Origin of the sequence: Sulfitobacter dubius (assembly GCF_027214245.1) — a bacterium.
Classification (GTDB): domain Bacteria; phylum Pseudomonadota; class Alphaproteobacteria; order Rhodobacterales; family Rhodobacteraceae; genus Sulfitobacter; species Sulfitobacter dubius_A.
Map to the genome: position 1 here is coordinate 621,589 of NZ_JAPWHM010000001.1, position 168,215 is coordinate 789,803.

The 168,215-nt window shown below is 62.2% G+C and carries 181 protein-coding genes, 3 tRNA genes and 1 other RNA gene (1 of these 185 running past the window's edge); 96 read left to right on the top strand and 89 right to left on the bottom strand.

What is annotated here, in order from left to right:
* Positions 1-142 carry the 3' portion of an RNA pyrophosphohydrolase gene (locus tag O4H31_RS02995; RefSeq protein ID WP_269342632.1) on the top strand. 341 nt of this gene lie to the left of the window's left edge, so 142 of the gene's 483 nt are visible here — the last part of the coding sequence; the start codon falls outside the window, past its left edge; it ends in the stop codon at positions 140-142.
* Positions 139-621 (top strand): hypothetical protein, encoded by a 483-nt coding sequence (locus O4H31_RS03000; RefSeq protein ID WP_269342634.1) that lies wholly within the window; start codon positions 139-141, stop codon positions 619-621. Before O4H31_RS02995 ends, O4H31_RS03000 begins: the two co-directional genes overlap by 4 nt.
* Before the next feature lie 29 nt (positions 622-650).
* On the opposite strand, the gene O4H31_RS03005 is transcribed toward O4H31_RS03000, so the two are convergent.
* The 3 genes from O4H31_RS03005 to nth are packed head-to-tail and all read right to left on the bottom strand — an operon-like array spanning position 651 to position 2,877.
* Positions 651-1,244, bottom strand: coding sequence for a GNAT family N-acetyltransferase (locus O4H31_RS03005; RefSeq protein WP_269342636.1), 594 nt, complete (start codon positions 1,242-1,244; stop codon positions 651-653).
* 2 nt (positions 1,245-1,246) lie between these two features.
* Positions 1,247-2,236, bottom strand: coding sequence for an adenosine kinase (locus O4H31_RS03010; protein ID WP_269342638.1), 990 nt, complete (start codon positions 2,234-2,236; stop codon positions 1,247-1,249).
* Entirely contained in the window at positions 2,233-2,877 is a 645-nt protein-coding gene (gene nth / locus O4H31_RS03015) for an endonuclease III (RefSeq protein ID WP_120352000.1), read from the bottom strand. The genes O4H31_RS03010 and nth overlap by 4 nt, the downstream gene beginning before the upstream one ends.
* Before the next feature lie 109 nt (positions 2,878-2,986).
* Here nth and O4H31_RS03020 point away from each other — a divergent pair, with 109 nt between their 5' ends.
* A complete protein-coding gene (locus O4H31_RS03020; protein ID WP_259946545.1) occupies positions 2,987-3,889 on the top strand; it encodes a bifunctional helix-turn-helix domain-containing protein/methylated-DNA--[protein]-cysteine S-methyltransferase in 903 nt (300 codons plus the stop codon).
* Positions 3,890-3,988: 99 nt separating this feature from the next.
* A complete protein-coding gene (locus O4H31_RS03025) occupies positions 3,989-4,645 on the top strand; it encodes an OmpA family protein (protein ID WP_269342643.1) in 657 nt (218 codons plus the stop codon).
* A 59-nt stretch (positions 4,646-4,704) separates the two neighbouring features.
* On the opposite strand, the gene O4H31_RS03030 is transcribed toward O4H31_RS03025, so the two are convergent.
* On the bottom strand, positions 4,705-5,742 hold the full coding sequence (locus tag O4H31_RS03030; protein WP_269342645.1) for an NAD(P)/FAD-dependent oxidoreductase: 1,038 nt from the start codon (positions 5,740-5,742) through the stop codon (positions 4,705-4,707).
* 58 nt (positions 5,743-5,800) lie between these two features.
* On the opposite strand from O4H31_RS03030, the gene mnmD reads away from it, so the two are divergent.
* Complete coding sequence (gene mnmD, locus O4H31_RS03035) at positions 5,801-6,475, top strand: tRNA (5-methylaminomethyl-2-thiouridine)(34)-methyltransferase MnmD (protein WP_269342647.1); 675 nt, start codon at positions 5,801-5,803, stop codon at positions 6,473-6,475.
* Positions 6,472-7,365: a DMT family transporter gene (locus tag O4H31_RS03040; RefSeq protein ID WP_269342648.1), complete on the top strand. Its 894-nt coding sequence runs from the start codon at positions 6,472-6,474 to the stop codon at positions 7,363-7,365. The genes mnmD and O4H31_RS03040 overlap by 4 nt, the downstream gene beginning before the upstream one ends.
* On the opposite strand, the gene O4H31_RS03045 is transcribed toward O4H31_RS03040, so the two are convergent.
* On the bottom strand, positions 7,330-9,294 hold the full coding sequence (locus O4H31_RS03045; protein ID WP_269342650.1) for a lytic transglycosylase domain-containing protein: 1,965 nt from the start codon (positions 9,292-9,294) through the stop codon (positions 7,330-7,332). The two genes, O4H31_RS03040 and O4H31_RS03045, sit on opposite strands and share 36 nt — an antisense overlap.
* Before the next feature lie 125 nt (positions 9,295-9,419).
* Here O4H31_RS03045 and dapA point away from each other — a divergent pair, with 125 nt between their 5' ends.
* Positions 9,420-10,295, top strand: coding sequence for a 4-hydroxy-tetrahydrodipicolinate synthase (dapA, locus tag O4H31_RS03050; RefSeq protein WP_269342652.1), 876 nt, complete (start codon positions 9,420-9,422; stop codon positions 10,293-10,295).
* A 62-nt stretch (positions 10,296-10,357) separates the two neighbouring features.
* Here the strand turns inward: dapA and O4H31_RS03055 are convergent, their stop codons facing one another.
* From O4H31_RS03055 to O4H31_RS03080, 6 genes are all read right to left on the bottom strand, one after another.
* Entirely contained in the window at positions 10,358-11,233 is an 876-nt protein-coding gene (locus O4H31_RS03055) for a dimethyl sulfoxide reductase anchor subunit family protein (RefSeq protein ID WP_269342654.1), read from the bottom strand.
* Complete coding sequence (locus tag O4H31_RS03060) at positions 11,233-11,997, bottom strand: 4Fe-4S dicluster domain-containing protein (protein ID WP_269342656.1); 765 nt, start codon at positions 11,995-11,997, stop codon at positions 11,233-11,235. The genes O4H31_RS03055 and O4H31_RS03060 overlap by 1 nt, the downstream gene beginning before the upstream one ends.
* A 49-nt stretch (positions 11,998-12,046) precedes the next feature.
* Positions 12,047-14,863 carry a molybdopterin oxidoreductase family protein gene (locus O4H31_RS03065; protein ID WP_269342658.1) on the bottom strand — a complete coding sequence of 939 codons (2,817 nt, stop codon included), beginning with the start codon at positions 14,861-14,863 and terminating at the stop codon, positions 12,047-12,049.
* Positions 14,860-15,960 carry an acetate/propionate family kinase gene (locus tag O4H31_RS03070; protein WP_269342660.1) on the bottom strand — a complete coding sequence of 367 codons (1,101 nt, stop codon included), beginning with the start codon at positions 15,958-15,960 and terminating at the stop codon, positions 14,860-14,862. The genes O4H31_RS03065 and O4H31_RS03070 overlap by 4 nt, the downstream gene beginning before the upstream one ends.
* Before the next feature lie 3 nt (positions 15,961-15,963).
* On the bottom strand, positions 15,964-17,739 hold the full coding sequence (gene xsc / locus O4H31_RS03075) for a sulfoacetaldehyde acetyltransferase (RefSeq protein WP_259983228.1): 1,776 nt from the start codon (positions 17,737-17,739) through the stop codon (positions 15,964-15,966).
* A 95-nt stretch (positions 17,740-17,834) separates the two neighbouring features.
* On the bottom strand, positions 17,835-19,298 hold the full coding sequence (locus O4H31_RS03080; protein WP_269342664.1) for a PLP-dependent aminotransferase family protein: 1,464 nt from the start codon (positions 19,296-19,298) through the stop codon (positions 17,835-17,837).
* Positions 19,299-19,415: 117 nt separating this feature from the next.
* Here O4H31_RS03080 and O4H31_RS03085 point away from each other — a divergent pair, with 117 nt between their 5' ends.
* Positions 19,416-20,306, top strand: a complete 891-nt coding sequence (locus O4H31_RS03085) for a BadF/BadG/BcrA/BcrD ATPase family protein (protein WP_269342666.1) — start codon at positions 19,416-19,418, stop codon at positions 20,304-20,306.
* Entirely contained in the window at positions 20,303-21,433 is a 1,131-nt protein-coding gene (gene nagA / locus O4H31_RS03090; RefSeq protein WP_269342667.1) for an N-acetylglucosamine-6-phosphate deacetylase, read from the top strand. The genes O4H31_RS03085 and nagA overlap by 4 nt, the downstream gene beginning before the upstream one ends.
* Here the strand turns inward: nagA and O4H31_RS03095 are convergent.
* The 4 genes from O4H31_RS03095 to O4H31_RS03110 all read right to left on the bottom strand — a co-directional run bounded on the left by O4H31_RS03095 (position 21,430) and on the right by O4H31_RS03110 (position 26,525).
* A complete protein-coding gene (locus O4H31_RS03095; protein WP_269342668.1) occupies positions 21,430-22,191 on the bottom strand; it encodes a sulfite exporter TauE/SafE family protein in 762 nt (253 codons plus the stop codon). The two genes, nagA and O4H31_RS03095, sit on opposite strands and share 4 nt — an antisense overlap.
* Before the next feature lie 142 nt (positions 22,192-22,333).
* Positions 22,334-22,597, bottom strand: a complete 264-nt coding sequence (locus tag O4H31_RS03100; protein WP_067631066.1) for a glycine zipper 2TM domain-containing protein — start codon at positions 22,595-22,597, stop codon at positions 22,334-22,336.
* Positions 22,598-22,803: 206 nt separating this feature from the next.
* Positions 22,804-24,201 (bottom strand): aspartate aminotransferase family protein, encoded by a 1,398-nt coding sequence (locus O4H31_RS03105; RefSeq protein WP_269342673.1) that lies wholly within the window; start codon positions 24,199-24,201, stop codon positions 22,804-22,806.
* A gap of 230 nt (positions 24,202-24,431) precedes the next feature.
* Positions 24,432-26,525 carry a DEAD/DEAH box helicase gene (locus O4H31_RS03110; RefSeq protein WP_269342675.1) on the bottom strand — a complete coding sequence of 698 codons (2,094 nt, stop codon included), beginning with the start codon at positions 26,523-26,525 and terminating at the stop codon, positions 24,432-24,434.
* Positions 26,526-26,812: 287 nt separating this feature from the next.
* Here O4H31_RS03110 and selD point away from each other — a divergent pair, with 287 nt between their 5' ends.
* A complete protein-coding gene (gene selD / locus O4H31_RS03115) occupies positions 26,813-28,987 on the top strand; it encodes a selenide, water dikinase SelD (protein ID WP_269343014.1) in 2,175 nt (724 codons plus the stop codon).
* Here the strand turns inward: selD and mnmH are convergent.
* The 7 genes from mnmH to O4H31_RS03150 form a co-directional block, all read right to left on the bottom strand.
* On the bottom strand, positions 28,971-30,026 hold the full coding sequence (gene mnmH, locus O4H31_RS03120; RefSeq protein ID WP_269342676.1) for a tRNA 2-selenouridine(34) synthase MnmH: 1,056 nt from the start codon (positions 30,024-30,026) through the stop codon (positions 28,971-28,973). The genes selD and mnmH overlap by 17 nt on opposite strands.
* A gap of 52 nt (positions 30,027-30,078) precedes the next feature.
* Complete coding sequence (locus O4H31_RS03125) at positions 30,079-30,429, bottom strand: RidA family protein (RefSeq protein ID WP_093927404.1); 351 nt, start codon at positions 30,427-30,429, stop codon at positions 30,079-30,081.
* A gap of 71 nt (positions 30,430-30,500) precedes the next feature.
* A complete protein-coding gene (locus tag O4H31_RS03130; protein ID WP_269342679.1) occupies positions 30,501-30,887 on the bottom strand; it encodes a rhodanese-like domain-containing protein in 387 nt (128 codons plus the stop codon).
* A gap of 13 nt (positions 30,888-30,900) precedes the next feature.
* Positions 30,901-32,079, bottom strand: coding sequence for a lytic murein transglycosylase (locus O4H31_RS03135; protein WP_269342681.1), 1,179 nt, complete (start codon positions 32,077-32,079; stop codon positions 30,901-30,903).
* 14 nt (positions 32,080-32,093) lie between these two features.
* Positions 32,094-33,002, bottom strand: a complete 909-nt coding sequence (gene cbiB / locus O4H31_RS03140; RefSeq protein ID WP_269342683.1) for an adenosylcobinamide-phosphate synthase CbiB — start codon at positions 33,000-33,002, stop codon at positions 32,094-32,096.
* A complete protein-coding gene (gene cobD, locus O4H31_RS03145) occupies positions 32,999-33,946 on the bottom strand; it encodes a threonine-phosphate decarboxylase CobD (RefSeq protein ID WP_269342685.1) in 948 nt (315 codons plus the stop codon). Before cobD ends, cbiB begins: the two co-directional genes overlap by 4 nt.
* A 90-nt stretch (positions 33,947-34,036) precedes the next feature.
* Positions 34,037-35,011 carry a glutathione S-transferase family protein gene (locus O4H31_RS03150; RefSeq protein ID WP_269342686.1) on the bottom strand — a complete coding sequence of 325 codons (975 nt, stop codon included), beginning with the start codon at positions 35,009-35,011 and terminating at the stop codon, positions 34,037-34,039.
* Positions 35,012-35,184: 173 nt separating this feature from the next.
* Here O4H31_RS03150 and O4H31_RS03155 point away from each other — a divergent pair, with 173 nt between their 5' ends.
* The gene (locus O4H31_RS03155) at positions 35,185-35,541 is read left to right on the top strand and encodes a hypothetical protein (protein WP_269342689.1); all 357 of its coding nucleotides are present in this window, start codon (positions 35,185-35,187) and stop codon (positions 35,539-35,541) included.
* A 42-nt stretch (positions 35,542-35,583) separates the two neighbouring features.
* On the opposite strand, the gene O4H31_RS03160 is transcribed toward O4H31_RS03155, so the two are convergent.
* Positions 35,584-36,753 carry a MalY/PatB family protein gene (locus O4H31_RS03160; protein ID WP_269342691.1) on the bottom strand — a complete coding sequence of 390 codons (1,170 nt, stop codon included), beginning with the start codon at positions 36,751-36,753 and terminating at the stop codon, positions 35,584-35,586.
* A 96-nt stretch (positions 36,754-36,849) separates the two neighbouring features.
* Between O4H31_RS03160 and def (O4H31_RS03165) the strand changes: the two genes are divergently transcribed.
* From def (O4H31_RS03165) to fmt, 4 genes are read left to right on the top strand one after another with little or no spacing between them, the layout of a single operon-like run.
* On the top strand, positions 36,850-37,368 hold the full coding sequence (gene def, locus O4H31_RS03165; RefSeq protein WP_067627668.1) for a peptide deformylase: 519 nt from the start codon (positions 36,850-36,852) through the stop codon (positions 37,366-37,368).
* On the top strand, positions 37,365-37,862 hold the full coding sequence (def, locus tag O4H31_RS03170; protein WP_269342697.1) for a peptide deformylase: 498 nt from the start codon (positions 37,365-37,367) through the stop codon (positions 37,860-37,862). Before def (O4H31_RS03165) ends, def (O4H31_RS03170) begins: the two co-directional genes overlap by 4 nt.
* Positions 37,859-38,356 carry a peptide deformylase gene (gene def, locus O4H31_RS03175; protein WP_269342699.1) on the top strand — a complete coding sequence of 166 codons (498 nt, stop codon included), beginning with the start codon at positions 37,859-37,861 and terminating at the stop codon, positions 38,354-38,356. The genes def (O4H31_RS03170) and def (O4H31_RS03175) overlap by 4 nt, the downstream gene beginning before the upstream one ends.
* A gap of 35 nt (positions 38,357-38,391) precedes the next feature.
* Complete coding sequence (fmt, locus tag O4H31_RS03180) at positions 38,392-39,306, top strand: methionyl-tRNA formyltransferase (protein WP_269342701.1); 915 nt, start codon at positions 38,392-38,394, stop codon at positions 39,304-39,306.
* Positions 39,307-39,310: 4 nt separating this feature from the next.
* Here the strand turns inward: fmt and O4H31_RS03185 are convergent, their stop codons facing one another.
* The 5 genes from O4H31_RS03185 to O4H31_RS03205 all read right to left on the bottom strand — a co-directional run bounded on the left by O4H31_RS03185 (position 39,311) and on the right by O4H31_RS03205 (position 43,008).
* Positions 39,311-39,934 carry a trimeric intracellular cation channel family protein gene (locus O4H31_RS03185; RefSeq protein WP_269342703.1) on the bottom strand — a complete coding sequence of 208 codons (624 nt, stop codon included), beginning with the start codon at positions 39,932-39,934 and terminating at the stop codon, positions 39,311-39,313.
* Positions 39,931-40,395, bottom strand: a complete 465-nt coding sequence (gene rnhA, locus O4H31_RS03190; RefSeq protein ID WP_093927393.1) for a ribonuclease HI — start codon at positions 40,393-40,395, stop codon at positions 39,931-39,933. Before rnhA ends, O4H31_RS03185 begins: the two co-directional genes overlap by 4 nt.
* 55 nt (positions 40,396-40,450) lie before the next feature.
* On the bottom strand, positions 40,451-41,401 hold the full coding sequence (ispH, locus tag O4H31_RS03195) for a 4-hydroxy-3-methylbut-2-enyl diphosphate reductase (protein WP_269342706.1): 951 nt from the start codon (positions 41,399-41,401) through the stop codon (positions 40,451-40,453).
* Between the two features lie 61 nt (positions 41,402-41,462).
* A complete protein-coding gene (locus O4H31_RS03200) occupies positions 41,463-42,203 on the bottom strand; it encodes a helix-turn-helix transcriptional regulator (RefSeq protein ID WP_269342708.1) in 741 nt (246 codons plus the stop codon).
* 250 nt (positions 42,204-42,453) lie between these two features.
* Positions 42,454-43,008, bottom strand: a complete 555-nt coding sequence (locus O4H31_RS03205; RefSeq protein ID WP_067627693.1) for an NYN domain-containing protein — start codon at positions 43,006-43,008, stop codon at positions 42,454-42,456.
* 123 nt (positions 43,009-43,131) lie between these two features.
* Here O4H31_RS03205 and folK point away from each other — a divergent pair, with 123 nt between their 5' ends.
* From folK to recO, 12 genes are all read left to right on the top strand, one after another.
* Positions 43,132-43,740: a 2-amino-4-hydroxy-6-hydroxymethyldihydropteridine diphosphokinase gene (gene folK / locus O4H31_RS03210; RefSeq protein WP_269342711.1), complete on the top strand. Its 609-nt coding sequence runs from the start codon at positions 43,132-43,134 to the stop codon at positions 43,738-43,740.
* Between the two features lie 73 nt (positions 43,741-43,813).
* A complete protein-coding gene (gene rpoZ, locus O4H31_RS03215) occupies positions 43,814-44,167 on the top strand; it encodes a DNA-directed RNA polymerase subunit omega (RefSeq protein ID WP_067264606.1) in 354 nt (117 codons plus the stop codon).
* A gap of 36 nt (positions 44,168-44,203) precedes the next feature.
* On the top strand, positions 44,204-46,354 hold the full coding sequence (locus O4H31_RS03220; protein WP_067627699.1) for a RelA/SpoT family protein: 2,151 nt from the start codon (positions 44,204-44,206) through the stop codon (positions 46,352-46,354).
* Positions 46,355-46,391: 37 nt separating this feature from the next.
* Complete coding sequence (locus O4H31_RS03225; RefSeq protein ID WP_067627702.1) at positions 46,392-47,048, top strand: DUF2062 domain-containing protein; 657 nt, start codon at positions 46,392-46,394, stop codon at positions 47,046-47,048.
* 99 nt (positions 47,049-47,147) lie between these two features.
* Positions 47,148-47,900, top strand: coding sequence for a pyridoxine 5'-phosphate synthase (locus O4H31_RS03230; protein WP_269342717.1), 753 nt, complete (start codon positions 47,148-47,150; stop codon positions 47,898-47,900).
* A gap of 113 nt (positions 47,901-48,013) precedes the next feature.
* The gene (locus O4H31_RS03235; RefSeq protein ID WP_269342719.1) at positions 48,014-48,457 is read left to right on the top strand and encodes a PA2169 family four-helix-bundle protein; all 444 of its coding nucleotides are present in this window, start codon (positions 48,014-48,016) and stop codon (positions 48,455-48,457) included.
* Between the two features lie 144 nt (positions 48,458-48,601).
* On the top strand, positions 48,602-49,006 hold the full coding sequence (acpS, locus tag O4H31_RS03240; protein WP_132443813.1) for a holo-ACP synthase: 405 nt from the start codon (positions 48,602-48,604) through the stop codon (positions 49,004-49,006).
* 132 nt (positions 49,007-49,138) lie between these two features.
* Positions 49,139-49,975 carry a signal peptidase I gene (gene lepB / locus O4H31_RS03245; protein ID WP_067935565.1) on the top strand — a complete coding sequence of 279 codons (837 nt, stop codon included), beginning with the start codon at positions 49,139-49,141 and terminating at the stop codon, positions 49,973-49,975.
* On the top strand, positions 49,972-50,658 hold the full coding sequence (gene rnc, locus O4H31_RS03250) for a ribonuclease III (RefSeq protein ID WP_269342723.1): 687 nt from the start codon (positions 49,972-49,974) through the stop codon (positions 50,656-50,658). The genes lepB and rnc overlap by 4 nt, the downstream gene beginning before the upstream one ends.
* Positions 50,655-51,563, top strand: a complete 909-nt coding sequence (gene era / locus O4H31_RS03255; protein WP_269342725.1) for a GTPase Era — start codon at positions 50,655-50,657, stop codon at positions 51,561-51,563. Before rnc ends, era begins: the two co-directional genes overlap by 4 nt.
* Positions 51,564-51,578: 15 nt before the next feature.
* On the top strand, positions 51,579-51,908 hold the full coding sequence (locus O4H31_RS03260) for a DUF1491 family protein (protein WP_259983167.1): 330 nt from the start codon (positions 51,579-51,581) through the stop codon (positions 51,906-51,908).
* A complete protein-coding gene (recO, locus tag O4H31_RS03265) occupies positions 51,908-52,630 on the top strand; it encodes a DNA repair protein RecO (protein ID WP_269342728.1) in 723 nt (240 codons plus the stop codon). The genes O4H31_RS03260 and recO overlap by 1 nt, the downstream gene beginning before the upstream one ends.
* Here recO and O4H31_RS03270 read toward each other — a convergent pair.
* Together O4H31_RS03270 and O4H31_RS03275 are read right to left on the bottom strand one after the other, a co-directional pair.
* The gene (locus tag O4H31_RS03270) at positions 52,614-53,006 is read right to left on the bottom strand and encodes an META domain-containing protein (RefSeq protein ID WP_269342729.1); all 393 of its coding nucleotides are present in this window, start codon (positions 53,004-53,006) and stop codon (positions 52,614-52,616) included. The genes recO and O4H31_RS03270 overlap by 17 nt on opposite strands.
* A 67-nt stretch (positions 53,007-53,073) precedes the next feature.
* Positions 53,074-54,756 (bottom strand): acyl-CoA dehydrogenase family protein, encoded by a 1,683-nt coding sequence (locus O4H31_RS03275; protein WP_269342731.1) that lies wholly within the window; start codon positions 54,754-54,756, stop codon positions 53,074-53,076.
* 142 nt (positions 54,757-54,898) lie between these two features.
* Here O4H31_RS03275 and O4H31_RS03280 point away from each other — a divergent pair, with 142 nt between their 5' ends.
* Positions 54,899-55,663 carry a sulfite exporter TauE/SafE family protein gene (locus tag O4H31_RS03280; RefSeq protein WP_269342733.1) on the top strand — a complete coding sequence of 255 codons (765 nt, stop codon included), beginning with the start codon at positions 54,899-54,901 and terminating at the stop codon, positions 55,661-55,663.
* 361 nt (positions 55,664-56,024) lie between these two features.
* Here O4H31_RS03280 and O4H31_RS03285 read toward each other — a convergent pair.
* Positions 56,025-56,100 (bottom strand) — tRNA-Ala (locus O4H31_RS03285).
* Between the two features lie 93 nt (positions 56,101-56,193).
* Positions 56,194-56,523 (bottom strand): TIGR02300 family protein, encoded by a 330-nt coding sequence (locus O4H31_RS03290; RefSeq protein ID WP_269342735.1) that lies wholly within the window; start codon positions 56,521-56,523, stop codon positions 56,194-56,196.
* A gap of 111 nt (positions 56,524-56,634) precedes the next feature.
* On the opposite strand from O4H31_RS03290, the gene O4H31_RS03295 reads away from it, so the two are divergent.
* Complete coding sequence (locus O4H31_RS03295; protein WP_269342737.1) at positions 56,635-57,321, top strand: M48 family metallopeptidase; 687 nt, start codon at positions 56,635-56,637, stop codon at positions 57,319-57,321.
* Here the strand turns inward: O4H31_RS03295 and O4H31_RS03300 are convergent.
* On the bottom strand, positions 57,318-58,439 hold the full coding sequence (locus O4H31_RS03300) for an aminodeoxychorismate synthase component I (RefSeq protein ID WP_269342739.1): 1,122 nt from the start codon (positions 58,437-58,439) through the stop codon (positions 57,318-57,320). The genes O4H31_RS03295 and O4H31_RS03300 overlap by 4 nt on opposite strands.
* 8 nt (positions 58,440-58,447) lie before the next feature.
* A complete protein-coding gene (locus tag O4H31_RS03305) occupies positions 58,448-58,741 on the bottom strand; it encodes a Dabb family protein (protein WP_067624770.1) in 294 nt (97 codons plus the stop codon).
* Positions 58,742-58,867: 126 nt separating this feature from the next.
* On the opposite strand from O4H31_RS03305, the gene O4H31_RS03310 reads away from it, so the two are divergent.
* Positions 58,868-59,518, top strand: coding sequence for a GntR family transcriptional regulator (locus O4H31_RS03310; protein WP_269342744.1), 651 nt, complete (start codon positions 58,868-58,870; stop codon positions 59,516-59,518).
* A 14-nt stretch (positions 59,519-59,532) separates the two neighbouring features.
* Here the strand turns inward: O4H31_RS03310 and O4H31_RS03315 are convergent, their stop codons facing one another.
* Entirely contained in the window at positions 59,533-59,844 is a 312-nt protein-coding gene (locus tag O4H31_RS03315; RefSeq protein ID WP_269342746.1) for a hypothetical protein, read from the bottom strand.
* A gap of 293 nt (positions 59,845-60,137) precedes the next feature.
* Between O4H31_RS03315 and O4H31_RS03320 the strand changes: the two genes are divergently transcribed.
* Complete coding sequence (locus O4H31_RS03320) at positions 60,138-60,584, top strand: GNAT family N-acetyltransferase (protein ID WP_269342748.1); 447 nt, start codon at positions 60,138-60,140, stop codon at positions 60,582-60,584.
* Here the strand turns inward: O4H31_RS03320 and O4H31_RS03325 are convergent.
* Positions 60,581-61,543 (bottom strand): acetyl-CoA carboxylase carboxyltransferase subunit alpha, encoded by a 963-nt coding sequence (locus O4H31_RS03325; protein ID WP_269342750.1) that lies wholly within the window; start codon positions 61,541-61,543, stop codon positions 60,581-60,583. The genes O4H31_RS03320 and O4H31_RS03325 overlap by 4 nt on opposite strands.
* Before the next feature lie 158 nt (positions 61,544-61,701).
* Positions 61,702-62,661, bottom strand: a complete 960-nt coding sequence (locus O4H31_RS03330; protein WP_269342752.1) for an L-malyl-CoA/beta-methylmalyl-CoA lyase — start codon at positions 62,659-62,661, stop codon at positions 61,702-61,704.
* A gap of 257 nt (positions 62,662-62,918) precedes the next feature.
* On the opposite strand from O4H31_RS03330, the gene dgcN reads away from it, so the two are divergent.
* Genes dgcN through O4H31_RS03345 form a run of 3 tightly spaced genes read left to right on the top strand, consistent with a single transcriptional unit; the run spans position 62,919 to position 65,751 of the window.
* Complete coding sequence (gene dgcN, locus O4H31_RS03335) at positions 62,919-63,920, top strand: N-acetyltransferase DgcN (protein WP_269342754.1); 1,002 nt, start codon at positions 62,919-62,921, stop codon at positions 63,918-63,920.
* A 2-nt stretch (positions 63,921-63,922) separates the two neighbouring features.
* The gene (gene dgcA / locus O4H31_RS03340) at positions 63,923-64,888 is read left to right on the top strand and encodes an N-acetyl-D-Glu racemase DgcA (RefSeq protein WP_269342756.1); all 966 of its coding nucleotides are present in this window, start codon (positions 63,923-63,925) and stop codon (positions 64,886-64,888) included.
* A 2-nt stretch (positions 64,889-64,890) separates the two neighbouring features.
* Positions 64,891-65,751, top strand: coding sequence for a D-amino-acid transaminase (locus O4H31_RS03345; RefSeq protein ID WP_269342759.1), 861 nt, complete (start codon positions 64,891-64,893; stop codon positions 65,749-65,751).
* 3 nt (positions 65,752-65,754) lie between these two features.
* Here the strand turns inward: O4H31_RS03345 and O4H31_RS03350 are convergent, their stop codons facing one another.
* Positions 65,755-66,198: a DMT family transporter gene (locus O4H31_RS03350; RefSeq protein WP_269342760.1), complete on the bottom strand. Its 444-nt coding sequence runs from the start codon at positions 66,196-66,198 to the stop codon at positions 65,755-65,757.
* A gap of 106 nt (positions 66,199-66,304) precedes the next feature.
* Here O4H31_RS03350 and O4H31_RS03355 point away from each other — a divergent pair, with 106 nt between their 5' ends.
* Entirely contained in the window at positions 66,305-66,763 is a 459-nt protein-coding gene (locus tag O4H31_RS03355; protein ID WP_269342763.1) for a MaoC family dehydratase, read from the top strand.
* Positions 66,764-66,957: 194 nt separating this feature from the next.
* Here the strand turns inward: O4H31_RS03355 and O4H31_RS03360 are convergent, their stop codons facing one another.
* The gene (locus tag O4H31_RS03360; protein WP_269342765.1) at positions 66,958-67,269 is read right to left on the bottom strand and encodes a DUF1244 domain-containing protein; all 312 of its coding nucleotides are present in this window, start codon (positions 67,267-67,269) and stop codon (positions 66,958-66,960) included.
* A 152-nt stretch (positions 67,270-67,421) separates the two neighbouring features.
* On the opposite strand from O4H31_RS03360, the gene pyk reads away from it, so the two are divergent.
* The 5 genes from pyk to O4H31_RS03385 all read left to right on the top strand — a co-directional run bounded on the left by pyk (position 67,422) and on the right by O4H31_RS03385 (position 71,290).
* Positions 67,422-68,867 (top strand): pyruvate kinase, encoded by a 1,446-nt coding sequence (pyk, locus tag O4H31_RS03365; protein WP_067624802.1) that lies wholly within the window; start codon positions 67,422-67,424, stop codon positions 68,865-68,867.
* Between the two features lie 29 nt (positions 68,868-68,896).
* The gene (locus O4H31_RS03370; RefSeq protein WP_067624919.1) at positions 68,897-69,121 is read left to right on the top strand and encodes a hypothetical protein; all 225 of its coding nucleotides are present in this window, start codon (positions 68,897-68,899) and stop codon (positions 69,119-69,121) included.
* Positions 69,122-69,257: 136 nt separating this feature from the next.
* Positions 69,258-69,458, top strand: coding sequence for a 50S ribosomal protein L35 (gene rpmI, locus O4H31_RS03375; protein WP_067624805.1), 201 nt, complete (start codon positions 69,258-69,260; stop codon positions 69,456-69,458).
* A gap of 15 nt (positions 69,459-69,473) precedes the next feature.
* Entirely contained in the window at positions 69,474-69,839 is a 366-nt protein-coding gene (gene rplT, locus O4H31_RS03380) for a 50S ribosomal protein L20 (protein WP_007118124.1), read from the top strand.
* Positions 69,840-70,093: 254 nt separating this feature from the next.
* On the top strand, positions 70,094-71,290 hold the full coding sequence (locus O4H31_RS03385) for a Hint domain-containing protein (RefSeq protein WP_269342779.1): 1,197 nt from the start codon (positions 70,094-70,096) through the stop codon (positions 71,288-71,290).
* Here the strand turns inward: O4H31_RS03385 and O4H31_RS03390 are convergent.
* Together O4H31_RS03390 and O4H31_RS03395 are read right to left on the bottom strand one after the other, a co-directional pair.
* A complete protein-coding gene (locus O4H31_RS03390) occupies positions 71,279-71,491 on the bottom strand; it encodes a hypothetical protein (protein ID WP_269342782.1) in 213 nt (70 codons plus the stop codon). The two genes, O4H31_RS03385 and O4H31_RS03390, sit on opposite strands and share 12 nt — an antisense overlap.
* Positions 71,492-71,582: 91 nt before the next feature.
* Complete coding sequence (locus O4H31_RS03395) at positions 71,583-72,257, bottom strand: type 1 glutamine amidotransferase domain-containing protein (protein WP_132443795.1); 675 nt, start codon at positions 72,255-72,257, stop codon at positions 71,583-71,585.
* Positions 72,258-72,430: 173 nt separating this feature from the next.
* Between O4H31_RS03395 and pheS the strand changes: the two genes are divergently transcribed.
* The 6 genes from pheS (at position 72,431) to mscL (ending at position 78,588) form a co-directional block, all read left to right on the top strand.
* The gene (gene pheS / locus O4H31_RS03400; RefSeq protein ID WP_243261615.1) at positions 72,431-73,504 is read left to right on the top strand and encodes a phenylalanine--tRNA ligase subunit alpha; all 1,074 of its coding nucleotides are present in this window, start codon (positions 72,431-72,433) and stop codon (positions 73,502-73,504) included.
* A gap of 74 nt (positions 73,505-73,578) precedes the next feature.
* Positions 73,579-73,860 carry a YrhK family protein gene (locus O4H31_RS03405; RefSeq protein WP_067624820.1) on the top strand — a complete coding sequence of 94 codons (282 nt, stop codon included), beginning with the start codon at positions 73,579-73,581 and terminating at the stop codon, positions 73,858-73,860.
* Positions 73,861-73,869: 9 nt separating this feature from the next.
* Complete coding sequence (gene pheT, locus O4H31_RS03410; protein ID WP_269342789.1) at positions 73,870-76,266, top strand: phenylalanine--tRNA ligase subunit beta; 2,397 nt, start codon at positions 73,870-73,872, stop codon at positions 76,264-76,266.
* A 15-nt stretch (positions 76,267-76,281) separates the two neighbouring features.
* Positions 76,282-76,725, top strand: coding sequence for a YtoQ family protein (locus tag O4H31_RS03415; RefSeq protein ID WP_120351942.1), 444 nt, complete (start codon positions 76,282-76,284; stop codon positions 76,723-76,725).
* Positions 76,726-77,037: 312 nt separating this feature from the next.
* Positions 77,038-78,033, top strand: coding sequence for a histidine kinase dimerization/phosphoacceptor domain -containing protein (locus O4H31_RS03420; RefSeq protein ID WP_269343016.1), 996 nt, complete (start codon positions 77,038-77,040; stop codon positions 78,031-78,033).
* Between the two features lie 123 nt (positions 78,034-78,156).
* Positions 78,157-78,588 (top strand): large conductance mechanosensitive channel protein MscL, encoded by a 432-nt coding sequence (mscL, locus tag O4H31_RS03425; protein ID WP_067937956.1) that lies wholly within the window; start codon positions 78,157-78,159, stop codon positions 78,586-78,588.
* Between the two features lie 64 nt (positions 78,589-78,652).
* Here mscL and ald read toward each other — a convergent pair whose 3' ends face one another.
* Entirely contained in the window at positions 78,653-79,771 is a 1,119-nt protein-coding gene (gene ald / locus O4H31_RS03430; protein WP_269342795.1) for an alanine dehydrogenase, read from the bottom strand.
* A gap of 138 nt (positions 79,772-79,909) precedes the next feature.
* Between ald and O4H31_RS03435 the strand changes: the two genes are divergently transcribed.
* Positions 79,910-80,368, top strand: coding sequence for an Lrp/AsnC family transcriptional regulator (locus O4H31_RS03435; RefSeq protein ID WP_067624832.1), 459 nt, complete (start codon positions 79,910-79,912; stop codon positions 80,366-80,368).
* 284 nt (positions 80,369-80,652) lie between these two features.
* Here the strand turns inward: O4H31_RS03435 and rpsU are convergent, their stop codons facing one another.
* Positions 80,653-80,859, bottom strand: a complete 207-nt coding sequence (gene rpsU / locus O4H31_RS03440) for a 30S ribosomal protein S21 (RefSeq protein ID WP_007118112.1) — start codon at positions 80,857-80,859, stop codon at positions 80,653-80,655.
* A 110-nt stretch (positions 80,860-80,969) separates the two neighbouring features.
* On the opposite strand from rpsU, the gene O4H31_RS03445 reads away from it, so the two are divergent.
* The 4 genes from O4H31_RS03445 (at position 80,970) to O4H31_RS03460 (ending at position 83,658) form a co-directional block, all read left to right on the top strand.
* Complete coding sequence (locus O4H31_RS03445) at positions 80,970-81,662, top strand: COQ9 family protein (RefSeq protein ID WP_269342824.1); 693 nt, start codon at positions 80,970-80,972, stop codon at positions 81,660-81,662.
* A gap of 82 nt (positions 81,663-81,744) precedes the next feature.
* Positions 81,745-82,479: an energy-coupling factor ABC transporter ATP-binding protein gene (locus O4H31_RS03450; protein ID WP_269342826.1), complete on the top strand. Its 735-nt coding sequence runs from the start codon at positions 81,745-81,747 to the stop codon at positions 82,477-82,479.
* Complete coding sequence (locus O4H31_RS03455) at positions 82,454-83,050, top strand: energy-coupling factor transporter transmembrane component T (protein WP_269342827.1); 597 nt, start codon at positions 82,454-82,456, stop codon at positions 83,048-83,050. Before O4H31_RS03450 ends, O4H31_RS03455 begins: the two co-directional genes overlap by 26 nt.
* A 62-nt stretch (positions 83,051-83,112) precedes the next feature.
* A complete protein-coding gene (locus O4H31_RS03460) occupies positions 83,113-83,658 on the top strand; it encodes a biotin transporter BioY (protein WP_120351936.1) in 546 nt (181 codons plus the stop codon).
* A gap of 35 nt (positions 83,659-83,693) precedes the next feature.
* Here O4H31_RS03460 and O4H31_RS03465 read toward each other — a convergent pair whose 3' ends face one another.
* On the bottom strand, positions 83,694-84,800 hold the full coding sequence (locus O4H31_RS03465; RefSeq protein WP_269342829.1) for a thiolase family protein: 1,107 nt from the start codon (positions 84,798-84,800) through the stop codon (positions 83,694-83,696).
* A gap of 2 nt (positions 84,801-84,802) precedes the next feature.
* Complete coding sequence (locus O4H31_RS03470) at positions 84,803-86,026, bottom strand: ANL family adenylate-forming protein (RefSeq protein ID WP_269342832.1); 1,224 nt, start codon at positions 86,024-86,026, stop codon at positions 84,803-84,805.
* Between the two features lie 98 nt (positions 86,027-86,124).
* Between O4H31_RS03470 and O4H31_RS03475 the strand changes: the two genes are divergently transcribed.
* On the top strand, positions 86,125-87,135 hold the full coding sequence (locus tag O4H31_RS03475; RefSeq protein WP_269342835.1) for an NAD(P)H-quinone oxidoreductase: 1,011 nt from the start codon (positions 86,125-86,127) through the stop codon (positions 87,133-87,135).
* Between the two features lie 162 nt (positions 87,136-87,297).
* On the opposite strand, the gene O4H31_RS03480 is transcribed toward O4H31_RS03475, so the two are convergent.
* Positions 87,298-87,942 (bottom strand): ribonuclease T2, encoded by a 645-nt coding sequence (locus tag O4H31_RS03480; RefSeq protein WP_269342837.1) that lies wholly within the window; start codon positions 87,940-87,942, stop codon positions 87,298-87,300.
* 123 nt (positions 87,943-88,065) lie between these two features.
* Between O4H31_RS03480 and O4H31_RS03485 the strand changes: the two genes are divergently transcribed.
* The 3 genes from O4H31_RS03485 to O4H31_RS03495 all read left to right on the top strand — a co-directional run bounded on the left by O4H31_RS03485 (position 88,066) and on the right by O4H31_RS03495 (position 91,451).
* Positions 88,066-88,845, top strand: coding sequence for a DUF1013 domain-containing protein (locus O4H31_RS03485; protein WP_269342840.1), 780 nt, complete (start codon positions 88,066-88,068; stop codon positions 88,843-88,845).
* A 119-nt stretch (positions 88,846-88,964) separates the two neighbouring features.
* Positions 88,965-90,086 (top strand): endonuclease/exonuclease/phosphatase family protein, encoded by a 1,122-nt coding sequence (locus O4H31_RS03490; RefSeq protein ID WP_269342842.1) that lies wholly within the window; start codon positions 88,965-88,967, stop codon positions 90,084-90,086.
* Between the two features lie 186 nt (positions 90,087-90,272).
* A complete protein-coding gene (locus O4H31_RS03495; protein ID WP_093927344.1) occupies positions 90,273-91,451 on the top strand; it encodes a type III PLP-dependent enzyme in 1,179 nt (392 codons plus the stop codon).
* Between the two features lie 90 nt (positions 91,452-91,541).
* Here the strand turns inward: O4H31_RS03495 and recR are convergent, their stop codons facing one another.
* The 4 genes from recR to O4H31_RS03515 form a co-directional block, all read right to left on the bottom strand.
* A complete protein-coding gene (gene recR / locus O4H31_RS03500) occupies positions 91,542-92,135 on the bottom strand; it encodes a recombination mediator RecR (protein ID WP_269342845.1) in 594 nt (197 codons plus the stop codon).
* 49 nt (positions 92,136-92,184) lie between these two features.
* The gene (locus tag O4H31_RS03505; protein ID WP_007118099.1) at positions 92,185-92,529 is read right to left on the bottom strand and encodes a YbaB/EbfC family nucleoid-associated protein; all 345 of its coding nucleotides are present in this window, start codon (positions 92,527-92,529) and stop codon (positions 92,185-92,187) included.
* Between the two features lie 51 nt (positions 92,530-92,580).
* Positions 92,581-94,335, bottom strand: a complete 1,755-nt coding sequence (locus O4H31_RS03510) for a DNA polymerase III subunit gamma/tau (protein ID WP_269342848.1) — start codon at positions 94,333-94,335, stop codon at positions 92,581-92,583.
* Positions 94,336-94,412: 77 nt separating this feature from the next.
* On the bottom strand, positions 94,413-94,775 hold the full coding sequence (locus O4H31_RS03515; protein ID WP_269342850.1) for a YidH family protein: 363 nt from the start codon (positions 94,773-94,775) through the stop codon (positions 94,413-94,415).
* 62 nt (positions 94,776-94,837) lie between these two features.
* Here O4H31_RS03515 and O4H31_RS03520 point away from each other — a divergent pair, with 62 nt between their 5' ends.
* Entirely contained in the window at positions 94,838-95,671 is an 834-nt protein-coding gene (locus O4H31_RS03520; RefSeq protein WP_269342852.1) for a neutral zinc metallopeptidase, read from the top strand.
* A gap of 169 nt (positions 95,672-95,840) precedes the next feature.
* Here the strand turns inward: O4H31_RS03520 and ffs are convergent.
* Positions 95,841-95,938: signal recognition particle sRNA small type (gene ffs / locus O4H31_RS03525), an RNA gene on the bottom strand.
* Between the two features lie 37 nt (positions 95,939-95,975).
* Complete coding sequence (locus O4H31_RS03530; RefSeq protein WP_269342854.1) at positions 95,976-97,820, bottom strand: 5'-nucleotidase C-terminal domain-containing protein; 1,845 nt, start codon at positions 97,818-97,820, stop codon at positions 95,976-95,978.
* Between the two features lie 166 nt (positions 97,821-97,986).
* On the opposite strand from O4H31_RS03530, the gene nudC reads away from it, so the two are divergent.
* Positions 97,987-98,955 carry an NAD(+) diphosphatase gene (gene nudC / locus O4H31_RS03535; protein WP_269342855.1) on the top strand — a complete coding sequence of 323 codons (969 nt, stop codon included), beginning with the start codon at positions 97,987-97,989 and terminating at the stop codon, positions 98,953-98,955.
* A 73-nt stretch (positions 98,956-99,028) separates the two neighbouring features.
* Positions 99,029-99,502, top strand: coding sequence for an SRPBCC family protein (locus O4H31_RS03540; protein WP_269342857.1), 474 nt, complete (start codon positions 99,029-99,031; stop codon positions 99,500-99,502).
* A 15-nt stretch (positions 99,503-99,517) separates the two neighbouring features.
* On the opposite strand, the gene O4H31_RS03545 is transcribed toward O4H31_RS03540, so the two are convergent.
* A complete protein-coding gene (locus O4H31_RS03545) occupies positions 99,518-100,375 on the bottom strand; it encodes a prephenate dehydratase (protein WP_269342859.1) in 858 nt (285 codons plus the stop codon).
* Positions 100,376-100,529: 154 nt separating this feature from the next.
* Between O4H31_RS03545 and O4H31_RS03550 the strand changes: the two genes are divergently transcribed.
* Entirely contained in the window at positions 100,530-101,030 is a 501-nt protein-coding gene (locus tag O4H31_RS03550; RefSeq protein ID WP_269342860.1) for a c-type cytochrome, read from the top strand.
* 62 nt (positions 101,031-101,092) lie between these two features.
* Here the strand turns inward: O4H31_RS03550 and O4H31_RS03555 are convergent, their stop codons facing one another.
* Positions 101,093-101,824: a hypothetical protein gene (locus tag O4H31_RS03555; RefSeq protein WP_269342862.1), complete on the bottom strand. Its 732-nt coding sequence runs from the start codon at positions 101,822-101,824 to the stop codon at positions 101,093-101,095.
* 192 nt (positions 101,825-102,016) lie between these two features.
* On the opposite strand from O4H31_RS03555, the gene O4H31_RS03560 reads away from it, so the two are divergent.
* Entirely contained in the window at positions 102,017-102,838 is an 822-nt protein-coding gene (locus O4H31_RS03560; RefSeq protein ID WP_269342864.1) for an alpha/beta fold hydrolase, read from the top strand.
* Between the two features lie 40 nt (positions 102,839-102,878).
* Here the strand turns inward: O4H31_RS03560 and O4H31_RS03565 are convergent, their stop codons facing one another.
* Positions 102,879-104,132, bottom strand: a complete 1,254-nt coding sequence (locus O4H31_RS03565) for a GAF domain-containing sensor histidine kinase (protein ID WP_269342866.1) — start codon at positions 104,130-104,132, stop codon at positions 102,879-102,881.
* A 265-nt stretch (positions 104,133-104,397) separates the two neighbouring features.
* Here O4H31_RS03565 and O4H31_RS03570 point away from each other — a divergent pair, with 265 nt between their 5' ends.
* Genes O4H31_RS03570 through O4H31_RS03585 form a run of 4 tightly spaced genes read left to right on the top strand, consistent with a single transcriptional unit; the run spans position 104,398 to position 110,110 of the window.
* On the top strand, positions 104,398-106,326 hold the full coding sequence (locus tag O4H31_RS03570; RefSeq protein ID WP_419723580.1) for an extracellular solute-binding protein: 1,929 nt from the start codon (positions 104,398-104,400) through the stop codon (positions 106,324-106,326).
* Between the two features lie 9 nt (positions 106,327-106,335).
* Positions 106,336-107,427 carry a microcin C ABC transporter permease YejB gene (locus O4H31_RS03575; RefSeq protein ID WP_259946437.1) on the top strand — a complete coding sequence of 364 codons (1,092 nt, stop codon included), beginning with the start codon at positions 106,336-106,338 and terminating at the stop codon, positions 107,425-107,427.
* Positions 107,427-108,533: an ABC transporter permease gene (locus O4H31_RS03580; RefSeq protein WP_067624908.1), complete on the top strand. Its 1,107-nt coding sequence runs from the start codon at positions 107,427-107,429 to the stop codon at positions 108,531-108,533. The genes O4H31_RS03575 and O4H31_RS03580 overlap by 1 nt, the downstream gene beginning before the upstream one ends.
* Positions 108,530-110,110, top strand: coding sequence for an ABC transporter ATP-binding protein (locus tag O4H31_RS03585; RefSeq protein WP_269342872.1), 1,581 nt, complete (start codon positions 108,530-108,532; stop codon positions 110,108-110,110). The genes O4H31_RS03580 and O4H31_RS03585 overlap by 4 nt, the downstream gene beginning before the upstream one ends.
* Positions 110,111-110,234: 124 nt before the next feature.
* Here O4H31_RS03585 and O4H31_RS03590 read toward each other — a convergent pair whose 3' ends face one another.
* Positions 110,235-111,707: a D-alanyl-D-alanine carboxypeptidase family protein gene (locus O4H31_RS03590; protein ID WP_269342874.1), complete on the bottom strand. Its 1,473-nt coding sequence runs from the start codon at positions 111,705-111,707 to the stop codon at positions 110,235-110,237.
* A 264-nt stretch (positions 111,708-111,971) separates the two neighbouring features.
* Positions 111,972-112,679, bottom strand: a complete 708-nt coding sequence (locus O4H31_RS03595; protein ID WP_269342877.1) for an HAD family hydrolase — start codon at positions 112,677-112,679, stop codon at positions 111,972-111,974.
* Positions 112,680-112,835: 156 nt separating this feature from the next.
* On the opposite strand from O4H31_RS03595, the gene clpS reads away from it, so the two are divergent.
* The 7 genes from clpS (at position 112,836) to O4H31_RS03630 (ending at position 117,683) form a co-directional block, all read left to right on the top strand.
* The gene (clpS, locus tag O4H31_RS03600) at positions 112,836-113,159 is read left to right on the top strand and encodes an ATP-dependent Clp protease adapter ClpS (RefSeq protein WP_269343020.1); all 324 of its coding nucleotides are present in this window, start codon (positions 112,836-112,838) and stop codon (positions 113,157-113,159) included.
* A gap of 3 nt (positions 113,160-113,162) precedes the next feature.
* The gene (locus tag O4H31_RS03605) at positions 113,163-114,155 is read left to right on the top strand and encodes a class I SAM-dependent methyltransferase (protein ID WP_269342878.1); all 993 of its coding nucleotides are present in this window, start codon (positions 113,163-113,165) and stop codon (positions 114,153-114,155) included.
* 19 nt (positions 114,156-114,174) lie between these two features.
* The gene (locus tag O4H31_RS03610) at positions 114,175-114,975 is read left to right on the top strand and encodes an SDR family NAD(P)-dependent oxidoreductase (RefSeq protein WP_067939675.1); all 801 of its coding nucleotides are present in this window, start codon (positions 114,175-114,177) and stop codon (positions 114,973-114,975) included.
* 89 nt (positions 114,976-115,064) lie between these two features.
* Positions 115,065-115,141, top strand: a tRNA-Met gene (locus tag O4H31_RS03615).
* A 134-nt stretch (positions 115,142-115,275) separates the two neighbouring features.
* On the top strand, positions 115,276-115,707 hold the full coding sequence (locus tag O4H31_RS03620; RefSeq protein ID WP_067268618.1) for an acyl-CoA thioesterase: 432 nt from the start codon (positions 115,276-115,278) through the stop codon (positions 115,705-115,707).
* Positions 115,708-115,782: 75 nt separating this feature from the next.
* Positions 115,783-116,751, top strand: coding sequence for a Gfo/Idh/MocA family protein (locus O4H31_RS03625; protein ID WP_269342884.1), 969 nt, complete (start codon positions 115,783-115,785; stop codon positions 116,749-116,751).
* A complete protein-coding gene (locus O4H31_RS03630) occupies positions 116,748-117,683 on the top strand; it encodes an acetamidase/formamidase family protein (RefSeq protein ID WP_269342886.1) in 936 nt (311 codons plus the stop codon). The genes O4H31_RS03625 and O4H31_RS03630 overlap by 4 nt, the downstream gene beginning before the upstream one ends.
* Positions 117,684-117,751: 68 nt before the next feature.
* On the opposite strand, the gene O4H31_RS03635 is transcribed toward O4H31_RS03630, so the two are convergent.
* The 7 genes from O4H31_RS03635 to hmgA form a co-directional block, all read right to left on the bottom strand.
* On the bottom strand, positions 117,752-119,431 hold the full coding sequence (locus O4H31_RS03635) for an ABC transporter substrate-binding protein (protein ID WP_269342887.1): 1,680 nt from the start codon (positions 119,429-119,431) through the stop codon (positions 117,752-117,754).
* 235 nt (positions 119,432-119,666) lie between these two features.
* Complete coding sequence (locus O4H31_RS03640; RefSeq protein ID WP_067623468.1) at positions 119,667-119,855, bottom strand: DUF2783 domain-containing protein; 189 nt, start codon at positions 119,853-119,855, stop codon at positions 119,667-119,669.
* Positions 119,852-121,471 carry an FAD-dependent oxidoreductase gene (locus tag O4H31_RS03645; RefSeq protein WP_269342890.1) on the bottom strand — a complete coding sequence of 540 codons (1,620 nt, stop codon included), beginning with the start codon at positions 121,469-121,471 and terminating at the stop codon, positions 119,852-119,854. The genes O4H31_RS03640 and O4H31_RS03645 overlap by 4 nt, the downstream gene beginning before the upstream one ends.
* Positions 121,472-121,481: 10 nt before the next feature.
* Positions 121,482-121,736, bottom strand: a complete 255-nt coding sequence (locus O4H31_RS03650) for a hypothetical protein (RefSeq protein WP_093927319.1) — start codon at positions 121,734-121,736, stop codon at positions 121,482-121,484.
* Positions 121,736-122,686, bottom strand: a complete 951-nt coding sequence (locus O4H31_RS03655; protein WP_269342893.1) for an MBL fold metallo-hydrolase — start codon at positions 122,684-122,686, stop codon at positions 121,736-121,738. Before O4H31_RS03655 ends, O4H31_RS03650 begins: the two co-directional genes overlap by 1 nt.
* A 46-nt stretch (positions 122,687-122,732) precedes the next feature.
* Positions 122,733-123,986: a fumarylacetoacetase gene (gene fahA / locus O4H31_RS03660; RefSeq protein ID WP_269342896.1), complete on the bottom strand. Its 1,254-nt coding sequence runs from the start codon at positions 123,984-123,986 to the stop codon at positions 122,733-122,735.
* A 27-nt stretch (positions 123,987-124,013) separates the two neighbouring features.
* Positions 124,014-125,375 carry a homogentisate 1,2-dioxygenase gene (gene hmgA / locus O4H31_RS03665; protein ID WP_419723581.1) on the bottom strand — a complete coding sequence of 454 codons (1,362 nt, stop codon included), beginning with the start codon at positions 125,373-125,375 and terminating at the stop codon, positions 124,014-124,016.
* 66 nt (positions 125,376-125,441) lie between these two features.
* Here hmgA and O4H31_RS03670 point away from each other — a divergent pair, with 66 nt between their 5' ends.
* Both O4H31_RS03670 and O4H31_RS03675 read left to right on the top strand, forming a co-directional pair.
* Complete coding sequence (locus O4H31_RS03670) at positions 125,442-125,891, top strand: MarR family winged helix-turn-helix transcriptional regulator (protein ID WP_132443766.1); 450 nt, start codon at positions 125,442-125,444, stop codon at positions 125,889-125,891.
* 26 nt (positions 125,892-125,917) lie between these two features.
* Complete coding sequence (locus O4H31_RS03675) at positions 125,918-126,802, top strand: DMT family transporter (protein ID WP_269342898.1); 885 nt, start codon at positions 125,918-125,920, stop codon at positions 126,800-126,802.
* Positions 126,803-126,804: 2 nt separating this feature from the next.
* On the opposite strand, the gene O4H31_RS03680 is transcribed toward O4H31_RS03675, so the two are convergent.
* Positions 126,805-127,614 carry a division plane positioning ATPase MipZ gene (locus tag O4H31_RS03680; protein ID WP_269342900.1) on the bottom strand — a complete coding sequence of 270 codons (810 nt, stop codon included), beginning with the start codon at positions 127,612-127,614 and terminating at the stop codon, positions 126,805-126,807.
* Positions 127,615-127,848: 234 nt separating this feature from the next.
* Between O4H31_RS03680 and O4H31_RS03685 the strand changes: the two genes are divergently transcribed.
* Positions 127,849-128,532: a hypothetical protein gene (locus O4H31_RS03685; RefSeq protein WP_269342902.1), complete on the top strand. Its 684-nt coding sequence runs from the start codon at positions 127,849-127,851 to the stop codon at positions 128,530-128,532.
* A 178-nt stretch (positions 128,533-128,710) separates the two neighbouring features.
* Here the strand turns inward: O4H31_RS03685 and rpmE are convergent, their stop codons facing one another.
* The 12 genes from rpmE to O4H31_RS03745 form a co-directional block, all read right to left on the bottom strand.
* Positions 128,711-128,932: a 50S ribosomal protein L31 gene (rpmE, locus tag O4H31_RS03690; protein WP_067262252.1), complete on the bottom strand. Its 222-nt coding sequence runs from the start codon at positions 128,930-128,932 to the stop codon at positions 128,711-128,713.
* 11 nt (positions 128,933-128,943) lie between these two features.
* Positions 128,944-129,321: a 50S ribosomal protein L19 gene (gene rplS, locus O4H31_RS03695; RefSeq protein ID WP_093927311.1), complete on the bottom strand. Its 378-nt coding sequence runs from the start codon at positions 129,319-129,321 to the stop codon at positions 128,944-128,946.
* 266 nt (positions 129,322-129,587) lie between these two features.
* Positions 129,588-129,749 carry a DUF1328 family protein gene (locus tag O4H31_RS03700; RefSeq protein ID WP_082849512.1) on the bottom strand — a complete coding sequence of 54 codons (162 nt, stop codon included), beginning with the start codon at positions 129,747-129,749 and terminating at the stop codon, positions 129,588-129,590.
* Between the two features lie 68 nt (positions 129,750-129,817).
* Positions 129,818-130,606, bottom strand: a complete 789-nt coding sequence (gene trmD / locus O4H31_RS03705; RefSeq protein WP_269342910.1) for a tRNA (guanosine(37)-N1)-methyltransferase TrmD — start codon at positions 130,604-130,606, stop codon at positions 129,818-129,820.
* Complete coding sequence (locus O4H31_RS03710; RefSeq protein ID WP_269342912.1) at positions 130,603-131,394, bottom strand: sulfotransferase; 792 nt, start codon at positions 131,392-131,394, stop codon at positions 130,603-130,605. Before O4H31_RS03710 ends, trmD begins: the two co-directional genes overlap by 4 nt.
* Positions 131,395-131,409: 15 nt before the next feature.
* Positions 131,410-131,937 (bottom strand): ribosome maturation factor RimM, encoded by a 528-nt coding sequence (rimM, locus tag O4H31_RS03715; protein WP_269342914.1) that lies wholly within the window; start codon positions 131,935-131,937, stop codon positions 131,410-131,412.
* Complete coding sequence (locus O4H31_RS03720; RefSeq protein ID WP_007118058.1) at positions 131,934-132,083, bottom strand: hypothetical protein; 150 nt, start codon at positions 132,081-132,083, stop codon at positions 131,934-131,936. Before O4H31_RS03720 ends, rimM begins: the two co-directional genes overlap by 4 nt.
* Positions 132,083-132,712 (bottom strand): 5,6-dimethylbenzimidazole synthase, encoded by a 630-nt coding sequence (gene bluB, locus O4H31_RS03725; protein WP_269342917.1) that lies wholly within the window; start codon positions 132,710-132,712, stop codon positions 132,083-132,085. Before bluB ends, O4H31_RS03720 begins: the two co-directional genes overlap by 1 nt.
* Positions 132,713-132,728: 16 nt before the next feature.
* Entirely contained in the window at positions 132,729-133,115 is a 387-nt protein-coding gene (gene rpsP, locus O4H31_RS03730) for a 30S ribosomal protein S16 (RefSeq protein WP_093927307.1), read from the bottom strand.
* Between the two features lie 48 nt (positions 133,116-133,163).
* Positions 133,164-133,472, bottom strand: coding sequence for a chorismate mutase (locus O4H31_RS03735; RefSeq protein WP_269342920.1), 309 nt, complete (start codon positions 133,470-133,472; stop codon positions 133,164-133,166).
* The gene (gene ffh / locus O4H31_RS03740; protein WP_269342922.1) at positions 133,469-134,980 is read right to left on the bottom strand and encodes a signal recognition particle protein; all 1,512 of its coding nucleotides are present in this window, start codon (positions 134,978-134,980) and stop codon (positions 133,469-133,471) included. The genes O4H31_RS03735 and ffh overlap by 4 nt, the downstream gene beginning before the upstream one ends.
* A 267-nt stretch (positions 134,981-135,247) precedes the next feature.
* Entirely contained in the window at positions 135,248-135,832 is a 585-nt protein-coding gene (locus tag O4H31_RS03745) for an FMN-dependent NADH-azoreductase (protein WP_269342924.1), read from the bottom strand.
* 126 nt (positions 135,833-135,958) lie between these two features.
* Between O4H31_RS03745 and O4H31_RS03750 the strand changes: the two genes are divergently transcribed.
* Positions 135,959-136,846, top strand: a complete 888-nt coding sequence (locus tag O4H31_RS03750; RefSeq protein ID WP_269342927.1) for a LysR family transcriptional regulator — start codon at positions 135,959-135,961, stop codon at positions 136,844-136,846.
* A complete protein-coding gene (locus tag O4H31_RS03755; RefSeq protein ID WP_269342929.1) occupies positions 136,834-137,760 on the top strand; it encodes a DMT family transporter in 927 nt (308 codons plus the stop codon). The genes O4H31_RS03750 and O4H31_RS03755 overlap by 13 nt, the downstream gene beginning before the upstream one ends.
* Before the next feature lie 194 nt (positions 137,761-137,954).
* Here the strand turns inward: O4H31_RS03755 and O4H31_RS03760 are convergent, their stop codons facing one another.
* Positions 137,955-138,311 (bottom strand): ArsR/SmtB family transcription factor, encoded by a 357-nt coding sequence (locus O4H31_RS03760; protein WP_269342931.1) that lies wholly within the window; start codon positions 138,309-138,311, stop codon positions 137,955-137,957.
* Positions 138,312-138,551: 240 nt separating this feature from the next.
* On the opposite strand from O4H31_RS03760, the gene O4H31_RS03765 reads away from it, so the two are divergent.
* The 7 genes from O4H31_RS03765 to smc all read left to right on the top strand — a co-directional run bounded on the left by O4H31_RS03765 (position 138,552) and on the right by smc (position 145,297).
* Positions 138,552-138,902: an AtpZ/AtpI family protein gene (locus O4H31_RS03765; RefSeq protein WP_243265862.1), complete on the top strand. Its 351-nt coding sequence runs from the start codon at positions 138,552-138,554 to the stop codon at positions 138,900-138,902.
* A 1-nt stretch (position 138,903) separates the two neighbouring features.
* The gene (locus O4H31_RS03770; RefSeq protein WP_067627201.1) at positions 138,904-139,665 is read left to right on the top strand and encodes a F0F1 ATP synthase subunit A; all 762 of its coding nucleotides are present in this window, start codon (positions 138,904-138,906) and stop codon (positions 139,663-139,665) included.
* 64 nt (positions 139,666-139,729) lie between these two features.
* Complete coding sequence (locus O4H31_RS03775; RefSeq protein WP_007118046.1) at positions 139,730-139,954, top strand: F0F1 ATP synthase subunit C; 225 nt, start codon at positions 139,730-139,732, stop codon at positions 139,952-139,954.
* Positions 139,955-140,044: 90 nt separating this feature from the next.
* Complete coding sequence (locus O4H31_RS03780) at positions 140,045-140,602, top strand: F0F1 ATP synthase subunit B' (RefSeq protein ID WP_269342938.1); 558 nt, start codon at positions 140,045-140,047, stop codon at positions 140,600-140,602.
* 15 nt (positions 140,603-140,617) lie between these two features.
* Complete coding sequence (locus O4H31_RS03785; RefSeq protein ID WP_269343025.1) at positions 140,618-141,178, top strand: F0F1 ATP synthase subunit B; 561 nt, start codon at positions 140,618-140,620, stop codon at positions 141,176-141,178.
* A gap of 243 nt (positions 141,179-141,421) precedes the next feature.
* The gene (locus tag O4H31_RS03790) at positions 141,422-141,604 is read left to right on the top strand and encodes a hypothetical protein (RefSeq protein WP_269342940.1); all 183 of its coding nucleotides are present in this window, start codon (positions 141,422-141,424) and stop codon (positions 141,602-141,604) included.
* Between the two features lie 237 nt (positions 141,605-141,841).
* The gene (gene smc / locus O4H31_RS03795) at positions 141,842-145,297 is read left to right on the top strand and encodes a chromosome segregation protein SMC (protein WP_269342941.1); all 3,456 of its coding nucleotides are present in this window, start codon (positions 141,842-141,844) and stop codon (positions 145,295-145,297) included.
* A gap of 135 nt (positions 145,298-145,432) precedes the next feature.
* Here smc and O4H31_RS03800 read toward each other — a convergent pair whose 3' ends face one another.
* Positions 145,433-145,789 (bottom strand): helix-turn-helix domain-containing protein, encoded by a 357-nt coding sequence (locus tag O4H31_RS03800; protein WP_269342943.1) that lies wholly within the window; start codon positions 145,787-145,789, stop codon positions 145,433-145,435.
* A gap of 164 nt (positions 145,790-145,953) precedes the next feature.
* Here O4H31_RS03800 and O4H31_RS03805 point away from each other — a divergent pair, with 164 nt between their 5' ends.
* Complete coding sequence (locus O4H31_RS03805; protein ID WP_269342945.1) at positions 145,954-146,862, top strand: LysR family transcriptional regulator; 909 nt, start codon at positions 145,954-145,956, stop codon at positions 146,860-146,862.
* A gap of 76 nt (positions 146,863-146,938) precedes the next feature.
* Here O4H31_RS03805 and O4H31_RS03810 read toward each other — a convergent pair whose 3' ends face one another.
* A complete protein-coding gene (locus O4H31_RS03810) occupies positions 146,939-148,537 on the bottom strand; it encodes a phosphoenolpyruvate carboxykinase (protein ID WP_269342946.1) in 1,599 nt (532 codons plus the stop codon).
* A 379-nt stretch (positions 148,538-148,916) separates the two neighbouring features.
* Here O4H31_RS03810 and O4H31_RS03815 point away from each other — a divergent pair, with 379 nt between their 5' ends.
* Genes O4H31_RS03815 through O4H31_RS03845 form a run of 7 tightly spaced genes read left to right on the top strand, consistent with a single transcriptional unit; the run spans position 148,917 to position 154,295 of the window.
* Positions 148,917-149,618, top strand: a complete 702-nt coding sequence (locus tag O4H31_RS03815) for a response regulator transcription factor (RefSeq protein WP_067260621.1) — start codon at positions 148,917-148,919, stop codon at positions 149,616-149,618.
* A gap of 42 nt (positions 149,619-149,660) precedes the next feature.
* Complete coding sequence (locus tag O4H31_RS03820; RefSeq protein WP_269342952.1) at positions 149,661-151,349, top strand: sensor histidine kinase; 1,689 nt, start codon at positions 149,661-149,663, stop codon at positions 151,347-151,349.
* Positions 151,350-151,370: 21 nt separating this feature from the next.
* A complete protein-coding gene (locus tag O4H31_RS03825; RefSeq protein WP_269342954.1) occupies positions 151,371-151,799 on the top strand; it encodes an HPr kinase/phosphorylase in 429 nt (142 codons plus the stop codon).
* Positions 151,796-152,701 (top strand): RNase adapter RapZ, encoded by a 906-nt coding sequence (gene rapZ, locus O4H31_RS03830; protein ID WP_120351890.1) that lies wholly within the window; start codon positions 151,796-151,798, stop codon positions 152,699-152,701. The genes O4H31_RS03825 and rapZ overlap by 4 nt, the downstream gene beginning before the upstream one ends.
* The gene (locus tag O4H31_RS03835; RefSeq protein ID WP_120351889.1) at positions 152,698-153,090 is read left to right on the top strand and encodes a PTS sugar transporter subunit IIA; all 393 of its coding nucleotides are present in this window, start codon (positions 152,698-152,700) and stop codon (positions 153,088-153,090) included. The genes rapZ and O4H31_RS03835 overlap by 4 nt, the downstream gene beginning before the upstream one ends.
* Positions 153,091-153,106: 16 nt before the next feature.
* Complete coding sequence (locus tag O4H31_RS03840) at positions 153,107-153,376, top strand: HPr family phosphocarrier protein (RefSeq protein WP_067623964.1); 270 nt, start codon at positions 153,107-153,109, stop codon at positions 153,374-153,376.
* Positions 153,377-153,410: 34 nt separating this feature from the next.
* Positions 153,411-154,295, top strand: a complete 885-nt coding sequence (locus tag O4H31_RS03845; protein WP_269342959.1) for a lysophospholipid acyltransferase family protein — start codon at positions 153,411-153,413, stop codon at positions 154,293-154,295.
* Positions 154,296-154,374: 79 nt separating this feature from the next.
* On the opposite strand, the gene O4H31_RS03850 is transcribed toward O4H31_RS03845, so the two are convergent.
* Positions 154,375-155,250, bottom strand: a complete 876-nt coding sequence (locus O4H31_RS03850; RefSeq protein ID WP_067623959.1) for a 3-hydroxybutyryl-CoA dehydrogenase — start codon at positions 155,248-155,250, stop codon at positions 154,375-154,377.
* A 157-nt stretch (positions 155,251-155,407) separates the two neighbouring features.
* Here O4H31_RS03850 and O4H31_RS03855 point away from each other — a divergent pair, with 157 nt between their 5' ends.
* Positions 155,408-156,241: a DUF6473 family protein gene (locus O4H31_RS03855; protein ID WP_269342961.1), complete on the top strand. Its 834-nt coding sequence runs from the start codon at positions 155,408-155,410 to the stop codon at positions 156,239-156,241.
* Positions 156,242-156,317: 76 nt separating this feature from the next.
* Here O4H31_RS03855 and O4H31_RS03860 read toward each other — a convergent pair whose 3' ends face one another.
* The 6 genes from O4H31_RS03860 to O4H31_RS03885 form a co-directional block, all read right to left on the bottom strand.
* Entirely contained in the window at positions 156,318-157,244 is a 927-nt protein-coding gene (locus O4H31_RS03860; RefSeq protein WP_120351885.1) for an electron transfer flavoprotein subunit alpha/FixB family protein, read from the bottom strand.
* On the bottom strand, positions 157,244-158,002 hold the full coding sequence (locus tag O4H31_RS03865) for an electron transfer flavoprotein subunit beta/FixA family protein (protein ID WP_269342964.1): 759 nt from the start codon (positions 158,000-158,002) through the stop codon (positions 157,244-157,246). Before O4H31_RS03865 ends, O4H31_RS03860 begins: the two co-directional genes overlap by 1 nt.
* Positions 158,003-158,163: 161 nt before the next feature.
* On the bottom strand, positions 158,164-158,739 hold the full coding sequence (locus O4H31_RS03870) for a cob(I)yrinic acid a,c-diamide adenosyltransferase (RefSeq protein ID WP_269342965.1): 576 nt from the start codon (positions 158,737-158,739) through the stop codon (positions 158,164-158,166).
* The gene (locus tag O4H31_RS03875) at positions 158,739-158,945 is read right to left on the bottom strand and encodes a twin transmembrane helix small protein (RefSeq protein ID WP_067623948.1); all 207 of its coding nucleotides are present in this window, start codon (positions 158,943-158,945) and stop codon (positions 158,739-158,741) included. The genes O4H31_RS03870 and O4H31_RS03875 overlap by 1 nt, the downstream gene beginning before the upstream one ends.
* Before the next feature lie 57 nt (positions 158,946-159,002).
* A complete protein-coding gene (locus O4H31_RS03880; RefSeq protein ID WP_269342968.1) occupies positions 159,003-159,836 on the bottom strand; it encodes an SDR family oxidoreductase in 834 nt (277 codons plus the stop codon).
* A 57-nt stretch (positions 159,837-159,893) separates the two neighbouring features.
* Positions 159,894-160,589 (bottom strand): SH3 domain-containing protein, encoded by a 696-nt coding sequence (locus tag O4H31_RS03885; protein WP_269342970.1) that lies wholly within the window; start codon positions 160,587-160,589, stop codon positions 159,894-159,896.
* A 224-nt stretch (positions 160,590-160,813) separates the two neighbouring features.
* Here O4H31_RS03885 and O4H31_RS03890 point away from each other — a divergent pair, with 224 nt between their 5' ends.
* A complete protein-coding gene (locus tag O4H31_RS03890; protein WP_269342972.1) occupies positions 160,814-163,255 on the top strand; it encodes a DNA topoisomerase IV subunit A in 2,442 nt (813 codons plus the stop codon).
* Between the two features lie 25 nt (positions 163,256-163,280).
* Here O4H31_RS03890 and O4H31_RS03895 read toward each other — a convergent pair whose 3' ends face one another.
* Positions 163,281-164,639, bottom strand: a complete 1,359-nt coding sequence (locus O4H31_RS03895; protein WP_269342974.1) for a cytochrome P450 — start codon at positions 164,637-164,639, stop codon at positions 163,281-163,283.
* 126 nt (positions 164,640-164,765) lie between these two features.
* Between O4H31_RS03895 and O4H31_RS03900 the strand changes: the two genes are divergently transcribed.
* The gene (locus O4H31_RS03900; protein ID WP_067623938.1) at positions 164,766-165,344 is read left to right on the top strand and encodes a hypothetical protein; all 579 of its coding nucleotides are present in this window, start codon (positions 164,766-164,768) and stop codon (positions 165,342-165,344) included.
* A 162-nt stretch (positions 165,345-165,506) separates the two neighbouring features.
* A complete protein-coding gene (gene tuf / locus O4H31_RS03905; protein ID WP_067622157.1) occupies positions 165,507-166,682 on the top strand; it encodes an elongation factor Tu in 1,176 nt (391 codons plus the stop codon).
* A 161-nt stretch (positions 166,683-166,843) separates the two neighbouring features.
* Here tuf and O4H31_RS03910 read toward each other — a convergent pair whose 3' ends face one another.
* Positions 166,844-167,341 carry a DUF892 family protein gene (locus O4H31_RS03910; protein ID WP_269342978.1) on the bottom strand — a complete coding sequence of 166 codons (498 nt, stop codon included), beginning with the start codon at positions 167,339-167,341 and terminating at the stop codon, positions 166,844-166,846.
* A 143-nt stretch (positions 167,342-167,484) separates the two neighbouring features.
* On the opposite strand from O4H31_RS03910, the gene O4H31_RS03915 reads away from it, so the two are divergent.
* Positions 167,485-167,560 (top strand) — tRNA-Trp (locus tag O4H31_RS03915).
* The last annotated feature ends 655 nt before the right edge of the window (positions 167,561-168,215 follow it).

Sequence of the window (168,215 nt, forward strand, 5' to 3'; positions counted from 1 at the left end):
CGATCAGGTCAATATCCAGACGGCCGAGCCTGAATTCTCGGAATGGCGTTGGATGCCCGCAGATCAACTGGTCGCGAATATCGTGCCGTTCAAACGTGCGGTCTATGCGGCGGTTCTTGAAGAGTTTGAGGAGAAGTTATGACACGGATCATCGCCTGCGCCCTCGCCACCTTGGCCCCGCTACCCGCGCTTGCGCTCAGTTGCCTGCCCCATTCGGTCGAGGCGACCTATCAACGGGCGGCCAAGGCCGAAGAAAGCTACGTCGTGGTGCAGGGGCGTCTGACCTTTGACGCTGCCGCCTTGCCAAAGACCGGCAAAGTCGGGAGCAACCTGCCCGAGGAGACGCCAATTCGAGCACAAATCAGCGGCAAGGCGTTGTCGGAAGGGGGCTTTGACGTGCCCTTTGACCAGCCCTTGATGCTCAACGTTCAGTGTTTCGGCCCTTGGTGCGGCTCTGCCGAAGAGGGGGACGTACTGGCCTTTCTCGAACGCAAACCGGATGGGGCCTATGCACTGGAAAGCAACCCCTGCGGCGGCGACCTCTTTGGTTCGCCGAAGCCTGCGATGGTCGACAAGGTGATCGCTTGTTTCCAAGGGGCAGAGTGCACCCCGGTTCGGTGATCCGGCGGTAGTTTTACCCTTCGCTGTTCCTACCCTTCGATAAGTGGCACTTGCGGCGCCGCATCGCGCGGCAGCAGGCCGGTCAGGCGCGGATCGTCGTCGATCTCAACCTGACGGCGAACGGGGGTGAAGCCTGAGCGCACATAAAAGCCAAGCGCCTGCGGGCTGTCGTTAGTGCAGGTGTGCAGGTGCAGCCGGTTGATTGGCTTTTCCCATGCCAGCGTAATCGCTTGGTTCATCAGATACCGCCCTGATCCGCTGCCGATCAGCGCAGAGGTCAGCCCGAAATAGGCCAGTTCGCAGCTGCCATCTTCGGGGAAGTTCAGTTCTAGCAGCGCTTCATCCTTGCCATCGCAGTTCAGTGTATAGAAGGCCCGTGCCGGGTCTTGCAGCAGCGCAGAGAGGGCCGCGTCATCCAGCTTGAGCCGCCCGTACCAGAGCCAATCCATCCCGACGCGCCGGAAAATGTCGCGAAACCAGTCGAGTGTCGGGGTGACCTTCCGAAAGGTGACACCCTCAGGCAGGGGCACGTCCCGCAAGCTGGGTTTGGCGTCCATTTCTAGATGGGTCACCACCACGGCGAGTTTGCCGGGCGGGATATCATGAAAGCCGTTCTCAATCATGCTCAGACCAGCCCTTCGGCCTTGAACAGCGCCATGATGTCGGTCTGGGGGCGGGGGCCGATGTGGCGGATCACCTCGCCTGCGCAGATGTTGCCCATGCGGCCACAGGTCTCCAGATCGCGGCCCGTGGCGAGACCATAGAGGAAGCCCGCCGCGAATTGATCGCCTGCGCCCGTGGCATCCACCGGCACGACCTTTTCGACCGGCACGTCGACCCGTTCATCGCCCCGGACCAGCGTGACCCCGTCGCCCGACCGGGTGCAGACCACCAGCGGGCAAATCTCGGCGGTTTTGGCCAGCGCGGCTTCGGTGTCGTCGGTCTCCCAAAGGGCGCGAATCTCGGCTTCGTTGCCGATGACATAGCCCAGATCGTTTTCGATCAGCGCGAGGAAGTCGTCGCGGTGACGCTCCACGCAGAAGGGGTCGGAGATGGCGATGCCCGCCATGCCGCCACCGGCCGTCGCCGCGCGCGCGGCCTCGCGAAAGGCGGTTTTGCCGGCGTCATGGTCAAAAAGGTAGCCTTCGAGGAACATCAGCTTGGCTTTCTCCGTCACCGCCTGCGGCACATCGGCCGAGGTCAGCCCGGTCGAGATGCCGAGATAGGTGTTCAGTGACCGCTCCCCATCCGGCGTGACAAAGATCATGCAGCGCGAGGTGGGGTTCTCCCCCTCGGCCACGGGGGCATTCACGAAATCGATGCCGATATCGGTCATCGCCTTGGCATAGAACTGGCCCAACTCATCATCGCGCACCCGGCCGATGAAGGCGGTCTTGAGGCCCAGCGCGCCCGCGCCCGCGACCGTATTGGCGACCGAGCCGCCCGGCGTCTGCACCCGGTCTTGCATCGCGGCATAGAGGTCTTCGGCGCGGTCGCGTTCGATCAACTGCATGATGCCTTTTTCGATGCCGTTATCGGCAAGAAAATTGTCATCGGCATGGGAGATCACGTCGACGACGGCGTTGCCGATGCCAACCACTTCGTATTGGGTCATTCTGTCTTGTCCTCGTATTGGCACAGGTCTCGGATGATACAGGTGCGGCACAGCGGTTTGCGTGCCTTACAATGATAGCGGCCATGCAGGATCAGCCAGTGATGGGCATGGCGCTGGAAATCAGCGGGAATGTTGTCTTCGATGGCGCGCTCGACTGTGTCGACGGTTTTGCCCGGTGCGATGCCGGTGCGGTTGCCAACGCGGAAGATATGCGTGTCCACCGCCTGCGCGGGCTGGCCCCACCACATGTTGAGCACAACATTCGCCGTTTTGCGCCCCACCCCCGGCAGCGATTGCAGCGCCGCGCGAGAGTTCGGCACCTCGCCGTCGTAGTCATCAACAAGGATTTGGCTAAGTTTGATGACGTTCTTGGCTTTCTGGCGGTAGAGGCCGATGGTCTTGATATGGTCGATCAGCCCCTCAACCCCCAAATCCAGCATCTTCTGCGGGGTGTCGGCGATTTTGAAAAGCTCGCGCGTGGCTTTGTTGACGCCCGCATCGGTCGATTGCGCGCTCAGCGCCACGGCCACAACCAGCGTATAGACGTTCACATGTTCCAACTCGCCCTCGGGCTCAGGCTCTGCCTGTTGGAAGCGTGCGAAGATCTCGCGGATGGTATGATAATCAAGTTGGCGGGCCATGGCTCTGGGTATGCGATGAATGACGCGGCAGGGCAAGCAGGGGCGGGCTGCGATACATTGGCGCAAGAAACGGGTCGCGCGGGGGCAGGGGCGTGGCTAATCTAGGGGCATGACACAGATCGCACAGATATCCCCCGCGCCCGAAGATCAGGGTTACCACTATCAGGTGATGCGCCGCGCCATCGCCCTGATCGACGAGGCCGAAGACCCCAAGCAACTGGACTGGATCGCCGGGGAAATGGGCATGTCCGCCGCGCACTTCCAGCGGCTGTTCTCGCGCTGGGTGGGGGTGTCGCCCAAACGCTACCAACAGTATCTGATGCTGGATCAGGCCAAGGTCATGCTGCGCGATCACTTTACGACGCTGGCGGCGGCGCATGAGCTGGGCCTCTCGGGCAGCGGGCGGTTGCATGACCTCTTCCTGCGCTGGGAGGCGATGAGCCCCGGTGAGTTCGCCCGCAAAGGCGCCGGGCTGACGATCTATTGGGGGTGGTTCGACAGCCCCTTTGGCCCGACACTGGTGATGGGCACCGACAAAGGCATCTGCGGCTTAGCCCTGTCATCGGAGGTGGGAGAGGACGCAGCGATGGAGGACCTTTGCAGCCGGTGGCCGCTGGCCGATTTCGTCGAAGCACCCGACCGGCTGCGCCCTTGGGTCGATACCGCGTTTGGGATGCAGAAAGACCCCGAAGCGAAGGCACCGCTCTATCTCATCGGTGCGCCGTTTCAGATCAAGGTCTGGGAGGCGCTGTTGAGTATCCCGTCGGGGCAGGTGACAACCTATTCCGAGATTGCGCAGACCGTCGGCAGCCCCCGTGCCGTGCGCGCCGTAGGCACGGCGGTGGGGCGCAATCCGGTGAGTTGGCTGATCCCCTGTCATCGCGCGCTGCGCAAAAGCGGCGGTTTGGGCGGCTATCACTGGGGTCTGCCGGTGAAACGGGCGATGCTGGCCTTTGAATCCGCGCGGGCAGAAGCGCAAACACCCCCATCTGGGCGGGTTTCTGCCGAATAACGGTTATATGTAATGTTCGCGGGAACATTGAGTGCCTATATTGCGTTCACGTCAAGATGCCCCGCCCGAACGGGGCCCGCAAACATGAAGGCAGTAGACATGATTTCTTCGAAGATGACTTTGGCCGCCGCTCTGGCCGGCGCGATGACACTGGGTGCGTGTACGCAGCCACTGCAGCCCGGCAATGGCGATCCCAACCAACGGACCAAGAATGGTGCTTTGATCGGTGCGGGCGTCGGGGCCCTTGCCGGTGCGATTTCCGAAGGTGACGGCAAAGGCGCCCTGAAAGGCGCTTTGATCGGCGGCACGATCGGCGCGGGCGTGGGTTACTCGCTTGATAAGCAAGAGGCCGAGCTGCGTGCCGCGATGGACAGCCGTGTGGTCATTACCAACACCGGCGACCGTCTGATCGTGACCCTGCCGCAGGATATCCTGTTCGCGACTGACAGCACCAACGTATCGCCCGCCCTGCGTGACGATCTGGCCGCGCTGGCGCAGAACGTGAACATCTATCAGAACTCCACTCTGCAGGTCGTCGGCCACACCGACAGCGATGGCGAAGCAGCGTATAACCAGCAGCTTTCCGAGCGTCGCGCACAGGCTGTGGGTAACATCCTGCTGTCCAACGGCGTGCCGCAGCAGCGTTTGCAGACATTTGGCCGCGGCGAAAGCCAGCCAGTGGCAAGCAACCTGAGCGCCGCAGGCAAGGCGCAGAACCGCCGGGTCGAGATCGTGATCCTGCCCAACGCGCGTTAAGCCGCGACCCTTTGGGAACGGTATTGAACCCCGGCCACCGGCCGGGGTTTTTCTTTGGCCTAAAGGTTATCTTCGACCCTAAAACCCTCGGGGATGGCATCGCGCCCTTCGAGCAGAAGATCGGCCATCACCTCTGCCACTTTGGGGGCCATACCAAAGCCGATTTTGAACCCGCCATTGGCGATATACTGCCCCGGCCTGCCGGGCCATGCACCCAGCATCGGCGCGCGGCTGCGGCTGCGGGGGCGCAGCCCGGCCCAGCGTTCGATCACCGGCGCGTCTTGCAAGGCGGGCACCGCCGCGCGGGCCTTGGCGATCACCGCGTCAAGCTGTGCATCAGTGCTGTCGGGGCTGTCGTACTCGCGTTCTGTCGTGCCACCGACGGCCACCGTGCCGTCGAGATGCGGGATGACATGCACCCCATCGGCAAAGAGTTGCGCCGCGCCGCCTCGGTCCAACTGTAACAGCGCCGCTTGGCCCTTGATCCCTGCGCCAACCAGACGCGGGTGGCACGCATTCAGCGTCTCCAGCCCCGCGACGCCGGTGGCCCAGAGGGTCTGGCCCGCCTCGGGGGCTTCGGTCACAATCTCAACGCCTCTCACCGCCAAGGCCGCCACCAGCGCCGCGCAGGCTTGGCGCGGGTGGACGAGGGCGCTGAGGGTGTCGCGGATCAGCCAGCCGGTGGGGCTGTGCGGGGCCCAATCGCGATCCTCGGCGCGGACCAATTCCCACCGGGCACGGCCCTGCCAAAGCTCGACTGCCGTGTCCTCCCGCTGCCGCGCCAGCGCGAGCGCCGCGTCATCCGCCACCGGCTGCAAGCGCCCGCTGCGGATATAGCCGGGCGCGCGACCGCCCACGGCCTCCACCTCGGCCCAGAAGGCTTCGGCGCTGAGCAGGCTCTCAAGCTGAAAGGCTTTCTTGGCGTTCCAATTCTCCGGCACATGCGGCGCCAGCGCGCCGACGATCCCGCCTGAGGCGCCTGCTGCCGGGCCTGCCGGATCGACCACCCGCACCGATGCGCCGCGCAGGACGCAGGCCCAAGCCACCGACAGGCCAAAGATCCCGGCCCCTCTTACGGTTACATCCACCATTGCCATTCCCCGCCAGCTTGCGCAGTGTCTGCGCGACTTCACTCCCCCTCTAGCAGGACGTACCGTGCCAGACCAGAATGCCCAGATCACGTGGCGCGAGGGCCAAGTGCCCGTCTCGACCCAGTTTGATGACCCCTACTTCAGCCTCGAAGATGGCGCGGCGGAGACGGCCTATGTCTTTCTGGCGGGCAATGATCTGCCTGAGAGGTTTCGCCCCGGTTTTCATATTGCAGAGCTGGGCTTCGGCACCGGGCTGAACCTGCTGCTGGCGTGGGACGCATGGATGCGCGCGGGCCACGAGGGGCCACTGCATTTCACCAGTTTCGAAGCCTACCCTATGCGGCTTGAGGATATGGCGCAGGCCCATGTGGCCTTTCCGGCGCTTGACGGGCGGCGCGATGCGTTGACGGCGGCGTGGGATGGCACCGGCGGCGTGTTGGAACTGCCCGGTCTGCGCGCCGAGATCATCATCGGTGATGCGCGGCAGGCCCTGCCCGCGTGGCAGGGGCAGGCCGATGCTTGGTTCCTCGATGGGTTTTCTCCGGCCAAGAACCCGGAGTTGTGGGGCGATGCCCTAATGACCGAAGTCGCGCGTCACACCGCGCCGGGCGGCACCGCCGCGACCTATACCGCCGCAGGTTTCGTGCGTCGCGCGCTTGGCGCAGGCGGATTCGAGGTCACCCGCATCCCTGGCTATGGCCGCAAACGCCACATGACCCGCGCACGGATGCCAGCATGAGCCAGTCTAGCGTGCCTCAATCCAACAATATCCCGCTTGGCATCATGCTGATGATCGCCACCACGATGGTCTTTGCCGTCCAAGACGGGCTGTCGCGCCATCTGGCTGAGAATTACAATGTGCTGATGGTGGTGATGATCCGCTATTGGTTCTTTGCCGCTTTCGTCATCGCGCTGGCTCTGCGCAAGGCGGGTGGCATCCGCAAGGCCGCCGCGACCACGCAGCCTGCGGTGCAGATCCTGCGCGGCGTGCTGCTTTCGGCGCAGATTTGTACGATGGTGCTGGGGTTCACGGTCCTTGGGCTGGTGGAAAGCCATGCTGTCTTCACCTGTTATCCACTGCTGGTGGCGGCGCTCTCGGGCCCGATCTTGGGTGAAAAGGTTGGCTGGCGACGTTGGGCCGCGATTGGTGTGGGGTTCGTCGGGGTGCTGGTAATCCTGCAACCGGGGCTTCGGGTGGTGGACCCTGCAGCCGCGATCCCACTTGCGGGGGCGGCAATGTTCGCGGTCTACGGGCTGTTGACCCGCTATGTCGCGCGGCGTGACAATACGGCGACGAGTTTCTTTTGGACCGGCGTGACCGGGGCGGCGGTGATGACCGCCGTGGGCGTCTGGTTTTGGGAGCCGATGACACCGGGCAATTGGCTGTTGATGGGCACGCTCTGCATCACCGGGGTGACGGGCCACTGGCTGCTGATCCGCTGTTATGAGGTCGCCGAGGCGAGCGCCGTGCAGCCCTTCGCCTATACCCAGCTGATCTTTACCGTGATCATTGGCCTATCGGCCTTTAACGAAGTGCTGCGCCCCAGCGTGGTGCTGGGCGCAGGCATGATCGTGGCGGCGGGGCTGTTCACCCTATGGCGCGAACGCCTTCAGCGTCGACCCGGTTAACTCTTCGCTAAAGGGGATCGGCAGCGGGTCTTTCCCCAGACGGGCACGGTAGACGGGCAGGCTTTCGGTCACCCGCATGACGTAGTTCTGCGTCTCGCGGAAGGGGATCATCTCGATCCAATCGACGATGTCGATCTCACCTTTGCGCGGGTCGCCATAGGTCGACATCCAGCGGCGCGGGCGGCTGGGGCCTGCGTTATAGGCCGCCGACATCATGGAGACATTGCCGTCGAAAAGCCCGGCCATCTGCGACAGATAGGTAGCCCCAAGGCGGGCGTTGTAATCGGGATCGGCGGTCAGACGGTCCGTCGTGTGCTGGCTAGAGATGCCCAGATCGCGCGCCACGTCTTTCGCCGTGGCCGGCATGATCTGCATTAGCCCCCGCGCGCCGACACCGCTTTGCACGTTCGGGTCAAACTCGCTTTCGCGGCGCGCGATGGCGAGGGTCATTTCGGTGGCCATCGGCAGGTCTTTCTCGACCAGACTGTGCAGCGCGTAATAGGGGGCGGGCACTTCCAAGCCGCGTTGCGCCGCGCGTTTGCCGATCATCACCGCGAGATGCGGCTGGCCTGCGTCGATCGCCGCCTGCCCCAGCAGGGCGATGTCTTCGGGCACCAGTTGCTCTGCCAGGTGGGTCCAGAACCGCTCTGCGGTGGACAGCTCACCCGAGGCTTGCAACAGTAGCCCGGCTTCGAACAAGGGCGCGCGGGCGAGCGGGGATGTCCGCCAGTCTTGGGCAGGGGCCGCGCCCGTCAGCTTTTCGTCGAAAGGAATGCCGCCCCGCTCAGCGGCCAGCAGACCGTAGAAGGATGTCTGAAACTTCGCCCCCATGGCATAGGCCCGGGCAGCCCCTTCGGCATCGCCCATCGCCTCCAGCGCGCGGCCTTGCCAATAGCCTGCGCGGCCTTGGCTGATCGGGGATTCCACGGCGTTGTCGTGGTTCTGGAAATGGCCCAATGCGGTTGTTGGGTCGTTCAGAAAGCGCAAGGCAATATAGCCTGATAGCCATTCGAGATCGGCAAAGTCCGACCCGCTGGTTAGAAAATGCTGCGATGCGATCTGATAGGCGGTTTTGGGGTCACGGTTGCGCATTTCATCGCGCGCCATGGCACGGCGACGGTTGGACCATTTGGGCGGCTGACCGAGGGCTGCGGCAGAGGTAGAGCGCTGTAGCAGCAGGGCTTTGGCATCATCGCCAAACCCTTTGCGGATACGCCATTCAAACCTGTCATGCGCCAGCCCCGGCGCGTCAGCCTTGGAGGCGGGCAGGGCGTCGATCTTGGCATTCACATCGCTTTCCAGCTTTTGCAGAGCAATGCGCGTCTCGGCCAGTGCCTTGTCAGCGCTGGAAACCAGATCGAACATCTGCCGCGCTTCGGAATGCTCGCGCTGCCAGAGCATCTCTTCCAGCCGTGCTGCGTGATGCGGGGCCAGAAGGCTCCCATGTGCGTCGACGAACAATTCCTGACTGGTGGCGTTCATCGGCATGGTGCGCCACGCCAGAACGAGGTTCGCCTCGGCCTCGCCGCGTTGGCCGCTGTCGATCAGTGCCTTGGCATGGGCCAGCACCCCGCGCGGGGTCTGCGGGGCCATGGCCGAAAAGAAATCCAGTATGTCGTCTTGGGACTGCTTGATCACCGCTTCTTCGGTCTGCCGGCGCAGATATTCCTCACCGGGCCAATCGGGCCTGCGGTTCAGAAAATCGCGTGCCTCGGCATAGCTGCCCCGCCCGGCGCGGAGCCGGTGCCATTCGATCACATCGACGGCGACCTGCCCATCGCGGGCGGCCAAGGCCGCAGCCGCGTCCCAATTGCCGCTGCGCATCGCGTCCATCGCCCAGCCCAAAGGGCGCGGGCGCTGCGCTTCGGCAGGCACGGTCAGGACAAAAATACTTATGAGGATCGCCATCAGGCGCGTCATCGCTTGCATTTCCTACGTCTCCGGGGCTAGAGCCTTGCAACATATGGCTCGGGCGACGTTTATCAAACATTACCGCCCGCGAAAGCCTTCATCCAGTCCGGTTTTCCGCCGGCCAGCACTTAAGGAGCGTGCACATGTTCAAAGGCTCTCTGCCTGCCCTCGTCACGCCGTTTCGCAACGGCGCGCTGGATCTGGATACGCTCAAGAAACTTATCGAATGGCACATCGGCGAAGGGTCGAGCGGGCTTGTCCCCGTCGGCACCACCGGCGAATCCCCGACGCTGAGCCATGCCGAGCATGAGACCGTCGTCGAAGAGGTGGTCAAAGCCGTCGCGGGTCGCATCCCGGTGATTGCCGGTGCCGGGTCGAACAACACGGTCGAAAGCATCCGTCTTGCCCGCCACGCCGAAAAGGTCGGCGCCGACGCGCTGCTGGTGGTGACGCCCTATTACAACAAGCCGACGCAACGCGGGCTGGTGGCGCATTTCACCGCCGTGCATGACTGCTGTGACTTGCCGATCATCATCTACAACATCCCCGGCCGTTCGGTCGTGGATATGCTGCCCGAAACGATGGGCGAACTGGCCCAACTGCCGCGCATCGTCGGCGTCAAGGACGCCACCGGCGATCTGGCGCGCGTCTGCGATCAGCGCATCGCCTGCGGCCCGGATTTCTGCCAGCTGTCCGGCGAGGACGCCACCGCGCATGGGTTCAATGCCCAAGGCGGCGTTGGCTGTATCTCGGTCACCGCCAATGTCGCACCGCGCCTTTCCGCGCAGATGCAGGCGGCCTGCCTTGAGGGCGATTATACCAAAGCGTTGGAATTGCAGGACCGACTGATGCCGCTGCACAAAGCGATCTTTACCGAACCGGGTCTGGTGGGCGTGAAATACGCCATGTCGCGGCTGGATCTCTGCTCCGACGAGGTGCGCCTGCCGCTGACAGAGCTGACGGACCCGACCAAAGAACTGGTCGATGCGGGTCTGCGCCATGCGGGTTTGATGAACTGAGACTGCTTTTTAAGCTGTGAATTTGAATGCAAGAGGGGGTGGAGACACCCCCTCTTTCGCGTTCAGCGTTTGCCGTAATATATCCCGACCACATGTTCCGCCTGCGCAAAGAACAGCCAGCGTGAGGTCAGCACCCCCGCCGCATGGCTGAGCACTGCGAGGGCAGCGGCGAGGTGGTGGAACACGGGCGACAAGAGCAGCAGAAGCGGCAGCAGCACCATCAGCGCAATCGCGATCACCCGCAGCTTCAGCGCGTGTTTGCGTCCGATTTGATAAACGAACTCTCGCAGCAGGTAATTGCTGCCAGTATGCGGCGGTTCAAAGGCGCGGACGCTGCCCTTGTCCCCCAGCCGCGTCGCTGTGGCGATATCACTGCCCGAGGCCGCAAGTGCGCGATCCCCGCGCCACCATGTGGCGATCTGCACCGCCCCCGCCAGCACCAGAAGCACCATCGCCGCCGTCACCTGTCCGGCCAGCACCGCGCCTCCTGCAATGCTGAGCGACAAGAAGTTCAGTGGCGTCATCACGCTGTGCCAGCGTGGCACAGTCTTCATCTGGGTATAGATCATCGCCGTGGTCAGCACCGTCAGCAACGACAGCGCCGCGCCTAGCAGCCCCAGCGGCCAAAGCCGCATGTCGTAAAACACCAGCCCCGCGCCATAGGCTGCCATGGTCAGCAGGGCCGCGACCGAGGCCCAAGCCTCCCGGCTGAGCCAACTGCTGCGCCACTGGGTAAAGGCCTTGAGCGCGCGTTCCGGATGGCCCAGGTGGAATGTCGATGCGATCAGGCCGCCCACGGCCAAAAGGTAAGCCAGCGCGAAGAAAACGAAAGCGACCCAGCCGGTCACCGCAGGCAGGCCGATCCCGAGCCACGCCAGCAGGCCAAAGCCAATGCCCGACAGGCTGCTGAACAGAATAACGGAGGGTGCCGGATGCATCAGAGCTTCTCCAAAGTGCGGTCAAGCCAGCCGAGGAAGCCTTTGGGGCCGCTGTCGATCGGGGCAAGGAAGGGGGCCAGCACGTCAATCTCGCCGCTGTCCTCTGGGCCTTGCAACTGATCGCGCGGGCGGGGCGGGAGGTATTTATTGACCGGCTTGGTGCCTTGCTCGGGCATGAGGTCTAAACCGCCACGCTCGGCCACCAACTGGCTCACCGCGCTGTCTGGGTCACCCAGATCGCCGAAATGCCGTGCGCCAGCGGGGCAAGTGCGGACGCAGGCGGGCTGGCGGTCTTCTTCGGGCAGGTTCTCGTTATAGATACGGTCGACGCAGAGGGTGCATTTCTTCATCACGCCCGCGGCCTGATCCATTTCACGCGCGCCGTAGGGACAGGCCCATGCGCAGAGGCCGCAACCGATGCAGTCGCTTTCGTTGACCAGCACGATGCCATCTTCGACGCGTTTGTAACTCGCCCCCGTGGGGCAGACGGTCACGCAGGGCGCGTCATCGCAGTGCAGGCAGGATTTCGGGAAATGCACGAGCTGCGCGGCACCGGCCTCGGGCTGCACCTCATAGCTGTGCACGCGGTTGAGAAAGGTCCCCGACGGGTTCGCGCCAAAGGCGTCTTGGTCTGACAGCGGCGCGCCGTAGTTTTCGGTGTTCCAGCCTTTGCAGGAGATCACGCAGGCATGACAACCGACACAGGTATCAAGGTCGATCACAAGGCCGAGTTTGCGGTCGGTCTGTTGCGGGAGCGTGGTCATGGCTGGCGGTCCTGAAGGGTCTTGTGCGCAGCGCGCGGACGGGAAGCACTCATTTGCCCACCTTCCACGCGATGTCGCGCGGCGCGGGCGGGACGGGAGAGCGCTGCGGTGGAATTTCCGGCTGCGCCTCGGCAGGGGCGTCGGTCTTCTCAATATGCACCTTGAGGTCGAACCACGCCGCCTGTCCGGTGATCGGGTCGGAGTTCGACCACCGCAGACCGTCGCCTTTGGGTGGGAGCAATTCGTGGATCAGGTGGTTAAGCAAGAATCCCTTGGTCGTCTCCGGCGCGTCGCGGTCCAGCGCCCATGCGCCCTTGCGCTTGCCGATGGCGTTCCACGTCCATACCGTTTTGGGGTTCAGGGCCGCCATCTCCATCACCGGCACGGTGATCCCTCCATGCGGAGAGGTCACGCGCGCCCAGTCGCCGTCTTGGAGCCCCTTGGCGCGCATGATTGCGGTGGGCAAATAGAGCGGGTTGTGCCCGTGCAATTGCCGCAGCCAAGCGTTCTGGCTGCCCCAGGAGTGGTACATCGCCATCGGGCGTTGGGTCAGCGCGTGGACGTTATAGCCCTCAGCGCCTTCTGGATCGCTTTCGTACCAGATCGGCAGCGGCGACATGGTCTGCTTGATCCGTTCACGCAGATGCTCAGGCGGTTGGCGGTCGCCATGACCTTCGGCGGCCAATTGAAAACGCCGCAGCGGCTCGACGTAGAGCGAGAACAGATAGGGCTGCGGCGCGTCGTAGATGCCCATGCCGACGGCCCAATCCTGATAGGCGGCGTTCCACGGCTTGTAGTAGTTCGCTCCTTCCGGGATGTGATTGACGAAGAAGCCGCCGTTTTCGATATAGCGGTCGATCTGCTCGGGGTTCGGCGCCCCGCGCCCGACATCCTTGCCATCCTCACCCCGGAACCCGGCCAGCGGGCCAATGCCCGGACGGCGTTCGTGGCTGGTGATGTAGTCGGCGTAGTCTTTGTATTTCTGGCTGCCGTCCTCGTTTACGAACCCCGGCAGGCCAAGCTTTGCCCCCAGATCGCAGAGCGCCGATTGAAACCCCCGCACGTCGCGGTTGGGCTCCACCACGGGCCAACGGATCGCATCGGCGGCGGCGTCGGCCTCGCTGATTGGACGGTCGAGCAGCGAGATACAATCGTGCCGTTCAAGGTACGTCGTGTCGGGCAGGATCAGGTCCGCATAGGCCACCATCTCCGAGGAATAGGCATCGGAGTAGATGATCCGAGGGATGACGTAGTCGCCATTCTCGTCGGTATCGGTCAGCATCTCCATCACCCCGCCGGGGTTCATCGACGAGTTCCACGACATATTGGCCATGTAGAGAAACAGTGTGTCGATCTTATAGGGATCGCCCGCGTGGGCGTTAGAGATCACCATATGCATCAGCCCATGGGCCGACATCGGGTTTTCCCATGTGTACGCCTTGTCGATCCGCGCGGGGCTGCCATCAGCGCATAGCGCCAGATCGTCGGGGCCATGCACGAAGCCCAGATGCGGCCCGTCGAGCGGCGCATCGGGGGTGGCTTTGCAATGCGGTTTGGGATGCGCGGTGGCAGGCTTGGGGTAGGGCGGTTTAAAGCGGAAACCGCCCGGCACTTCGACGGTGCCAAGGATGATCTGCAGCACATGCAGCGCCCGGCAGGTTTGGAACCCATTGGCATGGGCCGAGATGCCGCGCATGGCGTGGAAAGAGACCGGGCGGCCTGTCATCGTCTTGTGATGCTCGCCGCGGAAGTCGGTCCATGCGTGCTCAAGCTCGAAAGCTTCGTCAAAGGCGACGCGGGCCAGTTCGGCGGCAATAGCGCGGATACGGGGCGCAGGGATGCCACAACGCTCAGCGACGGCCTCGGGGGTGTACTCTTCACCCAGATATTGCTCGGCCATCTGGTGAAAGACCGGGCGATGCGTAATGCCCGCCGTTCGGTAGGTGGCCGCAAGGTCGGGGCGCACGCCGGGCTGGTCAAAGGGGGTCAGCTTGCCGGTCTTGCGGTCAACCACCAGCGCCTTGCCGTCCGCGTCGCGCAGTTGCAGCCCATACTCAGGCGACTTCGGATCGCTGTTCAGCAGCACCGGCGCGTCGGTGTAGCGCGCGAGGTAATCCAGATCGATGCGCCCGGCCTTCATCAGGCAGTGAATCAGCGACAGGATGAACAGCCCATCGGTGCCGGGCGTGATGCCGACCCAATCATCGGCGATGGCATTGTATCCGGTGCGGATCGGGTTCACCCCGATGACCCGGGCGCCGCGTTTCTTCAGCTTGCCCAGACCCATCTTGATCGGGTTGCTGTCATGGTCCTCGGCAACACCAAACAGCATGAACAGCTTGGTGTGGTCCCAATCGGGCTGACCAAATTCCCAGAACGCACCGCCCATCGTGTAGATGCCAGCGGTGGCCATGTTGACCGAGCAGAAACCGCCGTGGGCCGCGTAGTTCGGCGTGCCGAAGGATTGCGCCCAAAGGGAGGTGAAGCTCTGCGACTGATCGCGCCCGGTGAAGAACGCCAGTTTCTCCGGCGCTTCGCGGCGCAGCGGCTCCAGCCAATCGGTGGCGATCTCCAACGCCTCTTTCCAGCTGATGCTCTCGAACTCACCCGACCCGCGCGGGCCGACCCGTTTCATCGGATTGCGCAGGCGCGCGGGGGAATTGTGCTGCATGATCCCAGCAGACCCCTTGGCGCAGAGCACACCTCGGTTCACCGGATGGTCGCGGTTGCCTTCGATATAGGCGACTTTCCCCCTTTTCATATGCACGTTGATGCCGCAGCGGCAGGCGCACATGTAGCAGGTGGTCTTGCGAACCTCGTCCGAGACCTTGGGCGACAGATCAAGCGGCGGCTGGGAATGCTTCATGGGCGGGCGGGGTCTTTCAGCAAGGCGAGCGCTTGGCGCACGATATGTTTCTCTTCGGCGGCGAGGATGATCCAGTTGGGAATATTTCCCGCCCAGCGAAGGTTTGCAAGAACCTTTTCCCTCACCTCGGAATCGTTTTCGCCGATACCCCCGGTGAAGACGATGCCATCGAGCCCGCCCATGGCGGCGATCATCGACCCCGCTTGCCGGGTGATCCAGTAGCAGAAGTGCTCACGCGCAAAACGGGCGGCGGTTGTATCGGTCTCAGCCAGTTGTCGCATGTCGGCGGTAAGACCCGAGAGACCCAGCAATCCGCTTTCGTGATGCAGCAGTGTTTGGGCCTCCTCCAGCCCCATGTCGCGCACCAGATGCAGCACCGCGCCCGCGTCGATCTCGCCTGCGCGGGTGCCCATGGTCAGCCCGCCGAGCGGCGAGAAACCCATCGTAGTGGCGACCGATTGCCCCTCTAGGATCGCGCAGAGTGATGCGCCATTGCCCAAATGCAGCGCCAGCAGGCGGCGGGGAAGGTCTGCGCCCGTGGTCTGAGGGAAATTCTGTACGAGGCTTTCATAGCTGATGCCGTGAAACCCATAGCGACGCAGTGCGGCGGTCTCTGCCCGGTCGGGCAGAGCATAGCGGCGGGCGACTTTGGGGGTGCTGCGGTGAAAGCCTGTGTCAAAGGCGGCAACCTGCGGCAGGTCGGGCATGAGGCTGGCCAGCGCGTCGATCGCGCCGAGGTGGTGCGGATTGTGCAGTGGCGCCAGCGGTTGAGCCTCGGCGATGGCGCTTCGGACGGCAGGCGTGATTGTCGTTGTCTCGGCCAGATTCGGGCCGCCATGCACGACACGGTGGGCGGCGGCCGTCAGGTCAGCGCCCGCAATCCCTTTTTGTTGCAGCCCGTCCAGAATGGCGCGGAAGGCGGTCTGGTGGTCAGGCAGATCAAGGCGCACCGGCGGAGCGTCTCCCAGACGCAGCGCGCCGGTCTGGCCGATGCCCTGCGCCTCAATCCGCAGACGCTCGGTCAATTCACCGTCGAAGACCGCCGCCTTGATAGACGACGATCCCGCGTTGACGACAAGCACCAGCGCTTGGGTCACGCCTCAGACCTGTTGCGGGCGCATGTCATCCCGGCTGATCCCGGCGACAGAAACGGGTTTCTTCATCGCGTCGCGCCGGAAGGGCTCGCCCAGTTCTTGGTTCAGCAGCACCTCGATGAAGGTGGTCTTGCCCTCGTCCATCTGCGCCTTGACCGCGCGGTCAAGCGCGTCGGTCAACTCATCCATCGACGACACTTGTACGCCCTCGACGCCACAGGCTTTGGCCACCGCGGCATAGCTCACGTCCTGCGCGAGTTCGGTGCCGACGAAGTTGTCATCGAACCACAGCGTCGTGTTCCGCTTTTCCGCGCCCCATTGGTAGTTGCGAAAGATTACCATGGTCACGGCGGGCCAGTCGTCGCGGCTGACGCTGACCATCTCGTTCATTGAAATGCCAAACGCGCCATCCCCGGCAAAGCCCACCACCGGCACGTCAGGGCAGGCGATCTTGGCCCCGCAGATCGCCGGGAAACCATAGCCGCAGGGGCCGAAAAGGCCGGGGGCGAGGTATTTGCGGCCCGCCTCGAATGTTGGATAGGCATTGCCGATGGCGCAGTTGTTGCCGATGTCGGAGCTGATGATCGCCTCTTTCGGCAGCGCTTTCTGGATCGCGCGCCATGCCATGCGGGGGGACATCTTTTCCGGCTCGCGGTCGCGGGCGCGTTCGTTCCATGTGGTGCCGGGGTCGTCTTCCTCATGATCCATTGAGGTGAGTTCCTGCGCCCATGCGGATTTGGTCTGGGCGATCAGGTTGCGCCGTTCCTCGCGGCCCGCGTCGCCCGCGCTATCGCTGAGCCCATCAAGGATCGTGCGGGCCACTTTGCCGGCATCGCCGACGATGCCCACGCTGACCTTTTTGGTCAGGCCGATGCGGTCGGGGTTGATGTCGACCTGAATGATTTTGGCGTCTTTGGGCCAATAATCGATGCCGTAGCCCGGCAGGGTTGAAAAGGGGTTAAGCCGCGTGCCGAGCGCCAGCACCACATCGGCCTTGGCGATCAATTCCATCGCCGCTTTGGAGCCGTTGTAGCCCAAGGGCCCCACCGACAGGGGGTGCGAGCCGGGGAAGGCGTCATTGTGCTGGTAACCGCAGCAGACGGGCGCATCGAGCCGTTCGGCCAGTTTGCGTGCGTCGTCAATCGCGCCGCCGATGACCACACCCGCGCCATTCAAGATCACCGGGAATTTCGCGTTTGAAAGCAGTTCCGCCGCTTCGGCAATGGCGGTCTCTCCGCCAGACGGGCGCTCGAACTCGACGATGGCGGGCAGGTCGATGTCGATCACTTGGGTCCAGAAATCACGCGGGATGTTGATCTGCGCAGGGGCGGAGTGGCGTTTGGCTTGCAGGATCACCCGGTTCAGCGTCTCGGCGATGCGGGTCGGGTCACGGACCTCCTCTTGATAGGCGACCATGTCACGGAAGAGCGCCATCTGCTCGACCTCCTGAAAGCCGCCCTGACCGATGGTCTTGTTCGCCGCCTGCGGGGTCACCAGCAGCAACGGCGTGTGGTTCCAATAGGCGGTTTTCACCGGCGTCACGAAGTTGGTAATCCCCGGCCCGTTCTGCGCCACCATCATCGACATCCGCCCCGAGGCGCGGGTGAACCCATCGGCCATCATGCCAGAGTTACACTCATGCGCGCCGTCGTAGAAGGTGATCCCGGCGGCGGGGAACAGGTCGGAGATCGGCATCATGGCCGAGCCGATAATGCCAAAGGCCGTGTCGATCCCATGCATCTGAAGGGTTTTGACGAAGGCTTCTTCGGTGGTCATTTTCATGGGTCGATCCTTTGGGCGTGGGCAAAGTTTGGGGCAAATTACGGGCAGGCGCGGGTTGAGGTTAGGGCCAGAATTGGCCAAGCCCTAGGGCCAGATTAGCGCAGGCGGTCGATCTCTTGGGCGATCAGGCCAACCCCTTCGCCGATCCGGGTCGCGGGGATGGAGGAATAGGCCAGCCGGTAGTAATTCGTGGCCCTCTCGTCGCCCGCGAAAAAGGCGTGGCCGGGTTCAACCAGAACATCCCGCGCGCGCAGGTTTTCGGCCAGTTGCGCAGTATCGACGCTTTCGGGCGCGCGCATCCAGAAGGACGACCCGCCGTAAGCACCCCGGCCCGAGACACGCAGGCCGTGCGTCTCAAGTGCCTCTTCCATGACGCGTCGACGCTCGTGCAGGGCCAGCCCCATGCGCCGGATCTGGGCGTCGTAATGGCCCAGAGACAGGAAATAGGCAGCGGTGCGCTGGATATGCCCCGGCGGGTGGCGCAGGACCGAGGCGCGCAGCGCGCGGGCCTCACGAATGAACGGCTCGGACCCCACCAGATAGCCCAACCGCAGCCCCGGAAAGAGCGATTTGGAGAAGCTGCCGACATAGATTACCCGCCCCTCATCATCGAGCGACTTCAGCGCGGGCGAGGCGGGTTTGAGGAAGGACATCTCAAACTCATAGTCATCCTCGACGATCAGCGCTTCCAGCGCGCGGGCGCGGGCCAGCAGCGCGCGGCGGCGGTCCATCGGCATGGTCGCATTGGTCGGGCACTGGTGGCTTGGGGTCGCGAAAATCACATCCGTATCGGGGGGGATCGCCTCGGGCGGGAGGCCGTCTTGGTCCACCCGCACGGGCGTGATGTGGCAGCGGGATTGGCTGAGAATACCGCTGAGTGCCGGATAGCATGGGTCTTCCAGCACGGCGCGGCGGCGTTGGGTCAGCAGCACCTGCGCGGTAAGCCAAAGCGCGTTTTGCGCGCCGAGGGTGATGAGAATCTGCTCGGGCCGCGCCGAGACGCCGCGCCGGGGCAGGATGTGGCGGGCGATGAATTCGATCAGTTGCGGGTCGTCCTGATCGTAGTAGTCGGTTGTCATCGAGGTGAAGTCGCGCTGGCCCAAGGCTTGCAACGCGCAGAGCCGCCAGTTCGCGTGGTCGAACAGCGTCGGGTCGGCTTGGCCATAGATGAAAGGGTAGCGGTAGCTGGCCCAGTCCTGCGGTTTGGCGGCCAGCCCATTGGCGCTGAAGCGTTGGCCGATGGCGCGGGTCCAGTCGATGGCGTCATCGGCTTCGGCTTTGGGGGCAAAGGCTGGGGGCGCGGGGGCGTTGCCTGAAACGAAATACCCCGACCGCCCGCGCGAGGTGAGGTAGTCATTCGCCAAAAGTTCAGTATAGGCGATGGTGACCGTGATCCGGCTGACCCCAAGATGCGCCGCGAGCTTGCGGGTGGAGGGCAGTTTCTCACCCCGCTGGAACCGACCCGAGAGGATGCCTTGGGCGATCATCTGTTGGATCTGCTGTTGCAGGGTGCCTTGCGCATCGGGGCGCAGAAAAAAGGTTTCGACGGGCAGGGCCATGGGGCGAAGGTTAGGCTGGCCTTAGGGGGAGTTCAATCTGGCATTACCGCCTGTCGAATTTACTTCGGCGCGTTGCCCGCACTTCCGTTCACCCGGCACCTCGCCTAAAAGTGTCGCATGAGCATCTCCGCCCCTCTTTTGATCGCCGTTGACGGCGGTGGCACCGGCTGCCGCGCCGCCATTGGCACGCAGCGTGATGGCATTCTTGGCCTTGCAACTGGGGGGCGCGCCAATATCGGCAATGACCCGGACAGAGCGCTCGCAAACCTGCGCGGCGCGGTGGACGCAGCAGCGGCCGAGGCGGGGCTGCCCCTCACGGCACTTAAGGACGCCACGGCGTTCATCGGGCTGGCGGGGATGAACGTCGCGCGGGACGAAGCGCGGCTGCGCGCGGCGCTGCCCTATGCCCGGATCCACGCCGACGATGATCGCCCCGCTTGCGTGGTCGGCGCGCTTGGCGAAGGCGTGGCGGGCTGGCTGCTGGCCATCGGAACAGGTACGATTGTGGCCGCGACTGACGGCACGGCGTATCGCTATGTCGGAAGCTGGGGGTATCATCTGGCCGATCAAGGATCAGGCGCATGGCTGGGGCGCGGCGCGTTGGATTTTGCGTTGCAATGCCATGACAGGGTGCTGCCGCACAGCGACCTGACCCGCGCTTTGTTGGCGGATTTCGGCGATGATCCAGAGGCTCTCGTTTCCTTCAGCCTGACGGCGCAGCCCGGAGACTATGCGGCATTCGCGCCCAAGGTCATCGCGGCCGCCGAGGCTGGGGACCGCCACGCGCAGGCACTGATGCAAGAGGGGGCGGCCTATTACCTCCGCGCGTTGAAGGCGCTGGATTTCGCGCCCGGCGACCCGCTCTGCCTGCTGGGTGGGATCGGCCCGCATTACGCGCGCTATCTGCCAGAAGACCATCTGTCGGGGCTGATCGCGGCGCGCGGCACGGCGCTTGATGGGGCGTTTCATCTGGTCTGCAAGGCCGCAGCGGAAGAGGTTTTGCCATGAGCGAGATCGCGAGGGTTTTCACCGGGGCGGATATTCACGATGGAACGCATCTGCACCACGGCAAGGTGCTGGCGCAGATGCAAGACGGCAGCCGCCGTATCCTTGCCTTTGAACAGGTGCCGCAGGGCATGCCGACAGAGCGGCTGCAGGCGGGGGTGCTCTGCCCCGGTTTCGTCGATCTTCAGGTCAATGGCGGCGGCGGGGTGATGTTCAACGACAGCCCCGATGTGGCCACCCTGCAGTGCATGGCCAAGGCGCACCGCAGCACGGGTGTCGCGGCGCTTTTGCCCACCTTGATCACCGACACGCCCGATAAAACCGAAGCGGCGATTGAGGCTGTCGCGGCTGCCATCGCCGAGGGGGTGCCGGGCATTATCGGGCTGCATCTGGAAGGCCCGCATCTGGCACTATCGCGCAAGGGCGCGCATGACGGGGCGTTGATCCGCCCGATGGAGGCGGCGGATCTTGCCCTGATCCTGCGCGCCGCTGTGCTGCTGCCGAACCTCATGGTGACGGTCGCGCCGGAAAACACCAGCGCCGCGCAGATCGCCGCGATGGCCGAGGCCGGGGTCATCGTCTCGCTTGGCCATAGCGATGCGGATTACGAGACCTCTATGGCTGCTTTTGATGCGGGTGCGCGCTGCGTCACGCATCTGTTCAACGCGATGAGCCAGATGGGCAACCGCGCGCCGGGATTGGTTGGGGCGGCGCTGGCGCGCGACGGGGTTCACGCGGGGCTGATTGCCGATGGCATCCATGTGCATCCCGCCAGCATGCGCAACGCGCTGGCGGCCAAGGGCGAGGGGATTTTCCTCGTCAGTGATGCCATGGCGACGGCGGGCTCTGATATCGCGGGCTTCACGCTCAACGGGCGCGAGGTTTATCGCGCGGACGGGCGGTTGGCCTTGGCGGATGGTACCCTGGCGGGGGCGCACCTAGCGTTGGGCCGCGCGGTCTGCACGCTGACCCATGCGGTGGGAGAGCCGTTGGAGACCGCCTTGGCGCGGGCGATTTCGGGGCCGCTGGCACTGTTGCGCGATGACATGGGTCTGGGCCGGATCGAAAGCGCGGGCCAACCTTTGCTGCTGTTCGACCCCGAAAGCGGTGCGGTGGACCTGCTCGCCTAGCCTGCGACAAGCCGCCAGAAGAACACCGCGCTCATCCCAAAACCGATGGCGGCGATTAGGCAGCGCACGGTCTGTTTCGGCAAGGCCCGCGCTAGCGGCGCCCCGGCATAGCCCCCCGCCGTGGCGGCCAGCATCATCAGCAACGCCTGCGGCCATGCGACCAGCCCGGCCAAGGCAAAGACCGCCACGGAAATCGATGAGAGCACGAAGCTCAGCCCGTTCTTGAGCCCGTTCATCCCGTGCAGGTCGGTCATCCCCCAAAGCGCGAATAGGGCCAGCAGAACGATGCCCAAGCCCCCATTGAAATAGCCGCCATAGACGCTGACCGCGAACAGGCCGAGCGTGCCTTCGGGTGTGACGGCGCGGGCATGGGACGCGGCAAAGGCGCGGATGCGGTCGCCCAGCAGGAAGGCCAGCGTCGCCGCGAGGAGCAAGAAGGGCACGACAACCGAAAAGGCCGCGTTGGACGAGACCAGCAGCAGGCCCGAGCCGACCACACCGCCCGCCAGCGTGATGAGGCAAAGCCGCAGCAACCGCTTGCGGTCAAAGCCGCCCAATTCATCGCGAAAGCCGAAAGCCCCGGCAAGGTAGCCGGGAAACACTGCCACGGCGCTGGTCGCATTGGCCGCCACAGGCGGCATCCCGGTAAAGACCAGCGCCGGAAAAGTCAGAAAGGTGCCGCCTCCGGCGATGGTGTTCAGCACGCCCGCGCCAAAGGCCGCGATCAGCAAGATCGCGATATCGCTCAAAGTGGTCATTGTCCCTCCCCACGCCATGCGGCGCTTGGAACCCTGTTAGGATCAAATCACGGCGATGCCAAGATGGGGGGGGCAGGCACGAAAAAGGGCTCCGACCGATGGTCGAAGCCCCGATAGCGCGAAATCGCGCGATGTCAGTCGTTTATGGGCAAGCTGCGACGTAGCGCTGGCCGTTGGAGTTCTGGTACACACATTTACCGGACTGAGTCTGGCCGATGTAGTTACCAGCCGCCGCACCAGCGAGACCGCCGATGATTGCGCCTTGAACCTTGTCGTCACCGCCTGAAACAGCAGCACCTGTGGCTGCGCCGAGGGCTGCACCTGTCAGGGCGCCTTGGCTGGGCGTGGTGCCGTTACAAGCGGCAAGCGTGGCGACCAGCGGAACGGCGATAAGGAATTTCTTCATGTCTTTCTCCCAAGTTACTCATTTGCCAACGCGGGGGGATTGGAAGAGGTTCCCGCGAAAGCGATGGATGTTAAGAAAAATTTTCAACGCGGGTGTGCGCGGCAATTTTCCATCTGTTGTCATGTTCGGGCAAGACAGAGGTTTAGATAGACGAAGGCGGCACCGGGTCAACCGATGCCGCCTGTCGCAGGCCTGAAAGCGCGGTTTTACGCCGAAGCGAAAACCCGACGCAATGCGCCATCCACCGCGGTGATGATCTCATCAATATCATCGCGTGAGGCGATCAGCGCGGGCGAGAAACACAGCGTGTTGTTCTTGCCGGGCAGGGAACGGTTGGTGGCCCCGATGATCACCCCTTGGGCCATGCAGTCCCCGACGACGGCTTGAATGCGCTTTTCCTCGACGGGGTCGCGGCTGTCGCGGTCAGTGACCAGTTCGGCACCCAAAAACAGCCCCTTGCCGCGCACATCGCCGATCGCCTTATGCTTGTCGGCCAGCGCATGAAGCTGCTCCAGCATGTAGTGGCCCATGTTGGTGGTGTTCTCCAACAGGTTCTCACGCTCGATGATGTTCATATTCTCGATGCCCGCGATCGGCCCCGCGGTGCAGCCACCAAAGGTCGAGATGTCGCGGAAGTAGTTCAGCGGATCGCTCGCATCGTCCTTGAACATGTCAAAGACGGCATCGGTGGTGACCAGACAGGCGATGGCGGCATAGCCCGAGGCGACGCCTTTGGCCATGGTCACCATGTCTGGCTGGATGCCGTAGTGCTGATAGCCGAACCAAGTGCCGGTGCGCCCGACGCCGCAGACGACCTCATCGATATGCAGAAGGATGTCATACTTGCGGCAAATTTCTTGCACCCGCTCCCAATAGCCATCGGGCGGACAGATCACGCCGCCGCCTGCGGTCACCGGCTCTAGGCAAAGCGCGCCAACGGTTTCCGGCCCTTCAGCCAGGATCACCTTCTCGATCTGGTCGGCAGCCCAGACACCGTAGTTTTCCTGTGGCGCGCCGTCCTGTTCGAAACTGCGATATTCCAAACAATGCGGCACCCGCACGAAACCCGGCGCGAAGGGGCCGTATTGTGCGTTGCGCTCGTCCTGCCCGCCCGCCGAGAGGCAGCCGATGGTGGTGCCGTGGTAATCGCGGTCGCGGTAGAGGATCTTGTGCTTCTTGCCGCCATAGCGTTTGTGCGCGATCTGGCGCACCATTTTGAAGGCTTTCTCATTCGCCTCGGAGCCTGAGTTGCAATAGTAGACGCGGTCGAGACCCGGCATCTTGTCCAGCAGCTTTTCAGCGAAATGAGAGCCGGGGATCGACCCTGCGGAGCCTGCGAAATAGTTCAGTTTGATCAGCTGGTCGCGCACGGCATTGGCGATGCTTTCGCGGCCATAGCCCACGTTGACCGTCCAGACACCACCGGACACGGCATCAAGGTGCTCTTTGCCCTTTTGGTCCCAAACACGCATGCCCTTGCCTTCGACAATGATGCGTGGGTCGGTCGTTTCATAGGGTTTGTGCTGGCTCAGGTGGTGCCAGATATGCGCGCGGTCGGCTTCGACAACGCGGGAGATGTCGTTCTCGTTGAAATTGCCGTCCATGGGGCAAACCTTTCTGTGCGAGTGGGCGAACCCACGAATGAAACCCGCGCAGAGGCGGGGAATGTGCGTAACACATCACCGCGAAAGTCGCGCCGCAAGTAGTGCCAGTTGGGTTTGTTCATTAAGGCCAGATGTGGGCGCCGATTTCTTTCAAAGAATCCGGGCCGGACTTTTTTAAAAAGTCCGGGGCCTTATGCAAAAACGCCGGGGTGGTGCCCCGGCGTTCAAGTTTACTTCGATTTCGGGCCGCCCTTGCCGCCCTGCTTGCCGATCTTATTCGGCGGGGTGAAGCGTTTGGACGGGTCGGACGCCCGCTTGTAGGACTTCTCGCCTCCCGGCGTGGTGGCCGGGGTTGTCGGCTTGCCCTTGCCTTTGCGAGGTGCATCGCCTGCGGGCTTTTCCTTCTTCCAAACGGCTTTCGCCTTGGGCTTGCCGGTTGTTTCGCCGCCAGACTTGGTCTTGGGCGTCGCACCGGGTTTCATCGGGCTGCGCTCGGTCTTGTGCGACTTTGGCGGGCGTTCGCCCTTGGGCGCGCGCGGTTTGTCGAACTTGGGCTTGTCGTATTTGGGCTTGTCGAACGACGCCGCACCGGGGCCATCCGCCGCTTTGGCGCGGGGTTTCCGGGGGGCGGGGGCGGCATCGGGATCGTAGTTATCACGCGGCGGGCGCGGGCCACGGTCGCGATCACCCTTGTAACCGCCACCCGGCTTGGGGCCACGTTTGCCTGCAGGCTTCGGGCCACGGGCCAGATCGGGGGCTTTGTCGAGCTGCGTCAGCACCGCGCCTTCTTCCAGCTTCATGTCACCGCCAAGCGCGCTCAGCAGGCCGGGGACAGAGGTTTCCAGCACTTCGACAAAGCTGTGGCTGCCCTGCACACGGATCGCGCCGATGTCGTCTTTGGTCAGGTCGCCGCGACGGCACAGCATCGGCAGCAGCGTGCGCGGCTCGGCCCCGTCGCTGCGACCGGTCGAGATCGAGAACCAGACCGATTTGCCAAAGGCCGGGCGCGGCTTGTCGTCGCCGGGGGCACCGGGTTCGGCAAGCTCTTCCGGCGCGGATTGGCGCGCGCGGTAGAGGTTGACGAAAGCGGTGGCGAGTTGCTCTGACGAGAATTGCTCGACCAGATTGGCGACAAACCCTTCGGCATCTTCCGGGATCGGGTCGGACCATGCAGGATCGGCCAGCAGGCGGGCTTCGTCGGCGGCATTCACTTCGGTGGCAGAGGGCGGTGCCGCCCATTCCACTTTCAGCTTCGCGCCGCCGATCAGACGGTTTGCTTTGCTGCGCAGTTTCGCAGGCACGATCAGGGCGGAAACGCCCTTGCGCCCGGCGCGGCCAGTACGGCCCGAGCGGTGCAGCAGCGTGTCGGAGTTGCTGGGCAGATCGGCGTGGATCACCAGTTCAAGGTTCGGCAGGTCGATGCCGCGGGCGGCGACATCGGTGGCGATACAGACCCGCGCACGCCCGTCGCGCAGCGCTTGCAGCGCGTTGGTCCGCTCGGATTGCGTCAACTCACCCGACAGCGCCACGACCGAGAAGCCCCGGTTGGTAAAGCGCGTGGTCAGACGCGCCACGGCGGCGCGGGTGTTGCAGAACACGATGGCGTTCTTGGCTTCATAGAAGCGCAGCACGTTGATGATCGCGTTTTCAGTGTCACGCGGGTGCACATTCAGCGCGCGGTATTCGATATCGCTGTGCTGTTTGGCTTCGCTCACAGTGGTGATGCGCTGCGCGTCGCGCTGGTAGGATTTCGCCAGTTTGGCAATCGCCGCAGGCACGGTGGCCGAGAACAGCAGCGTGCGGCGCTCTTCGGGGGATTCGGAGAGGATGAACTCAAGGTCCTCGCGAAAACCGAGGTCGAGCATCTCATCCGCTTCGTCCAGCACCACGGCACGGATCGCGTCGAGGTTGATGTTGTTGCGTTTGATGTGGTCACACAGACGGCCCGGCGTGGCGACGACGATATGCGCGCCCCGGTCCAGCGCGCGGCGCTCGGTCCGGGTGTCCATGCCGCCGACACAGGTGGTAACCACTGCGCCCGCTTTGCCATAGAGCCACGTCAGCTCGCGGCTGACCTGCATGGCCAATTCGCGGGTCGGCGCGATAATCAGCGCCAGCGGTGCGCCTGCTTGGCCGAAATGGGTGTCGTCGCCCAAGAGTGTTGGCGCGATGGCGAGGCCAAAGCCCACCGTCTTGCCCGACCCGGTTTGGGCGGAAACCAGAAGGTCTTGATCGTTCAGCGCGGGGTCTGTGACGGCCTCCTGTACGGCGGTAAGTGTTTCATAACCCTGTTGGGCAAGGGCATCGGCAATAGTCTGGATCACGAAGGCTGTCCTGTCTTGAACGTTTGTGCGGGGGGCGGGCACGTGGGGTGCTACCAGCCACGGCAAAGGAATCCGACCGTCGGTAGAGGGTCGGGGATGGAATGTACATGGGGGTTTTTGGGCGAATTGTCACCCTTTTTACCTGTTTGGCGGGTTTGGAGGCCGGAATGGGCGGGGAAGTGCCATTTTAGTTCTGGTCCGATCCGCTCACATCTCGGTCAGGCCAATGGCGCGGCCGGGCGGCTTCGGTTAGCTATAACCAAAGCTGAAAGAGAGAGTGAGGCAATCTGGTGCAAAGCGATCTGCCCCTGACGCGAGATCTGGTGCTGGTTGGCGGCGGGCACGCCCATGCGCTGGTGCTGCGCAAATGGGGGATGGACCCGCTGCCCGGTGCGCGGCTGACGGTCATCAACCCCGGTCCCACCGCGCCCTATACCGGCATGCTGCCCGGTCATATCGCCGGACACTACGGGCGGGATGAATTGGAGATCGACCTGATGCGCCTATGCCGCCACGCCGGGGCGCGGCTGATCCTTGGGGCGGCGACGGGGATTGACCGGGCGGCACGCGAGATCACGGTTAAAGGGCATGGAGCCGTCGCCTATGACGTGGCCTCGATCGACATAGGCATCACGGCCAAGATGGACCTGCTGGGGTTTGCTGACCACGCTGTCGGGGCCAAGCCGCTTGATGTCTATGCCGCGCGCTGGCGGGATTTTCTGGCGGCGGTCAAGGCGGGCGAACAGCCGCCCGAGGTGGCGGTGATTGGCGGCGGTGTGGCGGGTTGTGAGCTTGCCATGGCGATGGCTTTTGCGCTGCGCCAAGCGGGTGTGCAGCCTGCCGTGACGGTGGTGGAACACGGGCCACAGCTTTCCGGCATGGCCCCTCGGACCGAGGCGATGGTTCGACGCCGCATGGAGGACTTGGGGGTGGGTCTCACGCTCAATGCCAAAGTGGCGCGGATCACCGATAGGGCGGTAATCTTGGACGGGGCCGCGTCGATCCCAGCCGCGCTTTGTGTGGGCGCAGCGGGGGCGGTGCCGCATGGCTGGCTCGCGCAGACTGATCTGCCGCTTCATCAGGGGTTCATCCGTGTCGGGGCAGACTTGGGTGTCGTGGATGATGCGGCACTCTTTGCCGTGGGCGACTGTGCTCATATGGAGGCCACGCCGCGCCCCAAAGCCGGGGTTTTTGCTGTGCGGGCGGCGCCGGTGCTGCATGATAACCTGCGCGCTGCGCTGAGTGGTGGTGCGCGGCGGGCGTTCAAACCGCAGCGGCACTATCTCAAGCTGATCTCACTCGGCGGGAAAGCCGCGGTGGCGGAGCGGAACGGGCTGGCCCTTGGCGGCGCGTTGCTTTGGCAGTGGAAGGACCGCATTGATCGCAAGTTCATGGATCAGCTTGACGACCTGCCTGAGATGATAGGCCCCGCGCTGACTGGTCCGGCGGCATCTGGTGTACAGGAAGCGCTGGCAGGCAAGCCGCTTTGTGGCGGTTGCGGCGCAAAGGTGGGCGGCGCTGTGCTGGGAGACCTTTTGGCCGAGGTGCAACCGCCGGTCTCTGGCGATGTCATCACCGGGGCGGGCGATGACGCGGCGGTGCTGCGCCAACCGGGCGGCGGCTTTCAGGTGATGAGCACGGATCACCTGCGCGGCTTCATCGAAGACCCGGCACTGATGACGCGGATCGCGGCGGTTCATGCATTGGGCGATGTTTGGGCGATGGGAGCCAAACCGCAGGTGGCGCTGAGTTCGATCATCATTCCGCGCATGTCACCCACCTTGCAGGCTCGGACCTTGCGAGAGATCGCTGCGGCTGCGCAAGACGTGATGGCGGCGGCAGGTGCGCAGATCGTCGGCGGCCACACCACCATGGGCGCGGAACTGACCATCGGGTTTACGGTTACCGGCACGCGGGAGGACATGCCCATCGGTGTCGGCGGCGCGCAGCCGCGGGATGTGCTTTTGCTCACCCGGCCCATCGGATCGGGCGTGATCCTCGCGGGGCATATGGCAGGCAGCGCACCGGGGCGGGTGGTGGCCGACGCGCTTGGCGCGATGGCCACGCCGCAGGGGCGGGAGGCAGAACTTTTGGCAAACGCTCATGCGATGACAGATGTGACAGGCTTTGGCCTTGCCGGGCATGTGCAGGCGATTTGCCGCGCCTCGGGGCTGGCGGCCGAGCTTTGGGGTGCGGTGGTGCCGCTCTATCCCGGCGCGCAGGCGCTGTCGGATCGGGGGGTGGCATCGTCGCTGTTGCCGATCAATCAGGCCGACGCTCCGATAGAGGCCGCAGGCCCGGTGAGCCCACTTTTTCACGACCCCCAGACTGCTGGGGGGCTGCTGGCGGCCTTGCCAGAGGCGGCGGCGGAAGCGGCGCAGGCACGGCTAGAGGCTGCGGGTCTGACAGGCTATATCATCGGACGGCTGGAGGCCGGTGCCCCCTCTATGCGCCTGCGCTGAAACGGGCGTTCAGCGCGGTGGCGGTCTCGGCCAAAGTGGTTTCGTTGAGTGTGTCGAGCACCAACCGCTCTATCGGCGCGGGGTTGCGGCTGGCGGCTTTGGCATAGCGCGGGTCGTAATGTTGACCAATCAGACCTTCGGCAAGCATGGCCCAATCGCCCGCGTGGGCTTGGGTCTGCCATTGGGCAATGGTCTCTGCGCTGTGATAGGGGCGCAGCTTATCGATACGATCTTCAAGCAAAGCAGGGTCCGTCGTCAGGTCGTCATAGGCCCGACAGAGAAAATCCGCTCGCGCGGCCAAGGGTGCGGCGATCTCGACCCGAGGTGCGGCGAGCATCGCAGCCCAGAGCGCGGGAGGCAGGGTAATGTCACCGATCTTGCTGCTTTCCGCCTCGACCCAAGTTACCCGTGCCGGATCAAGCGGGGCTAGCGCTTGAGCCAAACGCGTCTCAAACATCTTCTGATGCGGCTGGCCGCCATCCACCGCGCCAAACAGGGAACCGCGATGCTGCGCCAGCCCTTCAAGGTCCAGCACCTGCGCGCCTGTTTTGGCCAGATGGTGCAGCAGCCGCGTCTTGGCAGTGCCGGTGCCGCCTTCTATCAGCATCAAACGGTGTGGCAGGGGCGCGTCGTAAAGCGCTGCGACCACCAGACGGCGGTAGCTGCGATAGCCGCCGCGCAGGAGTTGCACACGCCAGCCGACCTGATCGAGGATTGTAGAAAATGCGCCCGACCGCTGCCCGCCGCGCCAGCAATAAACCAGCGGTTGCCAGCCACCGTCTTTACCCGCAAGTGCCGTCTGCAAATGCCGCGCTGTGTTCTGCGCCACCAGCGCGCCGCCGATCTTGCGGGCGTCAAAGGGGCTGACTTGTTTGTAAATCGTGCCGACCTCGGCCCGCTCTGCATCCGACAGCACGGGCAGGTTGATCGCCCCGGGCAGGTGGTCCTCGGCAAACTCCGCAGGGGCGCGCACGTCGATGATCGTGTCGACGTTCAGCGTGGCAAGGTCCGACAGAGCGGTGAGGGTGCAGGGGGTCATCTGGAGTTCCGGCAAAGCCCCGCGCCCCGTGATAGGGCGCGGGGGCGAAGGCTCAGGCCTTGGCCGCGATCACCAGCACTTCAACCAGATACTCCGGCGTGGCGAGCTTGGATTCGCCGCAGGCGCGGGCGGGGGCGTTGCCCTCGGGCACCCAGGCGTCCCAGACGGCGTTCATGGCCGCGAAGTCTGCCATGTCGGCGAGCCAGATGGTCGATTGCAGAATGCGGGTCTTGTCGCTGCCGACCTCGGCCAGCAGGGCGTCGACCTTATCAAGGCAATCTTGGGTCTGCTGGGCTACATCGGCACCCGCCGTGCCGACCTGACCGGCAAGGTAGATCACATCGCCATGTTCGACGATTTGGCTCATGCGGGTGTTGGTGTGGTGGCGTTTGATCTCGGTCATTCTGTCTCTCCTTTGACGTTGCAAAACTTGTGGCACCTTTGCGTGAGGGAGGCCAGATCAAAGGCCGCGTATCAGGACTTCTCGATAGGGCCGCCTGCTTTTTCCCAGCCGCCGAAACCGTCCTTCAGATGCGCCGCGTCAAAGCCCATGTCTTGCAATGTCGCGACCGAGATGGCCGAGCGCCAGCCCGAGGCGCAGTGAAAGACGAACTTCTTGTCTTGGGCAAAAACCTCTTTGAAATAGGGGCTGTCGGGGTCGACCCAGAACTCCAACATGCCGCGCGGGCAGTGAAACGCACCGGGGATGAACCCGGTACGCTCGCGTTCGCGGGGATCACGCAGGTCGACGAATTGTACATTTACGTCGTCCAGCATGGCGATGGCCTCAATGCTGTCGATCTCTTCGATCCGGGCGCGGGCTTCGGCGACCATTTGCGCGGCGGTTTTCTTGAGGGCCATCAGGGTCTTCTCCTTACAGGTTGTTTAGCAACTCAGGCGTGGGCCAGCCATCGACGGGCATGCCAAGTCGGGCCTGTTCCGCGCGTACAGCAGCGCGGGTGCCGGAGCCGAGGATGCCATCTACATCGCCCACATCATAGCCCTTGGCTTGCAGTTTGCGTTGCAGCGTTTTCATCGCGTCGCCGCTAAGCCCCGGTTGCGGATTGCCTGCGTCGAAAACCTGTGCGCCTTCCAGCCGTGTGGCAAAATACGCGGCGGTCATGACGTAGGTAAAGCTCTGGTTCCACTCAAAATAAACCCTAAAATTCGGGTAGGCGATGAAGGCTGGCCCGCCGCGCCCTTGTGGCAGCAGGACCGAGGCAGTCAGCCCTTCGGCCAGCGGCCCGTTGCGGGGATAGACGCCCATCGCTTGCCATTCGGTGATGGGTTTGCTGGTCTCCAGCCCGGTTTGCGACCAGTTGAAATCCTGCGGCAGGGTGACTTCGGCCAGCCAAGGTTCACCCGCGCGCCAGCCAAGGCTTTGCAGCATTTTAGCACCTGACAGCAGCGCATCGGGGGCAGAGGTTTTCAGCGAGACGTCGCCATCGCCGTCGCCGTCCACACCGTTTTCGATGATGTCGCGCGGCAGCATTTGCACCATGCCGATTTCACCCGCCCAAGCGCCGGTGGTGGTGGCCGGGTCAAACTCACCGCGCTCGAAAAGCTCTAAAGCCGCAAAAAGCTGCGGGCGGAACAACTCGGGGCGGCGGCAGTCATGCGCCAGCGTGGCCAGCGCGTTGGCGGTGTTAAAGTCGCCTTGGATCGCGCCGTAGTCCGTCTCGAATGCCCAGAAGGCCAGCAGCACGCCACGGCTGACGCCATACTCGGATTCAGCCCGGTCAAAGACCGCGTCGTATTTCTCGGCCATGGCGCGGCCCCGGTTAATCCGGTTTTCCGAGATCAAGTGGCGCGAGAATTCGATGAAGGGCTTTTGGAACACGCCCTGCGCCTGATCCGCGCGCAGCACGGCGGGGTCTTGGCGCAGGCCAGCAAAAAACCGATCGGCGGTGGCAGGGTCGGCACCATTTGCCACGGCTTCGGCTTTTGCATCGGCGATGAAGCTAGAGAAATCACCGCCGCAGGCCGTTTGCGCAAAGGCGGTGGCGGGAAGGGTGAGGGCCGCAAGGGTGGCGGCTAAAAAAGTGGGGCGCATAGGTATCCTCTTGGTCACTGACAGGCCAGAACTAGGGCGATTGCCCACATCACCAACCATGCCTGCCAGAGGCGGGTGATGGCCGCATCGATCTCCTGAGGTCCGATGACGCGCGCCCCCGCGCCGTGCACCCAAGGAAACTGCTGCACCTGCCCATCATAGCTGCGCGGACCGGCGAGTGCCACACCTATGGCCCGCGCCATGGCGGCTTCCGGCCAACCGGCATTGGGCGAGCGGTGCAGCGCCGCGTCGGCCTTGATGTCGCGCCAGTGGTGCAGCACCCCGCCGGGGAGCGCGATGAGCAGCGCGGTCAGCCGTGCCGGGGCGAGATTCAGCAGGTCATCCATCCGCGCCGCGGCCCAGCCGAAATCGGCATAGCGCGGGGTGCGGTAGCCAATCATACTGTCGGCGGTATTGACGATCTTATAGACCAGCAGCCCCGGCAGCCCGCCCAGCAGGAACCAAAAGGCAGGGGCGATAATGCCGTCGCTGAGGTTCTCCGCGCCGCTTTCGATGGCCGAGCGTGCCACGGCGTCTGGGGGCATCTCGGCAGTGTCGCGGCTGACAATCATCGCCACCGCGCGGCGGCCAGCGGGCAGCGATTGGCGCAGACCGTCGGCCACGGCGCGCAGGTGCTCAACGAGGGAGCGTTGCGCCAGCAGAATCGCGGCGATGATAATCTCGGCCAGCGGGCCAAGAAGGCTCAGCACCCAGCCAAGGCACGCCATCCCGATCATCAGCGCCAGCAGCAGTGCCACGCCCTTCGCGCGTCGCGCTTGGCCGTGGTTCAACCGCCGATCCCCCCAGCCGATCAATCGCCCCATCAGCACTGCCGGATGCGGCAAGCGCCGCCAGAGCCATGCCGGTTCTCCAAGGGCCGCGTCGAGCAGCATGGCCAGCACGAGGATCGCGGCCGTGCTCATGCCAGCGCCTGCTCCAGCCGTGCCCAACCGTCTGCGGGCGGCAGGCCAAGGCGCAGCCAGCGTGAGTTATAGGGGAAGACTCGGGACCAGATGTGATGCTGGGCGAGGCGTTCCTGCCAAGCTTGCGCGTCATCGACCTCATAGAGCCGGAAAAGCGGGGTGCCGCCGACGGTTTGCGCCCCCGCTTCGGTCATCATTGTGTCGAGACGGGTGGCGTCAGTCGCTAACCGGGCCCGCGTCGCCTCGGCCCAAGTTTCATCCCGCAAAGCCGCCGCGCCGATATGCAATGCCGGGCCGCTTACCGGCCAAGGGCCGAGCATCTGGCCAAGCCGTGCCACCAAGGCCGGATCGCCGATGACAAAGCCCAGCCGCAGCCCGGCCAGCCCCCAGAACTTGCCAAAGCTTTTGAGGATCAGCGTGCCGGGTGTCGTGGCCTGCGCCATGAGGGTGGCGTTGGGCGTGATGTCGCAAAAGCTCTCGTCGATGATGCTGAGCGGGGCGGTGGTTTCCGTCGCGGGCCACAACCACCCGTCGGGGTTGTTGGGGTGAACGTGAACGGCGGCTTCGGTCTCGCCCGCCTCGACCACTTGCCAACCGTTCTCGGCAAAGCTTGCGGCATGTTCATTGTAGGTCGGGCCGGGGATGCGCACGCGGCCCTTCGGGGCGAGCGCCGGGATGCGGGCGATGGCCGAGGATGCGCCCGGCACGGCCAGCAGCGCAGCATCCGGTGGCATCTGCCAAAAGGCACGGGCGGCATCCACAAGCGCGGTTTGCGCTGCCGCATCGGGAAGCGCGTTCCACGCCTCAGCAGGCAGGGCGGGGATCGGGTAGGGCTGCGGATTGATCCCGGTCGACAGGTCGATCCAATCCGACCGCGCTCCGCCGAAACGCGCCGCTGCTGCATCGACACCGCCGCCATGGTCGCGCTGATCTGGCTGTTGCATCATCGTCCCCCTGCCGTTCTTGCTGCGGTGAAAGCGCAAAAGCGCTGCGCGATCAAGCGCCTTCCGCAAGGCAGGCAGGGAGAGGAGGGATCAGCCGCGCCCGTGCGGCGCATCGAAATCCAGCACCGGGTTGATCGGGATGATCCGATGCGGGTTAATCGTGTCGTGGCTGTAGTGGTAGTGCCGCACGATATGGTCGAAATTCACCGTCCCGGCCACGCCGGGCACCTGATAGAGTTCGCGCGTATAGGCCCAGATGTTCGGGTAATCGACGATCCGCTTGCGGTTACACTTGAAGTGCAGGTGATAGACCTTGTCGAAGCGCACCAGCGTGGTGAAGAGCCGCCAGTCGGCCTCGGTCATCTTATCGCCCGCAAGGTAGCGGTTCTGCGACAGGATGTTTTCGATCCAATCCAATGTGTCAAAGAGCGGATGCACGGCAGCGTCATAGGCCTCCTGCGTGGTGGCAAAACCGGCTTTGTAGACACCGTTGTTGAGCGTGTCATAGACGCGGGCGTTTACCTCTTCGATGCGGTCGTGCAGGGGGGCGGGGTAGTAGTCATCGCTATTGCCGGTGAGCTCATCAAAGGCGCTGTTGAACATGCGGATGATCTCGGCGCTCTCGTTGCTGACGATGGTCTCGCGCTCTTTGTCCCAGAGGATCGGCACGGTGACGCGGCCCGTGAAATTGGGATCGGCACGGGTGTAGATGTCGCGGGCATAGGGCAGGCCAAAGAGCGTATCGCCGGTGGCACCGGGGAAGTCCGTGTCAAAGGTCCAGCCTTCGCCCAACATGTCGGGATGCACGACCGAGACGTCGATATGATCCTCTAGCCCCTTCGACTGGCGGAAGATCAGCGCGCGATGTGCCCATGGGCAGGCATAGCTGACGTAGAGGTGATAGCGGCCCGATTCTGCCTTGAACCCGCCGTCGCCGCTAAGACCGGCGCTGCCGTCGGCGGTCACCCAGTTGCGAAACTGCGCTTCGCTGCGTTCAAATTTGCCGCCTGAGGATTTGGTATCATACCACTTGTCTTGCCATTTTCCGTCAACCAAAAGGCCCATCTTGTTCTCCTTTGCGCATTTGAGGGTATATTTAGGGCCACACGTGCGGACTGCACATCTTCATGGGCGCGCAGCCGCTCTGCGCTGGCGCAGGCTGCCGAAACGTCATCAATTCTTAACTTGAATTTCCTACGTTTTAGCCCAGCTTAGAAGGCATCAGCGGGGGGAAGATCATGGAAGAATTTCTGACCAAGGAAATACAAGCGGGTCTTGATGCCGCGCGCATGGAAAGCCTGCGCAAAGGGTCTCGCCTGCGGCTTGAGGTGGGCGGTGATGTCTACCGCGTGCTGCGCATGTGGAAGACCGGTTTTTCCGTTGATGCCGAAGACGCGCCCAAGCTGCGCGGGCTGGTCGACCTATATGATGGCAGCCTGCATCTGTTCCAATGTCTGATCGTGGCGAGCGAGGAAGACGCAGGCGAAATGCAGTATGAGTTCAAGCGCGCGACTGCCGTGGCGGACCGTCCGGCGCTTGATTTTGAACGCGCCAGTGATGCACCGCTGGGTCTCATCGAAGACGGCCGCGCCTGAAGCAGCGGAACGGCGGGTTAGCCCCGCCGTGCCGGCTTTCAATTATTGCAGATCGCTGAAGGCTTTGGCGAGCCTTTCGCAGGCTTCCTCGACCCGCGCGCGCGGCGTGGCGAGGTTGAAACGCATGAAGCTTTCGCCGCCGGTGCCAAATGTCGCGCCGTGGTTCGCAGCGATGGCGGCACTTTTCTCGACACGCTCCTGAAATTCCGCAGGCGCCATCCCGGTGCCAGAAAAGTCCACCCAAGCCAGATAGGTCGATTCCAGCGGCATAGAACTCAGGCCCGGAATCGCGTTCACCGCCTCGTCGAAGAGCTTTCGGTTGCCATCGAGATAGGCGGTCAGCTCGTCCACCCAAGCGGCCCCTTCGGGCGTATAGGCGGCGGTTGCCATAATCAGCCCAAAGGAGTTGGCCGACACGCCCAAGGCCGCCATGCGCTGGGCGAAGCGTTGGCGCAGTTTGGGGTCGTGAATGATGACGTTTCCGGTATGGCCGCCCGCGATGTTGAAGGTCTTGGTCGTGGCGGTCATCATCACCAGACGGTCTTCGATCCCGTCGATCTGTGCCATGGGGATGTGCTTGTGCCCCGGCATCACCAGATCATGGTGAATCTCATCCGAGACCAGCACCAGATCGTGCCGCTTGGCGAAATCGGCCACGCCTTGCAGTTCTTCGCGGCTCCAGACACGCCCGCCGGGGTTATGCGGCGAGCAGAGGATCACCATTTTCTCATCCCCGGTCATCAGGGCGTCATAGGCGTCGAAATCCATCTCATAGCGGCCCGAGGCATTGGTCAGCGGGCATTCCACCACGTGGCGTTCGGCGGCATTAATCACGCGGGCGAAGGCGTGATAGACCGGAGTGAACAGCACCACCCCATCACCGGGCTGGGTAAAGGCATCGACGCACATCGCGGTGCCGTTCACCAGACCGTGCGTGGTAAAGATCGCCTCGGCGTCGACCTTCCAACCGTGGCGGTTTTCCATCCACCATTGGATCGCGGCAAGGTATTCGCTGTCATCGCCGAAATACCCGTGCACCCCGTGGTCGATCTGGGCCTGAAGCGCGTCCTGCACCACTTGCGGCGGACGAAAATCCATATCGGCCACCCACATGGCGATGCCGCTGTCTGCAGGCACGCCATAGATCGCCTCCATCTTGTCCCATTTCGAACAATGGGTGCCGCGCCGGTCGATGATGTCGTCAAAGCTCATGCTGGTCTCTCCTGATATTGCGGCCAAGCTAACGGCTGCCGCAGGCGCTGCAAGCCCCCGGTTGCGCGATGCCCGGGCATGGCCTAAATGAGCGGGATGAAACGCCCGATCCTTTTGCACCCCGATCCACGGCTCAAGAAAGCCGCAGCCCCTGTCGCTGATCTCAGCGACGAGTTGCGCGTGCTGGGCGATGATATGTTGACCACGATGTATGACGCGCCGGGCATTGGCCTTGCCGCGCCGCAGATCGGCGTGCTGAGCCGGGTGATCGTTCTGGATTGCGTCAAGGAAGAGGGCGAAGCGCCGCGCCCGCTGTTGATGTTCAACCCTGAGATTGTGGCCTCTTCGGATGACCTCAGCACCTATGAGGAAGGCTGCCTGAGCATTCCTGAGCAATATGCCGATGTGACCCGCCCGGCTGAGGTTGAGGTCCGCTGGCTCGACCGCGACGGCAAAGAGCAGCAGGAGGCGTTTGACGGGCTCTGGGCGACCTGCGTTCAGCATGAGATCGACCACCTCGACGGGAAGCTGTTCATCGACTACCTCAAGCCGCTGAAGCGCCAGATGATCACCCGCAAGATGGTGAAACTGAAGCGCGAGTTGGCACGCGGATGAGCGTGCTGGAGGTTCTTCGTTGGCCCGATCCGCGACTGGCCGAGACCTGCGCGCCGATCGAAGAGATCACGCCAGAGATCGAGCGCCTTGCCGCCGATATGTTGGAGACGATGTATGCCGCGCCGGGGCGGGGCCTTGCCGGCCCGCAGGTCGGCGCAATGCTGCGGATCTTCGTAATGGACGCGGGCTGGAAGGAAGATAAATCGGACCCGCTGGTCTGCATCAACCCAATGTTTCAAGAGATCGGCGAAGAGCGCGTGACCAATACTGAAGGCTGCCTCAGCATTCCGGGCATCAGCACCGATATCTCGCGCCCGTCGCAGGTGCAGATGGTTTGGACCGGGCTGAACGGTGGCCGCTATGTGCAGAGTTTTGAAGGCGCCGCCGCGCTGATCGCGCAGCATGAGATGGATCACCTTGACGGTGTGGTGACCTTCGATCACCTCGACGCGGACACCCGCGCCGCCAAGATTGCGGAGTTCAACGCACAATGACCCTACGCCGCTACGTTGCATGGCCCGACAAACGCCTGCGCAGCCCTGCCGAACCCATTGAGGCTGTGACGGATGAAATCCGCACCCTCTGGGATGACATGATCGAGACGATGGACGCCATGCCCGGCGTCGGCCTTGCCGCGCCGCAGATCGGGGTGATGTTGCAGGTTGCGGTGGTCGACGCCTCCGAGGCGCGCAACAAGCGCATCCGGCTGGCGAACCCGGTGATCGTCGACGCCTCTGCTGTGCTACATCCTTACGAGGAAGCCAGCCCGAATCTGCCCGGTTTCAGCGCCGTGATCCGCCGCCCCCGCGGCGTGAAGGTGCGGTTTTTGGATGAGACGGGGGCCGAGGTTGAGCGTGATTTCGTCGGGCTTGAGGCCGTCAGCGTGCAACACCAGATCGACCATCTGGCGGGCAAGATGTATTTCGACAACCTCAGCAAAACCAAGCGCGACATGCTGTTGCGCAAAGCACGTAAACAGAACGGCTGACAGCCCAAAAGGCGCTGTCCGTCAGGAGTGAACAGATGCGACTGATCTTCATGGGCACGCCCGATTTTTCGGTGCCGATCCTCAATGCGCTGGTGCAGGGCGGGCATGAGATCTGCGCGGTCTATTGCCAGCCGCCACGCCCCGCCGGGCGCGGCAAGAAACCCCGCCCCAGCCCGGTGCAGCAACGTGCCGAAGAGATTGGTCTGCTGGTGCGCCACCCGGTATCGCTCAAACACCCCGAGCCGCAGGAAGAATTCGCCGAGCTTGATGCAGATGCGGCGGTGGTCGTGGCCTACGGTCTGATCTTGCCGCAGGCCATTCTGGACGCGCCGAAACATGGCTGTTTGAACATTCACGCGAGCCTGCTGCCGCGCTGGCGCGGGGCGGCGCCCATCCACCGTGCGATCATGGCGGGGGACGAAAAGACCGGCGTTTGTATCATGCAGATGGAAGCGGGGTTGGACACCGGGCCCGTGCTGCTCTGCGAAGAGACCGAGATCGGTGCGGCGGAGACCACAGCGGAACTGCACGACCGTCTGAGCGCCATGGGCGCGGTGGCGATCAACAAGGCGCTGTCGCAACTGTTGCAGCTTACCCCACAGCCCCAGCCCGAAGAAGGCGTCACCTATGCGGCCAAGATCGACAAGGCCGAGGCCAAGATCGACTGGACCCGCCCGGCGGTTGAGGTGGATCGTATGATCCGTGGCCTTTCACCCTTTCCCGGAGCGTGGTTCGAAATCGACGGCCAGCGGGTGAAGGTGCTGGGATCGGTGCTGGACGAAGGCACCGGCGCGGCGGGCGAGGTGCTGTCAGATAACCTGCGCATCGCTTGCGGCGACGGTGCCGTGCGACTTACGCGCTTGCAGCGCGCGGGCAAGGGCGCGCAGGACGCGGATGTGTTTCAGCGCGGCGCGCAGATCGCGGTGGGGCGGCGCTTGGGCGAAGGCTGAGGCGTCAGCTTTTCGGCGGGGTGCTTTTGTAGACTGGCAAGTGCCAGCCGAAATACAGCGATCCGGCCCGAAGCACCCAAGTCGTCACGGCACAGGCCAGCAGGGGATAGAGCCTCCCATCGAAATAGGGCGACAGCAGCACCGCCACCGCAGCGCCAGACAGGGCGGCCGTGGCGTAGAGTTCGCCTTGTGTCAGCACCAGTGGCAGTTGGCCGACGACCACATCGCGCATCAGCCCGCCCATACAACCGGTGATCATGCCCATGACGATGATGATCGGCGCGGATTGCTCTTGGGCCATCGCCACCCCCACGCCCGCCGCGACAGCGACGGCAAGCGCCAGACTGTCGAGCCAAATGAGCGTGCGAAATCGGCTTTCCAGAAGATGCGCGGTGAAAAACACCACCAGTGCCGCCGCGATGGCCACGCCGAGCATACTGGGGGTTTCAATCCAGAAGATCGGATTGCGGTCGAGCAAGAGGTCACGGATGGTGCCGCCGCCGACGGCGGTCAAGCAGGCGATAAAGGCAAAGCCCACGATATCAAGCTGCGCCCGGCTGGCGACCAGCGCGCCGGTGGTGGCAAAGACCAGCACGGCGGCATAGTCCAGCAGGGCCAGCAGGCTCACTTCTTGCCGCCGGGCTTAAAGGGGGCCATGCCAGCGCGGGCCAATTCATCGGCGCGTTCGTTTTCGGGGTGGCCGGCGTGGCCCTTGACCCATTTCCACGTCACATTATGCCGCGCGTTCGCCGCGTCCAGCCGTTGCCAAAGCTCGGCGTTTTTGACGGGTTTCTTGGCGGCATTTTTCCAGCCGTTCTTTTTCCAGCCAAAGATCCAGCCAGTGATGCCGTTTTTCACGTAGTTGCTGTCGGTCACGATGGTGATCTCGGTCGCCCGGCTGAGCGATTCCAGCGCCGAGATTGCGGCCATCAGTTCCATGCGGTTGTTGGTGGTCTGGCCTTCGCCGCCCTTCAACTCGCGCTCTTTGACGATCTTGTCACCGTCCATCGCGCGCATCAACACGCCCCAGCCGCCGGGGCCGGGATTGCCTGAGCAGGCTCCGTCTGTGTAGGCATAGAGGTCTGGCATATCGGCTCCCGTCGCGGTTTCAACGCGGTGTAGGCGGCTGGCGCGCGGCGGTCAATCAGGCGGGTTGGCGCAAGACGCGGGGCACCTTGAACTCAACGTTCTCCTGCGCGGTTTCGACCAGTTCAGTGGTCACGTCATAGCGGGCTTTGAAGGCGTCGATCACTTCATTGATCAGCACTTCGGGGGCCGATGCGCCTGCGGTGATGCCGATGCTGCCGATCCCCTCAAGCGCGCGCCAATCGATGTCGTCCGCTCGTTGCACCAGTTGCGCATAGGCGCAGCCCGCGCGGGCGCCGACTTCGACCAGACGTTTGGAGTTCGACGAATTCGGCGCGCCCACCACCAGCATCGCGTCGCATTTGGGCGCCATGGCTTTGACCGCTTCCTGACGGTTGGTGGTGGCGTAGCAGATGTCTTCTTTATGCGGGCCGATGATGGCCGGGAACCGCGTCTGAAGGGCCGCGACGATATCGGCGGTATCATCGACGCTGAGCGTGGTCTGGGTGACATAGGCCAGACGGGCCTCATCGCGCACGTCGACCCCGGCCACATCGTCGGGGGTTTCAACAAGCAACACGTCGCCATCGGGCAATTGGCCCATTGTGCCGACCGTCTCAGGGTGGCCCGCGTGGCCGATCATAATGATCTGGAGCCCTGCATCGGCATGGCGCTGTGCTTCGATATGGACCTTGGAGACCAGCGGGCAGGTGGCATCGACATAGATCATATTGCGCGCCTGCGCGGCGGAGGGCACGGATTTCGGCACGCCATGGGCCGAGAAAATCACCGGGCGGTCATCGGGGCATTCCGACAGTTCCTCGACAAAGACCGCGCCCTTGTCGCGCAGCCCGTCGACGACGAATTTGTTATGCACGATCTCATGGCGCACATAGACTGGCGCGCCCCATTTTTCGAGCGCCATTTCGACGATCTTGATCGCCCGATCCACGCCCGCGCAGAATCCGCGCGGCGCAGCGAGGTAGAGGGTCAAGGGCGTGTTGGTCATGGCAAAGTCTCCGAACGGCTTGGCGCAGAGGTAAGGGCTTGGGCGCGCTTCGTCCAGCCCGTCAGCCTTTCTTGGGCGCAGCCTCGCCCGCGGTGCCGTGAACGAGGGCAGCGGCCTGCGCCCGGTTGCGGATGCCCAATTTGCGGTAGCCTGATTTCGCATAGTCCGAGACGGTATGGATCGAGAGCTTGCAACGATGCGCGGTTTGCTGGCGGGTGTAGCCATGGGCCAGTAGGTTCACCACTTCGGCTTCGCGCGGGCTGAGTTTGCCAAAGGCCGATGGGCTCTCGGGCAGGGGCAGCGGGGCGGTGCCGGTCAGGTCTTCGATGCGGCGGTGCATCAGCAAGCAAAAGAGGCGAAGATCCTCGGCCACATCGCTAAAGCTCCGTTCAAATTCATCGGCCTCCATCCAGTTGCCGATGATGAAGCCGCCGAAACGTTCTGATCCTTTTAGCCGCATGGGCACCGCAAAGGCGGCATGCAGCCCTTCCCGTCCTGCGCGTGCGATCAGCGAATGCTCAGAGGGGGTGACATCGGGGTAAAGGTGCACGAAGGCCTGACCGATTGTCAGGACTTCATAGCTGTTGCACGAATGGTGGAGAAAAGGGTCATCCTCGGGGGGGAGGTCATCGTAAAGGTCGGGGATGGTGGATAAAAACTGGGCATCTTTAAAATCTGCCCCGACGCTGATGTGAATGGCGTGGGTGAAACCGATCTGTCGCAGCGCCTCTACAATGCCGTCCCAGAGCGTGCCTACATCCTGTAGCTTCTCCAGCCGCACCGCATCATCGAAAAGCATCATCCCTCACTTTAACCCCCCTTTTTCGGGGGGTCGTCTACTTCTACGGGAACGGGTACTGTAGGATCAAGGGGAACGCATGGGTTCATGTGCTGTATTGTATCTTCCCTGGGGTATTTTAGAAATTTCACAGGCCAGTGACGCCATTGTCACTGGTCTGTTATTCGTCTGCCTGCCTCAGTGGGGGCACGCACAAGAAGGCCACTGCTGCGGCTAGCAGCATGATTTCGGGCGAAAATAAGGCGGTTTGCGCTTAGTCTTGCGAGGTCGAGATCGGATCGCGCGGCGGGCGGCCAATGACATCACGCAGATCGTCAAGCTCGATAAAGTTATCGGCTTGGCGGCGCAGATCGTCAGAGATCATTGGCGGCTGGCTGCGAATCGTCGACACGACAGAAACGCGCACGCCTTGGCGTTGCAGGCTTTCGACCAGCGGGCGGAAGTCGCCGTCGCCGGAAAAGATCACGATATGGTCGACACGCGGTGCCAGTTCCATCGCATCAACGGCCAGTTCGATGTCCATGTCGCCTTTGACCTTACGGCGGCCCATGCTGTCGGTGTATTCCTTGGCCGGTTTGGTGACCATGGAAAAGCCGTTGTAGTTCAGCCAATCAACAAGCGGGCGGATCGGCGAATACTCATCGTTTTCCAGCAATGCGGTATAGTAGAAGGCGCGCAGCAGCTTGCCGCGACGCATGAACTCTTGCCGCAGCAGCTTGTAGTCGATGTCGAAGCCCAGCGTCTTTGCCGCGGCATAGAGGTTGGAGCCATCTATAAAAAGCGCCAACCGCTCATCTTTGTAGAACATTAATCTATCCTTTCGGCAGGCTTCGCCGTATTCCCGGTTTGAACTGTAATCGCCACGAATTAATAAATCCGTGACCTCTGGCGATGCCCCCACATCAGGGTGCATAACTAAGGCTTTTTAACAATGTCGCAAGACCCCGAGGGTATGGAATTAAGCAGTAGAGAGCCTATACGAAAGTATAGTCTCCTGATTGCGCTTGGCGGGAACCTCGGCTCTTCTGTCGGTGCGCCGCAAGAAACCCTGAAGTCAGCTTTGAAGCTGTTGCAAACCTCCGGCGCGGTGATTCGCGCGACCAGTGCATTCTATCATACTCCGGCTTTTCCTGCAGGAGCGGGGCCCGATTATGTGAATGCCGCAGCACGTCTGGAGGCACCGTGGGATCCCGCCAAGGCGCTTGGCGTCCTGCATCGGATCGAGGCACAGTTGGGTCGGGAGCGGGTGCAGCGTTGGGGCCAGCGCACATTGGATTTGGATTTGCTGGCCTGTGATGATATCGTGTTGCCAGACCGTAACACCCACAAGATGTGGCGTGATTTGCCGCTTGAGGCGCAGATTGGCCGCACGCCAGAGCAGTTGATCCTGCCGCATCCGCGCCTGCAAGACCGCGCTTTTGTGCTGGTGCCCCTGGCCGATGTGGCCCCCGATTGGGTGCATCCGCTGCTTGGGAAACCGGTCCGCGCGCTGCTTGATGCTATGCCTGAGCGGGATCGTGCCAGCGTGCGGCGTCTGTAATAACGGCTTGTAAATCTGCCCGAGGCGGCCTAAATACCGCACTTCTGGCAGCAAATGAGATATTGGAGGCTTCATGGCCCGCGTCACCGTCGAAGATTGTGTGGATAAGGTTCCGAACCGTTTCGAACTCGTTATGCTGGCCGCGCATCGTGCCCGTGAGATCTCTGCCGGATCGCAGCTGACCGTTGACCGCGACAACGACAAGAACCCCGTCGTGTCCCTGCGCGAAATCGCCGAAGAAACACAGTCGGCTGATGACCTGCGCGAGCGTCTGATCGAAAGCAACCAGAGCCAGATCGAAGTCGACGAACCCGAAGAAGACGCCATGGCGCTTTTGATGGGTGCCGAAGAGGACAAGCCCGAAGAAGACAGCATGTCCGAAGAAATGTTGCTGCGCCAGTTGATGGCCGCACAGGGGCAGGGCTAACCCCCGCGCCCCGGCCGGGGCTATGAGGCAGATGGCATGAACAGCGCCGACATCACTGCCGATGACCTGATTGCTCTTGTTCAAGGCTACAATCCGCGTACCAACGAACCCCTGATCCGCGCCGCTTTCGACTATGGGGCGCGGATGCATGAGGGGCAGTTTCGCCATTCCGGTGAACCCTATTTTACCCACCCCGTCGCTGTCGCTGCGATCCTCACGGAACAGCAGCTTGACGATGCGACGATCATCACCGCCCTTTTGCACGATACGATCGAAGACACCAAAGCGTCCTATGCCGAGGTGCAAAGCCTCTTTGGCGGCGAAGTGGCGGAATTGGTCGATGGTGTCACCAAGCTGACCAACCTTCAGCTCAATTCGACCGAGACCAAGCAGGCCGAGAATTTCCGCAAGCTCTTTATGGCGATGTCCAAGGATTTGCGCGTCATCCTCGTCAAGCTCGCCGACCGTTTGCACAACATGCGCACGATCAAATCCATGCGCCCGGACAAGCAGGTCAAAAAGGCGCGGGAGACGATGGACATCTACGCGCCGCTGGCGGGGCGCATGGGCATGCAGTGGATGCGCGAAGAGTTGGAAGACCTTGCGTTTCGCGTGCTCAACCCCGAGGCGCGCGCCTCGATCATTCGCCGCTTTATCACCCTGCAACGCGACACCGGCGATGTGATCCAGCGGATCACCGGCGACATGCGGGTGGAGTTGGAAAAAGCGGATATCGACGCCGAGGTTTTTGGCCGTGCCAAGAAACCCTATTCGATCTGGCGCAAGATGGAGGAGAAGGAGCAAAGCTTCTCCCGTCTGTCCGACATTTACGGCTTTCGCGTTATCACCGCCTCTGACGAGGATTGCTACCGCACACTCGGCGCGATCCATCGCCGCTGGCGCGCGGTGCCGGGGCGGTTCAAGGATTACATCAGCCAGCCCAAGACCAACGGCTATCGCTCGATCCATACCACCGTCTCGGGCCGCGATGGCAAGCGGGTGGAAGTGCAGATCCGCACCCGGCAGATGCATGACGTGGCCGAGACCGGCGTCGCCGCGCATTGGTCCTACCGCGATGGTGTGCGTAGCCGAAACCCCTTTGCCGTTGATCCCGCCAAATGGATCAGCCAGCTGACCGAGCAGTTCGACGCCGAGACCGACCACGAGGATTTCCTCGAAGCGGTGAAGCTTGAGATGTACGCGGATCAGGTCTTCTGCTTCACGCCCAAAGGCGATGTGGTGAAACTGCCGCGCGGGGCGACGCCGATTGATTTTGCCTATGCGATCCACACGCGGATCGGCAACGCCTGCGTTGGGGCCAAGGTCGACGGGATGCGCGTGCCGCTCTGGACGCGGATCAAAAACGGCCAGTCGATTGAGATCACCACCGCGCAGGGGCAAACACCGCAGGTCACATGGCTTGATATCGCCACCACCGGCAAGGCCAAGTCCGCAATCCGGCGGTCCCTGCGCGAGGTCGACCGCGAGCGCTTTATCAAGCTGGGTCGCGAATTGGCGCGCTCGGCCTTTGCGCAGGTCGGCAAGAAAGCCACCGACAAGGTGTTGCATACGGTCGCCAAGAACATGCGGCTCAACGGCCCCGACGAGGTGCTCGCCCGGCTTGGCAGTTCCGAACTCACAGGCCGCGAAGTGGTGGAATGCGTCTATCCCGACCTTGCCCCGCAAAAGGGCGAGCAGATCGACGTGCGCCGCGCCGTCGTCGGGTTGGAGCCGGGCCAGAGCTTTGACCGCGCGCCCTGCTGCACGCCGCTGCCCGGTGAGCGGATCGTCGGCATTACCTTCCGCGGCAAGGGCGTGACCGTCCACTCAATCGACTGCGACCGCCTGTCGGAATACGAAGACCAGCCCGAGCGTTGGCTGGATCTGCGTTGGCACGATGGCAGCCACCCGGCGGTCTATACCTGCGCGCTGGACATCACCATCGGCAACGGCGCGGGCGTCCTGGGGCGGGTCTGCACCTTGATCGGCGAAGCCTCGGCCAATATCTCTGATTTGGAGTTTGTGGAGCGCAAGCCTGACTTTTACCGTTTGGTGGTCTATGTGGATCTCAGAGACGTAAGTCACCTGCATTCGTTGATGTCCACGATCGAAGCCGAAAGTGAAGTCGCCGATGTCAGCAGGCACCGCAATATGAGCATGGGAAAGACTGTCGAAAAGACCGACTGACCCCGCGCAGACGAAACGCCGATATTGGACCTGAGACTTGATTTTCAAACGCCGCGATCCGAAACCGACCCTGCGCGCGCTGGCCGAGTTTCTGTGGCCGCGCGGTGGTTGGACACGTGCGTTTCACTACGTCAAGCACCGGATGCGGCGGCTGCCCGACAGCCCCGAGCGTATCGCGCGCGGCATCTGGGCCGGGGTCTTTACCACCTTCACGCCCTTCTATGGTCTGCACTTCATCGTGGCGGCACTGATCGGGCGGGTGATGCGGGCCAATATCCTTGCCGCCCTTATGGCGACCTTTTTTGGTAACCCGCTGACCTATGTCCCCATCGGCATCGCGGCCCTGCAGACCGGGCATTGGATCCTTGGCGCGCCCGTGGCTCCGAAAGAGCATCGCTCCTTCGGGGGGAAGTTTCTGGACGCGGGTCGCGATCTGCAAGAGAACTTTGTCGCGATTTTTACCGATAGCCAGATGGATTGGACGGGGCTGACCGCCTTCTTCCATCAGGTCTTCTACCCCTATCTGATCGGGGGCATCCTGCCAGGGATGATCTGCGCCTCTATCGCCTATTACATCTCGGTGCCGGTACTGCGGGCTTACCAAAAGCGACGGCGCGGGATGATCAAAGCCAAGTTCGAGGCGCTCAAGCATAAGGCGGCGCAAAAGGCCGAGGCCAAGCGCCACGCGGACTGAGGCTTTCAGGGCATCAATTTTCCGGAAAAACCGCTTCCCCCTATGGGGTTGGCGAAATTTCCGACCTATGGTCGGGCAAGTGATGCAAGGGGAATCGAGATGGCGGATCAACCAAAGCTGAGATTGGGCGTGAACATTGACCATGTGGCGACCGTGCGCAACGCGCGGGGCGGCGCCTATCCCGACCCGCTGCGCGCGGCCAAGATCGCGGAAAAGGCTGGCGCCGATGGCATCACCGCGCATCTGCGCGAAGACCGGCGGCATATCTCTGACGCCGATATCGAAGGGTTGATGGAGGTGCTTTCCGTCCCGCTGAACTTTGAGATGGCCGCCACCGACGAGATGCAAAAGATTGCCCTGCATCATAAGCCACACGCTGTTTGTATCGTGCCTGAAAAACGCGAAGAGCGCACCACCGAGGGCGGGCTGGAAGTCGCCCGCGAGGAGAACAAGCTGGCCCATTTCATCGCGCCCCTGCGCGAGGCGGGCAGCCGGGTGTCAATCTTCATCGCGGCCGAGCCTGCGCAGATCGAAGCCGCCAATCGCATCGGCGCAGAGGTGATCGAACTGCACACCGGCGCCTATTGCGATGCCTTCGCCGAAGGCCGCTGGGACGAGGCGGATGTCGAGCTTAACAAGCTGCGCGAGATGTCGAATTTCGCAGCTTCCCTCGGGCTTGAGGTTCATGCCGGACACGGGCTGACCTATGACACGGTGACCCCCATCGCCGCCTTTCCAGAGGTGCGCGAACTCAACATCGGGCACTTCCTGATCGGAGAGGCGATATTCCTCGGGCTGGAACCCGCCATCGCCGAGATGCGCCGCCTGATGGATGAGGCCCGCGAGGGCTAAGCCCGCTGGTCTTCGGTGGCGAAAATCCACTCAATGGATGCCTTCTTCTGGACCCAAAACGGCTTTGACTGCGTTGGGCCGCCAGACTGGTTAACAAACCTAAGGAGGCACCAATGAGCGACCATATCGACACACTGAAGAAGCTCCACACCCGCCTAATCGACAGCCGCGACGGCTATCGTGAATCCCGCAAGCAGGTCTCGGATGAGGCCGCTTTCGTCGGCTTCTTTGACCAACGCATCGCTGAGCGCGAGAAGTTCCACACCGAATTGCACCGCCAGTTGGGCGTCGACGGCGTGGATGTCTCCGAAGAAGGCTCCGCCGCTGCATCGGCCCACCGTGGTTGGCTGAAACTGCGCGACGCGGTGACCGGCGATGACGAAGCCGTCTATGACGAAATCGTCAACGGCGAAGCCGCATTGGTCGAAAACTACGACGATGCGATCAAAGCCACCGCTGGCCGCCCCGGTTATGAGTTCCTGACCGAGCAGCGCGCCTCTGTGCAGCGCGCCATTGATGAGGCGAAAGCCGAAAAAGCGCGCCACGCCACGGCCTAAGCTGCGCGACATCCAGAGTTTAACGCCGTCCCGTTCCGCGGGACGGCGTTTTCGCGTCGTATTGCTGCTTTTCCTCGGCAACGGCGCATGATCTATTGTCGGGAAAGGGCGCATCGGCCCGTCACGCGACAAGAATGGCACCCAATGATCCTCGGCATCGGTACTGATTTGGCAAATATCGAGCGTATCCAAGGCACGCTCGACCGCTTTGGCGACCGTTTCCGCAATCGTGTTTTTACGGACGTGGAACAACGCAAGGCCGAGCGTCGCCGCGATGTCGCGGGAACTTACGCCAAACGCTGGGCCGCGAAGGAGGCGTGTTCTAAGGCGCTTGGCACCGGGCTGCGCATGGGCATTGCGTGGCGCGACATGGCGGTCAGCAATCTGCGCACCGGCCAGCCGGTGATGGAAGTGACAGGCTGGGCCGCCGATCGTCTGGCCGCGATGACCCCGCCGGGGCACGAGGCGATCATCCATGTCACCCTGACCGACGATCACCCTTGGGCGCAGGCTTTTGTGGTGATCGAAGCGCGCCCCCTTGCCGATTAAGACCGCTCAGACTGGCGCGCCCCGCCGTTTCGCGTCATATGCACGCGGGGCAGGCCGATCCGGCCCCGCGTCACTTGACTTGGCCCGCACGGCCCCGCATGTAACCCCAAACCGATATGTCAGGAGCGCCGCATGGCCGCTAAGGAAAAAACCGGCAACGCCTTTGTCGAAACTATCAAGACAATCTTCTGGGCGCTGCTGATCGCCGGTGTCTTTCGGACCCTGTTCTTCCAGCCCTTCTGGATCCCTTCGGGGTCGATGAAAGAGACGCTGCTGATCGGCGATTTCCTTTTCGTAAACAAGATGGCTTACGGCTATTCCTATGCGTCTTGCCCCAGCCTGATGCTCCCCGGTGTCGGGATCGAGATCGACGCCAAGGATGTCTGCGGAGTGTTCGACGGCGACAATGAGCGTCTCTTCGGGTCCGAGCCTGAGCGCGGCGATGTGGTGGTCTTCCGTCACCCCGTGTCGGGCCGCGACTACATCAAGCGTCTGATCGGTCTGCCGGGGGACAAGGTCCAGATCCAAAACGGCGTTATCAGCCTGAACGGTACCCCGGTCAAAGTTGAGGATGCAGGCACCTTTGAAGAGGTCATGGCCCCCCAAGGTCCACAGCAGCTGCGTCCGCGCTGCGAAAACGGCCCCGTTGGCCAAGGCGGCACCTGCGTCAAAAGCCGCCAGATCGAAACGCTGCCCAATGGGGTTTCGCACCCGATCTTGAACATCACCAACCAGCAGTCGGACAACACGGGCGTCTATACCGTACCTGAGGGGCATTACTTCTTCATGGGCGACAACCGCGACAACTCTGCCGACAGCCGTCTGGCGCAGCGTGCGGGTGGCGTGGGTTTCGTGCCCTTCGAGAACCTCATTGGCCGCGCGGATCGCATTATGTTCAGCTCTGCCGGGCGTTCGATGCTGTTCTTCTGGACATGGCGCAGCGACCGTTTCTTCGAAGCTGTCAGATGAAGCTAAGCGGAGACCTCAAAGCCTTCGAGGCGCGGATCGGCCATCACTTCGGCAAGCCGGAGCTGCTGGTTCGCGCGGTGACCCATGCCTCAATGTCCTCGGCCAATCGCGATGACAACCAACGGTTGGAGTTTTTAGGCGACCGGGTGCTGGGCCTTGTCATGGCGGAGGCGCTGCTGGCGCTTGATCCCGGCGCGACAGAGGGCCAGTTGGCCCCGCGTTTCAATGCGCTGGTGCGAAAGGAAACCTGCGCCGATGTCGCGCGTGAGATTGATCTGGGCAAGGTGCTAAAGCTCGGTCGGTCAGAGATGATCTCCGGCGGGCGGCGCAAGCAGGCGCTTTTGGGCGACGCTATCGAGGCGGTGATTGCCGCCGTTTATCTGGATGGCGGGTTTGACGCGGCCAAAGACCTCGTGTTGCGGATGTGGGGCAACCGGCTGAAAACCGTCAAGGAAGATGCGCGTGATGCCAAGACCGCGCTGCAGGAATGGGCGCAGGCGCGCGGGCTGAACCCGCCGCGCTACGTGCAGACTGACCGCAGCGGCCCGGACCACGCGCCGGTCTTTACCATTACCGCGCGGCTGGACAACGGCGCCGAAGCCGCCGCCACCGCGCCCTCAAAACGCGCTGCCGAACAGGCCGCCGCCAGCACATTGCTGCGGCAATTGGAGAAGAACTCATGACCACCCGTGCCGGATTCGTCGCCCTGATCGGAGAGCCCAACGCGGGCAAATCCACGCTGTTGAATCGCATGGTGGGGGCCAAGGTTTCGATCGTGACGCATAAGGTCCAGACGACCCGCGCCCGGATTCGTGGCGTGGCGATGGAGGGCGAGACGCAACTGGTTTTCGTCGACACCCCCGGCCTGTTCCAACCGCGCCGCCGTCTGGACCGTGCTATGGTCGCCGCCGCCTGGGGCGGGGCCGCGGATGCCGATGTGATCGTGCTGCTGATCGAAGCGCACCGCGGGATGACCGAGGGCGTTGAGCGTATCCTTGAGGAACTCGGCAACATCGCCAAAGGCCGCCGCGTGGCGCTGGCGATTAACAAAATCGACCGCGTTGAGGCCCCCGTCCTTCTGGGGTTGGCCGAGAAGATGAACGCGCGTTTCGACTTTACCGAGACCTTCATGATCTCCGCCGAGCGCGGTCACGGCATCGACACGCTGCGCGAGTGGCTGGCGGGAGAGGTGCCGGAAGGCCCGTGGCTCTACCCCGAGGATCAAATCGCCGATCTGCCGATGCGCAACATCGCGGCTGAGATCACCCGTGAGAAGCTGACCCTGCGCTTGCATCAGGAACTGCCCTATCAGCTCACCGTCGAGACCGAGAACTGGGAAGAGCGCAAGGACGGCTCCGCCCGGATCGACCAATTGGTCTATGTGATCCGCGACGGCCACAAGGGCATCGTGCTGGGCAATAAGGGCGAAACGATCAAGGCCGTGGGCAAAGCGGCGCGGGAAGAGCTTGAAGAATTTCTGGGCCGCAAGGTGCATCTGTTCTTGCAGGTCAAGGTTCGCGCCAACTGGCTGGAAGAGGCCGAGCGTTACTCCGAGATGGGCTTGGATTTCAAAGATGGCAACGACTGAGCGTAAAGGTCAGCCATGCCGCGTTTGACGGCGCGTTTCTGGGTCGATGCCTATCTCACCCGGCTGCGGTTGCAGGATATCCCCGCTTTCGTTGTGGCGCACGGTGACGACACGGGCGGCGCGGTGCTGGTCAAGCTGGCCACGTTGGATGGCCGCGCGGTGCTGTTCCAGCGCTCCTTTGATCTGATGACCGGGGACCGCAAGTGGATTGAGCTGGCCGCGGGCGACGAGGCCGAGGTCGATGCCACCGTCACCCGCCAGCGCAGTTTTGACCCGGACCTCTGGGTGATCGAAGTTGAGGACCGTCAGGGTCGTCACCTGCTGGACGAGCCGGGGCTAAGCTGATGGAATGGCGCGATCAAGGCATATTGCTGAGCGCGCGGCGACATGGCGAGACTTCGGCGATCATTGAGGTCTTCACCCCCGAACAAGGCCGCCATGCCGGGATCGTGCGCGGAGGCACCAGCCGCAAGATCGCCCCCAGCCTGCAGCCCGGCGCGCAGCTTGATCTGGCATGGCGCGCGCGGTTGGAGGATCATATCGGCGCCTTCACCGTCGAGCCTCTGCGCAGCCGTGCCGCGGTAGCGATGCAAGACCGTCTGGCGCTGGCGGGGTTGAACGCGGTGACCGCGCTTTTGTCCTTTTGTCTGCCGGAACGCGAGCCGCATCCTGCGCTCTACCGCCGCACCGAGGCGCTGCTTGACATGCTGGGGCAGGGTGATGTCTGGCCGCTGGCCTATCTGAAATGGGAGCTGCGTCTGTTGGAAGAGATGGGCTATGCGCTCGATCTTGAAATCTGCGCGGTAACTGGGGTGAGCGAAGACTTGATCTATGTCTCGCCCAAGTCGGGCCGCGCGGTCTCGGCCAAAGGCGCGGGGGAATGGGCGGATCGTTTGCTGCCGCTGCCGGCTGTCCTGCGCGGCGGCACGGGGAGCGATGCGGAGATTGCGCAGGGGCTTGTTACGACGGGCCATTTCCTTGCCGCGCATCTGGCGCGCGATCTGGGGGGCAAACCCCTGCCCGAAGCCCGTGCGCGCTTTATCGATGCCTTCAGTCGGCGGCTTTGAAGATCAGTCGTTCGCCGCTTTCATCCGACAGGATCAGTGTGTCGCCCAACACGTCTGAAATCGTTACGTCCCCCAATGCATTTAGAAACGCCGTCTCTGCTGCGAGGTCCGGGCAGGCGCGGCGCGTGGCCGCGATATGGCCCGCGTCAAACCACGGGTAGGGCACCGTCATCGCGGCGCTATAGGCGTTGCAGGGCGCTTCTCCGGCGATCTTTCCGGTCTCTGGGAAGGTCAGCGTGGCGCGGGCGTCGAAGGGGGTGCCGTCCAGTTCCACCAAGGTCCATGTCTTGTCGCCCGCCCCGTAGGCGCGGACGGTTTCGTCGCTCTGACATTGCGGCAGGGCGCTGAGGGCGGCGAGGATCAAGAAGCTGCGCATGGGCTGTCCTTTGGCTGGAAACGCCGCCTATGTCTCTGACAGAAGCGGCGCTTGCAACCCCGGAACGTCAGCCCAGAAGACGGCGCGCGATAACCTGCGCTTGGATCTCCGCCGCTCCTTCAAAAATGTTCAGGATACGCGCGTCACAAAGCACTCGGCTGATTTTGTATTCCAGCGCGAATCCGTTGCCGCCGTGGATCTGCAAGCCGTTGTCGGCAGCGGCCCAAGCGACCCGCGCGCCGAGCAGTTTCGCCATGCCTGCTTCGACATCGCAACGACGGCCAGCGTCCTTTTCAAACGCGCTGTAATAGGTCAACTGCCGCGCGATCATCAGTTCCACCGCCATCATCGCCAGCTTGCCCGACACGCGGGGGAAGTTGATCAACGCCTTGCCGAATTGCTTGCGGTCTTGGGCGTATTGCATCGAGATATCGAGCGCCGATTGCGCCACACCGATGGCACGCGCAGCGGTCTGGATGCGGGCGGACTCAAACGTCTCCATCAGTTGCTTGAAGCCGCGCCCCTCTTCGCCGCCCAGAAGGCTCTCGCCCTTCACCTCGAAGCCGTCGAAGCCAAGCTCATATTCCTTCATCCCGCGGTAGCCCAGCACCTCGATCTCTCCACCGGTCATGCCGGGGGTGGGGAAGGGGTTGGCATCGTCGCCGGGGGTCTTTTCGGCCAAGAACATCGACAGGCCGCGGTGGTCTGTGGTTTCCGGATCGGTGCGTGCCAGCAGGGTCATCACATGGGTCCGCGCTGCATGGGTGATCCATGTCTTATTGCCGGTCACCTTATAGTCGTCGCCGTCCTTTACCGCGCGCGTGCGCAGGCTGCCGAGGTCCGAGCCGGTGTTCGGCTCAGTGAAGACTGCCGTGGGCAGCGTTTCCGCGCTGGCGATGCGGGGCAGCCATTTTTCTTTCTGCTCAGTCGTACCGCCGCAGAGGATCAGTTCCGCCGCGATTTCCGACCGGGTGCCGAGGGAGCCGACACCGATATAGCCGCGAGAGAGTTCCTCACTGACCACGCACATCGACGCTTTGGTCAGGCCCAGCCCGCCGTATTCTTCGGGGATAGTCAGGCCAAAGACGCCCATCTCGGCCAGTTCTTTGATCACCTCAATGGGGATCAATTCGTCCTTCAGATGCCAGTCATGGGCATAGGGTTCGACCTTCTCAACCGCGTAGCGGCGGAATTGGTCGCGGATCATCTCAAGCTCTTCATCAAGGCCGCTGACGCCGAAGGTCACATCGGCGCTGCGCTCCTGCATGAGTTCAACCAAGCGGCTGCGCGCGGCTTGAGTGTTGCCGCTGCGGGCCAGGGTGGTGATCGACGGCGCGTCGAGCGTGGCCTCATCCTCAGCGCTCAGCCCCAAATCTTGCAGGCGCAGTATTTCGCCTTGGTTCATCTGGATGCCCCCACGGATCTGGCAAAGGTACTCGCCAAAACCGATCTGGTGCAGCAGTTGCTCAACCTCACCAAAGCGCCCGTCATCCTGCAGCCGTTCGGCCCAAAGCTGCATCTGCCGGAGCGCTTGGACATAAGTGGCGAGCCATGCGAGCCCGTGGGCGGCGATCTGGTTGGCCTCGATCAGCTTGGCCGAGACGCGATCCCCCTCGCTCACCTGCGCGCGGACGGCGGCGGTGGCGGTTTCCAGCAGCCGATCTAACGGCGGCAGCGTCGTGCCGGTGAGCCCGATCAGATCGTCGAGAATTACGCTATGCATCGTCATATCCTGACCATCATGTGCCATGAGCTGTCCTTTCTTGCTTGGGGAAGACATAGACCTTTCGCAGTTGCAGCACAACAAAGATACGTTTTGCTGCAGCATTTTGTTTTAATCTTGCGTGCGTATTTTTGACGTGCGGCTGCGCGAGGGGGTGCTATGTAGCGGTATGGACAGTATTTTCCCCTTTCTCACCCCGTTCGAATTCTATGCTGCACTTGCAATCGGCCTCTGTGGCGGGTTCGTGAAGGGCGTTGTCGGTTTTGCTCTGCCGCTCGTACTCATATCTGGTCTCACGACCTTTATGGCGCCCGAATTGGCGCTGGCGGGGCTGATTCTGCCGACAGTGCTTGCCAATGCGTTCCAAGCGCTACGGCAGGGGCCGCAGGCGGCGCTGCGTTCGATCCGGTTGTTCTGGGTTTTCTTGGTTTGCGGCGGCGTGATGCTGGTACTCTCCGCGCAGATGGTACGGTTGGTGCCCGCTACGGTGATGCTCTTGATGATTGGTGTGCCGGTGGTACTGTTCGCGCTGCTGCAACTGTCCAAGTATAAATTTTATCTGCCTCAGCGCTCGGCCAAGGTTGAGGCGCTGGTGGGCGGTTTTGCCGGGGCCGTCGGAGGGATTTCGGGCATTTGGGGGCCGCCCACGGTGGCCTATCTCACCGCGCTCGGGACCGAGAAACATGACCAGATGCGAATCCAAGGTGTGATCTACGGGCTGGGCGCCGTGGCGCTTTTGGCGGCGCATATCGGGTCGGGGGTGCTGAATGCGCAGACATGGCCGTTTTCGGCGCTGCTGATCCTGCCGGTGATGCTGGGCGTCTGGCTGGGCAGCAAGGTGATGGACCGGGTGGACCCAGTGCTGTTCCGCAAGATGACGTTGCTGGTGCTGATGGTGGCGGGGTTGAACCTGATCCGACGGGCGATCTTTTAAGCGACCTCAGATGCGGCTACCGGGCCCGGAATCAAGCCGCAGGCGCCGGGGCATTGCCTGTTCGCCCGTCACGCCAAAGGTGTGCCGTCGTATTAGGGCGCACCTCTGGTGCGACCGGGTAGGCGATTTGGTGACGCTAGGCGTGACCTCGCGGACGCACATCATGGTCGAACCATAAAGTGGCATGAGGCGACGTATGATCGCTGACCCGCGGTCAGGCGATGGCCCTTGGATGCTGATCGCAATGGATCGTTTGCAATGGTCAGATAGTGTCGTGTCGGTTGTATGGGCTGTTGCGCTGGCGCTCTCATCGCTTTTTCGAAGCGACTGCCGCGCGTCACACCTTACTTTGTAAGGTGTTTGGTGGAGCCTAGCGGGATCGAACCGCTGACCTCCTGCATGCCATGCAGGCGCTCTCCCAGCTGAGCTAAGGCCCCATCGTGGATCATGTGATCCGGGTCGTTCTGTGCCGCTAATTAGGCGCTGGCGGAGGCGGGATCAAGCGGAAAATTGACCCCGCCGCCGATTAATTAATCCTCGTCGTCCGAGGCCACATCGGCCAGATCGTCGAGCGGAACTGTATCGTCATCATCGTCGTCGTCATCAAGGATATCGTCATCCAGATCCACGTCGACCGCATCATCGTCATCGACCAGCGATTCGTCGTCCGCCTTGTCGCCCTTCTTGGCTTTGGCTGTGACCGCATCCTCGGCATCCGCTGCGATCATGCGCGACTTGGAGTTGTCGACCTCGACCTCTTCGCCCGTGTAGGGGCTGATGATCGGATTCTTATTGAGGTCATAGAAGCGCTTGCCCGTAGTGGGGCACAGGCGCTTGGTTCCCCATTCTTCGTTGGGCATGAAACACCCCTTTATAATATTGCTGTTGCGTGTAGATGATTCCGGCCAAGTGCCATATGAGGGGGGCACTGTCAAAGGCTTTGGCCTCTATCTAGGGACGTTGCTCCGGTAATGAAAGACCCTGTGCTGCCCGGCAACCCGCCGATTCCGTTGATCCTGCGCCGTTCGGCGCGCGCGCGACGCATCTCTTTGCGGATCTCGCAGTTGGACGGGCGGGTCACCCTGACCATGCCCAAACGTCTGGCCGAGCGTGAGGCTCTGGCCTTTGCCGAGACCAAACAGGACTGGATTCGCCAGCATCTTGCCGCGCGGGGCGAGGATGTGATCGTGGCGCCGGGGGCTGAGGTGCCAATGGGCGGCAAGGTGCTGCGGGTGCGCGGCGGGCAGGGGAGGGGCGTGCGGATTGGCCCGGAAGAAATCTTCGTGCCCGGTCCGGAAGAGAGCACTGGCAAACGTCTTGCGGCGCATCTGCGCGAAGTGGCCCGCGACCGCCTCGCTGGGGCCTGTGACGATTATGCCGCGCTGCTGGGCAAGCCCTACACCCGGATCACCCTGCGCGACACGCGCTCTCGCTGGGGGTCTTGCACCAGCGATGGGGGGCTGATGTTCTCTTGGCGGCTGATCATGACCCCGCCCGAGGTGCTAGACTACGTCGCTGCCCATGAGGTCGCGCATCTGGCGCAGATGAACCATTCGCCCGCCTTCTGGGCCGAAGTCACGCGGATATACGGTGATTATCAGGCCCCCCGCCGATGGCTGCGCGACCATGGCGGCAGGCTGCATCGCTACCGGTTCTAGGGCAGGGTCGCAAAGCGCGCTTTCAGCAGCGCTTCGGCATATTCATCCTCGGCCGTGCTGTCATGCACCACGCCACCACCGACATTCAGCCGCAACCGCCCATCGGCGTGGCAGGTCGCCGTGCGTATCGCCACGTTGAACTGCATGGCCCCCGTGGGGGCGATCCAGCCCACCGCGCCGCAATAGGCATCGCGCGGCGCGGGCTCTAGCGCGCGCAGGATCTGCATGGCGCGAATCTTAGGCGCGCCGGTGATTGAGCCACAGGGGAAGAGCGCGTGGAAGATCTCGGCCAGCCGCTTGCCCGGCAAGACCTGCGCCGTGATCCGCGAGGTCATCTGGTGCAGGGTCTCATAGGTTTCGATTTCGAACAGTTTCGGCACTTCGACACTGCCCACCTCGGCAATCCGGCTGATGTCATTGCGCAGCAGGTCCACGATCATCAGGTTCTCGGCCATGTTCTTTTCCGAAGCAGCAAGATCGGCGCGCAGCTTAGCGTCTTCATGGGCGTCCCGCCCCCGCCGCGCGGTGCCCTTCATCGGGCGCGCGGTCAGGTGTCCATCCGCGGTCAGCGCAAAGAACAACTCGGGCGAGCGTGACAGCAGCACCGGGCCGCCAAGATCGACGAAGGCCCCATGTTCCACCCTCTGGCGCTGGCGCAGCCGGGCATAAAGCGCGGCGGGCGTGCCGGTATAGCGCCCCTCCAAGCCGAAGGTCAGGTTGGCCTGATAGATATCCCCTGCGGTGATAAAGTCCTGCACCTGCGCAAAGGCGGCCTCATATTGGTCAAAGTCCCAGTCCGGTGTCAGCTCAGAAAGGCTTGCATCCCCCGCCGCGTCCGCGAAACGGTGCGCCTCGGGCGCATCAAACACCCCGAAACGCAGCAAGGGCAGCCCGCGCTCCGCTGGCATCAGGTCGCGCAGCTTACCAGAGCCGAGGTAGCCCAGCTCATAACTCGCATAGCCAGCAAGCCACGCGCCTCCCGCCTGCGCCGCCTCAAGGGCTGCAAAGACTGCGGGCACCTCTGCGGGGGTCTGGGCACTGATGATCCGCTGAGGCGCGTGAAAACCTGTGCCGCTTCCCAGCGGGCCAGTGTCAAAGAGGACGCAAGGACCAGCCATGCCGCGCCTTAAAAGTCCGCGGGCACGCGCATGTCGCGCAGCGGGCGGACGATATCGATGGATTCTTGGTAGATCGGGTGCGCCTTATAGGCGGCCAGCGCCTCGGCGTCGGGGAATTCGGCATAGACAACCACATCCACATCGCCCGACAGCGCATCGACACGGGTGTTTTCGCAGATCTCGAAAGTTGTCGAATGCGGGATGTCGGCCAGTTTCCAAAGCCCCGCCACGATCGTGGGCAAGTCTTTGGGGTCTTTGGCCGAGAAAAAGACCACGTGACGGATGAAGTTTCGTTTGGTCAAGGCGCGTCTCCTTTGGCGGTTTTATCCCCGATAAATCGCCGCAGGGTCCGGGACAACGGGTGATCGTGCTCAGCGCCGTAAAATGCCGCGCTTGACGGGTGGCCAATTTGTGATCACAACCGCGTTATGAACCTCAGCCCCCGCCCTGTCGAGGCCACACCGCTGGCCCATGATCGTGTCTACCGCCGCCTGCGCGCGCGGATCATGCACGGCGACCTGCCGCCCGGTCATGTCTTGACCCTGCGCGGCATCGGTAAGGAGTACGAAGTCTCAATGACGCCCGCGCGCGAAGCGGTGCGGCGTTTAGCGGCCGAAGGCGCGCTGACGATGTCGGCCTCTGGGCGCATCTCCACCCCCGAACTCAGCAACGAACGGATTGAGGAATTGGCCGCCCTTCGCGCGCTTCTGGAGGTCGAGCTGGCTTCTCGCGCCTTGCCGCGCGCCCATATGGCGCTGATCGAGCGGATGCAGACCATCAACACCAATATCGCCGAGGCAGTGGCCCACCGCGATGCGGTCAGCTATATCCGCACCAACCTCGAATTCCACCGCACGCTTTATCTGCGCGCCCAAGCACCTGCCATGCTTGCCATGGCGGAAACGGTCTGGCTGCAACTGGGCCCCACCATGCGCGCGCTCTATGGCCGCCTGCGCCGGACCGAGCCGCCGCATTTCCACCGGTTGATCATCGCCGCTTTGCGCGCGGGGGATGAGCCGGGGCTGCGACTGGCGGTGCGCTCTGATGTCACCCAAGGACTGCGGATGCTGGCCAGTTAACTGCTGGCCCCTGCTCAACTCGCCGCGCCCTTTTTGGGCGGCGCGGGAGGTTCGACCATCCAATGCGTGCCGGTTGATAAAATACAGCTCATGCCATCAGCCCTGCTTATCAACACGGTAAAGCTGCCGCTTTCAGCCGAGGCAAAAACTTCGATCAGCGCGTTCGGGTTTTGCAGGCCCCGCGCCGAAAGGGTCTCGCCATAGGCGGCTTCCAATCGCGCAGCGAGCTCCGCACGCGGGGCGCAGGCCAGAGCCTGAGCAAAGACCGGTGGCCCGGTGCAGGCCATACCAAAGAGCAGGGCGGCAGTGAGAATACGTTTATACATGACAGGCTCCCTTGTGCTGTGGTCAACAAGGGCATCCGGCGGCACAGGGGTGTCGCAGACGCCCTGTAGTATAAATATCGGCTGCGTTGGAGCCGTTTGCAAATCACACCGGGTCACATATGCGGCGCTTGACAGGTGCGCGGCAGAAGCGCATCTACGCTTCATGGAACAGACCTGCTTCACAACAGTCTATTATCCCCGCTCCTAACTGGCGCGGCACCTATTCCCATATCCACAAGCCGCCACAGCGCGGCTTTGCTTGTCTCCCTGTGGCGATCACAGAAAGAGACGACATGCCCCCCATTCGACCCGTCCAAAAATCCGATCTACCAATGGTCCTCGATCTGGCCCATGCGCTGGCCGCCTACCACGGCGACACCGCCACACTTACGCTGGCCGCTCTGGAGCGAGACTGCCTTGGCCCCGCGCCTTGGCTGACACTCTTGGTGGCCGAAGGCGTGACCGGCCTGCATGGCTATGCGGCGCTTTGCCCGCAGATGCAGTTGCAATTCGGCGCAAGGGGGATGGACCTCCACCACCTCTTTGTCTGCGACACCGCCCGCGGGCGCGGCATCGGCAAAGCACTGGTGGAGGCAGCGCTGGAGCATGCCAAGGCGCAGGGATGCAGCTATGTGACCGTGGGCACAGATACAAAAAACCGGCGCGCGCAGGGGTTCTACCGCGCCGCCGGTTTCGATCAAATCACGCTTGATCCGCGCTTTCGGCGGCGGCTGGCTTAAGCTGCCAGTCCTTTTCGTCCCATCTCAAGGAACTTGGTCCGGCGCTCTTTGACCAAAGTCTTGCCGTCCTTACCGTCGAGTTCCTTGAGCATGGCTTCGATCAACTTACCCACCGCCTTGATCGACTCTTCGGCATGACGATGCGCGCCGCCCATCGGTTCCGGAATGATCCGATCGATCACGCCAAGCGTCTTGAGCTCATCCGCCGTCAAACGCATCTGCTCGGCGGCTTCGCGCATCTTCTCGCTGTCTTTCCACAGGATCGACGCACAGCCTTCGGGCGTGATCACCGAATAAACCGAATGTTCCAGCATCGCGACGCGGTTCGCCGTGGCAAAAGCCACCGCCCCGCCAGAGCCGCCTTCACCGACGATCACACTAATCAGCGGCACACCGATCTGCAGACATTTTTCCGTCGAGCGGGCAATCGCCTCGGACTGGCCACGCTCCTCGGCACCCTTACCGGGATAGGCCCCGGGCGTGTCGACGATGGTGACCACGGGCAGGTTAAACTTATCCGCCAGTTCCATCAGCCGGACGGCTTTGCGATAACCCTCAGGCCGCGCCATGCCGAAATTGCGCTCGATCCGGCTCTTGGTGTCATTGCCCTTCTCATGGCCAATCACCACCACCGGCGTATCGTTAAACCGCGCCAGCCCGCCCATGACGGCCAGATCATCGGCAAAATTGCGGTCGCCTGCCAGCGGAGTGAATTCCGTGAAAAGCGCTTCGATATAGTCTTTGCAATGGGGCCGCTCTGGATGACGCGCCACCTGACATTTGCGCCATGGCGTCAATGAGCCATAAAGGTCTTCGAGCATCCCCGCCGCTTTTTTGTCCAGCGCGCGGGCCTCATCGGTGATGTCCATCTCTTCGTTGGACCGGGCCAATGCCCGCAGCTCTTCCGCCTTGCCTTCGATCTCGGCCAGCGGTTTTTCGAAATCCAAATATTGGGTCATTGCATGCTCCGGCTTGTTGCCCTGTTATATGGAGCGCAACGCGCCGGTTTGCAACGCGGGTTTGACAGGCAGGCAGGCGCAGACCCTAACCTCTTCATCCTTTTTCAAATACCCGCGGGGGTCCGGGAACAGCGCCCCCGGCGGTCTGCCAAAGGCGCTCAGCCCCCGGCGATCATCTCGGACTGGCGCACAATCACCTCGGCCTGTTTGATGCTGGCGATATCAACCAGACGCCCTTTATAGACCGTCGCCCCTTCGCCCTTCGCCTTGGCTTCTTCCATCGCCGCGAGAATCTCCCGCGCCTCGGCCACGGCCTCCTCGGAAGGCGTGAAAACCTCGTTGCTCAGCGCGACCTGTTTGGGGTGGATCGCCCATTTGCCCACCATCCCCAATGTCGCCGATCGCCGCGCCTGCGCGCGGAAACCCTCGTCATCCGAAAAATCGCCAAACGGCCCGTCAACCGGCAGCACGCCATGGGTGCGGCAGGCGGCGACGATCGCGGCCTGCGCCCAGTGCCACGGGTCGGACCAATGCTTTTGCTCACCGCGCTGCATATAATAGTTTTCCTGCGTGCCGCCGATGCCGGTGGTCTGCATCCCCATCGAGGCCGCGAAATCGGCGGCCCCCAGCGACATCGCTTGCAGGCGCGGCGAAGCGGCGGCGATCTCTTCCACATGGGCAATACCGGCGGCGGATTCGATAATCACCTCAAAGCTGATCTTCTTCTCGCGGCCCTTGGCGGTCTCGACCGCCGTCACCAGCGCATCCACCGCATAGACATCCGCCGCACAGCCGACCTTCGGGATCATGATCTGGTCAAGCCGCGGCCCGGCCTGCTCCAGCAGGTCCACCACATCACGATACCAATAGGGCGTGTCCAACCCGTTGATCCGGACCGAAAGTGTCTTCTTGCCCCAGTCGATCTCAGAGATCGCCTTGATGATATTGGCGCGCGCGCTGTCCTTGTCCGAAGGTGCCACGCTGTCTTCGAGGTCGAGGTTGATCACATCGGCATCCGAGGCCGCCATCTTTTCAAAGATCGCCGGGCGGGAGCCGGGGCCGAACAATTGGCAGCGGTTCGGACGGGCAGGGGCGGCAGGCTGAATGCGGAAGCTCATGGGGCACCTATGGGTAATTTTGTTTCATCATCAGTATTCATTCTGGTATGAAATTGCGCCGCCAATCGCAAGAGGGGTTTCGCAGTTGCAGCATTTCGATGTTTTTCGAGACAAGCCGAGGCGGCGCACGATTTTTGCGCAACCAACGGTAATTCGCGGTAAATGCTGCTCATTTGCATGCAGATGCGTCGACAACGCCACGCACTTGCGTATTCTCGCGCGCAATATGCGGACAAATTCAATGCCGGAGGCTTGCCATGATCAAAACCCCCTATCTGCTCTTTCTGGGCGACGCGCCTGACTCTCTGTCCGCCAAGGTCGCCCAAGGCATCAAGGACTGGCGCCCCGACAACGCGGTCGGTCAATTCCGCATGGAAGGCTGCAAGGCCGATCTCGGTCTGCAAGACATGACGCTGGCCGAAGCGCGTGAGGCAGGGGCCGAGACTTTGGTCATCGGTGTCGCCAACCGTGGTGGCAAGATCAGCGCGGCTTGGAAAGAGGTGCTGATTGAGGCGCTGAACATGGGGTTCGACATCGCCTCGGGCCTGCACAACCTTCTGCGCAACGAAGCCGATCTGGTCGCCGCCGCCAATGCGAGCGGCACCACATTGCATGACGTGCGCGTGCCCAGCGTCGAATATCCCATCGCCGACGGCAAGAAGCGTAGCGGTAAGCGGGTCTTGGCCGTTGGCACCGATTGCTCGGTCGGGAAAATGTACACCGCCCTCGCGCTGGATGAGGCGATGCGCGAAAAGGGCATGAAAAGCACCTTCCGTGCCACGGGCCAGACCGGCATCCTAATCACCGGCGAAGGCGTGCCGCTGGACGCCGTGATCGCCGATTTCATGGCCGGGTCGGTGGAATATCTCACCCCCGCCAATGACGATGACCATTGGGACATCATCGAAGGGCAGGGCAGCCTGTTCCACGTCTCCTACTCAGGCGTGACAATGGCGCTAATCCACGGCGGCCAGCCCGACGCGCTGATCCTCTGCCATGAGCCCACGCGGACCCATATGCGCGGCCTGCCGGAATACAGCTTGCCAAGCATGGAAGCGGTGCGTGATGTGGCTCTGACACTGGCGCAGGTGGCCAACCCCGACTGCAAGGTCGTTGGTATCTCGGTCAACACCTACCACATGTCTGAGGCCGAGGCGGATGCCTATCTGGCCGAGGTCGAAGAGCGTCTTGGTCTGCCTGCGGTCGATCCCTTCCGGCAAGGGGCTGCGCGGCTGGCCGATGCACTGGCGGCGCTGTGACCATGCAGATCGACGTTACCGCAGATACGTTCAAACTGGCGCAGGTCTTTACCATCAGCCGCGGTTCGCGGACCGAGGCCAAAGTGCTGACCGTCCGCATCACCGATGGTGGTGTGACCGGCTGGGGCGAATGCGTGCCCTACGCGCGTTATGACGAGACCCTCGAATCGGTCACGGCTGAGATTAACGGCTTGCCCGGCGATATCACCCGCCAAGCGCTCTATGACCTTTTGCCTGCCGGGGCCGCACGCAACGCGGTCGACTGCGCGCTCTGGGATTTGGAGGCCAAACGCGCCGGCAAACGGGTCTGGGAACTGGCCGGGCTGACCGCGCCGGGGCCGGAGATCACGGCCTATACCCTCTCGCTGGACGAACCCGAGGCGATGCGCTTGCAGGCGGCGAAGCACAGCCATCGGCCACTGCTGAAGATCAAGCTCGGCACCCCCGACGACATGCCCCGGCTCGAAGCCGTGCGCTCGGGTGCGCCCGATGCCACCATCATCATCGACGCCAATGAGGGCTGGTCGGCTGAGGTCTATGCCGACCTTGCGCCGCATCTGGTCCGCCTTGGCGTGGCATTGGTCGAACAACCCCTGCCCGCAGGGGACGACGACGCGCTTTTGGGCATGGATCGCCCCGTGCCCGTCTGCGCGGATGAAAGCTGCCATGACCGCGCCAGCCTGCTGGGTCTCAAGGGCAAATACGATGTGGTGAACATCAAGCTCGACAAGACCGGCGGGCTGACCGAAGCGCTGGCGTTGCACGATGCGGCGCGGGCCGAAGGGTTCGACGTGATGGTCGGCTGCATGGTCGGCTCGTCGCTAGCCATGGCCCCCGCGACACTGATCGCCCAAGGCGCAAAGGTCGTGGACCTTGACGGCCCGCTGCTTCTGGCCGAAGACCGCGACAATGCTTTGAAATTCGACGGCGCGGGCGTGCATCCCCCCGTGGCCGCGCTCTGGGGGTGACCATGCGAACTGTCTATGTAAACGGCGAATATCTGCCCGAGGATCAGGCCAAGATCTCGATCTTCGACCGGGGATTCCTGATGGCCGATGGGGTCTATGAGGTGACGAGCGTGCTGGATGGCAAGCTCATCGCTTTTGACGGCCACGCCGAACGGTTGACCCGTTCGATGAACGAACTCGACATGCGTGCGCCTGCGACCACCGAAGAGCTGTTGGAAATTCACCGCGAGTTGGTGCGTCTCAACGAGATTAAAGACGGGTTGATCTACCTTCAGGTCACGCGCGGGTCGGATGGCGACCGCGATTTCGCCTTCCCCGATCCCGACACCACCGCGCCTTCGCTGGTGCTGTTCACTCAAGCGAAACCGGGCCTGGCCGACAACCCTGCCGCCCGTGACGGCATCCGTGTGATCAGCATCGAAGACATTCGCTGGGGCCGCCGTGACATCAAAACAGTACAGCTGCTCTACCCGTCGATGGGCAAGATGATGGCCAAGAAGGCGGGTGTCGAAGACGCTTGGATGGTCGAAGACGGTTTCGTCACCGAAGGCACCTCGAACAACGCCTATATCGTGAAAGACGGCAAGATCGTGACGCGCGAGACCTCCAGCGACATTCTGCACGGCATCACCCGCAAGGCGGTGCTGGAACTGGCCCGCGAGGCGCAGATGCAGGTGGAAGAGCGGAACTTTACCATCGAAGAGGCGCAGCAGGCGGATGAAGCGTTCGTGACCTCCGCCAGCGCTTTCGTGACCCCCGTGGTAGAGATTGACGGGGCCAAGATCGGCAGCGGCACGCCGGGCAAATTGGCGCCCCGTCTGCGCGAAATCTATCTCGAAGAGATGCGCAAAACCGCGATCTGACGCTCAGAACCGCGATAAAACAAGCCCCGCCGCCACCAACGCGGCGGCGGCGATGCGCGTGGGGGTGATGGCCTGCACCGTCAGGCCCAAAAGCCCGGTCGCATCAATCATCAGTGCTGCGCTCAACTGGCCGAGGATCAGCGCCGAGATCACCGTCAGCGCTCCCAGCGTCGGGATCGCCCAGAGCACAGACCAGACGTAGAACGCGCCCAGCACCCCGCCCAGCAGCAAGACCGGCGAGGCCGAGGCCGCGCGGGGCAGGGCGCCCAACTCGCCTCGCAGCAGCAACACCGCCAGCAGGATCGCAAAACCGATGCCAAAAGATACCGCCGCCGCAGCCACACCGCTGCCGATGTTGCGGCCCAAGGCGGCGTTGATCGGCGTTTGCAAGGCCACGGCGGCCCCGGCGATGGCGACGACGATAAGGGCATGGATGGGGGTGTTCATGACGGCTCCGCTCTGGTTGGCCCCAGCATGAGAGATGTCCCGCCGGGCGCAAGGGCTTTCGCAGCCACGGGCCGCGCGGCTAGACTGGCGCAAAGAGGAGGCCGCAATGCGCAGAGAGATTGATCGAGCAGAGATGGAAGCCTTCGTGGGCCGTGAATTGGGCGTCTCGCCGTGGTTCATGATGGATCAGGCGCGAATCAACGCTTTTGCCGATGTGACCGAAGATCATCAGTTTATTCATGTGGATCCCGTCCGCGCAGCTGAAACCGATTTCGGCGGCACCGTGGCGCATGGGATGCTGACGCTGTCGATGATGTCGGGCATGGCCTATGGCGCGCTGCCGGTGATGACGGGGGCAAAGGCGTCGATCAACTACGGGTTCGACAGCGTGCGTTTCATCGCGCCGGTGCATTCCGGCAAGCGGATCCGGGGACGGTTTACTTTAGCTGAGGCGCAGACGCGGGGGCGCGGCAATCTGATGACCCGCTTCGCCGCGACGGTTGAGATTGAGGGGGCAGAGCGCCCGGCGCTGAAGGCCGATTGGCTGGTGTTCTACATGTTTTGAGCGGCCCCCGTCGGGGCGGTGGGGGCCGAAGCTCAGCAATGCAGGCGAAAAGGGCAGGCACAGGGCCGCTGAAAAGAAAGCCCCGAATGCCTGCCCGATTAACGGTTTCACTCACGCCGCACAGGTGGTGAGTGTTTCGCGATCATGGTCGATGCAATCGCTTGACGGTGTATTGTTTCAGCTTGACGGGTTGTTCAGCCTTTGCCGACATTCTCTTCAAACGCCGTTTTGAACGCCTCTTTCTGGCTGTCTTTCGCTTCGGTCTGATAGTTGGCTTTCCATGCGTCCATGGTCATCCCGTAGAACAACTCGCGCGCTTCTTCTTTGCCCATATCGATGCCGCGCTCGTTGGCGGCTTCTTGATACCAGCGCGACAGGCAGTTGCGGCAAAATCCGGCGAGGTTCATCATGTCGATGTTCTGCACATCGGTCCGGTCTTCCATCAGGTGTTTCTGCAACCGGCGAAAGGCGGCGGCTTGCAGTTCGATCTCTTGTTGGCTGGGCATGACAGCTTCCTTCTCATATCACTGGACGGAACCGCGAGGGACCGTCATTCTGATGAAACCTTTGACAGGCACTCATGGGGGCGCTAGGCCACCGGATAGGCGATGTTATCGTTAACATTCGCTTTGGGGACATAGGACACGAAGGAACAGATATGAGACGTTTGCGCAATGTAAAGATCGTGGCCACACTCGGGCCAGCCTCCGAAACCCGAGAGGTGATCGCGGCATTGCACAACGCCGGTGCAGATGTTTTCCGGCTCAATATGAGTCACGGCAGCCATGAAGAGATCCGCGAAAAGCATCGTATCATCCGCGAGATCGAGAAAGAGACTGGCGGCGCAATTGGCATTTTGGCTGACCTTCAGGGGCCGAAACTGCGCGTGGGCGTTTTCGAGGGCGACGGGCCGACCTTGGAAGAAGGGGCATCCTTCCGGCTTGATCTTGATGAGGCGCCGGGCGATGCAGCCCGTGTTTGCCTGCCCCATCCCGAAATTTTCGCAGCCCTTGAGCCGGGCGCGAGCCTGTTGGTCAATGACGGTAAAATACGTCTGAAGGTGCGCGACTGTGGTCCTGATTTCGCCGATTGCGAAGTCGTGACGGGCGGCGTGATCTCGAACCGCAAGGGCGTGAACGTGCCTGACGTGCTGTTGCCCTTGGCCGCCCTGTCCGAGAAGGACCGCGCTGATCTGGAATTCGTCTGCGAGTTGGGGGTCGATTGGCTCGCCCTCAGCTTTGTCCAGCGGCCCGAGGATGTGACCGAGGCGCGCGATCTGGTCAAAGGCCGGGCGGCGATCCTGTCGAAAATCGAAAAGCCCGCCGCGGTGGAGCGTTTCGAGGCGATCTTGGATGTCAGCGACGGCATCATGGTGGCGCGCGGCGATCTGGGCGTGGAACTGCCCGTCCAGAACGTGCCGCCGATTCAGAAGCGTTTGGTGCGCAAATGCCGGGCGGCGGCCAAGCCGGTGATCGTGGCGACCCAGATGCTCGAATCGATGATCGAAAGCCCGATGCCGACCCGCGCCGAAGTGTCGGACGTGGCCACGGCGATCTATGAAGGCGCGGATGCGGTGATGCTGAGTGCGGAATCAGCCGCCGGGGATTACCCGCTGGAGGCCGTGGCGACGATGGATAACGTCGCCCAAGAGGTCGAGGCCGATCCGACCTATACGCAGATCATCGAATCTTCGCGCACCGCGGACCGTACCACCGTGGCCGACGGGATCGTCGCCGCCGCCCGTGAGATTGCCGAGACGACGGACATCAAGGCGATCTGCTGTTTCACCCAATCGGGCACCACCGCGCTACTGACCGCGCGCGAACGCCCTCGCGTGCCGATCATCGCGCTGTCGCCGCTGGTCAATACCGCGCGCCGTCTGGCGCTGAGCTGGGGTACGAATTGCATCATCACCGATGGGCATGACCGGTTCAAACTGGCCGTCCTCAGCGCCGCGCGGGCGGCATTGTCAGAGGGCTACGCCGGGCCGGAGGATCATATCGTGGTGACCGCCGGTGTGCCTTTCAACGTGCCGGGCAGCACCAATATTCTGCGCGTGGCGCCCTGTGACGAACGTTTGATTTACGCATCCGATCCGGAGTAGCCTTTCCTCAACTAGGGGGGGTGTTGCGTGTGAACTCTGACTTGGCAATGGTGGTCGGCATCGTTCTGGCGGTGCTGTCGATTCCTTCGATCCTCTCTGCGGTGACCGACCGTCGGTCGCCGCGCGCCTCGGCCATCACGATCTTGATTGCTGCCGGGCTGATCGTCTTTGCCCTGCAGAAAAATCCGGGGCGCTATTCCTTCGAGACGCTGCCGGATGTCTTCGTTTCCGTGGCGGCGGACCTGTTGCCTTAGGCGCGTCTACAGCGCTGCTCAAAACCTCTTGCATCCTTGCCCGAGCGCGCCTATACGGCGCATCTTAGCCTGCACGACCGGCCTCAAGTGGCATGCCGAGTCGTGTTTATACCGAACTCAAAAGACGGAGACGGAAATGCCCAAGATGAAGACGAAATCGAGCGCCAAAAAGCGCTTTAAGGTCTCGGCGACTGGTAAGGTCATCGGCAGCCAAGCTGGCAAACAGCACGGTATGATCAAGCGGACCAACAAGTTCATCCGTAACGCACGCGGCACGACAGCACTGTCCGAGCCCGATGCAAAGATCATCAAGGGCTTCATGCCCTACGCCCGCTGATATAGGAGTACCGAGATGTCCCGAGTTAAAGGTGGTACAGTCACCCACGCGCGTCACAAGAAGATCATCAAAGCCGCAAAAGGCTATTATGGTCGGCGCAAGAACGTCTTTAAGGTCGCCACCCAGGCGGTCGACAAGGCCAACCAATATGCAACGCGTGACCGCAAGAATCGCAAGCGCAACTTCCGCGCTCTGTGGATCCAGCGGATCAACGCAGCCGTGCGCAGCCACGACGAAGCGCTGACATACAGCCGCTTCATCAACGGTCTGTCGCTGGCCGGTATCGAAGTGGACCGTAAGGTTCTGGCCGATCTGGCCGTGCATGAGCCCGAAGCCTTTGGCGCGATCGTCAAGCAGGCCCAGGACGCACTGGCAGCCTAAGCTGACATTGTTTTGAATTTGCGAAAGCCCTGCCTGATGGCGGGGCTTTTTGCGTTTGGGGGAGCTGCGTTTCGGGGCGGGCGCACGGGCCTTGCCATAATTTTGCCCCGATAATCCCTTGCCACGGCCTTGCCTGCTCCTCACCCCCATGGACAATCTGCCCCAACGACAGGTCACTGTGCAGCCTATCTGCATGGTGCCGCAGTAATTATCGTTGTTCGTCGGCAGGTTATTTAGAAAAGGTGGGGACGTTTATGCCCGGGATTGTAATCAATAGGTTGGACGAAGACCCCCATGAAACGGTCCACGGCATTCGCGACGATACCAGTTCCCGCGGTGTCGATTTGGATGGGGCGCGGATCACGCTGACCTATGCCGACGGCTCGACCGAGACGCTGACGTGGCACGCGACAGACCCCTATACGAATGGCGCGGCGGTTGGCGAGAACACGCAGATGTCCTTTGGCTATGACTGGCACCATCTGGAAACGACCAAACCTCTGGCCACTATGGAGATCGACCTCCAGCCCGCCAGTTCGGTTTTCGATACCACCACAGCCCCGGACGACGATCCGAACGGCGGCTCAACCCCCACGTCGCTAGAGGGGTTTCCCTTCCGGGTGAACGCAGACTCGCGGGATTTGGCCGGTGATCTTGAGGTGACCTACGCTGGCATCGTCAATCTGGCAGGCAGCCCGCCTGCGGGGGATCTTTTCACCACCATGACCGTTGATTTCTCCGCTCAGCCCAAGGGTGGGCTTGTGGGAAGTCTGGATTGGAAGTCCGACATCGACACGATGCGCGAGGAGGGGGATCTCGTCTCGACCGGTGTCGCCTGTTTCACGCGGGGCACCTTGATCACCACCGACAAGGGCGATCTGCCGGTCGAAACCTTGGCCCCCGGCGCGCGCGTACTGACCCAAGGCAGTGGCTATCAAGAACTTGTTGCCGCACTGCGCCGCTCTGTCGGGGCGTCGGAACTGGGGAAGAACCCAAAGCTGTATCCCATTCGGATCTCCGCTGGGGCATTGGGCGCGGGCCTGCCCAAACGCGATCTCATGGTGTCGCGGCAGCACCGCATGGTTGCGCGCTCGGGCATCGTGAAACGGGTTTGCGGGGCCATGGCAGTGCTCGTCGCCGCCATCCGGCTGACCGAACTGCCGGGGGTGCATATAGACGACAGCGTGGCTCAGGTGGAATATTTTCACCTGGTCTTCAAGCAGCACGAGGTCGTCTATGCCGAGGGCGCGCCGAGTGAGAGCTTCCTGCTGAACACCGAAACGATCGGCGCCCTAAGCACTGCGCAGCGCGAAGAATTTGCCACGCTCTTTCCCGCCTTGGTCGCGGGTGACGCTTTCGGCGCATCCGCGCATCCGATTCCACCCGGGGCGGTGCAAAAACGGCTGATCGAAAAGCACAAGAAGAACGGGCGCGCGTTGCTATCGGTCTAACGTGTCGGGGTCATAGGGGTTCAGGCTGGCGGGGGTCAGGCTGATGCCGTCCTGCGCGGCCCGATGGACGATTGCCTCTTCGCTGCGGTCCAGTTGTACGGCGATCACGGGGGGCGCTGTGCCCTCTGCCGCCAGAATGCGAAGCTGCTCAAGGTCTGCGGCGCTCCATGGGGCGCCGGTGCTGCGGTCATAATCGGCCATGTCGGAGGCTCCTTTCGGAGGTAAAACACACCGCGACCACAGGCGGTTCCTCCGGGCGGGGAAGGGGGCGCGGCTGCGCCCCCTCATGCCGTTACTTCAACAGTGCCAGCATCTCTTTCGCCGCTTCTTCCGAAGAGGCGGGGTTCTGGCCAGTGACCAGCTTGCCATCGACCAGCACGTAAGACGCCCAATCGTCGCCCTTGCTGTAGTCGCCGCCGTTCTTCTTCAGCATGTCTTCGACCAAGAAGGGCACCACGTCGGTCAGGCCTACACCCTCTTCCTCGGTGTTGGTGAAGCCGGTGACGCGCTTGCCAGAGACCAGCGGCTTGCCGTCGGCTTGGGTGTCCTTGAACACCGCTGGCGCGTGGCAGACGGCACCCACGGGGCGGTCGGAGGCCCAGAAGGTCTCGATCAGGCGCTTGCTGTCGGCGTCATTGGCCAGATCCCACAGCGGGCCATGGCCACCGGGGTAGAAGATCGCGTCGAAACCGTCCGCATCCACATCGCCCAGCACTTTGGTCGAGGCCAGCGCTTTTTGCGCAGCGTCGTCGTCTTTGAAACGGCGGGTCGCGTCGGTCTGCGCGTCTTCGCTGTCGCTGTTGGGGTCAAGCGGCGGCTGGCCACCTTTGGGCGAGGCGAGGGTCACATCAGCGCCCGCGTCTTTGAAGACGTAGTAGGGCGCAGCGAATTCTTCGAGCCAGAAGCCGGTCTTGTTGCCGGTGTCGCCCAGTTCGTCATGCGATGTCAGAACCATCAGGATTTTCATAGGTCTCTCCTTTCGGGGGAGTTTGGGCGCGCCGCAGCCATGAGGGCGCGCCAGAGGGATGCGGCCTAACGCTTGGCAGAGGTGGTGGTTCCCCCATGCCGCTACAACCCCTACGGCTTGCATTCGCAAGGCGGGAGGGCTAGCAGGACGGGGTATTATTCCAAGGGCCTGTCATGGACGATCTGAAGCAAAAGTACCTGAGCCAAATCGCCGATGCCGGTGACGAATCCGCGCTGGAAGACATCCGGCTGGCCGCCGTGGGCAAAAAGGGCGAAGTCGCCCTGAAGATGCGCGAGCTGGGCAAGATGACCCCCGAAGAGCGGCAGGTCGCTGGCCCCGCGCTGAACGCGCTGAAGGATGAGATCAACTCGGCGCTTGCCGCCAAGAAGGCAGCACTTGGCGATGCCGCGCTTGATGAGCGTCTGCGCAGCGAATGGCTCGACGTTACCCTGCCCACGCGGCACCAGCGTCAGGGCAGCATCCACCCAGTCAGCCAAGTGACCGAGGAGTTGACCGCAATCTTCGCCGAGATGGGTTTCTCAGTCGCCGAAGGCCCGCGCATCGACACCGATTGGTACAACTTCGACGCGCTGAACATCCCCGGCCACCACCCCGCGCGGGCCGAGATGGATACGTTCTATATGGCCCGTGCCGAGGGCGACGACCGCGCCCCCCACGTGCTGCGCACCCACACTTCGCCCGTGCAGATCCGCACGATGGAGGCCGAAGGCGCGCCCCTGCGCATCATCTGCCCCGGCGGTGTGTATCGCGCTGACTATGACCAGACCCACACGCCGATGTTCCATCAGGTCGAAGGTCTGGCGATCGACAAGGATATCTCGATGGCGAACCTCAAGTGGACGCTTGAGGAATTCTTTGCCGCCTTTTTCGAAATCGACGGCATCAAGACCCGCTTTCGCGCGTCGCATTTTCCGTTCACCGAGCCTTCGGCCGAGGTCGACATCCAATGTTCTTGGGTCGATGGTCAGTTGCGTATTGGTGAGGGCGACGGCTGGCTGGAAGTGCTCGGCTCCGGCATGGTGCACCCGAAGGTGTTGCAGGCGGGCGGGATCGACCCGAACGAATGGCAGGGCTTTGCCTTCGGCATGGGGATCGACCGGATTGCGATGTTGAAATACGGGATTCCGGATTTGCGGGCGTTCTTTGATTCAGATCTGCGCTGGCTGCGGCATTATGGGTTCGCGAGCTTGGATCAGCCGAATTTGCATGGTGGGTTGTCGCGTTAAGCTACGCGTTCAGCGCGACACGGTCGCTATAGAAACCTCAGAAACTGCGTAACGCATCGCAACACAGGTCTAGAATGAAACTCTTTCGTCACGAAAACCGCGAGAATAGCGCTGGCTCCCGCGCGCTTTATGCGAAGTTCGAGATGGCCTACACCTTTGTGGATTTCTGCGCAGCGATCTGCTTTGTCGTAGGTTCGGCGCTGTTTTTCTTCGAGAGCACGCAGACCAGCGCGACGTGGCTCTTTTTGATTGGTTCGATCTTCTTTGCCGCCAAGCCGTGCCTGCGGGTGATCCGCGAAATCAAACTTTATCGGATGGGCGACATGGCCGATCTGGCCAAACGATACGAGAATTAGGGAACGATTATGAAATTCACCCTCTCCTGGCTCAAGGACCATCTCGACACCACGGCGTCGATTGATGAGATCACCTATGCCCTGACCGACCTCGGCCTCGAAGTCGAAGGCGTCGAGAACCCGGCGGCGAAGCTGGCCGACTTTACCCTCGGCTATGTCCAATCCGCCGAGAAACACCCCGATGCCGACCGGCTGAACGTCTGTCAGGTGGAAACCGACGAAGGTGTCATGCAGATCATCTGCGGCGCGCCGAACGCGCGGGCGGGCATCACCGTCGTCGTGGCCAAGCCGGGCGTCTATGTGCCGGGGATCGACACGACCATCGGCGTCGGCAAAATTCGCGGCGTCGAAAGCTTTGGCATGATGGCCTCCGAGCGCGAGATGGAGCTGAGCGAGGAGCACGACGGCATCATTGAGCTGCCCTCGGGCAAGCCCGGCGACCGTTTCATCGACTGGCTGGCCGAGAACGATCCCGCCAAGGTCGACCCGGTGATCGAGATCGCCATCACCCCGAACCGCCCGGATGCGCTCGGAGTGCGCGGCATTGCGCGCGACCTCGCGGCGCGGGGCTTGGGCAAGCTGAAGCCGCGTGATTGCGATGCGGTGGAAGGCAGCTTTGCCTCGCCCATCAGCGTCAGCATCGACGAAGATACGCTGGACGGCTGTCCGGTGTTCTGTGGCCGCGTGATCAAGGGCGTGAAGAACGGCCCCAGCCCCGCGTGGCTGCAAGATTGCCTGCGCGCCATTGGGCTGCGTCCGATCTCTTTCCTTGTCGATGTGACCAACTTCTTCACCTTCGACCGCAACCGCCCGCTGCACGTCTTTGACGCGGATAAGGTCAAGGGCAACCTGCGCGTCCACCGCGCCAAGGGCGGCGAAGAGATCGTGGCGCTGGATGAAAAGACCTATACCCTGCAAGCGGGCCAGATGGTCATCTCCGACGACAGCGGCGTGGAAAGCATCGCGGGCATCATGGGTGGCGAGGCCACGGGCGTGACCGAAGACACGGTCAACGTCTTTGTCGAAAGCGCCTATTGGGACCCGGTGCAGATCGCATATGCGGGCCGCGCGCTCAAGATTAACTCCGACGCGCGCTACCGTTTCGAGCGTGGTGTGGACCCGGCGTGGACGCCTTATGGCCTTGAGCACGCCACGCGGATGATCTTGGATCACGCAGGCGGCGAGGCATCTGAGGTTGTGGTCGCGGGCCAAGTGCCTGACACGTCGCGCGCTTACAAGTTGGACGCGGCCAAGGTGCAATCTTTGGTCGGCATGACGATCCCCGAGAGCGACCAGCGCCAGACGCTCACCGCGCTTGGTTTCCAACTCGACGGCGACATGGCACAGGTGCCAAGCTGGCGTCCTGACGTGCAGGGTGAGGCCGATCTGGTGGAGGAGGTCGCGCGGATTGCGTCCCTCACCAAGCTCGAAGGCAAGCCGCTGCCGCGCCTGACAACAGGTGTGCCGCGCCCCGTGCTCTCGCCCATGCAGCGGCGCGTCGTGACCGCTCGGCGCACGGCGGCGGCGCTTGGGTACAACGAATGCGTGACCTACAGCTTCATCGACCAAGCCTCTGCCGCGCTGTTCGGCGGCGGTACGGATGAGACGCGTCTCGAAAACCCGATCTCGTCGGACATGAGCCACATGCGCCCCGATCTGCTGCCCGGTCTGCTGCAAGCTGCCGCCCGCAATCAGGCGCGCGGCTTTGCGAATATGGCGTTGTTTGAGGTCGGCCCCGCGTTCAGCGGCGGTGAACCGGGCGAAGAGCAGATTATGGTCAGCGGCCTGCTGGTGGGCCGGACCGGTCCGCGCGACGTGCATGGCGCGGCGCGGGCCGTGGATGTCTATGACGTCAAAGCCGATGCCGAAGCCGTGCTTGCCGCCATCGGCGCGCCCGCTAAGGTGCAGGTCCTGCGCGGCGCGGACGCATGGTGGCATCCGGGCCGTCACGGCAAGGTCTGCCTTGGCCCGAAAAAGGTGCTTGGTGTCTTTGGCGAAGTGCACCCGCGTGTGTTGGCCGCGATGGACGTCAAAGGCCCGGCAATGGCCTTCACCATCTGGCCCGCCGAAGTGCCGCTGCCGCGCAAATCCGGTGCCACGCGCCCGGCACTACAGATCAGTGACCTGCAAGCGGTCGAGCGTGACTTTGCCTTTGTCGTCGATACGGATGTCGAGGCGCTGACGCTGGTGAATGCGGCCAAGGGGGCGGACAAGAACCTCATCGAAGACGTGCGCGTTTTTGACGAGTTCATCGGCGGCAGCCTTGGTGAGGGCAAGAAATCCCTCGCGATCACTGTGCGGTTGCAGCCCAGCGACAAGACGCTGAAGGATGCAGACATCGAAGCCGTGGGTGCTAAGGTTGTCGAGAAAGTGACCAAAGCCACGGGCGGCGTCCTGCGCGGCTGAACGAAAGGACGAGCGATGAAAGTCTATCTCTCCGGTGAAATCCACACCGATTGGCGCGAACAGATCATCGAAGGGGCACGCAGCCTTGAGGTGACCTTCACCGCGCCGGTCACCGACCACGCCGCCAGCGACGATTGCGGCGTGGCGATCCTTGGGGAAGAGGCCGACAAGTTCTGGCATGACCGCAAGGGCGCGCAGATCAACGCGATTCGCACCCGCAAGGCGATTGCCGAAGCGGATGTGGTCGTGGTGCGCTTTGGCGAACAATACAAGCAGTGGAACGCGGCCTTTGACGCGGGCTATGCCGCCGCTTTGGGCAAATCGCTGATCATTCTGCACGGCCCTGACCATGCCCATGCGCTGAAGGAAGTCGATGCCGCGGCGCTGGCCGTGGCCTCCGAACCTGCTCAGGTGGTCGAGATTCTGCGCTATGTCCTCACCGGTACCCTGCCGGGGTGACGCGGCAGTAGGACTAGCCGCCTTAAAATTTAACATCTATCAAGGGCTTAAGTGCGAATCGATTCGGCAGCGTAGTGGACGCCGCTGCCTTACGGGCTAAACCTTCACTAGCTGGAGGTTCATCAGCCTTGATCTGCCCCCGAAAGGCAGGCCAAATCCGACCCCCGCTGCCGTGCCAAAGTTGCGTGGCGGGTTAACTTTGGAAGGAGAAGGTCCATTTTAGCCGACACGCCCGCAGAGCAGGACGCGCGTCTTGAGACGCTCTATTCCTATGATATTCTTGATACCGAAGCCGAAGCGGATTTCGACGACATCGTCGACCTTGCGTCCAAGATCTGCGAAACGCCCGTCTCTCTGATCAGTCTGGTTGATGAAAAACGTCAATGGTTCAAGGCCCGGGTGGGGTTCGAGCCGCAGGAGACCGGTTTGGATCAATCGGTCTGTTCTCACGCTATCATCGATGGGGGCTTTACCGAGATTTCGGATATGGGGGCCGATCCGCGCACCGCGGACAATCCACTCTATGTCGGCGACCCGCGGGTGAAATTCTATGCCGGGGCGAACCTTGTCGCGCCGAACGGCCAGCCGATCGGCACGCTTTGCGTGCTGGATACCAAGCCGCGCACCCTGAACGATTTCCAACGCCAAGCGCTGCAAACCCTGTCGCGTCACGTGATGATGCAGTTGGAACTGCGCAAGAAAATCCGCATCGAGGCCGCCCTGCGCGCCGAGATGGACCACCGGGTGAAAAACTCGTTCCAGACCATCGCGTCACTGCTGCGGATGGCGACGCGCAAGGTGCAAGACCCCGACGCAAAGGATGTGCTTGCCCTTGTAGAGCGGCGTTTCGGGGCAGTGGCATCGCTGCACAGCGAATTGATGGGGCAGGGCGGCAGAGGCAAGGTGCAAACCTCTTCCTACCTTGAGCAGTTGAACAAACTTCTCGCCGCCAGCGCGCCGGATCACGTCACCATCTTTTGCGAGGCCGAGCCGGGCGAGTTGCAGGCCGCGCAAGCCTCGGCGCTTGGCATGATCGTGAGCGAGTTCGTGGCCAATTCGATCAAACACGCCTTTGCTGGGGACCGTGCAGGAGAAATCAGGATCTCTCTGCGTCGGCAGGAGGGGGGCGAGAGCTGGCTTTTGGAGTGTCGGGACAATGGTCGCGGGCATGACGGAGCCGTGTCGGGGGCCGATAGCACCGGCCTCGGGCGGATGTTGATGGCGACGGCGGCTGAACAGCTAAGCGGGCGGCTGAGCACCGATTTCAGCGCCAATGGCGCGCTTTTGCGGGTCTGTTTTCGGCAATAGGCGTGTTCGGGGCTGCAATTCGGGTGGTTCAACTGAAAACTTTATTGACCCCACTGTGCCGCAGTCCCCACTATCGGGTATGACGGCGGGGGTATCAGCACGACGTGGAATAGGGACAGTACTGTGATTCAAGAATTCAAGGATTTCATCGCCAAGGGCAATGTCATGGACATGGCCGTTGGTATCATCGTCGGGGCGGCCTTCACGGCGATCGTGTCGTCGCTCGTGGCCGACCTGATCAACCCGATTGTCGGGCTTTTCACCGGTGGGGTGGATTTCACCAACAACTACGCGGTGCTGTCGGGCGATGTGCCCGCGAATGCCTCGCTAGAGCAGGCCCGAGAGGCGGGCGCGTCGGTTTTTGCTTACGGCTCGTTCCTAATGGCCGTGATTAACTTTTTCATCATAGCCTTCGTCGTCTTCATCTTGGTGAAGATGGTGAACCGCGTAAAATCGGCTGCGGAAAAACCTGATGAGGTGGCTCCAGAGGTCAAGACCGGTCCGTCGCAGCTTGATGTATTGCTGGAAATTCGGGATGCTTTGAAAACGCGCTGAGCGGCGTTATCGAATGAGAAAGGCCCGCCAGATTGGCGGGCCTTTCGTGTCTCTGCGGTGGCATTCAGCCCGCGATGGCTTGGTCCGCGGTGATGCTGTCGATCCCAAGCGCGTCGCCCACGGCAGCATAGGTCAGCTTGCCCGCGTGCACGTTGAGCCCGGCCTTAAGGTGGGGGTCATCCGCGCAGGCCTGTTTCCAGCCCTTGTCGGCCAGCGCCAGCATGAAGGGCATGGTGGCATTGCCAAGCGCGATGGTCGAGGTGCGCGCCACGGCGCCGGGCATGTTGGCCACGCAGTAGTGCATGATGCCGTCGACCTCATAAACCGGGTCTTGGTGCGTGGTCGCCTTGGAAGTCTCGAAACAGCCGCCTTGGTCGATGGCCACGTCAACCAGCGCCGCGCCGGGTTTGAGTTCGGACAGCTGCGCGCGGCTGATCAGTTTGGGGGCCGCCGCGCCGGGGATCAGCACCGCGCCGATGATCATATCGGCTTGGCGTGCCAATTCGATGGTGTTGCCTGCGCTGGCATAGGCGGTTTTGAAGGTGCCGCCATAGATGTCATCGAGATAGCGCATCCGGGGCAGAGAGCGGTCGAGCACGGTCACATCCGCGCCCATGCCTGCGGCGATGCGTGCCGCATGGGTGCCGACAACGCCGCCGCCGATGACCATAACTTTGGCCGGGCCGACGCCGGGCACGCCGCCCATCAACACGCCGCGTCCGCCATTGGCCTTTTGCAGCGTCCAAGCGCCGACTTGTGGGGCCAGACGGCCTGCAACCTCTGACATCGGCGCCAGAAGGGGCAGCCCGCCGTTGCGGTCGGTCACCGTCTCATAAGCAATCGCAGTACAGCCCGAGGCCAGCAGATCACGGGTTTGGTCAAGATCGGGGGCGAGGTGCAGATAGGTAAAGAGCAATTGCCCCTCGCGCAGCATCTTACGCTCACCGGCCTGCGGTTCCTTCACCTTGACGATCATATCGGCGCTGGCAAAGATTTCCTCAGCCGTGTCGATAATGGTGGCACCTGCGGCGGTGTAATCCGCATCTTCAAAGCCCGCACCGACGCCCGCCCCTGCCTGCACGATGACCTCATGCCCGTGGGCGATGGCTTCTTGTGCGGCGTTGGGCGTCAGGCCGACGCGGAATTCCTGCGGTTTGATTTCTGTCGGGCATCCGATTTTCATGGGGGTCACTCCTCCTCCGTAGTGGGACAGGATTATCACAGGCGCCGTGCATATCGCTGCGAATTTGGGGTCGCCATGGGGCTCATTTTTCGAATATAATCGCGTCTGAACGCTTTGTTACGCGAAAGTATTGCGCATATGGCCTTGGATGAGATTGATCGGCGTGTTCTGCGCGCTTTGCAGCGCAACGGGCGGATGTCCAATGCCGAATTGTCGGACGTGGTGCATCTGTCGCCCTCGGCCTGTCATCGCCGTGTGCAGCGGCTGGAGAAAGAGGGCTATATCCGCGATTATGTCGCCCTGCTGGACCCGCGCAAGTTGGATATGCCGACCACGGTGTTTGTTGAGATCACCCTGCAGGCGCAGGCCGAAGAGGTGTTGGAAGCCTTTGAGAAGTCGGTCTCGCGCATTCCCGATGTGTTGGAATGTCATCTGATGGCGGGAACGGCGGATTACCTGTTGAAGATCGTGGCGGAGAATACCGAGGATTTTGCCCGAATCCATCGCCAGCATTTGGCGCGGCTGCCCGGCGTCGCTCAGATGCAGTCGAGTTTCGCGTTGCGGACAGTGTGTAAAACGACGGCGCTGCCCGTGTAGTTGGTTCCACACGATCTGCGCCGCCGCGCCACCAGCCCGGAATCAAGGGCGTATGCCCGCCGGGCAGCGCCAGACCGCCCGGACGGGCTGGCGCTTTTGCAGTCGGAGTGCTGTCCTGCGGACCCGGCGTATGGGCTGCTGCCATAAACTGCCCAATTGCCGAAGTTCCGAGCGCCATCCCGCGGTCTGGCGCTGCCCGGCTCTGCACCCAGTACCCCACAAAACAAAACCCCCGCTGCCAAGGGCACCGGGGGTTCTATATCTGTCGCGGTCGCGGGAATGATTTACATCATACCTTCGCGTTGCGCTTTTTTGCGTGCCAGTTTACGGGCACGACGGATCGCTTCAGCTTTCTCGCGCGCTTTTTTCTCGGACGGTTTCTCGAAATGTTGCTTGAGCTTCATTTCACGGAAAACGCCTTCGCGCTGTAGCTTTTTCTTCAGAGCCCGAAGGGCCTGATCGACGTTGTTGTCGCGAACACTAACCTGCATGTGGTTGTCACCACCTTTCTAGGATAAAGTTGCAAGGAATTGCAGGAATTGGGCCTATAACAGCCTATATCTCCTTTGTCCACCCCATCATGCCCCGATAGGAGCCCACCATGACCCCGCCCAAGGCCGACCCAAAGGACCAATTGCTGGATGTCGCATTGATGCATGTGCCGTTCGACGGCTGGTCTTCCGCGACATTCAACGCCGCGATCAAGGACAGCGGTCTGGACCCGGCGCTGGCCCGTGCGGTCTGCCCGCGCGGGGCGGTCGATCTGGCCGTGGCCTATCACCGGCGGGGCGATGCCAAGATGTTGGAAGGTTTGGCGCAGGCTGATCTATCACAGATGCGGTTCAGCGACCGAATTGCCAAGGCCGTGCGCCTGCGGCTCGAAGCCGGGGATCGTGAGGCGATCCGCCGAGGTAGCACGCTTTTCGCCCTGCCGCATCACGCGCCCGAAGGGGCAGGCCTGATCTGGGAGACCAGCGATAAAATCTGGACTGCACTCGGCGATACGTCGGATGATGTTAACTGGTACAGCAAACGCGCCACGCTGTCTGGGGTTTATTCTGCTACGCTGCTCTATTGGCTGGGGGATGCCAGCGAGGGGCATCAGGCGACGTGGTCTTTCTTGGATCGGCGGATCGACGACGTGATGCAGATCGAAAAACTCAAAGCCCAAGTGCGCGAAAGCCCGACGCTCAGCCGATTGATGGCCGGGCCGAACTGGCTTTTAAGCCACATCAAAGCGCCACGGGGGCAGCAGGACCCTGATCTGCCCGGCCGCTGGACGCCGCCGAGCTGACGCAACCTGCGGGCGAACTGCGGGCTTCCCCGCCCGCCCGGCAGGTGGTAGGTCGGGGCACCCGGTTTTATACAGGCCCCCAATGACCAGTCAGACGCTCCCGCTCATTGATATTGAAAAGGTGTGCTACACCCCCGCAGGCACGCCGGTGCTGCGCGAGGTGAGCCTCAGGTCAGATGCCTCGCGGATCGGCATCGTGGGGCGCAACGGGTCGGGTAAGACCTCTTTCGCGCGGGTTCTTTCGGGCCTGGTGGCCGCAGATGAGGGGCAGGTGCGGATCGGCGGGATCGACGTGGCCCGTGACCGCCGTCGGGCGATTGGCGCCGTCGGTATCCTGTTTCAAAACCCCGACCATCAGATCATCTTTCCCACCGTGGAGGAAGAAATCGCCTTTGGCCTGCTGCAAATGGGCCAATCCAAGGCCGAAGCGGCGCGGGGCGTGGCGGCAATCCTTGGTCAGTTTGACAAGCGTCATTGGGCACAGGCGTCGATCCATCAGCTCTCACAGGGGCAGCGGCAGTTGGTTTGCCTGATGGCGGTTCTGGCGATGCAACCACGGGTGCTGGTGCTCGACGAACCCTTTGCCGGGCTCGATATTCCGACGCGCCTGCATCTTGAACGGGTCTTGGCCGGGCTCGACCTGACGCTGGTGCATATCACCCACGATCCGGCAGCAGTGGCGGGCTACGATCACATCCTCTGGTTGGAGAGCGGCGAGGTTGCCCAGCAGGGCGGCGCGCGCCCGGTGCTGCGCGCCTTTGAGACACGGATGAAAGAACTGGGGGCGAGCGATGATCTCTCTGACCTCGCCGGTTGAGACCCGCGCCCATGGCTGGCCTGCGGGGGCCAAGCTGGGGGCGCTTTGTCTGGCGACACTGTTGCTATTCGGGATCGAGGATCTGGTCTGGCAGATCGCCTTTTGCGCCGGGATGCTGGTGCTCTATGCTCTGCCGGGGCAAGCTTTTCTAAAGACCGGGTTGGGGCGGCTGTGGATGCTCTGGCCCTTTGTTGCGCTGATTCTGCTGTGGCACGTGCTGACCCGCGATGCGGAGGCGGGTCTTGTCATTGTGTTGCGGATGATTACCGCTGTGGGGCTGGCCAATCTTGTGACCATGACCACGAAACTCAGCGATATGATGGCGGTGGTGCGTTGGCTTGCCACGCCCCTGCGCCGCTTTGGGGTTCGGACCCGTAGCCTTGAACTGGCCGTGGCGCTGGTGGTGCGTTTCACCCCGGTGCTGGCCGCCAAGGGGCAGATGCTGTCGCTGGCGTGGCGCGCGCGGTCGCGCAGACGGGCGGGCTGGCGGATTGTCATGCCCTTTACCGTGCTGGCCATCGACGACGCCGAACATGTGGCCGAGGCGCTGCGCGCGCGGGGCGGGCTGTGATTGCTTGACCGGGGAAGAGGGCTGGCCTAGGCATTGGAAACTTTAATTCAAGGACCCTCCCGATGGAACGCAATCTGACCATGATCGCCCTCTTCGCCGCGCTGATTGCGGCACTGGGCCTGATTCCGAAATTTACGCTTGGCTTTGGCGTGCCGATCACCGCGCAGTCGCTGGGCGTTATGCTCTGTGGCACGGTGCTGGGCGCATGGCGCGGTGGCCTTGCCGCACTGCTATTCGTGGCACTGGTGGCGCTTGGTCTGCCGCTTCTGGCCGGAGGCCGTGGCGGTCTGGGCGTCTTTGCCTCGCCGACGGTGGGTTTCCTCGTTGGCTTCCCGATCGGTGCCTTTGTGACCGGCTTTATCATGGACCAGTGGCGCAGTGCGCCGGTGGGTCTGGCCGCCGGGGTTTCCGCTGTCTTGGGCGGTATCCTTGTGGTCTATGCCTTTGGTATCTTCGGCATGATGATGACGCTGAACAAGACGCTGCTCGAGGCCACCCTGCTCGTCCAAGCCTTCATTCCCGGCGACCTGATCAAAGCCGTTCTGGCAGGTTTCATCACCTCCGGTCTGGCCAAGGCACGCCCCGCAAGCGTGTTGTCGCGCAGCTGAAACGACTGGCCCGCTCCCCCAAGGGGGGCGGGCCGCTATAGCCGCATTAGCGCGGCAGAGCCGATCCCCCCGGCAGCGGCAATCGCGGCCAGTCCGGTGCCTGATCCCCGCGCCACCAATTCATGCCAGAGCCGCACCGCGTTGATCGCACCCGATGCACCAATCGGATGCCCGCGTGCCAAGGCACCCCCGCCGATGTTGACGATCTGCGGCGCGACCCCCGCGCCGGTGACGCAGGCGATGGCCTGCACGGCATAGGCCTCCATGATCTCGGCGAGGGTCAGATCGCTGGCGGTTAATCCCGTTTGGCGAAAGACTTCGCCAATCGCCACCAGAGGTGCCAACCCCGGCTCTTCGGGTTTGCTGCCCTTGGTTGCGGTGGCGATCAGTTCGATCTTTGGCACGGTGAGCTCAGCCGCCACCCGGTCTGAGACAACGACGCAAAAGGCTGCGGCATCGGCGGCGACGGCGGCATTGGCGGCGGTGATCTCACCGGAAAGCACCTTGGCCCGGCGGCATAGCGCGGGGGTGAGGCGGCGGGTGAATGTATCGGCTTCGATGCTTGCGAGCGGTACGAGTTCCGCCTCGGGCGCTCGCTGCGCGCGGGCCTTTGCGTGGCTTTCCACCGCCCAGTCATCCTGCGCCTCGCGGGTGATGCCCTGCGACCGGGCAAGCTCTGCGGCGGCCTGCGCCATGTCGGGGTCACGCGCGGGCCATGGGGTAAAGGGCGCTTGGGTATAGGGCTCAGGCGGGCGGCCATCGGCGAAGGTACGGTAGCGCAGCGGTTGGCGCGAGTAGCTTTCCGCCCCGCCCGCCACGACGATATCCGCAGCCCCCGCAAGGATCATTTGCCGCGCCAGCGCGAGCGCATCCAAGCCCCCCGAGCATTGCCGGTCAATGCTCAGGCCCGCGACATGTTCAGGCAGCCCCGCCGCCAAGGCGATGCTGCGCGCAGGGTTGCCGCCGGGGCCAAGGGCGGTGCTGCAGATCACTTCGTCGACCTGCGCAAGGGCCAACCCCGCGCGGGCAAGGGCGGCGCAAAGAACCGGCGCGGCAAGATCGGGCAAAGTCAGATGCGCCAATGCGCCGCCGCGCGGGGCGACCGGGCTGCGGCAGGCAGAAACGATGTAGGCGCGGGTCATGCTTAGCCCTCCAACCCGTCGGCGAGGGCGCGAATGTCGATCTTGCCCGAAGGCAGCAGCGGCAATTCGGTGCGGAAATAGACGCGACGGGGGGCGGCGAGGGGACCGAGCGCTGCGCGGCAATGGGCGATGATTTCCTCAGGGCGCGCCGCCTCTGCGGTGCCTTCGACAACTCCAACCAGATGTTGCCCCCGCAGCGCATCGTCACGAGGCAGAACTGCGCAGGGCATCCCGGTATGCGCGGCGATCACGGCCTCCACCGCTTCGGGGAAAACCAATTGATCGGCAATCTGCACCATGCGCTGCCGACGCCCTTTGATCCACAGGTTGCCCTTGTCATCCAGCGCGCCCATCTCGCCCACGGTAACGAAACCATCATGCCTGCAGGTCTCGGTGCCGCGGCCCAGGGCGTAGCCATCGAAAAGGTACGGGCTGCGCACCCAGATTTCACCCACGTCCGGGGTGGGTTGCCCCGCCGTATCCAAGAGCCGCAGCTCGACGCCGGGATAGGGGCGGCCAACTGAACCTTCGGGCGTGTCGGCATCGGCCAGCGTGATAAAGCTCGTTTCCGCCGCGCCGTAAAACACCTGCACCGCCGCATGGGGGCAAAGCCGCCCGGTTGCCGCCCGCGTCACCGCGTCAAGCGCGCCGCCGCCACAAAGCACCAGCCGCAGCGAGGGCAGGGGCGTGGCGGCCCCACGGGCCAGCAGCCGCAATTGCGTCGGCGTGGCATAGAGGATCGTCGCCCCCGATTTGGCAATCTGGGCCGCCTGCTGGCGGGGGGGCTGATCGGCCAGAACATGCGCGTCGAGGCCAAGGTGCAGCGCCTCCAATAGCGCATAGAGCGACAGGGAGTGGCTGAGCTGCCCCAACACGGCAACGCTGTCGCGGCGGGTTAGGGCAAAGCGATCGGCGTTCACGTCAAAGCTGGCGATCCAAGAGGCTTGGCTGCGGCGCACGGCCTTGGGTTGGCCGGACGCGCCGCCGGTGAGGGTAAGGAATGCGCCGGGCGGGCAGGCGATGTCATCGGGCAGGGGGCGGTCGCTGAGGCAAAAGGGGGCTTGCTGGCTGATCGCTGTGGTAAGGGCCGTCAGCGCGTCGAAGGTCGAGGTTGCGGGCAGGGCGCGGAAGCTGTTGCGTTGGCCTTCGGGCGCGCGGGGCACTTCCGATTGTCCCGCGAAAAGCCGCGCGTCCTGATCCCATCTGAAACTGCCTTGCGCGCGCATTCGCCTTCTCCCACTTCCGCCGGGTTTCAAATTCCGGGTGCACGCCCCGGGGCCGCCCGTTAGGCTGCGGCAAAACCAAACCCGAGGATAATTCAGACATGACAGAGACCATGCGTGCAATCGAAATCACCGAACCCGGCGGTCCGGACGTTCTTCAGGGCACCACCCGCCCGCGGCCCCAGCCGAAACATGGGCAGGTCATCATCAAGGTCGCCTATGCCGGGGTGAATCGCCCCGATGCACTACAGCGCGCGGGCAAATATGCGCCGCCGCCCACCGCCAGCGATCTGCCGGGACTGGAGGCCTCGGGCGAGGTGGTCGAGGTCGGCCCCGGCGTGACGACACTGGGACCGGGGGATCTGGTCTGCGCCCTGCTGCCCGGTGGCGGCTATGCCGAATATGTAGCTACCCCTGCCGCGCATTGCCTGCCGATCCCCGAAGGCATGGGGCTGAAAGAAGCGGCCTGCCTGCCCGAGACCTTCTTTACTGTCTGGTCCAACCTCTTCATGCGGGGCGGGCTTAAGGCTGGGGAAAAAGTGCTTATCCATGGTGGTTCTTCCGGCATTGGCACGACGGCGATCCAACTGGCCCGTATCTTGGGTGCGCGGGTGTTTGTGACCGCGGGGACGGATAGCAAATGCACGGCCTGCATGAAGCTGGGGGCCGAAGTGGCGATCAACTACCGGGATACAGATTTCGTTGACGTGCTGCAGGCCGAGGGCGGCGCGGATGTGATCCTCGACATGGTGGGCGGCAGCTATATCAACCGCAACCTCAAGGCTTTGGCCGAGGACGGCAGGCTGGTGCAGATCGCTTTCCTGCAGGGCGCCAAGCAGGAGGTGAACTTTGTCACGCTGATGACCCGTCGCCTGACCATGACCGGATCGACCCTGCGCCCGCAAAGCGATCTGGCCAAGGCGCGGATTGCAGAGGAGCTTTTGCAAAACGTCTGGCCCCTGTTGGAGCAGGGCCGCGTCGCGCCGGTGATGGACAGCACCTATGACCTGTCCGAGGCGAATGACGCGCACCGCCGAATGGAGGCCAGCGGCCATATCGGCAAGATCGTTCTAAAGGTCGGTGGCGCGCTGGACGCCGAGGCAGATCAATAAAATTTGAATTAGTAACGAATTGTTAACCAGTAATTCGTTTACTGATAGCACGGGTGGCCGGGACGCCAGCCACCCGTGTTGGAGAGAGAGCCGAAAGGCATTGAATGCGGGGGAGGAAATTACGCCTCTCCCGTTTTCGCCCAGATACCCGCGCCGATGGGTTTAGCGCAAAGGGGTGAACAGGGCGTTATCAAGCGTACAGTCCCGCCGAACGTCCGGCCCGCAGGGGATGAACTCAAGACTGCGAGACAGACAGATGCGCGCCTCTTGGATGTGACCTTGCTTGCAGGTGATGGTGATCCCCTGTGCGGTCAGGTCGGGGTTCGCCTTGAGGAATGCCTCCTCCACCACGGAGGCGGGCAGGGAAACGGCGCGGTCGAGCTTGCGAAAGACCTCGGGGCGGTTGATGCGGGTGTAGGCCTCTCGCGAGAGGGCAAAATAACCCGCCGAGTCCAGCCCGCTGCAAGAGCCGTGTTTCTTCCATTGATGCCATGCCAAGCCCCCAGTGCCCATGATATCGGCCATCGCCCCGGTCTGTGCCCGGCTGGGCGGGCGCTGGCCGCTTCGGCAATAGGACGGATACCCGCGCGTGAATTGTGGCCAAAGCCCATGCAGGGTCCAGCCGTGGTCCTTATCCGCATCGCATTGCGGAGACTGCCGCGCGTCGCCGGTCAATTCGCACCAATTGGGCGACCATGACAGGGACATGACGTAATAGTCGAATTCACCCGAACGCTCCCCCTCGGCCAGAGAGGGGACGGGGGCGATCAGCCCGAGGATCAGCAGACAGGCGCGCAGTGGCCGCATTGGGTCTTCCCTTATGATGTTTGAGACAGTATACAGCCGCCAACTTCCCCGACAATGAAGACCGTTCTGCCAAGCAGGACAGCCTTTCAGGCGACGGGAAAATTGCGTTTTTAGGAGAGTGACATGGCAAAACCGATTATGGCCAAAGCCACCGCCGTCTGGCTCGTGGACAACACCACCATCAGCTTCAAGCAGATCGCCGATTTCGTCGGCATGCATGAGTTGGAAGTGCAGGGCATCGCCGATGGCGACGTTGCACAGGGTGTGAAAGGGTTTGACCCGGTTGCCAACAACCAGCTGACGCAAGAAGAAATTGACGCGGCGCAAGACAACCCGATGCACAAGCTGAAGCTGAAGTTCAACGCCGCCGCCGAGGGCGAAGAAAAACGCCGCGGCCCGCGCTACACGCCGCTCAGCAAACGTCAGGACCGTCCGGCGTCGATCCTGTGGTTGGTCAAGTTCCACCCCGAACTTAGCGATGGTCAGGTCAGCAAACTGGTGGGCACCACCAAGCCGACGATCCAAGCGATTCGCGAGCGCACGCATTGGAACATCGCCAACATTCAGCCGATCGACCCGGTCGCTTTGGGCCTGTGCAAACAGTCCGAGCTTGACGCCGCCGTGCAAAAGGCCGCCGCGAAAAAGGCCGCTGCGGGCGAAGTGATGAACGACGACGAGCGTCGCAAGCTGGTGTCGACTGAGCAGAGCCTCGGCATGGACAGTGAGCCCAAAATCCCCACGGCCATCGAAGGTCTGGAGACCTTCACCCTCTCCGGCAACAGCACGGACGACGAAGAGGAAGAGGATCATTCCAAGGGCGATTACTCCGATGCCGACAGCTTCTTCTCGCTGCCAGAGAGCACCGATGAAGACGACGAGGATGAAGACAAGGCCAAGGGCTAAGCCCCCTCAGGGCGGTGTGGCGGAAGGAACTTTCGCCACAAGGATGTGTTAAAGTGACAGGGCGTCGGATTCTTCGGCGCCCTGTTTTTCTTTGTTAAAAAGGCGCATTGCGCCGGGGGATGGATTTGGAAACGGCATTGGACTGGATGATCTGGGGGCTGGCAGGGCTGCTGATACTGTGCAGCCTGCTGCCGCTGAGCAAGCTGCCTTTTGGGGCGATCCGGGGGCTGGCCTTTCCACGTGAGCAATTCCTTGGTCTGGCGCTGCTGCTGGCCGCCGCCTTTGCGCTGGTGCAGAGGCCGACAACGACTTCGGGCATGATTGGCATCGCACTCATGCTGGGCGTTGCAGCGCTTCAGGCCCTTTATATCACCAAGTTCACCCCAATTTGGCGCAAGCAATCGCTCGCCGCTTCGCCCGAGCTGCGCCGCGAGACGGACCGCCATTTCAGTCTGCTGGCGGCTAACGTCAAGAAATCCAACCGGGACTATGGCAAGCTTATCGCCCTCGTTGAGGCGCGGGTGCCGGATATTTTCATGGCCATCGAAGTGGATCAGGATTGGATTGATGCGCTGGATGCCGGGTTGGGCAAGAACTACGAGCACCGCATCGACGTGCCGCTCGACAATGGCTACGGGCTGTGCGTGATGTCGAAATTGCCGCTGTCGGAGGTTGAGGTGCGGGAGTTGGTGACGCGCGACGTGCCGTCGATCCGCGCCCGGGTGCATTTGTCGATGGGGGAGGATTTTCGCCTCTATGTCGTGCACCCCGAGCCGCCTGTGATCGAACATGACACAAAGGGCCGCGACAGTGAGATTGCGATGGTCGGTATCGAGGCCGAGAAAGATCCGCTGCCCGCTGTTGTTACCGGTGACCTGAACGATGTGGCTTGGTCCACGACGACGCGCCGGTTCCAACGGCTTTCGGGCCTTTTGGATCCGCGCGTGGGGCGTGGCATGTATAACACCTTTAGCGCAACGATGCCTTGGATGCGCTGGCCGCTCGATCACCTGTTCCACGACCCGCAGTTCCGCCTGCTTGAGATGGACCGGCTTGATAAGATTGGGTCGGATCACTTCCCCATGTGGTTTGTCTTGGCGTTGGCCCAGACCGAAGCCGCCGAAAGTGACCCCGAAGAAACCGATCCACAAGAGGAGCAAGAAACCAAAGATATGATCAAAGAAGAACGCAAAAGAGACCGCGACCCCATCGGCAGTGACTGGGAAGATGAGGAAGCCTAACAATCTGCATTTCAGGTAATTTTACCCCTTGTACGAATCCTAAAACGGCGTATGTGGCGCATTACAGACGCCAACGCACGCGCCTCTGGCCGGTCAGTTCCTACTCTGACTGACCCGCGTTTATGTAGCGACGGTAACGTCTCTTGAAACGACACGCGGGGATCCAGCCCCACCTGCTCTTTGGAGATGACCATGAACGCTACAGTCCCCGGTGCCCTGCGCACCGCATCCACTGCATTCGCCGATCCGGCTGCCGCCTATATCGCTGCCAACAGCTTTGACAAACCAACGCTGGTGATCAGCCGTGACCGTGTCGCCGCGCAATATGATGCTCTGCACAAGGGGCTGGGCGAGGCGCATATCCACTACGCGGTGAAGGCGAACCCGGCGCCGGAGATCATTCGTCTGCTGGTCAAAAAAGGCTCTGGCTTTGACGCGGCTTCGCGGGCAGAGATCGAGCTTTGCCTTAGCCAAGGGGCGAAGCCGGAAAACATCTCCTTCGGCAACACCATCAAACGCGCCTCCGACATCGCTTTCGCGCATTCCGCTGGCGTGACCCTGTTCGCAGCCGACAGCGAAGCCGAACTTGACAAAATCGCCGCCCACGCACCGGGCGCGCGGGTCTACCTGCGCTTGATCGTTGAAAACTCCATGGCAGACTGGCCGCTTAGCCGCAAATTCGGTTGCGCCGGTTCGGCGCTGCCTGCGCTGCTGAACCACGCGGTTGCCGTGGGCCTCGTGCCCTTCGGCCTGTCCTTCCACGTCGGCTCGCAGACCCGCAAGGCGGAGTTCTGGAACCCGGTGTTGGATCAAGTCGCGCCGCTGTGGCATGCCGCCCGTGCGGATGGCCATGACCTGCAACTGCTGAACCTCGGCGGCGGCTTCCCGGCCTTTTACGGCGAGAGCATCGAAGCGCCCCGCGCCTATGCTGCCGCTGTGATGCGCGCCGTCAAAGCCCGCTTTGGCGACGTGCCGCAAGTGATGGCAGAGCCGGGCCGTGGTCTGGTGGCCGAGGCCGGTCACATCGCCGCCGAAGTCATGCTGGTGAGCCGTAAATCCGCGGACGATCTGCACCGTTGGGTCTATCTGGATATCGGTCGTTTCTCGGGTCTGGCTGAGACCGAGGGCGAAGCGATTCGCTATCAGATCGTCACCCCGCATGACGGCGAAGAGACCGGACCCTGCGTTTTGGCTGGACCGTCCTGCGATTCGGCGGACATCCTTTATGAAAAACGACCGATTCATCTGCCTTTGGCCCTGCGCGATGGCGATAAAGTGATGATTCGCGCTTGCGGAGCCTACACAAGCTCTTACAGTTCGGTTGGGTTCAATGGATTTCCGCCGCTTGATGTGATCGTGCTCTAAAGCACGATCTGCGTCGCCCCGGAAAAGGGCCGTCTGCTTTGGGAGGAGCGGGCGGCCCGCTTTGATTCCGGGCTACAATTCCGGTGAGCTCTAAAGTGCCTTACGCGCCTGCATTGCGGCGGTGATCGTCCCATCGTCGAGGTAATCCAACTCCCCGCCAATCGGCACCCCTTGGGCGAGGGAGGTGAGCCGCACCCGGCCCTCCAACTGATCCGCGATGTAATGTGCCGTGGTCTGCCCGTCGATCGTGGCGTTGAGCGCGAGGATCACCTCGCTCACGCCTTCGGTATCGATCCGGTCCACCAACCGCGGGATACGCAATTCCTGCGGGCCGATGGCATCCAGCGCCGAGAGCGTGCCGCCCAGCACATGATAGCGCCCTTTGAACACGCCGGAGCGTTCCATCGCCCAGAGGTCGGCCACATCCTCGACCACGCAAAGCTCGCCATTGGCGCGTTTCTCGGAGGTGCAGATGTCACAGACATCAGCGGTGCCCACGTTGCCGCAGTTAAGACATTCGCGTGCCGTGGCGGCCACGGTTTGCATCAGGTCGGATAGGGGCGTTAGCAAAAGCGCGCGCTTGCGGATAAGATGCAGCACCGCGCGCCGGGCCGAGCGGGGGCCAAGGCCGGGCAGTTTCGCCATCAGCTCAATCAGGGCGTCAATGTCGCGGGTAGAGCTCAAGAATGGCACCTGTGGGGGAAGGGGGAGGGGGCGTTTCCGCCCCAACCGTTTAGAAGGGCAGTTTCATACCTGCGGGCAGGCCCATGCCTTCGGTCAGCTTGCTCATCTCAGCCTGCGCACGTTCAGAGGCTTTGCTCTGCGCGTCTTTGATGGCGGCGAGGATCAGGTCTTCGACCACTTCTTTCTCGTCTTTGTTGAAGATCGACGGGTCGATATCGAGACCCTTCAACTCGCCCTTGGCGCTACAGGTCGCTTTGACGAGGCCCGCACCAGATTCACCTTCAACGGTGATATTGTGCATCTCCTCTTGCAGTTCGGCCATTTTGCCCTGCATTTCCTGCGCTTTCTTCATCATCCCGGCCATATCGCCGAGGCCGCCTAATCCCTTGAGCATCTGGGTCTCCTTGTTGCGTTGTCGTTTATATGTGGCGTGAGGTGGGGTGTATCAACCGTCCTCGAACGGATCCCATTCGTCTTCGACCTCTGGCAACGCCTCTGCCGTGGCGGCGGCGGCGATGTCTTCGGGGGTGCGGATCGCGGTGATGCGGGCCTTGGGGAATTGCGCCAGCACCGCTTGCATCATCGGATGCTCCTCGGCCTGTTTTTTCAGCGCCAACTCGCGCGCGTCGCGGATCTGCGCGATGGTTTCGGCACCGCCCTCGTTGACCAGCGACACCGCCCAGCGATTGCCGGTCCAGAGTTGCAGCTTTTGCCCCAGCCGCTGCGCCAGATCGCGGGGTGCGTCGTCGGTGGGGACGAATTCGATGCGACCGGGTTGGTAGGCCGCAAGCTGGACGCAGGTTTCCACCTCAACGAGCAGTTTCACATCGCGGTTCACGCGGATCAGTTCGATCACTTGCTCAAAGGTCGGGAAGCGGGCGAGGGCGGCGTCGAGGTCTTGCGCCAAGGCGGTGGTCTGCCCCTGCGGACCGGGGTTTGACGCCATACGCTGCTGCGCGTGGTGCACGGCCTGCGCGCCGGTGCTGCCTTGGGGCGCGCCATTGCCGCCACCACCACCGCCAGCGGGGGCAGGGGGCGGGCTGCTGTTTTGCAACTTGCGCACCAGTTCCTCGGGCGAGGGCAGGTCGGCCACATGAGTGAGACGGATCACGGCCATTTCGGCGGCCATCATCGCGTTGGGGGCGGCGGCGACTTCGTCCAGCGCCTTGAGCAGCATTTGCCACAGCCGCGTGAGCACCCGCATCGGCAGGGTCTCGGCCATCTGCTGGCCACGGGCGCGTTCTTCGGGGGCGATGGTGGGGTCTTCGGCGGCATCAGGCGTAATCTTCACGACCGAGACCCAATGGGTGATCTCGGCCAAATCGCGCAGTACCGCCATCGGGTCGGCGCCGTCGGCATATTGCGCGGAAAGTTCGGTCAGCGCGGCACCGGCATCGCCGCGCAGCACCATGTCGAAAAGATCCAGCACCCGGCCACGGTCGGCCAGCCCCAGCATGGCGCGCACCTGTTCGGCGCCGGTTTCGCCCGCGCCGTGGCTGATGGCCTGATCCAGCAGCGAGGTCGCGTCGCGGGCCGAGCCTTCGGCGGCGCGGGTGATGAGCGCCAGCGCGTCGTCGGTGATCTCGGCCCCCTCGGCTGTGGCGATCTTGCGCAGCAGAGCAATCATCACTTCGGGCTCAATCCGGCGCAGGTCGAACCGCTGACAGCGCGACAGCACCGTCACCGGCACCTTGCGGATCTCGGTGGTGGCGAAGATGAATTTGACGTGTTCGGGTGGCTCTTCCAACGTCTTCAGCAGCGCGTTGAAGGCACCGGTGGAGAGCATGTGCACTTCGTCGATAATATAGACTTTGTAGCGGGCCGACGCCGCGCGGTAATGCACCGAGTCAATAATCTCGCGGATGTTGGCAACGCCGGTGTTCGACGCGGCGTCCATCTCCATCACATCGACATGGCGGCCTTCCATAATGGCGGTGCAGTGCTCGCAGACGCCGCAAGGATCCGTCGTCGGCCCGCCGTTGCCGTCAGGCCCGATGCAGTTCATCCCCTTGGCGATGATCCGCGCCGTCGTCGTCTTGCCGGTGCCGCGAATGCCCGTCATCACAAAGGCCTGTGCGATCCGGTCGGCGGCAAAAGCATTTTTCAGCGTGCGCACCATGGCGTCTTGGCCGACGAGATCGGCAAAGGTTTCGGGCCGGTATTTGCGGGCCAGAACGCGGTAGGCGGATGTATCTGTCATGGTGCCCCAGATCGGATTCGGTCAAGGCCGTAAACTAGGCGCTCCGCGCCGTGGCGTCTACCGTGCTTGCGGGATGCTCAGAGCATCCAGAGGATCGCGCCGACGCCGGTTGAGGCAAGCGCAAGGATCGCGGCCAGAATTTTCATGCGACTGTTGGGCTGGGCGTTGGCGTGATGGTCGCTCAGCCGCTTTTGGGTTTTTGCAGCCGACGCCTGCGCCGCCCAATAGACATAGAGCGCGGCTATGATGAAGACCGATGCCACGGCTTTCGCCACCCATGTCGGCTCGAATTCTCCGAACACGGCGCGCAGACCGATCGCCACGGCCACGGCTGCCATGCCGGTGCGCATCCAGCCCGCAAAGGTGCGCTCATTGGCCAGAATCGTGCGATCCTCGGCCCAATCGGTGCGGTCTTCGGCTAGGTCATTCTTATCACTCATTGAACCAAACTGCGCTTTGCGCGTTCATGTGGCAACAAGCTTTGACATAGCGGGGACGATTTATGCGGTTGCGGGGAATTGGGCGGAGCAAGAATGTCATTCGCCGCAGCGGTGGGGCGGGCAAGGCAGGGGGGCTAGGTCTGGTCGGTGTGCTGGCGGTTTTGGCAATCGGCTATTTCACGGGCATTGACGTTACCCCGCTGCTGACCGGCCAAGGTGGCGGTCAGGTCCAACAGTCACGTCCGCTGAGCGACAGCGAAGATCCGCAGGTCGATTTTGCTGCCCGCGTGCTCACCACGACAGAACAGGTCTGGAGCCGTATTTTCGAAGAGCAACTGGGGGAAACCTATACGCCGCCCAAGCTTGTCGTGTTCGAAAACGTCACCCAAAGCGCCTGTGGCGGTGCCTCCGGCGCAACCGGCCCCTTTTACTGCCCGGCGGATAACATGGCCTATCTCGACACCGCCTTCTTCCGCACGCTGGACCAGCGTCTTGGGGCCGAGGGCGATTTCGCGGCGGCCTATGTGATCGCCCATGAGGTCGCCCACCATGTGCAGAATGAGATTGGCGTCTTGCCGCAGGTGGCCCGGATGCGGCAGCAGTCCTCTCAGGTAGAGGCGAATGCCCTGACCGTGCGGCTTGAGCTGATGGCCGATTGTTTTTCGGGGATCTGGGCGTCGAACGTCGAAGGGTTGATGGAGAAGGGCGACCTTCAGGAAGCCCTGAATGCGGCGCGGATGATCGGGGATGATCATTTGCAGCGCCAGGCCGGTCAGGTGCCACAACCGCATACCTTTACCCATGGCACGTCAGAGCAACGCGCGCGTTGGTTCGAAAGGGGCTTTGAGAGCGGCGAGATCGCGGCTTGTGATACCTTTGAGGCGGAACGGCTGTAAGACGATAAGGGCGGCGCCCACCCTAGGGGGCGATGCCCGTGGTGCCCGCGGGCAGGCCATGTCGGCGGGCCCGTTATCTCTCAACCGCGTTATTTTCTTTGGAGAAGCGACCCCTCATCGTTCCTGCGGAATGACTGCCGGGGCGTCGCATTGCTGCACAATGCGACGGTGGTGAGAGGCTGATAACGACCCAAGCGGGGCTCGTTACGGCTGCTTCCTTCCGGATCTGACCGGGTTGGCGAGGCGCTTGCCCGCACCAACCTCTCAAGGCCCATATAGGAGGGGGAGGATCGAAGTGCAAGCCTCACAAACGGATCCGGATCTGGGCAAAGCCAGACGCCGTGATTCCGCGGGGGTCGGGCGACAGATGCGCGATATCTGAAAGAAAGGGCAGCGCGCCCGGTGAGGTATAGTGGACCGCTTGCGCTCCGGTCGCATCGAAGTGCCATGGGAGGGCGTCCGACCACGGGTGGTCCGGGCCCGTGGCGAGGGTGGCAATCAGCGCGTCTGTCAGGGGCAGCGGGCTGCGCAGGACGACATCTTCGATGGGGGTACGGTCAAATCCGCCGCCGCCCGCTGCGCGAAACTGGTTGGTTGCCAATAGAAACCGTTGGTCCGGCTCGACAGGAGCCCCCTGCCACGACAGCGCGGTGATACGGGCCCCACGGGGGCGCTGCGGGTCGATTGCATAGGTCACGCCGTAGATCGTATCGCAGTGAAAGGGCGGGCGGCAGGGGTCGAGAAGCGGACCTGTCCTACTGGTGAATTGAGTGTAAACCTCCGTCGCTTTCTCCAGCCGTCGTCGGAGGTCAGCCCCCGTGATACGCAGCGCCCAGACCGCGTTTTGATAAGGGACAAGCCCGGCGATATGGCGGCGCCGCACCGCACCGGGGGGGATATGCAGAAAATGCTCGGGCCCGCCGCGCCCGCCCGCCGTGTGTGCCGCCGTGGCCGCGAGGATGGGCAATGCGCTATCTGCCGTGCCCGCCACGCCTTTGCGTATCACCTCGGCCTGCGCGCGGGCGGTCAGCGCGTCGATGGGGGTGGGCATGGCAAGGGCAAAGTAGTTGTGCAGCGCCGTCCCGGTGTGGCCGACCACCTCTTCCAGATGTTTGCGGGTGCCAATGTGACTGATCCGTGCGGCACTGAGCACCACGGGATCGGCCAGCGTTTGCGCGCTGTTGTCGCGCAGGTGGCTGTGATGCTGCGACACCCGCCAGCCCCCCCCCGCGTCACGCTCAAGGGCCAAATCCAGCACCGCCAAATCGGACCCGCCAAACCCCGGCATTGCCGCCGGTCGGTTGGACAGGGTGCCTGCCTGCGTATCGACCCCCTTGCGCGGGCCATGGTCCGCGCCAGGAAACCGAAGGTGGGTGTGGCCGGTAATCACGGCGTCGATCCCTTCGATCTGAGCCAAGGCGCAGATGTCCTCTTCGGCGGCGATCTCTCCTTTTTGGGGGATGCCCATATGGGCCAGCAGCACGGTCAGGTCGGCCCCCTCTGCCCGCAGCGTCAGGGCGGCGCTGCGCAGGCTTTCGAGGGGGCTGACGATCTCAGCCGCGTCTTCCAAGACCTCGCGGTTCCAAATCGCCGTTCGGCCCGGCAGAACGGAGAGCAGGCCAACCTGCAGCGTAGATGAGGGATGCCCCCCGACAGCGGGCAGCAGGCATGATACAACGACCCAGCGGCGCAGGGGGCCAGGATCGGACAGATGCAGATTGGTTGAGATCAGCGGCATATCAATCGCGCCCGCTACGGCGCGCAGATAGGGCAGACCATGATCAAGGTCGTGATTGCCCAAGCCCAAGCCATCATATCGCAGATGGTTTACACAGGCGACAAGCGGATGCGTAGGGGTGACCGGCATCTGGGCGAGTTGGTCGCCCAAGGCATTGCCCTGCAACAGATCACCATTGTCGAGCAAAAGACAGGCTGCGCCCTGTTCAGCGGCCTCTTGCCGGGCGGCGCGGATCAGCGTGGCAACCCCGGCCAGCCCATGGTGCCCCACCGAACGGTCGCCCACATAATCATGGCCTACAATTTGCATGTGCAAATCAGTCGTGGCCAATATGCGCAGACGTGCCCCGACCGGGGTGCCCCCCTCGGGGGGAACGACACCAGCCGTGACATATGTACTGCGCTTGTTCACCGTAAAGGGAATTACTCGTTAAAATTACACAACCTAAAGATGTTTTGATATGACCAGATTTCAACCGATCTGACAAGAGGGCTTGGGATTGCCAATATCGCCTGCGCCGTGGCATGGCTGGGCGAAACGCACAAAGCCTGTATCGGGCCGGTATCGGGAGAGCACCATGCGTCACGCGGAGACGGTAACCTTTGGAGGCTCGGCTCTTGATCGGGCGGGAGAGATACGTGGCAACCCGGAAGCGTTGGCGCAGCTTCGCGCCGACCCTGCGGCGCGCGCCATCGTCTTTTGGCGTGGCAAACCCCTGATCGCGCCTGAACGCCCTGCCGGTTTGGTCCGATTGGCGATGGATCACCCGGCGCTGCAAGAGGCCGCTGCCGCGCCGATCTTGCTGGGCCGCGAAGACGGGGCCGCGCGCTTTGCCGTCGATATCTCAGGCTGGCAGCCTGCCGATCTGGACCAGTCGCAACTGGGGGCGTTCCTTGACCCCAGCGAACAGCGGCACCCACTGCTGGGCGATGACATGGCATTCGCCGAGTTGCGGCGGGTGATGACATGGCTTGATTCGCGCGATGCCGAACTGGCTGCCAGCGGCAAGGCGATCCTCGGCTGGCACGAAACCCACCGCCATTGCGCGCGCTGCGGCGCTGCGACCGATCTGGCCCAAGGCGGATGGCAGCGCGTCTGCCCCGACTGCGGCGGCGCACATTTCCCGCGCACCGACCCGGTGGTCATTATGTTGATTACCCATGGTAATTCCGTGCTCATGGGCCGCTCCCCCGGCTGGCCTGAGGGGATGTATTCCCTGCTGGCAGGCTTTGTCGAACCGGGAGAGACGGTAGAGGCTGCCGTGCGGCGGGAGGTTTTTGAAGAAGCAGGGGTTCAAGTCGGCGCGGTGAGCTACCTCTCCAGCCAGCCATGGCCCTTTCCGGCCTCGCTGATGTTGGGCTGCGCTGGCGAAGCGCTGAGCCGTGACCTGACCATTGACCCGGTTGAGATCGAAGACGCACTTTGGGTCACCCGCGAAGAGATGATGGATGTCTTTGCCGGAAGCCACCCGCGTCTGCTGCCCGCCCGGCGCGGGGCCGTCGCGCATTTCTTGCTGGAAAACTGGCTTGCGGATACACTGACCTGATACACTGACCTAACAGGCCCGGTCAAAGCGGCAGGGGGTGGCAAATGCGAGCAGAAGAATTGGAACGGACGGAATGAAATTCTCGACCAAAGAAGACGTCGAAGCCCCGATCGAAGCGGTCTTTGACATGTTGTGCGATTTTGAGAGCTTTGAGCGGGCAGCCATGCGGCGCGGTGCCGAGGTGCAGCGCGCGGATACGATGCATCAGCCCGGTGTGGGAATGACTTGGAACGCGGTCTTCCCGCTGCGCGGCAAGCGGCGCGAGCTGACGCTTGAGATGGTGAGTTTTGATCGCCCCAACGAGATGGTGATCGACAGCATGTCGCAGGGGTTGGCGGGGCAAATGTCGTTTGAATTGATGCCCCTGTCGCGCAACAGCACGCGCGTGTTGGTCGCGCTTGAGATTAAGCCGCTGACCCTGTCCGCGCGGCTTTGGGTGCAATCGCTCAAACTGGCCAAGACGACCCTGACCAAGAAATACAAGGACCGCGTCGCGGAATATGCCCGCGGTATGGAAGAGCGTCACGCCCGCGGCGTCAAAGTCTGAGCCTGCGCGCCCAGCCTACATCCCGGTCGGCGCGCCCCGGCCGGGATGGGCGGGGTAGGCCCCCAGAATCTCAAGCATATTGGTGAAATACCCCAGTTCATCCAGCGCGCGTTTCACCGCCGGGTCTTCGGGGTGACCTTCGATATCTGCATAGAACTGTGTCGCAGTGAAGGAGCCGCCGACCATATAGCTTTCGAGCTTGGTCATGTTCACCCCATTGGTCGCGAAACCGCCCATCGCCTTGTAAAGCGCGGCGGGGATGTTGCGCACTTCAAAGACGAAAGTGGTCAGCATCCGCTCGGCCCGGCGGCTCAGATCAATCTCGGGCGCCATCAGCAAAAAGCGGGTGGTGTTGTGGTCCATATCCTCAATATCGCGGGCCAGCACGTTAAGGCCGTTGATCTCTGCCGCGACCTCGCCTGCTAACACCCCGTCGGTGCTTCCCTCGGTCGCCGCCAGTTCGGCAGCGGCCCCTGCGGAATCAGCCGCAGGCTCGGAGGTGATACCGTGTTTTTGCAAGAAGCTGCGGGCCTGTGGCAGCAGCACAAGATGCGCGCGGACGTGTTTTATGTCGTCCATGGCCACGCCAGGGCGGGCCATCAGGGCGATGCGCACCCGTACAAAGGCTTCGCCGATGATATGCAGCCCACTTTCGGGCAGCAGGCGGTGAATATCGGCCACACGGCCATAGGTCGTGTTCTCGACCGGCAGCATCGCCAGTTCGGCGCGCCCTTCATTTACGGCGCGGATCACGCCTTCGAACGACTGGCAGGGCACCGGTTCCATGTCGGGGCAGGCTTGAAGGCAGGCCTCGTGACTATAGGCGCCAAGGGCCCCCTGGAAGGCAATGCGCGGCGTGGTCTGGGCGGTCATGGATCGTATCCTGCTGCAAAAGGCGCGGGGAAGGGCAATTGGTCGCGGTAACTACACCTTGCCTGCGCCAAGGGAAAGCAATAGATACGCGGGCAACGATGCCAAGAACCATGGCCCGCCCATGGTGCCAATACCAAGTGATGGACCCTGACGCATGTTCGATACAATGACCCTGACCAAAATCGCAGCCGGCGTATTCGGCGCCTGGTTGGTACTTCTGCTGGGCAAATGGGCGGGTGAAGAGATTTACCACGCCGATGCACATGGGGAAGCGTCCTATGTGATCGAAGTGGCCGACGCCGGTGGTGACGAAGGCGGCGAAGAGATCGACTTTACCGCCGTGATGGCCGAAGCCGATGCCGACAGCGGCTCTAAAGTGTTCCGCAAATGCGCCGCTTGCCACAAGGTCGACGGTTCCAACGCCGTTGGCCCGCACCTTGACGGTGTGGTTGATCGCGATATCGCCTCGGTTGACGGTTTCGGGTATTCCGGCGCTCTGACCTCGCTCGAAGGTGCATGGACCCCGGAAGAGCTGAGCGCCTTCCTCGCGAGTCCCAAAGGCTACGCCCCCGGCACCACCATGGGTTTCGCCGGTCTGCGTAAAGTCGAAGACCGCGCTGACGTGATCGCTTACCTGCAAAGCGTTTCCAACTAATTCCACGCTGCATTGCGTGAGTGAAAGCCGCCCTCTGGGGCGGTTTTTGCGTTTGGGCGCGGCTATGCGGTTAGGGCATTCCCGCCTAATGCTTCCCAATATAACTCAAGGCGGTCCTTAAAAGGGCCTTTGAGGCCGCGCGCTGTTGGGTGAACAACATGAACAACCGGAGACTGCGTTCCCGCAGCAACCAATGCGTCGCGAGCGTCATTTCCGATCGCAAGGATGCGGTCTGGTTGAAATGCTTCTACCTCTTGTCGAATGACAGAAAAACATAGTTCACGTAGCGCTCTGTCCTTCCGTATGACATTTCGGCCAGCATAAAGTTTAACGGCATCTGTGGCCCAGATATCGTAACCTGAAAAGACACAACGTCTAATCAGTTGCCAAATCATGCCCCAATGACGCCGATAACGGTGATAGTCACTATCAATCCCGAAAAACGTTCCAACCGAAAGAATTGGTTCATCGCCATCGCGTTTGGGATCTTGGGCGCATAGCATAATGCGACCTCGAGCAGTGCGGTCAGCGGATATTAGGCAGGGAAGGTCATAGCCAATTGTCTTGGACAAATAGGGGGCAAGAAGGTCAGTATGCCAGTTTTCTCGGGGTATCTCTGGCATTTTGCGATTTGGCATATGCCCGTGGTGGAACTCCTGACGCAACCGATCGGAAATATCGTACAGCGTCGCTGGATCGAATAGTTCATTCTGCGTCATGATGAGTTCACGCCATGGAGACGGATTGAAAAGTATGTCTCTGTCAAATCCTTCAGCGCCAATCAGCTCTGCCATTTTTAGTCCTCAATATAGATTTTTAGATCAATAAACATCGATGATATGAAATTATCGTAGCTGGAAGTGAAGCCCGTGGTCAAACGGCTCCGATTATCCCTTACTGATACCTTGGCGCTGTTGGGCGCGGCGGAACGTCTTCTTCATGCAGGTGTTGGGCCATGAAACGTCCACACCGAAAGGAGACGCGACATGCAAAGTCATACAACCACGGTCAATGGGATCGAAATGCGTTGGGAAGAGACTGGGGCGGGTGATCCCGTCATCCTGCTTCACGGTATTCCCACATGCCCCGCGCTTTGGCGGGATGTCGCCCCGAAGGTCACCGGGCGCCGGGTGCTCGCTTGGGAAATGCCGGGGTATGGTGCCTCTATCCCGCAGGGCGAAGGGCGTGATATTTCGGTCTCGGCTCAGGCGGACTATCTGGTCGCTTGGATGCGCGATCAGGGTATCTCGCGTGCGATCCTTGCCGCGCATGACCTTGGCGGCGGTGTCGCGCAAATTGCGGCGGTGCGTCATCCTGAGATGGTCAGCGGGCTGCTTTTGACGAATGCAATCAGCTATGATTCATGGCCCGTGCCGCTGGTCAGCGCTGTGGCCAAGACTGGCGGCGTGGCGAAACATGCGCCCGATGGGTCGTTCCACCAGTTGCTGAAGATGATGTTTTCAAAGGGGCATGAGACCGACGCGGCCGCCGAGGCTGCCTTTGACGCCCATGCCCCGCATTACGCCCAACATGGAGAGGCCGAAGCCTTTGTCCGGCAGGCGCAGTCGCTGGACGTGGAAGACACCAAGGCCATCGCAGACAAGCTGCCCACCCTCAACATCCCCGCGCGGATCGTCTGGGGTGCTGCGGATGAGTTTCAAAAACTCGAATATGGGGAGCGGCTGGCGAAAGATCTGAATGCACCGCTGCGGCGGATCGAAGGGGGCAAACACTTCACGCCCGAGGATCATCCGGATCTGTTGGCGGAAGAGATCAACGCATTGATCCGCACCGTCGACGGGGCCTGAGCAAAATAAGGGGCGCGGCGTCGGTCGCGCCCCTCTTAGGTTACTGAGCCGCGATCACCGGGGCGGCGACGTTTGCCGCGGCGATCCCGCCGATGTCGCAGCGCCACGCGGGCAGGCGGATCACGGCGCGGCTGTGGTCCGCCTCTACATGCACCTCGAAATCTCCGCCGTGCATTTCGATCAGCTTGCGGGTCAGCGGCAGGCCAAGGCCCAGCCCGCCCTTGGTGCTGCGATGGTCCATCATACCGCCGACGACAAAGGGTTTGTAAAGCTCGGCAAGGTCGACGTGATCGTCAAAAGAGCCATTGTCGGTGATCGAAATCTCGATATTGCCCTCGGCGTCTTTGAACGTCCCTAGCGCGATCTCACTGCCGCCGTGCAGCACGGAGTTCAGAACCAAGGCCGTCACCGCCAATTCGATCTGGTCGCCATCTATGTGCATTTCCGCAAGCGGCAGGCTGTCTCGCAGGGTGATGGTTTTCGTGGTCGCGTCCGTGGTGGCGAAATGCAGGGCCGAAACCGATTGCAAAAGATCGTTCAGATTGCATTTCCGCTCGTTGAGGCGCAGCTCTCCGGTGCTGACATTGCTGTAGGATATGATCGTCTCGATCAACGCGCTGAGGTGGTCGACAGACCGCCGGGCAGAGCGAATCAGCAGCGGGTTAACCCCTTGTTCGGCTTTGGCCTCCAACATGCGCAGGCTGCCGAAGAGAACCGTGAGCGGTGTTCGCAGTTCGTGACCCACCAGCGTCAAAAAGGTGGATTCGGCGCTTGTGTCGGCCTTTAGCTCAGGGGCGTTCGGCTGGCTGCGTTCAAGCGCCGCGACGACCATACGGCCAAGGTCTTCCAACAGGGCGATCTGTTTCTCGGAGGGCTGTTCGTGCGGTTGCAGGTCCAGCGCGCAGAGGCTGCCAAAGCGGTGGCCCGAGGACAGGATCAGCGGCACGCCGCAGTAATAGCGCGCCTCGGGTCCACCCTTGGCAACCATGGGGTGGCGCTCAAATCGGGGGTCTTTGCTGAGGTCGGGCACCACCAGTGGCGCGTCCGACATGATCGTATGGCTGCAAAACCCGGTGTCTTTTGGCATCGGTTCCAGCGGATAGCCGACCACGGATTTGTACCATTGGGTATCGGCCTCCACGACGCTGATATGTGCAATCGGACAGTCAAGCAGACGGCGGGTGGCCTCGCAGATAGTGTCGAACAAAGCTTCATTCTCGGCCGTGAGGCCGGGCACATCAAAAACGGCGCGCAGGCGGGCTTCTTCGTTAAAGGGAATCGGGTAGGTTCTCATCGTCTGCTCCAGTTTACGCATCGTTAACTTGAGTGAAGAATCTGTTAATTCTGGGGCGAGAAATCGGCGGAGCTGCGAAGTTGCCGGGCATTGGGCTACACATTGTCGCGAGCGAAAGCGGGGGAAACCGCCCTTGAGTGGGGCAACCTCTGCGGTAGGCCGCCCGTGCAGGGCAACCTTACATATTCGCAACTTGTATCTTGGCATCTCACAGCGTTAGCCTAGATGACGCCTACCCGGACTATGCCACGCCAAGGAGTGACCTATGCCCCGTGCCCAGACCCGCGCCGCGACCCGCCCTTCGGTCTTTGATGACCTGCCGCTCTGGCTCGCGACGCTGACGCTGATGGTGGCGGCCCTGTTGGCCGGTGCCGCCGCGGCGCAGGAGCAACAGGTCATCAAAAGCCATGGCTATTCATTTTATGGCGATCTGTCTTACCCGGCGGATTTCGAGCATTTCAACTATGTGAACCCCGATGCGCCCAAGGGCGGGGAGATCTCGATCCCCTTCGTGGGCACGCTGGATTCGATGAACCCCTATTCCGGCAAGGGCCGCGCGCATCTGTTCTCGATCTTCGGGTTTGAAAGCCTGCTGGGCGAGGCCCCATCGGGTGAGCCGCTGCCAGCGGATGTCTATGGCGAAAGCTACTGCCTGCTGTGCGAAAGCCTTGAGTACCCCGAGGACAAGTCTTGGGTGATCTTCCACATGCGCCCCGAGGCGACGTTTTCGGACGGCACCCCGGTGACCGCGCATGACATCGTGTTCTCGCACAACCTGCTCTTGGACGAGGGGCTGAAGTCCTATGCCGACGCGGTGCGCAAGCGCATCCCCAAGGTCGAGGCGCTGGACGACCACACGGTGAAGTTCCACTTTGCCGACGGTATCTCCCGCCGCAGCCTGATCGAGACTGTGGGCGGCGTGCCCGCATGGCCGAAACATTGGTTCGAGGAAACCGGCAACACCCTTAAAGACAGCTGGATGGACCCGCCCCCCGGATCGGGCGCCTATATGGTCGAAAGCGTCGATCTGACCAAACGCATCGTGCTCAAGCGCAACCCGGATTACTGGGGCCGCGACCTGCCGATCAACCGGGGCCGCATGAATTTCGACCGCATCCGGCTGGAGATTTTCAGCGACGACACTTCGGCCTTCGAGGCCTTCAAGGCGGGCGAATACTCCTTCCGCGCCGAAGGGGACTCCAAAAAGTGGGCCACGGGCTATGACTTCTCCAAGGTGAGCGACGGCGATATCGTCAAGGCCGAACTGCCCGACGGCTCGCCTCCCACGCCATCGGGGATCATCTTTAACCTCGGCCGCGAGACGCTACAGGACCGCCGTGTGCGCGAGGCCGTGGCACTGATGTTCAACTTTGAATGGACCAACGAGTCGCTGCAATACGGGCTCTTCAGTCACCGCGCCTCGTTCACGCAAGACACGCCGCTGATGGCCGGGGCCGCGCCCGAGGGGGCGGAACTGGCGCTTCTGGAAAGCCTTGGCGATCTGGTGCCCGGGGAGCTTTTGAGCGGGCCTGCCATGGTGCCGCATACGTCAGATCCCAGCCGCCTGTTGGACCGCCGCAACGCGCGGCAGGCGTCCAAGCTGTTGGAGGATGCGGGTTGGACCGTGCAGAATGGCATGCGTGTCAATGAGGCGGGCGAACCCCTGCGGCTGAACTTCCTGATGAACTCCGCCGGGTCGCCGACGATTTCGGCGGTGATCGAAAATTTTGTGGGCAACCTGCAATCCATCGGCATCGACGCGCGGCTGGAAAAGGTGGACAGTTCGCAATACACCGCCCGCGAGCGGGACCGCGACTATGACATGATCTATGACGCCTATGCTGCCTTCCTTGGCACCGGCACCGGTCTGTCGCAGCGCTACGGGTCCGAGGCAGCGGAATTTTCGCTGTTCAACCCCGCAGGGCTTGCCAGCCCGCTGGTCGACGCGATCATCGAAGCCTCGCTCGATGCCGAAACGGCAGAGGCCGAAGATGCAGCGCTGATGGCGCTGGATCGAGCGCTGCGGCATGAATTCTTCATGATCCCCACATGGTACAACGACAGCTATTGGGTTGCCTATTACGACCAATACGACCACCCCGAGATTCCGTCCTATGCTTTGGGCTACCTCGATTTCTGGTGGTATGACCAAGACCGCGCGCAGCAATTGCGCGCCTCCGGCGCCTTGCGGTAAAGCGACCTCATGGGTGCTTATATTCTCAGACGTCTGTTGCTGGTGATCCCGACCTTGTTCGGCATCATGCTGGTCAACTTTGCCTTGGTGCAATTCGTCCCCGGTGGTCCGGTAGAGCAGGCCATCGCGCGGATTCAGGGCGGCGGCGATGTCTTTGGCGGCTTTGCCGGGGGCAACAACGACGCCGGGGTCGACACGATGGCGCGCGGGTCTGACAGCACCTATGTCGGCGCACGCGGGTTACCGCCCGAGTTGATTGAGGAGTTGGAGAAGGAATTCGGCTTCGACAAACCGCCCGTGGAGCGGTTCTTTCACATGCTGTGGAACTACATGCGGCTTGATTTCGGCGAGAGTTACTTCCGTGCCATCAGTGTGATCGACCTGATCAAGGAAAAGCTCCCGGTCTCGATCACGCTTGGGCTTTGGTCAACGCTGATCGCGCATCTGGTGTCGATCCCCTTGGGCATCCGCAAGGCGGTGCGCGACGGCAGCCGGTTCGATACCTGGACCTCGGGCGCGATCATTGCGGCCTATGCGATCCCCGGTTTTCTCTTTGCCATCCTGCTGCTGGTGCTCTTTGCCGGTGGGTCTTACTGGCAGATCTTCCCGCTGCGTGGCCTGACCTCGGATAATTTCGACAGCCTCAGCCCCTTGGGCAAAGTGGCCGACTATTTCTGGCACATCACGCTGCCGGTGCTGGCCTCGACGATCTCGGCCTTTGCCACGCTGACGCTGCTGACCAAGAACAGCTTTCTGGACGAGATCAAAAAGCAATATGTCATCACCGCCCGCGCCAAGGGCCTGTCAGAGCGCAAGGTGCTTTACGGACACGTCTTCCGCAACGCGATGCTGATCGTGATCGCCAGTTTCCCGGCAGTCTTCATCTCGGTCTTTTTCGGCGGGTCGATCATTATCGAGACGATCTTTAGCCTTGATGGGCTGGGGCGTCTGGGTTTTGAGGCGGCGGTTGCGCGCGACTATCCGATTGTCTTCGGGACGCTCTTCATCTTTGGCCTCATCGGCCTTGTCGTCGGCATTCTGTCGGACATGATGTATGTGCTCGTCGACCCGCGCATCGACTTTGAGAAGAGGGAAGGCTGATGGCGCTGTCCCCCCTGAACCAGCGCCGCTGGCGCAATTTCACCGCGAACCGCCGCGCCTATTGGTCGCTGTGGATCTTCGCGATCCTGTTCGGCATTTCGCTGCTGGCCGAGTTCGTGGCCAACGACAAGCCGATCCTCGTGAGCTATCGCGGCGAGTATTACGCGCCGATCTTCAACTTCTACCCCGAAACCGCTTTTGGCGGGGATTTCCAGACCGAAGCCGCCTATCGCGACCCTGAGGTCCAATGCCTCATCGCCACCGGCGGGTTGGATGCCTGTTTCGACGACCCTGAGGGCTATATCATCGACGCCGCGGATGGCGAAGTTGAAGGCGAAGCGATCGACAAGGGCTGGGCGCTTTGGCCCGTCATTCCCTATTCCTTCGACACCGCCGTGGACCGCCCCGGTGCCGCACCGCTGCCGCCCAATGGGCAGAACTGGCTCGGGACCGACGGCACCAAACGCGATGTTATGGCGCGAGTGATCCATGGCTTCCGGCTTTCGGTGGTCTTCACCCTGATCGTCACCGGGGCGGCGTCGATCATCGGCATTCTGGCGGGTGCGGTGCAGGGTTTCTTCGGCGGCTGGCTCGATCTGATCTTTCAGCGCATCATCGAGATTTGGTCCTCAACCCCGTCGCTTTATGTGATCATCATCATGTTCGCCATTCTGGGGCGAAGTTTCTGGCTCTTGGTGATCCTCCTCGTGTTGTTCTCATGGACCGCGCTGGTGGGGGTTGTGCGGGCCGAATTCCTGCGCGCGCGTAACCTTGAATACGTTCGCGCGGCTCGTGCGCTTGGGGTCGGCAACGGCACGATCATGCTGCGCCATATGCTGCCCAATGCGATGGTGGCGACGCTGACCATGCTGCCGTTTATCATCACGGGCACGATCTCCACGCTGGCGACGCTCGACTTCTTGGGCTTTGGCCTGCCGTCCTCGGCACCGTCGCTGGGGGAACTGACGTTGCAGGCCAAGCAGAACCTGCAAGCGCCTTGGCTGGCCTTCTCGGCCTTCTTTACCTTTGCCATCATGCTGTCGCTGCTGGTCTTCATCTTTGAAGGCATCCGCGACGCATTCGATCCCAGAAAGACCTTCTCGTGACTGCTTTGTTGGACGTCAAAGACCTGCAGGTTTCCTTTCGGCAGGACGGACAGCTGATCCCGGCCGTGCGCGGGGTCAGCTTTGCCGTGAACCGGGGAGAGACGGTGGCCTTGGTGGGCGAAAGCGGCTCGGGCAAGTCGGTCTCGGCGCTCTCGACGGTGTCGCTCTTGGGCGATAGCGCGCGGGTCAGCGGCTCGGTCACCTATGACGGGCAAGAGATGATCGGCGCGGATGACAAGCTCCTGCATAAGGTGCGCGGGAATGACATCTCGTTCATTTTCCAAGAGCCGATGACCTCGCTCAATCCGCTGCACACGATCGAAAAGCAACTGGCTGAGTCGCTGGCGCTGCATCAGGGATTGCAGGGGGCCGAGGCGCGGGCGCGGGTGTTGAGCCTCTTGGAACAGGTCGGCATCAATGACGCGGAAAGCCGCATGGGCGCCTATCCGCATCAGCTTTCCGGCGGGCAGCGCCAGCGCGTGATGATCGCGATGGCGCTGGCCAACAAGCCCGACATCCTGATCGCGGATGAGCCGACCACGGCGCTCGACGTTACCATTCAGGCGCAGATTCTCGACCTGTTGAAAGACCTGAAGGATGAGATGGGGATGGGGCTTTTGTTCATTACCCATGACCTCGGGATCGTGCGGCGCATCGCTGACCGGGTCTTTGTCATGCAGAAAGGGCTGGTCGTCGAAGAGGGGCCGACCGCCGAGATTTTCGACAATCCGCAGCACCCCTACACACGCAAACTGCTCGGCGCCGAGCCCACCGGCGCGCCGGCCCCCGTGGCGGCGGATGCACCCGAAGTGCTGCGCACCGAAAACCTCAAGGTTTGGTTCCCGATCCAGAAGGGCCTATTGCGTCGTACCGTGGGCCATGTGAAGGCCGTCAACGACACCAGCCTGTCGATCCGCGCGGGCGAAACGCTTGGCATCGTCGGGGAAAGCGGCTCGGGCAAGACCACCGCGGCGCTGGCGATCATGCGGCTCATCGGCTCGGAAGGGGAGGTGACTTTTCGTGGCGAGGACCTACGCAAATGGTCCACCAAAAAGCTGCGCCGCCTACGCGCCGACATGCAGATCGTCTTTCAGGACCCTTTCGGGTCGCTCAGCCCGCGGATGACCTGTTTCCAGATCATCTCGGAAGGGTTGGCGATCCACAAGATCGACAAGGCGCGCGACCGACGTGAATTGGTGGCGGAGGTGATGACGGAAGTGGGGCTCGACCCCGCGACGATGGACCGCTACCCGCATGAGTTTTCCGGCGGGCAGCGCCAGCGCATCGCCATCGCCCGCGCCATGGTGCTGCGGCCGAAACTGCTGGTTCTGGATGAGCCAACCTCGGCCTTGGACATGACGGTGCAGGTGCAGATCGTTGATTTGCTGCGGCAGTTGCAGGCGAAATACGGGCTCGCCTATCTGTTCATCAGTCACGATCTAAAGGTCGTGCGGGCAATGTCGCACAAGGTGATGGTGATGAAACGCGGCGATGTGGTGGAATACGGCGACGTCGATGCGCTTTATGACAATCCGCAGACCGACTATACGCGCAAGCTGTTGCAGGCGGCTGGTTAAGCAAGCGTCGCGCGTGCGGAAAGGGGGAGGGGGGCACTGCCCCCATCGCGCCGGGGGCGCGATTCCCCCGCGGTATTTTCAAAAGGATGAAGATTGGTGGGCGTCGCCTGAGAGGCGGCAGCGTTTAGCCTTCGCTTGGGCCGATCATGAAGCAGCTAACGTTGCGCGCGGCCAGACGGCGGCAGGCCAGATCGGCGCTTTCGCGTGACAGGCCGAGGAAGTTCGCGTCATAGCCCTGCGGGCGCTGCACCACTTTGCGCAATGTGCCATCAAGCGTCGACATTTCGGCCAATGCGGTTTTCAGCAGGACCTTCTCGGCGGCGTAGCGGCTGGGGAAGCGGCCCACGTTGACCCCCCAGTGGCGACCGCCCGAGGTGGAGACGCGGGTCACGATTTCTTGCTCTACCGCCTGCTGTACGGCCAGCGTTACGTCTTTGGGGCGCGGTTCGGGGCGGGGGGAGGCCTGCGCGGTGGCGATGACGACTTCGGCGTCTTTGATTTCTGGTGTGGGCGCGGCGGCGAGCGGAGTTGGCGCGGTTTGCACCGCTTCGCGTAGGGCTGCAGTAATATCGCTGTTGGAGACGGTGCTGGTTGCTTCGGGGGCTGCCGCGGTGGCCACGACCACGACTTCGCTGCGAGGGCGGAGTTGCGGGCGTTTGGAGGTGGTGACAGCTCCGACAAGGCGGATCGTTTTGCCTGCGGCACCGGGGGCAGCGGTCGTGTCTTCGACATCGGCGTAGACCGGGGGCACTGGTTTGCTCAGGGGGGCCGAGGAGGGGGCGCGGCGGAAGCCAAGGTCCATCAGTTCGGCCACTTTGGCGTTGCGCGAGGCGGTGGATTTGCCCCCGAAGACGGTCACGATGATCCGTTCGTTGCCACGCTCGGCCGAGGCCGTCAGGTTGAAGCCAGCGGCGCGGGTATAGCCGGTTTTGATGCCATCGGCGCCTTTGTAAGACCCCAGAAAACGGCGGTTTGTGTGGGAGACCTTGCGCACGCCCGCATCGGCGGTGATGCGCGAGAACAGGTTGTAGTACTGCGGGTAATCATAGAGCAGGTGGCGGCCCAGGGCCGTCATATCGCGCGCAGTGGAGAGGTGGCCGCTTTCGGTCAACCCGTGCATATTCTTGAAGGTGGTGCGCGTCATGCCAAGCTGTTTGGCGGTGCGGTTCATCCGGCGGGCAAAGGCGGCCTCGGACCCTTCGATGGCTTCGCCGATCGCGGTGGCGGCATCATTGGCCGATTTCACGGCGGCGGCGCGGATCAGGTAACGCAGGGCGATTTTTTGGCCCGGACGCATGCCCAGTTTGCTGGGCGGCTCAGATGCGGCGTTTTGGGAGATGGTGACTTGCGTATCGAGAGACAGTTCCCCACGTTCGACCGCTTGGAAAGCGATGTAGAGGGTCATCATCTTGGTTAGGGAGGCCGGGTGGAGGCGCGTGTCGGCGTTCTCTGCGTGGATTTCTTTGCCGGTGCGGGCGTCGATGACATAGGCGGCATAGGGGGCGGCCATGGCGCTGAGGGGTAGGATGACCAGAACCCAGAGTGCTGCGAATAGAAATAGCCCGTAACGGGCCGGCTGAATGCGCCGAGCCTTCATATTTGCCTGCCTTTTACTGCCTCAAGTCGCCGTTTTTCTGGCTGACCATTTATTGATTGGTTCAAGGCTAGCATAGGACGGCGCATCGCGGAAGCCGTCGAATCCGATGGACAGGGTAAAAAAGGACGGATCTCTCCTCCAATATGTAGAGGCTTGCGCACATTGACCCACTATAAGCGCGAATAAGGCAAGAATTGGGCGCAAATTGGCCCGCAGTGGGGCGTTTTTGGTGAGGCGTGGAGGCGACTCACCAGCGCGGGCGAGTCACTCCGAAACGATCCTTTTCACCGTCTCTGGGAGGCCGGAAAGATCGTTGATTTCAACAAAACGTGGTGAATTGGTTGGCGGTTCGGCGTGTTCGATCGCCCATGTGAGGTCATGGGGCACGTAGACGCCCCAGCCGCCCGCCTCGATCATCGGGCGCACATCGGAGGCCAGAGAGTTGCCGACCATGAGCCCCCGCGCTGCGCCTTGCCCGTGTTGCTTAAAAATGTGGCGATAGGCGGCTTCGGTCTTGTGAGAGACGATTTCCACCGCATCGAACCTCTCTCGCAGGCCCGATTGCGTCAGTTTGCGCTCTTGATCCAGCAGGTCGCCTTTGGTCACCACGATAAGCCGGTAGTCGCCGCGCAGGGTTTCCAGCACGTCTTCGACATGGGGCAGCAGTTCAATCGGATGGTCCAGCATCTCGCGCCCGGCGGCGAGCAGGTCTCCGATCACCTCGGCGGGGACTTTGCCCTCTGTCACCTCGATTGCGGTCTCGATCATCGACAGGGTGAACCCTTTGATCCCGTAGCCGTAATGCGGCAGATTGCGCCGCTCGGCTTCCAAAAGCCGTGCCATCAGGTGGTCGCGTTCACTATGTTCGGCCAGAAGGGCTGCAAAACGGTCGTGAGAGAGTGCAAAGTAGCGTTCATTATGCCACAATGTGTCATCCGCATCGAAACCGATGGTGGTGAGTGCCCCGCTCATATGTGCTGCCTCTTTCCTAAATTGGTTCAGGGGTTATATAGACGGCTGCACGACGAACAAGCTCTACCCCCAGCCGCAGGAGCAGCAATGCACCGTGACGACGCGAAAGCAGATTGGACGATCCAAGCAGCAGACCGGCCCGCAATGGGTTGGCAGATGATGGCGGACCGCCCTAAGGATGACGACGACACCGAGTTGTTGACCAAAACCCGCCCCAAGACCAAACGCCCGCCGCTTTACAAGGTGATGCTGCTGAACGATGATTTCACCCCGATGGAATTCGTTGTGCATGTGCTGGAGCGGTTCTTTGGCCTGAACCATGCGCAGGCGTTTGAGATCATGTTGACGGTTCACAAAAAGGGGCTGGCCGTGGTTGGCGTCTTTAGCCACGAGATCGCGGAGACGAAAGTGGCGCAGGTGATGGATTTCGCCCGACGTCACCAGCATCCGCTGCAATGCACTATGGAAAAAGAAGAATAACACGTGATTGATCCGCGACTGGAACTGGCCCTGAACGGCGGTGGGCTGGAGTTGCCCGAGACTGGGGTGATCGCCATTTTTCAGCCCCCCGTGGACGCTGATCTGGCCGGTTTGCCGCCCGAGCGCTGCAAGATCATTCACGATTTCAAGCCAGCCTATGACGCTTGGACCGCACGGGGCTATGAGGCCGCGCATTCGGTAGAGGGGCGATATGCCGCCGCCATAGTCTGCCTACCACGCGCCAAACATGAGGCCCGCGCCTTGGTCGCGCAAGCCTGCGCCGTCAGCGATGGGCCGGTGGTGGTCGATGGGCAAAAGACCGATGGCGCGGATTCGATCCTGCGCGAGATGCGGGCGCGGGTGACGGTTCAGGGGCCGATCTCAAAAGCACATGGCAAGCTTTACTGGATCGACGCCAGCAGTAGCGATTTCTTCACCGATTGGGAAGCGGGCCCAGCCCAGACCGAAGCGGGCTTTTGGACCGCGCCGGGGGTCTTTTCGGCGGATGGGGTTGATCTGGCCTCGGCGCTTTTGGTGGATGTGCTGCCCGATAACCTCGGGGCCGAAGTGGCTGACTTGGGCGCGGGCTGGGGGTTCCTTTCAGCGCATATCCTGACGCGGCCCAAGGTGAAGACGGTGCATCTGGTCGAGGCGGGGCATATGGCGTTGGAATGCGCGCGCCATAATGTGACCGACGACCGCGCCGTGTTCCATTGGGAGGACGCCACCGAATGGCAGCCCCCGCACCGGATGGATGCGGTGGTGATGAACCCGCCCTTCCACACCGGCCGCGCCGCCGAGCCGCAGATTGGCCAAGCCTTTGTCGCCGCCGCCGCGCGTATGCTGTCGGGGCAGGGCGACCTGTGGATGGTGGCCAACCGGCATCTGCCCTATGAGGCGGAATTGAAGAAACGCTTTGCACAGGTGGCCGAGCTTGGAGGCGATGCGCGGTTCAAACTGTTCCACGCCACACGCCCGCTGACCCGGCGCCGCTAAGCCTTAAGGGGGTATCCCGATGTCATTCTCGATCTCAGGCAAAACAGCCATCATTACAGGTGCCGCAGACGGCATTGGCCTTGCCATCGCGCGGCATCTGGCCGACCGGGGCGCCAATGTGATGTGCGCCGATTCCAACGAGAAAAAGCTGATGGAGGAGTTGGGCGACACGCCGGACGACGGGAACGTCCGCGTTTTCGCCGGGGATCTACGCCAGCGGCTGACCATCGCCAACCTCGTCTCGGCCACGATCGACGCTTATGATCAGGTAGATATCCTTGTGAATGCCTCGCGGCAGGTGTTGCCGACCGATCCGCTGGATGTGGAAGACGGATCGGTTGATACGCTGTTGCAGCAAAACCTGATGACGGCGCTGCAACTGTCGCAGCAGGTGGCGCGGCGGATGATAAAACAGGCCGAGGGCCAGACCGAGGGGCAGGTGGGGTCGATCATCAACCTCAGTTCCATCGCGGCACAACGCCACCAGCCGGATATGATGGGCTATGCCATCGCCTCGGCGGCGGTGCAGCAGATGACCCGCTCTCTGGCGCTTGTGCTGGCGCAGCACCGGATACGGGTGAATGCGATCTCTTTCGGGTCGGTGATGAGCGCGTCGCTGCGCGCCGCCGTGGCCGAAAACCGCGACTGGCGCGAGGATATCCGCGCGCATACGCCGCTTGGCCGTATCGCCGGGCCGAATGAGCTTTGCGAGGCGGTGCAATTCCTCGCCGCCGAAAGCTCGGGCTTCATGACGGGTGAGATCATGACCATCGACGGCGGGCGTACCCTGCTTGATGTGGTGTCGGCCCCCGCGCATTAAGACGGGGCGGCAGTTTTCTTCGGCAAAAATGGATTCATCCATCTTTCGCCCTTGACCCCAATGCCAAGCTGCCTTATCCGACGCGCCACGGCGTTATAGCTCAGTTGGTTAGAGCGAACGACTCATAATCGTTAGGTCCCTGGTTCAAATCCAGGTAACGCCACCATCCTCTCCCTTTTTCGTATGACGATATGCCTGCTGGGCTGGCACTGGCCACCTGCGCTTGGGTTGCACGCGGGGCTGGAAGGGATAGAAGATAGCCCATGCCCCGCGCAGGCCTGAGCAGATGAAAGCAGCCTTATGACCACGGAAAACTTCGTTCACGAGATCAACGTCACTTGGGGCGATTGTGACCCGGCGCAGATCGCCTATACCGCGCGGCTGCCCTATTTTGCGCTGGATGCGATCAACGCATGGTGGGAGGCGCATTTCGATGGCGATGGTTGGTTCCAACTGCAGATCGACCGCAACATCGGCACGCCTTTTGTGAACCTTTCGATGGACTTTCGCAGCCCGGTCACGCCACGGCACAAGCTGATGTGCGAAACCTATCCGACGCGGCTCGGCAACAAATCCATCACCTTCGGCATGAAGGCGCGGCAGAACGGGGTGCTGTGTTTCGAGGGTTCGTTCACCTGCGTCTTTACCATCGCGGATGTGTTCAAAAGCCAATCCGCGCCCGAAGAGTTGGCCCGCGTGATCAAACCTTTGGTCCGCGCTGACCTCGCCTGAGGCAATTGCGCCGCGCGCAGTTGAAGTTCCCCCGATTGCAGCGTCTTATCGCGCAGCACATTGAGGGAGACGAAGATGACGATCAGGACTGCGGTAATCGGATTGGGGATCATGGGCCGGCGCATGGCCGAGAACATGGTGCTGCACCCCGACTTCACGGTCACCACCATGTGGGATCCCGAGCCAGCGGCCTGCGCCGCCGCGCAAGAGGTCGCGCCGGGTGCAGCAGTATCCGCCACGGCATCCGAGGCGATGGCCGATGTCGATTTGGTCTACCTCGCCTGCCCCCCGGTGCCGCGCAAAGCCTATGCGCTTGAGGCAGCGGCAGCGGGCAAGGCGATCTTCCTCGAAAAGCCGCTCGGCGTGGACATCGCGGAAAGTCGTGCGTTGGTGGCCGAGTTGCAGGCTGCAGGCGTCCCGGCGGCGGTGAATTTCACCCAAGCAGCGGGGGCGGCGCTGACCGATCTGACGCGGTCGATCAAAGAGGGTGCGCTAGGGGATCTCTGTGGTATCGACATCATCGTGACCTATCCGGCCTGGCCCCGTGCGTGGCAGGTGGATGCGGATTGGCTGCGCTTAGCCGCTGAGGGCGGCATGACCCGCGAGGTGATCTCGCATTTCCTTTTCCTGAGCGAGCGTGTGCTGGGGCCGCTGACCCTGCAATGGGCCCATGCGGAATACCCCGACGCCAAACTTTGCGAGACCCATGTCGCCGCACGGCTGGTCAATGCCGAGGGCTTGCCGGTTTCGATCCTTGGCTCTGTTGGTGGCGTGCAGCCGGACCGGCAGGAGGTGACGGTGAAAGGGGCCAAGGCCAGCCGGCGCATCTCGGAATTCTCCATCGACACCGTCTCGACCGGAGAGGCATTCGCGCCGACCAACAGCAGCCCCACCGACACCCGCGCCACCAGCTTGAAAGCGCAGCTTGACGACATGGCGCTTCTGATAGACGGCGGCCCGAGCCGACTGGCCACACCAGCAGAGGCGTTGCGCGTGCAGGAGCTTATCGAAGGCATTTTGGCCAACCGGGGGACACAGTCATGACCGCCACCTTGCAGTCATCGCCTGAAACCTGCCACTGGGGCTATTTCGAGGCCAGCCGCCCGCCTGCGCTGACCATCCAAAGCAGCGACGAGGTGATCATCAACACCGTCTCTGGCGCGCCGAACTGCCTGCCGCCCGAAGGCTTCCATGTGCCGCCGGAACTTTACGACATCCACAAGGTAGGCCCGCCGCCGATGCCCGGCCATATCCTGACGGGCCCGGTGGCCGTCGAAGGCGCGATGCCCGGGGATGTGCTGAAAGTCGATATCCTTGATGTCGCGCTGCGGCAGGACTGGGGGTATAACTTCATCCGTCCTTTGGCAGGCACGCTGCCGCAGGATTTCACTGAGACCTATCACACTAACATCCCACTCGACGCGGAGGGAGGCACCGCCCGTCTGCCTTGGGGGCTGGAACTGCCCTTGGCCCCGTTCTTTGGCGTCATGGCCGTGGCACCGCCGCCGGAATGGGGTCGGATCGCCACCATTGAGCCGCGCAAGCATGGCGGCAATCTGGATAACAAGGAACTGGTGGCGGGCAGCACGCTTTACCTACCCATCTTCAACGAAGGGGCGCTGTTTTCTTGCGGGGATGGGCACGGTGCACAGGGCGATGGGGAGGTCTGCGTCACGGCGATTGAAACGGCGCTACAGGGGCGCTTTCGTCTGACCGTGTTGAAGGACCGCACACTCAGCTATCCGCAGGCCGAGACGCCGAGCCATGTGATCACCATGGGCATGGCCCCCGACCTTGATCGTTGTGCCGAGATGGCTCTGCAGGACATGATCGCGCTGGTGTCTGAGCGTGCGGGGATCAGCCGTGAGGATGCCTATGTGCTCTGTTCGCTGGCCGGGGATCTGCGCATCACCCAGACGGTGAACCGCGAAAAGGGCGTGCATATGATGATGGCGAAAGAGTTGATTGGCGGGTAACTGCGCCGCCGCGCAAAGAAAAAGGGCCGCATCGCTGCGGCCCTTTCGCGTTTCTACCTAGTGGCAGATCACTCTTCTGCCCATGCCATCCGCGCCGGGTGGTATTCAAACCCGATGTGGTGCGCGGCGCCGACCAACCCTTCGCGGGTGTGGTTATAGAGCGAGCGCCAGTAAGGCTGGATCGTGACGCCATCGTCTTGCAGCATCTTCTCACCCTTCGCCATGATCTCGCGACGGGCTTCGACATCGGCTGTGGCCAGCGCCTCAGATAGCAGGGCGTCGAACTCGGGGTTGGCATAGCCAAACTCGTTCCACGCCTCGCCCGAGCGGTAGGCCAGCGCCCAGATCTGCACGCCCAGAGGCCGCGCGTTCCAGTTGGTGGAGGAGAAGGGATATTTCACCCAGTCGTTCCAGAAGGTCGAGCCGGGCAGGATGGTGCGTTTGACCTTGATGCCCGCGTCACGCAGCTGCGCGGCCACGGCATCGGTCGTGTCCTTGCGCCATGCATCGTCGATCGAGAAGAGCTCATGCTCATAGTCCGCCATCCCGGCTTCTTCCATCAGCGCGCGGGCGGCTTCGGGATCGGTCTTGGGCGGTTCGACCTCTGCATATTCAGGGTGCATCGGGCCGACGTGGTGGTTTTCGGCCACAATCCCACGGCCGGCATAGCCCAGTTCCAGCAGCACGGCGTTGTCGACCGCCAGTTGCAGCGCGTTGCGCACACGCTTGTCTTCGTAAGGCTTCATGCCGTCGATTTCGGCCAGTTGGTTGGGGCGGATCACGATGGTCGCCGCGGTGGCGATCTCGTTCTCGACCCAACCGTCGAGCGTGCTCATCACGTCGATGTATTCGCCTTCCATGGAGTAGAAAGCGTCGACCTCTTCGGCCTCGGCAGCGGCGATCCATGCGGAAGGGTCGGTGCCGTAGTCGATGTATTCCAAACGGTCGATGTAGGGCCCGCCAAAGACTTCAGTGCCCCACCATGTGTGGTCGGGGTTCTTCACCAACACGCTTTTCACGCCCACTTCGAGCGATTCGGGCAGGTAGGGGCCGGTGCCCTTGGGGTTGTCCAACATGGTGTCGGGGTCGAAACCCTCGGGCGTGATCGCGGCGGGGTAGTCGGCCATGCCGGGGATCAGCGTGATGTCGGATTTGGGCAGCGTGAGCTTGACGGTGTGGTCGTCCACCACCTCGATCGCGCCTTCGATGGCCTTGCCGGTTTCTTCGTCCACCAGCGTGGCGAAACGGCCCGCCATGGAGTTGCCTTCGAGCGATTTATCGCACCAGCCTTCGATGTTGCGTGCCACGTCCTGCGCGGTGAAGGCGGTGCCGTCGTTCCATGTCACGCCCTTGCGAACGTTCAGCGTGTATTCGGTAGCGTCGTCGCTGATCTCCCAGCTTTCCAGTAAGCCGGGGGTGAAGGTGCCGTCGTTTTCCCAGATGGCGAGGTATTCCAACCAGCCGCGGCTGAAGTTGGCAATTTGCGACCAGTCATAGGTGCGCGGGTCTTTCAGGGCACGCACCTCCATCTGCATCCGCACGGTGCCGCCTTCCTTGAGGTTGGCATGGGCCGCCGCACGCGCGGGCGCGGCCATGCCAAGCATCCCGTAAGCTGTGGCGGACGTGGCCCCGAAGGCGCTTGCAATCGCCAGAAACTCGCGTCTGTTGACGGGGTCTTTCTTGGCGTTCTCGGCTGATGTCAGCACGGATTGCGGCAGCGGTTTTCCGGTGCGTGTCAAAAATTCCATGATTTTCCTCTCTGTTGGTGCGCTGGCCGGGGCCATCGCGGATCCCCACTTTAAGGGTGGGGTAGGTGATGCAGTTGACCTGCTTTTGTCGCCTCTTGAGGTGGGCGCGGGGTGTTTAGTCTGCCGATCAGGCGCGTTGCGTCAAGCCTGTCGCGGGAAGTTGAGCAGAAAGCTAGCGCAGGAAACCGTCCCGGCAAGCGGGGTTGCCGGGAAATATCACTTCTAAAATGGCGGTTTAGGCCAGATCACGCGCCGCTTTGAAAAGCGTCTCAAGCCGGGCGGGGTCGCCGACCTCATTGGCCAGCATCAGCACCAATCGCGCGTTCAGGGCGTGGCTTTCCGCCTCGCTCAGCCCTTCGTGAGCGGCCATGAGCGCAGCATAGACGGTGTCGCCCTCGGTGCCGAGGTTGTCTTGAAGGATCATGCGGCGGCTCCTTTCGCGCAGTCCAAAGCGCGGTCAAAGGCACGGGCGATCGCGGCCCTGTCGGGCTGGTCAAAGACGGCACAGACATGGCCATCGGGGCGCAGCAGATAAAGGAACCCGCTGCCATAGCGCCGCTGCGCGTGGCCGTCCTTGCCCTGAAAACAGGGGTAGGCCTCCTGCGATTGATCGATACCGATCCGGGCAAGGCCGGGGAGGTCGGGGGCGGTGATCTCGCCCACGGCGAGCAGGATGAACTGGCCCTGAACTTCGCCCAGCAGCCAGCAATCCCCTGCAGGCCCCGTCAGCGGCGCGTCGATCAGCGCGCTGCCGGGGCGCAGGGGGGCGTCGCCTCCAGTTTGCAGCGGGCTATGGGCCAGCGTGCAGGGTTGTGAGAGGCGGCCTGAGTTAATCAGTTTGCGGGCGAAAGGATGACGCGCGGCGAGGGTCAGCACCTCATTGCGAAACAGGGTTTCGATGGGCGATTTGGGGGTCATGAAATTCGTCGCGCGGGCGGAGTTGCGCATGTTCTCATCCGCGCCATGCCCGCGTTCGATGTCATAGCTCTCGATCAGGGTGGTGGGCGCGTCGCCCTGCACGACAGCAGCGAGCTTCCAGCCGAGGTTGTCGACATCTTGCACCCCGCCATTGCCGCCCCGCGCCCCGAAGGGGCTGACCACATGGGCGCTGTCGCCGACAAAGACGACGCGGCCCTGCACGAACCTCTCCAGCCGCGCGCAGCGGAACTTATAGACGCTCATCCAATCCAGTCGGAAAGGCGCATCGCCCAGCATCTGCTTCAGGCGGGGCAAGACTTTCTCTTCGGTCGCCTCGGCCTTCGGGTCGGTCTCTGGCCCCAGTTGCAAGTCGATGCGGTAGATGTTGTCGGGCTGTTTGTGCAGCAGGGCGGATTGGCCGTTGTGAAAGGGCGGGGCGAACCAGAACCAACGCTCGGGCGTGTCATGGTCGCCAAAGGGGGAGGTTTCCATCTCTACGTCTGCGATCAGGAAATGTTCGTCGAATGTTTGGCCCTCGAAAGGCAGGTTCATGCGTTTGCGGGTGGCGGAGCCTGCGCCATCGCAGGCGATGTACCAGTCGGTTTTCAGCTGATACGGGCCGTCCGGCGTCTCAACAGTCAGTTCAACGTGATCGGCGTGGCCTTTGTGATCGGTCACCTTGTTGAGAAACCGCAGGTCGATCAGGTCGGGGAAATCTTGTGCGCGTTCAACAAGGTACTCTTCGACATAGTATTGCTGGAGGTTCACGAAGGCCGGGTATTTATGCCCCGGCTCGGGCAGCAGATCGAAGTTATAGACCTCCTTCTCGCCGTGAAACTGGCGGCCCACTTTCCATGTTACGCCTTTCTCCAGCATCCGCTCGCCGATGCCCAGCCTGTCGAAAATCTCCAACGTCCGTTTCGCCCAGCAAATCGCGCGAGAGCCGAGCGAGACGACATTGTTGTCATCCAGCACGACCGATTTGACCCCGCGCAGGGCCAAGTCCACCGCCATGGCCAGCCCAATGGGGCCGGCGCCCACGATCACCACCGGGTGCCGTGGCTCGGGCTCGGTCAGGCCGGGCGGGGGGCTGTAGGGAAAGGGGGTGTAGGCATAGGCCATGGCGGTTTCCTCAGACAAGAGCGCGCAAAAGCAGCAGGACAAGCAAGGCCAGCGTTGTCAGCGTCACCCGTCGGCGCGACTTGCGGTGCTCTGGCGCGCGCAGCATCTTTGACCAAACCTGTGCGGTATCACGCAGCCCGGCGTAGGGCTGCCCGCTCCGGCGCGCAGCTTGGCGGCGGTGATCCATCACCAGTGCAAAGACCAGATAGAACCAGAGCGCCAGCGCCAGTATGATCAGGGCAGTAAGAAGCGCGGGCAGCGGCATCAGTCCGACAGCGCCTCCCACATCTCTTTGTCGCGCTTAGCCGTCCAGATGCGCGGCGTGTCGATGTCGAGCGCCTCGTCATAGGCGCGGGCGACGTTGAAGGGCAGGCAGTGCTCATAGATTGCATAGTCGCCGAACTTAGGGTCGCATTCGGCGCGCACGGCGTCCCATGCCTCTTTCAAGGTGCCGCCGCGCAGGGCCACGCGGGCCGCCGGACGGTAGGTGGAGCGCACGAAGTCAGCGGTGCTGTCAATCGCTGCATTGACCATTTCGCGGCCAACCAGCGCGTCGCCGCGACCCGGCGCGATGGCGTCGAGGTCAAAGGCGCGTATGCGTTCCAGCGTGCCGGGCCAGTCGTGGAAATGCCCGTCGCCGCAGTAGCAGGCGGAGTGGTATTCGACGATGTCACCCGTGAACATGACGTTCTGATCGGGCACATAGATCACCGCATCCCCTGCCGTATGGGCGCGACCCAGTTGCATAATGTCGACCCGGCGTTTGCCCAGATAGACGCTCATCCGCCCGTTGAAGGTGGTGGTGGGCCATGTCAGGCCCGGGATGCTTTCATGGCCTTCAAACAGACGCGGGAAGCGTTCAAACTCGCTGTCCCAATCTTCTTGGCCGCGTTCAGCAACCATGGCGCGGGCCTTTTCGGACATGATGATCTGCTGCGCGCCAAAGGCCGAGGCCCCCAACACGCGCACGGCGTGGTAGTGGGTCAGCACCACATGGCTGATCGGTTTGTCGGTGACCGAGCGCACACATTCGATCACCTTATTCGCCAAGCGCGGGGTGGCCTGCGCTTCGATGATCATCACGCTGTCGTCGCCGATGATGACGCCAGAGTTTGGATCGCCCTCGGCGGTGAAGGCGTAAAGTCCCACGCCCACCTCGGTGAAGGAGATTTCCTTTTCGGTCATGTCGCCTTGGGATGCGAATGGCTTGGCCATGTGATGTCCTTCTGTCTTGGTTCGCCTGCGCGGTTGCGCGGCCTGTTCAGGAAAAGTCGATTGCCGGGCGGATTTTGCCGGTGCAACAGCCGAAACCCACGCGGAAGCCGTCGCCCTGCGCGTGGCCGGTAAGGGTTAGCGTGTCGCCGTCTTCGACAAAGCTGCGGCTACTGCCGTCTGCGAGGGTGATCGGCTCCTTGCCGCCCCATGACAGTTCCAACAGCGACCCGCGCTGTGATTTTTCAGGGCCGGAGATGGTGCCGGACCCGAGCAGATCGCCCGCGTTCATCGCGCAGCCTGAAGAGGCGTGATGCGTCAACTGCTGCGCGGCGGAGTAATACATCTCGCGGTAATTGGTGCGGGCGATTTCTTCGGCTGCGCCCCCCTCGGGCTGGAGCATCACCGAAAGGTCAATGTCATAGAGGCCGGGTTTGGTTTCGCGCAGGTAGGGCAGGAGGTCCTTCTCGCGCTCAGGTGCCGAGGTGCGGAACGGCTCAAGCGCGTCGCGGGTCACGATCCAAGGTGAGATCGATGTGGCAAATGCCTTGGCCTGAAAGGGGCCGAGGGGTTGGTATTCCCACGCCTGAATGTCCCGCGCTGACCAGTCGTTGAGCAGGACGTAGCCAAAGATCATCTCGTCTGCTTGGTCGATGGTGATGGGCTGGCTCATCTCGGTCGAGGTGCCGACGATCGCGCCCATCTCCAACTCAATGTCGAGTTTCTGGCAGGGACCGAAATGGGGCATCTCGGCGTCGGGGGCTTTCAACTGGCCATTGGGCCGTGTGATGTCGGTCCCCGAAACGACGACGGTAGAAGCGCGGCCATTGTAGCCAATGGGAATGTGCAGCCAGTTCGGCGGCAGGGCATTCTCCGCCCCGCGAAACATCGTGCCGACATTGGTCGCGTGATGCTTACCTGCGTAGAAATCCGTATATTCCGAGACCATCATCGGCATGTGGAGCCGCGCTTCGTCCATCGGCACCAGATGCGGTGCGACGGCGGCCTGATCCGGGGCATCGGCGCTGAGCAGCTCCACCAGCCGCGCACGCAACGACGCCCATGCCGCAGGGCCAAGGTCCATCACATCGTTCCAATAGGGCACATCGAACACCGGTTCTTCGGCGAGGGTGATCAGCCCCTCTTCCTCCAAAGCGGCCATGTCGAGGATCTGATCGCCAATCGCCACGCCACAGCGCGCTTCCAGCCGGTTGGTCGTGAAAACGCCATAAGGCAGGTTGTTGAGGGGGAAATCGGTATCAGCGCTGTTGGCGCTTTCCACCCAAGAGGTCATCAGGGTCATGTCGGTCCTTTCAGGGGGCAGGCGGGCTTATTTCTTGCCCGGCGTGCCGTCGAATTTCTTTTCTAAGCTCTCCCAGCAGTCGATGTAGTCATCCTGCAAGGGCGCTTCCTTGGCGGCGAATTCGGTCAGGTGCTGCGGGAAGCGAGTCTCGAACATGAAGGACATCGTGTTGTCGAGCTTATGGGGCTGCAGGTCAGCGTTCGACGCGCCCTCAAAGGCGTTCCGATCCGGCCCATGCGGCAGCATCATGTTGTGCAGAGACATCCCGCCGGGGATAAAGCCCTTGGGTTTGGCGTCATACTGACCGTGAATATTGCCCATCAGCTCAGACATGATGTTCTTGTGGTACCACGGCGGGCGGAAGGTATCTTCGGCCACCATCCAGCGGTCGCGGAAAAGCACGAAGTCGATATTGGCCGTCCCCTCCACGCCCGAGGGCGCGGTCAGCACGGTAAAGATCGACGGGTCGGGATGGTCAAACAGCACCGCGCCCACGGGGCAATAGGTGTTCAGGTCGTATTTCACCGGGGCGTAGTTGCCATGCCACGCCACCACGTCGAGCGGCGAATGCCCGATCTTGGTTTCATGGAACTGGCCGCACCATTTGATCGTCACGGTCGAGGGCGCCTCGCGGTCTTCAAACGCTGCCACGGGGGTCTTGAAATCGCGTGGGTTCGCCATGCAGTTGGCACCAATCGGGCCGCGCCCGGGCAGGTGGAACTTCTGGCCGTAGTTCTCGCAAACAAACCCCCGCGCCGGACCGTCAATCACTTCGACACGGTAGACCAGCCCGCGCGGGATGATGGCGATCTCTTGCGGGGCGATGTCCATGACGCCCAACTCGGTGCAAAAGCGCAGTGTGCCTTCCTGCGGGACGATCAGCAACTCGCTGTCGGCGGAGTAGAAGTAACTGTCCACCATACTATCGGTGACCAGATAGATATGGCTCGCCATGCCGATCTGCGTGTTCACATCCCCCGCCGTGGTCATGGTGCGCATGCCGGTGAGCCATGTCAGCGGCGCGTCGGAATGCGGGACCGGATCCCAGCGGTATTGGCCAAGGCTGGTGACATCCTGCGGCTGATGCGGCGCGGACTTCCAATAGGGCAGATCGATCCGCGTGTAGCGCGACGAGTGTTTGACCGAAGGCCGGATGCGGTAGCACCACGTGCGCTCGTTCTGATGAGACGGCGCGGTAAAAGCGGTGCCTGAGAGCTGTTCGCCATAGAGCCCGTAGTTGCATTTCTGCGGAGAGTTCATGCCCTGCGGCAGCGCGCCGGGCAGGGCCTCCGTCTCAAAATCATTGCCAAAACCGGGCATATAACCCGGATGCGTGCCCAAGGTGGACGCCGCGCTGGTCATCGTCGTTGGCTTTGAATGGCTGGTCATCTGTGCCCCCTTGCAGAATCTGTTGCGACTGTAATAGTTGGATTTGTAACTAACAAGCGGTGTAGCATGGCGGACGACGACTTTCAGCTTCAGTATTTTCTGCCCTACCTGTTGAACCAAGCGGCAGAGGCCTCTTCGCTTGAGTTTCAGCAGATCTACAAAAGCCGCTATGGGATGCTGCGCACCGAATGGCGGGTGCTGTTCCACCTCGGGCTCTACGGGCAACTCACGGCGAGTGAGATCGGCCAGCGCGCGCGGATGCATAAGACCAAGATCAGCCGCGCCGTGCACCGCCTGACGGAGCGGCGCTTTGTCACCCGCACCCGCGACGATGGGGATCGCCGGGTAGAGCATCTGTCGCTGACCCGGCAGGGCCAAGCGGCCTATGACGATCTGCGCGCGGTGGCGCAGCGCTATAATGCCGCGCTCATGGACACGCTCGACCCCGCCGAGGCGGCGGTGCTGCGGCGGGCGCTGCTCAAGCTTTCGGATGTGGCGCAGGGGGGCTTTACTTAGGCTGCGGAAATCGCCACCGATGGCGCATGACCGATCAGACCAAAGGCCTCCTGCTCACCTTTCTTGGGGTGATGTGCATCGTTCCCGAAGCGCTTTTCGTGCGCGTCATCGACGCGCCGATGCTGACGCTGGCGTTCTGGAAAGTGACCCTCGTGGGATTGGCGATTGGCACAGGGTTGCTACTGGCCCAAGGCACCGCGCCCTTCCGCGCCCTGCGCCGCGCGGGGTGGGCCAGCGCGATTTACGTCGGCGGCGTGGCCTGCGCCGGGGTCGGATTTGTGCTGGCGGTGCGCCTGACTTCGGTGGCGAATGTGGTCTTCATCCTCGCCTCACTGCCGGTCTTCGCGGCGATCTACAGCAAGGTTTTTCTGGGCGAGCCGATCAGCCGACGCATGTTCTTTACCATCGCGGCGGTGCTGGCCGGGCTTGCCGTGATTGCCTTTGGCTCGGGCGAGACCGAAAATGCCTCGCACGCGGGGGACCTGCTGGCGCTGTCGATCTCGGCGATCTTTGCCGGGGCGTTGACCGCGGCGCGCCACGCGCGCGCGGTGTCGATGGTGCCGGCGGTCGCGCTGGCCTATCTGCTGGCCGGCGCGGTGCTGCTGCCCGTGGCGCAGCCCCTGCAAATGCCCGCCGCAGAACTGCCGCAGATGCTGCTCTACGCGGTCTTTATGGCCGCCAGCGCGGGGCTCATCGCGCTTGGGCCACGCTATATCTCAAGCGCCGAAGTCGGTCTGCTGGTCCTGTTGGAATCCGTGCTCGCCCCGCTGCTAGTCTGGGCGGTGCTGGGCGAAGACCCGGGTGTCTACGCGCTGATCGGCGGCGGCATCGTCGTGGGAGCGCTGTTCCTGTCGAACCTCATTGCCTTGTCACGCCGTCGCCGTGTCGTGCCGCCGCTGCCTCATCACTAACCTCAAAAGTCGGGGGAAACGCCCGGCAGGTCCAATGCCTTGATCAATTCGCGCAGTTCCTGACGCGCAGCGATGTTGGAGATATTGAGCTGTTTCACCCCGATATCTTTGAGGTCCAGCAGCGTCAGTCCGCGCGGAAAAAGCTCCCGAAAGATCACCCGCTCATTGAACCCCGGTGCAGTGCGAAAGCCGATCCGCTTGCTGAGATTGGCAATCGCCCGCTCCATCTTTTCTTTGTTCACCATCCGCTGCGCACCCAGACGATTGCGTACCACAACCCAGTCAATCGCCGAAAGCCCGGCCTGCGCACGCAGCTGCCGCGCATTCCAAACCATCTCGGAATAGACCGACGGCCCGGTGATTTTTTCCCCATTGGCATCGATATGGGCCAAGAGGTCAAAGTCGATGAAACTGTCGTTAAGCGGGGTGATCAGCGTGTCCGCCAGCGAATGCGCGACCTGGCTCAACCGGGTATGAGAGCCGGGACAGTCGATCAGAATGAAATCATTGTCCGGCTCTAACTCCGCCACCGCCGCGCTGATGCGGTGGTCATACATGTTCTCGCCGGGGCGCAGGCTGCTGGCCTCCACATCCGGCAATTCGCAAAGCGTCGGACTGGCAAGCGTCAGACCGGACTCGCGTATGAAATTACGGCGGTTCTCGATATAGCGGCCAAAGGTCCGCTGCCGCAGGTCGAGGTCCAGCCCGCTGACCTTATGGCCAAGTCGCGCCAAGGCCGTCGCCACATGCATGGAAACGGTCGATTTGCCCGCGCCGCCTTTTTCGTTACCGACGACGATTATATGCGCCATACTGCTGTCCCTTCGCGCCTGCCCTTCAAAGCAGGATATTGTTGAGCCGCACTATATGTAGGGTTCACGCCTTTGGAAAGTGGCGAGGCGGCTTGTTCAGCCCGACCGTGGCAGCGCTGCCGCGTTTGGACAACAGAGGGATTTGCCCTATTTTCACTATCTAAGGCGCAGTGTAACACCGCGCCTTACCGCCCTGACTGGCGGTCCAAGCAACCGTTCAATCAAGGCCCCCTTATGGCAGATCACAACCCCGGCACAGCCAGCAGTTCAAAACCGACGACCGCGCGCGGCGTGCTGCCGTCTTTGGGCGCAGTGATCGCGGAATTCGCGCTTGTCTGCCTGCTGGTGGCTCTGGTGCCGGTCACGGTCTACCTTGATACAGCCGTTCTGGGCGATGGCGTCTCCGAAGACTCGCTGACAGAACATCTGCACAATACCTTCCTCGCCATTGCGGCCGCCATCTTCATGCTGGGCGCTTACAAACATGTGGGCATGCGGGGGTATCTCACGCTGGTGGCCACGCTCTTCGCCTGCATGTTCCTGCGCGAATATGACGCCGCGCTCGACCGTATCCAGCACGGCTTCTGGATTTACCCCGCTCTCGTGACACTGGCCGTGGGCAGCTTCATCGCTTGGCGCAACCGCGGCACGACGCTCCTGCCGATGCTGCACCATCTACAAACCCGCTCTGCCACCTTTGTCTATATCGGCGTGGTTCTGCTGCTCTTTTTCTCGCGGACCTTCGGCACCGGTGCTTTGTGGGAGGCCGTTATGGGTGCCGCCTATGATCCCCAAGTCAAAACCACCGTCCAAGAAGGCACCGAACTGCTCGCCTACCTGCTGATCGCCTACGGTGCGGTGCTTTCGCACCTGCACGGCTACGGCGCCCAAGCCGCCCTCCAAGAGCGCCGCCTCTAACCCCGGCAGCCTATCTGCGCGCCGTTCTCCACCGACGCGCAGCCCTCCCTCATTTCATCCTTTTAAAAATACCGCCGCACCGCCTGCCAAATACGCCCGGTCCCGGCCCCATCACCCGCAAACGCAAAAGGCGCGACCCATAGGGGCCGCGCCTTTGCATTCGCAATGTAGGGTAGGCTTAGAAGCCCAGACCTGCATATTTGTTCTTGAACTTCGACACGCGGCCGCCGGTGTCCATGATGCGGCCAGTGCCGCCGGTCCACGCGGGGTGCACGGAAGGGTCGATGTCAAGCGACAGCTGGTCGCCTTCTTTGCCCCATGTCGATTTCATTTCCACAACAGTGCCGTCGGTCATTTTGACGTTGATGATGTGGTATTCGGGATGTGTATCGGTTTTCATCGACCAGTCCTTTATGCGTTCGCGCGGGGCTTGTAGTGAGCGTTTTCGACGATCCGTGCGGATTTGCCGCGACGGCTGCGCAGGTAGTACAGCTTGGCGCGACGAACGCGGCCACGGCGCACAACGGTGATGCTGTCGATATTGGTCGAATGCAGCGGGAATACACGTTCCACGCCTTCGCCAAAGGAAATTTTACGCACGGTGAAAGACCCGGCGATGCCGTGGCCGTTCTTGCGCGAAATGCAGACGCCTTCGTAGTTCTGCACACGGGTGCGGGTGCCTTCGGTGACTTTAAAGCCAACACGAATGGTGTCACCAGCACGGAAGTCGGGGATCTCTTTCCCCAGTTCGGCGACTTGTTCCGCCTCGATCTCTGCGATCAGGTTCATCTGACCTATCTCCTATGATGTTCGCGGTATTCCACGAAATTATGTCGCGACCCAGAGCTTCGGGTTCTATCGGGCAGCGCCGGGATCAATCTTGATCACAAGGGCCCCCGCCGGAGGTATCGTCGTCATTGCTTTATTCGCTTGCGCCGTAACGCAAAGCACCGGAGCCGCCAAAGCGATTCCGGATGCGCGGGGTATAGGGGGCAATCGTTAAAGGATCAAGGGGGCTCTCGCCGCCTTGATCCCCAGTTTTGTAGCTCAGCGCGTCAGGCCAGCGCAATCACGCCCAAAACAACGAGCAGGAAAAGCACCAACACGATGCCGATCAGCACTTTTGCCCCGGTCATCGCAGCCCCCGACACGCGGCCAAAACCCAAGAGAGCCGCCACAGCAGCGACGATCAGCAGAATGAGAATAAGTTCAAGCATTTGGTTTCTCCCTCCAATATGGGGGATCAACGCGCCGCGCGGGGGCGGGTTCCCTGGGGGCTGCGCGGTTAATCTTTGCCCTCAAACGCGGCCCACATGTCGGGGCGGCGTTTGCGGGTCAAGTCTTCGGCCTGCGCCTGCCGCCATTCGGCGATCTCGCCATGGTTGCCAGACATCAGAACGGGGGGAATCTCGCGCCCCTCCCATTCGGCGGGGCGGGTGTATTGCGGGTGTTCCAGCAGTCCCGAGGCATGGCTTTCTTCTTCGATGCTCTCGGCATTGCCCAAAACGCCAGGCAAAAGGCGCACGGTGGCGTCGATCATCGCCTGGGCGGCCAGCTCGCCACCCGTCATGACGAAATCGCCCAAGCTCACCTCAGTGATGCCGAAATGTTCGATCACCCGTTCATCGACTCCTTCAAACCGCCCGCAGAGCATCGTCACCCCTGCGCAGCTTGCCAAATCGCGCGCCATTGCCTGATCGAACCGTCGCCCGCGCGGTGACATATAAAGGATCGGCCAGCGCCCATGGGCGTGGCTTTGCGCACGCGCCAAGGCCGGGCCAACCACATCAGCGCGCATCACCATGCCCGCCCCGCCGCCAGCGGGGGTATCGTCGACATTGCGGTGTTTGCCGATGCCAAAGTCGCGCAGGTCGTGGGTGTGCAACTGCCAGCGGCCTTCGTGCAGCGCCTTTCCGGTCAGGCTGGCCCCCAACACGCCGGGGAAGAGATCGGGAAACAACGTCACGATCCGCGCCTGCCAGACATCAGCGTAATCGGGCGTATCTTGCATCAGGGCACGAGGTTTCAGACTGGGGCGTGCGCTTTGGCGTCCGTGGGAGCGGGTGGGTTTCATGCGGTTCCTGCCTGTTGCAATAGGGCGGTCTTGGCGCGGCGGCGCGCCTCGGGGTCATCGGCGTGTTGGCGGTTGGCGTCAAGCAGAGCCTGCAAAAGATCCGCAGGCAATCGCTGGTTTGCGGGCGGTGGCAGAGTTAACTGCTTCAAAAGGTCTTGCGGTAACTCACATAGGTCGAGGAGGGGAGTCGCTGGCCCGAGCGGCAGATCGCGACAATCCTCCAGCCGTGTCTGGTGTACCGAGCAGGGTAGGCGATGGGTGATCTCTTGAACCATCGCGTCCAAGTCCGACGAAGGGGCATAGCGGGCAGTAAAGCCAGCAAGGTCGAGCGTCATCGACGAGGCTTTGACATGCTCCCAATAGGCCGAGGCGATCCACTCCGCCGGGGTTCGGGTGGAGAGGTAGACTATAATCTCGGCTTGGGGAAAACGCTGGCGCAGGCTGCGGATGAAGATCTCCAGCAACTCGGGTGCGGCGCTGTAATCGGCCAGATCGCTCCGGCCCGGCAGGTGGCCTGCCAGTTCCTCAGCCGAGAGGATCAGCGTGCGGCGCGGCATCTGGGGCAGGCCGTCGAGCAGGGTCTCGAACCGATGTTCGGCTTTCAACAGCGTGAGCGGATCGCGCCATGTGGAATAGCCGCGCGTGGCGTGCAGCAGGTCTTTCATATGCCAGCGCAAGCGCAGCGCGATATGGGGTTTCAAGGCGGTGCGGTTGGCGCGGAGGGTGGCCTGAAGGGAACTGGTCCCGGTCTTGTGAAAGCCGGGGTGCAGGATGATCCGGCGGGGCATCATCCGGCTCCGGTCTCAGCCATCCGTACCATCCGGCAACACGCCCAGGGGCGGGTCGGCGACGATACGGCCTGAGGCGAGATCGACAGTCGGCACGGCGGCTTTGGTGAAGGGCAGGAATGTCGTGGCAGAGGTGCCCGCCAGTTGCAACTCCAACAGATCATCGGCACCGTGGTTCTGCACCGTCTTCACCCGCCCCAGCAGTGTGCCGCCAGTATCATAGACCTCAAGCCCGATCAGATCGGCGTGGTAGAATTCATCATCCGGCAGGCTTGGCAGTTGATCCCGAGCCGCGAACAGCGACAGGCCGCGCATCTCATCGGCCTCTTCTTTCGTCGTGATTTCGGCAATTCGAGCGGCGAAACCGTTTTTGACCTGATGCAATAGGGCAAGGTTGAAGGTCCGGCTGCTGTCTTCGGTGTAAAGCGGGCGGTAGGTCTCGATATCCTCTGGTGCCGCGCAATAGCTTTTCACGCGGACTTCGCCGCGCACGCCGTAGGCACCGGCGATGGCACCGACGCAGATCAGGTCTTGGTCACTCATTGCAACAACTCCGAATTGACACAGATCGTCCCGGTCCATTCCCCGGCACCGGTTTTGCATTCGTCCTGCATTAACTGCCGGTCATAGCGGATGCCAAGGACAAAGCCGAGCACCAGCACGGCCAGAAGGAACAGTAGTTTTCTCATCAACGGGTCTCGATCTTCAGGCTTGGGGCGCGGGTCTCCCAGCCCTTGGTTTCCAGTTCCGGCTTCAGGCTGTTGTCTTCGGGCCAGCCCATGCAAAGATAGGCCACCAGCGACCAGTCCTTTGGAACGGCAAGATTACGGTTCAGCCGCGCAGGGTCAAGCACGGAAACCCAGCCCAGCCCAAGGCCATGGGCGCGGGCGGTGAGCCATAGATAGTTGATCGCACCCACCACGGAATAGCGGCGCATTTCTGGCATGGTTCCGGCGCCAAGGCCGCTGCCCTTGTCGGTGCTGTCATCGCAGTAGATCGCCAATTGCTCCGGCGCATCGCTCATGCCTGAAAGCTTAAGCCCGGCATAAAGCGCGGCCTTCTCGCCGTCATATCCGGCAAGGGCGCGGGCATTGGCTGTTTCGAAATTCTCAAGCGCGGCTTGGCGCGCGGTGTCGGATGTTACGCGGATGATCCGCCACGGTTCCGACAGGCCCACAGAAGGGGCGAGGGTAAAGCTGTCGAGGCAGGTTTGCACCAGCGCCTCGTCCAGCGGGTCTGTGCGAAAGCGGCGCACGTCGCGCCGCCATCGCATCAGGTCGTGCAGCCCGGCACGGAAGTCTTCAGAGAATGCATCCATGCCGGGCGCTCGCGGCTTATTCTGCGGAAGCTTCTTCGGCAGGTGCGTTGGCAGCTTCGGCAGCGGCAGCGGCTTTGTCGGCCTTTTCCTGCACGCGCTCTTGGGCTTTCTTGCCCGGTGTGCCCTTCTTGGGGTTGTTACGCTCGGTCTTTTCGCGAACGCCAGCGGCTTCCAGCATGCGGACAACGCGCTCGGTCGGCTGGGCGCCCTTGGCGATCCATGCTTCGATCTTTTCAACGTCCATTTTCACGCGGTCTTCGCTGTCTTTGGGCAGCAGCGGGTTGTATGTGCCCAGCTTCTCGATGAAGCGGCCATCGCGCGGCATGCGGCTGTCAGCAGCAACGATACGGTAGAAGGGGCGCTTTTTGGAGCCGCCGCGGGCGAGACGAATTTTCATAGCCATGATGAGTAGTCCTTTGAGTTGGTAAGCAAGAAGGGGCTGCGCCCTGTCTTACGATTGGTGGCTTTTGTGGTGCTGAATGACTTCAGCGATGATGAAGTTCAGGAACTTCTTGGCGAATTCGGGGTCGAGGTCGGCCTCTTTCGCCAAATCTTCGAGCCGTGCGATCTGGGCCGCTTCGCGGGCTGGATCGGACGGGGGAAGGTCGTGTGTGGCCTTGAGTTTCCCCACGGCCTGTGTGTGTTTGAAACGCTCGCCCAGCGTATAGACGAGGATCGCGTCGAGCCGGTCGATCGAGGCGCGGTGCTCTTTCAGCAGCTCGGCGGCGCGGCTGGCGGTATCTGTGGTGGTGTCGGTCATTTCTTTTTCCCGAAACCGCTGAGGCCGCCGGGCAGGCCCATGCCGCCGCCGCCCATGCCGCCCAGACCGCCGGGCAGCTTGCCGCCCATCTGCTTGGCCGCTGCTTCCAGCGCTTTGGGATCCATCTGGGAGGGGTCCATGCCGCCGGGCATACCGCCCTTGCCCATCATGCCTTTCATGGCCTGCTTGAGCATGCCGCCTTTGCCCATTTTGCCCATCTTTTTCATCATGTCGGACATCTGGCGGTGCATCTTCATCAGCTTGTTGAGGTCGGAGACCTCCATGCCGGCACCGCGGGCAATGCGTTTCTTGCGGCTGGCTTGCAGCAGGGCCGGGTTAGCGCGCTCTTTCTTGGTCATTGACTGGATTAGGGCGATCTGTTGCTTGAGGATCTTGTCGTCAAACCCGGCCTCTTCGACCTGTTTCGCCATTTTCCCCATGCCGGGCATCATACCCATCATGCCCTGCATGCCGCCCATCTTGATCATCTGTTCAAGCTGCATCTTCAGGTCGTTCATATTGAACTGACCCTTCGCCATGCGCTTCATCATCTTTTCGGCCTGCTCGGCCTCGATGGTTTCCTGCGCCTTTTCGACCAGCGCGACGATGTCGCCCATGCCAAGGATGCGGCCCGCGATGCGCTCAGGCTCGAAGGTTTCGAGCGCGTCCATCTTTTCGCCGAGACCGACGAATTTGATCGGCTTGCCCGTAACGGCACGCATGGACAGCGCCGCACCGCCACGGCCATCGCCGTCCATCCGGGTCAGCACGACACCGGTGATGCCGATACGCTCGTCAAAGTTCTCTGCGGTGTGCACAGCGTCTTGGCCGGTCAGACCGTCGACCACCAGCAATGTTTCACGTGGATTGGCCACGTCGCGCACGGCTTTGACCTGCTGCATCAACTCTTCGTCGATGGACAGACGGCCCGCGGTGTCGAGCATATAGACGTCATAGCCGCCCAAACCCGCCTGCGTCTTGGCGCGTTTGGCGATCTGCACCGGGGTCTCACCTTTGACGATAGGCAGCGTGTCGACACCGATCTGCACGCCGAGAATCGCCAGCTGTTCCATCGCCGCAGGGCGGTTCACGTCGAGCGAGGCCATCAGCACGCGCTTGCCGTCACGCTCTTTCAAGCGCTTGGCGAGTTTCGCGGTGGTGGTCGTCTTACCGCCACCCTGTAGGCCAACCATCAGGATCGGGGCGGGCGGGCTGTCAATCTTCAGCGCGCCGGGTTCGCCTTCGCCTTTCAGCGTGTCGATCAGCGCGTCATGGACGATCTTCACAACCTGCTGGCCGGGCGTGACCGATTTCGTCACCGCTTGGCCGGTCGCCTTGTCCTGCACTGCTTTAACAAAATCACGCGCCACGGGCAGCGAAACGTCAGCCTCCAGCAGGGCGACGCGCACTTCGCGCAGGGCGGTTTTGACATCTTCGTCGCTGAGCGCGCCTTGTTTGGTCAGGCGGTCAAAGACACCAGAGAGCCGTTCGCTGAGATTTTCAAACATGGGCACAGGGCCTTTCGGGTCGGTTGCACTTGTCCCTACTTAAGGACGCGCGCGAAAATGCACAAATGCCCCAGTGGGCGCAACGCGCTGACTGGGGGCGATCCCGACGCCATGCCGGGACCGGAAGGCAATGCTTCCGGAGATTGAGGGGCGTTTACGCGCTGGCGCGGCGTGAGTCAAGCCGCGTGGAAGAGGCGACAGAAGGCTGCCAAACGCAAACCGCGCCCCGGGTGAGGGGGCGCGGCAAAGTCTTTGGATGGAACCGGCTTAGGCCGCGTCGCGCAGCGCGTCGATCTGGGCGTTGGCACGGGCGATGGTGCCTTCGGCGTCAATGGCCAACTGGTCTGCTGCGACAAAGGTCACATCGGTGATGCCCAAGAAACCCAGCACGAAGCGCAGATAGCCGCTGGCGAAATCGGCGGCGGAATCGATGCCCGTCCCGCCAGAGGCGAAGGCGACGATGACGCGCTTGTTCTCCAGCAGGCCAATGGGGCCTTCTGCGGTGTAGTTAAAGGTCACGCCGACGCGGGCGATCAGGTCGATCCACGCTTTTAGCGAGGCGGGGATGGTGAAGTTATAAATCGGCGCGCTGATGACGATGGTATCGGCGGCCTGCACTTCGGCGACCAGTTCGTCTGACAGGGCGAGGGCTTCTTGATCCAGCGCTGTGCGCTCTTCGGCGGGCTTTACACGGGCGCTGGCCCATGTGGAATCGATCAGCGGCAGCGGTTCGGTGGCGATGTCGCGGGTCACCACGTCACTGTCGCCGAGAGTGGAAATGATGCGGTCTGTCAGCTTGCGGGTGACAGAGTTTTCGCGGTTCACGGAAGTTTCGATGCGCAGAGTGGCCATGATGCTGGTCCTTGTTCCAAGGTAAATCTGATGACATGGAATTGACCATTGCGCTCACGAACGCAACTGCCAGAATGAGCGTGACCATGTTCGTAAATGCACAAGTCGGGAAGGCAGGGTGAGTGAATGGACAATTGGGATGAGATCAGGACGGCCTATCAGGTTGCGCAGCTCGGCACGGTAAGCGGCGCGGCCGAGGTACTGGGAGTCCACCATGCGACGGTGATCCGTCATATCGACGCGCTGGAAGGGCGGCTGGGGGTTAAGCTGTTTCAGCGCCACGCCAGCGGCTACACGGCGACCGAGGCGGGCGAGGATCTGCTGCGGGTGGCGCGGGCCACGGACGATCAGTTCAGCCAATTGGCCGGGCGGATCAAGGGGCGCGGCAGTGATGTGTCTGGCGAATTGGTGATCACATCGCTTGATTTCCTTGCCCCGCAACTGGCGCCATTGTTGACTGAGTTCCAGCGCCAGAACCCTGAGTTGGTCGTGCGTTACCTGATCGGAGATCGCCTGTTCCGGCTGGAGTATGGCGAGGCGCATGTCGCAATCCGCGCCGGGGCCGCGCCGGACCAGCCGGACAATGTGGTGCAGCCCTATGCGCAACTGGCGGTCGGGGCTTATGCGAGCCGGGATTATGTGGCGCAATTCGGCATTCCGCAGGGGCCGGAGGACTACCACAAACACCGCTTCATCGCTGCTGATAACCGCGACAGCCGCGCGCCCTATCACAAGTGGCTATGGGCCACGGTGCCAGAGGAAAGCGTGACGTGGCGCAGCACCAGCGGCGCGGCGATGGAGGCGGCGCTGCGGGCCGGGGCAGGGATCGGTGGGCTGCCCGCCGCCATGGGTCGCAATGATCCGCAGTTGGTCGAGATTCATGCCCCGCGCCCGGATTGGAGCAGTGCCCTGTGGTTGGTCACCCATGTTGATCTGCACCGGACCAGCAAGGTGCAGGCGGTGCTGCGGTTCCTGAAGGAACATGCCGAGGATGCGGTCACATGTCCCGAATAAGCGCTTCGGCGCAGGGGCATCTGGCGATGCTTTGTTTTTCGGCGCTGGTGGCGGGGTCATTCTCGCTTGGGGCGCAGGTGGCGAATGAGATCACCCCGACGGCTCTCAATGCCGTTCGGTTCGCCTTGGCCACGGTATTGGTTGGCGCACTGGCGTGGGGGCGGGGCGATATCAACCGGGCAGGCTTTGCAGCACCTTGGCGCTATTTCGTGTTGGCTGGGCTCTTTACACTTTATTTCGTGCTAATGTTCGAAGGGCTCAAGACGGCGCCCCCGGTGGCTGCGGCGGCTGTATTTACCCTTGTCCCGGTCATGGCGGCGGGCTTTGCATGGGCTTTGATGCGGCAGATCATGACGCCGCGCATGGCGCTGGCATTGGCGATCGGTGGGGCCGGGGCTCTTTGGGTGATCTTTCGCGGCGACCTCGCGGCGCTGTTGGCGTTCGACATTGGCCGGGGGGAGGCGATCTATTTCGTCGGTTGCATCAGCCACGCGCTTTATACGCCGATGGTGCGGCGGCTGAACCGGGGCGAAAGCGCGGTGATGTTCACCTTTGGCACGCTGTTGGCGGGGACAGTGCTGCTGGGGCTCTACGGTTGGCAAGATATCCGCGCGACGGATTGGGGTGCGCTTCGCCCCTTGGTCTGGATCACGATCCTATACGTTGCGGTCTTTGCCACGGCGGCCACGGTGGTTCTGTTGCAATTCGCAGCGCTGCGCCTGCCCTCGGCGAAAGTGATGGCCTATACCTATCTTACACCAAGCTGGGTGATCCTATGGGAATTGGGCTTTGGCAATGCCCTGCCGGGTGGAATGGTCTGGGGTGGCGTTCTACTGACCATTCTGGCGCTATACCTGCTGCTGCGCGACGACAGCGCGGAAAAATCACAAAAATTCAAAAAGATGCAGATTTGATGGAACCGGAGCGCGTGATCCCGCGTTGGGGCGTGAAATCAAAGTGAAGGACACAACCATGCGTAGTATTATTTACCTGATCGGGTTGATCGTAGTGGTATTGGCTATTTTGCGTTTTGCATTCGGCGTCATCTGACCGTCGATTGATCCTCCCCTTGTCTTATTTACCTCGTGGCAAGGGGGGATCACTCTCTCTACTCAGACCCTGAGCGCGCCACGCCTTCCGCAGTCTCAGGCAGTTCGATTTCCAAAAATCGTTCGAAGGCATCAAGGTTCACTGGCTCAAACTGCCCGAACCCCTGCATCCAAACCGACGCATTCCGCAAAGCATCCGGTTCCAGTTTGCACCATTTCACCCGCCCCCGCTTTTCCTGACTGATCAGCCCTGCTGCCGTCAGCACGCCCAAGTGTTTTGAGATCGCGGCAAGCGACATCTCAAATGGCTCGGCCACATCCGTCACGGCCATGTCATCCTCCAGCAACATGGCGAGGATGGCACGACGCGTGGGGTCGGCAAGGGCAGCAAACACCTGATCTAAGTCTTGGGTCATGAGCCTGCATAGCGCGGGCTATGGAAGGGGGGAAGCGGGCATTGTGCGTAACTTAACCATTGAGTTGAATAAGGCTGGGGCGCAGTTTTGCTGGCATTTCAGCGCCGCATTGCAAGTCTTGCGCGGGGCCTGTCCATTTAAGGCATTGAATTTGCTCTATATGTCGCGTTGTCTATCGCGGTTGACTCTAACCCGCCCTGACAGTAGCACCGCAGCAGATATTCCTAAGGGGATTTTGGTGTGACCAGCCCGGACCAACGGCAGCAGATGGAGCAGCTTGAGGCCAAACTGGCAGCTGCGAAACAACGCGGCGCACCCAAGCCTCGAGCGGATGAGCATTATTCTCAGGCCAATATGGCATGGCGGATGGTGATCGAACTTGTGGCCGGTCTTGGGATCGGTTTCGGCATCGGATACGGGCTTGATGTGCTCTTTGGCACGCTGCCCATCTTCATGGTGCTATTTGTAATGCTGGGCCTTGCGGCGGGGGTAAAGACGATGCTCCGCACCGCTGAGGAAATCCAGGACAAACAACAGGCCGAACCGGCCGAACAGGATACGCCCCATTCGGGCAAGGACGAGGGAGCCTGAGATGGCAACAGAGACAAACGGCGCTGAAACAGGCGGTCTGGAATTCCACCCGATGGACCAGTTCATCGTATCGCCGCTCTTTAGCGATGATGCTTCCGTTGCTTGGTACACCATCACCAACGCGACCTTCTGGATGGCGCTGGCGGTTCTGGCCACTTTCGCGATGCTCGTTCTAGGCAGCGCGCGCCGCTCGGTCGTTCCGGGCCGGATGCAATCGGTTGCCGAACTGGCTTACGGCTTCATCCACAAGATGGTCGAGGACATCTGCGGCAAAGAAGGGCTGAAGTTCTTCCCCTATATCATGACCCTTTTCATGTTCATCGTCATGGCGAACTTCCTTGGACTGATCCCAACAGCCTTTACCCCCACCGCGCATTTCTCGGTGACCGTGGTGCTGGCGCTGGCGGTGTTCATCACCGTGACCGTCGTGGGCTTCGTCAAAAATGGCGCAGCTTTCCTGAGCCTCTTCTGGGTTTCCTCGGCCCCTCTGGCGCTGCGCCCGGTGCTGGCGATCATCGAATTGATCAGCTACTTCGTGCGCCCTGTTAGCCACTCCATTCGTTTGGCTGGTAACGTTATGGCGGGCCACGCGGTTATCAAAGTTTTCGCCGGTTTCGCTGCCATCGCAGTGATCTCTCCGGTGTCGGTGCTCGCGATTACCGCGATGTACGGTCTCGAAGTGCTGGTGGCCTTTATCCAGGCCTATGTCTTTACCATTCTGACATGCGTGTACCTCAAGGATGCGCTGCACCCCGCACACTAACAACCCCAACAACGGCGGGGCTTCCCGTCAAAGTTTTAACTTCCAATCGTAAGGAGATACCCCAATGGAAGGTCAACTCGCACATATCGGCGCAGGCATCGCAGGTCTCGGCACGGGCATCGCAGCCCTGGGTGTCGGCAACGTTGCCGCCAACTTCCTGTCCGGCGCACTGCGCAACCCATCGGCAGCCGCAAGCCAGACAGCGACCCTGTTCATCGGCATCGCGTTTGCAGAAGCTCTGGGGATCTTCTCGTTCCTCGTCGCTCTGCTGCTGATGTTCGCTGTCTAAGCTCTCGGAACTGTAATCCTTACGAGCGGGCAGGCGCGCATCGCCGTGTCTGCCCGGCTGTAACGGCAAAGTTTCCAAGGAGAAGCCACGATGGCAACTGTAACAACCAGCGACGGGCTGGCCGACGCGACCGGCATTGCGACCCATGCTGCCGAAACGCCAGGCATGCCGCAGCTGAACTTTGATCACTGGGGCAACCAGATTTTCTGGCTGATCCTCGCGCTGATCGCCACCTACCTGATCCTGTCGCGCGTGGCTCTGCCTCGTATCGGTGCGGTTCTGGCTGAACGCCAAGGGACCATCACCAATGACATCGCGGCTGCCGAAGACCTTAAGGTCAAGGCACAGGAAGCCGAAGCCGCCTATGACAAGGCCCTGATCGACGCCCGTGCCGAGGCACAGCAGATCGTGGCCCAGGCCAAGGCGGACATGCAGGCTGATCTGGATGCCGAAATGGCCAAGGCCGATGCCGAGATTGCCGCGCAAGTGGCAGAATCGGAAAAAGCCATCGCCGAAATTCGCGCGGGCGCCATGGACAACGTACAAGCCGTTGCCAAGGACACCGCAGAAGCGCTTGTTGCCGCCCTTGGTGGCACGGCAGATGCTGCAACCGTTGATGCCGCCGTCGATGCGCGGATGAAAGGATAAGCCATGACCAAATCCATGCGCCTGACACTTTCGACCCTGCTCGCCGGTCTTGCGGCTTCGCCTGCTTTTGCGGCCACCGGACCTTTCTTCTCGCTGCGCAACACCGATTTCATCGTGTTGCTGGCCTTCCTGCTGTTCCTCGGGATCCTGATTTACTTCAAGGTGCCAACGCTTTTGATCGGCATGCTCGACAAACGCGCCGACGGCATCAAGACCGAGCTGGAAGAAGCCCGCGCCCTGCGTGAAGAAGCGCAGACTTTGCTCGCCTCCTATGAGCGCAAGCAGAAAGAGGTGCAGGACCAAGCGGATCGCATCGTGTCTTCCGCCAAGGAAGATGCCCGCCTTGCTGCCGAACAGGCACGGGCGGATATGGCCAAATCGCTTGAGCGTCGCATGGCCGCCGCGAAGGACCAGATCAGCTCGGCCGAGGCCGCCGCTGTGAAGGAAGTCCGCGACCAAGCCGTGACGATCGCTGTGGCCGCTGCGCGCGATGTGATTGCCAAGCAGATGACCGCCGCACAGGGCAACAAGCTAATCGACGATGGCATCGCCCAAGTCGAAGCCAAGCTGCACTAAGCCAGCGCCCCATCGAATTTTGAAAGCCCCGGTTTTGCCGGGGCTTTTTCTTTTGCGTTAGGCTTTTATTAACCCAAACTGCGACAGGCTCAAACCATGCGTTTGCTCCTTAACATTGTGGTGGTGATTGGTCTTGCGGCCTGTACGGCGCCTAGTCGGGACTTCAGAGGTCTTCCGGCCTGTACGGCGCCTAGTCGGGACTTCAGAGGTCTTCCGGCCCAACGCATCACCGTGGAGGGTTCGGTGTTCGATGTGCGCGTTCGGGAGGAGCGGGCGGAAGCGGTGCGGGTGAACACCCAATACGCGCCGCGCTTTGGCCCCATCCGCGCGCGGGCAGGACGTGCGATGGCACAGGCGAGCGGTTGTGAGGTGAAAGAGGTCTTGGGCGATCAGGCGCTGGCCGTTGGCGTGTTGGATTGCGACTAGAGGGCGCTTGCTATGGCTGAGGCGGGACACCGGGCTGTGATTTGGATGGCTCAGGAAGACGACACGCGCCGATCCGGGGGGGCTGGCGGAGGGCAGTCTCGAACATGGCCGGGAGACGACAATATCTTGTGGATAACCGCCGATCGCCCCCTGTCCCTTGGGGCTTTTGATTGACTCGGACCCGTGCCAAACGGCAAGTTCGCCGCTCAGGCAAGAATCAATCACGGCAGGGCAAACTTGCGTTTTTCCAAACTCAGACTAACCGGCTTCAAAAGCTTCGTGGACCCGACGGACCTCGTCATTTCAGACGGGCTGACCGGGGTCGTTGGGCCGAACGGCTGTGGCAAATCCAACCTGCTCGAAGCCTTGCGGTGGGTCATGGGCGAAAACCGCCCGACCGCCATGCGGGGCGGCGGCATGGAAGACGTGATCTTTGCCGGGGCCGCCTCGCGCCCGGCGCGTAACTTTGCCGAAGTGGCGCTGCATCTCGACAACAGCGACCGGCTGGCGCCTGCGGGCTTTAACGAACAAGACGCGCTTGAGATCGTACGCCGCATCACCCGCGATGTCGGCAGCGCCTATAAGGTGAACGGCAAGGATGTCCGGGCGCGGGATGTGCAGATGCTCTTCGCCGATGCCTCCACCGGGGCGCATAGCCCGGCGCTGGTCCGGCAAGGGCAGATTGCAGAACTGATCAACGCCAAGCCGAAAAGCCGCCGTCGCATTCTGGAAGAGGCTGCGGGGATCTCCGGGCTCTACCAGCGCCGTCATGAGGCCGAGTTGAAGCTCAACGGGGCCGAACAGAACCTCGCCCGTGTTGATGATGTGGTTGAACAATTGGCCGCTCAATTGGCCACGCTGGCCCGGCAAGCGCGGCAGGCCGCGAAGTACCGCGAGATTGGCGAAGCGCTGCGCCGCGCCGAGGGCTTGTTGCTCTACCGCCGCTGGCGCGAAGCGGACGAGGCGCGCGGCAAGGCCGAGGATGACCTGCGCGCCCGTGGTATCGCCACAGCAGAGGCCGAAGCACAGGTGCGGCGCGTGGCCGAAGGGCGCGAGGAGGCCGAGGCCGCTTTGCCCGCCTTGCGTGAGGAAGAAGCGATTGCGACCGCGATTCTGCAACGTCTCACCACGCAGCGCGACACGCTGGCCGATCAAGAAACCCGTGCCGCGTCATTGATCGAAACCCTGACCAGCCGCATCGCCCAGTTGACCCGTGATATCGAGCGGGAAGGCGGGTTGAACCGCGACGCGGAAGAAACGATCGAGCGTCTCGAAAGGGAAGCGTCCGAGCTTGCCACAGCCGATGAGGGGCACGACAGCGCCCTTGAGGCGGCGGCAGAGGCCGCGCGCGAGGCAGCGGAAGTCTTGCAGACCCGCGAGGCGGACCTTTCCCAGCAGACCGAAGATGTCGCCCGTCTGGCGGCGCGGCACAGCTCGGCCGAACGTCTGCTTCAGGACAGCCGCAAAACGCTAGAGAAGTCGGAAGCCGAAGCCCGCAAGGCCCGCGATGCAGTCGCTCAAAGCCAAGCGACCCTCGACAAAGCTGGTGTAGATTTCGCAGCGGCCCAGCAAGCCGAGGCGAGCGTCGTCACGGCCTCAGCCGCCGCGGATGCGGCTCTTTTGGCTGCGGAAGAAACCCGCGCCGACACGCAGTCGCGCGAAGCCGATGCCCGTGCAGAGCGGTCCGAGGCCGAGGGCGAGGCCAATGCGCTGCGCGCAGAGGTGGGCGCGCTGGCAAAGCTGGTTGAGCGCGACACGGCGGAAGGCGGGCAGATCCTTGACCGGTTGCAGGTTGAACACGGATTTGAAAAGGCACTTGGCGCGGCTTTGGCCGATGACCTGCGCGCGCCGGAAGTTGCTACCGATCGTCCCTCCGGCTGGTCGATCTTGCCGAGCTACCCAAAGGCGCAACCGTTGCCCGTAGGGGCGACGCCGCTAACGCAGCATGTCACGGTCCCAAAGGTGCTGGAACGCCGCATGGGCCAGATCGGGCTGGTGGACCCTGAGGCGGGCGCGCAGCTTCAGGCGCAGCTGCTGCCCGGGCAACGGCTGGTCTCGGCAGAGGGTGATCTTTGGCGGTGGGACGGGTTCCGCGCCATGGCCGAGGATGCGCCATCGGCTGCGGCCCTGCGCCTGCAGCAGTTGAACCGATTGGAAGTTCTGAAACAAGCGCTGGAACAGGTGAGCGAATGTGCCGATGTGGCACGGGCCGCGCATGAAGCCCTGCAGCAGCAGTTGGCCGAGCAGGCCGAGGCCGACAAACGCGCCCGCGAAGCGCGGCGCGACGCGGATCGACAGGTGGCCGAAGCGGGCCGTGCCCTGAGCCGGGCGGAGGCGGATCGCAACCTTGCTCAAAGCCGTCTGGAATCCCTTGGCCTTGCCGTGAAGCGCCATGAGGAGGCCGCGATTACTGCCCGGGCCGAAGTGATGGACGCCGAACGTACCTTGGCGGGTTTGGACGATCTTGCCGCTGCCCGTGCGACTGTCGACGATATCCGCATGACGGTCGAAGCGTCCCGGATCACGATGATGTCGCGCCGCTCGGCCTATGACGAATTGCGCCGCGAAGGCGAAGCCCGCAGACGCCGGGTGCAAGAGGTCTCGAAAGAGGTCAGCGGCTGGCGGCACCGGTTGGAGACAGCGGGCAAGCGCACCGCCGAATTGGTCGAGCGTAAAGCCGCCTCCGAAGCGGAGTTGGCCGAGGCGGGTGCCGTACCGTCGGAAATCGCGGCGAAGCGGGAAGAGTTGTCAGGTGCGATCACCGCAGCCGAAACGCGACGCACCCATGCGACCGACACGCTGGCCGCCGCAGAAGCTGCGCTGAAGGCGGCGACGGATGCCGAACGCGACGCGGAACGGCAGGCCTCGGACGCGCGGGAGGCCCGCGCCTGGGCCGAGGCGCGCAGCGATGCCGCGCGCGAAACGGTGACCCATGCGGCGGACCGCATTCAGGACGAGCGGCAAGTCACGCCCGAGACCCTGCGCGATGCGCTGGACATCGAGGCGGATAAGACCCCGCCGGTGGACGCGCTGGAAGAGGACGTGAACCGTTACAAAAGGCAGCGAGATTCCTTGGGCGCGGTGAACCTGCGCGCCGAGGATGACGCCAAAGAGATACGCGAAGAGCACGGCGCGCTGCTGACCGAGAAGGCCGATCTGGAAGAGGCGATCAAGACCCTGCGCAGCGGCATCGCGGGCCTCAACCGGGAGGGGCGGGAGCGGCTGCTGACGGCCTTTGAGCAGGTGAACGCGAACTTCTCTATGCTGTTTACCCACCTCTTTGGTGGCGGCGAGGCGAACCTCGTGATGGTCGAAAGCGATGATCCATTAGAAGCCGGGTTGGAAATTCTGTGTCAACCGCCGGGCAAGAAGCTGAGTACCCTGAGCCTGCTGTCGGGCGGGGAGCAGACCTTGACCGCGATGGCGCTGATCTTTGCCGTGTTCCTGGCCAATCCGGCGCCGATCTGTGTGCTGGATGAGGTCGACGCGCCGCTTGATGACGCAAATGTGACCAGATTCTGCGATCTGCTGGATGAGATGTGCCGTCAAACCGATACGCGGTTCCTGATCATCACTCACCATGCGGTGACGATGGCGCGGATGGACCGGCTCTTTGGGGTGACCATGGCGGAGCAGGGGGTTAGCCAGTTGGTCTCTGTCGATCTTAAGAAAGCGGAAACGCTGGTCGCGTAAAGGTGGGAGACGCCGGTTGCGAGGACCGGCCCTTAAAGCGTGCGCGCATCAAGTTACCGCGAGGTTGCGTGCTGCCGTAAAGCTGTTGCAAGCCGCCTGGGCGAGGCCGTAGTTAGCGTGGACAGAGAGCCGCGATCAGCTTTTACGCGACACTGTGACGCCAGAGACGTCCTCAATAAACGTTAGAATTCGGGCCTTTACCGCATCATCCTTGATGGAACCGATGGCATTCACGATCTCAAGGGAGGGGTCATTGTTGTTCTCGGGGTGGCCGTCGTCCAGCCCTTCGAAGAAATAGCCGGGGGTCACATTCAGTATCCGGGCAAGCTCGTGCAGGCGGCTGGCGGCAATCCGGTTGGAGCCGATTTCATACTTCTGGATCTGCTGAAACGACAGTTTGAGTTCACGCGCCACATCGGTCTGGGATTGCCTTCGCAGGGTGCGGGCCTGCTTGAGTCGGCGACCGACGTGAACGTCTACGGGGTGGGACATAGATCAATACCTCTGGTTGAGTACTATACATTCACTACCCGCAATGTGTTGATGATCAATTGCCTAGATATGGCCCTTTTGGATTAACGGATTTACCTTGGCTGGATGGATTATGTTGCGTTGCCGGATGATTCATGTACCATCCGTTGCCTATGAACCAACATATGTCCGATATTGAGCCGGTCGCACCCGTGCCCACGACCCCGCAAAAGGACCCTGCGCCGGCCCTTTTGTTCGAGATGATACGCTCGTTCGTGACCTTGGCGCATACGCTGAACCTCAGCCATGCGGTCGCCCAACTGGGCAGTACCCGGCAAACGGTTCGGCGACATATCCAGCAATTGGAAGAGACGATGGGCGCGCCGCTGTTCACAATTGAGAACCGGCGCTATTCCCTGACCAAGGTCGGCGTGGAAGCACTGCCCGAAGCGCGCGATATCATTGATCGGGGCAAGTTGTGGCTGGATGGCAAGACGCGCCATGCCGACGGGATGCTGCGCCTCTCGCACGAAGAGCCGAACGGGTGGAGTTTTCACCAGCAACAGCAGCCCTTGTCGCTGATCTGGGATGGGGGCTCCGCGATGATGCAGGCCGCGCTTCAGGCGTGGTGCATGAGCCGGGGAGAGTTGGAGAGCGAAGCCTTTCGCGCCATGCGCCCCTATGTGCTGGTGTATCGCGACTCGCCCAATGGATGGATCTGTACCGAAGTGGGGGAGAAATCGTTCTACACGCAGTGGTGGGGCTGGACCAACGCGCGCAGCAGCATCGGACGGCCGCTGAAGCTGTTTCCGGGCGGGCCTGAGTTTGAGAATATGCTGAACTTCCCCTTTCGGGAGGTGGAGGCGACCTGTGGCGTTCGGTTGGACGAGGTGGTTACCCAAATCCCGCGCGAAGAGGGCGGCCAGCCGGTGCCATTGGCCTACAAACGCCTGCTGATGGCCGGGCGGTATCCAGACAAAAGCTTTGCCCTGATCGCGGCGGTGGACCGGTCGACCTCGGTAAATATCGCCGGTGTGGATGACAGCTTCCTGCGCGAGATGCCGTTGGACGCAAAGGTAACATTCGGGGGCTGACGAACTTCAAAGGCAAAATGTAAAAAGGGCCGCCCATCAAGGCGGCCCTTTCTGTTTTGGACGTTAACGCAGAGGCTTAGCTGATCGCTGCGGCTTTCACATCGTCGTCGATATAGGGCAGGTATTGTTCAAAGTTGTCCGAGAACATCTTAACCAGTTTGGCTGCCTGACGGTCATAGGATTCGGGATCGTCCCATGTGCGGCGCGGGTCGAGCAGGATGTCGGCGACGCCGTTGACCGAAACCGGAACGTCGAAGCCAAAGTTCGGGTCTTTGCGGTATTCAGCCTCTGCCAGTCGCCCTTCAAGCGCCGCGCTCAACAAAGCGCGGGTGGCTTTGATCGGCATCCGCGAGCCGGTGCCGTACGCGCCGCCGGTCCAGCCGGTGTTGACCAGCCAGCAGGTGGCACCATGCTGGGCGATCTTCTCGCGCAGGAGGTTGCCGTAGACCTCGGGGCGGCGCGGCATGAAGGGAGCGCCGAAACAGGTGGAGAATGTGGGCTCAGGCTCGGTCACGCCACGCTCGGTGCCCGCGACTTTGGAGGTGAAGCCCGACAGGAAGTGGTACATCGCCTGCGCCGGGCTGAGCCGCGCAATCGGAGGCAGCACACCGAAGGCATCGCAGGTCAGCATGATGATGTTCTTGGGGTGGCCGCCGACGGCCTTCTCGCTGGCGTTGGAAATATAGTGCAGCGGGTAGGCGGCGCGCATGTTGGCCGTGAGCGAGTCGTCATCGAAGTCCAGCTCGAAGGTATCGGGATCGAAGACCATATTTTCGATCACGGTGCCGAACTTGGAGGTTGTCGCGTAGATTTCCGGCTCTGCCTCGGGGTTGAGGTTGATGGTCTTGGCATAGCAGCCGCCTTCGAAGTTGAAGGTGCCGTTGTCGGACCAGCCGTGCTCATCGTCGCCGATCAACGTGCGCTCTGGATCGGCGGAGAGCGTGGTCTTGCCCGTGCCCGACAGACCAAAGAAAACGGCCGTATCAACGGGGTTTCCGTTGGCATGGTTGGCGGAGCAGTGCATCGGCATGATGCCCTTTTCCGGCAGCAGGTAGTTCAGCAGGGTAAAGACCGACTTTTTGTTCTCGCCCGCGTATTCAGTGCCGCCGATGAGGATCATCTTGCGGTCGAAGTTCATCGCGATAACGGTCTCGCTGCGGCAATTGTGCTTGGCCGGATCGGCCTGGAAGCTGGGGCAGTTGATGACGGTGAAATCGGCGGTGAAGTCCTGCAGCGCTTCGGCATCGGGGCGGCGCAGCATGGTGCGGATGAAGAGGCCGTGCCATGCCAGTTCCGTCACTATCCGCACGTTGATCGCGTGCTTGGGGTCTGCCCCACCAACGAGGTCTTGGACGAAGTAGTCTTTGCCCTGCATATGGGCGATCATATCTTGATAGAGCGCGTCAAACCCTTCGGGCGACATCTCGGCGTTGTTTTCCCACCAGATGCTGTCGGCCACGCTGTCGGTTTTGACCACATGTTTATCTTTGGGCGACCGGCCTGTGAACTTGCCGGTGGTCACCAGAAAGGCACCGCCTTTGCCAAGGCTGCCTTCGCCCCGTTTCAATGCCGCCTCGACCAGCGCAGGCTCGGTCAGGTTGTAATAGACATCGCCGAGCCCGCTGATCTGTTGATCTTCGAGGCTGAACTGCGGGTTTACCCGTCCAAATGTCATATGATGTCTCCTGTGGTAGCGCGTGAGTAGCGCAGTACGTGTCCGAGCGGGCGCAATTGCCCTGGGCATCGGGGGCCTTGAGAGCCTCTTAACACGGGCGTTTTCAGGTTGAACAGGCAGCTTTGTCACAGTTAGCGCCATCATGTAAAACTTTGTTTCGAAGCGCTTAGATCCCGGCCCAAAGCGATGCGCACCACCCTGATCTTATCTTGGGTGAGAGCAATTAAAGTGCGGCAATTTAGCCATTCCTAACCAAATTATGACCGAATTGGTGCATCTCAAAGGCACGATTCGCACTTAAGGATTGATTCGATCTGTAATATTGGAGATCACTGACTCCAAAAATAAGAACGAATTGAGCAGCATAAGGAAGCAGGCAATGTCAAAGATTGCATTGGTAGACGATGACAGGAACATCCTGACATCTGTTTCGATGACTCTTGAAGCTGAAGGCTTCGAAGTGGAGACCTACAACGACGGTCAAGCCGCGTTGGACGCCTTCAACAAGAAACTGCCGGATATGGCAGTGCTGGACATCAAGATGCCCCGCATGGACGGCATGGATCTGCTGCAACGTTTGCGTCAGAAAACCGCGATGCCGGTGATCTTTTTGACCTCCAAAGATGATGAGATCGACGAGGTGCTGGGCCTGCGCATGGGGGCCGACGACTACGTCAAAAAGCCTTTCAGCCAACGCCTGCTGGTCGAGCGTATTCGCGCCCTTCTGCGCCGCCAAGACGCGGTAGAGACGAATGAGGTCGGCGATACCGAAGAGACCAAAGTGATGGAACGTGGCGATCTGCGGATGGATCCGCTGCGCCACGCGGTCAGCTGGAAGGGCAAGGACGTGTCCCTGACCGTGACCGAATTCCTGCTGTTGCAGGCTCTCGCGCAGCGCCCCGGTTTCGTGAAATCGCGCGACCAACTGATGGACGTGGCCTATGACGATCAGGTGTATGTGGATGACCGGACGATCGACAGCCACATCAAGCGCCTGCGCAAAAAGATGCGTAGCGCAGATGATGAATTTTCGGCGATCGAGACGCTTTACGGCATCGGCTATAGATATAACGAAGAGTAAACCCGGCGCTTAACGCGGGTCGAAAGGAAGCTTGTGCGGGACATGGCTGCTGGCAGGGACGGTGATGTTGTACTGGGGGACGATTGGGTCACTCCTGACAGTGCCGCGCCGGATGAAATTCGGGTCAAGCGCGAACGGCGGGGGCTATTCTCGCTCCGCTCCTCGCCGCTGACGCGCAAGATCATTACCTTTAATCTCATCGCGCTCAGCGTTCTGGTGGCGGGGATCCTCTACCTCAATTCGTCGCGCGACAGTCTGGCGCTGCAACGCGCCGCAGCGCTGGTGTCCGAGACTGAGCTGATCGCCGATGTGATCGAAGCGCAGCTTCCTGCAGGCGCGCCTGTGAACCTCACCACTGGCGATGGTGTCGACGTGGCCGCCACGCTTGAGGGGCTGGACCTGCGCGGCGGTATCGAAGTTTTCGTCTATGACCCGGCGGAAACGTTGGTGGCCCGCACCGCTGGCAGCCTGACCGTCGCCGAAGCCCTCGCCGCTTCCGAGGCGGGCGAGCGGACACTGCTGAACGACGGGTTGAACTGGCTTTGGGAGCGGGTCTCGGCCCCCTTCGGCACGGATGAGGTCACCGCCTCCCCACCGCTCGAAGAACAGCTGCGCGGCATGGTCGGCACCAGCGTGACCGGCGGCACCCGGCTGGAAGGGACGCTCGCCATCGAAGGTGGCACGCTGTTCAGCGTGGTGACCCCCATCATGCAGGGCGACACCCCCCTCGGCGTGGTCGCCGTGGCCAGCGCGGCGGGAGAGATTGACCGCCTTGTGCGCAGCGAACGTGAGCGCGTTTTGCAGATGTTTGTCATCGCCACACTGGTCTCTATCGGGCTCAGCCTCGTGCTGGCCTCGACCATTGCCAACCCGCTGGCAGATCTGTCCGCCGCCGCTGAGCTGGGGCGCGACAAGGATGCGCGCAAGATGAATCCCGGCCGCATTCGCATCCCCGACCTGACGGCGCGCCCCGACGAGATCGGCCGCCTGTCAGGCGCACTGCGCGGGATGGTTTCGGCGCTTTACAACCGGATCGACGGTAACGAACAATTCGCCGCCGATGTGGCCCATGAGATCAAGAACCCGCTCGCCTCTCTGCGATCTGCTGTTGGCACCCTGCGCATGGTCAAACGCGACGACCAGCGCGAGAAGCTGCTGGATGTGATTGAGCATGACGTGCGCCGCCTCGACCGGCTGGTCAGCGACATCTCTAACGCCTCGCGGCTTGATTCCGAACTGGTTAAGGAAGAGGAAGAACCCTTCGACCTGCTGCAAATGCTGGGCAATCTGGGCCAGTATCTGGGCGAGGATGCGAAATCCAAGGGCATCGACTTTATCACCGATCTGCCCGCCGCGCCGATCACCGTACATGGGCTTGAGGCCCGCTTGGCGCAGGTGTTTGTGAACCTTATCACCAACGCGATCTCTTTTTGCGAAGATGGCGATGCAATCCGGGTTTGGGCGCGCAAGCGTGCCAACCGGGTGCTGATCGTGGTCGAGGACACCGGCCCCGGCATTCCCGAGCAGGCGCTTGGCAAGATTTTCAAACGCTTCTATTCGCAGCGCCCGGAAGAGCATTTCGGCAATAACTCCGGTCTCGGCCTCGCGATTTCGAAACAGATCGTCGAAGCCCACGGTGGCGTGATCTGGGCCGAGAATATTCGCCCAACCGAAGCCGACATTACCTCCGAACCGCTCGGCGCGCGTTTCGTCGTGGGGCTGCCTACATAAAGCACGGGCGCGGGGCCTGATATGACACTCGAGCGCGAAAACCTCCACGCCAGCTGCGTGGCGATCAACGGGCGTGGGGTGCTGATCCTCGGCCCCTCGGGCGCGGGCAAATCGGCCCTTGCCTTGCAATTGATGGCCCTCGGCGCCAAGCTGGTGGCAGATGACCGAACCGATGTCACCCGCCATGGGGAGCAGGTGATCGCCAGCGTTCCTGACACGATCCGCGGCCTGATCGAAGCGCGCAACGTGGGCATCCTGCGGGTCGAAGATCACGGCCCCGTGCCCTTGGGCCTTGTCGTCGATCTGGCCTATACAGAACACCAGCGCCTTCCAGAGCGCCACAGCCATCTGATACTGGGTGTCACGTTGCCCTGTTTTCACAAATGCGATAGCGCTCATTTTGCGGCAGCAATTCATCTGTATATAGCAGGTGTGAAAGAACAGAATTGATCAGTCAGACCTCATCAACAGACCCCGCCACTCGGCGGTTGGTCCTGGTCACCGGCCCATCGGGCGCCGGACGCTCCTCTGCGCTCAACGTGCTGGAGGATGCGGGCTTTGAGGCGATCGACAATCTGCCGCTGCGTCTGCTGCCTGCGCTGCTCGACCGTCCCGGTGATGCGCAGTCGGTGGCCTTGGGCATCGACGCGCGCAACCGCGACTTCTCAACCGAAGGTGTGCTGGAACTGATGGGCCGCCTGTCGGCCGAGCAGGGGTGGAGCGCAGAGCTGCTTTATCTCGACTGTGCTCCCGATGTGCTGTTGCAGCGATTTTCCGAAACCCGCCGCCGCCACCCGCTGGCCCCCGCCGACCGCCCCGTTGACGGCATCACCCGCGAGCAAGAGCTGCTACACCCGATCCGCGCCCGCGCCGATGTGTTGATCGACACGACCACGCTCAACGTGCACGAGCTGCGCGCCGAGGTGGAGCAGTGGTTCGCCCCCGGCGGCCAGCGCCACCTCACGGTCTCGGTGCAGAGCTTCTCCTACAAACGCGGCCTGCCGCGCGGCGTCGATGTGGTGCATGACTGCCGTTTCCTTAGAAACCCCTATTGGGTGCCCGAATTGCGCAGTGGCGACGGGCGGGATGCAGCTGTCGCGGCCCATGTGGCAGGCGATAAACGCTACACAGATTTCGCCGACAAGGTGCTCGACCTTAGCCTGCTTTTACTGCCCGCTTACCGCGAAGAGGGCAAATCGCATATCTCCATCGCATTTGGCTGCACGGGCGGGCAACACCGCTCCGTCGCCATGGCGGAAGATCACGCTTTGCGCCTTGCAGAGCAGGGCTGGCAGGTGTCAATTAGGCACCGTGAGCTGGACCGTCAGCATCGTGAGGAAAACAAGCCGTGATCGGGATCGTCATCGTCGCACATGGGGGGCTGGCGCAAGAGTATCTTGCCGCCATCGAACATGTCGTGGGATCCCAATTCGGTGTCCGCGCCATCGCGATTGAGGCCGACCACGACCGCGCCGATAAAGAGCGCGAGATCTGCACCGCTGCCGATGCGGTGGATCAAGGCGCCGGCGTTGTGGTCGTCACCGATCTTTTTGGTGGATCACCCTCAAACCTCAGCCTCTTGGCGTGCCGCCCGGAAAACCGCCGGATCATCTACGGCGCGAACTTGCCAATGTTGATCAAACTCGCCAAATCGCGGCATATGGATGTGCCCGATGCCGTGCGTGCCGCACTCGAAGCTGGTAAGAAGTATATTGACAGCCAGAATGTCAGCGCAGGTTAGAAGGCCCCAGTACGTCATGCCCGAATTTTCTTTAAAGATCGTAAACGAAAAAGGCCTGCACGCGCGCGCCTCGGCCAAATTGGTCGAAGTGGTCGAGGCTTTCGATGCCCGCGCCGAAGTCAGCAAGGATGGCATGTCGGCCTCGGGCGACAGTATCATGGGGCTGTTGATGCTCGGCGCGTCCCGCGGCACCTCGATTGATGTCCAAACTTCCGGCCCCGATGCCGATGCCTTGGCCGACGCTTTGACCGCTCTCGTAGCGGATAAGTTCGGCGAAGGGTACTAAGCCCGCCGGGCGGGAAAAAGGATCCTCCGACCCCATGGATGACGCGCAAAAGCAGGCGGCCAAACCGGCCCAGACAGGTGACGGTACGGTGACCTTCACCAAATACGACCGCCGCAGCCTGTCTTATGCCTCGACCTTCGATGACCCATGGAAGGCGCGTGTGATCTCCGCGATGGAGCTTTTCACAGGCAAGCTCAAAATCCTGCGCTTGATCCGTAAGTTTGAGCAACGCGGCACCCCCTCGGGCCAAGCCTTCTGGCGCGCCGCACTCGACACGATGGGCATCGATCTCACCACCCCGCAAGAGCAGCTTGACCGCATCCCCAAAGAAGGGCCGGTCGTGGTTGTGGCGAACCACCCCCACGGCATGGTCGACGGCATGATTTTCGCCGATCTCATCGGCCGTGTGCGCCCCGACTACCGTATCCTCACCCGGTCGCTGCTCACGTCGATCGACGAGGTGGCCGGCAGCTACATGATCCCGGTGCCTTTCCCGCACGACCCGGATGCGCAGCGTAAAGGCGTTGAAATGCGCGCCAAAGCCATGGCCCACCTCAAAGACGGCGGCGTTGTGGCGCTTTTCCCCTCCGGCGTCGTTGCCGCATCGGAAAGCTGGTGGGGCCCCGCGGTCGAGGCGGAATGGAACGTTTTCACCGCCAAGATGATCCGCCGCTCTGGTGCGCAGGTGGTCCCGATGCGCTTCCCCGGCCAGAACAGCCGCGCCTATCAGATCGCGAACAAACTCAGCCCGATGCTGCGCCAAGGGTTGTTGCTGCATGAAATTGCCCACGCCTGCGACAAGCCCCAGGGACCGATCGTCGGCCATCCGCTTGCCCAAGAAGAGATCGACCGCTGGGCGGACGACCCGCGCGGCTTCATGGCTTGGCTCCGCGCCCACACTCTGGCGCTGACCAACTGATCTTCATCCTTTTAAAAATACCCGCGGGGGAATCGCGCCATTGGCGCGATGGGGGCAGGGCCCCCAATACCCTTACGGCTTAGCGCGTCGGTACCGGTGTCTCGCCCCGGTAATCATAGAAACCGCGCTGCGTTTTGCGGCCCAGCCACCCGGCTTCGACATATTTGGTCAGCAGCGGGCAGGGGCGGTATTTCGTATCGGCCAGCCCATCATGCAGCACGTTCATGATCGCCAGACAGGTGTCCAAACCGATAAAGTCCGCAAGCTCCAGAGGGCCCATCGGATGATTGGCCCCCAGCTTCATCGAACTGTCGATCGACTCGACATTGCCGACCCCTTCATAAAGCGTATAGACCGCCTCGTTAATCATCGGCATCAGGATGCGGTTCACGATAAAGGCTGGGAAATCCTCGGCCGAGGCGGCGGTTTTGCCCAAGCGGTCCACCACGGCTTTGCAGGCGTCATAGGTCTCCTTGTCCGTGGCGATGCCGCGGATTAGTTCGACCAATTGCATCACCGGCACGGGGTTCATGAAATGAAAACCCATGAATTTCTCGGGGCGGTCGGTGCGGCTGGCCAGACGGGTGATCGAGATCGAAGAGGTGTTCGAGGTCAGGATCGTTGTCGGTTTCAGATGCGGGATCAGGTCTTCGAAAATCGCCTGTTTCACCGTTTCCCGTTCCGTGGCGGCTTCGATCACCAGATCGCTCTGGCCCAGATCGCTCAGCGTCTGGGTCGTGGTGATGCGCGCCATGGCGGCGTCGCGCTCGGCGGCGGTGATCTTTTCGCGGCTGACTTGGCGGTCCATATTGCCGGTCACGGTTTTCATCGCTTTGGCCAGCGCATCGGCGCTGACATCGTTCAGCAGCACGTCGTAGCCCGCCAGCGCCATGACATGGGCGATCCCGTTGCCCATTTGCCCTGCTCCCACGATACCGATTTTCTGGATGTCCATGGCCTGTCCTTTGCTTGAGTTCGGCGCACAATAGGGCGCGTGGCGGGGGTGCCGCAAGGGCAGCTGTTTACGAAAACTTACGGCAAATTCGCCCGTTAACAGAATCGCAGGCCCCGCCGTGCAATCTGGCTTTGGGTGAACAACAAAGGTGGGTTCAATGACCTATGACGCAGTGGGGCCAGCGCCTCTGGACTATTTGCCATGCCGCTATGGCACCTCAAAGCTGATGTTTCGCGGCCCCCGCCGCAGGCTGGAGGCGCCCTATATCGCCTTTCTCGGCGGGACGGAGACCTATGGCAAATTCATTGAGGAGCCGTTTCCCGCGCGGGTCGAAGCCGAGATCGGCAAGACCTGCGTGAATTTCGGTTTTCCCAACGCGGGGATCGACGCCTTTGCGCATGATCCTTTCGTCGCGCAGGCCGCTTCGCAGGCGGATGTGACGGTGGTTCAGGTCATGGGCGCGCAGAACATGACCAACCGTTTCTATTCGGTCCACCGGCGCCGGAACGACCGGTTTGTTGGGGCCTCCGCGCTGTTACAGACGATCTATCGCGAGGTTGATTTTTCCCAGTTCCACTTCAACCGGCACATGCTGACCCACCTCATGCAAGTCTCGCCCGAGCGGTTTGAGGCGGTGCGCGCAGAGCTGCAGCAGGCCTGGCTGGCGCGCATGCGTTTGATGCTGGGGCAGATACAGGGGCGCACGCTTTTGCTTTGGCTGGCCGACCGCCCGCCGGTCGCGGAGGCAGAGCAGCCGGTGGGGGAGTTGGGTCATGATCCGCTGTTCGTGACCCGCGAAATGTTGGACGCGGTGTCCCTACATGCCACGGCCAAGATTGAGGTCGTCTCTCCCAAAGACCCCTTTGCCGGGCCGACAGCTGGCATGGTGGTCAGCGAATTCGAGGCGCAGGCCGCGTCGGAAATGCTGGGCCCCATGGCCCATGCCAATGCCGCCGCCGCCCTGACCGATGCGCTGCAAAGCATGTCCTGACGCTCCCGGTACAGGCGCATGCAATGAAAAAGGCCCGCCGAGAACAGCGGGCCTTTGGTGTTTCACGTGAAGAGCTTTACAGCTTTTCGATCAGTTCCGGCACGGCGTCGAAAAGGTCCGCCACAAGGCCATAGTCGGCGACTTGGAAGATCGGCGATTCTTCGTCTTTGTTGATCGCCACGATGATCTTGGAGTCCTTCATCCCCGCAAGGTGCTGGATCGCACCGGAGATGCCGACCGCGATATAGAGGTCAGGAGCCACAACTTTGCCGGTCTGGCCAACCTGCCAATCGTTCGGCGCATAGCCCGAATCGACCGCAGCGCGCGACGCGCCAACAGCCGCGCCAAGTTTGTCGGCCAGTTTTTCGATCAGGGCGAAGTCCTCTTCGGAGCCGACGCCACGACCACCGGAAACCACCACGCCCGCGCTTGTCAGCTCAGGACGGTCCGATTCGGCGACCTTGTCTTCGACCCATGTGGACAGGCCGGGGTTGTCGGCAGCCGAGATGGTCTCGACCGAAGCAGAGCCGCCTTCACCTGCGGCATCGAAGGTCGATGTGCGGAAGGTGATGACTTTCTTGGCGTCGTTCGACTTCACGGTCTGCACCGCGTTGCCCGCATAGATCGGGCGCTCGAATGTGTCGGCGTCGACAACGCCGGAAGCATCCGAAATCACCATGACATCAAGCAGGGCCGCGACGCGGGGCATGATGTTTTTGGCATCCGTGGTGGCAGGCGCGACGATGTGGTCGTAGTCACCAGCCAGCGACACGATCAGTGCTGCGGTGGCTTCGGCCAGACGGTGGCCCAGCATCTCGTCTTCGGCGACCAGCACCTTGGAGACGCCATCGATCTTGGCCGCCGCTTCGCCTGCCGCCGCGGCAGAGCTGCCCGCCGCCAGAATGGTCACGTCGCCCAGTTTCTTGGCCGCGGATACCGCCTTGGCGGTTGCGTCCATCGACAGTTCGCCATCGGAAATCTCTGCAATCAGAAGAACAGCCATTACACAGCCCCCACTTCTTTGAGTTTCGCCACAAGCTCGTCAACCGAACCGACCTTGATACCAGCGGCACGCTCGGCAGGCTCTACGGTTTTGACGATTTCCAAGCGGTTGGAGACATCGACGCCGTAGTCTTCGGCGGTCTTTTCATCCAGCGGCTTTTTCTTGGCCTTCATGATGTTCGGCAGCGAGGCATAGCGCGGCTCGTTCAGGCGCAGGTCCACGGTGACGACTGTGGGCATGGAGACTTCGATGGTCTGCAAGCCGCCGTCGACTTCACGAGTGACTTTTGCCTTGTCGCCTTCGATGGCGATTTCAGAGGCGAATGTCGCCTGCGACCAGCCCATCAACGCCGAGAGCATCTGCCCGGTGGCGTTCATGTCGTTGTCGATCGCCTGTTTGCCGCAGAGCACGAGGCCCGGCTGCTCTTCGTCGACAATGGCTTTGAGGATCTTTGCCACGGCCAGCGGCTCGATGTCCTTGTGTACATCGTCCGATGCGACCACGAGGATCGCGCGGTCCGCACCCATGGCGAGCGCGGTACGCAGCGTTTCCTGCGCTTGCTTCACACCAATGGAGACAGCGACGACCTCTTCAGCCTGACCGGCTTCTTTCAGACGAATCGCTTGTTCAACGGCGATTTCGTCGAAGGGGTTCATCGACATTTTCACATTGGCAAGATCAACACCCGATCCGTCCGCTTTGACACGAACTTTCACGTTATAGTCGATCACGCGTTTGACAGGCACCAATACCTTCATGAGCGGTCTCTCTCCTCAGTTTGCGACGCGGGCTGGTGGCCCGGTCTCCCTAATTCTCCACACGGGTGTAACGAAGCGGATCGGATCAAAACAGGCCAAAATCGGCAGGTCGGCAGTTTTGAACGCGGCGTTTTCCCCGATTTTCGACTGTTAGCGCTATTTTATGCGCGGTTCGCGCCCGGCACCCAGAGCATGTCTTCCTTGCCCGCGTTATTGGCCATACGCGCGGCAACGAAGAACCAGTCGCTGAGACGGTTCAGATAGGTGACACAGGCCGGGTTGATCGCCGTCTGCTCTGACAGCAGCACTGCCAGCCGTTCGGCGCGGCGCGCCACGGTGCGGCAGACATGCAGATGTGCGGCCAGCGCGCGGCCACCGGGCAGGATAAAGCTGCGCAGTGGCTCTAACTCGGTGTTCATCACGTCGATCTCGCGTTCAAGCCGGTCGACCTGTTCTTGGGTGACACGCAGGGGCGGGTACTCTGCATCGCGGTCGGCCTCCATATCGGGGCGGCAAAGGTCGGCGCCCAGATCAAAAAGGTCGTTCTGGATGCGGGCCAGTGCTTCGTCCGTGGCGCCGGTGGCCTCAAGCCGGGCAACGCCGACAAAGCAGTTCAACTCATCCGAGGTGCCATAGGCCTCGACCCGCGCGTCGTGTTTGGCGACTCGTTCGCCATTGCCAAGCGCGGTGGTGCCCTTGTCCCCGGTGCGGGTGTAAATCTTGTTCAGTACAACCATCAGATCGTGCCCCCTCGGAAATAGACATAAGCAAGGATCAGCAGCACGGCGATAAACTGCGCGATGATCCGCCAGCGCATCAGCTTGTTGGCGTTGCGTTTGTTGAATTTGCCCCCCGTGGCAAAGCCGCCCAGCCCCATTAGGAGCACGACGGCTACCGCCACGACGGAAAGCAGGACGATCACGAAAAACGGATCATTTGGCATGGGCTGTCCTTTCGTTGTCCCGAGATGTAGCGGCGCGCGGCAGCCGCGCAACCAAAATCAACGACTGGTCACCCAATCCAGCGCGCGCGTCGGCAGGATACGCCGCAAAACACCGGCGATGTGGGTCGGGGTTGTGACGAAATAGCGCGGGCGGGGCCGGGGGGATTCGACGGCATGGGCCAGTTTTTCGACCACCGCCTCGGGCGGAAGTTCGAAACGATCCTTTTTGCCACTATCGTCATAGAGCCGGGGGCGCATGGTGGCCTCATACTCCGCCGCGCGGGGGCTGTTTTTCCAGTCGATCCAGCGCTCGAAGCGCGGGATCGCCTTGGTCCGCAGCTTTGAGGTGACAGGGCCGGGTTCGATCAGGATCAACTCAACCCCCGTGCCGCGCATTTCAAGCCGCAGGGTGTCGGTCAGCCCCTCCAGCGCGAATTTCGTGGAGTTATACGCCCCGCGCCATGGCATCGCCACCATGCCAAGCACTGAAGAACATTGCACGATCCGCCCATGCCCTTGTTTGCGCATCACCGGGATCACCGCGCGGGTCAGGCTGTGCCAGCCAAAGAAATTCGCCTCGAATATCTCACGCAGCGCATCGGTGGGCAGGTCTTCGACCAGTCCGGGCGTGGCGTGTGCGCCGTTGTTGAAGACTGCATCAAGCGTACCGCCCGTCTGGTCCAGCACATGGGCAAGGGCCGATTGGATGCTGGCCTCATCGGTATAATCGAGACGGAGCGCGTCGAACCCTTCGGCGCTCAGCCGGTCGCAATCCGCTTGTTGGCGACAGGCGGCAAAGACGCGCCAGCCGCGGGCGCGCATGCCATGGGCGGCGGCATATCCGATGCCGCTGGAACAACCGGTGATGAGGATGGAACGGGTCGCAGACATGCAAAGGGCCCTTCGTTTGAAAGGCCCTTCATCGCGCGATGCTGTAAGATTGGCAAGTTAGCCGTTGTTGAGCAGGAAGTCCGCCATCCAACCGGATGCTGTGCCGTCGACGCTGCGAAAACGCACCCAACCGGCACCGTTGTCTTCGACCACCTCTACGGCGTCACCTTTGCCCAGTTTCCCGACCACACCGAAATTGGTGCCCGGCCCACCGCGGACATTGACGCGGGTGCCATTCACTTTGCGGATGTCGGCCTGCGTCGTGCTCACATAGGTCGTGCCGTTGTCGGTGGCGTTGATCAGGCTTGGAATGACGACTGGCGCATTGGTGCCTGTGGTCGAATAGGCGGCTTTTTCCACTTTGGGGGCACTGGTGCTGACAGCTTTGACGACTTTCGCGCCAGCGCGGTCCGCGGGGGTGGCCACGGCTTTTTGCACCATCGCGTCATTGGCCTGCGGTAAGTCGCTGAGAGTCGTAAGGTTTAGCGCCACGCGGGTCGCAGTCACATCCCGTGCCGGGGCGCGCTCGGCGAAGGGGGTGATGGGGCTTTCGGCCTTGCGGGCTGCATTTGCTGCGGCGGCGGTGACAAGGTCGGACGAGGTCGTGCCGGCTTCTGCGCTGGCGATCAGCGCCGATGCTGCCGTCTCAGTGCTGGCCATCTGCGGGCCTGCTGGCACGAAATCCGCCCCGCCGCTCATCTCGTAGAATGCCCAGCCCATGAAACCAAATGTCAAAAAGATGAACCGTTTCATTTTGCTGTTCCTTGTCCCGTGTCAAAACCATGTTGCTGTTGAGAGACCAACGCGAAACTTCGCGAATGGTTCAATTCCGATTGGCAAGAATTCGCATATCCGGAAAGTATTGCTTTTTTCTCACTTGAAACCGTGTTGGCGACCTTTTTCCCGAGTCGACTGCGGGCAAACGGCGGGCAATCTGTCGCTTGCCCGCCCTGCCGTGCTTGGCTAAAAGACCCGTCATGTCAGACATAAGCACACCCCCAGAACTCGACCCGAATGACCTGTCCGAGCCGCTGCGCCGCGCCTTGGGAGAGCGGTATCTGACCTATGCCCTGAGCACGATCATGCACCGGGCGCTGCCGGATGCGCGCGATGGGTTGAAACCGGTGCACCGCCGCATCCTTTATGCCATGCGCGAGTTGCGGCTGTCCTCGACGGGCGGCTTCCGTAAATCGGCAAAGATTTCGGGCGACGTGATGGGGAACTACCACCCGCATGGCGATGCCGCGATCTATGACGCGATGGCGCGGTTGGCGCAGGATTTCAACGTGCGCTATCCGCTGGTCGACGGGCAGGGCAACTTTGGCAACATCGACGGCGATAACCCGGCGGCCTCGCGCTATACCGAGGCGAGGATGACCGCCGTGGCCGAAGCCATGCTGGAAGGGCTGAACGAAAACGCCGTCGATTTTCGTGAGAACTACGACGGCACATTGACCGAGCCGGTGGTGCTGCCGGCGCAGTTTCCGAATCTGTTGGCCAATGGTTCTTCGGGCATCGCGGTGGGCATGGCCACGAACATCCCGCCGCATAACATTGCTGAGCTGTGTGACGCCTGTATTCACCTGATCAAGACGCCCGACGCCCGCGACGAGACGTTGCTGAACTACGTCCCCGGCCCGGATTTCCCCACCGGTGGCGTGATCGTCGAGCCGCCTGAGAATATCGCCAATGCCTACCGTACGGGCCGCGGCTCCTTCCGGCTGCGTTGTCGTTGGGAGGTTGAGGACCTTGGTCGGGGCGCTTGGCAGATTGTCGTTACCGAGATTCCCTATCAGGTTCAGAAATCCAAGCTGATCGAAAAGATCGCCGAACTGATCCAGACCAAGAAGATTCCGGTTCTTGCCGATGTCCGCGACGAATCTGCCGAAGACATCCGCATGATCATCGAGCCGCGCTCGAAAAACGTCGATCCGAACGTGCTGATGGGGATGCTGTTCCGCAACTCGGACCTTGAGGTGCGCTTCTCGCTCAACATGAACGTGTTGATCGATGGCCAAACGCCCAAGGTCTGCTCGCTCAAGGAAGTGTTGCGCGCTTTCCTCGACCACCGGCGCGAGGTGCTGCAGCGTCGCTCGCGGCACCGGATGGACAAGATCGACCATCGTTTGGAGGTGCTGCAGGGCCTGATCACGGCTTTCCTGAATCTTGACCGGGTGATCGAGATCATCCGCTACGATGACGACCCCAAGGCCGCCTTGATGTACGAGGATTGGAGCCGTGCGCATCAGGATACGCTGAGCCGCGCGATGGACGAATCCGCCTATGTCTCGCCGCTTGCGGGTGTCGATGTCTCGAAGCTTGCAGTGATCGCCGATGCCGAGGCGCAGGCCACTGGCGTGCTGACTGAGAGCGGTGACACCCGCGCCATCCCGCACAGCTATGCGGGCCGCGAGAATGGCCTGTCGGATGTGCAGGCCGAAGCGATCCTCAACATGCGCCTGCGGTCCTTGCGGCGTTTGGAAGAAGACGCGCTGGTGAAAGAGCGTGACACGCTGATGACCGAACGCGCGGGGCTCGAAGACCTGCTGGAGAGCGACGACCTGCAATGGTCCACCATCGCCGACCAGCTGCGCGCGACGAAAAAGCAGTTCGGCAAGGACTGGGTGATCGACGGCATCAAGCGCGGCCAGCGCCTGACCGAATTCGACACCGCCGGAGAGGTTGAGGATGTCCCGATCGAGGCGATGATCGACCGCGAACCGATCACCGTGGTCTGCTCCCAGATGGGCTGGATCCGCGCCATGACCGGCCATATCGATCTCGGTCGTGAGTTGAAGTTCAAAGACGGCGACGGCCCGCGCTTTATCTTCCATGCCGAAACGACGGACCGGTTGCTGGTCTTCGGCTCGAACGGGCGTTTCTACACCGTCTCCGCCGCCAATCTGCCCGGCGGGCGGGGCATGGGCGAGCCCCTGCGTCTGATGGTTGATCTGCCCAACGAAGTGCAGATCGTGTCACTCTTTATCCACCAGCCGGGGCGCAAGCTGTTGGTTGCCTCCACGGCGGGCGATGGTTTCGTGGTGCCCGAGGATGACGTCGTGGCCCAGACCCGCAGCGGCAAACAGGTGCTCAACGTGCGTGGCGAAGGCGTCTCGGCGCTGGTCTGTCATCCGGTGTCGGGCGATAGCGTCGCGACCGTGGGTGAGAACCGCAAGGTGCTGGTCTTTGGTCTTGATGAACTGCCCGAGATGGGCCGGGGCAAGGGCGTGCGCCTGCAGAAGTACAAGGATGGCGGCCTGTCGGACGCCACGACCTTCACGCGGGAAGCGGGCCTCAGCTGGCAAGACCCGGCGGGCCGGACACGTACCGAGGCCGATCTGGCCGAATGGACCGGCAAGCGCGCAAGTTCGGGTCGCATGGCGCCGCGCGGCTTCCCGCGCGACAACAAGTTCACGTGAAACAGCCGCGCCTTTCTGGGCGCGGTCAGTCCAGCGGCTCGGCGGTCATCCAGACGCCGCCTTCGGGGCGCAGGGTCAGGATCATCACCGGCTTGGGCGCGCGGCCCGGCACGGGGGTGAACTTGAACCGCCCCAGCAGGGTGGCGAGGATGATCACCGCCTCCTGCAACGCAAAACTCGCCCCGATGCAGATGCGCGGTCCGTCCCCGAAGGGCAGATAGGCATAGCGGTCAATCGCCTTGCGGTCGGCGAAGCGCTCGGGGCGGAAGGCGTCGGGGTCCTCCCACAGCAGTTCATTGCGGCCTAGCGCGTAGATCGGGATCATCACCGTGTCGCCGGGGCGGATTTCGCGGTCGCAGAGCCTGTCGTGCTTTTGCGCCGTGCGCGAAATGATCCCGGCGGCGGGGTAGAGCCGCAGCGCCTCGTCGATGATCATCCGCACCAAGGGCAGCTTGTCCACATCGTCGCCGGAGCAGGGGCGACCTTGCAGCACATCGCGCACCTCTGCGCGGGCGCGCGCCTGCATCTCGGGGTCGAACCCCATGAGGTACATCGACCAAGCCAGCGTCAATGCCGTGGTTTCATGCCCCGCGACGATGAAGGTCAAAAGGTTATCGCGTAACTCTCCGGTGTTCATCTGGCGCTTGGTCTTGGGGTCCTCGCCCTCCAGCAGCAGGTCCAGCAGGTCGGGCGTGCCGTCATGGCCGCGCGCGACTCGTGCCTCGATCGCCTGATCGGCCATCGCCTTCATCTGCTTCAGCGCCTGACCGGACATGATCCGCCCCGGACGTGGCAGCCAATCGGGCAGGCCGAGGATATCGAAGAGGCTGATCTTACCCGCCTCGGCGACATAGTCGTCGATGGCCCCATGCACTTTGTCGCGGTCGAAGGTGCCATCGCCCGAGAAAGTCACGTCGCCGATCACCTCAAAAGTCGTCGTTACCATCTCATCGAGCATGTTGACTGCGCGCGGCCCCGCAGCGGCGATGCGCTTGGCCGAGCGGTCAGCGGCGGCGCTCATCACCGGGGCAAGGTTGCGTACGTTGCGCTGTGAGAAGACAGGGGCCGCCGCCCGACGCTGCCAGCGCCAATGCGCGCCCTCTGCAATGAAGAGCGATTCCCCGATGGCCGGGCGCAGCAGGTTCTTGGTGACATCGGACTTCGGGTAATCCTCTAACCGGTCGAGCAGGATTTCCCGAATAGCACCCGGATCCATCACCATATGCCAGCGCTTGCCGGTCTTGCCCGAAACCATGGGCTGGGTCGTGGCGATCTTGGGGATGATGCTCAGCACGTTGCGCCGCGCCATCTGCAAACTGCCGAGCATTCCCACAGGCTCGGTCACCAGCGGTACGCGCACGGGCAGGGGGGATGGTTGGGTCATGATGCTGTCCTCACTCATATCCAAGATAGACCGGACCGGCAGGCGCGCAACTGCGGCAAATGATTGCGCCCCTCCCGGCCATCGGCTACCCCTTTTCGAAATCTTAACGCCCCCGAAGGATTGCCCATGTTCCGAGTTCTTGCCCTGTTGACCTTCGTCGCCACGCTGGCCGCCTGCAACGGGGCCTCCGACCTCGACAAAGCGCCGACCCCGCTGGGGGACTTCAACCTGCACCACAATATCGTCGTGGCGCCCAAAGCGCAGAAGGGGCCCCTGAGCCGCGAGGTCAGCAAAGAAGAATTGGCCGAGGCCGTGCGCGCCGCCACCGCCGAACGTTTTGACCGCTATGATGGGGAACGTCTCTATCACTTCGGCATCAGCGTCGAAGGCTACGTGCTGGCGCAGCCGGGCATCCCGCTGGTCTTTGCCCCGAAGTCGATCCTGATCCTTAACCTCACGGTCTGGGATGACGCGAAGAACATGAAGCTGAACCCCGAGCCGCATCAGATCACTGTCTTCGAATCCCTCGATCAGGGCCCGGTCGTGGGCTCGGGCTATACCAAATCCGCCGAAGAGCAGCTCAAGAACCTCAGCCAGAACGCGGCCAAGTCGATCGAGACCTATCTGGTTAAGCAAAACCGCGAAGAGGGTTGGTTCAGCGGTGGTGTGGCATCGTCGCCTGCCGGGGAGCCTGAGGATAAATAACCCTCCATCAAGGCGCGCCGAACCGCTGCCGCATGGCCCCGATGGGCTTTAAGTGGCACCAAGGCACAAGTCACGCTTGATTTTACCGCCCGAACCCAATACATCGCCCGCCAGATAGGGTTCGGGTCCCCGTTGGGGCCCCTCAATTAAAAGGGCGCCACCATGGCAAAGGCAAAGTTTGAACGTAACAAGCCACACGTCAACATCGGCACAATCGGCCACGTTGACCACGGTAAAACCACGCTGACCGCGGCGATCACCAAATACTTCGGTGACTTCCAAGCGTATGACCAGATCGACGGCGCGCCCGAAGAAAAGGCCCGCGGCATCACCATCTCGACCGCACACGTTGAGTATGAGACCGAAGCACGTCACTACGCGCACGTCGACTGCCCCGGCCACGCTGACTATGTGAAAAACATGATCACCGGTGCCGCTCAGATGGACGGCGCGATCCTGGTTGTGAACGCGGCCGACGGCCCGATGCCCCAGACCCGCGAGCACATCCTGCTCGGCCGTCAGGTTGGCATCCCCGCCATGGTCGTCTTCATGAACAAAGTTGACCAGGTTGACGACGAAGAGCTGCTTGAGCTGGTCGAGATGGAAATCCGCGAGCTGCTGTCTTCCTACGACTATCCCGGCGACGACATCCCCGTTGTGCCCGGTTCCGCTCTGGCGGCGATGGAAGGCCGTGACGAAAACATCGGCGAAAACGCGATCCGCAAGCTGATGGAAGAAGTCGACAACTACATCCCGACACCAGAGCGCGCTGTTGACCAGCCGTTCCTGATGCCCGTCGAAGACGTGTTCTCGATCTCTGGTCGTGGTACCGTTGTGACCGGTCGTGTTGAGCGTGGCGTGATCAACGTTGGCGACGAAATCGAAATCGTTGGCATCCGCGACACCAAGAAAACCACCTGCACAGGTGTGGAAATGTTCCGCAAGCTGCTGGACCGTGGTGAAGCTGGCGACAACATCGGCGCGCTGCTGCGTGGCGTTGAGCGTGACGGCGTTGAGCGCGGTCAGGTTCTCTGCAAGCCCGGTTCCGTGAACCCGCACACCAAGTTCGAAGCCGAAGCCTACATCCTCACCAAAGAGGAAGGTGGCCGTCACACGCCGTTCTTCGCGAACTACCGTCCGCAGTTCTACTTCCGTACAACTGACGTGACCGGCACCGTTCAGCTGGCAGAAGGCACTGAGATGGTCATGCCCGGCGACAACGTGTCCTTCGGCGTTGAGCTGATCGCACCGATCGCCATGGAAAACGGTCTGCGCTTCGCGATCCGCGAAGGTGGCCGTACAGTTGGCGCCGGCGTTGTGTCGAAGATCACTGAGTGATTTTGAGGCAGGCCTTCGGGCCTGACGTCTGAGAGATTTGAAAGGCCGCAGCGTTTGCTGCGGCCTTTTGCTTTTGTGAGGGAGGGGGCACCTACGGCCCTTGAAACGAAAAAAGGCCGGCTCCTGTAAGAGCCAGCCTTTCTCATTCATATCTATCGCATTTACGCGGCGTCTGCGTTCACACCGCCTTTGGTCGCGATCTCTGACATGCGGCGGTCGCCGTCATAGGTGTGATCAAGCTGCTCTTGCAGCTGCGCGCCATCTTCGTCCTCGCCCAAGCGGTTGGCAAAGGCCACAACGCAGCCGTATCCGGCCAATGCGTAATGCACCATGCGCTGATATTGTGTGATGATCATCGCATCGCGGGCGTCGTTGTCGCCGAAGTCTTCTTCAAGCACATGCTTATGCGCCTCCTTCACAAGGCCCTCCATGCCGTAGCAGTGTTCTGCATCGGGGTCGAGGTCGTGTTTCGCGCAGATGGACTTCAGCACATCCATCCCCTTGGCGATTCCGTTGCTGCCGTCGATCAGCGCCTCCGACAGTTCCTTGTCCTCCGCCGCGCGACCCAGTGCGTTGGTCGCTTCAAGCGACTGCTTGCAGGCAGAGTAGAGGTCTTGCAGTTGGTCGGTGTAGACGTCTTTAAGATTGTTCATAGTCATCGGTCGTCCTCCAATTTCGGGCTTGGTTCGACGAGAAAACGTAAGCTGGCCGTGCAATGTTCCCCAAAGAAGAGAATATCGCCGGAAAGGTCAGATCTGCTCTTGATCCGCCGCCCGTTTGCGACTACCCAAACCCCCGGCATAGGGGTTTAGCTCAGTTGGTAGAGCATCGGTCTCCAAAACCGAGGGTCGTGGGTTCGAGTCCCTCAGCCCCTGCCACATCTCTTCAATTCTGTAATGATGACCTGCGCTTCTAGCGGTGCGGTTGGTTTGTTTTCGCCGCTTGGCGACTCATTGGCCTGGGGATTGCCGCCTGAAGGTCTGTTGTGAGTCGCCGCATTTCTTACACTTTAAAGCTGCTCCCCTGTCGTTGGAACGGAACCGCCAAGCTGGCTTTCGCGGTGGCGCCCCGATTCACAGGGAATCCGCCTCCGACTTTTCTAGGATTAAGGGCGACTCACTTCATCTCAGCCGCAACAGGTTTCGAATACCTCAGCTTCGGGCCTTCCGATGAGCCTGTTTACTGTTTCAAGCACCAGAAATAGCACGCGATTTCAGCTACTTGCCGAAAGGTTCCCTAAAGCCCTCACTTTTCTCAACTTTCTGCTTGCGGGTTTCTGTCACTCGCCTTAGAACCCCCTCTACCGGCGGCGCAGAGATGCGGAGGCGGGGCGCCAGACGGGGCGGACGGGAGCGGAGACGCTAGGTTCGGTTCGGAAAGTGGATAAAAATTCGAGGTATTAGGGCGGGGCGCGCCAAGAAGTTAGGGCGCATCTCAGTTTCTTTTGTCTCAACGCTGTTTGAAAATTTGATATCTGAAGAGATATGTGGGCGGTTTGGTTCATTCGATGGATCAACGTCTGTATATCGCGCT

Bases quoted from the DNA above. Each gene is read 5' to 3' on its own strand.
- O4H31_RS03540 (WP_269342857.1), top strand. From the start codon at position 99,029: ATGAAATTCTCGACCAAAGAAGACGTCGAAGCCCCGATCGAAGCGGTC.
- O4H31_RS03565 (WP_269342866.1), bottom strand. From the start codon at position 104,132: ATGAGAACCTACCCGATTCCCTTTAACGAAGAAGCCCGCCTGCGCGCC.
- rplT (WP_007118124.1), top strand. From the start codon at position 69,474: ATGTCCCGAGTTAAAGGTGGTACAGTCACCCACGCGCGTCACAAGAAG.
- O4H31_RS03770 (WP_067627201.1), top strand. From the start codon at position 138,904: ATGGCAACAGAGACAAACGGCGCTGAAACAGGCGGTCTGGAATTCCAC.
- O4H31_RS03775 (WP_007118046.1), top strand. From the start codon at position 139,730: ATGGAAGGTCAACTCGCACATATCGGCGCAGGCATCGCAGGTCTCGGC.
- O4H31_RS03475 (WP_269342835.1), top strand. From the start codon at position 86,125: ATGACAGAGACCATGCGTGCAATCGAAATCACCGAACCCGGCGGTCCG.
- O4H31_RS03435 (WP_067624832.1), top strand. From the start codon at position 79,910: ATGGCCTTGGATGAGATTGATCGGCGTGTTCTGCGCGCTTTGCAGCGC.
- O4H31_RS03810 (WP_269342946.1), bottom strand. From the start codon at position 148,537: ATGACATTTGGACGGGTAAACCCGCAGTTCAGCCTCGAAGATCAACAG.
- O4H31_RS03290 (WP_269342735.1), bottom strand. From the start codon at position 56,523: ATGCCCAACGAAGAATGGGGAACCAAGCGCCTGTGCCCCACTACGGGC.
- O4H31_RS03860 (WP_120351885.1), bottom strand. From the start codon at position 157,244: ATGGCTGTTCTTCTGATTGCAGAGATTTCCGATGGCGAACTGTCGATG.
- O4H31_RS03840 (WP_067623964.1), top strand. From the start codon at position 153,107: ATGCCCGAATTTTCTTTAAAGATCGTAAACGAAAAAGGCCTGCACGCG.
- O4H31_RS03065 (WP_269342658.1), bottom strand. From the start codon at position 14,863: ATGAAGCATTCCCAGCCGCCGCTTGATCTGTCGCCCAAGGTCTCGGAC.
- O4H31_RS03055 (WP_269342654.1), bottom strand. From the start codon at position 11,233: ATGCATCCGGCACCCTCCGTTATTCTGTTCAGCAGCCTGTCGGGCATT.
- O4H31_RS03200 (WP_269342708.1), bottom strand. From the start codon at position 42,203: ATGATGCTTTTCGATGATGCGGTGCGGCTGGAGAAGCTACAGGATGTA.
- O4H31_RS03620 (WP_067268618.1), top strand. From the start codon at position 115,276: ATGACCACGGAAAACTTCGTTCACGAGATCAACGTCACTTGGGGCGAT.
- fmt (WP_269342701.1), top strand. From the start codon at position 38,392: ATGCGACTGATCTTCATGGGCACGCCCGATTTTTCGGTGCCGATCCTC.
- O4H31_RS03720 (WP_007118058.1), bottom strand. From the start codon at position 132,083: ATGAGAAAACTACTGTTCCTTCTGGCCGTGCTGGTGCTCGGCTTTGTC.
- cobD (WP_269342685.1), bottom strand. From the start codon at position 33,946: ATGCAACAGCCAGATCAGCGCGACCATGGCGGCGGTGTCGATGCAGCA.
- O4H31_RS03060 (WP_269342656.1), bottom strand. From the start codon at position 11,997: ATGACCACGCTCCCGCAACAGACCGACCGCAAACTCGGCCTTGTGATC.
- O4H31_RS03885 (WP_269342970.1), bottom strand. From the start codon at position 160,589: ATGAAACGGTTCATCTTTTTGACATTTGGTTTCATGGGCTGGGCATTC.
- O4H31_RS03495 (WP_093927344.1), top strand. From the start codon at position 90,273: ATGACCATGAACGCTACAGTCCCCGGTGCCCTGCGCACCGCATCCACT.
- O4H31_RS03850 (WP_067623959.1), bottom strand. From the start codon at position 155,250: ATGGACATCCAGAAAATCGGTATCGTGGGAGCAGGGCAAATGGGCAAC.
- O4H31_RS03895 (WP_269342974.1), bottom strand. From the start codon at position 164,639: ATGACCCAACCATCCCCCCTGCCCGTGCGCGTACCGCTGGTGACCGAG.
- folK (WP_269342711.1), top strand. From the start codon at position 43,132: ATGTCGCAAGACCCCGAGGGTATGGAATTAAGCAGTAGAGAGCCTATA.
- O4H31_RS03360 (WP_269342765.1), bottom strand. From the start codon at position 67,269: ATGCCCAGCCAACAAGAGATCGAACTGCAAGCCGCCGCCTTTCGCCGG.
- recO (WP_269342728.1), top strand. From the start codon at position 51,908: ATGGAATGGCGCGATCAAGGCATATTGCTGAGCGCGCGGCGACATGGC.
- O4H31_RS03625 (WP_269342884.1), top strand. From the start codon at position 115,783: ATGACGATCAGGACTGCGGTAATCGGATTGGGGATCATGGGCCGGCGC.
- O4H31_RS03700 (WP_082849512.1), bottom strand. From the start codon at position 129,749: ATGCTTGAACTTATTCTCATTCTGCTGATCGTCGCTGCTGTGGCGGCT.
- O4H31_RS03020 (WP_259946545.1), top strand. From the start codon at position 2,987: ATGACACAGATCGCACAGATATCCCCCGCGCCCGAAGATCAGGGTTAC.
- O4H31_RS03270 (WP_269342729.1), bottom strand. From the start codon at position 53,006: ATGCGCAGCTTCTTGATCCTCGCCGCCCTCAGCGCCCTGCCGCAATGT.
- O4H31_RS03650 (WP_093927319.1), bottom strand. From the start codon at position 121,736: ATGCCGCTGCCCGCGCTTCTTACTGCCCTGATCATACTGGCGCTGGCG.
- pheT (WP_269342789.1), top strand. From the start codon at position 73,870: ATGAAATTCACCCTCTCCTGGCTCAAGGACCATCTCGACACCACGGCG.
- O4H31_RS03890 (WP_269342972.1), top strand. From the start codon at position 160,814: ATGTCAGACATAAGCACACCCCCAGAACTCGACCCGAATGACCTGTCC.
- O4H31_RS03300 (WP_269342739.1), bottom strand. From the start codon at position 58,439: ATGGCTGGTCCTTGCGTCCTCTTTGACACTGGCCCGCTGGGAAGCGGC.
- O4H31_RS03710 (WP_269342912.1), bottom strand. From the start codon at position 131,394: ATGCCCCGCCGGATCATCCTGCACCCCGGCTTTCACAAGACCGGGACC.
- O4H31_RS03595 (WP_269342877.1), bottom strand. From the start codon at position 112,679: ATGAGCGGGGCACTCACCACCATCGGTTTCGATGCGGATGACACATTG.
- rpoZ (WP_067264606.1), top strand. From the start codon at position 43,814: ATGGCCCGCGTCACCGTCGAAGATTGTGTGGATAAGGTTCCGAACCGT.
- O4H31_RS03820 (WP_269342952.1), top strand. From the start codon at position 149,661: ATGGCTGCTGGCAGGGACGGTGATGTTGTACTGGGGGACGATTGGGTC.
- O4H31_RS03750 (WP_269342927.1), top strand. From the start codon at position 135,959: ATGGACAATTGGGATGAGATCAGGACGGCCTATCAGGTTGCGCAGCTC.
- O4H31_RS03490 (WP_269342842.1), top strand. From the start codon at position 88,965: ATGGATTTGGAAACGGCATTGGACTGGATGATCTGGGGGCTGGCAGGG.
- nth (WP_120352000.1), bottom strand. From the start codon at position 2,877: ATGGCCCGCCAACTTGATTATCATACCATCCGCGAGATCTTCGCACGC.
- O4H31_RS03735 (WP_269342920.1), bottom strand. From the start codon at position 133,472: ATGACCGACACCACCACAGATACCGCCAGCCGCGCCGCCGAGCTGCTG.
- O4H31_RS03275 (WP_269342731.1), bottom strand. From the start codon at position 54,756: ATGGCACATGATGGTCAGGATATGACGATGCATAGCGTAATTCTCGAC.
- O4H31_RS03570 (WP_419723580.1), top strand. From the start codon at position 104,398: ATGCCCCGTGCCCAGACCCGCGCCGCGACCCGCCCTTCGGTCTTTGAT.
- O4H31_RS03045 (WP_269342650.1), bottom strand. From the start codon at position 9,294: ATGCAAGCGATGACGCGCCTGATGGCGATCCTCATAAGTATTTTTGTC.
- O4H31_RS03865 (WP_269342964.1), bottom strand. From the start codon at position 158,002: ATGAAGGTATTGGTGCCTGTCAAACGCGTGATCGACTATAACGTGAAA.
- mnmH (WP_269342676.1), bottom strand. From the start codon at position 30,026: ATGACCCCCTGCACCCTCACCGCTCTGTCGGACCTTGCCACGCTGAAC.
- O4H31_RS03805 (WP_269342945.1), top strand. From the start codon at position 145,954: ATGTCCGATATTGAGCCGGTCGCACCCGTGCCCACGACCCCGCAAAAG.
- O4H31_RS03645 (WP_269342890.1), bottom strand. From the start codon at position 121,471: ATGGCCTATGCCTACACCCCCTTTCCCTACAGCCCCCCGCCCGGCCTG.
- O4H31_RS03385 (WP_269342779.1), top strand. From the start codon at position 70,094: ATGCCCGGGATTGTAATCAATAGGTTGGACGAAGACCCCCATGAAACG.
- O4H31_RS03345 (WP_269342759.1), top strand. From the start codon at position 64,891: ATGCGAACTGTCTATGTAAACGGCGAATATCTGCCCGAGGATCAGGCC.
- rplS (WP_093927311.1), bottom strand. From the start codon at position 129,321: ATGAACCTGATCGCAGAGATCGAGGCGGAACAAGTCGCCGAACTGGGG.
- O4H31_RS03470 (WP_269342832.1), bottom strand. From the start codon at position 86,026: ATGCGCGCGCAAGGCAGTTTCAGATGGGATCAGGACGCGCGGCTTTTC.
- ald (WP_269342795.1), bottom strand. From the start codon at position 79,771: ATGAAAATCGGATGCCCGACAGAAATCAAACCGCAGGAATTCCGCGTC.
- O4H31_RS03520 (WP_269342852.1), top strand. From the start codon at position 94,838: ATGCGGTTGCGGGGAATTGGGCGGAGCAAGAATGTCATTCGCCGCAGC.
- O4H31_RS03555 (WP_269342862.1), bottom strand. From the start codon at position 101,824: ATGGCAGAGCTGATTGGCGCTGAAGGATTTGACAGAGACATACTTTTC.
- O4H31_RS03235 (WP_269342719.1), top strand. From the start codon at position 48,014: ATGAGCGACCATATCGACACACTGAAGAAGCTCCACACCCGCCTAATC.
- O4H31_RS03130 (WP_269342679.1), bottom strand. From the start codon at position 30,887: ATGGCCCTCAAGAAAACCGCCGCGCAAATGGTCGCCGAAGCCCGCGCC.
- def (WP_269342699.1), top strand. From the start codon at position 37,859: ATGACCCTACGCCGCTACGTTGCATGGCCCGACAAACGCCTGCGCAGC.
- nudC (WP_269342855.1), top strand. From the start codon at position 97,987: ATGCGTCACGCGGAGACGGTAACCTTTGGAGGCTCGGCTCTTGATCGG.
- tuf (WP_067622157.1), top strand. From the start codon at position 165,507: ATGGCAAAGGCAAAGTTTGAACGTAACAAGCCACACGTCAACATCGGC.
- clpS (WP_269343020.1), top strand. From the start codon at position 112,836: ATGATGGCGGACCGCCCTAAGGATGACGACGACACCGAGTTGTTGACC.
- O4H31_RS03635 (WP_269342887.1), bottom strand. From the start codon at position 119,431: ATGGAATTTTTGACACGCACCGGAAAACCGCTGCCGCAATCCGTGCTG.
- O4H31_RS03630 (WP_269342886.1), top strand. From the start codon at position 116,748: ATGACCGCCACCTTGCAGTCATCGCCTGAAACCTGCCACTGGGGCTAT.
- O4H31_RS03480 (WP_269342837.1), bottom strand. From the start codon at position 87,942: ATGCGGCCACTGCGCGCCTGTCTGCTGATCCTCGGGCTGATCGCCCCC.
- O4H31_RS03280 (WP_269342733.1), top strand. From the start codon at position 54,899: ATGGACAGTATTTTCCCCTTTCTCACCCCGTTCGAATTCTATGCTGCA.
- era (WP_269342725.1), top strand. From the start codon at position 50,655: ATGACCACCCGTGCCGGATTCGTCGCCCTGATCGGAGAGCCCAACGCG.
- O4H31_RS03445 (WP_269342824.1), top strand. From the start codon at position 80,970: ATGACCCCGCCCAAGGCCGACCCAAAGGACCAATTGCTGGATGTCGCA.
- rpsU (WP_007118112.1), bottom strand. From the start codon at position 80,859: ATGCAGGTTAGTGTTCGCGACAACAACGTCGATCAGGCCCTTCGGGCT.
- O4H31_RS03680 (WP_269342900.1), bottom strand. From the start codon at position 127,614: ATGGCGCATATAATCGTCGTCGGTAACGAAAAAGGCGGCGCGGGCAAA.
- dgcA (WP_269342756.1), top strand. From the start codon at position 63,923: ATGCAGATCGACGTTACCGCAGATACGTTCAAACTGGCGCAGGTCTTT.
- O4H31_RS03355 (WP_269342763.1), top strand. From the start codon at position 66,305: ATGCGCAGAGAGATTGATCGAGCAGAGATGGAAGCCTTCGTGGGCCGT.
- O4H31_RS03575 (WP_259946437.1), top strand. From the start codon at position 106,336: ATGGGTGCTTATATTCTCAGACGTCTGTTGCTGGTGATCCCGACCTTG.
- O4H31_RS03030 (WP_269342645.1), bottom strand. From the start codon at position 5,742: ATGGCAATGGTGGATGTAACCGTAAGAGGGGCCGGGATCTTTGGCCTG.
- O4H31_RS03350 (WP_269342760.1), bottom strand. From the start codon at position 66,198: ATGAACACCCCCATCCATGCCCTTATCGTCGTCGCCATCGCCGGGGCC.
- O4H31_RS03330 (WP_269342752.1), bottom strand. From the start codon at position 62,661: ATGAGCTTCCGCATTCAGCCTGCCGCCCCTGCCCGTCCGAACCGCTGC.
- O4H31_RS03845 (WP_269342959.1), top strand. From the start codon at position 153,411: ATGGATGACGCGCAAAAGCAGGCGGCCAAACCGGCCCAGACAGGTGAC.
- O4H31_RS03685 (WP_269342902.1), top strand. From the start codon at position 127,849: ATGGCAGATCACAACCCCGGCACAGCCAGCAGTTCAAAACCGACGACC.
- O4H31_RS03785 (WP_269343025.1), top strand. From the start codon at position 140,618: ATGCGCCTGACACTTTCGACCCTGCTCGCCGGTCTTGCGGCTTCGCCT.
- O4H31_RS03780 (WP_269342938.1), top strand. From the start codon at position 140,045: ATGGCAACTGTAACAACCAGCGACGGGCTGGCCGACGCGACCGGCATT.
- O4H31_RS03880 (WP_269342968.1), bottom strand. From the start codon at position 159,836: ATGTCTGCGACCCGTTCCATCCTCATCACCGGTTGTTCCAGCGGCATC.
- rimM (WP_269342914.1), bottom strand. From the start codon at position 131,937: ATGAGTGACCAAGACCTGATCTGCGTCGGTGCCATCGCCGGTGCCTAC.
- O4H31_RS03100 (WP_067631066.1), bottom strand. From the start codon at position 22,597: ATGAAGAAATTCCTTATCGCCGTTCCGCTGGTCGCCACGCTTGCCGCT.
- O4H31_RS03460 (WP_120351936.1), top strand. From the start codon at position 83,113: ATGGAACGCAATCTGACCATGATCGCCCTCTTCGCCGCGCTGATTGCG.
- O4H31_RS03205 (WP_067627693.1), bottom strand. From the start codon at position 43,008: ATGTTCTACAAAGATGAGCGGTTGGCGCTTTTTATAGATGGCTCCAAC.
- O4H31_RS03230 (WP_269342717.1), top strand. From the start codon at position 47,148: ATGGCGGATCAACCAAAGCTGAGATTGGGCGTGAACATTGACCATGTG.
- O4H31_RS03220 (WP_067627699.1), top strand. From the start codon at position 44,204: ATGAACAGCGCCGACATCACTGCCGATGACCTGATTGCTCTTGTTCAA.
- def (WP_269342697.1), top strand. From the start codon at position 37,365: ATGAGCGTGCTGGAGGTTCTTCGTTGGCCCGATCCGCGACTGGCCGAG.
- lepB (WP_067935565.1), top strand. From the start codon at position 49,139: ATGGCCGCTAAGGAAAAAACCGGCAACGCCTTTGTCGAAACTATCAAG.
- O4H31_RS03800 (WP_269342943.1), bottom strand. From the start codon at position 145,789: ATGTCCCACCCCGTAGACGTTCACGTCGGTCGCCGACTCAAGCAGGCC.
- O4H31_RS03455 (WP_269342827.1), top strand. From the start codon at position 82,454: ATGATCTCTCTGACCTCGCCGGTTGAGACCCGCGCCCATGGCTGGCCT.
- O4H31_RS03150 (WP_269342686.1), bottom strand. From the start codon at position 35,011: ATGGGCCTTTTGGTTGACGGAAAATGGCAAGACAAGTGGTATGATACC.
- O4H31_RS03910 (WP_269342978.1), bottom strand. From the start codon at position 167,341: ATGACTATGAACAATCTTAAAGACGTCTACACCGACCAACTGCAAGAC.
- O4H31_RS03135 (WP_269342681.1), bottom strand. From the start codon at position 32,079: ATGCGCCCCACTTTTTTAGCCGCCACCCTTGCGGCCCTCACCCTTCCC.
- bluB (WP_269342917.1), bottom strand. From the start codon at position 132,712: ATGGATGCATTCTCTGAAGACTTCCGTGCCGGGCTGCACGACCTGATG.
- O4H31_RS03900 (WP_067623938.1), top strand. From the start codon at position 164,766: ATGTTCCGAGTTCTTGCCCTGTTGACCTTCGTCGCCACGCTGGCCGCC.
- O4H31_RS03325 (WP_269342750.1), bottom strand. From the start codon at position 61,543: ATGACCCAATATTTGGATTTCGAAAAACCGCTGGCCGAGATCGAAGGC.
- rpmI (WP_067624805.1), top strand. From the start codon at position 69,258: ATGCCCAAGATGAAGACGAAATCGAGCGCCAAAAAGCGCTTTAAGGTC.
- dgcN (WP_269342754.1), top strand. From the start codon at position 62,919: ATGATCAAAACCCCCTATCTGCTCTTTCTGGGCGACGCGCCTGACTCT.
- O4H31_RS03005 (WP_269342636.1), bottom strand. From the start codon at position 1,244: ATGATTGAGAACGGCTTTCATGATATCCCGCCCGGCAAACTCGCCGTG.
- O4H31_RS03590 (WP_269342874.1), bottom strand. From the start codon at position 111,707: ATGAAGGCTCGGCGCATTCAGCCGGCCCGTTACGGGCTATTTCTATTC.
- O4H31_RS03655 (WP_269342893.1), bottom strand. From the start codon at position 122,686: ATGGCCAAGCCATTCGCATCCCAAGGCGACATGACCGAAAAGGAAATC.
- pheS (WP_243261615.1), top strand. From the start codon at position 72,431: ATGGACGATCTGAAGCAAAAGTACCTGAGCCAAATCGCCGATGCCGGT.
- O4H31_RS03560 (WP_269342864.1), top strand. From the start codon at position 102,017: ATGCAAAGTCATACAACCACGGTCAATGGGATCGAAATGCGTTGGGAA.
- O4H31_RS03040 (WP_269342648.1), top strand. From the start codon at position 6,472: ATGAGCCAGTCTAGCGTGCCTCAATCCAACAATATCCCGCTTGGCATC.
- O4H31_RS03610 (WP_067939675.1), top strand. From the start codon at position 114,175: ATGTCATTCTCGATCTCAGGCAAAACAGCCATCATTACAGGTGCCGCA.
- O4H31_RS03085 (WP_269342666.1), top strand. From the start codon at position 19,416: ATGAGCATCTCCGCCCCTCTTTTGATCGCCGTTGACGGCGGTGGCACC.
- O4H31_RS03095 (WP_269342668.1), bottom strand. From the start codon at position 22,191: ATGACCACTTTGAGCGATATCGCGATCTTGCTGATCGCGGCCTTTGGC.
- O4H31_RS03160 (WP_269342691.1), bottom strand. From the start codon at position 36,753: ATGAGCTTTGACGACATCATCGACCGGCGCGGCACCCATTGTTCGAAA.
- O4H31_RS03825 (WP_269342954.1), top strand. From the start codon at position 151,371: ATGACACTCGAGCGCGAAAACCTCCACGCCAGCTGCGTGGCGATCAAC.
- O4H31_RS03760 (WP_269342931.1), bottom strand. From the start codon at position 138,311: ATGACCCAAGACTTAGATCAGGTGTTTGCTGCCCTTGCCGACCCCACG.
- O4H31_RS03875 (WP_067623948.1), bottom strand. From the start codon at position 158,945: ATGCCAAATGATCCGTTTTTCGTGATCGTCCTGCTTTCCGTCGTGGCG.
- O4H31_RS03125 (WP_093927404.1), bottom strand. From the start codon at position 30,429: ATGACCGAGATCAAACGCCACCACACCAACACCCGCATGAGCCAAATC.
- def (WP_067627668.1), top strand. From the start codon at position 36,850: ATGAAACGCCCGATCCTTTTGCACCCCGATCCACGGCTCAAGAAAGCC.
- O4H31_RS03465 (WP_269342829.1), bottom strand. From the start codon at position 84,800: ATGACCCGCGCCTACATCGTTTCTGCCTGCCGCAGCCCGGTCGCCCCG.
- xsc (WP_259983228.1), bottom strand. From the start codon at position 17,739: ATGAAAATGACCACCGAAGAAGCCTTCGTCAAAACCCTTCAGATGCAT.
- nagA (WP_269342667.1), top strand. From the start codon at position 20,303: ATGAGCGAGATCGCGAGGGTTTTCACCGGGGCGGATATTCACGATGGA.
- rnc (WP_269342723.1), top strand. From the start codon at position 49,972: ATGAAGCTAAGCGGAGACCTCAAAGCCTTCGAGGCGCGGATCGGCCAT.
- O4H31_RS03105 (WP_269342673.1), bottom strand. From the start codon at position 24,201: ATGGACGGCAATTTCAACGAGAACGACATCTCCCGCGTTGTCGAAGCC.
- O4H31_RS03485 (WP_269342840.1), top strand. From the start codon at position 88,066: ATGGCAAAACCGATTATGGCCAAAGCCACCGCCGTCTGGCTCGTGGAC.
- O4H31_RS03310 (WP_269342744.1), top strand. From the start codon at position 58,868: ATGAACCTCAGCCCCCGCCCTGTCGAGGCCACACCGCTGGCCCATGAT.
- ffh (WP_269342922.1), bottom strand. From the start codon at position 134,980: ATGTTTGAAAATCTCAGCGAACGGCTCTCTGGTGTCTTTGACCGCCTG.
- O4H31_RS03260 (WP_259983167.1), top strand. From the start codon at position 51,579: ATGCCGCGTTTGACGGCGCGTTTCTGGGTCGATGCCTATCTCACCCGG.
- O4H31_RS03155 (WP_269342689.1), top strand. From the start codon at position 35,185: ATGGAAGAATTTCTGACCAAGGAAATACAAGCGGGTCTTGATGCCGCG.
- rpsP (WP_093927307.1), bottom strand. From the start codon at position 133,115: ATGGCTATGAAAATTCGTCTCGCCCGCGGCGGCTCCAAAAAGCGCCCC.
- O4H31_RS03080 (WP_269342664.1), bottom strand. From the start codon at position 19,298: ATGGCCCTGCCCGTCGAAACCTTTTTTCTGCGCCCCGATGCGCAAGGC.
- O4H31_RS03405 (WP_067624820.1), top strand. From the start codon at position 73,579: ATGAAACTCTTTCGTCACGAAAACCGCGAGAATAGCGCTGGCTCCCGC.
- O4H31_RS03010 (WP_269342638.1), bottom strand. From the start codon at position 2,236: ATGACCCAATACGAAGTGGTTGGCATCGGCAACGCCGTCGTCGACGTG.
- cbiB (WP_269342683.1), bottom strand. From the start codon at position 33,002: ATGAGCACGGCCGCGATCCTCGTGCTGGCCATGCTGCTCGACGCGGCC.
- ispH (WP_269342706.1), bottom strand. From the start codon at position 41,401: ATGACCAACACGCCCTTGACCCTCTACCTCGCTGCGCCGCGCGGATTC.
- rpmE (WP_067262252.1), bottom strand. From the start codon at position 128,932: ATGAAAACCGATACACATCCCGAATACCACATCATCAACGTCAAAATG.
- dapA (WP_269342652.1), top strand. From the start codon at position 9,420: ATGTTCAAAGGCTCTCTGCCTGCCCTCGTCACGCCGTTTCGCAACGGC.
- O4H31_RS03855 (WP_269342961.1), top strand. From the start codon at position 155,408: ATGACCTATGACGCAGTGGGGCCAGCGCCTCTGGACTATTTGCCATGC.
- O4H31_RS03515 (WP_269342850.1), bottom strand. From the start codon at position 94,775: ATGAGTGATAAGAATGACCTAGCCGAAGACCGCACCGATTGGGCCGAG.
- O4H31_RS03510 (WP_269342848.1), bottom strand. From the start codon at position 94,335: ATGACAGATACATCCGCCTACCGCGTTCTGGCCCGCAAATACCGGCCC.
- fahA (WP_269342896.1), bottom strand. From the start codon at position 123,986: ATGACCCTGATGACCTCTTGGGTGGAAAGCGCCAACAGCGCTGATACC.
- hmgA (WP_419723581.1), bottom strand. From the start codon at position 125,375: ATGACCAGCCATTCAAAGCCAACGACGATGACCAGCGCGGCGTCCACC.
- O4H31_RS03025 (WP_269342643.1), top strand. From the start codon at position 3,989: ATGATTTCTTCGAAGATGACTTTGGCCGCCGCTCTGGCCGGCGCGATG.
- O4H31_RS03755 (WP_269342929.1), top strand. From the start codon at position 136,834: ATGTCCCGAATAAGCGCTTCGGCGCAGGGGCATCTGGCGATGCTTTGT.
- pyk (WP_067624802.1), top strand. From the start codon at position 67,422: ATGAGACGTTTGCGCAATGTAAAGATCGTGGCCACACTCGGGCCAGCC.
- O4H31_RS03815 (WP_067260621.1), top strand. From the start codon at position 148,917: ATGTCAAAGATTGCATTGGTAGACGATGACAGGAACATCCTGACATCT.
- O4H31_RS03670 (WP_132443766.1), top strand. From the start codon at position 125,442: ATGGCGGACGACGACTTTCAGCTTCAGTATTTTCTGCCCTACCTGTTG.
- O4H31_RS03415 (WP_120351942.1), top strand. From the start codon at position 76,282: ATGAAAGTCTATCTCTCCGGTGAAATCCACACCGATTGGCGCGAACAG.
- O4H31_RS03395 (WP_132443795.1), bottom strand. From the start codon at position 72,257: ATGAAAATCCTGATGGTTCTGACATCGCATGACGAACTGGGCGACACC.
- O4H31_RS03450 (WP_269342826.1), top strand. From the start codon at position 81,745: ATGACCAGTCAGACGCTCCCGCTCATTGATATTGAAAAGGTGTGCTAC.
- O4H31_RS03390 (WP_269342782.1), bottom strand. From the start codon at position 71,491: ATGGCCGATTATGACCGCAGCACCGGCGCCCCATGGAGCGCCGCAGAC.
- O4H31_RS03745 (WP_269342924.1), bottom strand. From the start codon at position 135,832: ATGGCCACTCTGCGCATCGAAACTTCCGTGAACCGCGAAAACTCTGTC.
- acpS (WP_132443813.1), top strand. From the start codon at position 48,602: ATGATCCTCGGCATCGGTACTGATTTGGCAAATATCGAGCGTATCCAA.
- trmD (WP_269342910.1), bottom strand. From the start codon at position 130,606: ATGAAACCCACCCGCTCCCACGGACGCCAAAGCGCACGCCCCAGTCTG.
- O4H31_RS03545 (WP_269342859.1), bottom strand. From the start codon at position 100,375: ATGACCGCCCAGACCACGCCGCGCATTGCCTTCCAGGGGGCCCTTGGC.
- O4H31_RS03315 (WP_269342746.1), bottom strand. From the start codon at position 59,844: ATGTATAAACGTATTCTCACTGCCGCCCTGCTCTTTGGTATGGCCTGC.
- O4H31_RS03675 (WP_269342898.1), top strand. From the start codon at position 125,918: ATGACCGATCAGACCAAAGGCCTCCTGCTCACCTTTCTTGGGGTGATG.
- O4H31_RS03000 (WP_269342634.1), top strand. From the start codon at position 139: ATGACACGGATCATCGCCTGCGCCCTCGCCACCTTGGCCCCGCTACCC.
- O4H31_RS03580 (WP_067624908.1), top strand. From the start codon at position 107,427: ATGGCGCTGTCCCCCCTGAACCAGCGCCGCTGGCGCAATTTCACCGCG.
- rnhA (WP_093927393.1), bottom strand. From the start codon at position 40,395: ATGCCAGACCTCTATGCCTACACAGACGGAGCCTGCTCAGGCAATCCC.
- O4H31_RS03320 (WP_269342748.1), top strand. From the start codon at position 60,138: ATGCCCCCCATTCGACCCGTCCAAAAATCCGATCTACCAATGGTCCTC.
- O4H31_RS03505 (WP_007118099.1), bottom strand. From the start codon at position 92,529: ATGCTCAAGGGATTAGGCGGCCTCGGCGATATGGCCGGGATGATGAAG.
- O4H31_RS03640 (WP_067623468.1), bottom strand. From the start codon at position 119,855: ATGATCCTTCAAGACAACCTCGGCACCGAGGGCGACACCGTCTATGCT.
- O4H31_RS03870 (WP_269342965.1), bottom strand. From the start codon at position 158,739: ATGGTTGTACTGAACAAGATTTACACCCGCACCGGGGACAAGGGCACC.
- O4H31_RS03550 (WP_269342860.1), top strand. From the start codon at position 100,530: ATGTTCGATACAATGACCCTGACCAAAATCGCAGCCGGCGTATTCGGC.
- O4H31_RS03295 (WP_269342737.1), top strand. From the start codon at position 56,635: ATGAAAGACCCTGTGCTGCCCGGCAACCCGCCGATTCCGTTGATCCTG.